195 protein-coding genes, 5 tRNA genes, 1 other RNA gene and 2 pseudogenes are annotated in these 230,686 nt (G+C 74.5%); 96 read left to right on the forward strand and 107 right to left on the reverse strand.

Features of this window, described 5'->3' with window-relative positions; all coding sequences use genetic code 11:
* Positions 1-225 precede the first annotated feature (225 nt).
* The 6 genes from ACI79I_RS01635 to ACI79I_RS01660 form a co-directional block, all read right to left on the reverse strand.
* On the reverse strand, positions 226-1,917 hold the full coding sequence (locus ACI79I_RS01635; RefSeq protein WP_456990395.1) for an ABC transporter ATP-binding protein: 1,692 nt from the start codon (positions 1,915-1,917) through the stop codon (positions 226-228).
* A complete protein-coding gene (locus ACI79I_RS01640; RefSeq protein WP_456990397.1) occupies positions 1,914-2,978 on the reverse strand; it encodes an ABC transporter permease in 1,065 nt (354 codons plus the stop codon). Before ACI79I_RS01640 ends, ACI79I_RS01635 begins: the two co-directional genes overlap by 4 nt.
* The gene (locus ACI79I_RS01645) at positions 2,978-4,081 is read right to left on the reverse strand and encodes an ABC transporter permease (protein ID WP_456990399.1); all 1,104 of its coding nucleotides are present in this window, start codon (positions 4,079-4,081) and stop codon (positions 2,978-2,980) included. The genes ACI79I_RS01640 and ACI79I_RS01645 overlap by 1 nt, the downstream gene beginning before the upstream one ends.
* Before the next feature lie 106 nt (positions 4,082-4,187).
* Positions 4,188-5,831, reverse strand: a complete 1,644-nt coding sequence (locus ACI79I_RS01650; RefSeq protein WP_456990401.1) for an ABC transporter substrate-binding protein — start codon at positions 5,829-5,831, stop codon at positions 4,188-4,190.
* A 265-nt stretch (positions 5,832-6,096) separates the two neighbouring features.
* Positions 6,097-6,696 carry a recombination mediator RecR gene (gene recR / locus ACI79I_RS01655; RefSeq protein WP_456920499.1) on the reverse strand — a complete coding sequence of 200 codons (600 nt, stop codon included), beginning with the start codon at positions 6,694-6,696 and terminating at the stop codon, positions 6,097-6,099.
* 30 nt (positions 6,697-6,726) lie between these two features.
* Positions 6,727-7,062 (reverse strand): YbaB/EbfC family nucleoid-associated protein, encoded by a 336-nt coding sequence (locus ACI79I_RS01660; protein WP_456990404.1) that lies wholly within the window; start codon positions 7,060-7,062, stop codon positions 6,727-6,729.
* Positions 7,063-7,200: 138 nt separating this feature from the next.
* On the opposite strand from ACI79I_RS01660, the gene ACI79I_RS01665 reads away from it, so the two are divergent.
* Together ACI79I_RS01665 and ACI79I_RS01670 are read left to right on the forward strand one after the other, a co-directional pair.
* Positions 7,201-7,569: an ArsR/SmtB family transcription factor gene (locus ACI79I_RS01665; protein ID WP_456990406.1), complete on the forward strand. Its 369-nt coding sequence runs from the start codon at positions 7,201-7,203 to the stop codon at positions 7,567-7,569.
* Positions 7,566-8,048 carry an SRPBCC family protein gene (locus tag ACI79I_RS01670; protein ID WP_456990408.1) on the forward strand — a complete coding sequence of 161 codons (483 nt, stop codon included), beginning with the start codon at positions 7,566-7,568 and terminating at the stop codon, positions 8,046-8,048. Before ACI79I_RS01665 ends, ACI79I_RS01670 begins: the two co-directional genes overlap by 4 nt.
* A gap of 120 nt (positions 8,049-8,168) precedes the next feature.
* Here ACI79I_RS01670 and ACI79I_RS01675 read toward each other — a convergent pair whose 3' ends face one another.
* Both ACI79I_RS01675 and ffs read right to left on the reverse strand, forming a co-directional pair.
* Complete coding sequence (locus ACI79I_RS01675; RefSeq protein ID WP_456990410.1) at positions 8,169-10,529, reverse strand: DNA polymerase III subunit gamma and tau; 2,361 nt, start codon at positions 10,527-10,529, stop codon at positions 8,169-8,171.
* A gap of 71 nt (positions 10,530-10,600) precedes the next feature.
* Positions 10,601-10,696, reverse strand: an RNA gene (gene ffs, locus ACI79I_RS01680) — signal recognition particle sRNA small type.
* 249 nt (positions 10,697-10,945) lie between these two features.
* Here ffs and ACI79I_RS01685 point away from each other — a divergent pair.
* Complete coding sequence (locus tag ACI79I_RS01685; RefSeq protein WP_456990414.1) at positions 10,946-11,917, forward strand: DMT family transporter; 972 nt, start codon at positions 10,946-10,948, stop codon at positions 11,915-11,917.
* 47 nt (positions 11,918-11,964) lie between these two features.
* Here the strand turns inward: ACI79I_RS01685 and ACI79I_RS01690 are convergent.
* Positions 11,965-12,049: transfer RNA gene (locus ACI79I_RS01690), tRNA-Ser, on the reverse strand.
* 152 nt (positions 12,050-12,201) lie between these two features.
* Between ACI79I_RS01690 and ACI79I_RS01695 the strand changes: the two genes are divergently transcribed.
* Together ACI79I_RS01695 and ACI79I_RS01700 are read left to right on the forward strand one after the other, a co-directional pair.
* Positions 12,202-12,549: a hypothetical protein gene (locus ACI79I_RS01695; RefSeq protein WP_456990416.1), complete on the forward strand. Its 348-nt coding sequence runs from the start codon at positions 12,202-12,204 to the stop codon at positions 12,547-12,549.
* A gap of 35 nt (positions 12,550-12,584) precedes the next feature.
* The gene (locus ACI79I_RS01700) at positions 12,585-14,201 is read left to right on the forward strand and encodes a serine/threonine-protein kinase (RefSeq protein WP_456990418.1); all 1,617 of its coding nucleotides are present in this window, start codon (positions 12,585-12,587) and stop codon (positions 14,199-14,201) included.
* A 53-nt stretch (positions 14,202-14,254) separates the two neighbouring features.
* On the opposite strand, the gene ACI79I_RS01705 is transcribed toward ACI79I_RS01700, so the two are convergent.
* From ACI79I_RS01705 to ACI79I_RS01725, 5 genes are all read right to left on the reverse strand, one after another.
* Positions 14,255-14,342: transfer RNA gene (locus ACI79I_RS01705), tRNA-Ser, on the reverse strand.
* A gap of 10 nt (positions 14,343-14,352) precedes the next feature.
* A complete protein-coding gene (locus ACI79I_RS01710) occupies positions 14,353-14,817 on the reverse strand; it encodes a nucleoside deaminase (RefSeq protein ID WP_456990420.1) in 465 nt (154 codons plus the stop codon).
* A 79-nt stretch (positions 14,818-14,896) separates the two neighbouring features.
* The gene (locus ACI79I_RS01715) at positions 14,897-15,589 is read right to left on the reverse strand and encodes an HAD-IA family hydrolase (protein WP_456990422.1); all 693 of its coding nucleotides are present in this window, start codon (positions 15,587-15,589) and stop codon (positions 14,897-14,899) included.
* Entirely contained in the window at positions 15,586-16,083 is a 498-nt protein-coding gene (locus ACI79I_RS01720; protein ID WP_456990424.1) for a tRNA adenosine deaminase-associated protein, read from the reverse strand. The genes ACI79I_RS01715 and ACI79I_RS01720 overlap by 4 nt, the downstream gene beginning before the upstream one ends.
* On the reverse strand, positions 16,080-16,742 hold the full coding sequence (locus ACI79I_RS01725) for an O-methyltransferase (protein WP_456990426.1): 663 nt from the start codon (positions 16,740-16,742) through the stop codon (positions 16,080-16,082). Before ACI79I_RS01725 ends, ACI79I_RS01720 begins: the two co-directional genes overlap by 4 nt.
* Before the next feature lie 49 nt (positions 16,743-16,791).
* Between ACI79I_RS01725 and ACI79I_RS01730 the strand changes: the two genes are divergently transcribed.
* From ACI79I_RS01730 to ACI79I_RS01750, 5 genes are all read left to right on the forward strand, one after another.
* On the forward strand, positions 16,792-17,235 hold the full coding sequence (locus tag ACI79I_RS01730; RefSeq protein WP_456990428.1) for a PaaI family thioesterase: 444 nt from the start codon (positions 16,792-16,794) through the stop codon (positions 17,233-17,235).
* Positions 17,236-17,314: 79 nt separating this feature from the next.
* The gene (locus ACI79I_RS01735; protein ID WP_456990430.1) at positions 17,315-18,235 is read left to right on the forward strand and encodes a prephenate dehydrogenase; all 921 of its coding nucleotides are present in this window, start codon (positions 17,315-17,317) and stop codon (positions 18,233-18,235) included.
* A 46-nt stretch (positions 18,236-18,281) separates the two neighbouring features.
* Positions 18,282-18,515 carry a DUF2630 family protein gene (locus tag ACI79I_RS01740; RefSeq protein ID WP_456990432.1) on the forward strand — a complete coding sequence of 78 codons (234 nt, stop codon included), beginning with the start codon at positions 18,282-18,284 and terminating at the stop codon, positions 18,513-18,515.
* A 171-nt stretch (positions 18,516-18,686) separates the two neighbouring features.
* A complete protein-coding gene (locus tag ACI79I_RS01745) occupies positions 18,687-19,664 on the forward strand; it encodes a UDP-glucuronic acid decarboxylase family protein (RefSeq protein ID WP_456990434.1) in 978 nt (325 codons plus the stop codon).
* A 114-nt stretch (positions 19,665-19,778) separates the two neighbouring features.
* Positions 19,779-21,428, forward strand: coding sequence for a VWA domain-containing protein (locus tag ACI79I_RS01750; protein WP_456990436.1), 1,650 nt, complete (start codon positions 19,779-19,781; stop codon positions 21,426-21,428).
* A gap of 201 nt (positions 21,429-21,629) precedes the next feature.
* Here ACI79I_RS01750 and ACI79I_RS01755 read toward each other — a convergent pair whose 3' ends face one another.
* From ACI79I_RS01755 to ACI79I_RS01795, 9 genes are all read right to left on the reverse strand, one after another.
* A complete protein-coding gene (locus tag ACI79I_RS01755; RefSeq protein WP_456990438.1) occupies positions 21,630-22,562 on the reverse strand; it encodes a glycosyltransferase family 9 protein in 933 nt (310 codons plus the stop codon).
* A gap of 113 nt (positions 22,563-22,675) precedes the next feature.
* Positions 22,676-24,049 carry a D-glycero-beta-D-manno-heptose 1-phosphate adenylyltransferase gene (gene rfaE2 / locus ACI79I_RS01760; protein ID WP_456990440.1) on the reverse strand — a complete coding sequence of 458 codons (1,374 nt, stop codon included), beginning with the start codon at positions 24,047-24,049 and terminating at the stop codon, positions 22,676-22,678.
* Positions 24,046-24,726 (reverse strand): D-sedoheptulose-7-phosphate isomerase, encoded by a 681-nt coding sequence (locus ACI79I_RS01765; RefSeq protein WP_456990442.1) that lies wholly within the window; start codon positions 24,724-24,726, stop codon positions 24,046-24,048. Before ACI79I_RS01765 ends, rfaE2 begins: the two co-directional genes overlap by 4 nt.
* Positions 24,723-25,982, reverse strand: coding sequence for a glycosyltransferase (locus ACI79I_RS01770; RefSeq protein WP_456990444.1), 1,260 nt, complete (start codon positions 25,980-25,982; stop codon positions 24,723-24,725). Before ACI79I_RS01770 ends, ACI79I_RS01765 begins: the two co-directional genes overlap by 4 nt.
* On the reverse strand, positions 25,979-26,971 hold the full coding sequence (locus tag ACI79I_RS01775; protein WP_456990446.1) for a glycosyltransferase: 993 nt from the start codon (positions 26,969-26,971) through the stop codon (positions 25,979-25,981). Before ACI79I_RS01775 ends, ACI79I_RS01770 begins: the two co-directional genes overlap by 4 nt.
* Positions 26,968-27,990: a glycosyltransferase family 9 protein gene (locus ACI79I_RS01780; protein WP_456990448.1), complete on the reverse strand. Its 1,023-nt coding sequence runs from the start codon at positions 27,988-27,990 to the stop codon at positions 26,968-26,970. The genes ACI79I_RS01775 and ACI79I_RS01780 overlap by 4 nt, the downstream gene beginning before the upstream one ends.
* Positions 27,987-29,459: an HAD-IIIA family hydrolase gene (locus ACI79I_RS01785; RefSeq protein ID WP_456990450.1), complete on the reverse strand. Its 1,473-nt coding sequence runs from the start codon at positions 29,457-29,459 to the stop codon at positions 27,987-27,989. The genes ACI79I_RS01780 and ACI79I_RS01785 overlap by 4 nt, the downstream gene beginning before the upstream one ends.
* Before the next feature lie 159 nt (positions 29,460-29,618).
* Positions 29,619-30,134, reverse strand: coding sequence for a MarR family winged helix-turn-helix transcriptional regulator (locus ACI79I_RS01790; protein WP_456990452.1), 516 nt, complete (start codon positions 30,132-30,134; stop codon positions 29,619-29,621).
* A 25-nt stretch (positions 30,135-30,159) separates the two neighbouring features.
* Positions 30,160-30,864 carry a hypothetical protein gene (locus ACI79I_RS01795; protein WP_456990454.1) on the reverse strand — a complete coding sequence of 235 codons (705 nt, stop codon included), beginning with the start codon at positions 30,862-30,864 and terminating at the stop codon, positions 30,160-30,162.
* A 287-nt stretch (positions 30,865-31,151) separates the two neighbouring features.
* On the opposite strand from ACI79I_RS01795, the gene ACI79I_RS01800 reads away from it, so the two are divergent.
* On the forward strand, positions 31,152-32,459 hold the full coding sequence (locus ACI79I_RS01800; protein WP_456990456.1) for an alpha-hydroxy-acid oxidizing protein: 1,308 nt from the start codon (positions 31,152-31,154) through the stop codon (positions 32,457-32,459).
* A gap of 646 nt (positions 32,460-33,105) precedes the next feature.
* On the opposite strand, the gene ACI79I_RS01805 is transcribed toward ACI79I_RS01800, so the two are convergent.
* The 5 genes from ACI79I_RS01805 to ACI79I_RS01825 all read right to left on the reverse strand — a co-directional run bounded on the left by ACI79I_RS01805 (position 33,106) and on the right by ACI79I_RS01825 (position 38,729).
* Positions 33,106-34,311 (reverse strand): glycosyltransferase family 4 protein, encoded by a 1,206-nt coding sequence (locus tag ACI79I_RS01805; protein WP_456990458.1) that lies wholly within the window; start codon positions 34,309-34,311, stop codon positions 33,106-33,108.
* A 43-nt stretch (positions 34,312-34,354) separates the two neighbouring features.
* The gene (locus ACI79I_RS01810) at positions 34,355-35,512 is read right to left on the reverse strand and encodes a glycoside hydrolase family 5 protein (protein ID WP_456990460.1); all 1,158 of its coding nucleotides are present in this window, start codon (positions 35,510-35,512) and stop codon (positions 34,355-34,357) included.
* A 204-nt stretch (positions 35,513-35,716) separates the two neighbouring features.
* The gene (locus ACI79I_RS01815) at positions 35,717-37,156 is read right to left on the reverse strand and encodes a hypothetical protein (protein ID WP_456990462.1); all 1,440 of its coding nucleotides are present in this window, start codon (positions 37,154-37,156) and stop codon (positions 35,717-35,719) included.
* A 143-nt stretch (positions 37,157-37,299) separates the two neighbouring features.
* Positions 37,300-37,989, reverse strand: coding sequence for a hypothetical protein (locus ACI79I_RS01820; protein ID WP_456990464.1), 690 nt, complete (start codon positions 37,987-37,989; stop codon positions 37,300-37,302).
* Positions 37,990-38,294: 305 nt separating this feature from the next.
* Positions 38,295-38,729, reverse strand: a complete 435-nt coding sequence (locus tag ACI79I_RS01825; protein ID WP_456990466.1) for a MarR family winged helix-turn-helix transcriptional regulator — start codon at positions 38,727-38,729, stop codon at positions 38,295-38,297.
* Positions 38,730-38,828: 99 nt separating this feature from the next.
* On the opposite strand from ACI79I_RS01825, the gene ACI79I_RS01830 reads away from it, so the two are divergent.
* Together ACI79I_RS01830 and ACI79I_RS01835 are read left to right on the forward strand one after the other, a co-directional pair.
* Positions 38,829-39,374 (forward strand): hypothetical protein, encoded by a 546-nt coding sequence (locus tag ACI79I_RS01830; RefSeq protein WP_456990468.1) that lies wholly within the window; start codon positions 38,829-38,831, stop codon positions 39,372-39,374.
* A 153-nt stretch (positions 39,375-39,527) separates the two neighbouring features.
* Positions 39,528-39,824, forward strand: coding sequence for a WXG100 family type VII secretion target (locus ACI79I_RS01835; protein ID WP_456990470.1), 297 nt, complete (start codon positions 39,528-39,530; stop codon positions 39,822-39,824).
* A 91-nt stretch (positions 39,825-39,915) separates the two neighbouring features.
* Here ACI79I_RS01835 and ACI79I_RS01840 read toward each other — a convergent pair whose 3' ends face one another.
* The 9 genes from ACI79I_RS01840 to ACI79I_RS01880 form a co-directional block, all read right to left on the reverse strand.
* Positions 39,916-40,452: a hypothetical protein gene (locus ACI79I_RS01840; protein WP_456990472.1), complete on the reverse strand. Its 537-nt coding sequence runs from the start codon at positions 40,450-40,452 to the stop codon at positions 39,916-39,918.
* Positions 40,449-41,030 carry a hypothetical protein gene (locus ACI79I_RS01845; RefSeq protein ID WP_456990474.1) on the reverse strand — a complete coding sequence of 194 codons (582 nt, stop codon included), beginning with the start codon at positions 41,028-41,030 and terminating at the stop codon, positions 40,449-40,451. Before ACI79I_RS01845 ends, ACI79I_RS01840 begins: the two co-directional genes overlap by 4 nt.
* The gene (locus ACI79I_RS01850) at positions 41,027-41,635 is read right to left on the reverse strand and encodes a hypothetical protein (RefSeq protein ID WP_456990476.1); all 609 of its coding nucleotides are present in this window, start codon (positions 41,633-41,635) and stop codon (positions 41,027-41,029) included. The genes ACI79I_RS01845 and ACI79I_RS01850 overlap by 4 nt, the downstream gene beginning before the upstream one ends.
* Positions 41,632-43,053: a WXG100 family type VII secretion target gene (locus tag ACI79I_RS01855; RefSeq protein WP_456990478.1), complete on the reverse strand. Its 1,422-nt coding sequence runs from the start codon at positions 43,051-43,053 to the stop codon at positions 41,632-41,634. Before ACI79I_RS01855 ends, ACI79I_RS01850 begins: the two co-directional genes overlap by 4 nt.
* The gene (locus ACI79I_RS01860; RefSeq protein WP_456990480.1) at positions 43,050-43,352 is read right to left on the reverse strand and encodes a hypothetical protein; all 303 of its coding nucleotides are present in this window, start codon (positions 43,350-43,352) and stop codon (positions 43,050-43,052) included. Before ACI79I_RS01860 ends, ACI79I_RS01855 begins: the two co-directional genes overlap by 4 nt.
* Before the next feature lie 138 nt (positions 43,353-43,490).
* Positions 43,491-47,885: an FtsK/SpoIIIE domain-containing protein gene (locus ACI79I_RS01865; RefSeq protein WP_456990482.1), complete on the reverse strand. Its 4,395-nt coding sequence runs from the start codon at positions 47,883-47,885 to the stop codon at positions 43,491-43,493.
* A gap of 18 nt (positions 47,886-47,903) precedes the next feature.
* Positions 47,904-49,922 (reverse strand): protein kinase domain-containing protein, encoded by a 2,019-nt coding sequence (locus tag ACI79I_RS01870; protein WP_456990484.1) that lies wholly within the window; start codon positions 49,920-49,922, stop codon positions 47,904-47,906.
* Positions 49,923-49,933: 11 nt separating this feature from the next.
* Positions 49,934-51,202, reverse strand: coding sequence for an ABC transporter substrate-binding protein (locus ACI79I_RS01875; RefSeq protein ID WP_456990486.1), 1,269 nt, complete (start codon positions 51,200-51,202; stop codon positions 49,934-49,936).
* 1 nt (position 51,203) lies between these two features.
* The gene (locus ACI79I_RS01880; protein WP_456990488.1) at positions 51,204-53,930 is read right to left on the reverse strand and encodes a hypothetical protein; all 2,727 of its coding nucleotides are present in this window, start codon (positions 53,928-53,930) and stop codon (positions 51,204-51,206) included.
* A gap of 433 nt (positions 53,931-54,363) precedes the next feature.
* Between ACI79I_RS01880 and ACI79I_RS01885 the strand changes: the two genes are divergently transcribed.
* Both ACI79I_RS01885 and ACI79I_RS01890 read left to right on the forward strand, forming a co-directional pair.
* Positions 54,364-56,835, forward strand: a complete 2,472-nt coding sequence (locus tag ACI79I_RS01885; protein WP_456990490.1) for a hypothetical protein — start codon at positions 54,364-54,366, stop codon at positions 56,833-56,835.
* Positions 56,836-56,908: 73 nt separating this feature from the next.
* The gene (locus ACI79I_RS01890) at positions 56,909-57,976 is read left to right on the forward strand and encodes a hypothetical protein (protein ID WP_456990492.1); all 1,068 of its coding nucleotides are present in this window, start codon (positions 56,909-56,911) and stop codon (positions 57,974-57,976) included.
* An 88-nt stretch (positions 57,977-58,064) separates the two neighbouring features.
* Here ACI79I_RS01890 and ACI79I_RS01895 read toward each other — a convergent pair.
* The 3 genes from ACI79I_RS01895 to ACI79I_RS01905 all read right to left on the reverse strand — a co-directional run bounded on the left by ACI79I_RS01895 (position 58,065) and on the right by ACI79I_RS01905 (position 59,563).
* Positions 58,065-58,137: transfer RNA gene (locus ACI79I_RS01895), tRNA-Arg, on the reverse strand.
* A 21-nt stretch (positions 58,138-58,158) separates the two neighbouring features.
* Positions 58,159-58,247 (reverse strand) — tRNA-Ser (locus ACI79I_RS01900).
* A gap of 110 nt (positions 58,248-58,357) precedes the next feature.
* Positions 58,358-59,563 carry an MFS transporter gene (locus tag ACI79I_RS01905; RefSeq protein ID WP_456990494.1) on the reverse strand — a complete coding sequence of 402 codons (1,206 nt, stop codon included), beginning with the start codon at positions 59,561-59,563 and terminating at the stop codon, positions 58,358-58,360.
* A gap of 138 nt (positions 59,564-59,701) precedes the next feature.
* Between ACI79I_RS01905 and ACI79I_RS01910 the strand changes: the two genes are divergently transcribed.
* Together ACI79I_RS01910 and ACI79I_RS01915 are read left to right on the forward strand one after the other, a co-directional pair.
* Positions 59,702-60,232: a CGNR zinc finger domain-containing protein gene (locus ACI79I_RS01910; RefSeq protein ID WP_456990496.1), complete on the forward strand. Its 531-nt coding sequence runs from the start codon at positions 59,702-59,704 to the stop codon at positions 60,230-60,232.
* 87 nt (positions 60,233-60,319) lie between these two features.
* Positions 60,320-61,756, forward strand: coding sequence for a phosphatase PAP2 family protein (locus ACI79I_RS01915; RefSeq protein ID WP_456990498.1), 1,437 nt, complete (start codon positions 60,320-60,322; stop codon positions 61,754-61,756).
* On the opposite strand, the gene ACI79I_RS01920 is transcribed toward ACI79I_RS01915, so the two are convergent.
* Entirely contained in the window at positions 61,735-62,361 is a 627-nt protein-coding gene (locus ACI79I_RS01920; RefSeq protein WP_456990500.1) for a hypothetical protein, read from the reverse strand. The two genes, ACI79I_RS01915 and ACI79I_RS01920, sit on opposite strands and share 22 nt — an antisense overlap.
* A 142-nt stretch (positions 62,362-62,503) precedes the next feature.
* Here ACI79I_RS01920 and ACI79I_RS01925 point away from each other — a divergent pair, with 142 nt between their 5' ends.
* Together ACI79I_RS01925 and ACI79I_RS01930 are read left to right on the forward strand one after the other, a co-directional pair.
* On the forward strand, positions 62,504-63,052 hold the full coding sequence (locus ACI79I_RS01925) for a DoxX family protein (RefSeq protein ID WP_456990502.1): 549 nt from the start codon (positions 62,504-62,506) through the stop codon (positions 63,050-63,052).
* Positions 63,053-63,060: 8 nt separating this feature from the next.
* The gene (locus tag ACI79I_RS01930; protein WP_456990775.1) at positions 63,061-64,101 is read left to right on the forward strand and encodes a PHP domain-containing protein; all 1,041 of its coding nucleotides are present in this window, start codon (positions 63,061-63,063) and stop codon (positions 64,099-64,101) included.
* Between the two features lie 62 nt (positions 64,102-64,163).
* Here the strand turns inward: ACI79I_RS01930 and ACI79I_RS01935 are convergent, their stop codons facing one another.
* From ACI79I_RS01935 to ACI79I_RS01955, 5 genes are all read right to left on the reverse strand, one after another.
* The gene (locus ACI79I_RS01935) at positions 64,164-65,570 is read right to left on the reverse strand and encodes an acyltransferase family protein (RefSeq protein WP_456990504.1); all 1,407 of its coding nucleotides are present in this window, start codon (positions 65,568-65,570) and stop codon (positions 64,164-64,166) included.
* A complete protein-coding gene (locus tag ACI79I_RS01940; RefSeq protein ID WP_456990506.1) occupies positions 65,570-66,634 on the reverse strand; it encodes a glycosyl hydrolase family 18 protein in 1,065 nt (354 codons plus the stop codon). The genes ACI79I_RS01935 and ACI79I_RS01940 overlap by 1 nt, the downstream gene beginning before the upstream one ends.
* Positions 66,634-68,970 carry a bifunctional polysaccharide deacetylase/glycosyltransferase family 2 protein gene (locus tag ACI79I_RS01945; RefSeq protein ID WP_456990508.1) on the reverse strand — a complete coding sequence of 779 codons (2,337 nt, stop codon included), beginning with the start codon at positions 68,968-68,970 and terminating at the stop codon, positions 66,634-66,636. Before ACI79I_RS01945 ends, ACI79I_RS01940 begins: the two co-directional genes overlap by 1 nt.
* 171 nt (positions 68,971-69,141) lie before the next feature.
* Positions 69,142-70,659, reverse strand: a complete 1,518-nt coding sequence (locus ACI79I_RS01950; RefSeq protein ID WP_456990510.1) for a hypothetical protein — start codon at positions 70,657-70,659, stop codon at positions 69,142-69,144.
* 414 nt (positions 70,660-71,073) lie between these two features.
* The gene (locus tag ACI79I_RS01955; protein WP_456990776.1) at positions 71,074-71,913 is read right to left on the reverse strand and encodes a hypothetical protein; all 840 of its coding nucleotides are present in this window, start codon (positions 71,911-71,913) and stop codon (positions 71,074-71,076) included.
* Positions 71,914-72,561: 648 nt separating this feature from the next.
* Here ACI79I_RS01955 and ACI79I_RS01960 point away from each other — a divergent pair.
* The 16 genes from ACI79I_RS01960 to ACI79I_RS02035 all read left to right on the forward strand — a co-directional run bounded on the left by ACI79I_RS01960 (position 72,562) and on the right by ACI79I_RS02035 (position 94,498).
* On the forward strand, positions 72,562-75,048 hold the full coding sequence (locus tag ACI79I_RS01960) for a hypothetical protein (protein ID WP_456990512.1): 2,487 nt from the start codon (positions 72,562-72,564) through the stop codon (positions 75,046-75,048).
* A 132-nt stretch (positions 75,049-75,180) separates the two neighbouring features.
* Positions 75,181-76,377, forward strand: a complete 1,197-nt coding sequence (locus ACI79I_RS01965) for a Gfo/Idh/MocA family protein (RefSeq protein WP_456990514.1) — start codon at positions 75,181-75,183, stop codon at positions 76,375-76,377.
* Positions 76,378-76,380: 3 nt separating this feature from the next.
* Positions 76,381-77,496 carry a DegT/DnrJ/EryC1/StrS family aminotransferase gene (locus ACI79I_RS01970; protein ID WP_456990516.1) on the forward strand — a complete coding sequence of 372 codons (1,116 nt, stop codon included), beginning with the start codon at positions 76,381-76,383 and terminating at the stop codon, positions 77,494-77,496.
* Positions 77,497-77,687: 191 nt separating this feature from the next.
* Positions 77,688-78,326 (forward strand): sugar transferase, encoded by a 639-nt coding sequence (locus ACI79I_RS01975; protein ID WP_456990518.1) that lies wholly within the window; start codon positions 77,688-77,690, stop codon positions 78,324-78,326.
* A complete protein-coding gene (locus ACI79I_RS01980) occupies positions 78,323-79,417 on the forward strand; it encodes a lipid II:glycine glycyltransferase FemX (protein WP_456990520.1) in 1,095 nt (364 codons plus the stop codon). Before ACI79I_RS01975 ends, ACI79I_RS01980 begins: the two co-directional genes overlap by 4 nt.
* A gap of 252 nt (positions 79,418-79,669) precedes the next feature.
* The gene (locus ACI79I_RS01985) at positions 79,670-80,617 is read left to right on the forward strand and encodes a UDP-glucuronic acid decarboxylase family protein (RefSeq protein WP_456990522.1); all 948 of its coding nucleotides are present in this window, start codon (positions 79,670-79,672) and stop codon (positions 80,615-80,617) included.
* 420 nt (positions 80,618-81,037) lie between these two features.
* A complete protein-coding gene (locus ACI79I_RS01990; RefSeq protein WP_456990524.1) occupies positions 81,038-83,467 on the forward strand; it encodes a glycosyltransferase in 2,430 nt (809 codons plus the stop codon).
* 197 nt (positions 83,468-83,664) lie between these two features.
* On the forward strand, positions 83,665-85,440 hold the full coding sequence (locus ACI79I_RS01995; RefSeq protein ID WP_456990526.1) for an ABC transporter ATP-binding protein: 1,776 nt from the start codon (positions 83,665-83,667) through the stop codon (positions 85,438-85,440).
* A gap of 8 nt (positions 85,441-85,448) precedes the next feature.
* The gene (locus ACI79I_RS02000; protein ID WP_456990528.1) at positions 85,449-87,911 is read left to right on the forward strand and encodes a glycosyltransferase family 2 protein; all 2,463 of its coding nucleotides are present in this window, start codon (positions 85,449-85,451) and stop codon (positions 87,909-87,911) included.
* Positions 87,912-88,033: 122 nt separating this feature from the next.
* A complete protein-coding gene (locus ACI79I_RS02005) occupies positions 88,034-88,717 on the forward strand; it encodes a hypothetical protein (protein ID WP_456990530.1) in 684 nt (227 codons plus the stop codon).
* On the forward strand, positions 88,714-90,042 hold the full coding sequence (locus ACI79I_RS02010) for a glycosyltransferase family 4 protein (protein ID WP_456990532.1): 1,329 nt from the start codon (positions 88,714-88,716) through the stop codon (positions 90,040-90,042). Before ACI79I_RS02005 ends, ACI79I_RS02010 begins: the two co-directional genes overlap by 4 nt.
* A 151-nt stretch (positions 90,043-90,193) precedes the next feature.
* Positions 90,194-91,993 carry a glycosyltransferase family 2 protein gene (locus ACI79I_RS02015; protein WP_456990534.1) on the forward strand — a complete coding sequence of 600 codons (1,800 nt, stop codon included), beginning with the start codon at positions 90,194-90,196 and terminating at the stop codon, positions 91,991-91,993.
* Complete coding sequence (locus ACI79I_RS02020; RefSeq protein ID WP_456990536.1) at positions 91,968-92,669, forward strand: class I SAM-dependent methyltransferase; 702 nt, start codon at positions 91,968-91,970, stop codon at positions 92,667-92,669. The genes ACI79I_RS02015 and ACI79I_RS02020 overlap by 26 nt, the downstream gene beginning before the upstream one ends.
* Positions 92,666-93,622 carry a hypothetical protein gene (locus ACI79I_RS02025; protein ID WP_456990538.1) on the forward strand — a complete coding sequence of 319 codons (957 nt, stop codon included), beginning with the start codon at positions 92,666-92,668 and terminating at the stop codon, positions 93,620-93,622. The genes ACI79I_RS02020 and ACI79I_RS02025 overlap by 4 nt, the downstream gene beginning before the upstream one ends.
* A gap of 205 nt (positions 93,623-93,827) precedes the next feature.
* Positions 93,828-94,160, forward strand: coding sequence for a hypothetical protein (locus tag ACI79I_RS02030; protein WP_456990540.1), 333 nt, complete (start codon positions 93,828-93,830; stop codon positions 94,158-94,160).
* Positions 94,157-94,498 (forward strand): class I SAM-dependent methyltransferase, encoded by a 342-nt coding sequence (locus ACI79I_RS02035; RefSeq protein WP_456990542.1) that lies wholly within the window; start codon positions 94,157-94,159, stop codon positions 94,496-94,498. Before ACI79I_RS02030 ends, ACI79I_RS02035 begins: the two co-directional genes overlap by 4 nt.
* A 214-nt stretch (positions 94,499-94,712) precedes the next feature.
* Here the strand turns inward: ACI79I_RS02035 and ACI79I_RS02040 are convergent, their stop codons facing one another.
* Genes ACI79I_RS02040 through ACI79I_RS02060 form a run of 5 tightly spaced genes read right to left on the reverse strand, consistent with a single transcriptional unit; the run spans position 94,713 to position 100,793 of the window.
* Positions 94,713-96,311: a glycosyltransferase gene (locus tag ACI79I_RS02040; RefSeq protein ID WP_456990544.1), complete on the reverse strand. Its 1,599-nt coding sequence runs from the start codon at positions 96,309-96,311 to the stop codon at positions 94,713-94,715.
* Between the two features lie 5 nt (positions 96,312-96,316).
* A complete protein-coding gene (locus ACI79I_RS02045; RefSeq protein ID WP_456990546.1) occupies positions 96,317-97,531 on the reverse strand; it encodes a DegT/DnrJ/EryC1/StrS family aminotransferase in 1,215 nt (404 codons plus the stop codon).
* A gap of 6 nt (positions 97,532-97,537) precedes the next feature.
* Positions 97,538-98,203, reverse strand: a complete 666-nt coding sequence (locus ACI79I_RS02050) for a class I SAM-dependent methyltransferase (RefSeq protein ID WP_456990549.1) — start codon at positions 98,201-98,203, stop codon at positions 97,538-97,540.
* Positions 98,200-99,501 carry a glycosyltransferase gene (locus ACI79I_RS02055; RefSeq protein ID WP_456990551.1) on the reverse strand — a complete coding sequence of 434 codons (1,302 nt, stop codon included), beginning with the start codon at positions 99,499-99,501 and terminating at the stop codon, positions 98,200-98,202. The genes ACI79I_RS02050 and ACI79I_RS02055 overlap by 4 nt, the downstream gene beginning before the upstream one ends.
* Positions 99,502-99,515: 14 nt before the next feature.
* On the reverse strand, positions 99,516-100,793 hold the full coding sequence (locus tag ACI79I_RS02060; protein ID WP_456990553.1) for a glycosyltransferase: 1,278 nt from the start codon (positions 100,791-100,793) through the stop codon (positions 99,516-99,518).
* Positions 100,794-100,931: 138 nt separating this feature from the next.
* Between ACI79I_RS02060 and ACI79I_RS02065 the strand changes: the two genes are divergently transcribed.
* From ACI79I_RS02065 to ACI79I_RS02100, 8 genes are read left to right on the forward strand one after another with little or no spacing between them, the layout of a single operon-like run.
* Positions 100,932-101,951, forward strand: coding sequence for a hypothetical protein (locus ACI79I_RS02065; protein ID WP_456990555.1), 1,020 nt, complete (start codon positions 100,932-100,934; stop codon positions 101,949-101,951).
* A gap of 3 nt (positions 101,952-101,954) precedes the next feature.
* Complete coding sequence (locus ACI79I_RS02070; RefSeq protein WP_456990557.1) at positions 101,955-103,115, forward strand: hypothetical protein; 1,161 nt, start codon at positions 101,955-101,957, stop codon at positions 103,113-103,115.
* Positions 103,112-103,681, forward strand: coding sequence for a class I SAM-dependent methyltransferase (locus ACI79I_RS02075; protein ID WP_456990559.1), 570 nt, complete (start codon positions 103,112-103,114; stop codon positions 103,679-103,681). Before ACI79I_RS02070 ends, ACI79I_RS02075 begins: the two co-directional genes overlap by 4 nt.
* 1 nt (position 103,682) lies before the next feature.
* On the forward strand, positions 103,683-105,677 hold the full coding sequence (locus ACI79I_RS02080; RefSeq protein WP_456990561.1) for a right-handed parallel beta-helix repeat-containing protein: 1,995 nt from the start codon (positions 103,683-103,685) through the stop codon (positions 105,675-105,677).
* A gap of 11 nt (positions 105,678-105,688) precedes the next feature.
* Positions 105,689-106,864, forward strand: a complete 1,176-nt coding sequence (locus ACI79I_RS02085; RefSeq protein WP_456990563.1) for a hypothetical protein — start codon at positions 105,689-105,691, stop codon at positions 106,862-106,864.
* The gene (locus ACI79I_RS02090; RefSeq protein ID WP_456990565.1) at positions 106,861-108,006 is read left to right on the forward strand and encodes a glycosyltransferase family protein; all 1,146 of its coding nucleotides are present in this window, start codon (positions 106,861-106,863) and stop codon (positions 108,004-108,006) included. Before ACI79I_RS02085 ends, ACI79I_RS02090 begins: the two co-directional genes overlap by 4 nt.
* Positions 108,007-108,065: 59 nt before the next feature.
* Positions 108,066-109,022 (forward strand): phosphotransferase family protein, encoded by a 957-nt coding sequence (locus tag ACI79I_RS02095; RefSeq protein WP_456990567.1) that lies wholly within the window; start codon positions 108,066-108,068, stop codon positions 109,020-109,022.
* Positions 109,019-109,765, forward strand: a complete 747-nt coding sequence (locus tag ACI79I_RS02100) for a carbohydrate deacetylase (protein ID WP_456990569.1) — start codon at positions 109,019-109,021, stop codon at positions 109,763-109,765. Before ACI79I_RS02095 ends, ACI79I_RS02100 begins: the two co-directional genes overlap by 4 nt.
* 89 nt (positions 109,766-109,854) lie before the next feature.
* Here ACI79I_RS02100 and ACI79I_RS02105 read toward each other — a convergent pair whose 3' ends face one another.
* Positions 109,855-111,174: a UDP-glucose dehydrogenase family protein gene (locus tag ACI79I_RS02105; RefSeq protein ID WP_456990571.1), complete on the reverse strand. Its 1,320-nt coding sequence runs from the start codon at positions 111,172-111,174 to the stop codon at positions 109,855-109,857.
* Between the two features lie 783 nt (positions 111,175-111,957).
* Here ACI79I_RS02105 and ACI79I_RS02110 point away from each other — a divergent pair.
* Entirely contained in the window at positions 111,958-113,001 is a 1,044-nt protein-coding gene (locus ACI79I_RS02110; RefSeq protein ID WP_456990573.1) for an LCP family protein, read from the forward strand.
* A gap of 12 nt (positions 113,002-113,013) precedes the next feature.
* Here ACI79I_RS02110 and ACI79I_RS02115 read toward each other — a convergent pair whose 3' ends face one another.
* Complete coding sequence (locus ACI79I_RS02115) at positions 113,014-113,754, reverse strand: PP2C family protein-serine/threonine phosphatase (RefSeq protein WP_456990575.1); 741 nt, start codon at positions 113,752-113,754, stop codon at positions 113,014-113,016.
* Positions 113,755-113,871: 117 nt separating this feature from the next.
* Here ACI79I_RS02115 and ACI79I_RS02120 point away from each other — a divergent pair.
* From ACI79I_RS02120 to ACI79I_RS02135, 4 genes and pseudogenes are all read left to right on the forward strand, one after another.
* A pseudogene (locus ACI79I_RS02120) lies at positions 113,872-114,090 on the forward strand (glycoside hydrolase family 3 N-terminal domain-containing protein); the annotation flags it as partial.
* Positions 114,091-114,175: 85 nt separating this feature from the next.
* The gene (locus ACI79I_RS02125; RefSeq protein WP_456990577.1) at positions 114,176-114,322 is read left to right on the forward strand and encodes a hypothetical protein; all 147 of its coding nucleotides are present in this window, start codon (positions 114,176-114,178) and stop codon (positions 114,320-114,322) included.
* A gap of 65 nt (positions 114,323-114,387) precedes the next feature.
* Positions 114,388-114,603, forward strand: coding sequence for a hypothetical protein (locus ACI79I_RS02130; protein ID WP_456990579.1), 216 nt, complete (start codon positions 114,388-114,390; stop codon positions 114,601-114,603).
* 340 nt (positions 114,604-114,943) lie between these two features.
* A complete protein-coding gene (locus ACI79I_RS02135) occupies positions 114,944-116,197 on the forward strand; it encodes a flavin-containing monooxygenase (RefSeq protein ID WP_456990581.1) in 1,254 nt (417 codons plus the stop codon).
* Between the two features lie 143 nt (positions 116,198-116,340).
* Here the strand turns inward: ACI79I_RS02135 and ACI79I_RS02140 are convergent, their stop codons facing one another.
* Positions 116,341-116,904: a hypothetical protein gene (locus tag ACI79I_RS02140; protein ID WP_456990583.1), complete on the reverse strand. Its 564-nt coding sequence runs from the start codon at positions 116,902-116,904 to the stop codon at positions 116,341-116,343.
* 230 nt (positions 116,905-117,134) lie between these two features.
* Positions 117,135-117,854 (reverse strand): class I SAM-dependent methyltransferase, encoded by a 720-nt coding sequence (locus ACI79I_RS02145; RefSeq protein ID WP_456990586.1) that lies wholly within the window; start codon positions 117,852-117,854, stop codon positions 117,135-117,137.
* A 353-nt stretch (positions 117,855-118,207) separates the two neighbouring features.
* Between ACI79I_RS02145 and murJ the strand changes: the two genes are divergently transcribed.
* Positions 118,208-119,716 carry a murein biosynthesis integral membrane protein MurJ gene (gene murJ / locus ACI79I_RS02150; protein WP_456990588.1) on the forward strand — a complete coding sequence of 503 codons (1,509 nt, stop codon included), beginning with the start codon at positions 118,208-118,210 and terminating at the stop codon, positions 119,714-119,716.
* A 54-nt stretch (positions 119,717-119,770) separates the two neighbouring features.
* On the opposite strand, the gene ACI79I_RS02155 is transcribed toward murJ, so the two are convergent.
* On the reverse strand, positions 119,771-120,850 hold the full coding sequence (locus tag ACI79I_RS02155) for an NAD-dependent epimerase/dehydratase family protein (RefSeq protein WP_456990590.1): 1,080 nt from the start codon (positions 120,848-120,850) through the stop codon (positions 119,771-119,773).
* Between the two features lie 260 nt (positions 120,851-121,110).
* Positions 121,111-121,608: a hypothetical protein gene (locus ACI79I_RS02160; protein ID WP_456990592.1), complete on the reverse strand. Its 498-nt coding sequence runs from the start codon at positions 121,606-121,608 to the stop codon at positions 121,111-121,113.
* A 175-nt stretch (positions 121,609-121,783) separates the two neighbouring features.
* Here ACI79I_RS02160 and ACI79I_RS02165 point away from each other — a divergent pair, with 175 nt between their 5' ends.
* Positions 121,784-122,293 (forward strand): hypothetical protein, encoded by a 510-nt coding sequence (locus ACI79I_RS02165; protein ID WP_456990594.1) that lies wholly within the window; start codon positions 121,784-121,786, stop codon positions 122,291-122,293.
* Positions 122,294-122,794: 501 nt separating this feature from the next.
* A complete protein-coding gene (locus ACI79I_RS02170) occupies positions 122,795-123,733 on the forward strand; it encodes a GNAT family N-acetyltransferase (protein ID WP_456990596.1) in 939 nt (312 codons plus the stop codon).
* A 42-nt stretch (positions 123,734-123,775) separates the two neighbouring features.
* Here ACI79I_RS02170 and ACI79I_RS02175 read toward each other — a convergent pair whose 3' ends face one another.
* From ACI79I_RS02175 to fdh, 4 genes and pseudogenes are all read right to left on the reverse strand, one after another.
* Positions 123,776-124,051 (reverse strand): hypothetical protein, encoded by a 276-nt coding sequence (locus tag ACI79I_RS02175; protein WP_456990598.1) that lies wholly within the window; start codon positions 124,049-124,051, stop codon positions 123,776-123,778.
* 40 nt (positions 124,052-124,091) lie between these two features.
* On the reverse strand, positions 124,092-125,132 hold the full coding sequence (gene nrfD, locus ACI79I_RS02180; RefSeq protein ID WP_456990600.1) for an NrfD/PsrC family molybdoenzyme membrane anchor subunit: 1,041 nt from the start codon (positions 125,130-125,132) through the stop codon (positions 124,092-124,094).
* Between the two features lie 73 nt (positions 125,133-125,205).
* Entirely contained in the window at positions 125,206-126,270 is a 1,065-nt protein-coding gene (locus tag ACI79I_RS02185; protein WP_456990602.1) for a 4Fe-4S dicluster domain-containing protein, read from the reverse strand.
* A gap of 118 nt (positions 126,271-126,388) precedes the next feature.
* Positions 126,389-129,679, reverse strand: a pseudogene (fdh, locus tag ACI79I_RS02190) (formate dehydrogenase).
* A 168-nt stretch (positions 129,680-129,847) separates the two neighbouring features.
* On the opposite strand from fdh, the gene ACI79I_RS02195 reads away from it, so the two are divergent.
* The 7 genes from ACI79I_RS02195 (at position 129,848) to ACI79I_RS02225 (ending at position 139,802) form a co-directional block, all read left to right on the forward strand.
* Positions 129,848-132,442: a putative bifunctional diguanylate cyclase/phosphodiesterase gene (locus tag ACI79I_RS02195; RefSeq protein WP_456990604.1), complete on the forward strand. Its 2,595-nt coding sequence runs from the start codon at positions 129,848-129,850 to the stop codon at positions 132,440-132,442.
* 355 nt (positions 132,443-132,797) lie between these two features.
* Entirely contained in the window at positions 132,798-133,619 is an 822-nt protein-coding gene (locus tag ACI79I_RS02200; RefSeq protein WP_456990606.1) for an MBL fold metallo-hydrolase, read from the forward strand.
* Positions 133,616-134,248 (forward strand): DedA family protein, encoded by a 633-nt coding sequence (locus ACI79I_RS02205; RefSeq protein ID WP_456990608.1) that lies wholly within the window; start codon positions 133,616-133,618, stop codon positions 134,246-134,248. The genes ACI79I_RS02200 and ACI79I_RS02205 overlap by 4 nt, the downstream gene beginning before the upstream one ends.
* A complete protein-coding gene (locus ACI79I_RS02210) occupies positions 134,245-136,392 on the forward strand; it encodes a phage holin family protein (protein ID WP_456990610.1) in 2,148 nt (715 codons plus the stop codon). The genes ACI79I_RS02205 and ACI79I_RS02210 overlap by 4 nt, the downstream gene beginning before the upstream one ends.
* Before the next feature lie 85 nt (positions 136,393-136,477).
* Complete coding sequence (locus ACI79I_RS02215; protein WP_456990612.1) at positions 136,478-137,458, forward strand: glucosyl-3-phosphoglycerate synthase; 981 nt, start codon at positions 136,478-136,480, stop codon at positions 137,456-137,458.
* A gap of 164 nt (positions 137,459-137,622) precedes the next feature.
* Entirely contained in the window at positions 137,623-138,585 is a 963-nt protein-coding gene (locus tag ACI79I_RS02220; RefSeq protein ID WP_456990614.1) for a glucosyl-3-phosphoglycerate synthase, read from the forward strand.
* Between the two features lie 11 nt (positions 138,586-138,596).
* Positions 138,597-139,802 (forward strand): glycosyltransferase, encoded by a 1,206-nt coding sequence (locus ACI79I_RS02225; protein WP_456990616.1) that lies wholly within the window; start codon positions 138,597-138,599, stop codon positions 139,800-139,802.
* Here the strand turns inward: ACI79I_RS02225 and ACI79I_RS02230 are convergent.
* The gene (locus tag ACI79I_RS02230) at positions 139,799-140,761 is read right to left on the reverse strand and encodes a Gfo/Idh/MocA family protein (RefSeq protein ID WP_456990618.1); all 963 of its coding nucleotides are present in this window, start codon (positions 140,759-140,761) and stop codon (positions 139,799-139,801) included. The genes ACI79I_RS02225 and ACI79I_RS02230 overlap by 4 nt on opposite strands.
* On the opposite strand from ACI79I_RS02230, the gene ACI79I_RS02235 reads away from it, so the two are divergent.
* Positions 140,760-141,902 carry a TetR family transcriptional regulator gene (locus tag ACI79I_RS02235; protein WP_456990620.1) on the forward strand — a complete coding sequence of 381 codons (1,143 nt, stop codon included), beginning with the start codon at positions 140,760-140,762 and terminating at the stop codon, positions 141,900-141,902. The two genes, ACI79I_RS02230 and ACI79I_RS02235, sit on opposite strands and share 2 nt — an antisense overlap.
* A gap of 13 nt (positions 141,903-141,915) precedes the next feature.
* Here ACI79I_RS02235 and ACI79I_RS02240 read toward each other — a convergent pair whose 3' ends face one another.
* The 3 genes from ACI79I_RS02240 to ACI79I_RS02250 form a co-directional block, all read right to left on the reverse strand.
* Entirely contained in the window at positions 141,916-142,509 is a 594-nt protein-coding gene (locus ACI79I_RS02240) for a TetR-like C-terminal domain-containing protein (protein ID WP_456990622.1), read from the reverse strand.
* A 153-nt stretch (positions 142,510-142,662) separates the two neighbouring features.
* A complete protein-coding gene (locus ACI79I_RS02245) occupies positions 142,663-142,995 on the reverse strand; it encodes a hypothetical protein (protein ID WP_456990624.1) in 333 nt (110 codons plus the stop codon).
* A 91-nt stretch (positions 142,996-143,086) separates the two neighbouring features.
* Positions 143,087-143,977 (reverse strand): 1,4-dihydroxy-2-naphthoyl-CoA synthase, encoded by an 891-nt coding sequence (locus ACI79I_RS02250; RefSeq protein ID WP_456990626.1) that lies wholly within the window; start codon positions 143,975-143,977, stop codon positions 143,087-143,089.
* Positions 143,978-145,085: 1,108 nt separating this feature from the next.
* Here ACI79I_RS02250 and ACI79I_RS02255 point away from each other — a divergent pair.
* Entirely contained in the window at positions 145,086-145,895 is an 810-nt protein-coding gene (locus ACI79I_RS02255; RefSeq protein WP_456990628.1) for an endonuclease/exonuclease/phosphatase family protein, read from the forward strand.
* A gap of 44 nt (positions 145,896-145,939) precedes the next feature.
* Here the strand turns inward: ACI79I_RS02255 and ACI79I_RS02260 are convergent, their stop codons facing one another.
* Entirely contained in the window at positions 145,940-146,416 is a 477-nt protein-coding gene (locus ACI79I_RS02260) for an NUDIX domain-containing protein (RefSeq protein WP_456990630.1), read from the reverse strand.
* Positions 146,417-146,502: 86 nt separating this feature from the next.
* Between ACI79I_RS02260 and ACI79I_RS02265 the strand changes: the two genes are divergently transcribed.
* A complete protein-coding gene (locus tag ACI79I_RS02265) occupies positions 146,503-147,072 on the forward strand; it encodes an LOG family protein (RefSeq protein ID WP_456990632.1) in 570 nt (189 codons plus the stop codon).
* 91 nt (positions 147,073-147,163) lie between these two features.
* Entirely contained in the window at positions 147,164-148,282 is a 1,119-nt protein-coding gene (locus ACI79I_RS02270; RefSeq protein WP_456990634.1) for an NAD(P)/FAD-dependent oxidoreductase, read from the forward strand.
* A 42-nt stretch (positions 148,283-148,324) separates the two neighbouring features.
* Here the strand turns inward: ACI79I_RS02270 and ACI79I_RS02275 are convergent, their stop codons facing one another.
* The 4 genes from ACI79I_RS02275 to ACI79I_RS02290 all read right to left on the reverse strand — a co-directional run bounded on the left by ACI79I_RS02275 (position 148,325) and on the right by ACI79I_RS02290 (position 152,323).
* Positions 148,325-149,371 carry a GGDEF domain-containing protein gene (locus ACI79I_RS02275; RefSeq protein ID WP_456990636.1) on the reverse strand — a complete coding sequence of 349 codons (1,047 nt, stop codon included), beginning with the start codon at positions 149,369-149,371 and terminating at the stop codon, positions 148,325-148,327.
* Positions 149,372-149,449: 78 nt separating this feature from the next.
* A complete protein-coding gene (locus ACI79I_RS02280) occupies positions 149,450-150,070 on the reverse strand; it encodes a GerMN domain-containing protein (RefSeq protein WP_456990638.1) in 621 nt (206 codons plus the stop codon).
* Positions 150,067-151,437 (reverse strand): sensor histidine kinase, encoded by a 1,371-nt coding sequence (locus ACI79I_RS02285; RefSeq protein ID WP_456990640.1) that lies wholly within the window; start codon positions 151,435-151,437, stop codon positions 150,067-150,069. The genes ACI79I_RS02280 and ACI79I_RS02285 overlap by 4 nt, the downstream gene beginning before the upstream one ends.
* Positions 151,438-151,597: 160 nt before the next feature.
* The gene (locus tag ACI79I_RS02290) at positions 151,598-152,323 is read right to left on the reverse strand and encodes a response regulator (protein WP_456990642.1); all 726 of its coding nucleotides are present in this window, start codon (positions 152,321-152,323) and stop codon (positions 151,598-151,600) included.
* Positions 152,324-152,465: 142 nt separating this feature from the next.
* Between ACI79I_RS02290 and ACI79I_RS02295 the strand changes: the two genes are divergently transcribed.
* From ACI79I_RS02295 to ACI79I_RS02305, 3 genes are all read left to right on the forward strand, one after another.
* The gene (locus ACI79I_RS02295) at positions 152,466-152,819 is read left to right on the forward strand and encodes an STAS domain-containing protein (RefSeq protein ID WP_456990644.1); all 354 of its coding nucleotides are present in this window, start codon (positions 152,466-152,468) and stop codon (positions 152,817-152,819) included.
* Positions 152,816-153,064, forward strand: a complete 249-nt coding sequence (locus ACI79I_RS02300) for an STAS domain-containing protein (protein ID WP_456990646.1) — start codon at positions 152,816-152,818, stop codon at positions 153,062-153,064. The genes ACI79I_RS02295 and ACI79I_RS02300 overlap by 4 nt, the downstream gene beginning before the upstream one ends.
* 71 nt (positions 153,065-153,135) lie before the next feature.
* Entirely contained in the window at positions 153,136-154,422 is a 1,287-nt protein-coding gene (locus tag ACI79I_RS02305; protein ID WP_456990648.1) for an Nramp family divalent metal transporter, read from the forward strand.
* Between the two features lie 8 nt (positions 154,423-154,430).
* Here the strand turns inward: ACI79I_RS02305 and ACI79I_RS02310 are convergent, their stop codons facing one another.
* The 3 genes from ACI79I_RS02310 to ACI79I_RS02320 all read right to left on the reverse strand — a co-directional run bounded on the left by ACI79I_RS02310 (position 154,431) and on the right by ACI79I_RS02320 (position 155,525).
* On the reverse strand, positions 154,431-154,670 hold the full coding sequence (locus ACI79I_RS02310) for a hypothetical protein (RefSeq protein WP_456990650.1): 240 nt from the start codon (positions 154,668-154,670) through the stop codon (positions 154,431-154,433).
* A gap of 29 nt (positions 154,671-154,699) precedes the next feature.
* A tRNA-Ser gene (locus ACI79I_RS02315) sits at positions 154,700-154,786 on the reverse strand.
* Positions 154,787-154,799: 13 nt separating this feature from the next.
* Positions 154,800-155,525, reverse strand: coding sequence for a TetR/AcrR family transcriptional regulator (locus ACI79I_RS02320; protein ID WP_456990652.1), 726 nt, complete (start codon positions 155,523-155,525; stop codon positions 154,800-154,802).
* A 100-nt stretch (positions 155,526-155,625) separates the two neighbouring features.
* On the opposite strand from ACI79I_RS02320, the gene ACI79I_RS02325 reads away from it, so the two are divergent.
* Entirely contained in the window at positions 155,626-156,291 is a 666-nt protein-coding gene (locus ACI79I_RS02325; protein ID WP_456990654.1) for a DUF2306 domain-containing protein, read from the forward strand.
* 10 nt (positions 156,292-156,301) lie between these two features.
* Here the strand turns inward: ACI79I_RS02325 and ACI79I_RS02330 are convergent, their stop codons facing one another.
* The 12 genes from ACI79I_RS02330 to ACI79I_RS02385 all read right to left on the reverse strand — a co-directional run bounded on the left by ACI79I_RS02330 (position 156,302) and on the right by ACI79I_RS02385 (position 169,455).
* Entirely contained in the window at positions 156,302-157,009 is a 708-nt protein-coding gene (locus ACI79I_RS02330; protein ID WP_456990656.1) for a class I SAM-dependent methyltransferase, read from the reverse strand.
* 91 nt (positions 157,010-157,100) lie between these two features.
* Entirely contained in the window at positions 157,101-157,961 is an 861-nt protein-coding gene (locus ACI79I_RS02335; RefSeq protein WP_456990658.1) for an LLM class flavin-dependent oxidoreductase, read from the reverse strand.
* A gap of 16 nt (positions 157,962-157,977) precedes the next feature.
* Entirely contained in the window at positions 157,978-158,388 is a 411-nt protein-coding gene (locus ACI79I_RS02340; protein ID WP_456990660.1) for a TIGR03668 family PPOX class F420-dependent oxidoreductase, read from the reverse strand.
* A 40-nt stretch (positions 158,389-158,428) separates the two neighbouring features.
* Entirely contained in the window at positions 158,429-159,466 is a 1,038-nt protein-coding gene (locus ACI79I_RS02345) for an ABC transporter ATP-binding protein (protein WP_456990662.1), read from the reverse strand.
* Positions 159,463-160,455 (reverse strand): ABC transporter ATP-binding protein, encoded by a 993-nt coding sequence (locus ACI79I_RS02350; RefSeq protein ID WP_456990664.1) that lies wholly within the window; start codon positions 160,453-160,455, stop codon positions 159,463-159,465. Before ACI79I_RS02350 ends, ACI79I_RS02345 begins: the two co-directional genes overlap by 4 nt.
* A gap of 53 nt (positions 160,456-160,508) precedes the next feature.
* Positions 160,509-161,450, reverse strand: a complete 942-nt coding sequence (locus ACI79I_RS02355; RefSeq protein ID WP_456990665.1) for an ABC transporter permease — start codon at positions 161,448-161,450, stop codon at positions 160,509-160,511.
* A gap of 73 nt (positions 161,451-161,523) precedes the next feature.
* Positions 161,524-162,465, reverse strand: coding sequence for an ABC transporter permease (locus tag ACI79I_RS02360; RefSeq protein WP_456990777.1), 942 nt, complete (start codon positions 162,463-162,465; stop codon positions 161,524-161,526).
* The gene (locus ACI79I_RS02365; protein WP_456990666.1) at positions 162,462-163,991 is read right to left on the reverse strand and encodes an ABC transporter substrate-binding protein; all 1,530 of its coding nucleotides are present in this window, start codon (positions 163,989-163,991) and stop codon (positions 162,462-162,464) included. Before ACI79I_RS02365 ends, ACI79I_RS02360 begins: the two co-directional genes overlap by 4 nt.
* Positions 163,992-164,114: 123 nt before the next feature.
* On the reverse strand, positions 164,115-165,863 hold the full coding sequence (locus ACI79I_RS02370) for a glycoside hydrolase family 2 protein (RefSeq protein WP_456990667.1): 1,749 nt from the start codon (positions 165,861-165,863) through the stop codon (positions 164,115-164,117).
* A 105-nt stretch (positions 165,864-165,968) separates the two neighbouring features.
* Positions 165,969-166,820, reverse strand: a complete 852-nt coding sequence (locus tag ACI79I_RS02375; protein ID WP_456990668.1) for a MaoC family dehydratase — start codon at positions 166,818-166,820, stop codon at positions 165,969-165,971.
* On the reverse strand, positions 166,820-168,163 hold the full coding sequence (locus ACI79I_RS02380) for a 3-oxoacyl-ACP reductase (protein WP_456990669.1): 1,344 nt from the start codon (positions 168,161-168,163) through the stop codon (positions 166,820-166,822). The genes ACI79I_RS02375 and ACI79I_RS02380 overlap by 1 nt, the downstream gene beginning before the upstream one ends.
* An 11-nt stretch (positions 168,164-168,174) precedes the next feature.
* Positions 168,175-169,455, reverse strand: a complete 1,281-nt coding sequence (locus ACI79I_RS02385) for an acetyl-CoA C-acetyltransferase (RefSeq protein ID WP_456990670.1) — start codon at positions 169,453-169,455, stop codon at positions 168,175-168,177.
* Between the two features lie 73 nt (positions 169,456-169,528).
* Here ACI79I_RS02385 and ACI79I_RS02390 point away from each other — a divergent pair, with 73 nt between their 5' ends.
* Positions 169,529-170,173: a TetR family transcriptional regulator gene (locus tag ACI79I_RS02390; RefSeq protein ID WP_456990671.1), complete on the forward strand. Its 645-nt coding sequence runs from the start codon at positions 169,529-169,531 to the stop codon at positions 170,171-170,173.
* On the forward strand, positions 170,170-172,206 hold the full coding sequence (locus ACI79I_RS02395) for an acyl-CoA dehydrogenase family protein (protein ID WP_456990672.1): 2,037 nt from the start codon (positions 170,170-170,172) through the stop codon (positions 172,204-172,206). The genes ACI79I_RS02390 and ACI79I_RS02395 overlap by 4 nt, the downstream gene beginning before the upstream one ends.
* Before the next feature lie 149 nt (positions 172,207-172,355).
* On the opposite strand, the gene ACI79I_RS02400 is transcribed toward ACI79I_RS02395, so the two are convergent.
* On the reverse strand, positions 172,356-173,891 hold the full coding sequence (locus ACI79I_RS02400) for an amidase (protein ID WP_456990673.1): 1,536 nt from the start codon (positions 173,889-173,891) through the stop codon (positions 172,356-172,358).
* Positions 173,892-173,995: 104 nt separating this feature from the next.
* Between ACI79I_RS02400 and ACI79I_RS02405 the strand changes: the two genes are divergently transcribed.
* Positions 173,996-174,724 carry a trimeric intracellular cation channel family protein gene (locus ACI79I_RS02405; RefSeq protein ID WP_456990674.1) on the forward strand — a complete coding sequence of 243 codons (729 nt, stop codon included), beginning with the start codon at positions 173,996-173,998 and terminating at the stop codon, positions 174,722-174,724.
* 59 nt (positions 174,725-174,783) lie between these two features.
* Here ACI79I_RS02405 and ACI79I_RS02410 read toward each other — a convergent pair whose 3' ends face one another.
* On the reverse strand, positions 174,784-177,627 hold the full coding sequence (locus ACI79I_RS02410) for a SpoIIE family protein phosphatase (protein ID WP_456990675.1): 2,844 nt from the start codon (positions 177,625-177,627) through the stop codon (positions 174,784-174,786).
* Between the two features lie 187 nt (positions 177,628-177,814).
* Here ACI79I_RS02410 and ACI79I_RS02415 point away from each other — a divergent pair, with 187 nt between their 5' ends.
* On the forward strand, positions 177,815-178,909 hold the full coding sequence (locus ACI79I_RS02415; RefSeq protein ID WP_456990676.1) for an EAL domain-containing protein: 1,095 nt from the start codon (positions 177,815-177,817) through the stop codon (positions 178,907-178,909).
* An 88-nt stretch (positions 178,910-178,997) separates the two neighbouring features.
* Positions 178,998-179,171 (forward strand): DUF1059 domain-containing protein, encoded by a 174-nt coding sequence (locus ACI79I_RS02420; protein ID WP_456990677.1) that lies wholly within the window; start codon positions 178,998-179,000, stop codon positions 179,169-179,171.
* Positions 179,172-179,219: 48 nt separating this feature from the next.
* Here ACI79I_RS02420 and ACI79I_RS02425 read toward each other — a convergent pair whose 3' ends face one another.
* Positions 179,220-180,143 (reverse strand): aldo/keto reductase, encoded by a 924-nt coding sequence (locus ACI79I_RS02425; RefSeq protein WP_456990678.1) that lies wholly within the window; start codon positions 180,141-180,143, stop codon positions 179,220-179,222.
* Between the two features lie 366 nt (positions 180,144-180,509).
* On the opposite strand from ACI79I_RS02425, the gene ACI79I_RS02430 reads away from it, so the two are divergent.
* The 6 genes from ACI79I_RS02430 (at position 180,510) to ACI79I_RS02455 (ending at position 185,762) form a co-directional block, all read left to right on the forward strand.
* Entirely contained in the window at positions 180,510-180,794 is a 285-nt protein-coding gene (locus tag ACI79I_RS02430) for an HU family DNA-binding protein (RefSeq protein ID WP_091223132.1), read from the forward strand.
* A 126-nt stretch (positions 180,795-180,920) separates the two neighbouring features.
* Entirely contained in the window at positions 180,921-182,177 is a 1,257-nt protein-coding gene (locus tag ACI79I_RS02435; RefSeq protein WP_456990679.1) for a serine hydrolase domain-containing protein, read from the forward strand.
* Positions 182,178-182,290: 113 nt separating this feature from the next.
* Positions 182,291-183,151: a dihydropteroate synthase gene (folP, locus tag ACI79I_RS02440; protein WP_456990680.1), complete on the forward strand. Its 861-nt coding sequence runs from the start codon at positions 182,291-182,293 to the stop codon at positions 183,149-183,151.
* A 66-nt stretch (positions 183,152-183,217) separates the two neighbouring features.
* Entirely contained in the window at positions 183,218-183,604 is a 387-nt protein-coding gene (locus ACI79I_RS02445) for a VOC family protein (protein ID WP_456990681.1), read from the forward strand.
* Positions 183,605-183,643: 39 nt separating this feature from the next.
* The gene (locus ACI79I_RS02450; RefSeq protein ID WP_456990682.1) at positions 183,644-184,069 is read left to right on the forward strand and encodes a PaaI family thioesterase; all 426 of its coding nucleotides are present in this window, start codon (positions 183,644-183,646) and stop codon (positions 184,067-184,069) included.
* A gap of 91 nt (positions 184,070-184,160) precedes the next feature.
* Positions 184,161-185,762: a 4-coumarate--CoA ligase family protein gene (locus tag ACI79I_RS02455; protein WP_456990683.1), complete on the forward strand. Its 1,602-nt coding sequence runs from the start codon at positions 184,161-184,163 to the stop codon at positions 185,760-185,762.
* Here ACI79I_RS02455 and ACI79I_RS02460 read toward each other — a convergent pair.
* Entirely contained in the window at positions 185,746-186,747 is a 1,002-nt protein-coding gene (locus ACI79I_RS02460) for an AraC family transcriptional regulator (protein WP_456990684.1), read from the reverse strand. The two genes, ACI79I_RS02455 and ACI79I_RS02460, sit on opposite strands and share 17 nt — an antisense overlap.
* A gap of 152 nt (positions 186,748-186,899) precedes the next feature.
* Here ACI79I_RS02460 and ACI79I_RS02465 point away from each other — a divergent pair, with 152 nt between their 5' ends.
* Positions 186,900-187,574 (forward strand): NAD(P)-dependent oxidoreductase, encoded by a 675-nt coding sequence (locus ACI79I_RS02465; RefSeq protein WP_456990685.1) that lies wholly within the window; start codon positions 186,900-186,902, stop codon positions 187,572-187,574.
* 51 nt (positions 187,575-187,625) lie between these two features.
* Here ACI79I_RS02465 and ACI79I_RS02470 read toward each other — a convergent pair whose 3' ends face one another.
* On the reverse strand, positions 187,626-188,225 hold the full coding sequence (locus tag ACI79I_RS02470; protein ID WP_456990686.1) for a hypothetical protein: 600 nt from the start codon (positions 188,223-188,225) through the stop codon (positions 187,626-187,628).
* Positions 188,226-188,579: 354 nt separating this feature from the next.
* On the opposite strand from ACI79I_RS02470, the gene ACI79I_RS02475 reads away from it, so the two are divergent.
* Entirely contained in the window at positions 188,580-189,572 is a 993-nt protein-coding gene (locus ACI79I_RS02475) for an NAD(P)H-quinone oxidoreductase (RefSeq protein WP_456990687.1), read from the forward strand.
* 1 nt (position 189,573) lies between these two features.
* Here the strand turns inward: ACI79I_RS02475 and ACI79I_RS02480 are convergent, their stop codons facing one another.
* Positions 189,574-190,797, reverse strand: coding sequence for a cysteine desulfurase-like protein (locus ACI79I_RS02480; protein WP_456990688.1), 1,224 nt, complete (start codon positions 190,795-190,797; stop codon positions 189,574-189,576).
* A gap of 90 nt (positions 190,798-190,887) precedes the next feature.
* On the opposite strand from ACI79I_RS02480, the gene ACI79I_RS02485 reads away from it, so the two are divergent.
* Positions 190,888-191,448, forward strand: coding sequence for a bacterial proteasome activator family protein (locus ACI79I_RS02485; RefSeq protein ID WP_456990689.1), 561 nt, complete (start codon positions 190,888-190,890; stop codon positions 191,446-191,448).
* 121 nt (positions 191,449-191,569) lie between these two features.
* Here the strand turns inward: ACI79I_RS02485 and ACI79I_RS02490 are convergent, their stop codons facing one another.
* The 5 genes from ACI79I_RS02490 to serS all read right to left on the reverse strand — a co-directional run bounded on the left by ACI79I_RS02490 (position 191,570) and on the right by serS (position 197,918).
* Positions 191,570-193,045, reverse strand: coding sequence for a methyl-accepting chemotaxis protein (locus ACI79I_RS02490; RefSeq protein ID WP_456990690.1), 1,476 nt, complete (start codon positions 193,043-193,045; stop codon positions 191,570-191,572).
* A gap of 121 nt (positions 193,046-193,166) precedes the next feature.
* A complete protein-coding gene (locus tag ACI79I_RS02495; protein WP_456990691.1) occupies positions 193,167-194,762 on the reverse strand; it encodes a methyl-accepting chemotaxis protein in 1,596 nt (531 codons plus the stop codon).
* A gap of 140 nt (positions 194,763-194,902) precedes the next feature.
* Positions 194,903-195,706, reverse strand: a complete 804-nt coding sequence (locus ACI79I_RS02500) for an HAD family hydrolase (protein ID WP_456990692.1) — start codon at positions 195,704-195,706, stop codon at positions 194,903-194,905.
* An 11-nt stretch (positions 195,707-195,717) separates the two neighbouring features.
* On the reverse strand, positions 195,718-196,626 hold the full coding sequence (locus ACI79I_RS02505; RefSeq protein ID WP_456990693.1) for an HAD family hydrolase: 909 nt from the start codon (positions 196,624-196,626) through the stop codon (positions 195,718-195,720).
* Positions 196,623-197,918, reverse strand: coding sequence for a serine--tRNA ligase (gene serS, locus ACI79I_RS02510; RefSeq protein ID WP_456990694.1), 1,296 nt, complete (start codon positions 197,916-197,918; stop codon positions 196,623-196,625). The genes ACI79I_RS02505 and serS overlap by 4 nt, the downstream gene beginning before the upstream one ends.
* An 82-nt stretch (positions 197,919-198,000) precedes the next feature.
* Here serS and ACI79I_RS02515 point away from each other — a divergent pair, with 82 nt between their 5' ends.
* The 3 genes from ACI79I_RS02515 (at position 198,001) to ACI79I_RS02525 (ending at position 200,183) form a co-directional block, all read left to right on the forward strand.
* Positions 198,001-199,434 (forward strand): GuaB1 family IMP dehydrogenase-related protein, encoded by a 1,434-nt coding sequence (locus tag ACI79I_RS02515; RefSeq protein WP_456990695.1) that lies wholly within the window; start codon positions 198,001-198,003, stop codon positions 199,432-199,434.
* A complete protein-coding gene (locus ACI79I_RS02520; protein WP_456990696.1) occupies positions 199,431-199,778 on the forward strand; it encodes a metallopeptidase family protein in 348 nt (115 codons plus the stop codon). The genes ACI79I_RS02515 and ACI79I_RS02520 overlap by 4 nt, the downstream gene beginning before the upstream one ends.
* Positions 199,779-199,853: 75 nt before the next feature.
* The gene (locus ACI79I_RS02525) at positions 199,854-200,183 is read left to right on the forward strand and encodes a GroES family chaperonin (protein WP_456944682.1); all 330 of its coding nucleotides are present in this window, start codon (positions 199,854-199,856) and stop codon (positions 200,181-200,183) included.
* 32 nt (positions 200,184-200,215) lie between these two features.
* Here ACI79I_RS02525 and ACI79I_RS02530 read toward each other — a convergent pair whose 3' ends face one another.
* Positions 200,216-200,713: a MarR family winged helix-turn-helix transcriptional regulator gene (locus ACI79I_RS02530; RefSeq protein ID WP_456990697.1), complete on the reverse strand. Its 498-nt coding sequence runs from the start codon at positions 200,711-200,713 to the stop codon at positions 200,216-200,218.
* A 78-nt stretch (positions 200,714-200,791) separates the two neighbouring features.
* On the opposite strand from ACI79I_RS02530, the gene ACI79I_RS02535 reads away from it, so the two are divergent.
* Complete coding sequence (locus ACI79I_RS02535) at positions 200,792-202,918, forward strand: MMPL family transporter (RefSeq protein ID WP_456990698.1); 2,127 nt, start codon at positions 200,792-200,794, stop codon at positions 202,916-202,918.
* Positions 202,919-202,955: 37 nt separating this feature from the next.
* Here ACI79I_RS02535 and pheA read toward each other — a convergent pair whose 3' ends face one another.
* Positions 202,956-203,903, reverse strand: coding sequence for a prephenate dehydratase (pheA, locus tag ACI79I_RS02540; protein ID WP_456990699.1), 948 nt, complete (start codon positions 203,901-203,903; stop codon positions 202,956-202,958).
* 112 nt (positions 203,904-204,015) lie between these two features.
* Here pheA and ACI79I_RS02545 point away from each other — a divergent pair, with 112 nt between their 5' ends.
* The 3 genes from ACI79I_RS02545 to larC all read left to right on the forward strand — a co-directional run bounded on the left by ACI79I_RS02545 (position 204,016) and on the right by larC (position 209,841).
* On the forward strand, positions 204,016-205,671 hold the full coding sequence (locus ACI79I_RS02545; RefSeq protein WP_456990700.1) for a diguanylate cyclase: 1,656 nt from the start codon (positions 204,016-204,018) through the stop codon (positions 205,669-205,671).
* A 113-nt stretch (positions 205,672-205,784) separates the two neighbouring features.
* Positions 205,785-208,544, forward strand: a complete 2,760-nt coding sequence (locus tag ACI79I_RS02550) for a diguanylate cyclase domain-containing protein (RefSeq protein WP_456990701.1) — start codon at positions 205,785-205,787, stop codon at positions 208,542-208,544.
* Positions 208,545-208,668: 124 nt separating this feature from the next.
* Positions 208,669-209,841: a nickel pincer cofactor biosynthesis protein LarC gene (gene larC, locus ACI79I_RS02555; RefSeq protein ID WP_456990702.1), complete on the forward strand. Its 1,173-nt coding sequence runs from the start codon at positions 208,669-208,671 to the stop codon at positions 209,839-209,841.
* Here larC and ACI79I_RS02560 read toward each other — a convergent pair.
* Complete coding sequence (locus ACI79I_RS02560) at positions 209,834-210,940, reverse strand: MFS transporter (RefSeq protein WP_456990703.1); 1,107 nt, start codon at positions 210,938-210,940, stop codon at positions 209,834-209,836. The two genes, larC and ACI79I_RS02560, sit on opposite strands and share 8 nt — an antisense overlap.
* Positions 210,941-211,263: 323 nt before the next feature.
* Between ACI79I_RS02560 and ACI79I_RS02565 the strand changes: the two genes are divergently transcribed.
* Both ACI79I_RS02565 and ACI79I_RS02570 read left to right on the forward strand, forming a co-directional pair.
* Complete coding sequence (locus ACI79I_RS02565) at positions 211,264-211,863, forward strand: TMEM165/GDT1 family protein (RefSeq protein ID WP_456990704.1); 600 nt, start codon at positions 211,264-211,266, stop codon at positions 211,861-211,863.
* Between the two features lie 106 nt (positions 211,864-211,969).
* Positions 211,970-213,439, forward strand: coding sequence for a diguanylate cyclase domain-containing protein (locus ACI79I_RS02570; protein ID WP_456990705.1), 1,470 nt, complete (start codon positions 211,970-211,972; stop codon positions 213,437-213,439).
* Here the strand turns inward: ACI79I_RS02570 and ACI79I_RS02575 are convergent.
* Entirely contained in the window at positions 213,422-214,003 is a 582-nt protein-coding gene (locus ACI79I_RS02575; RefSeq protein WP_456990706.1) for a TetR/AcrR family transcriptional regulator, read from the reverse strand. The genes ACI79I_RS02570 and ACI79I_RS02575 overlap by 18 nt on opposite strands.
* A gap of 67 nt (positions 214,004-214,070) precedes the next feature.
* Here ACI79I_RS02575 and ACI79I_RS02580 point away from each other — a divergent pair, with 67 nt between their 5' ends.
* On the forward strand, positions 214,071-214,451 hold the full coding sequence (locus ACI79I_RS02580) for a hypothetical protein (RefSeq protein WP_456990707.1): 381 nt from the start codon (positions 214,071-214,073) through the stop codon (positions 214,449-214,451).
* A gap of 26 nt (positions 214,452-214,477) precedes the next feature.
* Positions 214,478-214,924: a YdeI/OmpD-associated family protein gene (locus tag ACI79I_RS02585; protein WP_456990708.1), complete on the forward strand. Its 447-nt coding sequence runs from the start codon at positions 214,478-214,480 to the stop codon at positions 214,922-214,924.
* 34 nt (positions 214,925-214,958) lie between these two features.
* Here the strand turns inward: ACI79I_RS02585 and ACI79I_RS02590 are convergent, their stop codons facing one another.
* Positions 214,959-215,864 carry a haloalkane dehalogenase gene (locus tag ACI79I_RS02590; protein WP_456990709.1) on the reverse strand — a complete coding sequence of 302 codons (906 nt, stop codon included), beginning with the start codon at positions 215,862-215,864 and terminating at the stop codon, positions 214,959-214,961.
* Between the two features lie 11 nt (positions 215,865-215,875).
* The gene (locus ACI79I_RS02595; protein ID WP_456990710.1) at positions 215,876-216,475 is read right to left on the reverse strand and encodes a DinB family protein; all 600 of its coding nucleotides are present in this window, start codon (positions 216,473-216,475) and stop codon (positions 215,876-215,878) included.
* A gap of 92 nt (positions 216,476-216,567) precedes the next feature.
* On the opposite strand from ACI79I_RS02595, the gene ACI79I_RS02600 reads away from it, so the two are divergent.
* Positions 216,568-217,323, forward strand: a complete 756-nt coding sequence (locus ACI79I_RS02600; protein WP_456990711.1) for a MerR family transcriptional regulator — start codon at positions 216,568-216,570, stop codon at positions 217,321-217,323.
* Positions 217,324-217,428: 105 nt separating this feature from the next.
* Here the strand turns inward: ACI79I_RS02600 and ACI79I_RS02605 are convergent, their stop codons facing one another.
* A complete protein-coding gene (locus ACI79I_RS02605; protein ID WP_456990712.1) occupies positions 217,429-218,223 on the reverse strand; it encodes a methyltransferase domain-containing protein in 795 nt (264 codons plus the stop codon).
* 98 nt (positions 218,224-218,321) lie between these two features.
* Between ACI79I_RS02605 and ACI79I_RS02610 the strand changes: the two genes are divergently transcribed.
* Positions 218,322-219,410 carry an FUSC family protein gene (locus ACI79I_RS02610; RefSeq protein WP_456990713.1) on the forward strand — a complete coding sequence of 363 codons (1,089 nt, stop codon included), beginning with the start codon at positions 218,322-218,324 and terminating at the stop codon, positions 219,408-219,410.
* 64 nt (positions 219,411-219,474) lie between these two features.
* The gene (locus tag ACI79I_RS02615; RefSeq protein WP_456990714.1) at positions 219,475-220,563 is read left to right on the forward strand and encodes an FUSC family protein; all 1,089 of its coding nucleotides are present in this window, start codon (positions 219,475-219,477) and stop codon (positions 220,561-220,563) included.
* 69 nt (positions 220,564-220,632) lie between these two features.
* On the opposite strand, the gene ACI79I_RS02620 is transcribed toward ACI79I_RS02615, so the two are convergent.
* Positions 220,633-222,171 (reverse strand): glycerol-3-phosphate dehydrogenase/oxidase, encoded by a 1,539-nt coding sequence (locus tag ACI79I_RS02620; protein ID WP_456990715.1) that lies wholly within the window; start codon positions 222,169-222,171, stop codon positions 220,633-220,635.
* Between the two features lie 16 nt (positions 222,172-222,187).
* On the opposite strand from ACI79I_RS02620, the gene ACI79I_RS02625 reads away from it, so the two are divergent.
* Positions 222,188-223,894, forward strand: a complete 1,707-nt coding sequence (locus ACI79I_RS02625) for an FAD-binding oxidoreductase (protein WP_456990716.1) — start codon at positions 222,188-222,190, stop codon at positions 223,892-223,894.
* Between the two features lie 232 nt (positions 223,895-224,126).
* Here the strand turns inward: ACI79I_RS02625 and ACI79I_RS02630 are convergent, their stop codons facing one another.
* Entirely contained in the window at positions 224,127-225,632 is a 1,506-nt protein-coding gene (locus tag ACI79I_RS02630; protein ID WP_456990717.1) for an FAD-binding oxidoreductase, read from the reverse strand.
* Between the two features lie 177 nt (positions 225,633-225,809).
* Here ACI79I_RS02630 and ACI79I_RS02635 point away from each other — a divergent pair, with 177 nt between their 5' ends.
* Positions 225,810-229,211 (forward strand): BTAD domain-containing putative transcriptional regulator, encoded by a 3,402-nt coding sequence (locus tag ACI79I_RS02635; RefSeq protein WP_456990718.1) that lies wholly within the window; start codon positions 225,810-225,812, stop codon positions 229,209-229,211.
* Positions 229,212-229,218: 7 nt separating this feature from the next.
* Here ACI79I_RS02635 and ACI79I_RS02640 read toward each other — a convergent pair whose 3' ends face one another.
* Positions 229,219-229,824: a hypothetical protein gene (locus ACI79I_RS02640; protein WP_456990719.1), complete on the reverse strand. Its 606-nt coding sequence runs from the start codon at positions 229,822-229,824 to the stop codon at positions 229,219-229,221.
* 4 nt (positions 229,825-229,828) lie between these two features.
* Positions 229,829-230,596, reverse strand: a complete 768-nt coding sequence (locus ACI79I_RS02645; RefSeq protein WP_456990720.1) for an SDR family oxidoreductase — start codon at positions 230,594-230,596, stop codon at positions 229,829-229,831.
* Positions 230,597-230,686: the final 90 nt, after the last annotated feature.

The following is a 230,686-nucleotide window of genomic DNA, read 5'->3' on the forward strand; positions in this document are numbered from 1 at the left end:
GCGGGTCGGGGACGACCTTGACGTCCCCCATCTCCGGCACCACGGGCCGGACCTCCAGTGCCGTCATGCCACACTCCCCTCCGTGACCTGCACACCCGCGACCAGCGCGTCCAGCTCGGGCAACCACCGCTGCCGGTCGGGGGGGGGCGGGGGGCGGGGCGGCGGCGGGGTGGGGGGGGGGGCGGGGGGGGCGCCCGCCCCCCCCCCCCCCCCCCCCCCCTCCGCTCATCCCAGCTGCTCCCAGGTCGCGCGGCGGCGGGCCTGCTCCGCGGGGTCGGGCACCGGCAGCGAGGCCAGCAGCCGCTGGGTGTAGGGGTGCTGCGGGGCCCCCAGCACCTCCGCCCCCGTGCCCTCCTCGACCAGCCGGCCGCGGTAGAGGACGGCGATCCGGTCGGCGAGCAGGTCGACGACGGCGAGGTCGTGGCTGATGAACAGGCAGGCGAAGCCCAGCTCCCGCTGCAGCTCCGCGAACAGCTCCAGCACCCGCGCCTGCACCGAGACGTCGAGCGCCGAGGTCGGCTCGTCGGCGATGAGCAGCTCGGGGTCCAGCGCGAGCGACCGCGCCAGGCTGGCCCGCTGCCGCTGCCCGCCGGAGAGCTCGTGCGGGAAGCGGTCGCCGAAGTCCTTGGGCAGCTGCACCGCCTCGAGCAGCTCGTCCACCCGGCCGCGGGCGGCACGCGGGTCCTCGGCGCGGCCGTTGACCACGAGCGGCTCGGCGACCGCCTCGGCGATGGTCAGCAGCGGGTTGAAGCTGGACGCCGGGTCCTGGAAGACGAACCCGATGCGCTTGCGCACCGGCCGGAACGCCTTCTCCCTGACGCCGCGCATCTCGGTGCCCAGCACCTGCAGCGAGCCGTCGGTCACCTTCGTGAGCCCCGCGATGGCCCGCCCGATGGTCGTCTTACCGCTGCCGCTCTCCCCGACCAGCCCGAGCACCTCGCCGGGGCGGATGGCGAAGCTGACGCCGTCCACGGCGACGAAGTCCGGCTTCCGCAGCCGCCCGGGGTAGACGATCCGCAGGTCGCGCGCCTCCACCACCGGCGTGGCGGCGACCCAGCCCGCGGGCCGGGCGGTCGCCCGCTGCTCGGCGCGTGCCCGCCCCTCCCCGAGCCGGGGCACCGAGCCCAGCAGCTGCCGGGTGTAGGGCTCCCGCGGCGCGGTGAACAGCGTGCGGACGTCGGCCTGCTCGACGATCCGGCCCTGGTACATGACCGCCACCCGGTCGGCGAGGTCGGCCACGACGCCCATGTTGTGCGTGATGAGCACGATCGCGGCGCCGAACTCGTCGCGGCAGCGGCGCAGCAGGTCGAGGATCTCGGCCTGCACCGTCACGTCGAGGGCGGTCGTCGGCTCGTCGGCGATGATCACGCCGGGGTCGAGCACGAGGGCCTGGGCGATGACGATGCGCTGCTTCTGCCCGCCGGAGAACTGGTGCGGGTAGTGGTCGACCCGCTCCTCGGGGTCGGGGATGCCGACCCTGCGGAGGACCTCGATCGCCTTGGCGCGGGCCTCCTTGCGGCTGTACCGCCCGTGCGCCCGCAGCCCCTCGGCGATCTGCCAGCCCACCGGGTAGACCGGGTTGAGCGCGGTGGAGGGCTCCTGGAACACCATGGCGGCGTCCCGGCCGCGCACGTCCCCCAGCTGCCGCGGGGACAGGGTGACGACGTCGCGCTGCTCGGTGCCGTCCCGGCTCCGGAGCACGACCGCGCCGCGGGTCCGGGCGGTCTCGGGCAGCAGGCCGAGGATGCTGCGCGCGGTCACCGTCTTGCCGCTGCCGCTCTCGCCGACGACCGCCAGCACCTCGCCGGCGGCCACCGACAGGCTGACGTCGTGGACGGCGGTGATGGTGCCGGCGTCCGTGGCGAAGGAGACCGACAGGTTCTCGATGTCGACGACGTCGTCGCGTGCGGTGGTCACAGCGGGTTGCCTCCCGTCGACTCGAGCCCGGCCAGACCGCCCGGCCCGGCACCCAGCGGACCGCCGGGCACGACCGGGGTCTCCGCGGCGTCCCCGGACTCGACCGCGCGCCGGCTGCGCAGCCGCGGGTCGGCCAGGTCGTTGAGGCTCTCGCCGACCAGCGTCAGCCCGAGGACGACGAGCACGATCCCCAGGCCGGGGAAGATCGACGTCCACCAGATGCCGCTGGTGACGTCGGAGAGCGACTTGTTCAGGTCGAAGCCCCACTCCGCCGCGGCGGTGGGCTCGATGCCGAAGCCGAGGAAGCCCAGCCCGGCGAGGGTGAGGATCGCCTCGGAGGCGTTGAGCGTGAGGATCAGCGGCAGCGTGCGCGTGGCGTTGCGCAGCACGTGCCGGCTCATGATCCGCCAGTGGCCCGCGCCGATCACGCGGGCGGACTCGACGAAGGCCTCGCCCTTGATCCGCACCGTCTCGGCGCGCACCACCCGGAAGTACTGCGGGATGAACACCACGGTGATGGAGATGGCGGCGGCGAGGATGCCGCCGAGGAGGCTGGACTGCCCGCCGCTGATGACGATCGCCATGATGATCGCCAGCAGCAGCGACGGGAACGCGTAGATCGCGTCGCACACGACGACCAGCACGCGGTCCAGCCAGCCGCCGAAGTAGCCGGAGACCAGGCCCAGCAGCACGCCGGCGAACAGCGAGAACACGATCGCGACCACGATGACCATCAGCGCGGTGCGCGACCCGTAGACCACCCGCGACAGCACGTCGTAGCCGCCGACGGTGGTGCCCAGCCAGTGCTCGGCCGAGGGCGCCTGCTGGGCGCCGAACGGGCCGTCGGCGTCGCGCAGCTGGTTGTAGCCGTAGGGCGCGAGCAGCGGGGCGAACACCGCGGCGAGCAGGAAGACGCCGGTGAGGACGAGCCCGGCGACGAGCATGCCGCGCTGCAGCCCGACGCTCTGCCGCAGCTGGTGGACGACGGGCAGCCGGCGCCAGCCCCGGCGGGCGGGGTCGGTGCGGGGGGTCTCCTCGACGGGAGCCGTGGCGGTGGCCATCAGTACCTCACCCGGGGGTCGATGAGCGCGGCGATGACGTCGACGACGAAGTTGGTGACCGCGACGATCACCGCGAGCAGCGCGACGATGCCCTGCACCGCCACGAAGTCGCGGGCCTGCAGGTACTCGGCGAGCTGGAAGCCCAGGCCCTTCCACTCGAAGGTGGTCTCGGTCAGCACGGCGCCACCGAGGAGCAGGGCGATCTGCAGGCCGATCACGGTGATGATCGGGATGAGCGCAGGCCGGTAGGCGTGCTTGCGCAGCAGCCGCCGCTCGGCCACGCCCCGGGATCGGGCGGCCTCGACGTAGCCCGAGCCGAGGGTGCCGATCACGTTGGTGCGCACCAGCCGGAGGAACACCCCGGCGGTCAGCAGGCCCAGCGCGATGGCCGGCAGCACCGCGTGCTCCAGCACGTCGAGGACCACGTCGCCGTCCCCGGTCCGGATCGCGTCGATCAGGTAGATGCCGGTCGGATCCTCGAGGAACTGCAGCTGGATCTCCGCGCCGGTCGACGCCCGGCCGGCGACCGGCAGCCAGCCCAGGCCGCTGGCGAAGACCAGCTTGAGGACCAGGCCCGCGAAGAAGACCGGCGTGGCGTAGCAGAGGATGGCGAAGACCCGCAGCAGCGCGTCGGGCCACTTGTCGCGCCAGTAGGCGGCCAGCCGGCCGAGCGGGATGCCAACGACGAAGGCCACGACCAGCGCGTAGGAGGCCAGCTCCAGCGTCGCCGTCCCGAAGGTGGTGAGCACCTCGGTGACCGGGCGCCGGTCGGACAGCGTCGTCCCGAAGTCGCCGGTGAAGACGTTGCCCAGGTACTCGAGGTACTGGACGACCAGCGGCCGGTCGTACCCGGCCTCCTGCACCCGCTGGGCGAGCTCGGCGGCGGTGAGCCGGCCGCCGAGCGCCGCGGTGATCGGGTCACCGGTCGAGCGCATGAGGAAGAAGACCGTCGTCACGAGGATGAAGACGGTGGGGAAGATCAGCAGGAAGCGGACGAGGAGGTAGCTGCCCAGGCCGCCTCCACCGCCTCGGCGCCGGCGCCCCGCGGGCGCCTCCTCCTGGGCCGGCTGCCCGGCCGCCAGCTCGGTCGCTGCTGTGGTCATGGTCGTCACTTCCGTCGGTGCGGGTCCCCCGCACACGGGAGGCCCCGGGGGACCCCGCCGTGCGGCGGGGTCCCCCGGGGCCGGTGTCGCTGGTCCCCCGGTCCGCTCAGCCCTTGCTCAGGGCCCCGTAACGGAACTTGAAGGACGCATCGAGAGTATCCGCCGCGCCCTCCACACCGGTGCGGACGACGGCGACCTGGGCACCCTGCAGGTAGGGCACCGTGGACAGGTCCTGCGCCTCGAGCTGCTGGATCTGCTCGATGAGCGCGGTGCGCTGCGCCGGGTCCGGCGTCGTGACCTGCTGCAGGATCAGGTCGTTGACCTGCTGGTTGCTGTAGTGGTTGGCGAGGAAGTTCTCCGTGAGGAAGAACGGCGTGAGGTAGTTGTCGGCGTCGGAGTAGTCCGGGAACCAGCCGAGCTGGTACGCCGGGTAGACGTCGGCCACGCGGTCCTCGGAGTACTGCACCCACTCGGTGGTCTGCAGGTCGACCTGGAACAGGCCCGTGGACTCCAGCTGGTCCTTGATCAGCGCGTACTCGTCACCCGAGGACGGGCCGTAGTGGTCGTTGGAGTACTGCAGGGACAGCTGCACCGGGGTCTGCACGCCCGCGGCCTGCAGCACCTGGGCCGCCTTGGCGGGGTCCGCGCCGCCGTTGCCGTCGCCGTAGAGGTCCTTGAGCGGCTGGGTGGCGCCGGTCAGGCCCTCGGGGACGAAGGAGTACAGCGGGGTGTAGGTGCCCTTGTAGACCTGGTCGGCGATCTCCTGCCGGTCGATCAGGTGGGCGACCGCCTGGCGCACGGCCGTGGCCTTGGCCGGGTCGGCGTCGGGCTGGGTGGCGCCGAAGGGCTGGGTGTTGAAGTTGAAGACGATGTAGCGGATCTCGCCGCCGGGGCCGTCCACGACCTCGACCTCGTCGTTGCCGCGCAGGTCGTCGACGTCGGTGGCCGACAGGCTGCGGAAGGCGACGTCGATGTTGCCCTCCTCGATGTCGAGCTTCAGGTTCGAGGAGTCGGCGTAGTACTTGACGTTGACCTGCGAGGTCTTGGGCGCGCCGAGGAGGCCCTGGTAGTCGGGGTTGGCCTCGTAGGAGATCAGGTTGTTCTGGTCGTAGTTGGTGATCACGTACGGCCCGGCGAAGGCGTTGCCGTCGACGATCTCCTGGTCCGGCGTCAGCTCGGTCGCCGAGAGGACGTCCTCGTCGACGATCGGGCCGGCCGGGCTGGACAGGATCTGCGGGAACGTCTGGTCGTTGCCGTTCTTCAGGTTGAACACGACCGTCGTGTCGTCGGGCGCGTCGACGCTGGCGAGGTTGGCCAGCAGCGCGGCCGGACCGTTCGGGTCGTTGATCGCGACCATCCGGTCGAAGGAGAACTTGACGTCCGAGCTGGTCAGCTCGTTGCCGTTCGCCCAGGTCAGGCCGGACTTGAGGGTGACCGTGTACTGCGTCGGCGAGGTGAACTCGGCCGACTCGGCGATGTCGGGCTCGACGTCCGGGCTGCCGTAGTTGGTGTTCATGAGGAACGGGAACACCTGGTTCATGACGGCGAACGAGCCGTTGTCGTAGGAGCCCGCGGGGTCGATCGTGGTGATCTTGTCGCTGGTGCCGATCGTCAACGCCTCACCGCTGCCGCCACCGGAACCGCCGCCGTCGCCGTCACTGCCGCCGCACGCCGTCAGCGCCAGCGCGGTCACCGCGAGGCCAGCCGTGGCGACGCGCGCGCGCCGCCCGCCGGTCGAAACGGAACTCATCCGCCTACCTTCGTTCTTCCTGAGAACCCCCGCGGACTCCGGACATGTTCCAGCTCACGGCGGGGTATGGGTGTTGGTTACTCATGCGTAGCACAGCGCGTTCCGGTCCCAGGAGTCCGCTCGGGGACTGTTATCGCCTCGTGACTGCTCCGCCCGCCGCGTGCGGCAGGGGTCCCCGAGCCCGCGCCGCCCGGGCGTGCGGCTCCGCGCGAGGCCCCGTCCTGAGCCTCGCCCCGAGCCTGCGAGGGGTCGTGGGACGGCGCTGTCAGGCGTCGATGCGCCGACGACCCTCGAAGGCCCGGCCCAGCGTGACCTCGTCGGCGTACTCCAGGTCCCCGCCCACCGGCAGGCCGCTGGCCAGCCGGGACACCGCCAACCCCATCGGCGCGACCAGCCGCGCCAGGTACGCGGCGGTCGCCTCGCCCTCCAGGTTGGGGTCGGTGGCGATGATCAGCTCGGTGACCGTGCCGTTCATCAGCCGGGTCATCAGCTCCTTGACCCGCAGGTCGTCGGGGCCGACGCCCTCGATCGGGCTGATCGCGCCCCCGAGCACGTGGTAGCGCCCGCGGAACTCGCGGGTGCGCTCGATCGCGACGACGTCCTTGGGCTCCTCGACGACGCAGATGACGTCGTCGCTGCGCCGCGGGTCGCGGCAGATGCGGCACTGCTCGCCCTCGGCGACGTTGTAGCAGGTCACGCAGAAGCGCACCTCGGCCTGCACCCGCTGCAGCGCCGCGACCAGCCGGCCCACGTCGGCGGACTCCGCCGCCAGCAGGTGGAAGGCGATGCGCTGGGCGCTCTTCGGCCCGACGCCGGGCAACCGGCCGAGCTCGTCGATGAGGTCCTGGACGGCCCCCTCGTACACGGTGTTCCTCTCCTCGTGGAGGGGCGCGGCTCAGAGGCCGGGCAGCCCCAGCCCGCCGCCGAGGCCGCCCGCGAGCGGGCCCATGCGGCTGGCGGTCAGTTCGTTGGCCTGGCGCGAGGCGTCGCGGACGGCGGCGACGACCAGGTCCTGCAGCGTCTCGACGTCGTCGGGGTCGACCGCCTCGGGGGCGATCGTGACCGCGGCCAGCTCGCCCTGGCCGGTCATGGTGGCCGTGACCAGGCCGCCACCGGCCGAACCGGTCACCGTCTCCTGGGCGAGCTGCTCCTGCGCGGCAGCCAGCTGCTGCTGCATCTGCTGCGCCTGCTCGAGCAGACGTGCCATGTCGGGCTGACCACCGGGGAACATGCCCCGAGGGTAGGCCGCGGGTACGACACCCGCCGGGACGACGGGCCGGGAACTTCCTCAACCGAGAGGTTGACAACGACGGAGGGCGGGTCCACCCTCGTGTTCAACCGATTGGTTGACAAGAGAGGAGGACGCGACGTGGCCGCCGATCCGCTCTCCCGGGTCTTCGCGGCCTTGGCCGACCCCACCCGGCGCGACATGGTCGCCCGCCTGGCAGTGGCCGACGCGACCGTCGGAGAGCTCGCCGAGCCCTACGACGTGAGCGTGCAGGCCGTCTCCAAGCACCTGCGGGTGCTCGAGGACGCCGGCCTGGTCAGCCGCAGCAGGGACGCCCAGCGCCGCCCGGTCCACCTGGAAGCCGAGGTCTTCGACCTCATGACGAAGTGGATCGAGCGCTATCGGCGTCAGGCCGAGGAGCGCTACCGCCGTCTCGACGACGTCCTCCGGGACATGCCGGACGACGTGACCCCCACCGCTGCACCACCCGAGGGAGGAACCCCGTCATGAACGCCACCACGCACGAGACCCAGATCGTCGCCGACCCCGACGTGCCGCTGATCCGGATCACCCGGGAGTTCGACGCCCCGCCGGCCAAGGTGTTCCGCGCACACACCGACCCGGACCTGCTGGTCCGGTGGATGGGGCCCCGCGGCCTGGAGATGTCGATCGACCACTACGACTGCCGCACCGGCGGCTCCTACCGCTACGTGCACCGGCAGGACGGCGAGGAGTACGGCTTCCACGGCAGCTTCCACGAGGTGCGCCCCGACGAGCTGATCGTGCAGACGTTCACCTTCGAGGGCATGCCCGACGGCGTGGCCCTGGAGAAGCTGGTCCTCGAGGACATCGGGAACGGCCGCACCCGGCTGACCGCGACCTCGCTCGTCGACTCCTTCGCCGACCGCGACGCGTTCGTGGCCAGCGGCATGGAGGTCGGCGTCCGCGAGGGCTACGAGCGCCTCGACGAGGTCCTCGCCGGGGAGTGACCCCGGTGCCCCTCCGCGGCGTCCCCCGAGCGTGTGGGCGGACGCCGCGGAGTGCGGCCCCACCCCGGCCCGTCCAGGGGCCCGCCCCGGGCCTGCGAGGGGCGGGGAGGACGGGTCCGCTCAGTCGTCGACGGGCCGGGCGCCGAGCTGAGAGCGCAGCAGCGCCAGGGCCGCCTGCTCCGGGTCCACCACCGGGTCGGCCTGCCGCTCGCCGGCACCCTCCGCCGCCCGCTCAGCCATGAGCTCGCGCGCCTCGGCCGCCTCCGCCGCCCGCGCCGCCTCGCGGGCGACCTCCGGCGAGACCGCCGGCGCACCGCTGCGGGCCGCGCCCTCGACGACGACCTGCACCTTCCAGCGCACGCCGAGCAGCTCCTGCAGCGCCTGGCGGACGACGTCCTTGTTGAGGTCGTCGCCCAGCATCTTGGCCAGCGCCGGCGAGGTGGCCGCCAGGGTGAGCACCCCGCCGGCCAGGTCCTGCACCTGGGCGCTCTTGAGCAGCGCCTCGGTCGTGCGCTTGTGCCCGCGCACCACCTTGAGCAGCTCGGGCCACACCCGGCGGACGTCGCTGGTGGTCAGCTCGCTGTCACCGGAGGCCGACGCCGGGTCGGCCGAGACCACCGGCGTCGGCTCGGCGCCCCGCGGCGCGGGAGCCGACTCGGCGGCCGCCCGGGGAGCCGCGGTCGCGGCCGGGCGCGGCTGCTCGGTGCGGGCGGCCGCCGCGGCCACCGCCGCGGGACGCGGCTGGTGCGGCCAGTCCTCGTCGTCGGTCGGCTCCGGGGGCAGCGGGATGTCCGGCTCCCCGACCGCGACCCGCGGCGCGCGCGGCTGCTCCGCGGCAGCGGGCGGCTGCTCCGCGGCAGTGGGCGGGCTCGCCGGAGCCGCAGGAGCCGCCGGCCGGGACGGCGCACCGGAGCCCGGCGGCGTGGTCTCGGGCCAGTCGTCGGCGGCGGGACCCGGCCGGGACCGCGGCGCGCCGGCGCCGGGTGGGGTGGTCGTGGGCCAGTCGTCGGCGGCGGGCGTCCGGACCGGCTCTGCGCGGGACGGTTCGGCGGCTGCGGGAGCGGCCGGGGCCGACGCCGCCGCGGGCGCCGCCGGATCCGGCGCCGCGGAGCGGGTGGCCGGGGCCGGGGACCGGTCGGCCGGCGCGGGGGCGGCCGGGGCCTGCGCGGCCACCTGCGACCTGCGGACGAACTCCCGCCGCGGTCCGGCCGGCTGCTCCGGGGCGGCGGGAACCGGCGCCGCGGCAGCCGGTTCAGCGGGCTCGCGCCGGACCTCGCGCACCGGCCCGTCGGCGACCGGGCGGCCGGCGTGCTCGCCGGCGATCGACAACCGCCGCTCGAGGCGCTCGAGCCGCTGCAGGGTGGCCGCCGCCGAGTCGTCGGTGGCGGGCAGGAGCATGCGCGCGCACACGAGCTCGAGCAGCAGCCGCGGCGCCGTCGTCCCGCGCATCTCGGTCAGGCCCTCGTGCACGGTGTCGGCCATCCGCGAGAGCGTCGCCGACCCCAGCGCCTGGGCCTGGGAGCTCATCAGGTCCAGCCGGTCGGGCGGGCAGTCGAGCAGGCCGTTGCCCCCGGCGTCCGGGACGGCGTCGAGCACGATGAGGTCGCGCAGCCGGTCGAGCAGGTCGGTGGCGAACCGCCGCGGGTCGTGCCCGGCCTCGACCACCCGGTCGACGGCGCGGAAGACGCCGGGCGCGTCGTGCGCGGCCAGGGCGTCGATCGTCTCGTCGAGCAGCGCGTCGTCGGTGACCCCGAGCAGGCCGACGGCGTCCCGGTACGTGACGCCGTCCGGCCCGGCCCCGGCCAGCAGCTGGTCGAGGATGGACAGCGAGTCGCGCACCGAGCCGCCGCCCGCGCGGACCACCAGCGGGAACACCGTCGGCTCGACCTGCACGCCCTCGGCGGCGCAGGTCTTCTCCAGCAGCCCGCGCAGCGTCGTCGGCGGGACCAGCCGGAACGGGTAGTGGTGGGTGCGCGAGCGGATGGTGGGCAGCACCTTGTCCGGCTCGGTGGTCGCGAAGACGAAGACGAGGAACTCCGGCGGCTCCTCGACGACCTTGAGCAGGGCGTTGAAGCCCTGCGTGGTCACCATGTGCGCCTCGTCGACGATGTAGACCTTGTAGCGGCTGTTGACCGGCGCGAAGAAGGCCCGTTCCCGCAGGTCGCGGGCGTCGTCGACACCGCCGTGGCTGGCCGCGTCGATCTCGATGACGTCGAGCGAGCCGGGACCGTCGGGCGCCAGGGCCACGCACGAGCCGCAGACGCCGCACGGGGTCGACGTCGGCCCCTGCTCGCAGTTGAGCGAGCGGGCGAGGATCCGGGCCGACGACGTCTTGCCGCAGCCGCGCGGACCGCTGAACAGGTAGGCGTGGTTGATCCGGCCCCCGTCGACGGCGTTGACCAGCGGGGTGGTCACGTGCTCCTGCCCGACCACCTCGGCGAAGGTCGCCGGGCGGTACTTCCGGTAGAGCGCCAGAGCCACGCGACGAGGTTACGTGGCAGGTCGGACGACGTCGGGGACCGCCGCCGCGCCCTCGGTCACGTCCCCGGGCAGACGAGGACCCCCCGTGCACCCGCCAGAGCCCGCTTATCCTTGCTGCCTTCCGGCCCTGGGGAGGTTCACAGGGTGACGCCGCACGAGGGGTCGTCCTCCACTGTAGAGGAAACCGCTCGGCCGGTGGTCGCTCCCCCCGATACGCTCCCGGTCATGACCCCCTGGCCCCGTCCCGAGGCTCGCCCCGAGCCTGCGAGGGGCGAGGAGGACGGGGTCCTCCCACTGCCCCCGCCCCGCTCCTGACCCGGAGCACCGCGGGTCGCTGACCGCCCGGCGCGCCACGCGCGGGCCCTGCGCCGTGCTCCGGACCGAGTCCCCCGATCCGGACCCCGACCAGGAGCGTCATGTCCACCCCGTCTGCCCGCTCGTCCGGCGCTGCCACCGGCTCCCCCGCCGCCCCCGCGACCGGCGGCTTCGTGTTCGTCGTCCTCGCCGCCCTCTGCTGGGGCACCTCGGGCGTCAGCGGCCGCGTCGTCGCCGACCGCACCGACCTCGGCCCCCTCGACATCGCCTGGCACCGCATGGCCATCGGCGCCGCGGTCCTCCTCGCGGCACACCTGCTCACCCGCCGGCGCCGCCCGGCGCCCGTCCCGCTCCGCCGTCCGGTGGTCGTCCGGCTGGCGCTGGTCGCGGCGGGACTGGCCGCCTACCAGCTGGCCTACTTCGCCGCGGTCGCGGCGGCGGGGGTGAGCGTCGCCACCCTGGTCGCGCTCGGCCTGGCCCCGCTGCTCATCGCCGTCGGCGCGGCGCTGCTCGGCCACGGCCGGCCCGACGGCGCGACGCTGCTCGCGCTGGCCGCCGCGCTGACCGGGCTGGGCCTGCTGGTGGGCCTCACCGCGGGGGCCTCGACCGGGACGGCGGTGCTGCTCGGTGCCCTGCTGGCCGTCGGGTCGGCGCTGGGCTACGCGGTGGTGACCCTCGCCAGCGGCGCCGTGCCGGCCGGCGTCCCGGTGACCCTGGCCGGGTTCGCCGGCGGGGCGCTGCTCCTGACGCCGGTGGCGCTCGCGGCGGGCCTGCGCCTGACCGCCGAGCCCGTGGCCCTGGCCACACTGCTGTACCTGGGGGCCGTGCCCAGCGCGGCGGCCTACGCGCTGTTCTTCCGCGGGCTGCGGACGGTGCCCGGCGCGGTCGCGGCGATCGTCACCCTGCTGGAGCCGGTCACCGCGACGGTGCTGGCCACCGCGTTCCTCGGCGAACGGCTGCCGCTCGGTGCGCTCGCCGGCGGGCTGCTCGTGCTCGCGGCGGTCGCCGGGCTGTACCTGCGGCGGATCGGAGCCCGCACCCGGCCGGACGTCGTCCCGGAGCCGGCCGCGTGAGGCACGGAGGCCGGTCCCCGCGGGTGCGGGGACCGGCCTCGTCGCTGCGGAGGATGGGAGATTCGAACTCCCGAGGGGTTGCCCCCAACCCGCTTTCCAAGCGAGCGCCATAGGCCACTAGGCGAATCCTCCACGTGCGCACCCAGGATACCGGGCCGCCCGCACGGGGTCAGCCGCGGCACCCGGGAGCGCGCGACGCGGCGGGTGTTTCCCGTCGGCACGGTGGGGAAGGCTGGTCCGGAACGCCGGTCCCCCGGCGTGCGGCACCACGAGGAGGCACCCCCATGACCGAGCCCGACCAGCCCCGGCCCGACGTCGTGGACGCCATCGTCGCGGTGCTCAAGGGAGCCGACCCCTCGGGGCTGCCGCCGTCGGCGACCAAGGCGGAGAAGGACGCCGCCAAGGACCGCTACCTGTCGGAGTTCGCCGCGGAGCGGAGCAAGCGGGACCGGCAGACCCGCGCCTGGGAGCTGCTGCTGACCCGCAGCTACGACGAGCCGCCCACCTGGCAGCGGCTGTTCGACGACCTCTCCCCCGACGTGGTCGAGGAGCTCGGCGAGCTCTACGACGCGCTGCCCGCGGGTGCCCAGGAGGAGTACGCCCGGCGTTACGGCGTGCCCTCCGGGGTCTGACCGGCCCCGGCCCCGGCGCCGGAGGGGGACCGGCCGTGTCCGAGCCCGACATCCTGGTCGCCGGCCGGTACCGGCTGGTGTCGCGGATCGGCGGCGGCGGCATGGGGACGATCTGGCTGGCCCGTGACGAGCGGCTGGGCCGGCAGGTCGCCCTCAAGCAGGTGCTGCCACCCGCCGGGGCCGACGAGGCCGCGGTGGAGCAGCAGCGTCAGCGCGCGCTGCGGGAGGGGCGCATCGCCGCCCGGCTGAGCCACCTGCACGCCATCCGCGTGTTCGACGTGGCGGTCGAGGCGGGTTCGCCCTGGCTGGTCATGGAGTACCTGCCCTCGCGCAGCCTCGCGGAGGTGCTGCACGAGGACGGCGTCCTGCGCGTGGACGAGGTGGCGCAGGTCGGTGCCCAGGTCGCCGACGCGCTGGCCGCCACCCACGCCGCCGGGGTCGTCCACCGCGACGTGAAACCGGCCAACGTCCTCATCGGCTCCGGACCGGACGTCGACGGGCTGGTGAAGATCACCGACTTCGGCATCTCGCACGCCCGGGGCGACGTCACGCTGACCCAGACCGGGCAGATCACCGGCACGCCGGCGTTCCTCGCGCCGGAGGTCGCCCGGGGCAACGAGATGACGCCGGCGTCGGACGTCTTCTCCCTCGGCGCCACGCTCTACACCTGCCTGGAGGGCCAGCCGCCGTTCGGGATGGACGACAACGCGCTGCGGCTGCTGCACCGGGTCGCCGCCGGGGAGCTCGAACCCCCGCGGCGAGCCGGTTCGATGACCGGACCCCTGCTGCGGATGCTCGACCCCGACCCGGCGCGGCGGCCGACGATGGAACAGGTCCGCGACGAGCTCGCCCAGCTCGCCGCCGGACGGGACGGCGACCCGACGACGGTGCTGCTCGCCCGCACGCGGCTGCGCTCGTCCACGAACCGCGACCGGACCGCCGAGTTCCCCCCGGCCGCCGGCTCCCTCGGCGCTGCGGCCGCCCCGGCCCACCCGCCGCGCACGTCGACGCCCCCGCCCCGGACGTCGACGCCCCCGCCCCGGACGTCGACGCCGCCGGGGGCCCGCCCCCCGCAACCCCAGCCCGCCGCCCGACCGGCAGCCGCGACCCCGGCCCGCCGGCGGAGGACCCCGGCGGTGGCCGCGCTGGTGCTCGCCGTGCTGCTCGCCGGGGGCGCCGCCCTCTGGGCCACCACCCGGGGTGACGACCCCGGGACGACGGGCGCGCAGCCCGCGCCGGCGTCGTCCGCGGCCGGCGAGGACGGGCCGGGGGCGTCGGACACCGCCGGGCGGGCGGGGAACGGGGCAGGGGACCCGGACGCGGTCGCCGTCGTCGAGGAGACCCTCGGCGAGTACTACGGGCACCTCCCCGACGACCCGGGGTCGGCGTACGAGATGACCGGGCCGACGCTGCGCGCCGCGGCCGACCCCGCGTACTACGAGGACTTCTGGGCGCCGTGGTCGGAGGTCGAGCTCGCGGACGTGCGGGACGCCGAGCAGGGCGACGACGGCACGGTCACGGCGACCACCGAGGTGCGGTTCTCCCGCGCCGACGGCAGCGGGGAGGTCGAGCTGCACGAGGTCCGCCTGGTGCCCGCGGACGACGGCGGGTGGCTGGTGGACCTCGACCGGTACGTCGAGACCGTCGGCTGAGGCCCGGGACGACGAAGCCGCCCCCGGGATCCCGGGGGCGGCTTCGCACTGGCTGGCGGTGGCGGTGGGATTTGAACCCACGGAGGCTTGCACCTCACACGCTTTCGAGGCGTGCTCCTTCGGCCGCTCGGACACGCCACCGCCGAAGAGACTACAGGCCCCGCTGACGGCGGAAGAACGCGCGTAGGAGCGTGGCGGACTCCTCGGCGCGGACACCCCCCGTGACCTGCGGACGGTGGTTGAGCCGGCGGTCGCGGACGACGTCCCACAGCGAGCCGACCGCGCCGGCCTTGGGGTCGTCGGCGCCGTAGACGACGCGGTCCACCCGGGCCAGCACGCTGGCGCCGGCGCACATGGTGCAGGGCTCGAGGGTGACCACGAGCGTCGTCCCGGTCAGCCGCCACCCGTCGCCGTGCACCTGCGCGGCGGCGCGCAGCGCGAGCACCTCGGCGTGCGCGGTGGGGTCGCCGCGCTTCTCCCGTTCGTTGGCGGCCTCGGCGAGGACGGCTCCGTCCGGCCCCAGGACGACGGCGCCGATCGGCGTGTCGCCCCACTCGACCGCCGCGGCGGCGAGCTCCAGCGCGCGGCCCATGGCGGCGTCGAGGTCGAGGGTCACCGGAGTGTCCCCGGGGAACTCGTGCTCTGCATGCGCCGGGCAGGCAGGGCACGAGCATGCGGGGAACGACGGTGCGGGGTCACGGTCCCGCCACGGTGAGCAGGTCGATGCCCGTGAGGTCCGACAGCTCGGCCAGCGCGGCCGCGGGCTCCACGACCTTGATCGTGCGCATCCCCATCGCCCGGGCGGGCTTGAGGTTGATGCCGAGGTCGTCGAGGTAGGCGCAGTCCGCGGGCTCGACCGGACGGCCGACCGCCTCCGACAGCCGGGCCAGCGCCCGCCGGTAGATCTCCGGCTCGGGCTTGCGCACGCCCTCCAGCGAGGACTCGACGACCGCGTCGAACAGCTCCAGCAGCTCCCCGAGCCGCCCGGTGCGCTCCATCGGCGCGACGTTGTTCGACAGCAGCGCCAGCGGCAGCCCGGCGTCCCGGAGCCGGGCGACGGCCGCGACCATCGCGGGGCGCAGCTCCCCGGCCAGGGCGGTGAGCACGCGCCGGGCGTCGAGCCGGTGCCCGGCGGCCAGCGCCTCGGCCTCGAAGGCGTCGATGAAGCCTGCGGCGTCGAGCTCGTTGCGCTCGTACCGGGCCCAGGCGTTGGTGTCGGGGTCGGTGCTGTTCAGCCGCCGGATCAGCCCCTCGGGCAGGCCGGCCTCGGCCTCGTAGGCGGCGAAGGCCGGCATCGGGCTCTCGGTGATGACCCCGCCCAGGTCGAAGACGACGGCGGACACGCGGGCGCTCCCCCGGTCGACGCGGGAGCCCGTCCGCTCGCTCACGGGGTCACCGCGGCGGCGAGCTCGTCGGCGAAGCCCAGGCGCGCGGCGATGGCGGCGACCATCTCGTCGGCCCACAGGTCGTCGGCGGTGACGATCGGCCGCAGCTCGTCGGCCGGCAGCCCGTCGTCGGAGAACACGTCCAGGTCACCGCCGGGCCAGCCGGTCTCGTCGTCGTCGAAGGCCCCGTCGGCGTCGACGGCGATGCCGTACCGCTCGACGACCTCGGCGGCCAGCACCCACTCCTGCATGGTCGCGTCGGAGATCAGCACCCGCACCAGCCCACCGGGCCCGTGCCGGAGGACGACGAAGTACAGCCGCGAGTCGACGACCACCACGAACGGACCCGGCCAGCCCTCGGCGCCCGGTTCACCCAGCGCGCGCTCGAGCACCGGCAGCTCGTCACCGGCGTCCGCGGCGAGCAGTTCCACCCGCCAGCGACCGTCCGGCCGGCTGACCCGCACCGCCCAGCTCGCGCGGGGATCGTGCCCGCTCATCGCTTGCGCAGCATGGTCAGGCCGTCGGACAGCGGCAGCAGCACGGTCTCCCAGCGGGGGTCGGTGGCCAGCGCGGCGTTGAGCTCGGCGATCGCCCGCTCGTTGGCGGTCTCCGGGGCGAGCACCCGCCCCCCGGCCAGGGTGTTGTCGAGCAGCACGACCCCGTTGTCGGTCATCCGCGGGTGCAGGTCGTCGACGTAGGCGGCGTAGCCGGTCTTGTCCGCGTCGACGAAGGCCAGGTCGAAGGCCGGCTCGGCCGGCAGCGCGCGCAGCGACTCGTGCGCGTCGCCCAGCCGCAGCTCGATCCGGTCGGCCATGCCCGCCCGCTCCCAGTACCGCCGCGCGATCGCCGTCCACTCCTCGCTGACGTCGAGGCAGAGCAGCGAGCCGTCCGCGGGCAGCCCGCGGGCGACGCACAGCGCCGAGTAGCCGGTGAAGGTGCCGATCTCGATCGCCCGGCGGACGCCGAGGGCGCGGGTGAGCACCTGCATGAACACGCCCTGCTCCGGGGCGATCTGGAAGGTCGGCGGGACCTCACCGCGGTCGGCCAGGGCGGCGGTCTCGGCGAGCAGGTCGGCCACCACGTCGTCCGGCGGCTCGGAGGTTGCCCGCACGTAGTCGCCCAGTTCCGGGGTGAGCAGGAACGACCGCGGCGTCATGGCACGTGGGGGCGGAAGAGCGCGGAGGTCGGGGTCATAGCCTCTGATCATGGCCGATCCCGCCCCGGACGACGGAGCCGACGTCGACCCCGCCCTGTTCGCCCGGCTGGCGGCCGACCCGCTGGCCGGACACCTGGGCATCGAGCTCGAACAGGTGCGCCCCGGCTACGCCCGCGCCTCCATGACGGTCCGCCCGGCGCTGCTCAACGCCGTCGGCACCGCGCACGGCGGCGCCACGATGGCGCTGCTCGACGTCGTCCACGCGGCGGTCAGCAACAGCCACGGGACGGTCGCCGTCGCCCAGGACGTGCACACCGAGTTCCTCGCGCCCGGGCGTCCGGGCGACCGGCTGGTGGCCGAGGGCACCGAGGTGCACCGCAGCAGCCGCACCGCGGTCTACCGGATCGACGCCCGCGCCCAGGACGGCCGGCTGGTCGCCACGGCGCTGGCGCGGGTGTTCCGCACCGAGCGCCCGTGGGAGTCACCGGCATGAGGACGGGTTCGCGTGCATCGCAGCGAGCTCTGCGAGCGAGGAGCGGAGCGGTTCCGGAGACGTGCCCGAGGAGCACCGCGTGACCCCCTCCTCCCCCGTGCCGACGATGCCCGCGCCGCCGGTCGGCGTCGTCGGCCTCGGCCAGCTCGGCGGATCCCTGGCCGCGGCCCTCGTCGCGGCGGGACGAACCGTCACCGGGTGGGACGTCGACCCCGACGCCCGCGAGGCCGCGGCCGCCCGCGGGGTGCGGATCGGCCGGGAGATGGCGGGGGTCGTCGTCCTCGCCGTCCCGCTGCCGGCCATCGCGGGGGCGCTGGACGGGCTGACCCTCGCCCTCGACGCCACGGTCACCGACCTGGGCTCGGTGAAGGTCCCGGTGCTGGCCGACCTGGGTGCGGCGTTCGGCGGGCGGTACGTCGGCGGGCACCCGATGTGCGGCACGGAGCGGTCCGGGCACGCCGCCACCGACCCCGGCCTGTTCGCCGGCGCGCGCTGGGCTGTGTGCCTGGAGCCGGGCACCGAGCTGCCCCGGTGGCTGCGGGTGGCGGAGGTGGCGCTGGCCGTGGGCGCGGAGGTGGTCCCGGTGACCGCCGCGGAGCACGACGACGCCGTGGCCGCGATCAGCCACGTGCCGCACCTGCTCGCCGCGGCCCTGGCCGCCGCGGCCGGGGAGGCGGGCCCGCTGGCGCTCGCCCTGGCCGCCGGCAGCTTCCGCGACGGCACCCGGGTGATCGCCAGCGACCCCGCGTTCGTCACCGCGATGGTCGAGGGCAACGCCGGGCCGACCGGCGCCGCGCTGGCCCGGGTGCAGGCCCAGCTGGCCCGGCCCTGGCCGGAGCTGGTCGCCGCGGGCCACGCCGTGCGGGCGGGGGCGCCGGCGGGACGGCGCGCCGTGCGGGTGCCCCTGGACCGGGCGGCCCTGCTCGCGCTCGGCCGCGCCGGCGGGGCGGTGACCGGACGGCTCGCGGCGTTCCTCGAGGGGTACGTGCCGGACCCGTGACGCGACCTGACCGTTTCGCCCGCGCGGCGGCGGGCAGGGAGCGGTCATGGACGACAGCGAGATCCGCAGCCGCATCGAGGCGCTGGTCGAGGAGGAGCGCCGACTCCGGGACAGCGGTGAGCACACCGACGAGGAGCGCGCCCGCCTCCGGCAGATCGAGGAGGACCGCGACCAGCTCTGGGACCTGCTCCGCCAGCGGGACGCCAAGCGCCAGTACGGGCAGGACCCCGACGAGGCCCAGCCCCGCCCGGAGCAACAAGTGGAGGACTACCTGCAGTAGGCCCCCGTGCGGCCCGGCCGGCTCGGACGGGTCGCGGAGCCGGGCGCGAGCGGCGAGCCGTCGTCCTCCGAGCGGGTGAACACTTAGAGGGTGAAGTGTGTCCCGCTGATCACAGGGTATGCCGCCGCTCGGCGCGCTCCGTCGCGCGCCCCCGAGGCGATGGGAGCAGGCATGGTGGACGCGGCGCGGAGGATCCGGCGGGCAGTGGTCACCGGTGGAGCGGGGTTCCTCGGCTCCCACCTGTGCGAGCAGCTGCTGGAGCGCGACGTCGAGGTGGTCTGCCTCGACAACTTCCTCACCGGCTCGCCGGAGAACGTCCGCCACCTGATGGAGGACCCGGGGTTCCGGCTGGTGCGCTGCGACGTGACCGACTTCGTCCACGTGCCCGGCCCGGTGGACCTGGTGCTGCACTTCGCCTCACCGGCCAGCCCCATCGACTACCTGAAGATGCCCATCGAGACGCTCAAGGTGGGCAGCCTCGGCACCCTGCACACCCTCGGCCTGGCCCACGAGAAGGGCGCCCGGTACGTCCTCGCCTCCACCTCCGAGGTGTACGGCGACCCGCTGCAGCACCCCCAGGACGAGAGCTACTGGGGCAACGTCAACCCGGTCGGCCCGCGCGGGGTCTACGACGAGGCCAAGCGTTTCAGCGAGGCGATGACCACGGCGTACCGGACGTCGAAGGGCACCGACACCGGCATCGTGCGGATCTTCAACACCTACGGCCCGCGGATGCGCCCGGACGACGGCCGCGCCATCCCGGCGTTCGTCGGCCAGGCCCTGTCCGGCCGCCCCCTCACCGTCGCCGGCGACGGCTCGCAGACCCGGTCGATCTGCTACGTCGACGACACGGTGCGCGGCATCCTGGCGATGGCCTGGTCGGCCGAGGCCGGGCCGGTCAACATCGGCAACCCGGACGAGCTGTCCATGCTCCGGCTCGCCGAGTGGATCCGCGAGCTGACCGGGTCTTCCTCCCCCATCGAGTTCATCGACCTCCCGGTGGACGACCCGAAGGTGCGCCGGCCCGACACCACCCGCGCCGAGCAGTTGCTCGACTGGCGGCCGACCGTGCCGTCGGAGGAGGGGCTGCGCCGCACGGTGGACTGGTTCGCCGCGCGGCAGGCGGCGCCCGTGGCCGCCGCCGGGTGACCGGAGCCGGGTCGTCCGGCCGACACCGCTCCGTCAGCGGACGCATCTAATCTGTGAGGAGGGCGGTCACGGGGTCGCCGACGAGACCTGACCCACCGACGGGGGAGCTGCAGGATGGGCCGCCACGCCGACACGACCTCCGGCCGACGGGGTGTCGCCGTCACGCCGCAACTGCTCATCGCCGCCGCCGTGGCACTCGTGGTGCTGGTCGCCGGCGGCATCACCTGGTGGGTCGTCGGTTCCGGCAGCGCCGACTGCGACCGGACCGACGTCGTCCGCGTGACCGTGGCCCCGGAGCTGGCCGCCGTCGCCGACCGGGTGCTGGCCGAGGCCGACGGGTTGGGGGACGGCGACTGCGCGGGCGCCGAGGTGGCCGCGCAGGAACCGCTGCAGACCGTCGGCGACCTGAGCGCGCTCGAGGCGGCCGACCTGCCGCACGTCTGGGTACCCGACTCCTCGCTGTGGCCGGCGCGCGCGGACGGAGCCGCGCTGGAGACGGTGGGCTCGATGGCCACCTCGCCGGTGGTGCTGGCGACCAGCCGCGCTGCCGTGGACGCGCTGGGCTGGGACGGGTCACCGCCCGGCTGGGGCGAGGCGCTGGCCAGCGACCAGGGCATCGCCGTGCCGGACCTGGCCAGCAGCGCCGAGGGACTCGCCGCGCTGAGCGCCGTCCGGACCGCACTGGGCGGTGGCGCGGACGCCGACAACGCCGTCGTGCAGGCGGTGCTGGCGGCCGAGCGCGGTCCGTCGGTCTCGCCCGCCGACGCGCTGGAGGCCGCAGGCGCCGACGACGCCGACGCACCCCTGGTGCCGGTCAGCGAGCAGGAGGTCCACGCCACCAACAGCGGCGCCGAGGACCCGTCGCTGGTCGCGGTGTACCCGAGCGAGGGCTCGCCGTCCCTGGACTACCCGGTCGTCCGGGTGGGCTCGGCCTCCGGCGCCGACGCCGCGGCGGTGGAGGCGGTGGTCTCGGCGCTGACCTCCGACGCGGCGCGCACCGCGCTCGGCGAAGCCGGGTTCCGCGACGCCGACGGCGCGGCTCCCCCGGAGGCCGGGGAGGCGACCGGCACCCGGGAGGAGGCGCCCACGGCGGTGCCGCTCGACCCGGGGCAGGTGCAGTCGCTGTTGACCCAGCTGGCCGAGCTGGCGGCGCCGTCCCGCATCCTCGCGGTCTTCGACGTGTCGACGTCGATGGAGGCCCCGGCCGGGGGCGGCACCCGCGCCACGCTCGCCCGGGACGCCGCCCAGAGCGCCCTGTCGCTGGTGCCGGGCAACTTCGCGCTGGGCCTGTGGGTCTTCGCCAACGAGCTCGAGGGCGACCAGGACTGGTCGGAGCTGGTGCCCACGCGGTCCCTGGAGACCGACGTGGAGGGCACCACCCAGCGCGACCTGCTCGACGAGCAGCTCGACACCGTCCCCGACCGCCTGAGCCCCGGCGGCACCGGCCTGTACGACACCACCCTGGACGCGGTCCGCGCGGCGCGGGCGGACTTCGACCCGACCGCGGTGAACAGCGTCCTGATGGTCACCGACGGCACCAACGACGACGACGGGATCGAGCTCGACTCCCTCCTGGAGACACTCCGGGACGAGGCCGACCCGGAGCGGCCGATCAAGGTCATCGGCGTCGCCCTCGGACCGGACGCCGACCTGGACGCCCTCGAGCAGATCGCCGAGGCGACCGAGGGTGAGGCCTACTCCGCCGTCGACCCGGCCGACCTGCAGACGGTGCTGTTCGACGCCCTGCGCCAGCGGGAGGCCTGACCCTCCTCCGGGACGCTCCTGCTCTGCCTGCACCAGGTACGCAGAGCACGAAGGAACCCCGGCACCACCCTCCCCCGGGACGCTCGTGCTCTGCCTGCACCAGGTACGCAGAGCACGAGCATGCGGCGAGGTACAGGTGCGCCCCACCAGGGTGGGTCAGCGCACGAGTGGCCCCGGACCGGGCTCCGGGCCCGGCGGAGCTCAGGTCCGGGCGAGCAGGCCGTCCAGCGCAGCCGTGACCTCGGCGACGGTGATCTTGCCGAGCGCGGGGTCGAGCTCGGTCCCCCACGGGTCACCCGTGCCGTCCCCGTGCCACAGGACCACGTGCAGTGGCCCTCCGTCTGGCCCGACCCGCGACGGTGGGCCCCACAGCGCCGGGGACACCGGCCCGAAGAGCACCACCGACGGACGACGGTAGGCCGTCGCGAGGTGGGCCATCCCGGTGTCGCCGCTGACCACGACCCGGGCGCCGGCGACGACGGCGGCCAGCTCCAGGGTCGACGTCCGGCCGGCCAGGACGGCGTCCTCCCCCAGGCCGGCCTCCTCGGCGACCGCGCGGGCCAGCGGGACCTCGGCCGGGCCGCCGGTGACACGCACGTCCAGGCCGGCCGCAGCCAGGTGCCGGGCGACCGCGGCGAACCGGTCCGGCGGCCAGCGCCGTCCCGGGAAGGCGGCGCCGGGGTGCACGAGCGCCACGCCGCCGGGCGCCGGGGAGGGCACGGAGGGGACGGCGAGGTCGAGCGCGTCGGGGTCGGCCGCCACGCCGAGGCCCTCGACGACCAGCCGGCACCAGCGGCGGACCTCGTGCTCGTCGGGGTACCAGGGAGGGCCGGGGTAGCCGGGGCTGGCGAAGGTGAGCAGCCGGTCGGGGTGCAGGGCGTCGACCACGACGTGCGACGCCGGGCCCTTGCCGTGCAGGTCGACGGCGAGCTCGGGGGGCGGGCCGGCCCAGTCCAACGGCTCGAGCTCGCGGGCGGGCAGCACCTCGTCGACCGCGTCGACCAGTCCGGCGAGCGGTTCCAGCGCGGTCGTCGTCGCGAGCACCAGGCGGTGCTCCGGCACCGCGTCGCGCACCGCCCGGATCGCGGGCACGCCGGTGAGCAGGTCACCCAGGCCCAGCGGCCGCAGCACCACCGCGGCGGGGCGGTCCTGCGCGTCGCCGGGACGGCCTCGCTGCGGAGACCCGCCCCGAGCGTGCGAGCGGTGGGACGGCCGGGGTCCTCCCCAGGAGGCGACGGGGTCCGTGCTCACACGCGCGAGCGCTCGACCAGGGCGGTCGTGGAGTGCCCGTCGAGGTAGGGCAGGACGACGGCCTGGCCACCCCAGCGCCGCAGCACCGCGGCCTCGGGCAGGTCGGCCCCGGCGTAGTCACCGCCCTTGGCCCACACGTCCGGGCGGAGCCGGTCGAGCACCTCGGCCGGGGTGTCCTCCTCGAAGACGACGACGGCGTCGACGAACTCCAGCGCCTCCAGGACCCGCGCGCGGTCGGCCGCGGTCACCAGCGGGCGGGAGGGGCCCTTGAGCCGGCGCACCGAGTCGTCGGAGTTGATGCACACCACCAGGCAGTCGCCCAGCCCGCGCGCCGCGCGCAGGGTCGCGACGTGGCCCGGGTGCAGCAGGTCGAAGCAGCCACCGGTGGCCACCACGGTGCCGCCGGCGGCCCGGACCCGGGCGATGACGCCGTCGGCCCCCGGCGTGGCGACTCCCACCGGCGCCGGGGAGGCGTCCCACGCCGATGCACCGCCGCGCGCGACGAACGCCCCCGCGGCGGCCACCGCCGTGGCCACCGCCTCACCGGTCACCGCCCCGTCGGCGAGGGCCAGCGCCGCCGCCGCGGCGAACGAGTCGCCGGCGCCGCACGGGTCGCCGCCGGTCACCGGCACCGCGGGCACCACCATCGGCGTGCCCTCGCCGTAGGACAGCAGCGCACCGCGGGCGCCCAGGGTCACCGCGACCGCACCGACGCCCCAGTGCCGGATCAGCGCCTCCGCCCGCGTCCCGACCGCGGCCAGCCCGTCGCCGTCGGCGGACACCCCCACGCCGGCCGCCACCCGGGCGGCCTCCGCGCCGTTCGGGGTCACCAGGCGGACCGTGGGCACCGGGTCGGCACCCCGCGGGTGCGGGTCCCAGACGACCGGCCCGCCGGCCTGCGCGAGAGCGGCCCGGACGTCGGCCGCGGCCGTCGTCCCCCGGCCGTAGTCGGCCACCAGCACCGCGGCCGCGGAGCGGATGGCGTCGGCCGCCTCGGCCGGCAGCGCGCCGAGGCCGGCCACCGAGGACCCGCTGTCGATCCGCACCACCGAGTGGTCGCCGACGCGGACCCGGCGCTTCACGGCGGTCCCGCCCGTCGCCGGGATCCCGACCAGCCGCACCCGGCCGGCCAGCAGCGCCCGCAGCCGGTCGGCACCCTCGTCGGGGGCCATGGGGGTCACGAGCACCACCTCGCGGCCGGTGCTGCGGGCCGCGATGACCGCGGCCAGCGCCGCGCCGCCGGGGCGCTCGCGGGTCTCGACGTCCTCGACCACCGGGACCGGCGCGTCGGGGGTCAGCCGGGACGCCGTCCCGACCAGGTCGACGTCGAGCAGCGCGTCCCCGACGACGACCAGCGGCCCCCCGCTCACCGGGCGACCCCGAGCCGCGCCTCGGGGATCCGCGCGGGCTCCGCGAGCACCGCGGCGTCGAAGGCGGCGCACACCAGGTGCAGCGCGACCAGGTGGCACTCCTGCACGCTCGCCGTCCACGGGGAGTCGATGCAGACCGCGTCGTCGGCGGCCGCGGCCAGCGGGTTGGGCGCCGGGCCGGTCATCGCCAGCACGGTGATGCCGCACTCGCGGGCGCGGCGGGCCGCCGCGACGGCGTTCGGGCTGCGGCCGGAGGTCGACAGCAGCACCAGGACGTCGCCGGCCCGGCCGTGCGCCTCGACCTGGCGGGCGAACAGCTCGTCGGCCGGGTAGTCGTTGACGATGGCGGTCAGCGACGAGGTCTCCGCGGTCAGGCAGATGGCCGAGAACGGTGGGCGGTCGGCCCGGTAGCGGCCCACCAGCTCGGCGGTCAGGTGCTGCGCCTGCGCCGCGCTGCCCCCGTTGCCGGCGGCCAGCAGCCGCCCTCGGGACTCCCCGCAGAGGACGTCGGCGATCAGCCGTCCCCAGCGGTCCAGGGCGTCGAGCTGTCCGTCCAGCGAGCGCAGCGCCGCCACGAGGGAGGCGACGTGGTCGGCCCCGGTCAGGTGGGTGCAGACGTCGGGGGACACGACCTCGGCGGCGGAGTGCGGTGCTCCGCCGATCGGGGCGACGCTCATCGGGCGACCTCCACGGGGCTCGTCTGGCTCTTCTCGGTGCGTACGGGGCCGTCCAGGACCTGCCGGTAGACGGTCTCGGTGTCGGCGACCACGCGGGCCCACCGGTACCGGGTGCGGGCCCGGCGGACCCCGGCCGCGCCGTACGCGGCCCGGCGGGCGTCGTCGGCGAGCAGGGCGGTGAGCACCGTCCCGAGCCGCTCGGGGTCCCGGGGTGGGACGAGGTCCCCGGTCACGCCGTCGGCGACGCTGTCCTGGAGCCCCCCGACGGCGGTGGCGACCACCGGGCGGCCGCAGGCCATGGCCTCCAGCGGGGTGATGCCGAACGGCTCGTACCAGGGCACGGCCAGGACGACGTCGGCTGAACGGACCCACGCCGGGACGTCGGCCCGGGCCACCGCGCCGGTGAACACCAGCCGGTCGGCGACCCCGGCCTCCGCGGCGACCGCGCGCAGCCGGCGCACCTCCGGGTCGGCGTCCAGCCCGTCGGCCGGTGGGCCGCCGACCACCACGAGCTCGGCGCCCGGCACCGCGGCCAGCGCCCGGACCGCGTCGTCCTGCCCCTTGCGCTCGACCAGCCGGCCGAGGACGAGCAGCCGCTGCCGGCCGGGGGTGCGGGGGGCGATCGGGCCCTTCGGGGTGAACACGGTGGTGTCCACGCCGCAGGGCACGATCGAGGCACGGTCGCGCTCCAGGCCGAGCCGGCGCAGCTCGAACACCTCGTCGGTGCAGGTCGCCACGACGTGGGTGACGTTGCGGCACAGCGCCCGCTCGAGGTCGACCCGCTGCGGCGGCGAGGTGTCGGCGGCGCCCTGGTGGCGGCGCTTGACCGAGCCGAGGGCGTGGAAGGTCTGCACGACCGGGATCCGCCCGGCGGCCGCGACGGAGGCCAGCCCGCTCATCCAGAAGTGCGCGTGCACCAGGTCCGGCGGCGCCTGGGCCCAGGCCCGGCGCAGCCCCGAGGCGAACTCGGGCATGTGCCTGAGCAGGTCGTCCTTGGGCAGCACGCGCGCCGGCCCCGCGGTCACGTGCGCGACGTCGTACCCGTCGTCGGTGGTCACGCGGTCGGGCTGGTCGGGGTCCTCGCGCCGGGTGTGCACGGTGACCTCGTGGCCGCGCCGGACCAGGCCCGCGGCGAGGGCTGCCACGTGGACGTTCTGCCCTCCGGCGTCGACCCCGCCGATGGCGGCGAGCGGGCTCGCGTGCTCCGAGACGAGGTCGATCTTCATGGGCCATGCGCCGAGCCGGTCGGTCCTCATCGGGTCACCTCCTCCAGCAGCCGGTCCCAGTCGGTCAGGAAGCGCTGGAGCCCGTACCGCTCCAGTGCGGCGGCCCGGGCCGCCTTGCCGGCCAGCCGGGCGGCGTCCTCGTCCTCCAGGTAGGTGCGGACCGCACCCCAGAGACGCTCGGGGTCGGTCGAGAGCACGCCGGCCTCGCGTGGCACCGCCTCGACCACCTCGGTCGTGGCCAGGCCGACGACGGGCATGCCCAGGTGCATCGCCTCGAGCAGCGAGAGCCCGAGGGAGGTCCAGCGGACCGGGTGCACGTACACCCGGCGGCGGGCCAGCTCGGCGTGCATGGCGGCCTGCGGCGGGTCGTCGTGCAGCGCGACCCGGCCTGGGTCGAGGCCGTAGCGCTCGTGCAGGCCGGACAGGCCCATCCCGAAGACGTCGACCGGGGCGACCGCCGCCAGCCCCGGCAGCAGGTCGGCGCCGACCGTGCGCCCCCGTCGGACCGGCTCGTTGGTGACGACGGCGGCGCGGGCCAGCTCCCCCGTCCAGCGCTCGCCGGGGTCGACGATGCCGTGCTCGATCACCGTCGTGGGCGCGCGGCCGTTGTCGTAGAAGAGCCGGTTGAAGTGCGTGACGTGGGCGATCGGGATGTCCGACCTGTCGGCGAGCGGGTGCCGGGTGTGCGGGACCGGCCCGTCGTCGGGCTCCAGGCCCGGGGCGTTGTGCTCGAGGAACACCGCGGGCAGGTCGCGGCCGGGCTCGCGGCCCAGCCACTCGCGCACCAGCTCCAGGTCGCGCACCCGCTGGAGGACGACGACGTCGACGTCCTCCTCCCGCAGCTGCTCCGGGGTCACCTCGCGGGCGGCGGCCGGCCAGTCCCAGGTGCGGGCCCGGCCCAGCCCGTCGGGGCCACGACTCCCCCCGGGGCCGTCCACCACCGGCAGCAGGTACTCGTGCGGCCCCTGCACGAACGCCGTCGTCCACGACCCGTGCACGTGCCAGAGCAGGACCTTCACGGGGCGACCACCTTCTCGACAGCCGCGACGACGTCGGCCGCGGTCACGGACGTGAGGCAGGGGTGCCCCGGCACCGGGCACTCGCGGGCGCGGGTGCCGCGGCAGGGGGCGTCCTGGTCGCCGAGGAGCACGGTGGGGACGCCGTAGGGCGCCCACCGCGCGGCCGGCACGACCGGGGAGAACAGCGAGACGACCGGCGTCCCGACGGCGGCGGCCAGGTGCGCCGGACCGGTGTTGCCGACGACGACCGCTGCGGCGCCGTCCAGCACGGTGGCCAGCTCGGCCAGGGTCAGCGCTCCGCCGAGGTCGACGCCGCGGGTGCCGGCGACGGCGGCGGTCAGCTCGCGCTCCCCCGGCCCGCCGGTGACCAGCACCCGGTGCCCGGCGTCGGCCAGCGCCTCGACGGCCTCGGCGCAGCGCCGCGCCGGCCAGGCGCGGGCGGGGACGCTCGCGCCGGGGTGCACGACGACGTACCCGGGCGACGGATCACGGCCCCCGGGCTCGTGCGCCACCGGGGGCAGGGGTCGGCGCACCTCCAGCCGGCCGTCGTCGCCGGGCGGCAGCTCGAACCCGGCGGCCCGGGCGAGGGACAGGGCCCGCTCCGGCTCGGGCAGGTCGTCGTCCACCCGGTGGCGGACGTCGAGCAGCGAGCCGGGGTAGTCGACGCTGATCGCGGAGATCCGCGGCACGCCGGCCGTGCGGAGCACCAGCGCCAGGGGCAGGGGCGACTGGTGGAAGGACGTGGAGACGACCGCCTCGTCCGGCGCGAGGGCGCGGACGCGGTCGGTGAGCGCGGCGAGGTCGGCGGGGTCGACCGGCGGCGGGTCGCCGAGGATCCACGGGCAGGACCAGGTCCAGACCTCGTCGACCCCCGGCAGCAGCGCGGCGGCCTCCGCCCCGGCCGGCCCGGCGAGGAACACGACCCGGTCGGCGCCGGCGGCCACCGCGCGGACCAGCGGGCTCTGCACGAGGACGTCGCCGGCGGAGTCGAGCCGGGCGACGAGCACGGTCCCCCTCACCACTCCCCCGCCAGGACATCGTCGACCGCCGCGGTCAGGGTGTCCGCCCGGCGCGGGGCCGCGGCGACCTCGGCCTTGCGGGTGACCGGGGTGGGGACCAGGATCCCCGAGGCCCCCGCGGCGGCCGCCGCGTCGACGTCGGCACCGATGTCCCCGATGACCACGCACCGGGCCGGGTCGACGTCGAGCTCGGCGCAGGCGGCCTTGACCATGCCGGGTGCCGGCTTGCGGCAGGTGCAGCCGTCGTCGGGCCCGTGCGGGCAGACCTGGACGGTGTCGAACGGGCCCAGCAGCTCGACCAGCCGGGCCATGCAGGCGTCCACCTGCTCGCGAGTGATCAGCCCGCGGGCGACACCGGACTGGTTGCTCACCACGCCGACCCGCACGCCGCGGGCGCGCAGCGCGTCGACCGCCTCCCTCGCCCCCGGCACCGGCTTCACCAGGTCCGGGTCGCCGTTGTAGGGGTAGTCGCGGACCAGGGTGCCGTCACGGTCGAACAGGACCAGGTCGGGCAGCCCCCTCCAGGGCCGCACGCGCCGGTGCTGCACGACGCCGCGCAGGAAGTGCCAGGTGGCCAGCGGCGGGATGAGCGCGCTGGTGGCGAGCATGGTGCCCACCTCGGCGCGGTCCCGCGGGCCGGGGGCGATCCGCGCCCAGGCGAACTCGGCGGTGCCGGCGGCCCAGGCCAGCGCGGCCGCGGCGGCGGCCCGCGGGCGGCGGGCGACGGCCAGGCCCAGCGCGGCGACCCCCGCGGCGGTGACGGCGAGGTGCTGCGGACGGCGGCCGAGCGGGGCGTCGGCACGCTCCCGCCAGTCCGCCCCGTGCAGGCGGCGCATGAGGACGTCGTCGGCGTTGCCGGCCTGCACCCGCAGGCTCACCCAGCGATCGACCGGGCGCACCGGGTGGGTGACCCAGCGCTGCCCGCGGGTGAGCCGCGCGCCGGTGTCCAGGACACGGAGCGCGAGGTCGGAGTCCTCGCGGAAGGCGCGGGGGAAGCGCTCGTCGAAGCCGCCCACCGCCGCGAGGGCGGACCGCCGGTAGGCCAGGTCCGCGGTGATCCAGGAACTGGTGGCCAGGCCCGCGGTGCCGCGCTCCCAGTCGGTGGGGCGGCGCCCCTCGGGCAGCGGCACGCGGACCCGGCCCTGGCTGCCGGCCACATCCGCGCCGAGGGCGGTCAGGTCAGCGGCGAGCCGCTCGTACCAGTCGGGGTCGGGGACGACGTCGTCGTCGAGGAAGGCGATCCACTCCGTGCGGGCGGTGCGCCAGCCGAGGTTGCGGGCGCGGGCGGGGCCCCCGCCGCCGGTGCGGACCACGCGGACCGGCGGCAGCCCGGGCCGCTCCGGTCGCAGCGGCGCTCCGGAGCGGCGGTCGTCGACCAGGACGAGCTCGGCCGGGCGGGGGCCGGGAGCCTGCGCGAGGGCGTCGAGCAGCACGTCGAGGGAGGGCCGGCCGACCGTCGGCACGACCACGGCACACTCCTCGATCCCCACCTGCATGTTTGCGTCCTGCCCTCGTCGGGGACGCGGGAAACACTACGGGCTTGAAGTGTCCCCCGATCGGGGCTGGACACGGCCCCTCTGCAGGGGCCCGCCGCGAGCGTGCGAGTGGTGGGGGGCAGGGGGCCTTCGTCAGCGGCGCGTCTTGGCCGCCGCAGACACCCGTGCGAGTGCATCGGTGACGACGGCCGCGTCGTCACCCAGGAGAGTGAGCAGGTGCGCGACCAGCCCGTCGTGGGTGGGCGTGGCCTCCTCGACCCTGGCCCGCCCGGCCGGGGTGAGCCGGGCGTGCAGCAGGCGCCGGTCCCCGGCCGTGCGCTCCCGGACGACGAGGCCGTCGGCGACCAGCCGGCTGACCGTGCTGGTCACCGCCGCGCGGGACAGCCCGATGGCCTCGGCGACCTCCCCCATGGTCGCCCGCTCCTCGGGTGCGTCGGCGATCCGCCGGAGCGCCTCGAAGCCGGTGAGGGAGATGTCGTGCTGGCGGTGCAGGGCCGAGTCGACGCGCCGGGTGATGCGGTCGTGGACCTGCACGATGCGCAGCCAGGTCTCGGCCGGGCGTGGCGCGACCCCGGGCAGGTGGGCGACGTCGGGCGGGACGTCGTCGGGGGAGAGGTCCTGCGCGAGTACGTCCTCGGGGCGCGGCACCCCTCCATCGTCACTGACGGAGCGCTCAGGCGCTCCCGGGAGGCGGCGGACCGCCCGGCGGGACCGTCTGCGGCCGGGAGCCCCGGCGCCCGGAGACGGCGGCCAGCCCGGTCCCGGCGGTCAGCAGCGCGACCCCGGCGGCGAGCACCGGCCAGGGGACCCCGCCCTCGTCGGGGAGCGGCACCTGGGTCGCCGCCTCCTGCGGCACCGCGTCCACCGCCGCCGGCGCCACGTCGCCGGGCGTGGGCAGGCCGGGCACGGGCATCGGCACCGCCTCGTCGGCCGGCGCCGGGAGCCCGACCGGCGGGGTCTCGGGGAGGGTCCCCGGCGACGGCACCGTGCCGGCTCCGGGCGGCGCGGCGATGGCGGCGCAGTCCTCGGCCGACGGCCGGGTGAAGCTGTAGCCCTCGAGCTCGTCGACGTAGGTGGTGCCCGAGCCGTCGAGCGCCGCGTAGTGCAGCAGGGGGTCGATCGTCTCGCCCCAGTCGACGTCGCCGGTGCTCAGCACGACCACCGCGCCGGGAGCCACCTCCGCGACGGCCTCCCCTGCCGGCCGGCGGGTGGTGGCGAGGGTGACGGCGTAGGCGACGGCGCCGCCGGTGACCTCGACGACGACCCCGCCGGGACGGCAGCTGGGGCCGTGGGTGACGCGGGCGTCGGGCCGGGTGGGGTCGTCGACGGCGACCGCGGGCCCGGCGCCGGCGATGCCGGCGCAGAGGAAGAGGGCCACCAGGCCGAGCGTCCTCGTGGCGGTCGGGACGAGCGGGGCGCGCAGCGGGCCGTCGCGTCCGGCCCGCGGACATGGCCGAGTGAGGACCGGCACGCGCACTTTCCCCCTGGAACTCCTGCACGCCGCCGCATCTCCGGATGCGCCGTGCGCGCTCCCATGATGACCTGCGCGGAGCCCCGCCGGACGGGGGTTACCGGCCGGTTGCGCGTGTCGCAGCGGCGTGTCGGGAGAAATCCGGTCCGGGACCGGACCGGAACCTGTGACGCGGCACTCACTACGGTGGCCGGGTGGACTCTGCGGCGGGCACCGGTCGGCGTCGGCAGGACGAGGTCTACCGCGCCGGGGTGTACGGCCGGCGCCCGCGGGTGCCCACCGCGGCGCGCGCCCTGCAGCGCCGGGCGCGGGAACACCTGAGCGCCCGGGCCTACGCCTACGTGGCCGGCGGCGCCGGGGACGAGGCCACCCAGCGGGCCAACCAGGCGGCCTTCGACCGGTGGGCGGTCGTGCCGCGGGTGCTGCGGGACGTGAGCGTCCGCGACACCTCGGTGGAGCTGTTCGGACGGCGGCTGCCCGCCCCGCTGCTCCTCGGTCCGGTCGGCGCGCTCGAGCTCGTGCACCCGGAGGCCGACCTCGCGGTGGCGCGCGCAGCGGCCGACCTGGGCGTGCCGATGGTCTTCTCCAACCAGGCCTCGGTGCCGATGGAGGAGTGCGCCGCGGTGATGGGCTCCTCGCCGCGCTGGTTCCAGCTGTACTGGTCGACGTCCGACGAGCTCGTCGAGAGCCTGGTCGCGCGGGCCGAGGCCAGTGGCTGCGAGGCCCTGGTGGTCACCCTCGACACCACGATGCTGGGCTGGCGGCCGCGCGACCTGGACCTGGGGCACCTGCCGTTCGCGCTGGGCAAGGGCATCGCGCAGTACACCTCCGACCCGGTGTTCCGGCGGCTGGTCGAGGAGCGTGCGACGGCCCCCGCCGCCACCGAGCCCGGCGCCGCGGCGCGGCGCGACCGCCAGCTGCGGCCGACGGTGGCCGCGCTGCGCGCGCTGGTCGGCATGGCGCGGGCGTGGCCGGGCCCGCTGGTGGAGAACCTGCGCTCGCCGCTGCCGCGGGCCGCCGTCGAGACGTTCCTGGCGATCTACTCCCGGCCGTCCATCACCTGGGACGACCTGCCCTGGCTGCGCAGCCGCACCCGGCTGCCGATCCTGCTCAAGGGGGTGCTGCACCCCGACGACGCGCGGCGCGCGCTGGATGAGGGCGTGGACGGCGTCGTGGTCAGCACGCACGGCGGACGGCAGGTGGACCGGTCGGTGCCCGCGCTCGACGCGCTGCCGGACGTCGTGGCGGCCGTCGCCGACCGCGCCCCGGTGCTGCTCGACAGCGGTGTGCGCAGCGGCGCGGACGTCTTCACCGCGGTGGCGCTGGGTGCCCGCGCCGTCCTGCTCGGCCGGCCGTTCGCGTGGGGGCTGGGCCTGGCCGGCGAGGACGGCGTGCGCCAGGTCGTGTCCGACGTCTTGGGCGAGTTCGACCTGACGCTGGGACTCACCGGGCACACGTCGGTGGACCAGCTGGACCCCGGCGTGCTGCGCCGGGTCGGCTGACGCGCACGGGAGCATCGCAGCGAGCGCCGGCGAGCGAGGAGCGGACCGGGGGCGGAGGCCGACCGGTGTCATGGCGCGGGGTGACACGCCGGGTTGGGGGGTCCGGGACGACACGCCGGACCGCCCTTGACCCCTCGGTGTGACCCGGGTCACAGTAGGGACGGGCGGGGGAGCCGGCTACGAGTGGCCACCCACTGCTGGGTGGACCGACCAACGCGGCCAGACCGTCAGGACCGGCCCCCCGCCCCTCACGTCGCGACCGTGAAGGCAGCGCCTGGCGCGACCGGTCGTCGTGACCACGGTGGCGCTCTGGCTCCCCTGCGGGACGGTGACGGACCTGGCTCGCCTGTCGGTGCTCATGTCGGTGAACCGCCGCGACGGCACGGTCCTGCCCGCTCGCCGGGCGGCCGCGGACCTCATCGCCACCCTCGTGGACCAGGAGACGGGACGCGGGGCCCCCTGCTCACCCCAGGACGGTGCCCGGCAGCGCGTCCAGGACCGCGATGGTCACCGACTCCCAGCGCACCCACCGCACTGACTCGGCAGCGGGTGCTCCGGACGGCTCGGAGCAGGCCGGGCTCGCGGTTCCGGCGCGCGACCAGGATCGGGAGGTCCGGGGGTCGCGTCGGCCGCTGGAGGCTTGCCTTCACCCCGCTCGTCGGGCGTCCTCGGCAACCGCGGTCGGGGCGGCAGGCGGTTCGGTCTCCCGATCGCGGCTCAACCCGAGGCTCGCGTAGGCGGACAGGTAGATCTCCTTCTGCGCGGACCAGCCGAACTCGCGGCAGCGTTCCCGCGCCGTAGCGACCAGGGACCGCCGCCGGTCCGGGTCCCGGTGCAGTCGGACGAGCGCGTCGGCGAGGCTCTCCGCCGAACCCGACTCGAAGTACTCGACCGCATCGTCCCCGAAGTACCGGGCCGTCGACCGCAACCGGCTGGCCACCACGGGGATGTCGAGGAGCATGTACTCGTACATCTTGTTGGTGTGGACGAGGTTGGAGTACGGCGATGACTTCTGGGCGACGATCCCCACGTCGGCCGCGCTGAGTTCCGCGACCAACTGCGGCATGTCGAGCCAGCCGAGGTACTGGACCCGGTCCTGGAGGCCCTCCCGCTCGATGAGCCGCTGGAGCTCGGGCACGTAGTCCCCGGTCCCCGTGATCCGGAGGCGCAGGTTCGGGATCCGGTCCCGGGCCAGCGCCACCGCGCGGACCATCGTGTCGTGGCCGTAACGGTCATCGACGAGACCGTGGCACACCGCGGTGAACCACGCCGGGTCGGGTCGAACGTCGCGGCGGTGCTCGAGCAGGTGCCGGGCCTCGGGGCCGTTCAACACCACGACGATCTTGTCCGGGTCCGCCCCCCGGCTCACATACCGCTCCTTGAGGTCCTCCGTCACCGTGAGGACCACGTCCGCGTATCGGATCGCCGCCCGCTCGACGACCCGGAGCAGCCGTGCCAGCCGGACCGAGCCGTACTTCGTCTCGCCGAGTTCTGGTGTGGGCTCCTTGAGGAAGACCACGACCTTGGCCCCGAGAAGGCGTGGCACGAGCGCCGTGAACGCCAGGACGTCGGGCATGGAGTTGGCCTGCACCACCCGAAACGGCCGCTGCACATGGAGTCGGGCCACCGTGACCGTCGCCGCCACGAAGAACGCCAGATAGTCCCACAGGTAACTCAGGGGACCGCCCCGCCGGCGCGTCAGCGGCAGCCGGTGCAGGGTGACGCCGTTGTCGATCTCGACGGGCGGGGTGCCGGGCTCCCGCAGGCAGACGATGTCGACGTCGAAACCGGCGTCCCGCAGCGCTTCGGCCTCCCGTCGCAGCGACAACTCGTAGTACTCGCGTTGGCGCACGAGGCAGACACGATCGCCCGGGACCGTCCTCGTCGTGGACCGCCTAGTAACCGGCCTCAGCCGCATCGGTCACCTCCGTGTCGTAGGACCGCCCGTAGTCACGACGCCAGTAGTGGTGGGCGGTGTAGCGGAAGTTGTCGGCGGGATCGACGATCCAGCCCTTCAGGTGCTCGTCGGTCCACCCGCTCAGGTGTGACCAGCCGTAGCCGGGCACCATGACCAGCTTCCGGTCGCCGGAGGCCCGGATAGCGGTCAGCGCCTCCTGGCTCACTGCCTCCCACAGCCGCGCCGCCGACGCCCTGTTGGTCGACGCCGGGTCGATCGGCTCGTTCATCAGGTCGTAAGCGACGACTCCCGGGTCGTCGGCGAACGCCTCGCTCAACCGCCGCCACAGGTCCACGAAGTCGGCCCGGCCGACCTCGGGGCTGCCGATGGCCCGCCGCACCCCACGGCCACCGTCGTCGAGGTGGTACGCGGCGAAGTTGTGGACGTCGAGGATCACACCCAGCCCTGCCGCGTGGGCACGCTGCACCACGGCCCGCAGCCGATCCAGTTCCGCCCGGTCCAACTCGGCCCCGAGCGTCGGCTGGATCCGCTCCCACCGGAAGGGCAGGCGAACCGTGTCCAACCCCTGCCCGGCGAGATACCGGAACGTCGCCTTGTCGGCGTACTGGTAGTCGCGGCCGTAGGCGCCGGGGTTCGCATTGGAGAACTCCGTGACCTGGTTGCCGCCCCCCGGCGCACCGAACTCGCCCCCACTGACGTTGACGCCCACGGGCACGCTCGCCGACCGGGCCACTTCTGTCAGCAGGCGGCCTGCGGGGCGGGCCGTGGGGGGCGGCGCGCCCTCTCCAGTCCCGATGAAGGGGCAGTAGTCGTAGTCGGTCCCCCACCAGTCGCCGACCGACCAGGCGTCCACCCAGAGCCCCGCCTGGTCGGCGCTCTGGAACCACTTCCGAGCCAGGTCGATCCACCGGTCGTCCCCGTCGTTGGGGATGCCGATCTCACCTATGTAGCCCTCGGCCCGGTTGTCCTCCAGCCACTGCGTGAAGCTGGCGAGCTCTGCCAGGACCCGGCGCTGCAGCGGGTCCTCTCCCGTCGGGGCGCCATCGGCCGTGCCCGCGGTCGACAGGATGCGGCGGACCGCCGGGACGCCCCACACCAACGTGGACAGCAGGACCGCCACCACGACCAGGAGCACCAGGACGGGTCGCCCCCGTCGAGGCTCGCGCGGCCCTCCAGTGGGACAGGAGCCGGTCCCGGGTTCAGGACGCGCCGCCCACCCGTCGGCCGCACGGTTGCCCGTCTCAGGCGCTGGAACGGTCACGCGAGTCTCCACCGGAGAGGAGCGGTCGGGTCGGGGGCACCCCGCGCCGGCACGCACATTCGCTCCGCACCCCGGACGTCATCTCTGCACCGCGGCCTCGCGCGGCGTCGACGCACCCGACGGCGTCCCGGCACTCGCCTCGGATCCAGGACCGCGCCGATGGGCTGCGTCGAGGGTCGCGCCGATGGCGAGCAGGAGGAACAGGAGCTCCCCGCCGCCTCGAAGGGTCAGGTGGGGATCGAAGAACATCAGGACCCCCACCGCCCAGATCACCGTCGTCACGGTGATCCCGATGGCACCGACCACCGGCTGGCGCACTGATGCCAGCCGCCTTCCCGTGCGAGCCGCCACGACGAGCAGTGCCAACACCGACACCAGGAGTGGCAGTCCTCCGCTCCACAGCGCCCACGTGTAACCGCTCTCGATGTAGACGAAGTCCCCCTGGAACACCAGATCCGGGACGCGGCCGGCCGTCTGCACTCCGAACAGCCAGTTGTAGTCACTGCTGATCGGGGGCCAGAAGTACCGCTCCAGGTTCGCCAGGCGGCCGTACGGACCGGTCCACGAGTCGGGCAGACCCGTCTGGGGGTCTGTGACGTCGAGACGGGCGGCCAAGACCGGCTGCAGCACCTGGATCCCGACGGCGAGGAAGGCGACGCCCGCCAGCACAGCTTGCGGGATGGTCCCGGTCACCACCGCGAAGGCGATGCCGGCGATCACCACTCCCACCGCGACGGACGCCTGACCGGAGGCGAGAGCGAACAGTCCCAGGACCGCTGCCACCAGCCACCACAGGCGGCCCCGGCCGGACAGACGCAGGGCGAGCGCCGCCGCGATCACTGCCGCATAGATCATCACGTCGCCGTAGGCGATGGGATTGCCGAGTGTCGCCGTCGCCCGGTTGCTGGCGAGGTCGTACCCGTTCTCCTCGGGGGGGACCAGCGCCGTCAGCGCGTAGATGACCGGTCCGACGCCCACGGCCTGCAGGACCCCCAGCACGCCCATGACCCCGGCAGAGACCAGGACCCCGCCCAGAGCCCAACGGACGGCGCGGAGGTCGCGGAGGATGAGGCGCACCACTGCGTAGAGGAGCGCGAGCTTCCACGGCGTGAGGGCGTAGAGCAGGTCGTCCATGGTGATGTCGCGTGCGCGCGCGTACATCCACAGGAGCGTGGAGATCGAACTGGTGAAGGCGAACGCCAAGACCATGAGGTCGAGCCGATGCCCGCCACGCGGCAGTGCCCACCCCGATCGGGCCCACCGCCGGAGGACGACGGGCACCAGGCCACACAGGACCAGCGCCAACAGGCCTTCGTTGAGGCGGAGGTAGGGGATGACCGTTCCCCGGCTCACGCCGGCCAGCAGCGGGTTCAGCGTGATGAAGGCGACGACCGCACCTACCGGCCGGAGCGCGGTCAGGACGACCAGCAGCGCTGCCGCGCTGAGCACGACGACGAACGTCGGCGCCGCGGCAACGACCGGGACGAGCAGTACCGCGACGACCACGAAGCCCAGCACGATGACGACGTCCGCGACCGTCGCCTGCCCCCGAGCCGGCGGTCGGGGCCGCTCCCCGGCTCCGACCGCGGCCTCCCACCACCGGCTGAGCACAGCCGAGACGCGGCGCCCGACGGCGCCGACGGATGGGAGACTCAGAGCTGTCACGAACCGGGATACCCGCTTCGCTGACGACGCATCCGGAGCAGCGTGAGCAACGCCACCGTCAGGAGGACCCCGACCAGCAGACCGCCAGCCGCGGCGCGCAGCGGCTGCGGCGACACCGGGTCCGTGAGGACCTCGGGGGACCCGAGAGGGGTCACGGTCCCGTGGTTGGCGAAGGAGGCGATCCGTGTCGACTGCGCAGCGTATCTGCGGACGAGGTAGTCCGCGGTTGCCAGACCCCGAGCCCGCAGCGGGTCGAGGACCTGCACCCGCAGGACGCTGCTGTCCTCGACAGGCTCCGCGCTGACGGAGTCGAACAGCTCCTGGGGGGCGCGGCCCACGGCATCGGCCGCGCCCTGGAGGAAGTCACGGCGGGTGATCAGCACCGCGTGGGTGGCGAGCTGCCTCGTGATGCTGTCCACCGTGGCCGTGTCGCTGGGCTCGTGGAGGAACTCGACCTGGATGGCGTAGACCGGCGGCTGAGCGGCGCTCTCCAGGGCCGCCCCGAGGGTGGGCACCACCAACAGGCCCGCGATGAGCAGGACCAGCAGGGCCCGACGGCGGCCGACCCCGCCGCGGGCCGTCCGTGGAGCACGGTCGACCCGCGTGGTGTCCTCGCCCGTCGCCACGTGGGCGGAGTGCCGGTTCGCCTCACCCGTCGTGGGCGGAGGCGGCGTCAGTTGGCTCATCGCCGCTCTCCGTGCCCCGGCATCAGGATCGCCGACAACAGCATGGGGACGGCGGAGGGGCGTGTCTCCGGGTGGGCACCGTAGTGCTCTGAGGACTGCTGTAGCGGACGCCCACGCACATCGGCTCACGCCTCTCCTCGGCTCAGCGAGGTGGCGGACGCTACCTCAGCGATCCCGCTGAGATAAGAACCCCGCGAATGCCCGGGGCGGAGCACAGGAATCGCGCTCCATGCACCACAGTTCGCAACGGAACGGAAACTGATCGTATCTATTGGCTCTTCCGTGTGGCTCGATCCGGCCGACGATCAGTCGTCGGCGACGTTGCGGCGCATCCGCTCCAGGACGGCGGCGACGCGGGCGAGGTCGTCGCCGTCCAGCCCGGCGCGCAACTGCTCGTCGTGCGCGCGAGCGGCGTCCCGCAGGCGGTCGAAGAGCCGCAGGCCCGCCTCGGTGAGCTCCACCCGGCGCACGCGCCGGTTGTCCGGGTCGGCGACGCGGGCGACCAGCCCCGCGGCCTCCATGGCGTCGAGCTGCTGGGTGAGCGTGGCCGCGCGCACGCCGAGGGCGTCGGCGAGCTCCCGCTGGGTGGCCACCGGGCCGGCGCGCAGGGAGAGCAGGACCAGCCACACCGTGCGCGATCCGCCCGCCGCCACGAGCCGGGCGTCGAAGGCGCGGCTGACCTCCCGCGCGACGCGGGCCAGGAGCAGCCCGATGGGCGGGCCGCCGGGGGGCCGGGGCACGCCGCCACCCTACCGCGACGATCAGGTACCTGACCTTTCGGTACCTCACGATCCCGCGTACGGTCGAGGGCGGCCGATCCCCCCGCCGAGGAGGCCGCGATGACCGCGACCGCCCCCACCTCCGCCGTCCGGCTGCGCCTGGGCCGTGACACCCGCCGGCTCGTCCTGCTCCTGCACCTGGCCTGCTCGCTGGGCTGGCTGGGTGCCGACGTCGTCCTGGGCGTGCTGGCGGTCACCGGGTTCACCTCCGACGACCCGTTCCTGGTGGCGTCGAGCTACACGGCGCTGCACACCTTCGCCGTCCCGGTGCTCCTCACGCTGGGACTGGGCAGCCTCGCCAGCGGCGTGCTGCTGGGACTGGGCAGCCAGTGGGGCGTCGTGCGGACCCGGTGGGTGCTGGTCAAGCTGGTGCTCAACGTGGTCCTGGTGGCTCTCGTGCCCGTCCTGCTGCAGCCACAGGTGACCGAGGCCGCGGCCCTCGTCCGATCGAGCGACCCCGTGCTCGCCGACCAGCTCGGCCGCGGCCCGCTCAACCTGCTGTTCCCGGCGTTCGTCTCGGGGACCTCGCTGGTCGTCGCCGCGGTGCTGGGGATCTGGAAGCCCTGGGGTCCGACGCGGCGGCGCGCCGGCCGGGACGAGCGCTGAGGGCGCGAGCGACGGCGTCACCCCCGCGGGGGAACCCCTGCGCGGCTGCACCGTCGGGGACGCCCGCACTGTTACGGTACTCCTCAGTCACTGAACGACTACGCTCCGAGACGACGACCGCGCCTCGGAGAGCCGACACATGGGGGTCCATCCATGGCGAACGTCAACGTCACCTACCAGCAGATGGAGGAGGCGGCCGGGCGCCTCAACAACGGCCGCACCGAGATCGACGGCCTGCTGGGACAGCTGAAGAACCTGGTCGACCAGCTGGTCTCCGACGGCTACGTCACCGACAGCTCCAGCCGCAGCTTCCAGTCGTCCTACGACGAGTTCACCACCGGCGCGAAGAACACCATCGCCGGCCTCGAGGGGATGGCCCAGTACCTCACCCAGGCGGCCGCCACCTTCCGCGACGCCGACACGCAGCTGGCCAGCGCGCTCGGTCGCTGACCTCTCCGCTCCACGAGTCAGGGGCCGTCCCGCGGAGAGCGGGACGGCCCCTGACCCGTTCGCGGGCCCGCGACCGGACCGTGGTGACCGGTCAGCCGGTGAGGGCCACCACGGCGGCCACCACGCCGAACAGCAGCGCGACGAGGGTCGCGACGCTCAGCAGGAACCAGCCGTACCCGGCCGTCAGCGGCCACAGGGGCGCGGTCCCGGGGTGGGCCTTCTGGGCCAGCCGCGTGTTGCGGAACCGCTCCTCGCGCACCGGCAGGCCGGTCGACTCCAGCAGGCCCATCGGCCAGGCCTGGTCGAACAGCGCCTGGGCCAGCATCCCGCTCCGGGCCAGCACGCGGCCGCCGGAGTCGACGAGGAGCACCCGACCGGCCAGCACCGTGTCCCAGGCGTTGGGCATCATCGGCGGGTACAGCGCGCGCACCAGGCCGGCCAGCTCACCGGGCCCGTCCCCGATCCTGAACCCCACCCTCTCCTGCTTCGCACCGTCGCTCAGCCAGGTCGCCGTGCCGGCCGACCGGTCGACGACCAGGCGGCAGCGCTCGATCCGGGGACGCGGGTCGGGGACGACCTTGACGTCCCCCATCTCCGGCACCACGGGCCGGACCTCCAGTGCCGTCATGCCGCACTCCCCTCCGTGACCTGCACACCCGCGACCAGCGCGTCCAGCTCGGGCAACCACCGCTCCGCGTCGCGCGGGTCCGGGAAGGACGCCGACAGCAGCCACGCGGCCTCGTCGAACGGCAGCACGAACACCACGTGGTCGGAGACCGTGCGGGTGTCCTCGTCGTACGCGCGCTGGCGCACGCGGATGCGCCGCGGTCCGGGACCGGTGAGGTGCTCGACCTCCGGCGGCAGCAGCTGCAGCTCGCCCGGGAGCAGGACCTCCTCCACGACCTCGCCGACCGGGGTGCCGGCGGGGAACGTCAGGCCGTTGAGGCGGACCACCGACCGCGGTCCGCGGGCCGGCTCGGGGCAGAGGAAGAAGGCGCCGAAGCACTCCGTGCGGAAGGCGGCCTCCGCGAGCAGCGCCAGCTTGACCGCCAGCCGCTCGACGTCGAGCTCGCTGTGCGGCTGCCCGGAGGACGACCACAGCCGTCGGGCGGCCTCCGGCGCCCACTGCCTGAGGTCGTCGGCCGAGGTGGCGGAGGCCCACAGCCCCGAGTGGTCGACGGTGATGTCGGGCGGGGTGGGGCTCATGCCCGCACCCACCGCATGCTGGTGGCCATGACGTCGAACAGTCCCACGAGCGCGGGACCGAGCTGTTCGACGGGGGTCGAGAAGGCGAACACGAGGATCCCGTGGCTCCCGGGGATGGGGACGTAGTAGTCGAGCCGGGTCACGCGCAGCACGCCGCCGGGCAGCTCCCCCACCGGGTCGACCCGCTCCTCGTGGACGCCCAGCCGGCGCACCGCCGGCGCGCCGGCGACCTCGACGAGGTCGAGCTCCTGCACGGTGACGTCGTCACCGCCGGACGACAGGGTCTCCAGCAGGCCGGCGAGGTCCGCGCCGTCCCCCTGGAGGTGGGTCACCAGGGCCGACGCCGGCACCGGCATGCCGGCGACCGGGTCCAGGCTGAGCAGGACGTCGAGGCCGCCGCGGCTGCGCGCCGCGGTCAGCGTCTCCCCGAGGTCGCGGGTCAGCCCCGTGCGCAGCGCCTCGCGGTGCTCCGCGGGCACGGTGGACAGCCGCTCGTCCACCAGCTGCTTGACCCGCAGGGGCACCCGGTCGTCGAGCGGGATCCGCGCCCACCCGGGGGGCAGCAGGAGGGTGAAGTCCTGGACGGCCGCCGTCGCGCGGGTCATCGGACCTGGCACAGCGGCATCGACCACTGCTCCACCGTCTCCGCCCGGCGGGCCGTGTCCCGGGCCTCCTGGGACGGCTCCACGACGAAGTCGTTCACGACGTCGGCGCCGGACTTGACCAACTGGCCGCCCTGCACGACCCAGCCCCAGGTGACCGCCGAGGCCGTCGTGACCTTCTGGATGGCGTCGATCCGGATGCTGCCGGGGACGGCCGCGTCGATCCGGGAGACCAGCGTCGCGAGCTCGGCGAGGTCCCGGTCGGCGAACGCGAGCACCCGGCTGGTCACCGCGGTGGGGCTGCCGGTCAGGGTGGCGACGGTGGTCCGGGCGGCGTCCGCGGCGTCGTCGGCCGCGCGGAAGGCGTTGCGCATGCGGGAGGACAGGCTCAGGGCCGTGCGGGCGAAGGGCACCCGCCGCCCCAGGTCGAACAGCCGTCCGGGCAGTCCCCGGGCCGCGAAGGCGGCACGCCCCCCGCGGGTCGCGGCGATGGCCTGCCCGATCCGGCTGGCCGCTCCGCCGACGTTCCGGGCGATCGCCCCGACGCCGAAGCCCAGGCCGAAGGTGGCCAGGCCGACGAGGTCCCAGACGACGTCGTCCCAGTCGCCGTTGTCGGTGGCCGCGAGGCCGATGTGCGCACCGAGCATGACCACGGTCAGCGCGGCGCCCGCGGCGTTCAGGGCGCCGACCACCGAGATCGCCGTCCCCGCGATCACCAGGGTCGGTGCGGCGAACGCGATGATGAGCGCCGCGATGGCGATGACGAACACCGCGACGGCGATCCACTTCAGCGCCGTCGTGATCCAGCCGGCGTTGCGGTCCCACCAGCCGTCCCGGAGCTCCTCGCGCCCGCGCGCGTCGCGCAGGGTCGCGGCCGCGGACCGGGCGGCGCGCTCGTAGTCGCCCGCGGCGCGGTCGTAGTCGCGCCGGGCGGTCGAGAGCCGGGTGGCCGCCTCCTCCACGGCGTGCTGGTGGTCGCGCAGGTCGGCAGCGGCCGCGGTGGCCTCCTCCGGCGTCGCGGTGGCGGCTGCCCGCGCCGGCCGGTTGGCCTCCAGGGTCCTGCGGTCGGCCTGGGCCTCCTGGGCCCGGTGGACGGCGCCGTACGCCCGGGTCTGCACCTCACCGAGGTCCTCGGCGAACTGGCGCAGGGCCCGCGCGGCGGCCTCGTACCGGCCGCGGGCCTTGACGATGCGCTCGGAGAGGTCGCCGGCCCGCTCGACGAACTTCTCCCCCGCCTCGCCCTTCCAGCCGCCCCGCGCCTGGGAGGTGAGGCGCCGGAGGTTGGCCGCCTGCGCCTCGATCTCCGCCGCCGTGTCCTCGTAGCGGCGGGCGAGGGTGGTGAGGGCACCCGCGTCACCGGGGACGCCGTTGCGGCCGTCGAGCGGCGCGAACGAGGCCGGCGGGGTGGGGCTCCAGCTCATCGCGGGCACTCCCGGGTCGCGTCCTGGATGGATGCGGCGAGCTGGTTGTCCGCGTCGATGTAGGCCTGCCGGCTCTCGTCGGCCATCGTGTACACGGCGTCGATCGAGTCGATCAGCTTCTGGCGGTTGTGCTTCCACTCGTCGACGAAGGCGCGCATCTCGTCGAGCAGCGCGTTGCGGCCGATGGCGGCCTCCGCGTCCTCGACGATGTCCGCGGCGCGCGTGAACTCGTGCAGCAGCATGCCGAGGCTGCCGGCCGTCTCGCCGAGCAGGTCGAGGTCCACCTCGAGGTCAGCCACGCTCTCCCACTCCCCCCGTGCGGACGCCGGTCGACGTCCGGACCACACCGTCGCGATTCCTACGCAGCGTAACCGGGCGACCGCGGAGAAGCGGGGCTCCCCCGGGGTGACCACCCCATCGGGCCATCCCCCTGCGCCTCACGCGTCCCCTCCCGTCCCACCGGCGGGCGCGGAGGGGACGGCGACGGTGAGCAGGGTGCCGTCGCCGGTGTGCAGCAGCCCGCGGCCGGGCTGCACCGACTGGCCGACGGCGCTGCGCGGGAGCCGGACGCCGACCAGGTCGCCGTCCGTGCTGCCCTGCGGCGACAGGAGCAGGCCCTGGCGCGAGCGCTTGGCCTCCACCTGCCAGCCGGACAACCCGGTGCAGATGCTGTCGGCGTTGCCGGCGAGCACCAGCGTCCGGCCCGGCCCGGCCAGCCCCTTCACCACGTCGCGGAAGACCTCCGCCGCCGGGCAGTCGCGGAGCACGTCGCCGTCGTCCAGGAGCACGACCAGCGGCCCGGCCGGCGCCCCGGCCAGCAGCTCGCGCCAGTGGTCGGCCGGCGCGGCGGCGTCCTCCACGACCGCGAGGACGCCGTCCCGTCCGGCCAGCGCGCGCAGCGGTGAGGCCTTGGGGGCACCGACCACCACCGGCACCCCCTGGCGGAGCAGGGACTCGGCCATGACCGCGAGCACGGTGCTCTTGCCCGACCGGCCGGGGCCCGCGACGACGAAGGCGGGGCCGTTGCCGTGGACGAGGTCCAGACCGGCCGCGGTCAGCTCGTCGCCACCCACGCCGACCAGCGCGACCGGCGACGTCGCCTCGGCCGGGCGCATCGCCCAGGCCTCCTCGAAGGTCAGCCGCGCGGGCAGGACGTCGACCCGGAAGGGCCGGGCCGCGCGGGGGACGAGCGCGTCGCGGACGTGCGCCGCCTTGGCGATCTCGGCCAGCGCGGCGGCCTGCCCCTGGCCGCTGTCGTCGTCGGACAGGAGCGCCACCTGGGTCTCGACGGCGCCGTCGACGGTGAGCCCGCGGCCCGGCGGCAGCTGGTCGGGCACCTGCCGGGTGCCGATCCCGATGAGCGGGTAGTCGCCGCGGTCGGCCAGCCGCATGACCAGCTTGTTGTCGGTGAGCGAGGCCAGCCGTGCGGTGCCCAGGGACCGGTCGCCGGTGACCACCACGGAGACCCCGACCGAGGCGCCCTCGCGGACGATGCCCATGAGGATGTCGGTGAGCCGCCCGCCGTCGACCTCGCCGAGGGTGGGGGTGAAGCCCTCCCACCGGTCCAGCAGCAGGACCACGTGCGGCAGCCGCTCCTCCGGGACGGCGGCCCGGCGCTGCTCGGGGACGTCGGCGTACCCCCCGTCGGCGAGCAGCTGCTGGCGCCGCTCGACCTCGCGGGCCAGCCGGTCGAGCAGGCGGACGGCCCGCTCGGTCTGGGTGCGGGTCACCACGGCCCCGCAGTGCGGGAGGTCGGCCAGGGGCAGCAGCGCGCCGTTGCCGCAGTCGAGCCCGTACAGGTGGACGTCGGCCGTCGAGCAGCGTTCGCCCACCGCGCCGGCGAGGGTCCGCAGCAGCTGGGACCGGCCGCTCTTCGGCGACCCGATGACCAGCAGGTGCCCGTCGGTGGCCGGGTCGAACGCGGCTCCCCGCCGCTGCTGCGCGGCCGGGAGGTCCTGCAGGCCGAAGGGCAGCCGGGTGGCCGAGGCGGTGGCCGGGCCGGCGACGGCGTCGAGGTCGGCGGCGAGCACCCGCTCGGGCAGGGCGTCCAGCCACGGGCTGCGCTGGGCGGGCACGCCCTCGGCCTCGGCCGCCCCGCGGATCGCCTCGACGAGGACCGACAGGTCGGTGACCTCCACGTCCGAGGTCCGGACGGCTGTGGCGGGCCGCTGCGGGGCGCCGTAGCCGAGCTGGTGCCAGCCCAGCGGGACGACGAACGGCTCGACCGCCGCGACCGCGCCCTGGCCCGGGCGCCGGCCGCCGATCCGGCCGGCCTGGAAGGGCACCAGGCCGCCGTGGCCGAGCCGGGCGAGACCGCGGCCGGGCGCCGACTTGGGGATGCGCGCGGCGTCGGGCGCGTCGAGCACGTCGGTGCTGTCCTGGCCGTCGGTGACCCGCAGCGAGATGCGCAGGTTGGTGTTGGCCCGGATCTCCGGCGAGACCACGCCGCTGGGCCGCTGGGTGGCCAGCACCAGGTGGATGCCCAGCGACCGGCCGCGCTGGGCGATGTTCACCAGACCGGTCACGAAGTCGGGCAGCTCGCGGGCCATGGAGGCGAACTCGTCGATGACGATGAGCAGCCGCGGCAGCGGCGGGCGCTGCGGCTCCCGGGTCTGCAGCTCGATGTAGTCGTCGATGTCCTTCACGCCCGCGTCGGCGAGCCAGTGCTCGCGGAACCTCAGCTCGGCGCCCAGCGACGTCAGCGCCCGCTCGACCAGGTGCGCGTCGAGGTCGGTGACCATGCCGACGGTGTGCGGCAGGTGCACGCAGTCCTTGAAGGCGCTGCCGCCCTTGTAGTCGACGAGGACGAAGGTGAGGGCGTCGGGCCGGTTGGCCACCGCGAGCGACGCGATCATCGTCTGCAGCAGCTCGGACTTGCCGGCGCCGGTGGTGCCCGCGACCAGGCCGTGGGGACCGTCCGTGCGCAGGTCGAGCGTGAAGGGCCCGTCCAGGCCGGCGCCGACCACCATCCGGGTCGTCCGGCCCTCGAGCTGCCACCGCGCGCGCACCGCCTCCACCGTGGGCGGCTCGAGACCGAGCAGGTCCAGCAGCCGGGCGATGTCGGGCAGGACGGCGTCGTCGTCCTCCACGCTGACGTCGCGCAGCGGGGCCAGCGCCCGGGCCGCGGTGTCGGCGAGCTGCGCGGACACGCCCTCGGCGAGGACCCCGGTCACCGGGTCGTGGCCGCTGCGCCGGACGTCGAGCAGTGCGTCGTCGTCGGCGTCGAAGACCGCGGCGGCGGTGGCGGCCTCCGGCAGGAACCGCTCCTCCTCGTCGGCGCACACGGCGTAGATGCCGTGGGCGGGGCCGTCCTGGAGCAGCGGGGCCAGGCCCGGGGTCGCCCGCAGGGCCCGGAAGCCGTGGACCACGAGCACGTGCGCGGGGAAGGCCTCCGGCTCGAGCCGCCCGCCCCGTGCCGTGGCCTCCTCGCGGCGGGCCTTGAGCAGCGCGGTGAGCTCCGCGACCCGCGCGGTCACGGTCTGCTGGTCGTTGCCGACGAAGGCGACCGCGCCCTCGCCGTCGGGGGTGCGGGCGTGCGGCAGCCAGCGGACCCAGTTCCAGTCCGACCGGGCGCGGGGGGCCAGGACGGTCAGGGCCAGGTCGCGCGGCGGGTGGTGGACGGCGAGCTGGAGCACCACCCAGCGCAGCAGCCCGGCCAGCGGCTCGGCCGGCCCGGCCAGACCGAGGACGCCGGCCTCGCGCAGCGGCACCGCAGCCGGCACGGCGCGCACGATCCGCTGCTCGCCGCCGTCCTCGGGCGCCGTCCGCCGGGTCACCTGGACCTCGGCGGGCAGGTCGCCGGCGCCCAGCCGCAGGCTCAGCGCGTCCGGGTCGGTGCGGCGGCGCTCCCACAACCGCTTGCGCGGCTGGACCGCGGTGAGCAGGACGGCCGCGGCGTCGGGGTGGGCCGCGCGGCGGCGCGCGGTCTCCGCGGCCAGCGCCTCGTCGATCCGGCGGTGGGCGTCGGCGAGCTCCCGCTCGTACTCCTCGCGCGCCCGGCGGTCCTCGCGGGCGGAGTGCCGCCGGTCGGCGACGGTGTTGCTGACCATCATCACCGGGCTGGCCACGGCGAAGACGAGGTACATCGGCGAGCGCATGACCACGGCGAGGACGACGCCGATGAGCAGCGGCGCCAGCACCATGACCAGCGGGAAGCGCCGGGCCTCCCGGGCGCGGGGCTCCTCGGGCAGCTGGATGCGGACGACCCGCTGCGAGGGCAGCAGCCGGGGCGCGCGGACGAACGCCCGGGTGCCGGGGCCGGCCGGCTCGACCGCGGCGTCCGAGCCGGAGGCCGGGACGATCGTGAGCTGGGTGTCGCCGAGTCCGATGACCTGTCCGGGCTCGACCGGCGTCGGCTCCTCGCCGACCGGCACACCCTCCAGGCTGGTCCCGTTGGCAGAGCCGAGATCGGCCAGCGTCGCGCCGTCGGGGCCGACGCGCAGCACCGCGTGCCGGCGGGACATGGACGGGTCGCTGAACCCGAGCGGGCTGCTGCGGCCGAGCTCGTGCGTGCCGACCGGCAGCTCGGCGACCAGCCCGCTGGCCGGGCCGCTGACCGCGTGCAGCTGCCAGCCCCGGGCCGGGGGCGGTGGCAGGTGCGCCGCCGCGGCGGTCGCGGAGAGGTGCACGACCGCGCCGTCGACCAGGGCGCTGCGGCCGACCGGCTGGTCGTCGGCGAGCCGCTGCCCGTCGACGAACAGCCCCTCGGCGGGCACCCCGGCCGCCCGGCCGAACGCCGCGGCGACCTGTCCGACCGGGGTGTCGTCGTCGAGGTCGACGGCGACGTCGAGCACCGTCCGGTCGGGCAGTCCGAGACCGACCTGTACGCGCACCTGTCCTCCTCCGCGCCGTCAGTCGACGCTGTTCTGCAGGACGTCGAAGGTCCGGCTGTCGGCCTCGACCTCGCCGAGCCGGACCGACACCGTGCAGGCGCTGCCGACCGTGTTGGCGTAGGGCACCCGGTCGGTGAAGGCCAGGGCACCGGTGCAGTCGTCGGTCCGCACCTCGAGCTCGCCGCCGAGCTGCTCCAGGAGCAGGGTCGGCTGCGGGTTGCGGCTGCTGAAGACCACCGAGACGTTGTCCGCGGCATCCGTCCCGCGCCACACCGGCAGGACGACGACGTCGACGGTCGACCCGACGCGCACCGTGCCGCCGATCTGGACCTCCAGGTCGTCGAGCCGCTGCGCGGGGTAGGCCGGGGTGGCCACCAGTCCGTCCAGCGCGTCGCCGGTCGCGGTGCCGAGGTCGGCCAGTCGCTCCCGGACCGCGGTCGCGGGGTCCTCGTCCCCGGCGTCGAAGGGCACGCTGTAGGTGGCGGTGGCCGACGCCCCCGCGGGGACGTCGACCGGGACCTGCCACCCGCAGGCGGTCACCGGGATCCCCGGTGTCGCGTCCCGCACCACGCCGGCCACCTGCCAGTCGACCTCGGGGCAGGGCTGCCCCGCGGCGGCCGGGACCGCCTCGAACAGCGGGCCGGCGAACGCGGTGTCCGACGACCAGGTCACCGTCGTGGTGAGCGTGCCCGACCCGGGGTCGAAGTCCGCCTCGCGGACCGTGGTGAGCCCCGACCTCAGCCGCTCCGTGGGCCCCAGGACGCTGACCTCGGCGACCCCGCTCCCCCTCCCGGGCGCGGCGGCGACCGCCTCGTCGTCCCCGCTCCGGCCCGCGACGAGCACGGCGACGCCGACGACGGCGGCGGCCGCGACCAGCGCACCGCCGGTCACCGCCCAGCGTCGCCGGGCGCTGGCCCGCTCCCCGGGCGTCGACGCCGGGACCGGCGCCGGGCCGGCCGGCGTGGGCCGGGGCGCGCGCAGCTGCGTCTCCCCGGCGGCCGCGTCGGGGTCCAGCCCGGACGGCGTCACCCACGGTCCGCCGTCGCCCGCGGCCCGCGGGCCGGCGGCCGGGACCGCCGCGCCGCCCTTGACGTTGGTGCGGCCCGGGTCGAGCTCCTCGACCGGCCGGTGGCCGAGCACGCCGAAGGCCGGTGCGGGGCCGGCGACCGCCGGTTCCCAGGCGCCGGGCTCGGGCACGACGGGGAGGGCACCGAGCGCGGCCAGCGAGGGCTGCAGGTCGCGCAGCGCCTCGGCCGCCGCCGCCGCGGGCGGCCGCCGCGCGGGGTCCTTGGCCAGCATCGCCTGCAGGACGGCGTCCAGCTCGGTGGGCAGGCCGGGCACGGCGGGCGGCCGGGCGGTCACGTGCCGGTTGGCGATCGCGTAGCCGGTGCCGCCGCCGGCGAAGGGTGTGCGCCCGGCCAGCAGCTCGTAGAGCAGGATGCCGGTCGCGTAGACGTCGGAGGCGGCGCTCACCGTCTCGGCGGTGAAGATCTCCGGGGCCATGTAGTCGGCGGTGCCGAGGACCCCGGTCATGCGGACGGTGGTCTCCTGCGCCAGCCGGGCGATGCCGAAGTCACCCAGGAGGACCCCGGGGGGCTCGGCCGCGGTCAGCAGCACGTTGTCCGGCTTGACGTCCCGGTGGAGGACGCCCTTGCCGTGGGCCTCGGCCAGGGCCGCGAGCACGTCCCCGGTGAGCCGGACCGCCTCGGCCGGGGGCAGGGTGCCCGCGGCCCGCAGGCGGGCCCGCAGGTCGGCGCCCGCCACCAGGTCCATGACGATGGCGAGGTCCTCGCCCTCGATGACCAGGTCGCGGACGCGGACGATGTTCGGGTGCACCAGGTCGAGCAGGATCGACCGCTCCTGCACGAACCGGGTGAGGATCTCCGCGTCGCGCGCGAACTCGGGGCGCAGGAGCTTGGCGGCGACCCGCTCCCCGCTGCGCTGGTCGAGCGCCTCCCACACCTGGCCCATCGCCCCGGAGCCGAGCACCCGCTCCAGCAGGTACCGGCTGCCGAGGGCCCGTCCCGTCGTCTGCACGCGGCCCCCGCTCAGCGACCGACGGGCAGCACGAACCAGGACAGGGCGGGCTCGCCGGCCCCCACGCCGCGGCCCGGACCCCGGGTGGTGGCCTGGAGGACGGCGACGTCCTCGAGGCGCAGCGCCTGCCGATCGCCGAAGTCCAGTGCCGGGCCGGCCAGCCCGGAGTCCGCGTCGAGGGCGAGCCCCTGCAGCGCGTCGAGCACGGCCGGGGCGTCGCCGGACCCGGCCTCCGCGGCCGCGGCGGCGATCGCGACCACCGCGTCGTGGCTGCGGACGTCGGCGGTGCCGGCCCCCGAGACGGCGAAGCTGTCGGCACCGCCCACGGCGGGCAGCTCGGTGTCCTGCGCGGCCAGGCGGACCGCCGCGAGGAAGCCGGCCATGCCCGCGTCGGTCGAGGCCTCGGACGCGGCCGGGCCGACGGAGGAGAACTGGCCCGCGGTGGTGGCCGCGCCGGTGGTGCCCAGGTCGGCCAGCCGGGCGGCGAAGGCCGGGCTGAGCGCGGACGGGCCGAGCACCACCGGGACGGTGGCGGCCGACCCCTGCAGCGCGGCGACCACCTCCGCGGCGGTCTCGGCCGAGGCGTCCACGACCACGCCGTCGGCCCGCCCGTCGGGGAGCGCCGCCGCCGCGGCGGCAACCTGGGCGGGCAGCGCGTCGCCCGGGGTCACCGCCGTGCGGGCGCCGAGGGCGGCGACCCCGTCGCCGAGCCCGTCGGCGGTGAACACGAGCGGGGCCCGCTGACCGCGTTCGGCCAGCAGCGCCGACAGCCGGCCGGCGACCTGCTCGTCGCTGGGACCGGTGCGCCAGGTGGTGTCCCCCGCGAGCTCGTCGCGGGTGTCGTACGGGAGGAGCACCGCGGTGCCGGCGTCGGCGGCCACCTGCAGCGCGGGGTCGAGGTGGCTGCCGGCCGAGGCGTAGACGATGCCCGCGACGCCGGCGTCCACCAGCTGGCGGACGGCGGCGACCGCGCCCTCGGGCGTCCCGCGGTCGTCGACGACCTCGAGGGCCAGCCGGTCGCCGCCCTGGTCCAGGCGGAACTCGGCGACCCGGGCGCCGGCGGCCGGAGCGGCGAACTCGGTCCCCTGCCCGCGGGCCGCCGCGCCGGTGACCACGACGCCCACGCGCACCGGCGGCGCGTCGTCGGGGAGCAGGGTGAGGGCGACGGCCGGGGCCGCCGCCGGGCGGAAGTCGGCCGCCTCGTCCTCGCCGGCCGCCGTCGAGGTGCAGCCGGAGACGGCGACGGCCGTCAGGACCATCCCGCCGATCAGTCGTCGCACGTCACTGCTCCCCGGCGAGACGGAAGGTGAAGACGGTCGCGGAGGTGGACCCGTCGGGCAGGTCCTCGGCGAACGCGTCGTAGGTGTCGGCGGACTGCAGCGCCCGGACCAGCTGCTGCTGCTCCAGCTGCGCGTCGGCCAGCTCGGTCATCCGGACCCCGCCGAAGCTGGCGGCCGTCTGGCTGGTCTGCTGGACCTGCTCGGTCCGGACGCCGGCCTGGCCGGCGCTGTCCTGCATGACGCCCAGCAGGCCCCGGCCGTCGCGGGCCGAGCCGAGGTCGACGAGCACCTTGGCCAGCTGGGCCTGCAGCTGGGCAGCGGCCGCGGACTGGGACTGGTTGGCGGCCGACACCTGCTCGGCGAGCCGGGCGACGGCGTCCTGGGCGGACGCGTCGAGGTCCTGCTCGGCCGCGGCCTGCGTCGCCGCGAGCTGGGCCTGCTGGGCGGCGACGACCGCGCGGCCCTGCTCGGTCTGCCGGTCGGCGGTCTCCCCGAGCCGCTGCATCAGCGCCTCGGACAGCTCGGCCAGCGCCGCGTCGGCCGCACTCCCCGCCTCCGCGGCGTCGTCCGCGGTGGCGGCGACCTGCTCCTCGCCGGCGGCGCGGACCCGGTCGGCGGCCTGCTGCAGCAGCGCCTCCAGGTTCGACCGGACCTGGTCCTGCGAGCAGTCGACGGCGGCGAAGTGGGTGGCGACGGCGTTCAGGGGCGACGACTCGACCGGCGGGTCACCGCACTCCCAGGCCGGGCCGCCGGGGTGCACGTACAGGGCGTCGACGGCGTCGAGCAGGTCCGCCACCCCGTCCTGCAGGCCCCGGTCGGACACCGGGCCGTCCACCAGCGTCTGCAGCTGGCCCAGCGGGGCGGCGAGGCCGGTGAGCTGGGTCTGCAGGGCCGTGAGCTCCGGGGCGATGTCGTCGAGCTCGTCCCGCGCGGTCGCGGCGGAGGTCTTCACCGACTGCCACGCGGTGACGTCGTCGGCGATGCGCTGCGTGAGCGGCTCGTCGAAGTCGGTCGAGGTCAGCGGGTCACCGTCGCAGTCCTCTCCGGTGAGGAGCGCGAGGGACTCGTCGAGCTGGGCGGGGTCGGCGACGGCGAGGTCGCAGACCGCGTCGGCCAGCGCCGTGAGCTGGACGCTGACGCTCCCGGGGCCCTGCAGCTCGGCGAGCTGCTGGTCGGCCAGGCCGGTGATCTCCGTCAGCTCTGCTCGGACCGCCGCGGTCTCGACGTCGTCCACGGCCGCCGTCGCGTCCCCGATCCCGTCGCCCAGGGCGTCCAGCTGGGCCTGCAGCTGCGTCACGGTGGTGCCCGGCACCAGCAGGGACCGCAGGGCGGCACCGTCGGCCTGCACGTCGCGGACCGCCGTCACGAGGTCCTCGATCAGCTGGCCGACGAGGTCCACCGCCGCGGTGTCGAGGACGCCCGCGATCTGCGCACCCCGGGTCCGCACGTCCACGGCGACCTCCACCAGCTGGGAGCCCGCGCCGATCAGCCGGCACACGAGCGTGTCGGTGGCGTCGGCGCAGTCCGCCTCGTCGCCGATGCTGTCGCGCAGCGAGGCGCGCAGGTCCTGCACGCAGTCGCCGCTGGCCGCGCCGAGCTCGCGCAGCTGCCGGCTGACGGTGGACAGCTGGCCCAGCAGGGTGGCGGCCGGCGCCTCGTCGGCGGCCTGCGCGCCGCAGCCGGCCGAGGCCGGGCCCCCCGGGGCGGCGGCGGGGGTGCCGAAGTAGTCGAGGACGCCCCGGATGCTGTCGCGCAGCGAGGTCATCGCCTGGGAGTTGGTGGACTCGACGGTCGAGCCGACCGAGTCGTCGAGGGCCTGGAGGTCGGCGAGCACGCTCTGTGCGGCGGTGTCGACCGAGTCCGCCGTCCGGTCGAGGGCCGCCGTCGCGGCGGCGCCCACCTCGCCGGCGTTGGTGCTCAGCGTCTGGCGCACCTGCTGCAGGCTGTCGGCGACCTCGGCCAGGGTGGCGTTGACGCCCGCGATGAGCGCGATCGTGTTGTTCTCCGAGGCGACCCGCCCCGCGGAGCCGCCGAAGGTGCTGCCGACCAGGCTGGCGATCGAGGTGTCGGTGGCCAGGCCCGGCTGGACCGCCACGTCGATCTCGGGCAGCCGGAAGTCCTCGGCGTCCTGGACGAGGGTGAAGGTGGTGCTGGCCGACAGGCGCGGCGGCGCGAGCAGCGTGGCCCACTGGACGGTGGTGGCGGTGCCGTCGGTGCTCACCACGCCGTTCGTGGTGCCCGGCTCGGCGGCTCCCGGCTGCGGTCGGACCAGGCTCGCCCCGCTGCCCTCGGGCAGGACGGCGCTGGCGACGACGGTCAGCGGGGTGGTGACCAGCTCGTAGCGGTCCCGGAGGACCCCGCCGGAGTCGTACTGGAAGCGCTCCGGGCGGACGGTGGTGTTCTGCACGGTCACGTTGACCTCGACGCGGCCGCTGACGCCGGCCAGCTCGGCCAGGTCGGTGCCGACGCGCCCGTCGTGCCGCCAGGAGGTCGTCACCCGCACCGGCAGGTCCGCGGCGTTCTCCCCCGGGTCCAGCTCCCGGGTGCGGGTCTGCGACCCGTCCTCGTCCTGGCTGACCAGCGCGGAGGTCAGCGCGGTGATCGCACCGTCCGTGCCCAGCTCCACGGTGACCGCCTGCAGCGCCTGCTGCGGTGTCTCCTCGGCGAGGACCAACGGCGCCGTGCTGGCCGAGGCCCCCAGCAGCACCGCGGTGCAGCCGGCGGTCACCCCCCAGCGGAACCTCGACGTGCCCGCCCGTGTCCGCGCCCCGCGCATGCCGCTCCCCGTGTCGCTGCCGGCGACGCGCCCAGGCGCCGCCCCCTGTCGGGACCCGGCACGCTCGGCCGGCCCGACGATCAATGCGTCACGGTGCGGTGGCGCACAGTGACGACTCTGCCGACAGGGTACGGACGGTTCCGGAAGTCGGTCCATCACCCGTTCGTCGCGTGTCCGTGACGATCTCGCCGGATCCGACCACAGGGAGTGAGCGTTCGTCCCGCGCGCCCCGTGCACCCCTGAGGGCACTGGCCCCTCACCCCTGGGAGGGAGTTGGGGGCGATTTCGTGCCGGAACTCCTCGATCTTGATCCGCGACGTGCCGACACAGCGGCTCGAGCGGCGCTCCAGGAGGACCGCCGGACGACCCCACGGAAGGGATCGAGATGACACAGCAGGAGAGACGGGACGGGTTCCCGGAGATGGTGATGGAACCGCCGGTGGCGCACGGACCTGCCGCAGGTCCGGCGCCCGCCGGTCCCCCGGCGGCACCGGCCCCCACCCCCACGCCGTTCCGGCTCGACGTCACGGCGGACGACGTCCGGTCGTCGGCAGGCGTGGTGGCCCGGGCCTTCGGACCGGTCCTGGCCGGCCTCACGGTGCTCGTCGCCGTGCTCGGCGCCGTCGTGCTGCCGGACGACCACGGCGGCTCGCTCGCCGACTGGCTGCAGACGGCGATCGTCGTCCTGGCGCTCGCGCTCGGCGGCCGCCTCGTGGTCGACGGCTCGGTGGCCGTCGACGACGCCGCCCTGGAGGCCACCCTGGCACTGAGGGTGGTGCCGCTGGTGGTCACCCTCGTCGTCCTCGGGCTCGTCGCCCGCGCCACGGCGCGCGCCGAGCGGCAGAGCCCCTCGGCCGGCCCACGCCGGCTGCTCACCCGGTCCGCGGTGACCGGGGTCGTCGCCGGTGCGGTGGCCGGGCTGCTGGCGCTGCTCGGCAGCACGTCCACCCCCTACGGTCTCGACCTCGGCGAGGAGTTCGACGTCCCCGGGTCGGTGGAGGTCGGGGCCGGCGCGCTCGGCACCTTCCTCGGGGTCCTGCTCCTGGTCGGCGCCACGGCCGCGCTCGCCCGGGTGTGGGCCTCCCCCGTGTCCCGGATGCCGCTGCCGGCGGCCGTCGCCGCGTACCGGACCCCGGAGCGCACCGCCGACCTGCGCGTCGTGCTGCGCGTCCTGCGCACCTTCGGCATCGGGCTGGTCACCGCGGCCGCGGTGGGCCTGGTTGTCGCCTTCCTCCACCAGGCCTACCTCACCGACGACCTCGACGGGGACCGGCTGGCGGTGTTCGGCGGCCTGGTGGCGCTCGGCGTGAACGCCGTCGTCGTCCTGACCCTCGGCGCCCTGGGTGTGCCCGCGGTCCTCAGTGGCCGGAGCGAGGGCAGCGCGGAGCTGGTGGAGATGCTGGACGGCGGCATCGGCGCCAACGCCGACCGGTCCTTCGGTCTCACCGACAACCCGTGGTTGCTGTTGGTGTTGCTCGTGCCGGTCGCGATCGCCCTCGGCACCGCCGTCCGCCGCTCCCTGCGGGGGACCGGCACCGTGGTCAGCGCCCAGGGGCTGCAGCTGGCCGCCGGCATCGGCGCCGTGACCGGTCTGGCGGCGGCGCTGCTCGTCCGCGTGGCCGCCTCCGGCGAGGTCTCCGCGGCGGGTGACCCCGGTTTCGTGATCGAGGTCAGCGGCTCGGCGGGCGCGAACGCCAACCCGTCCCTGCTGTGGGCGCCGCTGCTCGGCGCGGCGTGGGCCGCGGCGGTGGTGTGGGCGATGCGCCTCGGGCCCACGCTGGCGCTGTCCCTGCCCGAGCGGGTGACCCGCCTGGTCGCCGGTCGTGGCATCAGCCCGGAGTGGGCCGCGGCCCTGGCGGGCACCGCCCCGGCCCCGGTCGGCCGTCGCTCGCCGGCCGTGCGGCTGGCCGCACTCGTCACCGCCGCTGCCGTGGCCGTGGCTGCGGTGGGCGCCGCCGTCGTCGCCGTCCTCAACGCCACGGTCTTCACCCCCCGGGCCGCGGCCGAGGACTACCTGGACGCGATCGCCGACGGCGACGTCGCCGTCGCGGTCACCCAGCTGGCCGAGGTGCCGGAGCTGGCGGACCAGACGTTCCTGAGCGACGCGGTGCTGGACAGCGACGACTTCACGCCCATCAGCGACGTGACGATCGGGTCGGTGCGCGAGTCCGGCGACTCGGCCACGGTCGACGTCACCTACGTCGTCGACGGCGAGGAGGTGGCCGACACCATCAGCCTCACCGCCGGGGACGACCGCCTCGGGTTCCTCCGGGACTGGCAGGTGGCCGAGTCGCTGCCGACCGTCGAGTCGTACTCCGACAGCAGCCTGGGGCGGGAGATCGCCGGGGTCGAGTTCCCGGCGACCGGCTCGTACCTCGCCCTGCCGGGCCGGTACACGGTCCACGCGGCCGACCACGCGCTGCTCACCTCGGACGACTCGTCCTTCGTCGTGACCACCGACTCGGCGGGCAGCCCGTCGCTCTCGCCGGAGATCCGGCCCGAGGTGCTCGACCGGGCACGGGACGCCGTGGACGAGGCCATCGCGACGTGCGCGGAGGCCACGGAGCTGCCGCTGGCGGACTGCCCGTTCCTCACCGGCTACAGCTGGCTGGAGGACCTGACCGATGTGCAGATCACCGTCACCGAGCAGCCGGAGTACTCCCTCGAGTACGACGAGTCGGTCGGCGGGCTGGTGATCGTCGGTGAGCAGTCCGGAGAGGTGACGGTGACCGGCACGGAGACCGTGGACTTCTTCTTCAGCGAGCCGGAGGAGCGTCCCTACGAGGGCTCCTACAGCTTCCGGGTCGACGGCGAGGTCACCGCGTCCGGGGACGACCTGGACGTGACCTTCGACTGACCTCCCTCGCCGTCCCGGTGGAGATGCGCTCCACCGGGACGGCGCCCTCTCGCTCCGACACCAGAGGTAGGACATGAGCTCCACACCGACCCGGGCCACGCGGTTGGCCGCCGCCACCGGAGGCGTTCTCCTGAGCGCGCTGGTGAGCGCGTGCGCCGGCCAGCACGCGGCCGACGACAGCAACGCCCCGCCGGCATCGGCCAGCACGGCCCCCACCAGCACGGCTCCGACGAACACCGCCCCGACGAGCACCGCTCCCACCAGCACCGCCCCGACCGGCAGCGTCCCCGCGACCACGGCACCGACCCCGGCGGTGCCGGTCGACTGGAGGCCCCTGGCCTTCGACGCGGCCGACTGCGTCTCCCGCGAGGAGTGGCGCAGCGACCACGGGGACACGGCGACGTGGGACGACACGCCGCTGGAGACCCACGAGGCCGACGTGACCGGCGACGGCCGGCCGGAGGTGTTCGTGACCTCGACCTGTCCCGCACCGACCTCCAACCGCGCCGCGTGGGTCGTCGCGTTCCAGGACACGGCCGGCGTCCCGACCGCGCTCGGCGTGCTGACCGGGGACGCGTTGCTCGAGCGGCCGGAGGTCACCACCGATGGCGCGACCGTGACCCTCGAGGGGGTCACCGTCGCCGGCGAGGACGCCTACTGCTGCGGAGAGCACTGGGCTCGCGCCGTGTACCGCTGGACCGACGGACGCTTCGTCCTGGCCGAGCGCCTCGAGGCCCTCACCTCCCAGCCGTTCTCGCCCACCGGCCTGGCCGACGGGTCGCACGTGGGCGTGATCCGCGGCGGGGACGACGACACGGTCCTCGTCGACCTCGTCGAGTGGTTCGAGGGGCCGGCGGCCGAGCAGGCCTGCCGGGAGGACGGTGTGCAGGTCCACGAGCAGATGGCCTGGTGCAGCGACTACTACGTGCGGAACCACAACGACCTGGTCCGCGTGCTGCCCACGGTGGAGGACGTCCCGATCACCCACATCGGGTGGCCCTCGGGCGAGGACCGGACCGATCGGCTGTCGGCCGTGGCCGACCTGGTGGTGAGCGACTCGCGCACCACGGAGCGGTTCTTCGAGTTCACCGTCGAGGACGGCGTGGTGACCGCGTTCACCGGGGAGCACTTCGTCTCCTGACCCGACGCCCCAGGGACCGGCCCCGAGGACACCGCGGCCCCGCTCTCCCGGACGGGAGGCGGGGCCGCGTTGCTGTCTCAACCAGACGTGCACCCGAAGGGATTCGAACCCCTAACCTTCTGATCCGTAGTCAGATGCTCTATCCGTTGAGCTACGGGTGCCTGGTGTTCAGTTGTGTTGCGCGGAGGCTCCGGGATTTGAACCCGGGATGGGGGTTAACCCAAACCGCATTAGCAGTGCGGCGCCATAGACCGGACTAGGCGAAGCCTCCCGGGGTCCGAGTCCCCCCGGAACCACCGAGAAGGAAGACTACCAGCGCCCCGGACGACGATCCGCGTGGGGTCCCCCACGTGCGGCGGGGGACCCCCCCGCGACGCCGGGTCATGCGGCGACCGGCTCGGCCGCCGGACGGCGGACCCGTCGGCGGCCGGGCACCAGGGTCGCGGTCACCGCGAGCGCCGCCCCGACGACGGCGAGCACCAGGCTGCCGCTGACGCCGGCCGGGCCCTCGATCAGCGCCCCACCCAGCGCGGCACCGACCGCCGACGCCCCGGTGGCCACCGTCGACAGCCAGGTGAACGCCTCCGTGGTGGCGTGCGTGGGGGCCAGCGCCCCGACCAGGCTGTTCTGCACGGTGAGCGTCGGCGCGATCGCCGTCCCGCCCAGGAAGAGCAGCGCGCCGAGCACCCAGGGGTTCGACGCCGCGGTGAGCGGGGCCAGGCCGATCGTCACCCCGAGGAGCAGCCAGCGGTACTGCCGCGGCAGGGAGACGCTGACCACCCGGGCGCCGAACCACAGGCCACCGGCCACCGAGCCCAGCGACCACAGCGCGAGCAGGACGCCGGACATCCCGGGCGAACCCGCGGCGTCCGCGAACGCGGGGACGGCGACCTCGAGGGCGCCGAAGCCGAGCATCAGCGCCGAGCCGCTGACCAGCACCCGCGGCATGCCGGGCGCGAGGACGGTGGCCAGCGGGGAGGTCCGCTCGGCGGCCGGGGCCGGGACCCAGCCGCGCATCGCGCGCGACGTCGCGATGCCCAGCGCCCCGGCCACGGCCAGCACCCCGGCCACGCCCACGGCCCACGCCGGAGCGGCGAGCACGGCGAGTGCGGCGACCACGGTCGGGCCGGCGACGAAGACCAGCTCGGTGGCGGTGGCGTCCAGCGCGAAGGCCGTGGGCCGGACCCGGGGGTCGGCGCGGGACCACAGCGCGCGGACGGCACCCGACACCAGCGGCGTCCCGGCGCCGGCGGCGGCCGAGGCAGCGACGATCACCGGCGTCGGGGCGCCACCCAGGACGACCGCGACCAGCAGCGTCAGCAGCAGGGGGTAGGCCGCGGCCTGGCCGAGCAGGACCGGACGCGGGGTCCGCCGGTCGGCCAGCCGACCCAGGACCGGCGCCATGGCCGCCATCGCGACGCCGTAGGTGGCCGACGCGAGGCCGGCGACGGCGTAGGAAGCGGTCTGCTGCTGCACCATGAGCAGCAGCGCCAGCGGGACCATGGCCGACGGGAGGCGACCGGCGAAGCCGGCCACCAGCAGCACCGGAGCGGACGGCAGGCGCCAGACGGACAGGTACGCACGCACGACAGAACTCACTTCACGAGCACGGAACGGGAAGAGTAGGGGGTCAAGTCACGTTGACCACCTACAGACTAGGGACGCGACCGTAGGGAGTCAAATGAGGTACGCCACCTACGTGTCGCGCGGCAGGTAGGGAGCTCCATGGACTACGACACCTACGGGTCGAGCGCCGTCGAGCTCGCCATCGACCTGGCCAACACCGACCGCAGCCAGCCTGGCTGGGCCGCGGAGTTCCTCCGCGCGCACGACGAGTGGTTCGAGCCGGGCACCACGGCCGAGCTCACCGCCCGGCAGGCCACCCAGGCCGCCGAGACGGCCGGCCTCATCCGCGCGGTCGCCGTCGCCGGGTCACAGGCCGAGGTGATCGACCGGCTCAACGCCCTGCTGGCCCTGGCCTCCCCGCAGCCCTACGCCACCGACCACGACGGCGAGCTGCACCTGCACTACGCCCGGCCCGAGGCGCCCGTGATCGAGCAGCTGACGACGACCGTCGCCATGGGCCTGTCGCAGGTGGTGGTGCAGCACGGCTGGCAGCGGATCGGCGTGTGCACCGCGGAGGGCTGCGACAACGTCTACGTCGACACCTCGCGCAACGCCAGCCGCCGCTACTGCTCGAACACCTGCGCCAGCCGCTCGACCGTGGCCGCCTACCGGGCCCGCCGCAAGGCCTGAGAGGACCCCGCCCCCTCACCGCTGGCACGCTCGCGGCGAGCCTCTGGACGGGGCCGCGGAGCCGGAGGACCGCTAACGTCCGGCGACATGCGCAGCGCCCGCCACTGGGATGCCCGGCTGCACTCCCTCGTCGGCGGCCTGCCCACCTCACCGGCCGACCGCTGGCTGCGCCGGCTCACCACCGCCGCCGACCACGGCGTGCTGTGGATGGCCGTCGGCCTGCTGCTCGCCTCCCGCCGCGGAGCGCTGCGGCGCGGGGCGGTCCGCGGGCTGGGCTCGATGGCGGTGTCGAGCACCGTGGTCAACGCCGTCCTCAAGCAGGTCTTCGGACGGCGGCGTCCCGACCTGGCCGGGCACGCGCTCGAGAAGCTGCTGCACCGGCCCCTGAGCACCCACTCGTTCCCCAGCGGCCACGCCGCGTCGGCGGGGGCCTTCGTCACCGGGGTCGCGCTGGAGAGCCCGCTCGCCGGGGCGGCGCTGGCGCCGGTGGGCCTGGCGGTCGGCTACTCCCGGGTGCACGTGGGCGTGCACTACCCGGGGGACGTCGTCGCAGGCCTCGTGGCCGGCGCCACGGTCGCCGCGGGCAGCCGCCGGTGGTGGGCGGTCCGGCCGACCACCCCGGCCCGGGTGCGGGAGGCCCGCTCGGCGCCGGTCCTGCCCGGGGGCGAGGGCCTGGTGGTCGCGGTCAACCCGCGCTCGGGCCCCGAGGGGTACGACCCGGCCGAGGACGTCCGCCGGCTGCTCCCCCGCGCCGAGGTCCTGGAGCTGGGCCCCGACACCTCCGTGGCCGACCTGCTCGAGGAGCCCGCGCGGTCGGGCCGGGCACGGGCGCTGGGCGTGGCCGGCGGTGACGGCAGCGTGGCGGCGGCCGCCGCGGTGGCGCTCGAGCACGGCCTGCCGCTGGCCGTGCTCCCGGCCGGGACGCTCAACCACTTCGCCCGTGACGTCGGGGTGCACACGCTCGAGCACGCCGCCGCGGCGGCCGAGGCCGGCGAGGCGGTCGAGGTGGACGTGGCCGACGTGAACGGGACGCCGTTCCTCAACACCGCCAGCATCGGCAGCTACCCGGAGATGGTGCGGCGCCGGGACGCGCTGGCCGGCCGGATGGGGAAGTGGGCGGCGATGGCGGTCGCCGCCGCGCGGACGCTGCGCTCCGGGACGCCGGTGTCGCTGCTGCTGGACGGCCGGCCGGTGCTGGTGTGGATCCTCTTCGTCGGCAACTGCCGCTACACGCCGCGCGGACTGGCACCCGCCTGGCGGCCGCGGCTCGACGACGGGTTGCTCGACGTCCAGTACCTGCGCGCCGACGTCCGCTTCAGCCGGACCCGCGCCGTCCTGGGCTCGCTGCTGGGCGTCAGCGACCACAGTTCCGGCTACGCGGACTGCCAGGCCCGGTCGGTGCGGGTGGTCTCCCGCTCGGGCCCGCAGCAGGTCGCCTACGACGGCGAGACCGGTGAGGAGGCCACCGAGTTCGTCTTCGGCAAGCGCGCGCCGCTGACCGTCTACTGCTGCCGCGGGTCCTGACGGCGGGCGACGACCAGCAGCGCCAGCGCGGCCAGCGCCTCCCCCAGCTCCTCGACCAGGGTGCTCAGCGCCCGGGGGAGCGCGCCGACGGGCTCCTGCACGACCGCCGCCAGATCGGTGAGGACGTCGAGGCCCAGCGCCGCGGCCGCGTAGCCGGCCAGCGCCAGCACCACCGGGCCGGTCGCGGCCACCCCCGCCCGCCGGCCGGCCAGCCACAGCACGGCCAGCGGGGGGACGGCGAGCAGCACCCCGGCCCCGAGTTGCAGCACCGGCGGCACCCCGACCTCGAGCGCGCCGTGGGCGCTGACCAGCTTGGCCGCCGCGAGCACCAGGCCGAGCGCGCCCACCGCCGTCCACCACCGGGCCGCGCCGCCGGAGACCCGGGGCGCCGTCCGCAGCGCCGTGGCGGCGACCAGCACGAACAGGGCCGTCGTGAACGACCGCGGCAGCCCGCCGACGGCGTCGAGGTCCAGCAGGCCGGACCACTCCCCACAGCCGGTGGTCGCGCAGCGGAGCCGGACGAGGAAGCCGGCGCCGAACAGCACGACGGCGACGGCGGCGAGTACGGGCGCCCAGCGCAGCGGGACCGGGCGCGCACGTGTCACCAGGGGATCATCCCGGCCGGCCCGGCCGTCGTCATTGACCCAGCAGAGTGGCTGCGACCTCACTACGGTCCCGATCAGGGTGTCCCGGTGCGGTCCGGGACACCGGAGAACCGAAGGTCCCCGAGGAGAAGAGGTCCCCACCATGTTGGTCCGCCGGATCGCCCGGCCGCTGCTCGCCTCGACGTTCGTCTACGGCGGCGTCGACACCCTGCGCAACCCGCAACCACGGGTGGCCGGCGCCCGCCCGGTCGTCGACCAGATCACCGAGCAGGCCGACCGGCAGCTGCCGGTGCAGGTCCCCCGCGACGTCGAGCAGTGGGTCAAGATCGACGCCGGCGTGAAGGTCGGCGCCGGCGCGCTGTTCGCCCTCGGCAAGCTGCCGCGGCTGTCGGCGCTCGCGCTGGCGGTCAGCATCGTCCCGACCACGCTGGCCGGCCACCGCTTCTGGGAGCACGACGACCCGCAGCAGAAGGCGGGGCAGACCATCCACTTCCTCAAGAACCTCGGCCTGCTCGGCGGGCTGCTCATCGCCGCCGTCGACACCGAGGGCCGGCCGTCGGTCGGCTACCGGGCCCGCCGGGCGGCGAAGCGGGCCGCCGACGCCACCGAGAAGAACGTGGGCAGGGCGCAGAAGCGTGCGGCCAAGGCGCAGCGGACGAGCGAGCGCCGGCTCAAGAGGGCCTCCCGCTGACTGCACCGCTGACGCCCGCGGCCGCGCTCCGGAGGATCGCCTTCCTCCTGGAGCGCGCCCGCGAGCCCACGCACCGCGTCGCGGCGTTCCGCACCGCCGCCGCCGTCGTCGACACCCTGGGGCCCGAGGAGCTCGACCGGCGGATCCGCACCCGGACGCTCACCGACCTGCGCGGCATCGGCCCGAAGACCGGTGCGGCCATCGTGCAGGCGCACGCCGGCGAGGTGCCCGAGTACCTGGCCCGGCTGGAGGAGGCCCACGGCGAGCTGGTGCCGCTCGCCGACGACGTCGCCGAGTTCCGCGCGTTGCTGCGCGGCGACCTGCACGTGCACTCGGACTGGTCCGACGGCGGCAGCCCCATCCGGGAGATGGCCGAGGCGGCCATCGGCCTGGGCCACGAGTACATGGCGCTCACCGACCACTCCCCGCGGCTGACCGTCGCCAACGGACTGTCCGCCCAGCGGCTCGAGCGCCAGCTCGACGTGGTCGCCGAGCTCAACGAGGAGCTGGCCCCCTTCCGGATCCTCACCGGCATCGAGTGCGACATCAACGTGGACGGCTCGCTCGACCAGACCGACGAGCTGCTCGGCCGGCTCGACGTCGTCGTCGCGAGCGTGCACTCCGACCTGCGGGCCGACCGCGCGGCGATGACCGAGCGGATGCTCGCCGCCGTCGCCGACCCGCACACCGACGTCCTCGGGCACTGCACCGGCCGGCTGCTCGTCCCGCGCGAGCAACGGGAGGGGCGCCGCCAGCGGCCGCGCCCGGAGAGCACCTTCGACGCCGAGGCGGTGTTCTCCGCCTGCGTCGAGCACGGCACCGCCGTCGAGATCAACTCCCGCCCCGAGCGGCTCGACCCGCCGCTGCGGCTGCTGTCCCTGGCCGTCGACCTGGGCTGCGAGTTCGCGATCGACACCGACGCGCACGCGCCCGGCCAGCTGGACTGGCAGGGCAACGGCTGCGAGCGGGCGGTCGAGTGCGGCGTCCCGGCCGAGCGGGTCGTCAACACCTGGCCGGCCGCCCAGCTCCTCGGCTGGACGGCCGGCTGAGGAGCTGGGCGGCCCGCTGGACCGGGTGGCTCAGCCGCCCCGTGACCGGCTGAGCCACCCGGTCATCCGCCGGCCCGCGGCTCGGGCAGGGCCGGCTCCGGCAGGTGCACGCGGCGCCCGTAGGTGCGGACCAGCCGCGGCAGGGGAACCTCACCGACCGGCTGGCGCACCGGCTCCGCCGGCCGCCGCACCGGCTCGGCCGGCCGGTCGTGCGCAGGCCGGTCGCGGACCGGCCGGCCGGCAGTCGGCTGCTCGGCAGTCGGCCGGTCGAGGGCCGCCTGGTCGCGGGCCGGCTGCTCCGCGGCGACGTTGTCCCGGAAGGCGACCTCGCGGGCCGGCTGCTCCTGGGCCACGTTGTCGGCGAACACGACCTCGCGGGCCGGCAGCGGCACCGCCGCGCGGACCACCGGCACGCGGTCCCAGGGCAGCAACCGCGGGCGCCGCGCCGCCGCGACGTCCTCGACCCAGCCCACGGCCAGGACGGCGACGAAGAGCAGCGTCCAGGCGGTCGCGTACTCGAGCGCCATCCCCCGCGCGTCGTCGGTGTCGAACTGGGCCAGCGGGGTGGCGGCGAGCACCACCGGGGACAGCCAGATGGCCAGGTTGCCCCACAGGTAGATCGTCATCGCCCGGCTGTTGAACAGCGAGACGATCGCGCCGAGCGTGGGCAGCCGGTCCAGCCAGGCGAACGTCGGGTAGATCCGCAGCAGGATCACCACGGCGCCCAGGCAGTAGGGCATGTTCGCCAGCGGGATGTCGTCGATGTTGTACGTGCCGTAGACGTCCTGGCGCGTGAACGCGTACCAGAGCCCGACCCCCAGCAGCGCGACGCCGGCGAGCAGCGTCCGCTTGAGCGGCAGCTGCCGCAGCGTGCCGTCGTGGTGGGCGAACCCGAGCATCCAGCAGCAGGCGTAGGTCGACAGCAGGACGGCCAGGTCGTAGGTGCGGCCGCTGAGCTCGACCAGGCCGAGCGTGACGACGATCAGCACCACCGGCGGGATGGCCAGCATCCGCACCGGCCACCGCCGGAACAGCCACAGCATCGCCGGGCTGAGCAGGATGAACCACAGGTACACGCGGATGTACCAGAGCGGGATCACCCAGTCGAGGCCCTCAGCGGAGTACGGCGGGTCCGACAGCGGCACCAGCCACAGCCACGCGGTGCTCCAGCTCCACGGCTGGCCGGCCTCGCTGGTCGTCGTCCAGCCGAGGGCGAACATGGCCGCCACCGCGACCGCGCCGAACACCCAGAAGGGCGGCAGCAGCCGCCGGAGCCGCTTGCGCCAGAACGCGCGCGCCGAACCGGCACGGTCCAGCGAGGACGCGACCAGCCCGCCGCCCAGCGCGAACATGATCGCCATGGACGGGAAGGCCAGGGGCAACCACGCCCAGCCGAACGTGTGGTAGGTCATCACGCGGATCAGCGCGAAGGCCCTGAGGAAGTCGATGTACCGGTCCCGCTGTCTCATCACTCCACCCCCTTGCTCGTAGCGGTTTCCACCGTGGTCCACACCTGCGGGTCCTCCCCGCCGAGGCTCCAGATCGCCACGCCGCGCAACTGCTCCCGGACGGCGATCTCCTGCTTGCGGTCCAGCGAGCGCGCGTCCTCGTACCAGACGGTGTGCTCCTGGTCGTCCTGCGTGTACGTGAAGGTCCACGCCGCGCTGTCGTCGTCCCACCGCGGCGTGGCGGCGACCTGCTCGGCCAGCGCGACCGCGTCGGTGGCCGACAGGTTGCGCCCCTCGCTGCCGACCCAGTCGTAGCCGTAGGTGGGCAGCCCGAGCATCAGCTTCTCCCGGGGCACCTCCGCGACGGCGTGGTCGACGACGTCCTGCACCCAGTCGGTCGGCGCGACCGGCCCAGGAGCGCTGGCACTCCACGCGTGGTCGTAGGTCATGACCCGCACCTGGTCGGCGATCCGCCCGATCAGCTGGTAGCTGTAGGCCAGCCCGCTGGGGTCCTCGTCGCTGACCCGCGCCGGGACGGCGACGGTCAGCTCCATGCCCTGGGCGTGCAGGTCGTCGCGCAGACCCTCCAGGAACTCGGTGAACTGGGGACCCGCCGTCGCCGGCAGCGCCTCGTAGTCCACGTCGATCCCGTCCCAGCCGTTGCGCGTCGCGAGCTCGACCAGCTGCGCGCGGTGGTCGGCGGCCCGCCGGCCGTCGGCGAGCAGGTCGGCCACGGCCTGGCCCTGCCACTCGCCGTCGGCGAAGTTCTGCACCGTCGGGAGCAGCGCGACACCGTCTCCGGTCAGCTCGTCGAGCACGTCCGCCGGCGGCGGGGTGAGCGCGAGCGTCCCGTCGGGGCGCACGGCCGCCCACGTGGGGCTGACCTCGGTCACCCCGCCCTGGTCGAGCGCGGCCTGCAGCGAGGCCGGGGCGCGCTCGTCCCACACCGGCAGCCAGGCGGCGGCGACCAGCGGCTGCGCGGCGGGGAACAGCCGCGGCCGCAGGAGGACGGCGCCGACCACGAGCGCGACGACCGCGGCGGCGACCCCCAGCCACAGCAGCGGGTCCTTGCGGTGGCGGGTCATCACGAGCCCACCCCCACCGGCTGCTTCGCCGGGGTGCCGGTGGTCGTGGCGACCTCGTCCATCCGCGCGGTGCGGGCTAGCTTGTTCCAGCCCAGCCGCACGCCGCGGATCGCCGTCCCCAGCGAGGCGTAGAGCAGGTAGATCCGCAGCGGCTCGTAGATGACCCGGTAGACCGGCACCATCAGCAGGTGCTCGGCGCGCTCGTTCATCAGCCGGACGGCGATCACCGCCAGCAGGCCGTACACCACCGCGAAGACCACGAAGTACAGCCCCAGCGCCAGCGGGCCCTGCGCGAACAGCGTCTGGACGATGCCCAGCAGGATCAGCGGGGTGAAGACCAGCGGGACGACGATGGTCAGCACCGTCATCGGCATGACGAGCATCCCGAGCCAGCCGTAGCGGGGCCGGAACAGCATCGCCCGGTGCCGCCAGACGGCCTGGATCGTCCCGTACATCCACCGCACCCGCTGCTTGAGCAGGGCGTCGACGGTCTCCGGCGCCTCGGTCCAGGCCACCGCCTCGTCGGCCTGCTCGACCCGCCACCCGTTGCGGTGGAGTGCGAGGGTCAGCTCGCAGTCCTCGGCCATCGTGGCGTTGGTGTAGCCGCCGGCCTCGAGGACCGCCGTGCGCCGCCAGGCCGCGCACGCGCCGGGCACGATCATCACCGCGTTCATCAGGGCGCCGGCCGCACGCTCGAGCCCGATCTGGGTGACGTACTCGAGCGCCTGCCAGCGGGTGACGACGTTGGTCGAGTAGTTGCCGACCTTGATGACGCCGGCGACGGCCCCGACCCGCGGCGAGTGGAACTGCTCCACGAGCCGGGAGATGGTCTGCGGGGTGAAGAGCGTGTCGGCGTCGAGCGTGACCACGTGCTCGTGCCGGGCGGCGGCGAACCCGTTGTTGAGGGCCGCCCACTTGCCCGAGTTGGGCTGCCGGATCAGCCGCACCCGCTCGTCCCGGTCACCGACCGACCGCACGGCGGCGGCCGTACCGTCGGTGCTGCCGTCGTCGACCACGATGATCTCGCCGATCGGGTGGGTCGAGCGGAGCAGGTACTCGAGGGTCCGGACGATGACCTTCTCCTCGTTGTACGCCGCGATCAGCACGGTGACCGGCGGCCGCGCGACGTTGACCGGGCGGATCCGTCGCTTCGCCCGGACCACTGCGAGGACCGCGTTGAACAGGCCGAAGCCGAGCATGGTCACCAGCGCGAGGACGAAGAGCACGTAGAGCAGCTGGGGCGGGAGCACGAAGAGGACCTCCGCCGTCCCCAGCGCCAAGTGGTCCCAGAGGGTGGGGGTCACCGCGCCGGCACCGGCCTCGTCGATGTCGGGCTGGGACTGCGGCATCGTGGTGAACGTGTAACCGGCGTCCCGGGCCGCCGCGACGAGCTGCTCGACGTAGGCGAGGGTCATCGACCGGTCACCGCCGGCGTCGTGCAGGAGCATCGTGATGTTGTCCTGCTCGCCGAGCGGGGGCAGCTCGATGTCGCCCTCGATCAGGCCCGAGGCGTGCGCCCAGTCGAGCGTGTCGAAGTCGTGGGAGGCGATCACGTACCCCATCTGCTGGGCGCGCAGGATCCCGGTGGTGTCCTCGCGCAGGATCTCCTCGTCGTCGCTCTCGTAGGGCAGCCGGAAGAACTCGGCGGCCTGTCCGGTCTGCGCGCGCATGATGCGGTCGGCGAGGGAGACCTCGAGCTGCTCGCGGAAGGCCGTGGCGTCGCTGACGTCGATGTGGGTCAGCGTGTGGTTCCCGAGCGCGTGCCCCTCCCGCACGATCCGCTGCATGATCTCGGGGTACTTGGCGGTCTGCGCGCCGGTGACGAAGAACGTCGCGGGGACGCCGTACTCGCTGAGCAGGTCCAGCAGCTTCGGCGTCCAGACCGGGTCGGGGCCGTCGTCGAACGTCAGCGAGATCGTCCGGTGGATGTCCGGGCCGTAGCCGTAGCGCTGCAGCACGTACTCCGCGCCGCCCGCGGTCGCGCGGTCGTCCCCGGTGACCTCGGAGACCACCTGGCCGGTGAACGGCTCCTGCGCGTAGGTGGTGCCGTTGACGCGCAGCAGCTCGACGACGCGGACCAGCGGGCCCTCGCCGATGACGGGGGCGTCGCTCCCGACGTCCTCGGGCGTCGGGCCGTCGGGGGTCGGCGCGCCGGCCAGCGCCGGGGGCGCCAGGACCTTGGGCACGGCGACGACGCAGAAGCCGACGGCCAGGACGAGCAGCGTCAGCAGGACGGCGCGCAGCCGCCGCCAGCGCCGCCCGGAGGGGTTGGCGAAGACGGGGATGGTGGTCGCGCCACGGGCAGCGGGCTGCCCGGAGCGGGTGGAACGCCTCATGGGTTTCGAGTCCTCGGGTGCGTGTACGTGCAGGCGGAGGGCGTGGCGGAGCACGGGACGGGGAAGTCCCCGGCGGGGTGGCGTGGGCCCGGTCGCGGGCACGCCTGAGGGCCGGCAGCCGGTCGACACGCCCGAGCGCGGGGCGGGCGGGGTCAGCCGGTCAGGGAGGGGTCAGTCGGGCCTGGCGCCGGGGTTCTCGGCGACGGCCACGACCGGGCCGGCGGCGCCGGTCAGCAGGAGGACGGCGTGACCGTTCGGCAGCGCGGTCCACGCGACCGGCAGGACGGCCGCCGGGAGGCCGTGCTCGTCCTGGCTGCTGGAGCCGGAGGCCGAGGAGGAGCCGTGTGCACCCGCCGCCGGAGCGCTGGGCGCGGCGGGAGCGGGCGAGGCCGGCGGCACCGGGACCGGCGCCGGGGTCACGGGCGTGACGGGGACGTCGCTCGAGCTCGCCACGGCAGGCACGGTCGACGTGGGCGCGCGGGCACCGCGGGTCGTGGACCCGGGGCCGCCCCCGGAGACCGCGGCACTGCCGCGGATGTGCACGTCGTCGCCGGCGGGCAGCGTCAGGGCGTCCCGGAGCTGCGGCGGCGTCACTGCCACCACAGGGGGCGCCGCGCCGGTGGGCGCGGCCTCGGTGGGCGTGGTCGCCGCCGGGGCGACGGTGACCGGCCCGACCGGGACCGTGGGGGTGACCACGGAGGCCGATGGAGCCACCGGGTCGGGAACGGGCGCTGCGGCCGGATCGAGGACCGGGTCCGCGACCGGCGCGGTCGGGTCCGCGACGGCGCCGTCGGTCGTGGTGCCGTCGGTCGTGGTGCCGTCGGTCGTGGTGCCGTCCGTCGTCGTGCCGTCCGAGGGCGCCGGCGTGGCCGTGCCGTCGCCCGACGCCCCGCCGGTGGACCCGCTCCCGGACGATGCACCGTCCGGGCCGCCGGAGCCGGAGCCGCCGGAGTCGGAGCCGTCCGGGCCGCGGCCGGTGAAGCCGTCGGCGGACCCGGTCGAACCGTTGCCGCCGGAGCGGGGGGTGGTCCCACCGCCGGTCGGTCGGCCGGTGTCCGTGCCGTGGTCCACGCCGCCGCCGACGGAGCCGCTCCCGGGGGCGGGGACGTCCTCGACCGGGACCGGCAGGGGCACCGGGGCCGGCTGCGGCGCGGGCGCCGGCTGGACCACCGACGGGGACGGCTGCGGTGCGGGTGCGGGTGCGGGCTCGGGGGCCGGGGCGGGCGCGGGAGCAGGAGCCGGCGCGGGAGCAGGAACCGGCGCGGGAGCAGGAACCGGCGCGGGAGCAGGAACCGGCGCGGGAGCAGGAACCGGGGCGGGAGCAGGAACCGGCGCGGGGGCCGGGGCAGGCGTGGGAACGGGAGCGGGCGCGATCACCGGAGCGGACTGCTGTCCGGCGAGGCTGTCCACGACGACCGGCGTCCCGGCGTCCGCGACGGGGGCCGCACCAGCGAGCACCTCCTGCGGGTCGGCGCCCTCGGCCAGGGCCGGGACGTCGGCGCGCTGGTCGCGGGACGCCTCGTCGAGCGCCGACCGCCAGCCGGCGTGGCACTCGACCCACCACGGGTCGTCCCAGTCGACGCGGTCCCACCAGGGGTCGTCCGGGTCCGGGCAGGTCCAGTCACGACCGGACTCGTGCCACGTGCCGGGACCGTGACTGGCCTGCGCCGAGCCGCCGGCAGCGGCCATGAGGCCCCACATGCCGACGAGGAACAGGGCCGCGAGGAAGAGCCGACGCAGCCAGGTGCGGGACAGACCCGGAGTGCGGGTACCGGCGAGGAGAGGTGACGCGGTGTGACCGGCCCCTTCCTCACTGGTTCCTGCGCTCGACACGGATCAACCCCCCGTTTCACATCCGCGCACACGGCGATGTGGCTGGTGACGGGGCATCCGGCCCGCGCCCACCCGGAGGCGACTGTTCGACGTATCTGGGTGGGGGTCAACCTGTTGGGGTGTGACTCACAACTTTCTCCGGCGCTGTGTTACACAGAGTGACGATCCGTGCCGCCAGCGCTGTGAAGCAGGGCTAGCTGAATAGCGCAAGAGTCTCAAGGCCGCAAGTCGACACCGCCCGAGCCAGCGGACATGACCGGTAGTGCGCGGTCAGCTGCGCGCGGTGCCCGGGCGGCGGTCGACCGCATCCAGCGTCACGGCATCGGTCGCGCGCTGGAGGAGCCAGGAGGCGGGCAGCACCAGGCGCGGGGCCACGCCGACGAGGACGGCGACGAGGACGGCCACCGCGGCCAGCGCCTCCCCTGACTCCTCGAGGTAGGTGGCCGTGACCGCCCAGTGCCCGGTCGCGGCCGTCGACACCGCGGAGAGCCCGACAGCGGCACCGGCGTAGGCCGCGAGGGAGCCGAGCACGCGGCGGCGGTCGCGGCGCTCGGCACGGCTCACGAAGGCGAGCACGGCCAGGACCGCGGACACGACGAGCACGCTGACGACGACCGCGCCCGCCTCGCCGATGAGGTCGGTCAGGCCCGCCATGGCCTCGGCGTGGAGGGTGCTGCCCGCCTTGAGGACGGCGATGGAGGTGGCGACCAGCCCGACGGCCAGCCACCACGTGCGGCGGCCGGGCATGCGCACGGCCCCGGCGAGCGCCCCCACGGCGGCGACGACGAACAGCGCCGCGACGAACATCCGCGGCGCCGAGAAGGGAGCGTCCATCGAGAGGGCGCGGGCGGTGGGCCCGGATGCGCCGGTCAGCCGGCCGACGTAGCCGACCGTCTCGAGCAGGACCGCCGTGGCCGCCAGGCCGACGCCGACGGGCGGGAGGGGGATGCGGCGCCGGCGTGAGTGCGCCGGGACGGCGACGGGGCGCTCCGCAGCGGTCAGCGGGTCGGCACCGGCCCGCTCGTCGGCGATCCGGACGCCACGGCTGAGCACCATGGCAGCGACGAGCCCCAACAGGACCCAGGCGAGCAGCCCACCGATGACCCACATCCACACACCGGGACCATCGGCAGGTCGGCGGCACTTCCTGATGGGTGGTCACACCACTGGGGGACGTGGGACCCGGCGGGCACCGGTGGCGAGCGGTGCCGATCCGCAGGCACAGCCCGGATGTCAGCCCTGGTCAACGTGGGGGATCCGGGCATGGCGACTGACCACGGCCAGCGCCCGAGTGACGGACGACCAGGAACGCCGCGCCGACCCACTCCGCCGTCCGGATCGGCCGCACACCTTCTCATCAATCGGGCCGGGGCACCAGTGCTGGGGAACTCCCCGCGGCGACGACCAGCCGAGTGTGCTGAGGCTGACCTCAGCAACGCGCAGTGCCGCGGCGACCGCGCTGCGGGACACGACGTGAAAGTTCCGGCACATCATCGGCTCAATTCCTCACGGACAGTGAGCCCTCGCCGGGGTGTCTCCGCGTCAGGGACCAACGGCCTTTCCTGCGGCTGTGGCGCCACGAAGGGTTTTCGGTCATCGCCAGCCATTGAGGTGTTCCAACCCCGGGACCCCTCGACCCGCGACACCGTGACAAAGGAAGACCCCGTGGTGGTCGAAGGCTCCGCTGCGCGGTCGTCCGGCAAGCAGTCGCCGGGAACGACCGCCAGGACCGGCTGCCGCGAGTCCACCGGGACCTTCGTGCGCCTCCGCCTCCTGGTCGCAGCCCTCCTCCTCGCCGGGGCGTGGCTGGTGCTCGGCTCCTTGGCCGGCGTGGCCCAGGCCGCGCCGTCGCCGGAGGATGGATCGTCCGGGGACACGTCGTCCGCCAGCCAGAGCCGGGAGAACGGCTCGTCCCGCGGCAACGACACCCCCGCCCGGGACAACTCCTCCCAGGACTCCGGCAACGACACCCCCGCCCGGGACAACTCCTCCCAGGACTCCGGCAACGACACCCCCGCCCGGGACAACTCCTCCCAGGACTCCGGCAACGACACCCCCGCCCGGGACAACTCCTCCCAGGACTCCGGCAACGACACCCCCGCCCGGGACAACGCGTCCGCCGACCGCCCCGAGAAGGACAGCCCCAGACGGGACAGCACCTCCGCTGGCGGGTTGTCGGACGACGGCTCCGCTGACGCCGCTGACCGCGGCACGGCTGACCAGGACACCTCGCCGGAGCGTCCCGCTGACCCCGGCAGCGCGTCCGACCGCGAGACCGACACCGCTCGACCCGCCGACATCGACGGCGAGCCCGACGCCGCCTCACCGGGACGCCCTGCCGACCCCGGGCGCAAGCCCGACACCGGCAACACCGACCGCGGGCCCCAGGCCACCCCGCCCGGCCGCCCCGCCGACCCCGGCAAGATCGACCGCGGGCCGGACGCCACCCCACCGGGACGACCCGCCGACCCCGGCACCGCCCAGGGCAAGCCCGACGCCACCCCACCGGGACGACCCGCCGACCCCGGGCGCAAGCCCGACACCGGCAACACCGACCGCGGGCCCCAGGCCACCCCACCCGGCCGTCCAGCCGACCCCGGCAAGATCGACCGCGGGCCGGACGCCACCCCACCGGGACGACCCGCCGACCCCGGCAACACCCCCGGGCCCGACACCACCCCACCCGGCCGTCCAGCCGACCCCGGCAAGATCGACCGCGGGCCGGACGCCACCCCACCGGGACGACCCGCCGACCCCGGCAACACCCCCGGGCCCGACACCACCCCACCCGGCCGTCCAGCCGACCCCGGCAAGATCGACCGCGGGCCGGACGCCACCCCACCGGGACGACCCGCCGACCCCGGCAACACCCCCGGGCCCGACACCACCCCACCCGGCCGTCCCGCCGACACCGGGACCGAGACCACCGCACCCGGCGCCCCGAACGAGCCAGGCAACACCCCCGGCACCAGCACGCCCGGCAGCCCCACCCAGCCAGGCGACGCCCCCGACCGCGGGCCGGACGCCACCCCACCGGGACGACCCGCCGACCCCGGCAACACCCCCGGGCCCGACACCACCCCACCCGGCCGTCCCGCCGACACCGGGACCGAGACCACCGCACCCGGCGCCCCGAACGAGCCAGGCAACACCCCCGGCACCAGCACGCCCGGCAGCCCCACCCAGCCAGGCGACGCCCCCGACCGCGGGCCGGACGCCACCCCACCGGGACGACCCGCCGACCCCGGCAACACCCCCGGGCCCGACACCACCCCACCCGGCCAGCCCGCCGACACCGGCAACACCCCTGAGACCATCCCCCCGACCCGGCCCGACGACACGTCCTCTGCAGCCGCATCTCCCGCCGACCGATCGCCGGCGACCACCGAGGGCACAGGAAGCACGGCGGGCCAGCCGGAGTACGAGGCCACCGCCACCACCACGGGTGACTCGCCGTCCGACCGTTCCTCCGACCAGCGCTCGCGGACCGACCAGTCACCGGCCACCACGTCGAACACGCCGCGGTCCACCCCGCAGACCCATTCGAGCACCGACCGGGGGACCACCACGACCGTCGTCTCCGACGCCGGAGATCCGGGGACTGGCGATCCGGGGACGACCGCCACCACGACGAGGAACGAGGTCGAGGACGTCCGGCCGAGTGACACCTCAGGAGCTGCGCCGCAGGTCCCGCCTGGCATCGAGGTCCAGGTCGACGACACGTCCTCCGCCACCACTGCGGCGCCGCCGGTGACAACGGCGGCCAGCGCCGGCCCGGGCTCGGCGCCGTTCCCCGTCCCAGCGCCGGAACGAACGGCTCCGACCGGTCCGGTGGTCTCCGCGACGCCGGTGCAGGTCATGGGTTCCTGCAACGACGGCGAACTCTGGTCGGCCGGCGGCCGGGGTGCCGCCGCGAGCACCCTCCGCAGTGCCGACGGGCGGGCGAGGGCAACGGCGACGACCGTGTTGGCGTCCTCGAGCGGATCGGTCGGTCTGCCGCAGCCGACGTCACCGTTCCGGTCCCCCATCCCCCAGGCTCCCCCGGTTCCTGCGGCGCCGACCTCCGGCTCGGCGGCCAGCGCGTCCGCCTGCGGCTCCGGACACGGCTCTCACGACAGCACCCTGCTCGCGGTCCTCGCGACCGACCCCGCGTTCTCCCAGGCGCAGGCGCTGGCCCTCGCCGACTCGCGGGCCGCTGACCGGGCCTCTGACCGGGCGTCCGACCCGGGATCTCGACCCGATTGAGTCCGGTACACGGGCGTAGTGCGCCCGTGGAGATGACGTCCCGCACCGCGACCTGCACCCGGCCAGCACCCCCACCGGGATCCACCCTCTCTTCCCTGTGCACCTGCACAGTTGCGTCCAAGGACGGATGCCATGCAGCACGACCTGCACCGATCGATCCAGCAAGCCCAGGACACCGGATGCGTCCGGTTCACGCACACGAGCAACAACCGGGAGGACACCTCTCCACGCCGTGACCGCATCGCCGTCGTCGGCTACGGCTACTGGGGTTCCAAGCACGTCCGCATCCTCAGCAGCACCCCGGGCGTCGACGTCACGATCGTCGACGGTTCTGCGAACCGCCTGGCGGAGGCGGCGGCCCACTACCCGTCAGCCGACCTCGCGACCTGCCTGGACGACGTGCTCGAGCACGTCGATGCCGTGGTCATCGCGACGCCACCGAGGACCCACGCGCCGATCGCGCAGCAGGCGCTGGACGCCGGCAAGCACGTGCTCGTGGAGAAGCCGCTCACCACGTCCGTGGAGGACGCCGAACTCCTGGTCAAGACCGCGGCCCGCCAGGGCGTGCACCTGATGGTCGGCCACACGTTCGAGTACAACGCCGCCGTCCGGAAGCTCCGGGAACTCGTCCGCTCCGGCGCGCTCGGCCGGATCCTCTACGTCGACACGGCGCGGCTGAGCCTGGGGCGCTATCAGAGCGACGTGAACGTGATCTGGGATCTCGCTCCCCACGACATCTCGATCGTGTCCTACATCCTCGACGAGATGCCGTCCTGCGCGACGGTGTGGGCGCACAGCCACATCAGCAGGCAGCACGCCGACGTCGCGTACCTCCGCTTCGACTTCCCCCGCTCGCAGACGCGGGCCTACGTCCACGTCAGCTGGCTGACCCCGAACAAGGTCCGGCAGGTCACCGTCGTCGGCGAGAAGAAGATGGCGGTGTACGACGACATGTCGGACACCGAGCGGATCCGCGTGTACGACATCGGCGTCGACGTCCAGGACATCGATGCGCCGGCGGAGGCCCACGCCCTCCCGGTGACCTATCGCACCGGCGACATCGTGTCTCCCTACATCCCCTTCGCGGAGCCACTGCTCCTCCAGGACCAGCACTTCCTCGAGTGCATCCGGACGGGAGCCCGGCCCGACACCCCGGGCGAGCGCGGCCTGGAGGTGGTGCGTGTGCTGGCCGCAACGGACCAGTTGGCGAATGTCGCGGGTGAGGACGTGGTGGCCGGAGCGGGTGCGTCCACCGAGCAGTCCGGCACGCTCCTCCTCCCCCGTCCGGCGTCCGGCGGTCCGGCGCCGACCCTCTCCCCCACGCGGTGACCGATGCTCACCACCACACCTCCCATCCCGTTCCTCGACGTCCAGGACCTCAACGGCCGCGTCCGGGAGGACCTACGCCTGTGCTGGGAGCGCGTCGTCGACCACGGTCGGTTCATCGGCGGCCCGGACCTCGAGACGTTCGAGGCCCGCTTCGCGGACTACTGCGGGACCGCGGAGTGCGTCGGCGTCGGCAACGGCACGGACGCACTCGAGCTCATCCTCGCCGCTCTGGGCATCGGGCCGGGCGACGAGGTGATCATCCCCGCCAACACGTTCGTTGCCACCGTCGAGGCGGTGTGCGCGGTCGGGGCGCGGCCACGCTTCGTCGACGTCCTGCCGGACACCCTGGAGATCGACCCCGACGCGGTGGCGGCGGCGATCGGCCCCCGGACGGCGGCGGTCATGGCCGTCCACCTGTTCGGACAGATGGTCGACGTCGACCATCTCCTCCCGCTGGTGCGGCGGCACGGCATCGTGCTCATCGAGGACGCCGCCCAGGCCCATGGAGCCCGGTTCGGCGGTCGCCGGGCCGGCAGTGTGGGCGTGGCTGCCGCCTTCAGCTTCTACCCGGGCAAGAACCTGGGCGCGTTGGGCGACGGCGGGGCGGTGGTCTCGGACGACGCAGCCCTGGTGGCCCGGACCCGACAGCTGGCCGACCACGGCCGGGCAAGCGACAGCCGGTACCTGCACACGGTCCGCGGTCGCAACAGCCGGCTCGACGCCATCCAGGCTGCCCTGCTCACGACCAAGCTGTGCCGCCTGGACGCGGACAACGGCCACCGGCGAGCACTCATGCAGCGGTATCGCGAACGCCTCCCTCGCGCATGCGTCCCTCTGGCGGAGCACCCCCGGGCCCACGCGGTCTACCACCTCGCCGTCGTCCAGGTGCCGGATCGTTCGGCGACGACAACGGCGCTGGATGCGGCCGGCATCGGCTGGGGCCTGCACTACCCAGTGCCGTGCCACCGCCAGCCGGCGTTCGCCGAGTTCGCCGACGCCCCACTACCGGTGACCGAACGCGCGGCCGAGCACATCGTGTCGCTGCCCATGTCACCCACGTTGACCCTCGAACAGGTGGACCGCGTCTGCGAGGTCCTGTCCGCACTGGAGAGCGCATGACCACCATCCGCAGGGTCCACACGGTGTCCCGCCAACGCCTCGGGACACCGCCCCCTCTGACGACGCGTCCGTCCCGGGAGCCGGTACGGCCCGGGGCGGACGTGGGCCGCGTCCGGCAGCCGGCGTGCGCCGAGGGGCGGAGGGAGGTCGCGGTCGAGCCTCGCGCGCACGGAACCGTCGCGGCCGTCGGCATGCCGCTCCGGGAACCGGCCGGCGAGCGGTTCGCCCGCAGGGCGCTCGACATCGTCGTGTCCGCGCTCGTCCTGGGGTTGCTCATGCCGGTGTGGGTCGGGATCGGACTGTGGGTCAGGCACGACAGTCCCGGACCGGCGCTGCTCAGGCAGCAGCGCATCGGGCTCGGGCGCCGACCGTTCACCTTCTACAAGTTCCGCTCGATGCGCATGGGAGGGGACGACCTCGCCCATCGGCTCCTGATCGAGGCCGAGCTGCGCGGCGAGGACACAGCCGAGGGCGGCAGCACCAAGCTGAGCTGTGACACGCGGATCACGCCGTCAGGCCGGTTCCTCCGCAGGACGAGCCTCGACGAGATCCCCCAGCTCATCAACGTCCTCCGCGGCGAGATGTCACTCGTCGGCCCCCGGCCGTGCCTCCCCTGGGAGGCGGACATGTTCGGGGCCGAGCACGCCGAGCGGTTCATGGTGCGGCCGGGGATCACGGGGCTGTGGCAGGTCAGCGGACGCAGCACCGTCGGGACACTGGACATGCTGCGCTTGGACGTGGAGTACGTGAGGGCTCGGCGCCTCGGACTCGACGTGCGCATCCTCCTCCGCACCATCCCCTCGATGCTGAGCGGGGACGGTGCCCGGTGACGGCACAGTCCATCGACGCCCTGCCTGCGGGCCGGCGATCGGGTCCGGCCACGGCGACCGTCCGACGGGTCGATCCCCGCACCGACCCCGCGTGGGCCGAACTGGCGGCCGGGGTGGAGAGCAACCTGTTCACGTCCCCGCCGTGGATCAGGGCCGTCAGCGGTGCCTACGGGATCGAGCCCACGGCACGGGTCGCGCTGCAGCCGGACGGGCGGCCGGTGGGAGGACTGGCCTGGGCGGACGTCCGCGACCTGCGCGGCCAGCGGCGGCTGGCACTGCCCTTCAGCGACCGGGCCGACCCGATCCTGCCGGATGCCGGGGCCTGGGCGGCGGTCTCGGCCGACGCCCTGGCCGGGGACCTCCCGTTCACGCTGCGGTGCCTGGACACGTCCGTCGCCATCGGGGATCCGCGGTTCACACCCCTCGGAGAGGCAGCGTGGCACCTGACGCCGCTGGACCGTCCGCTCGACGAACTGCTCGAAGCGTTCCGGTCGCAGACCCGGCGGAACATCGCGACGGCGGAACGGGCCGGGGTGGAGGTGGTCCTGAGGAGCGACAGGGAGGCGGTGGCCGAGTACCACCGGCTGCACGTGGAGCTCCGGAAGCGCAAGTACCGACTGCTGGCCCAGCCGCTGGACTTCTTCGAGCGCATCTGGGACGAGTTCGCCCCCGACGACGGGATCCGGACGGCGTTGGCCCTCGTCGACGGGCGCCCGGTGGCCGGCGCGGTCTATCTCATCTGGCAGGACACCCTCTACTACAAGTTCGGTGCCTCACAGGCCGACACCCTGCCACTGCGCCCGAACGACGCGATCCACTGGAACGTCATCCAGTGGGCGCACGACCAGGGGCTGCGGGCGCTGGACTGGGGGCTGTCGGACCTCGGTCAACCCGGTCTGGCCTCCTACAAGCGCAAGTGGGCCAGCACGGAGCGACGAATACACGCGCTCAACGCAGGCGGACCACCCATCGGCAGATCCGCGGACGTCGAGCACACCCTGCGCGTCGCCACTGAACTGCTGACCGACCCGTCCGTGCCCGACCGCGTCACGGCACGGGCCGGTGCGTCCCTGTACCGGTTCTTCTGCTGACACTACGGGGCGCCTGGTGTTGCCACTGCGCGAGTCGAGTCACCGAGAACCCCGTGCACCCACCCGATGCGCGACCCGTTGCCGACCTCCGGTTGGCTCCGACAACCGGGATGTGCGGCGCGTATCGAATCGTGGCGCTCGTGCCCCCGAGCCCCTCGGATGGTCATTCCGTTCCAGAGGGCTCGGCGACGACCACCCAGCCGATGTGTTCACGGCCCGTCCTGCACTGCCGTCCTAGCGAGGATCTCGATCATGTCCAGAGTCGTCATCACCGGAGGTGCGGGGTTCCTGGGCTCGCATCTGTGCGACCGCCTGCTCGACGACGAGTGCGAGGTGATCGCGCTCGACAACTTCATCACCGGCACGCCCAACAACGTCCATCACCTGTTGGGCCGGCCGGGCTTCCACCTGGTGAAGGCCGACGTGACGGAGTTCGTACACGTGCCTGGTCCGGTCGACCAGGTCCTGCACTTCGCCAGCCCGGCTTCACCGATCGACTACCTGATGCTGCCGATCGAGACCCTCAAGGTGGGCTCCATCGGCACGTTGCACGCACTCGGCCTGGCCAAGGAGAAGGGCGCCCGGTTCCTGTTGGCCTCCACCTCAGAGACCTACGGAGACCCTCAGGTCCATCCACAGCCGGAGACGTACTGGGGTCACGTGAACCCGGTGGGTCCGCGCGGGGTGTACGACGAAGCGAAGCGCTACGCCGAGGCGCTCACCATGGCCTACCGGCGGACGCACGGCGTCGACACGGCGATCGTGCGGATCTTCAACACGCACGGCCCGCGGATGCGCCCCAACGACGGACGCGCCATCCCGGCCTTCGCCACCCAGGCCCTCGCCGGCCGGCCCATCACCGTGGCCGGCGACGGCTCCCAGACCCGGTCGATCATCTACGTCGACGACCTCGTCGAAGGGATCATGCGCCTGCTGCGCAGCGATCTGGCCGGCCCGGTGAACATCGGCAACCCCCACGAGACCTCGGTGCTCCACATCGCCGAGACGATCAAGCGCCTGGTCGGCAGCGGGAGCGAGATCACCTTCGTCCCCCGCCCCGTCGACGACCCGTGCATCCGCCAACCAGACATCACCGTGGCGCGGCGCGAACTGGGCTGGGAACCCAGGATCGGCTTCGACGAGGGACTCACCCGAACCGTCGAGTGGTTCCGTACCCAAGCGAGCGTGGTGCAGGCATGAGGCCTCCGGGGCGCCCCTGCCCTCACCCCGCACCTGGCGGGCGCGTTGCCGTGCGTCGATGCGGGGTGCCGACTCCTCCTCCCAGGTCAAGGGTGCCGACAGGAGGACATGGCAGGGGTCTCGGACTCCGATGTCTCCGACCCGAATCGGGCCTGGACCGGCTCCGGTTGCGAAACGACACCCGACCGTCCGAGTATGTGCCTCCGCTAGAGCCGCACCGGACAGCCGTCCCCCTCTCCACCCCAACCAATGCCGTGCCCAGCCTTGGCCCGGCGTCGTCGCGAGACTGAGCGGTCATCTGATGAAGCCGATCACGCTGCTGCCCTGGCTCATCGAGTCCTCAGGTGATCGTCCCGGCCGTCGCGGTGATCTTCGTACGGGGGGCTGCCCGGACGAGCCCCTGAGCGATTGGTCGATCGGTTGAGCGATCACCTGCAGGCGGACGGGAAGCACTTCTCCGTGGGCGGGAGGCGCTTCCTGTTCCGCGGGGTCACCTACGGGACGTTCCAGCCTCGCTGCGACGGAGCCAGGTATCCCGAGCGCGACGCGGTCAAGCGCGACTTCGCGATGATGCGTCAGGCCGGCTTCACGGTCGTCCGGACCTACACGCCGCCGCCCGACGACGTCGTCGATCTCGCCGCCGACTGGGGCCTCCGGCTGTTGGTCGACGTCTTCTACCCCGACTGGCGCTACCTGGTCGGGACGTCGCCGCGCACACGTCGGCGGATGGCGCAGGATGCCGAGGCCGAGGTCCGGTCAGCCGCCGAACGGTATGTCGGCAACCCGTGGGTCCTCGGGTTGTCACTCGGGAACGAGGTACCCGCGGACGCCGTGCGCTGGCATGGCACGGATCGGGTAGCTCGATTGATCGGCGAGCTCGCCGCCATCGTCAAGGACGTCGACCCCGACCGGCTCGTGACCTACGCCAACTACCCGACCACGGAGTTCCTGCCGTTGGACTGCCTGGACTTCGTGACCTTCAACGTCTTCCTGGAGGGACGCGCCGACTTCCGCCGATACCTCACCCGCCTCCACCACCTGGCCGGTGACCGGCCGCTGGTCCTGGGCGAGATGGGGATCAACGCGGGTGCGGGCGGTTCCGGCGAGGTCCGCCAGGCGGAGGTGATCGACTGGCAGTTGGAGACAGCAGTGGAGAGGGGCGTGGCCGGTACCTGCATCTTCTCCTGGTCCGACAAGTGGTGGGTGGGTGACGCTCCTGTCGAGGGCTGGCACTTCGGCCTGACCGGGGCCGACCGCTCACCCCGACCGGCGCTCGAGGTGGCCGCGACGTGGAACAGCCGGTCGGTCGCCGACCTGCCGGTCGAGTGGCCGACCCTCACCGTCGTCATCTGCGCGTACAACGCGGCGGCCACGTTGGACGAGTGCCTCCGGTACACGTGCGACCTGGACTACCCCGGGCTGGAGATCCTCGTCGTCGATGACGGCTCCACCGACGACACCGCCGAGATAGCCACGTCCCATCCCCGTGCGCGGCTCCTCCGCGTCCCGCACGGCGGCCTCTCAGTCGCTCGAAATGCCGGGTTGGAGGCTGCCGGCGGTGAGCTGATCGCATATCTGGACAGCGACGCCTACCCCAGCCCGGAATGGCCGTACTACCTGGCCCTCGGACTGGACGGTCCGACCGTCGGTGGCGTCGGCGGGCCCAACGTGCCACCCCCGCGGGCTGGTCCGGGGGAGCTCCGAGTGGCCCGGGCGCCCGGAGGACCGGTGCACGTGCTGTTCAGCGACGACCGGGCGGAGCACGTCCCCGGCTGCAACATGGCCTTCTGGAAGGAGGTCCTCCTCGAGGTGGGTGGCTTCGACCCCGTCTACACCTCCGCCGGGGACGACGTGGACCTGTGCTGGCGCGTGCTCGACCGAGGCTGGGACATCGCCTTCCATCCCGCCGCCCTGGTGTGGCACCACCGTCGGGGCGGACTGCGCCCCTACCTCCGCCAGCAACTCGGCTACGGCCGTAGCGAGGCGCTGGTCGAGGCGCGCCACCCCGACCGCTTCACCGCCTGGGGAACGGCCCGCTGGCGCGGCTCGATCTACGACGCGGCGGCGCCGGCCCTGTCCCAACAACGGATCTACCGGGGTCCGTACGGGACGGCGGCCTACCAGTCGGTCTACCGAGGGGGCGGTCACGCGCTGGACCTGGCCCACCAGGTCGGGGTACCTGCCCTCACGGCCTGCCTCGTCGCCGCGCCGTTCGGGCTCGTCCTCCCGGCGTTCTCCCTCCCGGCGGTGCTGGCCGTCCTCGGCCTGCTCGCGCTGGGCTGCATCGACTTCGTCCACGCCGAGCCGCCGCGGACGTACGCCGGCAGCCGGCTGCGCTTCCGAACAGGTGTGGCGGTCCTGAACCTGCTCCAGCCGCTCGTGCGCACGTGGGGACGGGTCCGCCACCGGACGGCGGCGCGGCGCGAGTGCCCACCCGGCCCACCTCTGCCACGGCCGCTGACGAGCGTCGACCGCCGCACCCTCATGGCACCCTGCCCTGGTGAACGCGCCGAGGTGACGGCGGCCGCGGTCGCCGCCCTCCAGCGTTCGGGCTTCCGCGTCGCCCCGGGAGACGGTTGGACCGACTTCGACGCCCGCATCCGCTCCGGTCCCTTCGCCATCGGAGACCTGTTGAGCAGCGGTCACGTCCAGGGCTGGGTCCAACTGCAGGTCCGACGCCGGCTGCGCTGGCGAGCCACGATGGCCTTCCTCGCCCTCGTGTGCCTGCTGGCGACGTTGAGCTCACTGGTGGCTGCGGTCGTCCTCGCCGTGGGGATCGGCGAGATGGCCCGCGGCCTGTCGTGGGTCTCCGCGGGCGTCCGCCGTTGTCTCGAGGAGGCCGCGCGATGAGTGGCGGACGGGCGCGACACCGCAAGCCGCAGCCTCGCCGCTTCCGGTGGATCGTTCGGAGACGTCCGGGTGCGGTGAGCGAGCCCCGCCCCGAGCCGGACGAGGTACGGACCCCGGTGAAGGAGTCCCGAGGGCTGGGTGCCGCGCTCCGGTACGTGCCGCGCGTCTTCCCCTACCTGCGTCCGTACCGACATCTCATGGGCTTCGCGGTCGTGCTGATGGTGGTGCTGGCCGCGCTCAGCCTGGCGGCACCCTGGCCGCTCGCCTTCCTCGTGGACAGCGCGCTCGGCGACCGGCGCCCTCCCGAGTTCGTGTCCACGCTCGTGGGCACGAGCCCCTGGCGGATGATCGTCTTCGCTGTCCTCCTCGGGCTCTTCCTCACCTTCCTGTCGAACGCCGTGAGCATCCTGAACGCCTACGTGCAGACGCGACTCGAGCAGCGGATGATCTTCGACCTGCGCAGTGACCTGTTCAGCCACGTGCAGCGTTTGTCCCTGGCCTTCCATGACAGGACCCGCACCGGCGGGCTGATGTTCGCCATCAACTACCAGGCCGCGTCAGTCGGAGAGATCACCGTCTCGGTACTGCCACTCGCGCAGAACGTCCTGACCGTCGCGGGGATGGGCTTCATCGCGTACCGCTTCGACCCGAGGCTGGCCCTGCTGGCGCTCACGATCGTGCCCGCCATCTACTACTCGACCCACGTCTACGCCAACCGGGTGGAGCCGCGCCTGCGCAACGTGCGGGCGCTCGAGGGGAACTCGTTGTCCATCGTGCACGAAGCGATGTCGATGATGAGGGTCATCGTTGCTTTCGGCCGGGAGCGGTACGAGCACCAGCGCTTCCGTAGCCAGGGGCGCGAGGCCGTCGACGCTCGGATCGACGTCACCGTACGGCAGACGGCCTTCTCACTGGGCGTGAACCTGCTCACCGCCGCCGGAACGGCCGTGGTCCTGGCGTACGGCGCGCACCTGGTGCTGCAGGGGCAGATGACGGTCGGTGAACTGCTCGTCGTGCTGGCCTACATCGGGGCCGTCTACCGCCCGCTCGAGGAGATCAGCGGCACGGTCGCCGCAGCGCAGGAGCAACTGATCAGCCTCGAGGGAGCCGCTGAGCTCCTCGACACAGAGGTCGAGGTCAAGGACCCACCGAATGGCTTGGTCCTCGACCGAGCGGCCGGAGCGATCACCTTCGACGGGGTCCACTTCACCTACGCCGGGCGCGTCGACACGCTGACGGACATCTCCTTCCAGGCGCCGGCCGGGGAGGTCGTCGCGCTGGTGGGTCCGACGGGTGCTGGCAAGAGCACGCTGGTCAGCCTCATCCCGCGCTTCTTCGACCCCAAGCAGGGGCAGGTCCTGCTCGACGGCATCGACATCCGGTCGGTCACCTTGGAGTCTCTGCGCCGGCAGATCAGCATCGTGCTGCAGGAGCCGCTGCTCTTCTCGGGGACCATCGCCGAGAACATCCGCTACGGCCGGCTCGACGCCTCGTCCGACGACATCATCAGTGCGGCACGAGCGGCCAACGCCCACGACTTCGTCATGCGGCTGCCCGACCGGTACGACACCGTTCTGGGCGAGGGCGGAGCGCACCTCTCGGGAGGCGAGCGGCAGCGCATCTCGGTGGCACGGGCATTCCTCAAGGACGCCCCGATCCTCATCCTCGACGAACCGACGTCGTCGATCGACTCACGGACCGAGGCCGTCATCCTCGATGCGCTCGACCGGCTGATGGTGGGGCGCACGACCTTCATGATCGCCCACCGTCTGTCGACCGTTCGCAACGCCGGACAGATCCTCGTCCTCGACCAGGGCCGGATCGTCGAACGTGGCACCCACGACGAACTCGTGGGAGCGGAAGGCCTCTACCGGGAGATGTACGAGGCCCAGAACGGGAGGCGCTCCCCGCACGTGGTCGTCCCGTCGACCCCGACCACGATGCCGGCCGACGGCCTGGGGGCTCCGCGATGAGTGTCCTCGTGCGAAGGCCGGAGAAGATCGTCCTGCTCGGCATGATCACGAAGATGCCGGTCGCCGGTGTCGTGTGGCAGACCCTGCACTACCTGCTGGGCTTCGAGCGGCTCGGGTACGAAGCCCACTACGTGGAAGCCCACGCCCGCACCCCCTCCATGCTCATGCGGCACGAGGAGGACGACAGTTCCGCGCGCGCGGCCGACTTCCTCGGAACGCTCATGCGCCGCTTCGGGCTCGGCGACCGTTGGGCGTTCCATGCGTTGCACGCCGACGGCAGGTGCTACGGGATGAGCGAGCTGGAGCTCCGGCGGCTCTACCGCTCGGCGGCCTTCCTGGTCAACCTGCACGGTGGGACCCAACCCCTGACCGAGCACGCCGAGACCGGGCGACTCGTCTACCTGGAGACCGATCCGGTCCTGCTCCAGGTCGAGCTGCACGACGGCGTGCCGGAGACCGTGGACTTCCTCTCGGCTCACCAGGCGTTCTTCACCTTCGGCGAGAACCTCGGCAACGCCGACTGCGAACTGCCCCTGTCGGACCGATTCCCCTTCCTCCCCACACGCCAGCCGGTGGTCCTGGACCTGTGGGCGGGCAGAGCGGCGACGACGAGGTCGACGTTCACCACCATCGGCAACTGGCGGCAGGACTGGCGCCCGGTGTACTTCCGCGGTGACACGTACACCTGGAGCAAGCACCACGAGTTCCTCAAGGTGCTCGACCTGCCGAGGGCCACAGGTCAGGATTTCGAGCTGGCCCTGAGCAGTTGGTCCGACGCCGACCGCGCCGTCCTCGAGAAGCACGGCTGGTCCGTGCGTCCAGGCCTGGATGTCTCGACCGACCTCGACGCCTATCGCGACTACCTCGGATCCTCCCTGGGCGAGTTCACGGTCGCCAAGGACCAGAACGTGCGCCTGCGCAGCGGATGGTTCAGCGACCGCAGTGCGACCTACCTGGCAGCCGGCCGACCGGTCATCACCCAGGAGACCGGCTTCAGCAACGTCCTGCCGACAGGGGAAGGCCTGCTCCCCTTCACGACGCTGGACGAAGCGGTCGCGGCCGTGACCGACGTCGTCGGCGACTACGACAGGCATGCCCGAGCCGCCGTCGAGGTGGCCCGGGAGTGCTTCGACAGCGACGTGGTGCTGGGCCGGTTGCTGACCGACCTCGGCGCCCGGCGAAACGGTCAGCGGCAGCGCGGCGACGTCCAAGCCGGCACGTCCCTGCCGACCGACCTCGTCCTGACGCCGATCTCGAAGCGGCCGACCAGGCTGCCTGAGGACACGGTCCAGCGGGTGCTCGCGCTCCCCCTCCCGCCCCCGGACCGCCGCGGTCCCCCGGCGACGTCCCCAGCGGAGAGCGTCGTCGTCGTCTCCTACGACAACCTCGTCTTCACCCGGATGTGCGTGGAGACCCTGCTCGCGTCCACCAGCGTGAGCACCGAGGTGATCGTCGTCGACAACGGCTCGACCGACGGGACCCCGTCCTACCTGCGAGAGATGGCGGCCCGGTTCCCCCGGCTCCGACCGGTCCTCAACGACACCAACCTGGGCTTCGTCCGCGCGGCCAACCAGGGCCTCGCCGCGGCCCAGGGCCAGCTGCTCGTCCTGCTCAACAACGACACGATCGTTCCGCCGGGCTGGCTGGGCGGGCTGACGGCCCACCTGGCCGACGGTTCGGTGGGAATGGTCGGCCCGGTGACCAACGCCGCCGGCAACGAGGCACAGATCCCCGTCCCTTACCGCACCTACGGGGAGCTGTGCAGCTTCGCCGCCGGCATGAGCAGCCAGCCACCGCAGGCCGTCGACATCCCGGTCCTCACCATGTTCTGCGTTGCCATGCGCCGAGACCTCCACACGGCCATCGGGGACCTCGACGAGCGGTTCGAGATGGGCATGTTCGAGGACGACGACTACGCCGAGAGGGTGCGTGCCGCCGGCCTGAGGGTGGTGTGCGCCCAGGACGTCTTCGTGCACCACTTCGGCGAGGCGTCCTTCGGAAAGCTCGTGCCCACCGGGGAGCACGGCGAGCTGTTCCGCGCCAACCGGCAGCGCTTCACCGAGAAGTGGGGCCGGCCGTGGACAGCGCACGGTCACCGCCCGGACCCGGACTACGCGGCTCTGGTCCAGCAGATCCGGGCCGTCGTCCGCGCGCAGATCCCGCCGGACGCCACCGTTCTCGTCGTCAGCAAGGGCGATGACGAACTGCTGGACCTCGACGGCCGACGGGCGATGCACTTCCCTCAGGACGCTGTGGGCGTCTATGCAGGTCACCACCCGGCGGACGACCGAGAGGCGATCGACCACCTGGAGGCGATGCGAGCACGGGGGGCGAGCCACCTGCTCCTGCCGCGGACCGCGGCGTGGTGGCTCACGCACTACACGGGCCTGCGCCGTCACCTGGAGGACCGCTACACCATCTGTCCGGCGGACGACTCGTGCGTCGTCTTCGCGCTCCGGGGGCCGCCGTGAGCGCGAGCAGCACACAGACCACGGAGGAGATCATCGCCCGTCGCCGCGCCTACCAGGCCCTGGTGGGGCGCCTCCGCGACCTCGTTCACCGGGTCGTTCCACCCGGAGCGACCGTGGCCGTGGTGAGCAAGGGTGATCCCGACCTCGTCTGCTTCGAGGGGCGGGAGGCATGGCACCTCCCCCAGGACGAGAACGGCGGGTACGCCGGTTACCACCCTCGGGACAGCACGGCCGCGATCGAGGCGCTCGAAGCGCTGCGCACCCGAGGAGCCGACTTCCTGGTCCTGCCGGCCACCACCCGGTGGTGGCTCGACCACTACACCGACTTCGCCGGCCATCTGCAGCGCAACTACGAGTCGTTGGTGGACCTGCCCGAGACCGGCGCCGTCTACAGCCTGAACCAGGCCGGTCGCCTCTTCGCTCAGGTCGACACCGCACCTGACCGCGGGTTGGAGAGGCATCGGCGGGAGTTGCTGGCCCAGCAGATCCGGGACCTCCTTGAGCACCTCCTGCCGGCCGGGCAGCCCGTCGTGGTCGTCGACGGCGAAGGCGTCTCGCCCCTGCAGCTCCCGGGCCGACCGACGATGCACCTGGCGCCCCTGCGATCCGGTCAGGTCGACCGGCTGGAGATCCTGCGCCGCCAGGGCGCGGCCTATCTGATCGTCAGCCGGGCCGCGTTCGACCGGTGGCGGACGGACGAGGTCCTCCGTACCCACGTCGAGCAGCACCACCGCTGCATCACCCGGCAGGCACACGTCTGTCTCCTGTACGAGCTTCTCCCAGTAGAGGAACCCGTGATCCCATGACGCGCCGAGTGTTGTCCGTCTGCCACAACCATCCCTCCGTGCGCCCCGGGGGCGCTGAGGCGTACGCCTACGAACTGCATCGCAGCCTCGCCGCCACGCCCGGTTACCAGTCGATCTTCCTGGCCAAGGGTGGCCCGCCAGTGGGATACAGCGGCTCCGTGCACGGCGGCACGTGCTTCGGGCCCACCGGCGAGGGAGCGGACGAGTACTTCTTCTACACCGACGGCTATGACTTCGACTACCTGTTCGGCACCCAGCCGGGCAAGGACTTCTACACGAGGCACTTCCGCGGTTTTCTGCAGGCCTACGAACCGGACATCGTGCACTTCCAGCACACGCTCTTCCTGGGGTACGACCTGATCCGCGAGGTCAAGAACGTCCTTCCCGACACGCCGATCCTCTACACGCTCCACGAATACCTGCCCATCTGTCATCGCAACGGGCAGATGGTCCGCACGGGTACCGAGGATCTGTGCCACCGGGCCTCACCCCGGCGTTGCCACGAGTGTTTCCCAGGCATCTCCCCGCAGACGTTCTTCCTGCGTGAGCGCTTCATCAAGTCACACCTCTCTCTCGTCGACATGTTCATCGCGCCGAGCGAGTTCCTGCGACAGCGGTACATCGAGTGGGGGATCCCGGCGGAGAGGATCCGCACGGAGGAGTACGGCCGTCGTCCCGTGGGACGGACGGCGCGGACCCCGGATCGCCCGCGGCGTGATCGACTGGGCTTCTTCGGGCAGCTCAGCGGCTTCAAGGGCGTGGACGTGCTCCTGGAGGCGATGCGGATCCTGGAGAGGGAGGCCGACGCCGCGGCCAGCGAGCGGGGACAACCGCGCTGGGTCCCGCAGCTACGCGTTCACGGTGCCAACCTGGAGCTGCAACCCGGCGAGTTCCAGAACCGCTTCAACGCCCTGCTCGAGGACACGCGGTCCACCGTGACCTTCGTGGGGAAGTACACCCACGAGCAACTCCCCGGACTGATGGAGCACGTCGACTGGGTCGTCGTTCCCTCGGTGTGGTGGGAGAACTCACCGCTGGTAATCCAGGAGGCGTTCCTGCACCGCCGACCGGTGATCTGCAGCGACATCGGTGGAATGGCCGAGAAGGTCACCGACGGCGTCAACGGACTGCACTTCGCAGCGGCCGACCCCGCCAGCCTCGCGGAGACGATCCAACACGCCGCGGGGACGCCCGGGCTGTGGCAGGACCTGCGCGACGGCATCCCGGAGGTCTACGACATGACCCAGCACATCGACGAACTGGACCGCCTCTACACCGCGCTCCTGGTCGGTCGGGACGCCGGGGACGCCGCTCATGTCCACTGAGATGCGGGTACTGGGCACAGAGACGGGCATGTCGGGGCCGGCCCCCACGCCGGTCGGTTCACGGCTCGGACCCCGACTCGGTCATGCCTGCTGGCTGTCGGCCGACGTCCTGCTCCTGACGACGTCGGGGACGGCACCCCGGAACGGGCAGGTGAAGGCGTTCGTGCGGTGCCGGGGACGCACCGTCCCGCTGGCCGTCCGCGCGATCGACTACTCCCGGCCGGGTGCGGACACTGTCGGCTCCGAGGGCATGGGCCAGGCTGTCGTGCTCCGGCTGCCTCCGGGTCACACGCGGGCCGACCCGCTCGACATGGCGCTCCGCTGGTCCAGCCGTTCCCTGCGCCTGGGAGCTGCGGAGCTGCGCGCGGCCACGGTGAGCCTGGAGACCCTCCTGCGCCGGGAACTCGCGGCCCTGGGACCCGCTGAGAGAGCGGACATCCTCGAGTTCATGGTCGGCGGGCCGGGAGCCCTGAGCGCCACGGACGCGGGACCGCGAGCGGCAGCGGAGTGCTGTGCCGGGACGACGGGCAGGCGCCCCCCCTTCGGCGACCTGCAGCTGAGCAGGAGCCTGCACGCCGCACGCGAGGCGTTGCGCGAACGCCTGCCCGTCTGCGTGATCTCGCAGGATGCCCCGCAGGGGCTCAACGTCGACGCCGTGCTCGCGGTGGATGACCACGGCTTCTACGCCCAGGGCTGGATGCGTGACGCGGAGGCGGCTCCGATCCGGCTGACGGCGGTGTCTCCGGAGGGTGCCCGGACGGAGCTCCTGCCCAGCCTCTACCGGTTTCGGCGACCGGACGTCGAACAGTTCTACGACGAGAGCCCCGATGGACAGCCCGGCCCCGAGCACGGCTGGATCGCCTTCTTCGAGACCTCGAGCCCCAGCCAGCTGGCCCACAGCTGGACGTTCGAGATGGCCAACGCCGTGGGAGCGACGTTCGAGGTCTCGGCCCCCGCCGTGACCCGGGACATCCCAGCGGTGCGGGAGAAGATCCTGCACGACCTCCTCCGCGAGCGCCTGCCCGCCGAAGTCCTGCGGAGCCGGCACATCGCGCCGGCGCTGACCCGGCTGGAGGAGCGGCGCCGCCGCCTGGCTCGAGTGGAGACCGTCGACCAGCACGGGACCCCGCCGGCCGAGCCCGAGGTCACGATGATCGTCCCGCTGTACGGGCGCATCGACTTCCTCGAACACCAGCTCGCCCAGTTCGTGGACGACCCGGATCTGCAGGGAGCCGACCTCGTCTACGTCCTCGACTCCCCCGAGCTCGCCGAGCCGTTCCGGGTCACCGCAGCTCACCTGGCTGAGCTGTACGACATCCCCTTCCGCACGGTCGTGATGAGTCACAACATCGGCTTCGCCGGGGTCAACAACGTGGGCGCCGACCTGGCCCGGGGACGGTTGCTGCTCCTCCTCAATTCCGACGTCCTCCCCCGGGAGCACGGCTGGCTGAGCGCCATGCTGAACTTCTACCTTTCCACCCCCGGGATCGGCGTGATCGCCCCGAAGCTCCTGTACGAGGACGACTCGATCCAGCACGCCGGCCTCTACTTCCGGCGGCTACCGGACACGGGCCTGTGGAACAACGAGCACTACTTCAAGGGGCTGCACCGGACCCTGCCCGCCGCCAACCTGCCACGGCCGGTCCCTGCGGTCACCGCCGCCTGCATGATGATCGACCTGGCTCTCTACCAGGAGATGGGTGGGCTCCGCGGGATGTACGTCCAGGGCGACTACGAGGATTCCGACCTCTGCCTACGGTTGGCCGACGTGGGCCGAGACTCCTGGTACCTCCCCTCCGTGGAGCTCTACCACCTGGAGGGACAGTCGTATCCGTCGGAGATCCGTGCGCTGACCGGGGCCTACAACCAATGGCTGCACACGCACGTCTGGGGCCAACGGATCAACCGGGAGGTGGGTGAGGTCGATGAGCGACCCCGCGACGACGTCTGACCGTGCGGCCCCGCCCACTGCCCGGGACCGGCTCGAGGACCTGATCCGCTGGTGTCTGGGACTCGACTACGTCTCGAGGTCCTCGAAGGAGGGGATCGAGACCGGCAACCACTACCAGTCGGTGCTCCTCGGAGACACCAGGACGAGCGGCTTCCGCAGCGACCGGACGGAGTTCCTCGACAGGGTCGACTTCCGGGCCAAGCGTGTCCTGGACCTCGGCTCCAATCTCGGGGAGACCAGCCGGGCGGCGCGTGTTCGCGGAGCTGACCTGGTGGACGGCTTCGAGCAGGATCCCTTCTTCGTCGAGGTCGCTCAGCTGCTGAACGCCTACAACTCCACCGAGCGGGTGTCGTTCTTCCGGCGGGACATCACCGACGCGTCGTCGTACGCGGGTTGGTACGACATGGTCATGGCGCTGGCGGTGTGGACATTCGTTGCGCCGCGACTAGCGTCCATCGCCGACGTGACCGATGTGTTGCTGATCGAGACGCACAACCTGGACGGAAATCTACAGCGTGACTACCTCGACGTGCTCAGTCGCCACTTCCCGGTCTATCGCGTTCTGGGCGAGTCGGACTGGGGGCGGCCCCACGGCCCGGAGGGCGGCCGCGCCGTCGTCATGAGCGCCAAGACCGAGGCGGCCCTCGAGCGGTCGATCCCACCGCCACCATCATGACGACGCAGCCAGGGTCCGATCCGCGATCCACCGGGGCACCGATCGAGGACCAGATCTCCACCCGGATGCTGGACGTCCGACGCACCGACCTGCACAGCCGCTTCTTCCACGTGTTCCAGTACAGGTTCGCCAGCGAACTGCTGGACGACTTGGCGGAACTGCCCATCGACCATTCCGCATTCGGCCGCAGCCTCGACTCGAGACAATTGCACTACGGCGGATGGCACTATTGGCTACTGTACCTGAAGGGCTACGCGCAGTACAGAAGAGCTGGTGCCATCGACCAGTCTAATGTCTATCTCCATCATCTGACGCGCGGCCACGCGCCAGAGCGTGGCGACCCCATCCTCCACTCGGCACAGCCCGAGGAGGTCACCCAGATGATCTCTCGCCGTTTCGCTGACTGCGACCGACTCGGGAGCCCCGCCGTTGCCCGCGAATTCGCCAGACACGAACTCACGCCGGTCAAGGCGTTCGTCCGGACTCCGCCCAGCACTGAGGACACGCTGACCCTGTTCAGCACAGAATCGCCGGAGCCAACGAGGGCCCGTCTGGTCGACGGACATCACAGGCTGTTCGCGGCTAGATTGTTCGGCGTCGAACAGGTGCGCTTCGAAGTCGTCGTGGAACCCGATGCGGTGCCCGAGATCCCGGGACAGATCACCTGCGTGGACCTCGGGGACAACACAGTACGCATGCAGGGCTGGCTGGAACCACCGACGACTGGCGCGCAGCTGGTGGAACTTCGATGGAAAGGCCGGACGATAGGCCGGGCTCCGCTGACCACGCCGGCGCCAACACCGCACCCAAACAGGCCTCGAGTGCGGGGCTTTTCGGTCGACATCGAACCGAGTTCCGTGGACAGCATCGGGACAGTGGAGGTCATGGTTCTGTCCGATTGGCTTCCCGTTGCAGCACTACACCTCGATCTCGGTCAGACCGGGTGGAGATGAAGAGGTACTGCGACAGATCTGTCAGTCGGCCCTGTAGACGTCTGACCGACTGAACAGGACTGGAAAGCGCGGCAGAGGACCGGAGCCAACGTCAGGCTCCGAGACGCGAGTCAGCGTGACGTACGGAAGTGGCGCGATGCAGTGTCCTGTCTGTCTGACAGACTTCTCGGAGGACTCGAGCACCTGCTCTGGGTGCGGATGGTTGATGACGGCCTACCTGGTCAGGCCAGACGAAGTTGACTGGTCCGGGGCTCCATTAGCGCCGGAAGACCTCATCTACCGAGTCATGGGCGGGACAGACTCCCGAGAGTTCCTGCTGGCTGGTCGCGAGGTGGCACAGAGCTTCCTCCGAGTCCTCGACCGCACCGGCAGTCGGCTGCAGGATCATCCCCAGATCCTCGATTTCGGCGCGGGCTGCGGGCGGGTACTCCGCTGGCTCCTTCCCCATGCGCCGTCCAGCGCGTGGAGTGCCTGTGACATCGATGCGCCGGCCATCGAGTGGGTGCGTCAGAACCCACGGTCGGCGAGGCGCTGGTGAGCAAGGCATGGCCGCCGCTGCCCTTCGACGACGGGAGGTTCGATCTCGTGCTGGGGTACAGCGTTTTCACCCACCTGCCCGTCGACCATCAGGACGCATGGCTCGCGGAACTCCGCCGAGTGACGCGCCCCGGCGGGTTGTTGCTGTTGACGGTTCACGGCCGTTCGGCATACGCGAATGCCTCGACCCGTTCCTCGTTCCACAAGGGACACCAGAAGACCTTCGAACAGGAAGGGTTCATCTACTGGTCGAACGACTACTGGAGGGACCATTTTCCGGCGTACTACCAGACGGCCTATCACGACCCCTCCTACATCGCGCGCCACTCGACACGATAGCTCGACGTCGTAGAGGTCATGGAACGTGCGGCGTACCCCAACCATGACGTGGCCGTGGCACGTCGGAGCCGCTAGGGACCGAGCGCTCCTGATGACCGTGGTTCGCGACACGGCATCGTGTGCTGCGGGGAGCCCACCACAGGAGGCCTCGCGCTGACGCGAGGACTCGTCATCGACCCATGGTCATGCGCAGGCCCTCGAGGGTTTGGCGGCCTCAGTCCGGGGAGGCCGAGGCCTCTTCGGTCAGGAGAGTGCCGAGGATGACCTTGCGGCCATTCTCCAAAGCGGCGGTGACGTGCAACTCTGCGGCCGACGGCAGATCGGCCAGGTCGACCAGCAGGCGGAAGCCGGCCTTACCAGCCCCCGGGATGTCGGGGAAGGCTTCGGCGAGGTCCGGCCGAGTCGTCGGGGTTGCCGTCCTCCCGAGTACCTGATCCCCGCAGGACACCTGCACGTCGAGGATGGATGCCTCTCTGGGCAGCGCCCAGCAGATCACCTCGAGCACTGCCCCGCTGGTCACCGAGTCCGGCCGTGGCATGTCTATGTGGCGGCCGTGGAGCTCGGCCGGCAAGGGGTCGCTCAGGCGTACGTTGGTCACTCGCCTCTCGGGCACGTCCTCACCAGGCACCTCGTACACGGCGCACCTGTCGGCCGCGAGCAGCATGGGCTGGTACTGGGCGAGGCGGTCTCGGAGGTGAGGGAACCGCTGAAAGACGTTTCGGGGTGACACGACGACGCAGTACACGGAGGCGCCCGCGTGTGGGCGCACCGGCTCGTCGATCCGCCAGTGCGGAACCACTGGAGCCGGAGCCTTGCCCCGCCGCAGCCGCGTCAGCTCCAACAGGATCGATGCCTCGTCCGACTCCTCGCTGCAGTTGACCTGCGACACCACCCGCCCGTTGAAGTACCAAGGGTCCGCTGGGGGGTCACTCAAGACCATGACCACCCGGTCGTAGCGCAGCCCGGCTTGCTCCACAGCCCGCTGCACGGCACACCGCGCCAAACTGGTCCGGACCAGACACTGGTGATCTTCATCCGCCAACCGGGTCAGACGACGGAGGACGGCCACCTCTTCGTCGATCTGACGTATGCGGTTCTTGGATGACCACACGCCCGAGTCGTGGACGCGGTAGACCGCCGATGGGCCACGCAGGTATTCCACGTGGCCACGGCGTCCGAGGAGCAGCAGAGTGATCCAGTCGATCAGCACGAGGTCCTGCCACACGCTCGGCGCGACCTCTGAATACCACGCCAACAACTCCTCTGCTGTCAGGCGTCGATGCATGAGCGCAGATGTGGGGATGAATGGTCTGGACAAGAGATCCACGAACGAGAACGTCGTGCGCGGCGTCTCGGCCAGATGCGGACGAGGTCTCCCCCTTGCGTCGTCGTACACGACCATCATGTCGTGGAAGCACGCCGAGGAAGAAGGGTGCGCGTCGAGAAAGTCTGCTTGACGCTGCAACTTGTCCGCCGAGAGCCAGTGATCATCGCCATCCAAGATCGCAATGTACTCGCCCCTCGCCACCCGCATGACTTCGACGTACATCGAGTTGGGGCCCAGGTTCCGCTCCGGGAGGACCATCCGGATGACGTCGGGATGCCGTGCGTGGTAGGCGAGCAGCACATCCCGCGTGCGGTCTGTGGAACAGTCCTCTCCCACGACGACCTCGAACGGGAACGAGGCCTCCTGAGCCAGCGCGCTGTCGAGGGCATCGGCGAGGAAGCGCTCGTGGTTGTACGTCGTGACGAGGACGCTCACCTTCGGCAGCGGGCCGGCCGGTGCCGCGGTGACGACGTGGACGGCGCTCATCGGGCTCACCCCTGCTCCCTGCCCCGCAGTCGTGCTCTTATCTCAGTCGCTCGCGCAGTGGCGAACGCCAGTAGTCCGCAGATCTGTTCGATGTCCTCCACTGTGGTCGCGGTGCCGGTGGGCAGGACCAACACCCGCCGGAGGATGTCCTCGGTCACCGGCAGGTCCCGGCCTGCGTGCGGCGACCTGGTTCGGTAGGGCTCCATCCCGTGGCAGCCGGGGTGGAAATACCGTCGCGCCCGGACGTTCTCGGCAGTGAGCACCTCGAGCAACTCGTCGCGACTCAGCCCTGACTCCTCGTCGATCTCCACGACGACGTACTGCTGGGCCGACGAACGGTCGGGGAGCGGCGGGTCGTGCAGGGTGATCCCCGTCAGGGCCCGCAGCCCCTCGCGGTAGCGGAGGTGATTGCGCCGGTTCGCCGCGACGAACCCGTCGAGGGACTCGAGCGAGGTGATGCCCATCGCGGCGTGCATCTCGGACATCTTCGCGTTGATCCCGAGTGTGACCACCCGGTCCACGTCGACGAACCCGAAGTTCCGGGTCGATGACAGCAGGGCTGCCAGATCGTCATCCTCGGTCGCGATCGCCCCACCCTCGAAGGAGTTGCAGACCTTGGTCGCGTGGAAGCTGAAGACCTCCGCATCGCCGAAGGACCCCAGCGGGCGACCGGAACAGGAGGTGCCGAACGCCTGCGCCGCGTCGTAGACGAGTCTGAGCCCGTATCGGGAGGCGACATCCTGCAGTGCGGCGACATCGCACGGCGTCCCCCACAAGTGGACCCCCACGACGGCGGTGGTCTCCGGGGTGATCAACGCCTCCACCCTGCGTGGATCCAGCGTCCAGGTCACCGGATCGACGTCGCAGAACACCGGCGAGATGCCTTGCCAGGTCAGTGCGTGTGCAGTCGCGACAAAGGTGAGCGAGGGCATGATGACCTCTCCGCGCAGGCCGAGGGCGGAGGCGACCAGCATGAGGGCACTGGTCGCATTGCTGGTGGCCACGCAGTTGCGCACGGAGAGGACCTCGGCCAACCGGCGCTCGAAGGCCTGGACGTAGGGTCCGTCGTTGGTCAGCCACCGTCGGTCCAGCGCATCGTCGATCAGCCGGTGCAGCCGGTCACGGTCACCGATGTTCGGTGCGCCGACGTGCCTGGGGGCTCGGAAGGCGGGTGGCCCGCCGAAGGCGGCCAGGTCGTCGACCGAGGACTTGAGGGGCATCGTCGCTCAGCCTCGGCGGTAGACGTAGACGGTGTACTCGTACAGGCCGTAGTCGTGCCGGACGACGAAGTGCCGACTCACCTCGCTGCTCAGGAAGGCTGCCAGCGTGTCGAACGGCAGGTGGAACAAGTCCTCCCTCTGCCAGTCCACCTGGGTGGACATCACGTTGAACGCGATGCCGCGCTCGGCCTTCGCGAAGATCGCCGAGACCAGCTCGGTGAAGTACCGCCACATGTCGTCGAAGGCGTTGTCCACCTTCTGGGTGAAGACACCGTTGGCAAGCACGTAGTCGAACGACGGCAGCTCGTCGGGATGCTCGAGCAGGTCGAGCAGGTAGTAGTCGATGTCGGGGAACTTGGCTCGCGACAGCTCCAGGAACCGCTCCGAGAGGTCCAGGCCGGAGTAGCGGATCCCCCTCCGCCCGGTCGCCAACACGTGCTCGTACAGGTGCGAGAGTCCGCAGCCGAAGTCCAGCAGGGAGATCTCGGTGTCGGACTCCCGGACGACCCCGAGCATGACGTCGTAGCGGAGGTCGGCATCCGCCTGGCTCTTCGTCCACCCGACGCCGAGGTAGGAGTCGCCAAACCTCTCCAGACACCCCTCGCACGCCGCGACGATGGAGTCCTGGGGCTTGCGACCGGACCGTCGGCTGGGGCCTCGTGACGCGGTCAAGCCGGTTCCTCCCCCCGCCGTCCGAGGGCTCGTCGACGCGCGACGCCGAGGCAGCGGAGGAGGCGCCCGAGTGCACGGGGATCATGACGGGCCAACGCGACGATCATCGGTAGAGCCCGACCCCATCGCCCGGAGAGGAACTGCGCGCTCACCTCGCGTGCCAGAGGGGTGCCGTAGTAGTCCTGCCAGAAGCGCATCCCGGCTTCGTACGCCGCGACGCGATCCCGGTCGCCTGCCACATGGCGCCGCTGACGGCGGGCGGTGGAGACTGCAGCCGCCAGCATGGCCGGCAGCCGTCGACTCATGTTCGAGCCGTGCCGTCGGTACTCGGCCACGACGTGCTCGTGGCAGTGGACCGGGAACCGGCGGGTGATCCGCAGATTGAGGTCGTAGTCCGCGCAGGCGTCCACCGAGGGGTCGAAGCCGGTCACGTGCTCGAAGACCTCGCGCCGGTAGAGCGCCGTGGCTGGCATCCCCATGTAGTTGGTGCGCAGGAGCGCCACGTAGTGGTCGCCTGCTGCGCAGGGCAGATCGGGGGTCGGCAGCGGCTCCCCTTCGACCCCGACGTGCCGGTAGTGACCCGAGACCAGAGCACTCTCGGGATGGGCCCGCAGCGCCTCGATCCCGACGCGCAGGGCATCGGGCAACAGGCGGTCGTCGGCGTCGAGGAAGACGAGGTAGTCACCGGTGCTGTGACGAATGCCGGTGTTGCGTGCCTCGGCCAGTCCCGCGTTTCCCTGGCGGACACACCGGGTTCCGGGATACCTGCGGACGATCTCCTGCGTGTTGTCGGTCGACCCGTCGTCCACAACGACGATCTCGTGGTGGGGATGCGTCTGGGCGAGCACCGACTCGATGGCATCAGGCAGGAAGTGGGCCTGGTTGTAGCAGGGGATGACGACCGAGACCACGGCCGACTCGGACGGCGGACCGGTGCGCCAGCCCCGCCGCAGCCGTATCACGGCCAAGCCGGCGCGGGTTTGGTCAGGCATGACGGCACGCACGTGCAGAGTCGTCTCCGGGCCGGGCCCCGTGACGTCCAGGGTGGACGTGAATCCCGCGCTGCCCGACCATGCCAGGTCCGGGAAGGCGCTCGCGATATCGGGACGCGCACCGTCCACCGGGGCGCGCCACACCACCCTCCGGTCCTCCACGAACTCCACGGCGACGGCGGGCGACGAAGCGCCCAGGACCCAGCCGACCACGTCTAGGGCCTGCGCTTCCGCACGGCTGCCCGCCGATGGCGCGTCCAGATAGCACCCGTGCACGGCCGCCGTCCGTGGCTCGACCAGGTCCACGGACAGGATCTCGGCTACCGCACCCACGGGGACCTCTCCGGGGCGAGTGCCCGGGGATGGTGGCGCAGCAGCCTGAGGGCGCCTGTCGTCACGGGTCCCCACCTCCCGATCGCGGCAAGTCCCCGCACCTCGCGCGCGAGCCTTGCGCCGTGGTACTCCCGCGCCCGGCGCAGCCCCTGGCGATGGGCGTCCGACAGGTCGTCGTCGCCGCCGACGTACCTGCGCTGCCGACGCAGGACGGTCAGCTCCGATCGGAGCATCAGTCCCCGGTCCAAGGTCATGTTGGCGCCGTGGCGGCGGTACTCGGCGACCACCTCGCCGTGACCGTGAACCGGCCAGGTCCTCGTGAGGCGCAGGTAGAGGTCGTAGTCCGCGCTGGGACTGACGGTCTCGTCGAAGCCGCCGGCGGCATCGACGGCGACACGCCGGTACATCACTGCAGCGGGGGTCGAGATGAAGCACATGCGCAGGAGAGCGCGGTAGGGGCGGTTGTCCGGAGGCGGCCGTTCCGGCGTGGGGAGCGGCGATCCGTCCGCTCCGATCAAGCGCCAGTCGCCGAACACGAAGGCGTGCTCGGGACGGGCCGACAGCGACGCGAGGCCGATCTCGAGGGCCGGCGGGAGCAGGCGGTCGTCGGCATCGAGAAAGACCAGGTAGTCCCCGGTGGCGTGGCGGAGGCCGGTGTTGCGCGCTGCCGCGAGGCCGGAGTTGCGCTGACGGACGAGTCGTACCCCCGGGTATCGCCTGGCGACCTCAGCCGTGTTGTCGCTCGAACCGTCATCGACGACGACCACCTCGGTGGCAGGCTGGGTCTGCGCCGCCACGCTGGCCAGCGCGTCACCGAGGAAACGCGCCTGGTCATAGCAGGGGATGATGACCGACACCCGAGGCGGCGGGACTGCGGCCGCGGTGTCCACGACCGGACGCAGGCGGATCCTCGCGAGAGGGACCCTGTGCTGATTCGCCAGGACGGCCCGGACGTGCAGGTCGAGGGCCGGATCGGCGCAGACCACCGACGCCTGCGCCCGGAAGCCGCTGATGTCGGCGGCGCTCGGAAAGGCGGCCACGACGTCCGGGCGCCGGCCGTCCACCGGAGCCCGTCCGACGACGTCGCAGCCAGCGAGGAGTTCGACGGCGACCGCCGGCTGTTCGTGGCCGAACACCCATCCGCCGACACGGATGGAGTGAGCGTCCACCCGCTGCCCGACCTTGGGGAACTCGATGTGGCCGCGGCCCAGGCCGACGTCATCGGGTTCCGCCGGCTGCAGGTCGAGGACATCGAGGTGGGCCACGCTGCACCTCCCTCCTCGGCGCCGATCGTGGAAGAGTATTCAGGGGTCCTCGCGGACAGGTCCTGTCCGACCGCGGTGGTCTCAGGTTGCGGTACGACCAACCCCTTGACGAGCCGAACCGGTGACCGAGGAAGCGCGGTGGGCGAACGGTGGATCGGGGTGGAGTCCCCGGACGAGTGGAGGGACGCACTCCGCGGTATCGCGCACTCGTTCGCGCACACGTGGGACTACTGCCGGGCGATGCAGTCGTACTCAGGCCGGCCGACCTTCCTGTACGAGGCCCGGACGACAGCCGGTCGTTTCGTGTGCCCCATCCAGGAGCGGTCGTTCCACGGCATGGCGGACGTCGTGACACCCCCCGGGTTCTCCGGTTTCGTCGGCGAGGGTGACAGCCACGGGCTCTGGGACCTCTGGAGGCGCTCCGCTCAAGCAAGGAGGTATGTCTGCGGGTACCTCGTCATGAACCCGGCTCTGCCTAGCACGGTGACCCTGCCGGCCGAGAGCAGGCGGCGGGACAAGCACGTCTACGTGATGGACCTGACGGCCTCGGTGGACGAACTGCACGCGCGGCTCGATCAGAACCGGAGACGCCAGATCAGGAACTGGGAGGCTGTCGCCGCCGGACTGACCACTGACCGTGGTCGGGTGACGGCCTTCATCCTCGACAACTACGAGGCCTTCTTCGCCGGCCGGAATGCCTCGTCGACGCATGGCCTCTCGCGGACGTCGGCGACCAGCCTCGCCGCTCTGGAGAGCGTCTTCATGGTGGGCGCCGACGACGGCGGGGAGATCACGGCCGCAGCGATGTTCGGCTGCACACACAGCGGCGGGGACTACCTGTTCGGCGTCTCCCGGCCGGAGGGACGGCGTCGCTCGGCAGCCCTCGTCTGGGCTGCGGTCCTGCAGCTGAAGGCATGGGGCATCCCTCACATGAACCTCGGTGGCGGCCTCACCGCCGGTGACGGGATCGCCGCTTTCAAGCAGCGATTCGGGGCAGCGCGGATGGCGCTGCCGGTGTTGGCCGAGGTGTACGACCGCGCCAAGTACGAAGAGTTGTGCCGTCGTGCCGGTGCCGACGCGCGGTCATCACGGGGGTACTTCCCCGCCTATCGGCAGCTCGGCGTCGAGCGAGCGACGGCCTCGTCGCACGGGAGCTGATGCGTGGTGAGGCCCAGGATCGTGGTCGCCGGCTCCCTGGCCCAGCGCCCCGGTTACGGCGGTCACGCCTGGGTCTTCCTGCAGTACTTGCTCGGCTTCCGACGGCTGGGGTACGACGTGCTCTTCGTCGACCGGCTCGAGCCGGACATGTGCGTGGACGGTTCCTCACGACCCTGCGCCGTGGATGGTTCGGTCAACCTCAGGTACCTGCTTGCAGTGCTCCGCGAGTTCGACCTCGACCGGTCTTTCGCCTTGCTGTACGACCGTGGCCGGCACGTGATCGGCATGTCCCGGGCGGAACTGCTCCAGCGGACGAGGGGGAGCTCGTTGCTGCTGAACGTCATGGGATTCCTGGACGACGAGGAGGTCCTGGAGAAGGCCCCGCGCCGTGTCCTGCTGGACATCGATCCCGGCTTCGGGCAGATGTGGCAGAGCCTGGGCCTGTACGCGTTGTTCCAGGGGCACGATTGCTACGTCACCATCGGGGAGAACATCGGCCGGCCGGACTGCACCATCCCGACGTGCGGCCTGGACTGGGTCACCACATCGCAGCCGGTCGTGCTGGACAGGTGGCCGGCGCAGCCGTCAGGAGACGGGCGCTTCACCAGCATCGCGAGCTGGCGTGGGCCGTTCGCCCCCGTCGAGTACGACGGCAGCACCTACGGCCTGCGGGTACACGAGTTCCGCCGGCTCCTCCGCCTGCCCGGCCTGACCGGCCGGGACTTCGAGGTGGCACTCGACATCCACGAGGCCGACCGGGCCGACGCCGGGGCGCTGCGGGACGCCGGCTGGCAGCTCACGGAGCCCGCCTCGGTCGCTGCGACACCGTCGGCATACCAGCACTTCGTCCAGGGATCGGGAGCCGAGTTCATGGTGGCGAAGAACATGTACGTCCGGTCGCGGAGCGGATGGGTCAGCGACCGCAGCATCTGCTACCTCGCGAGCGGTCGCCCCGTCCTCGCCCAGGACACCGGCCTGGCGGACCGGTACCCGCTGGGCGAGGGCCTGGTGACCTACACGACTCTCGACGAGGCAGCAGCGGGGGTCGAGGAGATCTGCGGAAACCGGAGACGCCACGCCCGTGCCGCTCGCGACCTCGCCGAGGAGTACTTCGACTCCGACAAGGTCCTGCGCCGTCTGCTCAGCCAGGTGGGTGTCGCGTGACCCTGACCGCCGGAGGGACCGAGCGGTCCATCAGACGGCTCAACTGGGGTTGCGGCGACACGGGGGAGCCCGGCTGGATCAACTCGGACCTCAAGGAGGGCCCCGGCATCGACATCACCGTTGACATCCGGGAGGGGCTGCCGATCCCCGACGACAGCCTCGACTACATCGTGAGCATCCACGCGCTCCCGATGATCCCCTACCCCGACCTCGTCCCCGTCCTCGAGGAGCTGCGCAGGATGCTCCGGCCCGACGGCGTCCTGCGCCTGTGCCTGCCGGACTTCGACCGCAGCCTCGATGCCTACCGCCGTCGCGACGAGCAGTACTTCCTGGTGCCCGAGTCCGAGCTGCGCAGCTTTGGTGGACGGGCCATCGTCCACATGCTGTGGTACGGCTACACGGTCACCCTCTTCACCGCCGACTTCATCGAGGAGCTGCTGTGGAAGGCCGGGTACCGGGACGTGCTGCATTGCTCGTTCCGGCAGACACAGAGCCGGCATGCCCCGGGGATCCTGGAACTCGACAACCGGGAGGCCGAGAGCCTGTTCGTCGAGGCGGTCAAATAGCGTGACCGAGCCACCGAGGGTCTCCCGTCGCGCGTTGCTGATCGGCGCCGGCGCGGTGGTCCTCGGGGGAGTACAGGCCGTCTGGTACCTGAGCGATGCGCCGGCACGGCAGTTGTCGGTGTGGGACTTCGGCGCGGTCGGCGACGGTGTGGCCGACGACGGACCGGCGCTGCGCCGCGCACTGGATGCCGCCCGCGCCGCCGGCCCCGGCACGACGCTCACCCTGGAGCGGGGCCGGTACCGGGTCCGCGGCGCGCCCGGTGACATCTACGCGCTGCCGGTCGCCGGGGCGACCGGGCTGACCATCGCGGGACCCGGGGCGACGATCGTGGTGGACGACCCGGCGCTGGGCTGCCTGGCGCTCCGGGACTGCGACGGCTGTGAGCTCCACGGGCTCACCGTCGACTACGACCCCGCACCCTTCGCCCGTACGACGGTCACCGCAGTCCACCCCGAGGACCAGGCCTTCGACGTGGAGGTCGCCTCGGGACAACCGCTCCTCGACGCCCCGTTCTTCACCTTCGCAGGACCAGAAGAACGCCATCCGTCGGCCTTCGGCGCGGTCTTCGCCCCCGGGACGGGGGACCTCAAGAGCGGCGTGCCCGACGTCGTGTTCGTCACGGCCGCCCTGGCACTCGGTAGGCGCTCGTTCCGCCTCCGGACGCGAGAGGACCTGCCGACGGGGTTGTCCCCCGGCGACGTCTTCGTCTATCTGGCCAGGCAGTTCGGCCATGCGGTGCTCTGCTCCCGGTCGTCCCGGACCACGCTGCGCGAGGTGCACGTGCGCGCGGCCAACGCGGCGGCCTTCGCGCTGAGCCGGTCGGACGCCACCCGCATCACAGGTTGCACCGTCGGGGTCCAGCCGGGCAGTGACCGGCTGCTGAGCAGCAACGCGGACGGGGTGCACGCCCAGGCCTGTCGCGAGGGGCCGACGGTCGAGGACTGTGTCTTCGAGCGCATGATGGACGACGGGCTCAACGTCTATGCACCGCCAATGGACGTCCTCGCGATGCCGTCGGACCGCGACCTCCTGGTGGCCGCTGACGAACCGGTGCGGACGGGCGACCGCCTCGAGTTCTCCGACCCGGTGACCGGACGGATCACCGGTGCTCGCCGCGTCGCCGCCCTGAGCGAGGGCCCACGCGGCGACCTGCGGCTCCGGCTGGACTCCCCGTTACCGGGCCTGTCCGCATCGGGCCAGGACGGCGTCCCCGACGCCGTGTTCAACCTCAGCGCGAGCGGCGAGGGCTACGTCGTCCGGGGCAACCGCTACCGCCGGCACCGCGGCCACGCGCTCCGCCTGCACACCGGCAGAGGGAGTGTCGAACGAAACCACATCAGCGGGACGAGCCGGGAAGCGATCCTGATCAGCAACGACCCGGACTGGCCGGAGGGCCCGCACACCCGCGACCTCCAGGTCCGCGACAACACAGTCGAGGCCCCGGGCGGGGACGCGGGGATCGAGGTCCAGGGACGCAGGCTCGGCCACCAACTCGCCGACGAGCCGACGCAGCGGGGGCTCCGCATCCACGGCAACACGGTGCGGAACTGGCAGGGCTCGGGGATCGCCATCGGAAGCGCCCGGGATGTTGCCATCCACGACAACGTGCTCGTCCTCGACGGGGTGGCTGAGGCCTCCGCCGCGGACCGAGGAGTCCTGCTCGACCGGGTGGAGGACGTCGAGATCGATGGGCTCGTGCTCCGCGCGCCGGCAGGTGAGGGACCTCCGGTCGCGGTCGAGATCGCCCCCACGGTCGCCACCGGGGAGGGTGCCGTACGCGTCTGCGACCTGCAGGTGCCGGCCGGCGCCAGCGCGGTCCGCGACCGCCGCCTGGGCGCCTCCGCCGAGGGCGCCTCCGCCGAGGGCGCCTCCGCCGTCCTCTGCAGCCGCCGGTCGCGATTCGAGGAGGCCGTGGCGCTCGCGGCCCGCGTCGGCGCCGCACACGGTGGGCGGCGTGGAGCGACGGCGCCTGACGTCGCCGCCCGTCGGGCTTGAGCGGGAAGCGCGTGACCACCGTGTTCGTCGCCGGCGCGTTGGCGAACAAGCCCGGCAACGGAGGCGAGGCGTGGGTCCGGCTCAGTTGGGTCCTCGGCCTGCGGCGGCTCGGCGTCGACGTCGTCTTCGTCGAACAGGTCTCGTCCGGCGTCTGCGTGGACGCCAGAGGGACCTCCTCGCCGGTCGAGAGCTCCGCGAACCTCGCCTTCCACCGCGCGGTCGTCGACGCCTTCGGTCTCGCGCCGGTGTCCAGCCTGATCATCGACGACGGGGCGCGGTTCATCGGGATGCCGGAGGACGACCTGTTCACCCGCGCGGAGTCCGCGGCTGCGCTGGTCAACATCAGCGGTCACCTGACGTACGAGCCGCTGATGCGCCGCCTGGCGCCCAAGGTCTATGTCGACGTCGACCCCGGCTTCACCCAGTACTGGCACGCCGCAGGCCGTCCGCTGGGGCTGGAGCGCCACGATGTGCACCTCACCGTCGGGCAGAACGTCGGCACCGGGCACTCCCCCATCCCCGTCGACGGCATCTCCTGGCGGCACGTGCGGCCCCCGTTCGTGCTCGACGAGTGGTCACAGGGTCCGGACGCCGACCCTCGACGGTTCACCACCGTGGGCAGTTGGCGGGGCGCCTTCGGGCCGGTCACCTGGGAGGGCCGGACCTTCGGGCTCAAGGTGCACGAGTTCCGCAGGTTCGCCGCGTTGCCGCGTACCGCACCAGCCACGTTCGAGATCGCCCTCGACATCCACCCGGCCGACGCCAGGGACAGGGCGCTGCTCGAGAGCCACGGCTGGCACCTCGTGGCTCCTCGCGGGGTGGCCGGTGACCCGCAGTCCTTCCGCCACTACGTCCGCACGTCCGGGGCGGAGTTCTCGGCGGCGCAGGGCATCTACGTCGAGACGAGCAGCGGCTGGATCAGCGACCGCACGGTTCACTACCTCGCTGCCGGCAGGCCCGTCCTCGTCCAGGACACCGGTCTCGGCCGAACCGTGCCGACAGGCCAGGGCCTGCTGTCGTTCGCCACGATGGAGGAGGCCGCCGCCGGCGTGCGGGAGATCGTGCGGAACTACGAGCACCACCGCCACGCAGCGCGGGAGCTCGCCGAGACGTGGTTCGACTCCGACGTCGTCCTGAGCGCCTTCCTCGAGCACATCGGGGTCACGCCCGTGAGGCCGGATCGATGACCAGGATCGTGGTGAGCGGCATGATCGCCGCGGTGCCGGGCCAGGGCGGCGCCACCTGGGCGGTGCTCCAGTACCTCCTCGGCTTCGCCCGGCTGGGCCACGAGGTCTTCTTCGTCGAGGCCGTGGACCCCGAGGTCCTCCAGCCGGCCGACGTCCCCTTGCTGCACTCGGTCAACGCCCGCTACTGCAGGCAGGTCATGAAGGAGCACGGGCTCGAGGACGCCTGGGCCCTGGTGCGCCGGGACACGCAGGAGACCGCCGGCCTCTCCCACTCGGACCTGGCCCGGATCGGGGCGGGCACGTCCGTGCTGGTCGACATCTCCGGGACACTCGCCGGCGAGGAGCTGTTCTCGCGGGTCCCCGTCCGCGTCTACCTCGACGTGGACCCCGGCTTCACGCAGCTCTGGGACGCCCAGGGCCTCGACGTCGGCCTGGCCGGCCACACTCACTTCGTCACGGTCGGACAGTCCCTCGGCAGCCTGGGCTGTCCCGTCCCGACCGGCGGCCGGACCTGGATCACGACGTGGCCCCCCGTGGTCCTCGACGAGTGGCCGGTCGGGCACGGCGACACGGGCACCGGGTTCACCACGGTGGCCAACTGGCGCAGCTACGGGTCGGTCGAGCTGGACGGCGTGCAGTACGGGCAGAAGGTGCACTCCTTCCGGCCGTTGATGGCCCTGCCCACCCGTACCGAGGAGCGCTTCCTGCTGGCCCTCGCGATCGACCCGGCAGAGGCCGCTGACGTGGCGGCCCTGCGCGCCAACAGGTGGGAGCTCCTCGACCCTGGGGAGGTGGCCGGCTCGCCGTCCGCCTACCGGGAGTTCGTCCAGCGCTCGAAGGCGGAGCTGGGGATCGCCAAGAGCGGGTACGTCCTGTCCCGCAGCGGCTGGTTCAGCGATCGCAGCGTGTGCTACCTGGCTTCCGGACGGCCGGTGCTCGCCCAGGACACCGGGCTCTCCCGCCACCTGCCGACCGGGGCGGGTCTGCTGGCTTTCGACGACCTCGAGGACGCACTCGCCGGCGTGGCGGAGGTCGCCGAGGACCGTGCACGGCACTCGGCCGCCGCTCGCTCCCTGGCTGAGGCACACTTCGACTCCGCCCGGGTGCTCCGGCGACTGCTGCGGGAGGTGGACGCGACGTGACGGGAGCAGGAGCGCCGCCGGTTGGTCGGCCCGAGCTGGCCGGCGCGCTGGAGCGAGCGTTGACCTCCTGCCTCCGGCGCCCGTGCCGCATCGTCACCCTGCGGGGACGGCCGTACATCTACAGCACGAGCTTCCGGCTGGAGGAGCTGGAGGTGGAGCTGGACGACGGCACACGCCTGGACCTGGTCCTCAAGGACCTCGGCAGAGCTGGGATGCTGCCGGGCGCGCGCCGTTCGAAACCCGCGTTCCTCTACGACCCCCTGCGGGAGATCGAGGCCTACGCGGACATCCTGCCGCTCCAGGCACTGGGGACGGCCCGCTGTTACGGCACTCTCGACGACGGCGGGCCCGGACTGATCCTGGAGAAGGTCCCCGGCCGCGAGCTGTACCAGGTCGGCGAGCCGCCGGTGTGGCACGACGTGGCCCGGTGGCTGGCCGGCATGCACGACGGTTTCACGGACCACGCCGGGGAGCTGCAGGAGTCGCGCGCCCACCTGATCCGGTACGACGCCGCCTACTACCGCCGGTGGCTCGACCGCGCCTGCTCCGCCCTCGTCGATGGAGTGGCGACGGAGGACCAGCGGTCTGCACTGCGCAGGGTGGGAGCCGGCCTGGGCCGGGCGTTGGAGCGTCTCGCCACGATGCCGGTGACCTTCCTGCACGGAGAGCTGTACGCGTCCAACGTCCTGGTGGTGGAAGGCGTCGCTGATCGACGCGTGTGCGCGGTGGACTGGGAGATGGCCGGGCTGGGCCCGGGGCTGCTCGACGTGGCGGCCCTGTGCAGCGGATGGGACGAGGGCACGAGCCGAGCTCTCGCGCTCTCCTACCGCCGGGCACTGCGGCCCCGTCCCGGGTGGCCGCCGGGGGCCGAGGAGTTCCTCGCGCTCCTCGACTGCTGCAGCCTGTGCGTGGCCGTCCAGTGGCTCGGCTGGGCCCCCGGCTGGTCGCCACCTCCCGACCACGCCCGGGACTGGCTGGGTCAGGCCGTCCAGCTCGCCGAACGGCTCGGGTCGTGACCGCGCCGACCGGCGGCTCCACCGAGCGCCTGCTCATCGTCAACGGCGACGACTTCGGGCGGACACCGGGGATCAACCGCGGCATCCGGAGAGCCCACGAGCACGGCATCCTGACCAGCGCCAGCCTCATGGTGCGCTGGCCGGCGGCCGTCCAGGCGGCTACCTATGCCCGGGAGCGGCCCGCACTGAGCGTCGGACTGCACCTCGACCTCGGCGAGTGGGTCCACCGCGACGGCCAGTGGGAGCCGGTCTACACCGTGGCACCCACAGACGACCCCGAGGCCGTCGCTGCGGAGGTGACCGCCCAGCTGCGGACCTTCCGGCGCCTCGTCGGCAGGGACCCCACGCACGTCGACTCCCACCAGCACGTCCACCTGCGGGAGCCGACGCGGTCGGCCCTGCTCGAGGCGGTGGGACCGCTGGACATCCCGACACGGGCCTGCAGTCCGAGGATCACCCACTGCGGGGACTTCCACGGGCAGACCGGCACGGGTGAGCCGTGGCCCGAGGGGATCACGGTCGACTCCCTGGTGCGGATCCTCGCCGCACTTCCTCAGGGCTTCACCGAGCTCGGCTGCCACCCCGGAGAGGATGACGACTTCGACTCCCCGTACCGCACGGAGCGCAGCTCGGAGGTCTCCGTGCTCTGCGACCCCCGGGTCCGGGCCGCTCTGGACCAGCACCTCGTGCGGCTGACGACGTTCCACGAAGTACTCGCCGGGACCGGCTCTGCCGCCTCCTGAACCTCCCCCGGGCACGGTGCCCCCCTGTCGGAGCCGGAGTTGCCGCCGCACCGAGCACAGCCGCGCCCGGACGACTGCGACCGCTGGACTCAGCCCGCGCGGCGGCCCAGAGCCCGGTAGGTCCAGCCGGCAGCGGTCCAGGCCTCACGGTCGAGCGCGTTGCGCCCGTCGAGGACCCGCTTCTGCGCCACGACCTTCCCGAAGGCGACCGGGTCGAGCTCGCGGTACTCGCGCCACTCGGTGAGCACCAGGACGGCGTCGGCCCGCTCGGCGGCCTCCTCCGGGGTGTCGGCGTAGTCCAGCTGCGGCCACAGCCGTCGCGCGTTCTCCACCGCCGCGGGGTCGGTCACCCGCACGTCGGCACCCTGCAGCTGGAGCTGCGCGGCCACGTTGAGCGCCGGGCTGTCGCGGATGTCGTCGGAGTCGGGCTTGAACGCCGCCCCGAGCACCGCCACCCGCTTGCCGAGCAGCGACCCGTCGCACACCTCCCGGGCCAGCTCCACCATCCGGATCCGGCGGCGCATGTTGATGTTGTCGACCTCGCGCAGGAACGTCAGCGCCTGGTCGGCGCCCAGCTCCCCGGCGCGGGCCATGAACGCCCGGATGTCCTTGGGCAGGCAACCACCGCCGAAGCCGAGCCCGGCGTTGAGGAACTTCCGCCCGATCCGGTCGTCGTAGCCGATCGCGTCGGCCAGCAGCTTCACGTCCGCGCCGGTGGCCTCGCACAGCTCGGCCATCGCGTTGATGAAGCTGATCTTCGTGGCCAGGAAGCTGTTGGCCGCCGTCTTCACCATCTCGGCGGTGGCGTAGTCGGTCGTCACCTTCGGCGTCCCGCGCTCGACGATCGGCCTGTAGACCTCGTCGAGCATCCTCTCGGCGGTCTCGCCGTCCGGACCGTCGGGCAGTCCGTAGACCAGCCGGTCGGGGTGCAGGGTGTCCTGGACGGCGAACCCCTCGCGGAGGAACTCCGGGTTCCACGCCAGCAGCGCGCCGGACACCTTGCTCCCCACCAGCTCGGCGAGACGGGCCGCGGTGCCGACCGGCACGGTGGACTTGCCCACGACGAGCTCACCGGCCGTCAGCACGTCCAGCAGCGACTCGGCCGCGGCCTCGACATACCGCAGGTCGGCGGCGTACTCGCCACGCTTCTGCGGCGTCCCGACGCAGACGAAGTGGACCGAGCTGCCCGCGGCCGCCCCGATGTCGGTGCTGAACCGCAGCCGGCCGGTGGCCAGCGTCCGCTGCAGCAGCTCCTCGAACCCGGGCTCGTAGAACGGCGCCTTGGCGTGGCACAGCGCGGCCACCTTCCGCTCGTCCACGTCGATGCCCACGACCTCGTGCCCGAGTTCCACCATGGAGGCGGCGTGGACTGCGCCCAGGTAGCCGCAACCGACGACCGAGATCTTCATGTGCACCTCACCCTGCGTGGCCACTGGCGACGTTGCCGGTCGTCACCCGTCCCGAAAGGTACGGGGTGGTGGCGAGCCTGAGCCATCACTGCTCACCACCAGGGGGCAGTCCACGCCGGCGGGGCCCGCCGGTGCCATCACCCAGAGAGGATGAGAAGCTACCGGTCCGTCATGGTCGTCCCTGCGTGTCGCCCACCCCGTTCATCGGGGGGCGCCACAGGGGGACGGACTCCGGTGTAGTGAGCACCGGGAACGCTTCCCGGGCGGTCCGGGACGTGTCCTCGTTGACGCCAGTGTGCTGCCCGGAGCCCACGGGAGGGTCCATGACGGTGGTGCTGTGGGTGGTGGGAGGCGGCTGGCTCGTCCTGGGCGCGCTCGGTGCGCTGGTCGTCGGCCGGTCGATTCGCCTCGCCGACCGCCAGGAGCTCGACCCCGTCCCGTCGAGGCCTGCTGATCGACCAGCCCCGGCAGCCCCGGACCCCTGCTCGCCCCGGCGCCGGCGGACCCGCGGGGCTCCCCCTGCCGTCTCGCGGTGCGTGGTGGCCGCGCACCGGACCGCCTCGCACCGGGAACCCTGAACCCGGGGCCGACGGTGACCGCGCGCAGGCGCCGGCTGCACGTGCACTGTTTCCGCAGGATCGGCGACGACCCGTTCAGTGGCGCCGCCCTGTACGCCTGCCGCTGCGGGCTGGTGCGGTCGGCCCCCTGACCGGGTGACACCTCCGTCACTCTGCGGCGTCAGGTCCGTACATTCGGTGCCGTTGCCTGTCGACGGGGGTCGGAGTGAGCACGGACGGAACCACGCAGCAGCAGCACGCGCCGCGTCGGCGGGCGCGCCGGGTGCTGATCACCCTCGGCGTCCTGGGGCTGGTGCTCGCCCTCGTGGTCGGCGGCGGGCTGTGGTTCCTCACCGAGCGGTACGCGGGCAACATCGACCGCGTCTCGGACGTCTTCGCCGACCTCGACGAGCAGGCGCGCCCGGCGCCGGCAACGCCCGCGCAGGAGGCCGGTGACGAGCCGGTCACGTTCCTGCTGGTGGGCTCCGACACCCGGGAGACGGCGGACGAGGGCGTGGCCGAGGGCGGACGCTCCGACGCGATCATGATCGCCCGCTTCTCCGCGGACCGGGCGCACGCGCAGGTCATCTCCATCCCGCGGGACTCCTGGGTGGACATCCCCGGGCACGGCATGGACAAGATCAACGCGGCGTACGCGTACGGCGGGCCGACGCTGCTCATCCAGACCGTCGAGCAGCTCACCGCCGTCCGGGTCGACCACTACGTGGCCATCGACTTCCAGGGGATCATCCAGGTCACCGACGACCTCGGCGGCGTGGACGTCGTCGTCGCGGAAACCACCAGCGACGGGCCCTACACCTTCCCGGCCGGCGTCAACCACCTCGACGGCGACCAGGCCCGCTGGTACCTCGCCCAGCGTCACGGCCTGCCCGGCGGGGACTTCGACCGGGTGCGCCGGCAGCAGCAGTACCTGCAGGCGGTGTTCGGTCAGCTGTTCAGCTCCGACACGTTCACCGACCCGGCCCGGCTGGACGCCACGCTGCTCGCCGTCACCAGCGCCGTCTCCGTGGACGACGATCTGGGCAACGGGGACATGCTGGCGCTGGCCTACTCGCTGCGCGGCCTGGACCCCGACGGCGTCGCGTTCTTCACCGCGCCGGTGCAGGGCACCGGCACGGAGGGCTCGGCGAGCGTCGTCCACCTCGACGACGAGGCCTGCGGGCGGATGTGGAGCCACCTGCAGGACGACTCGCTGGCGCTGAACGCGGCGGAGTTCAGCGACGAGGCCCTGCCCGACGTGCCCCGCTGACCGTCCGGCCCCTCACGGGAGGGGGACGCCGGCCGACCCGCCGGCCATGGCGAGGACGACGGTGACGTTGTCACGGGCACCCACGGCCTCGGCGTCGGCCACGAGGCCGGCGACGATCGCCTCCGGCCCGGCGGTGGCGGACAGCCGCTCGGCGATGCGCTCGTCGCCCACCTCGCCGGTCAACCCGTCGGAGCACGCCAGGAAGCGGTCGCCCGGCACGATCGGCAGCAGGAGGACGTCCGGCTCGTTGCTCGCCCCCACCCCGAGGGCCCGCGTGATGATGTGCCGCTGGGGGTGGACGGCGGCCCCCTCGTCGGACAGGTAGCCCGCGTCGATCAGCTCCTGCACGACGGAGTGGTCGGTGGTGAGCGACTCGAGCCCTCCGTCGTGCCAGCGGTAGACCCGGGAGTCCCCGACGTGGAACACCGCCCACTGCGGACCCTCGCCCTCGTCGACGAGGGCCACTCCGGCGACCGTCGTCCCCGCCCCGGCACGGTCCGGGCCGCGGAAGGCACGGATCTCCCCGTCCGCCCGCTGCAGCGCGAGGCGGATCCGTTCCACCGTGGTCGGCCCGCCACCGGTCAGCGCCCGGAGCGCCTCGACGACCGCCTCCGCGGCCGCGGCGCCACCGACGTGCCCGCCCATGCCGTCGGCGACGGCGAAGACGGGCGGCTCGGCGAGGTACCTGTCCTGGTTGTCCTCGCGCATGCCGACCGCGGTGGCCGCGGCCCAGCTCAGCTCGACCGGCGGCATCCACGCTCCACGGCTCGCATCGACGACAACGACCCACCACGAGGGCGGGTGCGCCGAGCGTAGAAGGTCCGCGGGGAAGCGGCAGGTCGCCCCGCGAGGGCGACCGCGTCGGGGACGGGCGCGACGATGGGGGGATGCGGTCGTCAGCTCCACGACGACGCGCAGCTCGTCGTCTTCGGCTCGCTGGCCACCTCGGCCGGCCTCCCGTTCGTGATGGCGTCCTCGGCCACCTACCCGCGGATCGACCCGACCGCGCCGGCGGTGGTCTCCCCGGTCGTCGTCACCGACGTGCTGCGCGAGCGGCTCGGCTTCGACCGCGTGGTGATCTCCGACGACGTCGGTGCGGCCCGGGCGGTCCAGGACGTGCCGGTGGCGAGCGCGCGGCCCGGTTCCCGCCGCTGGGGGCACGCTGGTCCTCACCGTGGACCCCGGCACGGTGCCGGAGATGGTCGACGCCGTCCTGGCCCGCGCCGCGAGCGGCGCCGCCTTCTCCGACCGGGGTCATGCCGCCGTTCGCACCGCGCACACCGCCAAGGCCCGCGCCGGGCTGCTGCTGCCCCCTGCGTGACCCGGACTGGGGACACGGGAGCCGCACACCACCCCGTCCCCGAGGGATCGGCCTACCGTGCCCGGGTGCTTCGTTGGTTGTACGCCGTCGTCCCGGCCGTGGTCCTGTCGGTGTTCGCGTTCCTCCTGCTCACCGGCAAGTACCTCAACGACGGCCCCGTGCTGCTCCGCCTCGGCGAGGACCACGGCGTCCACCGCGGCGACATCTTCGTGGTAGGCGGTTGGGCAGCCGCGCTGCTGTCCGAGGTCGGCCTCCTCCTGGCCGCCGGACGGCGCGAGTAGCCCCACGATCCCCCGGATCCTGCGCCACCGGCACCCGACGCCGGGGGTCCTCTCGCCAGCCCCGCGCACACAGGCCACCGCCGCGACGCCGTCCATCTGCTGGCGCCCGGCACCCCGCGAAGGACGGTCGACCTCGTTCTCGCCCGCGCCGAGGCCGATCCCGCGTTCTCCTCCGAGGAGGACGCCTCCGTTCGAACCGCGTCCAGCACGAAGGCCCTGCCCGATCGACCGTCAGACTCCCTCGGACGCACCAGCCGCGGGTCACGTCGGTTCCGAGAGCTCTTCGTCCGATGGTCAGGACGGTTCTATCCCGGCCGGACGGCTCCTACAGTGTGCGCCCATGACCCAGCCTCCTCGGCCGGACGATCAGGACCACGTGGACGTGCTCGTCATCGGCGCGGGGCAGTCGGGTCTCTCGTTGGCCTGGTACCTGCAGCAGAGTGGCGCCGACTTCCTCCTCGTAGACGCAGGACCCCGGGTGGGGCACGCCTGGCGTTCGCGCTGGGACTCGCTGCGACTGTTCAGCTCAGCCCCGTACAACTCGTTGCCGGGCCTGCCCTTCCCTGCACCGGCCGGCACCTATCCCACCAAGGACCAGGTGGCCGATTACCTCGAGACCTACGCGAAGACCTTTCGTCTCCCGGTACGGCTGGGGACGCGGGTGACCCGGCTGTGGAAGTCCTCCGAGGCCTTCGTCGCCGAGACGACCACCGGTGTGATCACGGCCCGGCAGGTGGTCGTCGCCACGGGGGCCTTCGCGTCACCGCGCGTGCCGGCGGACCTCGCCCGCGGGTTGGACCCTCACGTCGTCCAGCTCCACACCTCCGAGTACAAGCGGGCGGCCGACGTGACGAGAGGTCCCGTGCTCGTCGTCGGGGCCGGGAACTCGGGTGTGCAGATAGCGGCTGAGCTGGCCGAATCGGGCCATGCCGTCAGCCTCGCTGTCGGCAGACGGAACCGCATGATCTCGCAGCGACCGCTGGGGCGGGACCTGTTCTGGTGGATCACGACCCTGGGCCTGGCCATGAAGCCTCCTGACTCCTTGCCGTCCCCCCAATCCCGCCAACCCCGTCGGTTCCGCATCCGCGACAAGGTCGTGGGCCTCCTGTGGCCACTCGCGAAGGCCTGCTACGACCGCGTCCACTCGCGTGCCGGCGCTGAGCGCTCGCTTCCCGGCGGTAAGGCGCAGCAGGATGCCATCGGATTCGTCATCGGCATGTCGTGGCGGCGCCTGCGTGCGCTCGGGGTCTCCGTACGCCCCCGCGCGGTGACGACGTCGGGGACGACGGTGGGGTTCGCGGACGGTTCCACCCTCGACGTCGCTGCGGTCGTCTGGGCCACCGGCTTCGGCCTGGACCACGCCTGGCTGGATGTGCCAGACGCCGTCGTCGACGGACGGCTCGTGCACACCAACGGGGTCAGCGCCGCTCCGGGCCTGTTCTTCCTCGGGCTCCCCTTCCAGCGCTCGCGGAGCTCGAACTGGGTGGGTTACGTCGCGGCGGACGCCGCCTGGCTCGTCGAGCGGATGCTGCCTCCGAGCCGAACGGTGCCGTTGACCCTCGACCAGTCAGCCACAGCGCCGGCTCGGACTTGACGGCCGCTGGCGGAGGCGCTCACCCCGCCGAACAGACTTCGGTGCGCCGAGCCGCTCGCACGGCGCTCCACGGGCGCAGGCCGGACCGACTCGCCGCGCACCCGATCGGATGTGGCGTCGGAGGACCGGGCGCCGCACCTCGATCACCGGCCCCACCAGGGAACGGGACCGACCCGGCCCTCGGGCAGCCGGACCCGTCGACCGACCGCCCAGCCCACCGTCGCGTACCACGCCGTCCGGGCGACGCTACGGCGGCCGAACGTCGAGCGGAGGTACGCACGCCGAGCCTCATGCACCAACCGCTCGGGGTGCAGGGCCGTTCCGCGGTCGGCGAGAGCTACGACGAGTGCGGTCGCCATCGCGGCGCTCTGTCGGTGCAGCCGCCGGCGCACGAGCCGCTTCGGTCGTGCGCTCTCGAACACCAGTGATGCCAGCAGGTTCGCGACGCTGGACTCGTACAGCGCGTCGTCGACGCGGTCCTCCGATGGCACATGGCCCTGAGGACGGCCGAAGTCCAGGAAAGCCAGCGCTCCGGAGGGCTGGAGCATGACGTTGTCGAGCTTGAGGTCGTGGTAGGGCTCCCGCACCGCCTCGACGTACACGCGCAGCGCCGTGGCAACGGCAGCTGCCAGCTCGCCGAGGCGCTCATCGTGCAGTTCCGTCCGCGCGAGGTGGTCCATCAGCGGCTGCCCCTCGATCCGGGACATGCGGAAACCGGGATGCGGCCCCTCCACGACCCCCAGCGGCTGCGGGCAGGTGACGCCGGGCACGTCGCCCAGCGCCGTCCAGAACTGCCGGAGGCGCGAGTACTCGTCGGCCGCCTGCCGATGACACTCCTCGGCCGTGCCAGCGTGGAAGGTCTTCCGGACGACGCTCCCGCCCTCCTCGAGGACGACCCGACGTCCGAACTCCTCCTGCAGGACCCGCTCGGGAATCGCTACCCCCGCTGCGCGGCCACGAAGATCTCGCGGGCGAACGTCGTCGTCCCGACGACCCTGTCCAGGGTCGCGTCGACAGCGAGGAGGCCCTTGGCCAGCCGCGGGGAGCGCACGCCGCTGTAGACGCGGTGCGGCAGCTTGGTGAACCCCGCGACGTCCAGGACCTCCAGCCCGAGGCCGTGCGCCAGCTTCTCCAGTTCCGACCGGGTCGTGCTCTCGTAGGGGACCGCGTACTCGCGGGCGAACCGGTTCAACGACCGGCTGTTGGTCATGGTGAAGACCAGCACACCGTTCGGGGACAGGGCCGTCGCGAGCTTGCCGACCATGCCTCGCCAGTCCTCGTTGTACTTCAGCATGCGGATGGCAGATATGAAGTCGAACGTCCGGTCGAACGGCAGGGGCTCCGCCGAGAGGTCGCAGACCCGCAGGTCGCGTAGGCGTTCCTCACCGGCCAGTCGGTTGCGCGTCGCCTCGACCATCGCCGCGGCGATGTCGATCCCGTAGAACTCGGTCGTCGTCGTGCGTTCCAGCAGCGCGGAGAGTACGCGGCCACTACCGATCCCCACGTCCAGGGCCGTGCGCGCAGCGCTCCTCTGCAGACCGGCGACGACGAAGTCCAACTCACGCTCGCCGAGCCTCGCGCGAGCCGGGGGTTGCCACTCCGCCGTGTAGCTCCCGCCGACGGACGCCCAGTGGGCACGTAGAGCCTCGTTCGCCATCGACACCGGCCTCCTCGCGACCGCGTTGTGAGCCAGGGCAGAGCCGGAACCCTACGCGCGAAGCAGCGGTCGCAGTAGGGTCGCAGCCCGGCTTCCTCCTGCCGGGATCCCAGACCGTTCATGCGGGCTGGGCCCCCTCGGGAGGTGCCCGGCGAGCCGAATGACCGGAAGGGTTCTCACGTGCTGGCCGATCTCGTCTCAGGCGGGTCGCGTCCTGCTGCGCGCAGGTCTCACGGGTCCAGTGCATGACCCGAACCGGCACGAACGCACTCCAGCGAGTGGCTTCGGACTCCCTCGTGGGGTCGGCGTGGACACTGCTCAGCCGAGGGAGCGGGCTGGCCAGGATCATCGTGGTGGCCGCCGTGCTCGGCCCCACTCGGTTCGGTGACCTGTACCAAGCTGCGAACACCCTCCCCAACCTGACCTTCGAACTCCTGACCGGCACCATGCTCGTCTCCCTGGTGGTGCCGGCGCTGGTCCGGCACTTCGACCAGGACAACCCCGCGGCCGTCAACAGGCTGGCGAGCGGCTTCCTCACCCTCTCGGTCCTGGTGGCCATGGGCGTCGTGGCTCTGGGGATCGCCACTGGCCCGCTGATCCTCGGTCTGCTGTCGGCTGGTGTCCCCGAGGACGCCGACACCACCGGCACGGCCACCGCCTGGGTGCTGCTCGCGTTGCTCCTGTTACAGGTGCCGCTCTACCTGGTGGCCAGCATGGGCGCCGCCGTCCAGAACGCGCGGGGCCGGTTCGCCCTGGCGGCGGCGGCTCCGGTCGCGGAGAACCTCGGGATCATCGTCGTCCTCGGGCTCTACGCCCTCGTCCGCGGGAGCGGTCCCATCGACGAACCAACGCTGACCGAGGTGGCGTTGTTGGGCGGCGGGACCACGGCCGCAGTGCTCCTGCACGCGGCCGTGCAGTGGTTCGGTGCCCACCGCTGCGGCGTGCCGCTGCGGCCTGCAGCCACCTGGCGGGACCCGGAGGTGCGCGAGCTCGTGCGACTGGCGGTCCCCTCGCTCGGCTCCGCCGGGCTCAACGTGGCGGGCTCCCTGTGCCCCCTGGTCGTGGCAGCGGCGGTGCCCGGTGGGGTGGTGGCCTTGAGTCTGGCGCTCGCCTTCTACGGCCTGCCGGGGGCCTTGATCACCAAGCCCGTCTCGCAGGCGGCACTGCCCGAGCTCTCCCGCGCCCACCACCGCGGTGTCGCGGAGGACTACGGGCGGACGTTCGATCGCACCTTCGGGTTGGCCATGTTCCTCACCGTGCCCGCCGCCATCGGCTACACCTTGTTGAGTGGTCCTCTGGCCACAGTGGTGTCGTTCGGGGACATGGCGACGCCGGGGGCGCGGAACTTGGTCCGCGTCGCCCTGCTAGGGCTGGGCCTAGGGGTCATCGGATGGTCAGCGCTGTTCTTCGCGACCCGGGCTGCATACGCCCGGCGGGACGCCCGCCGTCCACTCGTGGCCGTCGCCATCCGCAACGGGCTCGCCCTGTCGGGGCTGCTCGCAGGCCTCGCGTTGTTGGACGGCAGCGCACTCCTCCTGGGGATCGGCCTGGTGATCGCGGTCAGCGACCTGGCGTCCGGGGCCCTGCTCTGCTGGTGGCTGCGACGGGGTCTGCCCCGGTCCCACCCCTCTCTGGGCCGGACGTTGCTACGTACCACCCTCGCGGGCCTTGCCATGGTCCCGGTCGTCCTCCTGGTGCTGGCTGCGCTGGCGCCCGGCACCAGCCGCGGCGCGAACGTGCTCACGGTCCTGCTCGCGGGCACTGCCGGTGCGGTGACCTATCTGGCCGTCCAACGCTGTCTGCGGTCACCCGAACTGGCCGATCTGCTCTCCGCAGCGACCCGTCGGGGTCGAGCAGGCTGACCGTGTCCGGCTGACGCGTTCCACAGCTGGGGGGTGCCTGGCGCCGTCGAGCGCTCACACCGTCGCGTCCGCGCCGAGGTCCCGCCACAGCTCCGGGCGGGCGGCGAACCACTCGATCTCCCCGGCCAGCCCCTCGTCGAGGTCGACCAGCGCCTCGAAGCCCAGCTCCTCGCGCGCCCGGTCGGTCCGGCTCAGGACGTCGGCGACGTAGGGCCCCTCGATGTGCTGCGGCTGCGGCGCCTCGACCCCCCGGGCCGCGAGCAGCCGGCGCACCCGCTGGGCGAGCGCCACCGTCCGCTCCGCCGTCCCGCTGCCGCCGTGCACCAGCCGGAACCCGGACTGCGCGCCGGGCGGTCGGGCCACCGCACGCGTCACCAGGCGCGCGGCGTCGGTGACGTGCAGGTAGTCGCGGCGCTCCAGCCCGTCGCCGGGGATGGTCGCGGGCAGGCCCGCGAGCCCGGCCCGGATGAACCGGGGCACCGCACGGGGGACGGTCTCTCCCGGCCCGTACACGGTGCTCAGCCGCAGCACCGTCGCCTCGGGCCCGCCGGTCGCCGCGACGACCCGCAGCTGGTCCTCCAGGGCCAGCCGGGCCGCCCCGTAGGCGTCGGCCGGCTCCGGCCGGACGTCCTCGTCGAGCGGGCAGGGCGGTGTCCCGCTGTACTCCTCGAGGGAACTGGTCAGGACGACGTGCCCGACCTGCTCCCCCAGCGCGAGGACCAACTCCAGCAGTCCGCAGACGTTCACCCCGACCTCGTGCTCCGCCCGCCGCACCGGCGTGCCCTGGCCCGGCGGGACCGGCGCGTAGGCCAGGTGCACCAGGTGCTCGGCGCCGGCCGCGCTGCGGGCCACGCGCCGCGCCACCTCCGGCCGCCACCACTCGGCCTCGGACACGAGGCGCACCACCCCGTCACGGACAGCCTGCCGCACCGGCTCCCGCCAGCCCGGGTCCGGTGCCACGACCGTCACCCGGCAGCCCGCAGCGACCAGCCGGGGGACGACGAACGAGCCGAGGAACCCCGTGCCGCCGGTGACCAGGACCGGCGTCCCGAAGAGGTCGACACCGGGACCGAGCTCGTCGGTGACCAGGCGTTCCTGCGCGGTGTTCGTGCCGCGCACCGCTCCCGAGGACATGGCCGGTCAGGCAGGCGCCGTGGGCGGCGGGACGTCGATGCGCACGGCTCCTCCTCCTGCCCCGGGCCTCTGACCCGGGCGGCCCCGCCCCGGCACGACGCGATCCGGAACGCCCCCGTCCGTCAGGGGAGGGACGCTAGGAGGGGCCACGACGCGCGGGCAGGGACGTTGTGCCCGGCCACACGCAGACGGCGGCGCGCCCTCACGTCGAGTGCGACCCGGTCACAGCAGGGTGTGCGCCGTGGCCCCGGATCGGCCGCCTAGGGTTCCGAGGTGCGCGCGGAGGCGCCGCAGACCGGCGAGGGGCTGCGCGGCGCGGGTGGCTGGTCCAGCACCCGCCACCGGGCCTCGGGGCCGGTGTCACCCGCTCCGCGGGGGGCGGGCTCGGTGAGCGCGGCCCGCAGGGCGTCGGCGAACCGGCGGGCCGAGGCCAGCGCCGGCACCGTCGCCCGGCCGACCGGGATGCCCAGGAGGCGCGGGCGCTCGACCAGGTGGTCGCCGACGGTCAGGTGCACCCGCCGCCGGCCCCGGCCCGCCTCCTCCCAGCGGACCTGCAGCCCCATCTGCCGCACGAACCCGCCCGGGCCGTGTGCCACGTAGCGCAGGACCGACTCCGTCGCCTGCGTCTCGGTGATGGTCGTCTGCATGTACGCGCGGCCGGCGTCGGCGGCCCGCCGTCCGGCCGCCCGGATCTGTGCCGGCCCCAGCCGGGTCTCGACCGTGAACGCCACCGCCGCGACGTCGCCCTCGACTGCCACCTGCTCCCCCGTCGCCCCCCGAGGGACACCGCCCGTCCCCGCGCGGCGCAGCGTACGGGCCCGGGACGACGAAACGGCGCGGTCTCGCCTCGAGCGCCGTCGTGTCGTCACCACTCCGGGTGGCCGGAGCGGGTCCCCGCTCAACGGCGCCCGGGACTGGGTCGATCCCCTGGGCATGGCCATCGCGCACAACCAGCTCGGCGTCCCGCTCCCCGTCTCCGCCCTCCTGCCCCCGGAGGACGACGTCACGAGCCTCCTGCCCGGGCCCAACTCGGTGACCGCGCACCTGGGCGAGCGACTGGCCGCGGTCGCCGAGGTCCCCGGCGCTCTCGTCCTCGTCGGCCTGCTGGGGGAGGACGGCACGAGAGCCGTTCTCCCCGGCAGCCTGGCCGCGGCCACGGTGGTCGTGGCCCGCTCGGTCCGCGGCGACGACTGGCTGGGCCGGTCCGGCCCGGCGGAGTACGCGCTGCTGCTCAGCGGCGGCCTGTCGGGCGCGATGACCGCCGCCGCCCGTGTCGTCGCCGCCATCAGCGCCCTCGAAGTCCCCGGGCTCGGCGTGTGCGCCGGCGTGACGCTCCTCGAGGCCGGGACCTCTCCCGGGGAGGTCCTGCGCCGCGCCACAGACGCGCTCGGGTCCGCCACCGCGGTCGGGGCGGGCGCGGTCTGCTCCACCGGAACCCGCTGACGGGGTCCGCAACGGCGGGTAGTCGATCTCCACGCACGTGGGTGAGTGCCGCGGTCCAGGCTCTGAGATTCCGGGCAGGGAGACGTCGATGTGCTCGTGCATCGATTTCTCGGCGTCGTTGTGCCACCGTGACGTCTCTCGCACATCCGACGACCGGTACTCATACCGCGATCCAGCGCACCGCCTCCGGAGGAATGGTTGGATGCCCGACGGATCCCGACCCAGTTGATGCATCCCAAGATGGCGTGGCCAGCAGTGGTACAGCGATCAGCGAGTCGACCGCGCGGGAGCGCGCCCCCGGCGCCTTCCGCGGATCACGCTGGGGAAGCCTTCGATGTCCAGATCTCGGAGGCCCCGTCTCCCTCCCTCATCAGCGAGTGGGACGACTTCGTTCGTTCTGTCCCCTTCGCCGATGCGGCCCAGTTGTCCGGGTGGGCCCGCCTTCGTCGGCATGCCGGGTTCACGGCGCTGTACGTGATGGCCTACCGATCCAACCGCTTGGTGAGCGGCGCCCAGATCTTGGTGCGTCATGTGACCGGCCTGGGGCAGCTCGGCTACCTCGCCTACGGACCGCTCATCGCGCCCGATGCCGAGGACCCTGAAGCGCTGTCCGACGTCGTCCTCGACGCGCTGGGACGGGTGGGCCTGGAGCGGCTCCGCATGTTGTTCGTCCAACCACCCGAAGGCGCTGAAGACCTGTCCGCTGGCCTGCGTGGACGTGGATTCCGTCCCACGGAGGCGGGGATCGCACCGCGGTCGTCGGTCCGCCTGGATCTCGACGTCGACCTGACGCGACTCCGGCGTCGACTGAGCAGTCGACTCAAGATGAACCGATGGGGCCCCGGTGAGGTCCACGTACGCCGTACGACCGAAGACGACCTGCCCAAGCTCACCGATCTCTTGGCCGCGACCAGTCGGCACCAGGGCTTCGCTCCCTTCAGCGTCGGCTACCTGACCGCGATGTTCGACGAGCTCGCTCCCTCGGGCGATCTGGTCGGCTTCGTCGGTGAGGTGGCCGGCCGCCCGGTGGCCATGATGGTGCTCACCGGATGTGGGGGAGTGCTCAAGCGGCGCCTGGTCGGGTTCGACCGCTCAGAGGACGTCATGCGGCTCAACGTGCCCGCAGCCATCGACTGGACCGCACTCACCTGGGCCCAGGAGAACGGGTACCGATGGTACGACTTCGGTGGGCTGTCCCTGCCGGTGCTCCCGTTGGTGCTCTCGGGTACGAAGATCGACGTCAACGCCTTGTCCGGGGGTGACCGGTACAAGATGTCCTTCGGGGGACAGACCTATGCATACCCCACACCGATGGAGTTCATCCGTCCTGCGGCCCTGCGCTGGGCGTACGACCTGACTCAGGGAACGCCAGTCGGGGACGCCCTCCTCACTCGCGTACGAGCGCACCTGCGGACGGGAACGTGGGCAGGTCTTCGGTGAAAGGTGCCGAACTGATGCGGACCCCCGACGAGGACGCCCTGGTCACCCCCTCCTCCGGCGCCGCCGCGCCACCTCGGCCTCCAGCCGGGCGACCTCCGCCTCCAGCCCCCGGGCGCGGGCCCGGCGCAGCGCCCGCCGCACCCGCCGCGGCCGGGACAGCAGCGCCCACGTCACCCCGGTCAGCAACACCAGGCCGGTGAGCCAGCCCGCGATCTCCGGGTTGCCCCCGAGACCGGTCGCCTCCCACACCAGGTAGCCGACGACATAGCCCAGGACGACGACGAGCAACGCCGGCACCGCGAGGACGAAGACCGACACACCGGCCCTTCCCCGCGGGCGCCCCCTCCGGACGCAGCCCTCAGCGGGTGATGGTCGAGGCGTGCCCGTTCTGCCCCGCCTCGAGCCGCTCCCGCTGCGGGACGACGACGTACTTGGGGTCCTTCGTGCTGGCGATGCCCGCCTCGAACACCCCGAACCGGGTCAGCAGCGACCCCGCCGCCAGCAGCACGCCCGAGGCCACCGCGCCCGGCCGCCGCCGTCCGGCGACCACGGTCAGCGCGGCACCGGCCGCGGTGCACGCCTTCGCCGCCCGCATCAGGACTCCGGGCCGGCCCTCGTGGTAGGGCTCGCTGACGATCCCGTGGTCGTTCTCCACCCGGTGCGTCACGGCCAGCTCGACCACCGCCCCGGCGACGGCCATCTTGCGGGCCGGCCCGGCCTCGGCGACGGGGCTCAGCGCCATCGCGATGCCGCCGCCGGCCGCCATCCCGGAGGCCCCGAAGAGGTAGGGCAGCTGGGTGTGCGCCGCGTGCCAGGACGGGACGGCGGTGTTGGCCAGCAGCACCCCGGTGTAGGAGGCCAGCGGCCCGCCGAACAGCGCCGCGACCACGCCGCCGAAGCGCTTGAGCCGCGGGAACCAGCCGAGCAGCTCGACGGCCGCTGTCGCCCCGGCCGCCGCGCTGAACGGCGACAGGATGTAGGTGCCCACCGACAGTGGCGACGTCGGCTTGAGCACCCGGAGCATGTGCAGGAACCGCTCGGGCCGGCCGAGGTCGTGGATCAGGAAGACCACCGAGGCGATCGCCCCGCCACCCGAGACCAGCCGGGTGACCCGGGTCAGGTGCGGGCGGTCGGTGAGGTCGGCGATCGCGCCGAGGATCGACGACGACCCGGCGGCACCGCCGAGGAAGAGGTACAGCGGGACGTCGGGGCTCTTCCACACCGGTGTCTTGACGATCTGCCGGCCGTAGTACGAGGAGAACTCGGCCTCCTCGACCATCGGCACCTCGCCGCCGGGACGGCCGCCGCCCCGACGACGGCGTCGCTTGCCGTTCGCCGTGACGTCCGACCCGCCGGCCCGGCGCCAGCCGGCACCCGGCGTGGCGACCCCCTCGGTCACAGCTCCTCCTCCCTGGCGCTCGTCGGAGCTGTGCCGATCGGTGCTCTGCCTGTGCGTGACCTCGCGAGCTCGGTCACGTGTGCCTCCTCGAGCCGAGGACGGCCGACAGGGCCACGCCGACGATCATCGCCGCGGCGGCCCCCGCGGCCCTCCACATGGCGGGCAGGTCCCGCGTGGTCACCACCGGGTCCGGCGGCAGGCCGTAGACCTCCGGCTCGTCGAGCAGCAGGAAGAACGCCCCGTTGCCGCCGACGCCGTCGTCCTCGTCGCGCCCGTAGAGCCGGGCGGTCTCCACGCCCTGCGCCTTGAGCGTGGCCAGCCGCGCGTCGGCCCGGGCCTGCAGCTCGTCGAGGTTGCCGAACTGGATCGACTGGGTGGGGCACGCGGTGGCGCACGCCGGCTGCAGCCCGTCGGTCAGCCGGTCGTAGCACATGGTGCACTTGAAGACCCGGCCGTCACCCTTGCGCTGGTTGATGACGCCGTAGGGGCAGGACGCCACGCAGTAGCCGCAGCCGTTGCAGATGTCACCCTGGACGACGACCGTGCCGAACTCGGTGCGGAACAGCGCCCCGGTGGGGCAGACGTCCAGGCACCCGGCGTGCGTGCAGTGCTTGCAGACGTCGGAGCTCATCAGCCAGCGGATCTGCTTGTCGGTGCCCGACTGGCCGGTCTGCGGGTCGTACTCGGACAGCGCCTCGGCGTTGAGCACGCTGGCCTGCGCGTCGGCCAGGCTGTCCCCGGTCGCGTTGGACGGGGAGGGCCCCAGCCCCTGCCGGTCGTCGCCCGGCCGGCCGAACGTCGGCATCGGGAGGTCCACCGTGCGGCTCTGCTCGATGAACGCCACGTGCCGCCAGCTGTTGGCGCCCAGCTGCCCGGTGTTGTCGTAGGACATGCCCGACAGCCCGATGACGTCGCGCGTGCCGTGCGAGTCGTCCATCGGGAGGGAGTTCCACTCCTTGCACGCCACCTCGCAGGCCTTGCAGCCGATGCACACCGAGGTGTCGGTGAAGAAGCCCACCCGCGCCGGGTGGTCGTCCTCGTACCCGGCCTCGCCCTGGACGTCGGGCAGGGGCCCGAACAGGCGGTGCTCCGGGTCCCGCCCGGTGAAGGCCGGGCTCGCCGAGCTGATCGACGTCATGCCGGCCTCCTCTCGCTCATCCCGCCGTCCTCCCGCGCCGTGCCGCGTCCTCCCCCACCGTCTGCCACCGGGGAGGACGGGCCACGACCAGGTGGCCTGAACGTGGCCGCGGTCGCGCTCACTGCGTGGACCCCTCCCCGGCCTCGGCCGCGACCGGGTCGCGCCCGTTGAGGCCGACCCGTCCCGAGGCGACCCCGGCCCGCCGCCGGTACCCCTCCACGAACTCGATCAGCTCCGGGCCGCGCGGTCGGCGTCCGGGCCGGATGTCGGCGGTGCTGACCTTGTCCTCCTGGATGTGCGTGTTCGGGTCGAGCACGATGCCCAGCAGGTCGTTGGCCGAGTCGCCGGTGGAGATGCCGCTGTAGGACCAGTGGTAGGGCATCCCGATCTGGTGCACGACCGTGCCGTCCCGCAGCCGGATGGGCCGCATCCGCTCGGTGACCAGCACCTTGGCCTCGATCGCCGTCCGCGCGCTGACCAGCGTGGCGTACTCGCCGTTGGCCAGCCCCCGCAGCTGGGCCAGCTCCGGGCTTACCTCGACGAAGAACTCGGGCTGGAGCTCGGACAGGTAGGGCAGGGTGCGGCTCATCCCGCCGGCCGTGTGGTGCTCGGTCAGCCGGTAGGTGGTCACCTGGAACGGGAAGACCTCGCTGCGCGACGGGTTCTCCCGGTTCCACGGGCCCTCGATGCGCTCGATCGTGGGATTGGCCTGCTGCTTGTACAGGGCGTTCTCCACCACCGACTCGGCCGCCTCGTAGTGCGTCGGCAGCGGGCCGTCGACCAGCCCCGCCGGCGCGTACAGCCACGCCTTGCCGTCGCCCTGCATCACGAACGGGTCGGTGCCGGCGAGCGCGTCCTGCGCCTTGGCCCCCTCCAGGGGCACGTAGGACGGCGGCTTGTGCGCCTCGAAGTCGGGGACGTCCTGACCGACCCAGCGACCGGCGTCGGCGTCCCACCAGACGTACTTCTTCCGCTCGCTCCACGGCCGGCCCTCCGGGTCGGCCGAGGCCCGGTTGTAGAGCACCCGGCGGTTGTACGGCCAGGCCCAGCCCCACTCGGAGGCGGTGGGCCCCTGCTCGCGGCCGGGCTTGCGGCGGGCGGCCTGGTTCACCTCGTCGGCGTAGACGCCGGAGTAGATCCAGCATCCGCACGAGGTCGAGCCGTCGTCCTCGAGGTCCATGTACCCGGAGACGGCGCGGCCGTCCGGTCCCACCCCGTTGATCTCGCGCAGCACCGCCGCGGCGCTCGGGTCCTGCGTCTCCCCCTCGAGCGGGTAGTCCCAGGTCAGGTCGAGCAGCGGGCGGTCGCGGGGGTCGGTGGAGTCCTTCAGCCGCTGCCGCAGGATCCGGCCCAGGTGGAAGTAGAACCACAGGTCGCTGCGGGCGTCGTCCGGCGGCTCGACCGCCTTGTGCCGCCACTGGAGGACGCGCTCGGTCTGGGTGAACGTGCCCTCCTTCTCCGCGTGCGTGGCCGCGGGCATGAAGAAGACCTCGGTCGAGATGGAGTCCGGGGACAGTTCTCCCGTCTCGATCTCCGGGGACTCGTTCCAGAAGGTCGCCGACTCGATGAGCTGCAGGTCGCGGACGACCAGCCAGTCGAGGTTGGCCAGGCCGAAGCGGTTCATCCGGCCGTTGGGGTGGCCGACCGACGGGTTCTCCCCGACCAGGAAGTACCCGGAGACCTTCCCCTGGATCATGTCGGCGATCGTCCGGTAGGAGCTGTGGTCGCCGTCGATCTTGGGCAGGTGGTCGAAGCAGAAGTCGTTCTCCGGCTGCGCGGCGTCGCCGAACCAGGCCTTGAGCAGGTTGACCATGTAGGTCCGCTTGTTGCCCCAGAAGCCGGCCTTGCCGGCCGCGTCGGCGACGTACTCCTCCAGCGACTGGTGCTGGAGGGCGTGCGGCATGGGCAGGTAGCCCGGCAGCAGGTTGAACAGCGTCGGGACGTCGGTCGAGCCCTGGATGCTGGCGTGCCCGCGCAGCGCCATGATGCCGCCGCCGGGCCGGCCGATGTTGCCCAGCAGCAGCTGCAGGATCGACGCGGTCCGGATGTACTGCGCGCCGACGCTGTGCTGCGTCCAGCCCACCGAGTACACCCACGCCGTCGTCCGGTCGCGGCCGCTGTTCTCGGTGACCCACCGGGCGACCTGGAGGAACGCCTCGGGCTCGATGCCGCAGACCTCGGCGACCATCTCGGGCGTGTAGCGGGCGAAGTGCCGCTTGAGCACCTGGAAGACGCAGCGCGGGTGCTGCAGCGTCTCGTCCCGCTTGGGCTTGCTCGCGATCGGCGGGCCACCGCTGCCGGCGGCCTGCGCCCGGTCGGCCTTCTTGACGTCGGGGTGCTGCTCGGTGGCCTTCTGCTCCGCGGCCTCACCCGGGTCGTCCGAGGAGGCGTGCGGCGGGTCCTCCGGCTCGTACTGCCAACTGGTCTCGTCGTAGGTGCCCTTCTCCGGGTCGAACCCGGAGAACAGGCCGTCGAGCTCCTCGGCGTCGACGAACTCCTCGCCCACCAGCGCCGCGGCGTTGGTGTAGGCGACCACGTACTCCCTGAAGTACAGGTCGTTGTCGAGCACGTACTTGATCAGCCCGCCGAGGAACGCGATGTCGGTGCCGACGCGGATCGGCACGTGCAGGTCGGCGATCGCGCTGGTCCGGGTGAAGCGCGGGTCGATGTGCACGACCTTCGCGCCGCGCGCCTTGGCCTCGGACACCCACTGGAACCCCACCGGGTGGCACTCGGCCATGTTCGAGCCCTCGATGACGATGCAGTCGGCGTTCGCCAGGTCCTCGAGGGTGTTCGTGGCACCGCCACGTCCGAACGAGGTCCCCAGACCGGGGACCGTCGCAGAGTGCTATATGCGCGCCTGGTTCTCGATCTGGATCGCGCCCAGGGCGCTGTAGAGCTTCTTCATGAGGTAGTTCTCCTCGTTGTCGAGGGTCGCCCCTCCGAGGCTCGCTACTCCCATGGTCCGGTTGACGCGCTTGCCGTCGTTCTCGTCCTGCCAGCCCTTGCGGCGGGCCTCCAGGACGCGGTCGGCGATCATCTCCATCGCCGTGTCGAGGTCGAGGTCCTCCCACTCCGTCCCGTACGGACGGCGGTACCGGACCTTCGTGACCCGGGTCGGGCTGGTGACCAGCTGCTTGCTCGCGCTGCCCTTCGGGCACAGCCGGCCGCGGCTGATCGGCGAGTCCGGGTCGCCCTCGATCTGGACGATCTGCTCGTCCTTGACGAAGATCCGCTGCCCGCAGCCGACCGCGCAGTAGGGACAGACGCTCTGGACGACGCGGTCGGCGGTGGCCGTGCGGCTCACCACGTTCTCGGTCGCCTTGCTGCGCGCGGCCCTGCCGCGTCCCAGGGGGTCGGGGCCGGTCAGCTGCCGGAACACCGGCCACGCATCGAGCCAGGTCTTCACCCCCCGAACTCTGCCACCTCGTCGCGGATCCGGCGCATCGGGAGGCGCGACCGCGCAGGTCACGGGGGTTGCGCCGGTCGACCGCCAGCCCGGCGCGCGCCGCCACCTCCGGGTGAGCCTGCGCAGCACCCGCTGGAGTACGGCCGGACTCGTTCCGATGGAGGGAGGGTGACCCCCGTCCCCACTCCCGAGCGACCGACCGCCCCCGCGGCGTCCGGGCTGCTCGGCCTGCCGTCCGTGGGGACGGCCGCGCTGCTCGTGGGCGCGTCCTCGCTGCTGGGCGCCCCGTCGGCCGTGCAGCTCACCGCGGGCCTCGCCCTGGCCCTCACCGGGACGGCGCACCTGCTCGCCGGCGCCCGCGGCAGCGCCGCCCCCGCCGGCTGGCGCCGGTCCGCCGCGGCGGTCGCGACGACCGGCACGGGCGCGGCCCTCGCGCACCTGGCCCTGGGCTCCCCGGCGGGCGCCGTCATCGGCGCCGTCCCCGGGCTGCTCCTGGGCGTCGTCGCCCTCACGGCCCTGCGCGGCCGCATCCCCTGGCCCGCCGGACGCGCGCAGCTGGGGACCGCGGCGGTGCTCTTCGTCGTCGCCACGATGATCGGCGTCCACGTGGTGGTGCACCCGGCCACCACGGGCCCCGGCTCGCCGCCGTCGCTGGTCGTCGCCGGGCACGTGGTGCCGCTCGTGGTGGCCGGGACCGCCGCCGCGGCGCTGCTCCTGCGCGGCACCGTGGCCGCGTCCCGCCGGCGGGTGGCCGGCCTGCTGCTGGGGGCGCACGCCCTGGCCGGGGCGGCGACCGTGGTCTCCGTGCTGGGCTGGGCACCGGACGGCTCGGCGCTGACGCGCTGGGCCCTGCCGGCGGTCGGCGGGGCCGTCGTCCTGCTCTGCGCGGCCTGCCGGCTGGACACCCCCCGGCCCGAGACCGGGGACCCGCGGCTGCGGGTGACGTGCCTGACGGTGTCCCTGCTCCCGCACGCGCTGGTCGTCGTCGCCGGCACCACGCTGCTGCTGCGGCTGGGGTTCGCCGAGCACCTCGACGCCCTCGACGTGGCGATGGGCGTGGTCGGGCTGTTCGCCGTCCTGGCCCACCAGGTGGCCACGTGGCACACCCAGCGCCGGCTCACCACCGACCTGCTCCGCAGCGAGTCCTGCTTCCGCACCCTGGTGCGCGGCAGCGCCGACCCGGTCGTCATCCTCGACGACCGGCTCCGGGTCACCTTCGCCTCCCGCGCGATCACCGACCTGCTCGGCCGGACGCCGGACGACGTCGTCGGCCGGCCGATCGCCGAGGTCGTGCACCCCGACGACACCCCCGCGCTCTCCGCGGCCCTCACCGCGTCGGCGCCCGCGGCCGCACCCGCCGTCCGCACCGCGCGGATCCGGCACGCGGACGGCCGCTGGCGGCTCATCCAGGCCACGGTGAGCGACCTGCGCGCCGACCCCGACGTCGGGGCCCTGGTCCTCTACTGCCGGGACGTCACCGGGGCCGCGCCCGCGCCCGACGCCGACCTGTCCCTGCTGGAGCTCTCCGTGGCCGACCCGGCCACCGGGCTCCCCAACCGCTCGGCGCTGGTCCGCCGGCTGGCCGCGCTGCGGGCCGAGGGGGTCGGGCGTCCGCGGTCCCTGGCGCTGCTGGGTGTCACCGGCCTGGAGCGGCTCGCGCCCGAGGTGGCCGGGGCCGCCGTGCGGGACCTCGCCGGTCGCCTCACCCGCGTGCTGCGCGGCGAGGACTGGCTGGCCCGGGCCACGGGGGGCACCTTCGCCGTCGTCGCCCACGGGAGCATCGCCGACGCCGAGGTGCTCGCCGCCCGGCTGGTCGCGACGGTCGACGCGGCCGGTGCGGAGCTCGGGGCCGCGGCCGGCGTCACCGCCCTGTCCGACGACCTCGACCCGTGCGAGGCGCTGCGGCAGGCCGACCTGGCCCTGCGCGCGGCGGGGCCGGGCCGCGTGCACCGCTACGAGGACGCCGCCCGCCTGGAGCGCCAGCGCCGGGAGACACTGCGGGCCGACCTGGCCGGCGCTCTCGACCGGGGTGAGCTGCGCGTGGTCTTCCAGCCCGTCGTCGACGTCGTCCTCCACCGCACCGTGTCCGTCGAGGCGCTGCTCCGGTGGCGGCACCCGGTGTTCGGCGAGGTCCCGCCCGCCACGTTCGTGCCGCTGGCCGAGGAGTCGCCGCTCATCACCGGCCTGGGCCGCTGGGTGCTGACGCAGGCGTGCCGCCCCGTCGCCGCGCTGCCCGGCTCCGACGTGGCCGTCGCGGTCAACGTGTCGGCCCGCCAGGTGCGCAGCGGGTCCCTGGTGTCCGACGTCCTCGCGGCGCTGGAGTCCAGTGGGCTGCCGGCCGGCCGGCTGCTCATCGAGCTGACCGAGTCGATGCTGCTCGACGACGAGGCGGTGCTCGAGGACCTCGAGGTGCTGCGTCGGCTCGGCGTCCGCGTGGCCGTCGACGACTTCGGCTCCGGCTGGTCGTCACTGGCCTACCTGGTCGGGCTGCCCATCGACGTCCTCAAGATGGACCGGCAGTTCCTCGCCGGCGTGGAGCACGACCCGCAGCGGCAGGCGCTGTGCCGGTCGGTGCTGCACCTGGGCAGCAGCCTGGACCTGCCGGTCGTGGTGGAGGGTGTCACCACCGACGCGGAACTGGACCTGCTCCGTGACATGGGGCACCGCTACCTGCAGGGCTACGTACTCTCCCGCCCGCTCGAGGTGGAGCAGCTCGCGGCGGGGAACTGGCCCACCGGCAGGACGCCGGCCGTCAGCGGCTGACCGGTCGGCGCGGGGCGCGGCGGCCTGCCTCCCGCCGTGGAACCGGGCCGACGTTCGCGCTCGTGCCGCACGGGGCATGCGCGACCGGTGTTCTTCCTCTTCTCGAGCCGACTCGGTTGCCTCGGCTCGCTGCTGGTCTCTGCCGCGCTGACCCTGGTCCTGCTCCTCGTGTTCGACGTCCTGTGACCCGCGGGCCCGCGGGCACGGGTGCGGAGGACGGGAGCGGTCAGCAGCGCGACCGTCCACCGGCACGTCCGCGGGCGAGGTGAGCCGCGGTGACCGCGCGGCGGTCAGGGGTTCCCCGGAAGGGTAGATCCGGTGCCGGGATGTCACCGGCGAGGTCGATACTGGGCGGGTGGGGGACCTCGACCTGCACTTCCTCGGCCACTCGACGGTGCGCGTCGAGCTGGCCGGGCACTCCGTGCTGACCGATCCCCTGCTCACCGGCCGGGTCGGGCCGCTGCGACGGGTGGTCCCGCCGCCGGCGCCCGGGGTCTGGGCCGGCGTCGACCTGGTGCTGATCAGCCACCTGCACGGCGACCACCTGCACCTGCCGTCCCTGCGCCTGCTCGGGCCGGACGTGCGCATCGTCGTCCCCCGGGGTGCGGGGGCGTGGCTGCGCTCCCGCGGCTTCCGGCACGTCGTCGAGGTCCTGCCCGGCGAGTCGTTCGGCCACGGCGCGCTGCGGGTGACCGCCGTGCCCGCCGAGCACACCGGGCACCGCTGGGGCCCCCGGCTCACCCACGGCCCCGACACCACCGCGGTCGGCCACCTGGTCGAGGGGGGTGGGCGCACCGTCTACGTCAGCGGCGACACCGACCTGTTCGACGAGATGCACCTGCTCGGCGAGCGCGGCGTCGACGTCGCGCTGCTGCCGGTGTGGGGCTGGGGCCCGACCCTCGGGCCCGGTCACCTCGACCCGCAGGCCGCCGCCGAGGCCGCCGCGCGCCTGCGCCCGCGGGTCGCCGTCCCGGTGCACTGGGGCACGCTGACCGTCCCGGGCGGCACGGTGCTGCCGGGGCTGCGCGGCCGGGTGCGCCCGCTGCTGACCGAGCCGCCGCACGCGTTCGCCGCCGCCGTCGCCGCGCGCGGCCTGGACACGCACGTGGCCGTCACCCAGCCGGGCCGACCGGTGCTCCTGCCGGCCGCGCCGGGCGTCCCCGAGGTGGCGGCATGAGCGCGGGCGCGCTCGCCGCGGGCTGGACCGACGGGTCGATCGGCTACCCGGTCCTCTTCGGCGGCGTGCTGCTCGGCTCGATCGTGCCGGTGGTGCCGACCGGCGCCGTGGTGGGCGCGGGCGCCGCCTTCGCCATGACCGCCCACGAGCTCAACCTGCCCCTGGTGGTCGTCGTCGCCACCCTCGCGGCCTGGACCGGGGACGTGGTCACCTTCGCCATCTGCCGGTTCGGCGGCCCGGCCGCCGTGCGCTGGGTGGCCCGCGGTCAGCACGCCGACCGGATCGAGGAGGTCCGCGAGCAGTTCCGCCGGCACGGCTGGCAGATCATCGTCGTCGGGCGGTTGCTGCCCGCCGGGCGGATCCCGGTGCTGCTGGCCGCGGGCGCGCTGGCCTACCCCTGGCGGCGGCTGCTGCCCGCCTCGCTGCTGGCCGCGGCCCTGTGGGCGCTGGCCTACGCCCTGCTCGGCGTGGTCAGCGGCGGCATCTTCGACTCCCCGCTGACCGCCGTCCTGCTGGCCACCGTGCTGGTGCTCGTCGTCGGCGCGGTGCTCAACCTGGTGGGCTCGCGGCGCAGGAGGGTGCCCGAGCCCGACCGCGAGCCCGACCCCTCCCCCTGCGGCCCGGCATGAGCTCACCCGCCGGACCCGGCCGGGTCCTGCAGCGCGGCCGGACGACGGCCCGCGTGCTGCTCACGTGGGCGGCGACCACCGCCGCCCTGGTGGCCCTCGACGCCTGGCTCGAGGACTTCTCGATGGCCGGGTGGTGGCAGCCGCCGGTGATCGCGCTGCTCCTGGGCGCGCTGACCGCCCTGGTGTGGCCGCTGGTCATGCGGGTGGCCCTGCCGCTGGCCTTCTTCACCCTGGGGCTGGGCAGCTTCCTGCTGCTGGGTGCCGCGGTGCTGGGGCTGTCGTTCCTGATCCCCGGGGTGGTCATCGAGGACCTGCCCACCGGCGTCGTCGTCGGCGTCGGCATGGCCGCCGTCTCCGGCCTGGTCAGCAGCGTGCTGGCCATCGACGAGGACGAGCTGTTCTTCCGCCGTGCGCGCCGCCGGGCAGGGGGGACGCCCGACGGCGAGCAGCGGCCGCCGGGCGTGCTGTTCCTGCAGATCGACGCGCTGTCCTCCGACACCGCGCGGCGCGCCGTCCGTGACGGGTCGATGCCCAACCTCGCCGCCTGGCTGCGCGCCGGCAGCCACACGATGACCTCCTGGCACACCGACTGGAGCTCGCAGACCGGCGCCTCGGTGATGGGCATCCTGCACGGCTCCAACGCCGACATCCCCGGGTTCCGCTGGTACGACAAGGAGCGCGACCGGATCGTCCGCGTCTCCTCCCCGGTCGACGCCGCCGAGCTCGAGCGCGCGCACTCCGACGGCCGCGGCCTGCTCTCCGGCGGGGGCGCCAGCCGCGGCAACCTGTTCACCGGCGACGCGACGCACGTCAGCCTCACGATGAGCTCGCTCTCCCACGTCGTCCCGGCGTCGAGCCGGCGGGCCCGCCAGGCGCGGGAGCGGGTCGGCTCCGGTTACTACGCGTACTTCGCCAACCCGGTGAACGCCCTGCGCACGATCGCCGTCTCGGCCGTCGACATCCACCGCGAGCTGCTCGCGGCGGCCCGGGAGCGGCGCGCCGACGTCCGGCCGCGGGTGTCGCGCGGCGGCTTCTACCCGCTGGCCCGGCCGGGGACGACGGTCATCGCGCGGGACGTCGTCGTCTTCGCCCTGCTCGAGGACATGATGGCCGGCCGCCCGGTGGCCTACGCGGACTTCCTCGGCTACGACGAGGCTGCGCACCACGCCGGGCTCGAGCGGGCCGACAGCCTCGCGGTGCTGCGCAGCATCGACCAGCAGATCGGCCGGCTGCACCGCGCGGCCCAGCTCGCGCCGCGGGAGTACCACCTGGTCTGCCTCTCCGACCACGGACAGACCCAGGGCGAGGCGTTCGTCAGCCGGTTCGGGGAGTCGATCGAGGAGCTGGTCGGCCGGCTCTCCGGCGGCGGGGACCTGGCCGAGCCGCACCAGACCGGCCCGCGCGACAGCCGCCGGCTCACCGAGAGCTGGCAGCTCGGCGCCGCGCTCGCCGAGGGCGGCGTCATCGCCCGCCGGCTGCGGGAGCGGGTGGAGCGCGCCGAGGGCGTGCCGCACTCGCACGAGCTGACCGCCGACCGGGAGGGCTCCGGGCCGCGGGTGGCGCCGGGCGTGGTCGTCGCCGTCTCCGGCCACACCGCGATGGTGTCCTTCGCCGACATCCCGGGCCGGGTCTCGCTGGAGGAGATCGAGCGGCACTGGCCCCGGCTGCTGCCGGGCCTGGTCGACCACGACGGCGTGGGTTTCGTGCTGGTGCACTCGGAGGAGTACGGGCCGGTGGTCCTCGGCCGCGACGGGCTGCACCGCCTGGCCACGGGGACGGTGCTCGGCGAGGACCCCCTCGCGCCCTACGGCGAGCACGCCCCGGCGCTGGTGGCCCGTGCGTCGACGTTCCCGCACTGCGCCGACCTGGTCGTCAACAGCCGCTACGACCCCGACACAGACGAGGCCTCGGCGTTCGAGCCGCACGTCGGCTCGCACGGCGGCCTGGGCGGCCCTCAGCAGCACGCATTCCTGCTCCACCCGCGGTCGTTCCGTGCGCCCGGCGAGATCGTCGGCGCCGAGGCGCTGCACCGGGTCCTGCGCGGCTGGCTCACCGACCTCGGTCACCCCGAGCCGACCGGTGAGGGTGCGACCGTCGGCCCGCTGAGCGCGACCGCGCTGAAGGAGTCCGGCGTGGGGGTGTGACCGGCGGCAGGACGCCCGGTGACGGTCACGTGAACTCGCTCGCGCCTGCTGGCGCCGGTCCGAGATCGTCCCGGATGGTGAGCAGATGCGACCCGATGCGCGCGCCTGGTTCGAGCACCGGACCTCCTCCACCCCCTCGCTGGACGCCCTCGACCTCGACGCCCTGCTCCGAGCCAAGCGCCGGGGCCAGCACCGGGTCAGCGTCGTCCTGCCGGCCCGCGACGAGCAGGACACGGTCGGCGGTCTGGTCGCGGGCATCCGCGAGCACTGGGTGCTGCGGACGCCGCTGGTCGACGAGCTGCTCGTCGTCGACTCCGACTCCACCGACGCCACCGCGCAGGTGGCCCGCGCCGCCGGTGCCGACGTCGTCTCCACCGCGGAGGTGCTCCCCGCCCACGGCTCCCGCCCGGGCAAGGGGGAGGCGCTGTGGAAGTCGCTGGCCGCCACCACCGGCGACCTCGTCGTCTTCCTCGACTCCGACCTGCTCGGCGACGTCACCCACTACGTCCCCGGCCTGCTCGCGCCGCTGCTCACCGAGCCGCAGGTCGACTACGTGAAGGGCTGCTACACCCGGCCGCTGCAGGTCGACGGCGTGAGCGTCCCCGCCGGCGGGGGGCGGGTCACCGAGCTGACCGCCCGTCCGCTGCTCAACGCGCTGTGGCCGGAGCTGGCCGGTTTCGTGCAGCCGCTGGGCGGCGAGTACGCCGGCCGGCGCACCGCGCTCGAGCGGGTGCCGTTCGTGTCCGGCTACGGCGTCGAGGTCGGCCTGCTCGTCGACCTGCTGCGGCTGACCGGACTCGGCGGCCTGGCCCAGGTCGACCTCGGCGTCCGGCGGCACAGCTCGCAGAGCCAGGAGGCGCTGGGCCGCATGGCCGGGCAGGTGGTGTCGGCCGTGCTGTCCCGGGCGGGGGCCGCGCTGCAGGCCGAGGCCGGCGGGCTGCTCACCCAGTTCCGCCACGACGGCCTGGGGTTCGTGCCGCAGAGCACCCCGGTCACCGTCGACGAGCGGCCGCCGATGATCACCGTGCCGGAGTACCGCGCCCTGCGCGCCGACGAGGTCGGCTGAGGCGAGCGGGAGCACCCCGGCGAGCGAGGACGGGCGCGCCGAGGACACGCCCGAGCGCGGAATCTGCACGGCGGCCCCTGTGCGCGAGCCCGCTCACCCGGCATCCTGGCGCGACGGGGGGTCCCGTGCCGACAACGGGGTCGGCACCTGACCAGGGGAGACGCGTGCGCCCTGACGTCCGGCGCTGGCTGCGCCACCGCACCTTCACCGCCGACACCTGGGAGGCCGCCGAGCTGGTCGTCGAGAAGCAGGAGTGGGGGACGACGGTCAGCGTCGTCCTCCCCGCGCTCGACGAGGAACGCACGGTGGGTCAGATCGTCGGCGCCATCCGCGAGGCCCTGGTGGACCGATGTCCCCTCGTGGACGAGCTCGTCGTCGTCGACAGCGGCTCGACCGACCGGACGGCGGAGGTGGCGGCCGCCGCCGGGGCCCGCGTCGTCCACGTCGACACGGTCCTGCCCGCCCACGGCAGCCGTCCCGGCAAGGGCGAGGCGCTGTGGAAGTCCCTGCACGCGACCACCGGCGACCTGGTCGTCTTCATCGACGCCGACCTGATCGGCTTCTCCCCGCACTTCGTCGTCGGGCTGCTCGGCCCGCTGCTCACCGACCCCACCATCGGGTACGTCAAGGCCCTCTACGACCGCCCGCTGACCACCACCGACGGGATCGTGCCCTCCGGCGGTGGCCGGGTCACCGAGCTGGTCGCCCGGCCACTGCTCAACGCCTTCTGGCCGGAGCTGTCCGGTTTCGTGCAACCGCTCTCCGGTGAGTACGCCGGCCGCCGGCGGCTGCTCGAGCAGGTGCCGTTCGTCTCCGGCTACGGCGTCGAGTTCGGCCTGCTCGTGGACCTGCTGCGACAGACCGGCCTCGACGCCCTGGCGCAGGTCGACCTCGGCACCCGGCAGCACACGCACCAGGCCGACGCCGCGCTGGGCCGGATGGCGGGGCAGATCCTGCAGACCGCCCTCGCGCGGCGGCCCGGCGCCGGCCCGCGGGGCGGGGAGCTGTTGCAGTTCCTGCGCACCGCCGACGGCCTGGAGGGCGTCAGCTGGGACGTCACGGTCGTCGAGCGGCCGCCGATGCGCTCGGTGCGGACGGCGCAGGGCACGTCGGAGCCGGGCGCATGACGAGAGGGCCCATGAAGATCCTGATGGACGCCGGGCCGTGGCTGCCCGTGCCGCCCCCGGGCTACGGGGGCCTGGAGAACGTCGTGGCCACGCTGACCGCCGAGCTGCGCGCCCGCGGGCACACCGTCGTCCTGGCCTCGGTCGGCGACTCCACGCTGCCGGTCGACGGCCTGGTCAGTGCCTTCCCGACCGGCCGGTTCGAGCTCCTGGGCGGGCCCTATCCGCAGGTGGTGGGGACGGCGCACGCGCACGAGCACGTGGTCCAGGCGACCATCGCGGAGCACGCGCTGACCGGCCAGCCCTTCGACCTCGTGCACACCCACGTCGAGGTGGTCGGCCCGGCGATGCTCGGCAGCCTGGGGGACGCCGCTCCCCCGGTGCTGGCCACGCTGCACTGGGACCTGCACCGCAACGCCGAGTTCTGGGCGAGCTTCGACGGCCGGGGACGGGTGTTCTTCGCCGGCGTCTCCGACAGCCAGGTGGCGCGGGCCCCGAAGCGGCTCCGGGAGCAGGTCCTGGGGGCGGTGCCGCTCGCCGTACCGATCGACGACGTGCCCCCGGTCCCGCGCTCGGAGCGGCGGGAGTCGGTGCTGGTGCTGTCCCGGCTGTGCGAGTCCAAGGGCATAGACACCGCGCTGCGGGCCTGCCGGGCGGCGGGGGTGCCCCTGGTGCTCGCCGGTCCGGTCGGCGGGCTGCCCGACCGGGACGCGCTGGCCGCGGCCCTGGCCACCCCCGGCCACCCGGCCCGCTCCCACCCCGACGTCGCGTGGTTCCTCGAGCACGTCGACCCGCACCTGGACGGCGTCTCCGCGCGCTGGATCGGCAGCGTGGGCGGGGACCAGAAGGCCGAGCTGCTGCGCACGTCCCGGGCGGTGCTGTTCCCGATCCGCTGGGAGGAACCCGGAGGCACCGCCGTGTGCGAGGCCCTGGCCGCCGGCACCCCGGTCGTCGCCATGGCCCGCGGCTGCCTGCCCTCCCTGGTGGAGGACGGCTCCACCGGGTTCCTGGCGACCGACGAGGACGGCTTCACCGCCGCGCTGGGGCGGCTCGACGAGATCGACCCCGAGCTGTGCGCCGCGGAGGCCCGCCGCCGGTTCGCCCCGGCGGTGATGGCCGACGGCTACGAGCGGCTCTACGCCCGGGCGCGGGAGCGGGCGCGGTCCTCGTTGCCCCGGCCGCGGATCCGGCCGGCGGGCCAGGACGCCGTCGTGGGTTAGACCCCCGTCACCTGCACGGCGCCGCCGCTGCGCGCGGACTCCGCGATCGCCACCGCCACCCGGTGGGTCCGCAGCGCCTCGGCGTAGTCGACCAGCGCCCCGGACGGCGGCCCCCCCGCGAGCAGGTCGACGAAGGCCCGGTCCACGGCGGTGCGGGCGTCGACGGACGGCTCGGTGCGCTCGGAGCCCGCAGCTGTGGTGACGGTCAGCGACGTCTCGGTGAGCTCGACGGCCGCGCCGTCGCACACGACGTCCAGGCCGGCGCGGACCTTGGCCGGCAGCGAGCAGGCGGCGGTCACCGTGCCCACCGCGCCCGAGGCGAAGGTCAGCAGCGCCGCCGTGGCGTCGTCGACGTCCCGCCCGGCGGCGCTGGAGGGCGCCGCGGCCGCGCGGACCTCGACCACCTCACCCGCCAGCAACCGGGCCAGGTCGAGCACGTGGGTGAGCTGCTCGACCACCTGCCCGCCGGAGGTCTCCGACCGGGCCCACCACGCCGGGGGCGGGACCTTGTCCAGCCACGTGGCGTCCACCAGCCGGGGCCGGTGGGCGGCGCAGACGGCGCGGGCGGCGGCCACGGTGTCCAGGTGCCGCCAGTGGTAGCCGGTCGCGGTCGGCAGCCCGGCGGCGGCGACCGCGGCGGCCACCTCCTCGGCGACCGGCAGCCCGGTGGCCAGCGGCTTCTCGACGAGGAACGGCGTCCCGGCGCGGACGGCGGCCAGCTCCAGCTCACCGTGGGCGAAGGGCGGCACGCACAGCCACACCCCGTCGAGGGACTGCGCCAGCAACGCCGGGACGTCGTCCACGACCGGCACGCCGAGGTCCGCGGCCAGCGCCGCGGCGGCACCGGGGACCACGTCGGTGACGCCGACGAACTCGACGTCGGGGAAACCCGCCAGCGTGCGGGCGTGCCGTGCACCGACTCCCCCGGCTCCGACCAGCCCGACCCGCACCGTTCCCATGACCGGCCTCTGCCCACCCGGGCCGCCCGGGAACCGCGCCACGGCGCGAGGTGCGACAGGATCGACCGGCGCCCTCCCCCGGCCCGCGTCGCCCCGCCGCCCGCCGCCCGCCGCCCGCCGCCCCGGCTGCGGCTCGGTCCTGGCGGCGTCGCCCGGGGACCGCGCGTCGCCGACGGCCGCCTGCACGCGGCTGTTCGAGGAGACCCTGCGCGGGCTCCGCGAGGAGGCGGCGGCCGATCCGCGGGCCGCGTCGACCGTCGCCCTCGCCGACGACGCCTACGCCGTCCAGCACCCGGTCTGGCACACCACCATCGCCGACGTCGCCGCCGACCTCGACGTCATCGACCTGGCCGTGCTGGTGACGGTGTGGGCACGCGCCGTCCTCGGCGACGCCACGCGGACGGGCTCCGACTCCCGAGCCGCGGTGCCGGAGATCATCTACGGACAGTTGCTAGCTGATACCGTGAGTGAGCACACGGACCGGCGCGCGCGGAAGAAGGCGCAGACCCGGGCGCTCATCCGCGACACCGCCCGCCGGCTGTTCACCGAGCGCGGCTTCGAGGCGGTCACCATCGCCGACATCGCCGGCGCCGCGGACGTCGCCGTCCAGACGGTCTTCAACCACTTCGCCAGCAAGGAGGACCTCTTCTTCGACGGGCGCGCCCCGTGGGTGGAGGGGCCGGCGGAGGCCGTGCGCACGCGCCCCGAGGGCGTGTCCCCGCTCGACGCGCTGCACGGGTACCTCACCTCCCGCGTGGGCCTGCAGGTCCACACGCTCGGCACGCCGGAGGGTCGGGAGTACGTCGCCACCGTCGAGGCCTCCCCGGCTCTGTGCGCCCGCGAGCGGGAGCTGCACCACGCGTCGACCGCCCTGCTCGCGGAGGCGCTGCTCGAGGCGTGGGAGCGGGAGGGCACCGCGCCGACCCTGCCCAGCGACCCCCAGACGGCGGCCTCGGTGACCGCAGCGGTCTGGCTGGCCGCCGTCCGGACGCTCATCTACGAGCAGCGCCGGGGACGGGAACAGGGGATGGCCACCGGGGACCCGGTGCAGGGCGCCGCGTTCGCGTGCTCCGAGGCCGACCACGTCCTGTCCGGCCTGACCGCGATGACCGGGGCTCCCCGGCTGCGTCGCACCGGCTGACCGGCGCGCCGGCTCAGACGGCGGCGCCCTCGCGGACGGGCACCAGGATCGGCACGAGCACCTCGTCGACGACCCGCCGGAGCTGGTCGGCGGTCATGACGCCGTTGGCCGAGGTGAACCGCTGCCACCAGAAGGCCTCCAGCACCGAGCCCAGCAGCGCCCGCCGCGACTCGGGCACCTCGTGCCCGCGCTCGGACTGACGGGCGGCGATCTCCGTGACCGCCTCGGCCAGCGGCTGCACCAGGGCGGCGTCGAGGCCGGCCCGCAGGTCCTCGTCGTGCCGGGCGGCACCGACCAGGCTGGCCGTCGCGCGCTCCTCGCGGTCGAGCGGCCGGCGCCAGCGGTCGACGAGGGCGGCGAGGTCGTCCCGGAGGGAACCGGTGTCCGGCGGGACCCGCACCAGCGTGAACCGGCCGACGGCCGAGCGGGCCATCGCCGCCATGGTCGGCCACCGACGGTAGATCCCGGCCTTGCCGGCTCGCGCACGAGCGGCGACGCGATCACTGTTGAGCCGGCCCCAGCCCTCCTCCGCGAGGATGTCGACCGCCACGGAGAGCAGCTGGTCGGAGAGCTCGGCGCTGAGGGGGCGACCCGGCGTTCCCGTCACGCCGACGCCCGGAGATAGGTGGACCTCACCGCGACATCGTGGACGGTGAGCAGAGCGATCACAATGACCGGAACCCAAATCCACAGGAGTTTCTTAAGAGTCTCAACCAAACGCACACCGTCCGCGGCCGGGCGCCACCCGATGGTGTGGACGTCAGGCGCCGGCGGCGCTCTCCACGTGCACCTGCAGGCTCGCACCGTCGTCGGCCAGCCAGCCCTTGCCGCGGGCGTACTCGACCATCCCGTCCCACTGCCGGGCCCAGTCGGCGGCCCCGGCCTGCGGTTCGGCCGCGGCCCGCAGCGCGGCGACGTCGAGGAAACCGGTCTCGGCGTCCTGCAGCCGGCCCAGCCCGGCCTCGCGCAGGACGCCGTCGGCCTCCTCGTCGGTCACCGCCCCGAGGGCCAGGTGCAGCTTCGTCAGGTCGTCGACGTCCACGACGCGCACCTCGGGCACCTCGTCGGCGCCGCCCACCACCTCGACGATCACCAGAAGGACCCCCTTCTCCCCAGCCCTCGCGAGCTCGCGCCGGACCCGGAAGGGGCCACGACGCCGGTACCGTTGGCGTCCAGCGAGATGCCTAAACGTGCCAGGGGAAACGGGTGAAGTCGGGATCCCGCTTCTCCAGGAACGCGTCGCGGCCCTCGACGGCCTCCTCCGCCATGTACGCCAGGCGGGTCGTCTCGCCGGCGAACAGCTGCTGGCCGACCAGGCCGTCGTCGATGAGGTTGAACGAGTACTTGAGCATCCGCTGCGCGGTCGGGCTCTTGGCGACGATCCGCCGTCCCCAGTCCAGCGCGACCGCCTCCAGCTCGGCGTGCGGGACGACCCGGTTCACCATGCCCATGCGGTGCGCGTCCTCGGCGGAGTACTCGTCGCCGAGGAAGAAGATCTCGCGGGCGAACTTCTGCCCCACCTGGCGGGCGAGGTAGGCCGAGCCGAAGCCGCCGTCGAAGCTGCCGACGTCGGCGTCGGTCTGCTTGAACCGGGCGTGCTCGGCCGAGGCCAGGGTCAGGTCGGAGACGACGTGCAGGCTGTGCCCGCCGCCGGCCGCCCACCCGGGGACGACGCAGATGACCACCTTGGGCATGAACCGGATCAGCCGCTGCGCCTCGAGCACGTGCAGCCGGCCGCTGCTGCGCCCCTTGTCGTGCTCGTAGCCGTACTTGCCACGCACCCGCTGGTCGCCGCCGGAGCAGAACGCCCAGCCGCCGTCCTTCGGGCTGGGGCCGTTGCCGGTGAGGAGCACGCAGCCGACGTCGGTCGACAGCCGGGCGTGCTCCAGGGCGGCGATCAGCTCGTCGACGGTCTGCGGGCGGAAGGCGTTGCGCACCTCCGGCCGGTCGAACGCGATGCGCACGACCCCGGCGTCGACCGCGCGGTGGTAGGTGATGTCGGCGAAGCCGAAGCCCTCCACCGGCTGCCACGCGGCGCTGTCGAAGATCTCGGAGACGTCGTCGCGAGCGGTCATGCGCTCGAACCTAGTGCGCTGCGGGAACGGCCCCTCATGGGAGCAGTCCGCCCACCGCGTCGCCCGCGCCCCCGGTCACCCCGCCCACGACGTCGTCCGCGTCCTCGGTGACCTCACCCAGCAGACCGCCGACACCGGGGGGCGGGCACTCGGTCTCCTGCGGTGCGCCCCCGCCGGTCGTCGGACCCCCGCCGGTCGTCGGACCCCCGCCGGTCGTCGAGCCCCCGTCGCCGGTCGAGCCCCCGCCGCGCGCCGGACTCCCGCCCGTCGCGGGCCCTCTCGCCGAGCCGCCGCCCGAGCCGTCCCCCCGGCCGCGCGTCGACCCGCTCCCCGCGGAACCGCCGGCCGACCCGCGGTCGGTGTCCGCCGCCGGGCGGCCACTCGCGGGGGTCCGGGCCGGCGTCCCGGCCGCCGTGCCGCCGCCGGACGTCCTCTCGGGTGCGGTGCGGCCCGGGGAGGTGGAGCCGGCCGCCGGCCCCGACGACCCGGACCCCGACCCCGCCGACCCCGACGACGCCGGTCCCCCGGCCGCCGACCCGCCCGCGGCCGGACCCTGCGACGCCGGCGCGCCGGCCGGCTCGGGCCCGGCCCCGCCCGGGGTCGAGGACCCTGCGGGAGCGCCGGACACGTCCGGGGAGCCGGGGACCGCAGACACACCCGGGGCCGCCGGGACGTCGGCCGTGCCGCCCGGGCCCGCCGGCCGCTGCCGACCGGCCGGGTCCTCGCTCGTGGTCGCCCGCGCGGGGGCCGCCGACACGCGGGCCGCCGTCCCGATGCCCTGCTGCACCCCGCCGGCAGGCTGCTCCTCGACGACCCCACCGCTGACGCTCCCCGGAGAACGGGCCGGGGTCGGCGACACCGCGATGAGGACCAGGGCCGTGCCGCAGAGGAACCCGGCGAGGAAGAGCAGGACCAGGGAGCCCCGGGTGCCGGCTCGGCGGCGGAGGTGCTGGGCGCCGGAACGGCCGAGGCGCGCTCCTGCGGCGGCCAGGTGACGCGGGCTGCTGGACAGGACCGGCTCCTCCGTGGATCGACGAGATCGCGCTCACGGTAAGCGGACCCGCACGCAGGGGCACGTCGAGCGCGGACCGCCGGGTAGCGTCGGGCCGTGACCGACCCGTCGCCCGTGCGGATCGGCACCGCCAACATCGCCTCGGGGCGCAGCGCGACGGGGGCCCTCCTGACCCCCGGTGAGCTGCGGGCAGCGGTGGAGGGGCTCGACGTCGACGTGCTCGCCGTCCAGGAGGTGGACGCCGGGCAGCCGCGCTCGCACCGCACCGACCAGGCCGCCGTCCTGGCCGAGGGGCTCGACGCCGCGCACTGGCGGGGCGCGGTCACCCTGACCGGCACGCCCGACCCGTTCCGCAGCTGGACCCCCGCCGAGCCGGCGGTGCGCGGGCCGCACCCGGCGACGGCCGGGCCGGTCTACGGGGTCGCGCTGATCAGCCGGCTGCCGGTCCTCGACTGGTCGGTCCTCGGGCTGGGCACCGGCCGCGCCCGGCTGCCGGTGCAGGGCCCCGACCCGCGCACGGGCGGCCGGCGCTGGTGGTGGGTCCCCGACGAGCCCCGGATCGCGCTGGCCGCCCGGCTGGCCCACCTCACCGTCGTCACCACCCACCTGTCGTTCGCCCCGCACACGGCCGTCCGTCAGCTGCGGCGGCTGCGCCGGTGGCTGGCCGGGCTCCCCGGCCCGGTGGTGCTGGCCGGCGACCTCAACCTGCCGGGCACCGTGCCCGCGCGGCTGCTCCGGGCCACCTCGCTGGTGCGGGCGCCGAGCTTCCCCGCCGCCGACCCCCGGGTGCAGCTGGACCACGTGCTCGCGCTCGGCGACGGCCTGCGGGCCCGGGACGGCGGCACGCGGGTGCTGCCGGTCGGCGACCACCGCGCGCTGACGGTCACCGTGACGCCGGGGGTGTAGGGAGCGACACCCGTGTCCGAGCGCGCAGGGCGGGGTGTCGTGTCCTACACCGGCGGCCGGGAGAGCAGGTCGTGCAGCCGGGTCAGCGACGCCTCGAAGCCCGGGTGCAGGGGCACCGACGCGAGGTCGGCCAGCGGGATCCAGGCCACGCCGTCGCTCTCGCCGTCCAGCCGCAGGTCGCCGGGCTCGATGCGGCGCAGCGGGCGGGCCAGCACGGTGGTGTAGGACCAGCCGCCGTGGTCGTCGACCGAGGAGGCGCCGAGCCGGAGGTCGTCGGGGAGCAGGCCCAGCTCCTCGCGGACCTCACGCAGCGCGCCGTGCTCGGCGGTCTCGCCCGCGTGCAGCGCCCCGCCGGGGGTGCCCCAGGTGCCGCCGTGGTGGGACCACGTGGCCCGGTGCTGCAGCAGCAGCTCGGTGCCGTCGGCGCCGTCCCGGTGCACGAGCAGCCCGGCCGCACCGAGCAGTCCCCAGTGCCGGTGGCCGAACGAACACGTCACCCAGCCGTCGGTCGAGGAGAACACGCCTCCAGTGAACCCCGAGCGGAGTACGACGGCGCGGATCCCGCACCCCTGCCACTCCGCTGTCGCTGCCGTGCCAGGCTCGGGACGTGCGCGTCGCCGTCTTCACCGGGTCCCTGAGCGGTCCACCGTCCCACCAGCAGGCCGCCGCCGACCTGGCCACGGACCTGGCCCGGGCCGGGGTCGGCATCGTCTACGGCGGTGGCCGCGTCGGCCTGATGGGCGTCGTCGCCGACGCCGCGCTGGCCGCCGGCGGCGAGGTGGTCGGCGTCATCCCGCAGCACCTGGCCGACGACGAGGTCGCCCACCCCGGCCTGCCCCAGCTGGAGGTCGTCGGCTCGATGCACGAGCGCAAGGCGCGGATGGCCGAGCTCGCCGACGCCTTCGTCGCGCTCCCCGGCGCCGCCGGCACGCTGGAGGAGCTGTTCGAGGCCTGGACCTGGGGCATGCTCGGCCTGCACGCCAAGCCCACGCTGCTGGTCGACGTCGACGGCTTCTGGCAGCCGCTGCTGACCCAGCTGCGCCGCATGGTCGACGACGGCTACCTCGACGCCCGCCGGCTGGACGCGCTGGGCGTGGTCACCGACGCCGACGGGCTGCTGGACTTCGTCGCCCGCTACGAGCACCCCGCACGCAAGTGGACGCCGACACCGCCGTGACCCGGCCGCCCCGGCGCGACGGACCCGGCACGCTCGCCGCCGCCCCGCCTCGCCGGGCCCTCGGCGCGCCGACCGCCTAGCGTCGGCGCTCGTGGAGCGCTGGGACGTCGTCGTGGTCGGCGGTGGCCCGGCCGGGGCTGCGGCCGCGCTGGCGGTGCTGCGCACCGGCGCGTCGGTGCTGGTCGTCGACCGCGCGGAGTTCCCGCGCGACAAGGTCTGCGGGGACGGCGTCGCCCCCGAGGCCCTCGACGTGCTCGCCCACCTCGGCGTCGACCCCGCGCAGCTGGTGGCCGGCTCCCCACCCGTGCCACGGCTCGCGCTGCGCTCGCCGGGTGGGGCGACGGTCGACCGGGCCACGGCGCGCCCGTCGCACGTGGTCCCGCGGGCGGTGCTCGACGACCGGCTCCTGCGCGTCGCCCTCGACCGCGGAGCGCGGTTCCGGCGGCACGTCGTGCGGACCCTGCGGTCCGACCCCGACGGAGTGACCGTCGACGGGACGATCCGCGCATCGGTCGTGGTGGGGGCGGACGGCGCGGAGTCCGTCGTCCGCCGGGCCCTGGGCCTGCCCACCCACCGCCCCGACCGGCTCGCCGTGGCGATCCGGGGCTACGCCCCCGAACTGCCCGGCCAGGCCGGCACCCAACTGCTGGTCACCACCGAGCAGCGGTGGCCGGCCTACGCGTGGTCGTTCCCGCTCGGGGACGGCCGGGCCAACGTCGGCTACGGGGAGCTGGTGTCCGGTGGGGCCACGCGGGCCGCGCTGGTCGACGGGCTGCACCGGCTGCTGCCGGGGGTGGCGCCGGGGTCGCTGCGGGCGCACCGGCTGCCGCTGTCGACCGGTCGGCCCCGGCTGCCCGACGGGCGGGTGCTGCTCGCCGGAGACGCGGCCGGCCTGGTGAACCCGCTGACCGGGGAGGGGATCTTCTACGCCGTCCTGTCCGGTGCGCTGGCCGGGGTGGCGGCCGGGGCCGGGCCACGGGCCGGGGAGCGGTACCGGGTGATGCTGGACCGCCGGCTGGCCGGGCACCTGCGCTCCTCGTCGCTGGCGTCCGCGCTGAGCCGGTGGCCCGCGGTGATGGACGCCGCGTTCCGGGCGGCCGGCGCCGACCACCGGGTCTTCGACGACGTGGTGGCCCTGGGCCTGGCCGACGGCCGGCTCACCGGGCGCACGCTGGCCGCGACGGCCCGGCGGCTGGTCCGGCGGGACTGAGCGCGGCCGGACGGTCCCGGCGGTCGAGCGGGCCCGGCGCGGTCAGGCGGGGCCCGGAGCGACCTCGACGCGGCCGCGGCCGCCCCGCTTGGCCCGGTACAGCGCCGCGTCGGCCGCCGCGTACAGCTCCCGCACCCGGGTCGCGTCCCGGGGCGCGTGCGCCACCCCCACGCTGACCGACAGGGCCAGCAGCGTCCCGTCCGGCAGGGTCAGGGGCGTCGCGCGGACCGCCTCGAGCAGCTCCCCCGCCCTCCGCGTCGCCGTCTCCGGGACGCACCCGGGCAGCAGCACCGCCAGCTCGTCGCCGCCCAGCCGGCCGACCACGGCGTCCCCGGCGCGGACCTGCCGCCGGATGACCCCGGCCAGGTGCACCAGCGCGTCGTCCCCCACCGGGTGCCCGTGCGCGTCGTTGATCTGCTTGAAGGAGTCCACGTCGACCAGCACCAGCGCCGTCCCGGCACCGGACCCCGCACCCTCCAGCGCCTCGGCCAGCGCCTCGTCCAGCACCCGCCGGGTGACCAGGCCGGTCAGCCCGTCCACGGTGGCCTGCTGCTGGAGGGCGCGCACCAGCGCGTCGTTCGTCTCGCCGGCGCGGACCAGCATCGCGGCCACCACGACCAGCACGGCGCCGAAGAAGACCAGGTCGGTGAGCGCCGCCTCGACCGGCACCAGGTGGAGCAGCGTGGCGCCGTCGAGGACGACGGCTGCCCCCGTCACCAGCACGACGGCCCAGCGTCGCAGGTGCGCGGCGCTCCACAGCACCGGGAAGGCGAGGAAGGCCTGCGCCGCGGCGGACGGGTCGCTGGTGAGCGTGTTGAGCCCGCACACGAGCAGGACGCCGCTGATCCCGATCAGCGGGAAGGCGCCGGACCGGTCCAGGCGATCGGGGCGCAGCAGCAGGCAGCCGAGCGCGGCGCCGAGCAGCAGCGCGACGCTGGCCCAGACCGCGCTGCGGGCGACGAGGCTGGCACCGTTGGGCCCCACGGTGGTCGTGACGGCCAGGACCAGCCCGGAGACCACCATGACGACGGCGCCCGACCGCGCAGCCGAGCGCGGCTGCCGGGCCCTCAGCGAGGCGGGGATCTCCACACCCTCCCCATCGACGTCCTGACGGCGGTGCTGGAGGGACGCCTCCCCCCTCGGGGGGATGACACCGGGCGGGCTCGGTCAGGACGCCGGCGCCGGCGCCGGGGTGGGCGGGGCGGGGAGGAGCGCGGCGTAGTCCTCCGCCGAGAGGGGGTCCGGGGACAGTTCCCCGGACGGCAGCGGCGCCTCGACGCGGTCGCCGTCGATGGTGAGGACGACCTCGTCCACCCCCGGCACGCTCGTGGCGGAGAGGACCACCTGGCCGACGGCCCGGCGGCTGTCCAGGCCGGTGGGTGCCTCCGCCGGCCCGGAGAGGTCGATGGTCACCGTCCCCGCGGCGACGTCGGTGACCGCCAGCTCGACGTCCGGCGGCAGCGCGGTGGACAGCTGCAGCTCCCGCTCGTCGGCGGTCGGCCCGGCGGCGAGCGTCCTCAGCAGGGCGTCGAGCCGGTCGCGCACCTCCCGGCCGGTCACCTCCCGGGGCCGCGGGACGAGGCTGTCGTCGCGGGCCACGAGGTAGACGCGCGTGGGCTCGGCCATCGGCTCGGGCTCGGCCGGCGCCGGTGCGGTGGCGCTCGGTGAGGCCAGCCCGCGGGGGACGTCGGACTCCGGGATCGTCTCCACCGGCCCGCCGGTCGGGACGCCGCACCCGGTCAGGACGGCGACCAGCGCGGCGACGACGAGCCCGCGCCGGCCGCTCACCGGGACCCCCGGGGGACCGACAGGCTGAACCGCGCGCCACCCTCGGGTGCGGTGCTGCACCAGGCGGCGCCGCCGTGCCGGGCAGCGGTCTCGGCGACGATGGCCAGCCCGAGCCCGGCGCCGGGCAGGGACCGCCGGGCGGCCCTCGGGCCCCGGGCGAACCGCTCGAACACCCGCTCGCGTTCCTCCGAGGGCACCCCCGGCCCGGCGTCGTCCACGCTCACCACGACGGTCCCGTCGCACCGCCGCACGCGCACGGCGCACGGGCCGCCGGCGTGCCGGTCGGCGTTGTCCAACAGGTTGCGCACGGCCCGCTCCAGCCCGGTCTTGTCCCCGACCACGGTCGTCTCCTCGTCGGAGTCGGCGTGCAGCAGACCCGGCTCCCGCCGTCCGCCGGCCAGCACCTCGCGGACCAGCGCGGTCATGGACACCGTCGTCTCCCGGTCGCAGGGTGGGGCACCGTCGAGGCGGGCGAGCTCCAGCAGGTCGTCGAGCATCTGCCGGAACCGGGCCAGCTCGCCCTCGACCAGCGCCAGCGCCTGGTCCCCGCGCGGGGAGAGCTCCGACCGGCGGGCGGCCAGCACCTCCACGGCCGTGACGACGCCGGTCAGCGGGCTGCGCAGCTCGTGGCTGACGTCGGCGACGAACCGGGCGTCCCGCTCGATCCGTGCGGCCAGCGCGTCCACCATGCTGTTGAAGCTGGCCACGATGGCCAGCAGGTCGGGGTCCTCGGTCGGGGGCAGCCGGGTGGTCAGCTCGCCACCGGCGATGCGCGTCGCGGCCGCGGCGACCTGCTCCAGCGGCGCGACCGCGCGCCGGCTGGCCCACCAGCCGAAGGCCGCTCCCGCGGCGGTGGCGGCGAGAGCCCCGGCGCCCAGGACCGTGCCCAAGGTCCGCAGCACCTGCTGCAGCTCGGTGAGCGGGGACAGCTCGTAGAACTCGACGTCGGCGGCGACCGGGATCCCCACCAGCAGGGCCGGGCCGGACGCGGTGTCCACGCGGACCGTGCCGGCCGAGCCCGCCTCGACCATGGCGCGCAGCTCGGCCGGGACGTCACGCGCACCGACGTCCAGGCTCGAGGAGAACCACGAGTCCCCGCTGCGGACGACGACGCCGGCCCCGCCCGAGGGGACCAGCTCCCCCACCGCGTCGCCGACCTCGGTGCCCGCGGTCGCCAGCCGGCTGCTGAGCACGTTGGCGTCGGCGAGCGCCTGCCGGGTCAGCGACGCCTCCCGCTGGTCGAGCAGGTAGCCGCGGGCCAGCAGGAAGGTCGTCGTCACCAGGACCGCCGAGACCAGGAGCGTGCCCGCGGCGAAGCCGAGCACGATCCGCGCCCGCAGCCCCCGCCCGCCGAGGGCCCGCCTCACCGTGCCCCCGGTTCGCTCCCGCGGGGCGCTCCGCTCCTCGCTCGCCGGCGCTCGCTGTCGGGCTTCCGCCCCTGTCCGCGCTGTGCCCCCGGTTCACTCCCGCAGGGCGCTCCGCTCCTCGCTCGCCGGCGCTCGCTGTCGGGCTTCCGCCCCTGTCCGCTCACTGGGGGTCCAGCCGGTAGCCCAGCCCGCGCACGGTCACCACGATCCGCGGCGCGCCGGGGTCGAGCTCCACCTTGGTGCGCAGCCGCCGGATGTGGACGTCGACGATCCGCTCGTCGCCGAAGAACCCGTGCGCCCACACCCGTTCGAGCAGCGCCTGCCGGCTGAAGACCCGCCCGGGAGCTGCGGCCAGCTCGCACAGCAGCCGGAACTCGGTCAGGGTGAGCGGCAGCTGCCTGTCGCCGCGGTGGACGGTCCCCCGCATCTCGCGCAGCACCAGCGGCGCCTCCGGGTGCCGGTCGAGGACCACCTCGGCCGGTCGGCCGGCGTCCGGGACGCTGCCCGCACCCGTCCCCGCACGCCTGCGCAGCGCCCGCAGCCGCGCGGTGATCTCCTTGACCTGGAACGGCTTGGTCACGTAGTCGTCGGCGCCGGCCTCCAGCGCCGCCACGATGTCGTGGGTGTCGGCGCGGGCGCTCACGACGATGATCGGCAGGTCGTGGTCGCGGCGGACCTCGCGGATGACCTCGAAGCCGTCCATCGGGCCGAGCATCAGGTCGACGACCATCAGGTCCGGCGCGGCGGTGGCGACGACGGCGACCGCCTCCTCGCCACTCGCGGCCTCCGCGACGTCGTACCCCTCGTCCTCGAGTGCCCAGCGCAGGGCAGTCCGGATCGGGTCGTCGTCCTCGACGACCAGCAGACGCGGTGCCACTCGGGCCATGCTGCCACCGCCCACCAGGGGTTCGGCCGGTCGTCACCGGATCGCAAACCAACTCCCGGCGGGATCGCAAACTCCTCCCACGACCCTGTCAGCGAGCGCCCGCACGATCGGACCCACTGCACGGAGGAGGACTGCGATGCCCATGGCCCCGGGACCTGTGGCCCCCGCGAGGGCGCTCCCCCGGCCGGAGTCCGCGGCGGGGACCGACGTGGTGACGATCCACCTCGACGACACCCTGCTCGCCGACGGCCTGGCCGACGTCCGCTGGCTGCTGCGCGACGCCCTCCTGGCCGGCGCCCGGCGCGTGGTGGTCGACCTCTCCGCCGTGACGCAGTTGTCCAGCCCCGCGGTCGCGAGCTTCCTCTGGGCGCACCGCACCTGCCGGGCCCGCGGTGGGGCGGTGGTGCTGCGCGGGGCCAACCGGCGGACCCAGGACCTGCTGCGCCGCACCGGCCTGTGGCACGTGATCGCGGTCGAGCCGGCAGCGGCCGCGTGAACGCGCCGTCCCTCACCGAGGTGGTCGACCGGCAGGCGGGGCTGATCCGGGCCAGCGGGACGCTGACCTCGCTCGGCGCCGACCTGCTGCGCGGGACCGCCGACGGGCTGCGCGGCAGCGGGCACGCCCGCGTGGTGCTCGACCTCCGCGGGGTGCGCGCCGCGGACGCCGACGGCCTGGACATCCTGCGCCAGATGCGCCGCGAGTTCGCCGCCGACGGGGGCGAGCTGCTCATCCGGGCCTGACCTGCGGTTGCCACCCGGGTCGCCGTCCGCTGCACTGAGGGGCGGTCGTCGACACCGCGGAGGGCACTGCCGTGCCGGACAACGAGCACCTCAGCCAGGACGTGACCGCCTCCCCCGAGGCAGAGCAGCAGCGCACCCGGCGATGGAGCGTCGTCGGTCCCGGGATCGTCGTCGCGGCCACCGGGGTGGGCGCCGGGGACCTCGTCGCCACGCTCATCGCGGGCTCCCGGTTCGGCTACGCGCTGATGTGGGCGGTCGTGCTCGGCGTCGTCGTGAAGATCGCGCTGGCCGAGGCGACCGGGCGCTGGCACCTGGCCACCGGGTCGACGATCTTCGCCGGGTGGCGCTCGCTGGGCAGCTGGACCTCGGTCTACTTCCTCGTCTACGTGGTGGTCTGGGGCTTCGTCTACGGCGCCACCGCGATGACGTCGTCCGCCCTGCCGCTGGCGGCGCTGTTCCCGGCGCTGAGCATCCCCGCGTGGGGGATCCTCTGCGGCCTCGTCGGGCTGGCGTTCGTCTGGTTCGGCAACTACCGCCTGTTCGAGAAGGCGATGACCGTCCTCATCGGGGTCATGTTCGTCGTGGTCGTCGGGCTGGCGGTGCTCGTCGTCCCCGACGTCGGCGCGACGCTCTCCGGCCTGGTGCCGCGGCTGCCGGAGGGGTCGGCCGTCTACACGCTGGGCCTGGTGGGCGGCGTCGGCGGGACGATCACGATGGCCGCGTACGGCTACTGGGTCAACGCCAAGGGCTGGCGGGACGCGTCGTGGATGAAGGTCATGCGGCTGGACAACCGGGTCGCCTACATCACGACCGGTGTCTTCGTGGTCGCCATGCTCATCGTCGGCGCGGAGCTGCTGTACGCCACCGGCATCGCCCTGACCGAGGGTGACCGCGGCCTGCTCGACCTCGACGAGGTCCTCCGGGACCGGTTCGGGGACGTGGTCGGCACACTGTTCCTGGTCGGCTTCTTCGCGACCTCGTTCTCCTCGCTGCTCGGCGTCTGGCAGGGGGTCAGCCTGCTGTTCACCGACTTCGTGCGGACGTCGAAGCGCGCGTCGGGGCAGCTGGCGGAGGGGCCGGCCGAGCGCAGCTGGCCCTACCGCGCGTACCTGCTGTGGCTGACCTTCCCGCCGATCAGCCTGCTGTTCCTCGGCCAGCCCTTCGCCCTCGTCGTCGCCTACGGCGCGCTCGGCGCGTTCTTCATGCCGTTCCTGGCCGGGACCCTGCTGTGGCTGCTCAACAGCCGGCGGGCGCCGGAGCGGTGGCGCAACGGCTGGCTGTCCAACGTGCTGCTGAGCGGGGCCGCGGTGCTGTTCGTCGTCCTGTGCGTGAACGAGCTGACGAACCTGGGCTCCTGAGCGGACGGTCAGTCGCCGGGCCCGGCCGGCTCGTCCCGCGCCGCGTCCTGCTGCCGGCGGAAGCGCAGCGACTCCACCAGCACGTAGCCGAACAGGACGCTCCAGGCGAAGCTCAGGAAGGCCTCGCCCCACTCGCCGTCCACGGCCTGCACCACCAGCTGCACGAGGCTGTAGACGAGCGCTCCGGCGGCGAGCACCTGCACGCCCCGGTTGCCGAACCAGGGCGGACGGAAGGGAGCGGCGGCCACGGCACGACGCTAGCCCGCCGGAGCGCGAGCGGAGGGCGTGGGATTCGAACCCACGATGGGTGTCACCCCATAGCGGTTTTCAAGACCGCCGCCATCGGCCACTAGGCGAGCCCTCCTGGCGGGTCGAGGCTATCCCGCCGTCGTCCGGGCCGTGCCCCCGGAGCGCCAGCCGCCTCGGTGCAGCCGCTCGGCGCCGTCGAGCAGCAGGTCGAGGGCGAACTCGAACTCGAACTGCTCGTCGCAGCCCCGGCCGACGGCGGACAGGTCGCCACCTGTCGCGGCCGTGGCGATCGCCAGGACGTGCGGGTACCGCCGCGCGAACTCGCCGGCCATCGCCGCCTGCTCCTCCGGACCGGGGCCCGGCGCGTCCTCGTCGCGGGGTTCCTCGAACAGCTCGGGGCTGAACCCCCAGATGCGGTTGCCGAGGGCGTGCATCACGTGGTGGGTCAGGTCCGCCGACAGCCCGCCGGCGAGGAACGTGCCGGTCACGGCGTCCATGTAACCGAGGACGACGGGGGTCCGGCGGGTCCGCGACTCGATCGCCTGCCGGGCCCACGGGTGCCGGAGCACCGCACGGCGCGCCGAGAGCAGCCGCTGCCGGACGGCGTCCCTCCAGTCCGCGCCAGGTGCCGGGGCCTCGAACTCACCGATGACGACGTCGACCATGCCGTCGAGCAGCGCCTCCTTGTCGGCGACGTGCTTGTAGAGCGCCATCGGGACGACGCCCAGCTGCTGGGCGAGCCGGCGCATGCTCACCGCCGCGATGCCGGCCTCGTCGGCCAGGGCGACCGCGGCCTGCAGCACGCGGTCGCGGGTGAGGGGCTCCCTGCGGCGAGCCTCGACGTCCCGCGGCATCGACGTCCTCCCGGATCTTGACGGGTGTACAGCGTACACCTATGGTCTCCCGCATCAGGTGTACGCCGTACACCCAGGCGATCCGAAGGGACGGGGTGCGATGTCCTCCAGCACGCGGCAGTGGCTGGTCCTCATCGGCCTGGTGCTGCTCAGCGCCGTCCCGGTGCTCGCCGGTGCGGCCCGGGTCGCGGAGATCGGCACCGGAGCGCAGATGACGGCCGACAACGCCCGGTTCCTCGCCTCGCCGGTCCCCCTGGTGGTGCACGTCGTGGGCGCGAGCGCCTACTGCCTCCTGGGTGCGCTGCAGTTCGTCCCCGGCCTCCGCCGCCGCAGGCCCGGCTGGCACCGCGTCGCCGGACGGGTGCTCGTGCCGTGCGGGCTGGCCGCGGCGCTGTCCGGGGTGTGGATGGCGCTGTCCTACGCCCGCCCACCCGCCGACGACGTGCTGCTGACCCCGATGCGCCTGGTCTTCGGCACGGCCATGGCCGCCTGCCTGGTCCTCGGCGTCACCGCGATCCACCGTCGGGACGTCGCCGCCCACCGCGCCTGGATGGCCCGCGGCTACGCGATCGGGCTGGGCGCGGGCACCCAGGTCCTGACCCACCTGCCCTGGACGCTGCTCGTCGGCCAGCCGAGCGGGACCCCGCGGGTGCTGCTGATGCTCGCGGGCTGGGTCATCAACCTCGCCGTGGTCGAGTGGGCGCTGCGCAGGCGGCCGGCCGCACCGGCCCGGAGCGCCGCGGCCGCCGTCCCCGCCGCCGCGTGACCGAGGACGCTCAGACGGCCACGGCGGTGACGAACGTGCAGATCCCGTCGCCGCGGGCGGCCCGCGCCCGCAGGCGGAACAGCCGGAGCACCGCCATCTCGACCCGGTAGGCCAGGCGCGTCAGCCCGCTGTAGAAGGTGTCGCCGGCATTGGTGACCTCGATCCGGTCGAACCCGGCGAGACGCACGTGCTCGGTGAGCATCCAGTCCGGGAGGATCGTGATGTGCCCGGGTGAGTGGTAGAACTCCGGCCCGAAGATGTAGGGCGAGCCGACCAGGAAGTTCTTCAGCCGCGAGTGCGGGTGGGTGATGTTCGGCGTGCTGACCAGCAGCCGGTCGCCCGGCCGGAGCAGGGACCGGATCTGCCGCAGCACCTGGCGCGGGTTCTCCACGTGCTCCAGGGTCTCGACGCACAGCACCATGTCGAACGGGCCGCGGGTGTCGTCGGTCCACTCGGGGGCGTCCAGGTCGAGCCGCGCGATCCAGTCGTGCGGCGGGTCCAGGTCGGTCGGGACGACGTCGAAGCCCGCGTCGCGCAGCCGCAGCGCCAGCGCGCCGCACCCGGAGCCGACCTCGAGGATCCGGCCGCCCTGCGGCAGCGCCTGCCGCACCAGCTCGACGGCGTACTCGTGCACACCCGGCGCCGCGTGGACCCCGTGCCCCTTGTAGGTCCGGACGGCCTCGGTCCGCCCACCACTGCGCTGCTCCGCGACTGCCACCGCGCCAGCCTGGCACACCGCCCCGCTGCCCACCCGCGGGCACGCGCCGACCGCCGGGTCCCCTCGTCATCCGGCCTCGCGGAGACGCCGGTCAGAGGGCCACCTCGGCGAGCAGGTCGACCTGCGCCGGGTCGGGGACGGTCGGGTCGAGGACCAGCTCGTCCACGCCGATCTCGGCGAACCCCGCGATGACGTCCTTGATGGCCTGCGGCGACCGGTGTGCGCTGCCGGCGATGAACTCGGCCGTCTCCCGCCCCATCGGCTCGTAGTAGTCCAGCAGGTAGGCGCGTGAAGCCTCCTCGGTGTCGCCGAGGGAGAAGTAGTTGAGCGCCACGATGCGCGGCGAGCCCTCACGGCCGGCGTCCTGCCACGCGGCCCGGACCTTCTCGACGAACGGCGCGGTCGCCTCCGGCGGCAGCCCGCCCGCGGTCCAGCCGATACCGTGCTCGACCGCCCTGCGGACGGCCGCGTCGGTGTTGCCGCCGACCAGGATCGGCACGCCGGGGTGCTCGGTCTCCGGCGCGGCCGGTCGGGTGCCCTCGGCGATCGGCTCTCCGGCCCACGCCCGGCGCAGGTCGGCCAGTTGCTGGTCGAACAGGCGACCGCGCCCGGCGAAGTCGCGGCCGGTGAGCGTGTAGTCGGCCTCCCGCCACCCCACGCCCAGGCCCAGGGTCAGTCGGCCGCCGGTGAGCTCCTGCACGGTGGCCGCCTGCTTGGCCAGCTCCGCGGTGCTGCGCGCGGGCGCGATGAGCACGTTGGGGAGGAACCGGATCCGCTCGGTCACCGCCCCGACGGCGGCGAACACGGTCAGCTCCTCGTAACTGGGATAGGAGACCGCGCCGATCGAGGCCAGCGTGGAGAACCCCGCCGCCTCGGCTCGCCTCCCCCACTCGAGGAGCTGGGCGCCCGTGGTGCCGCGGACGCTGTTCGGGATGCCGATGCCGATCTCCACGCTGGACTCCTCCGTGTCAGGACGTGCCCGACCAGCCACTCCACCGCTGGACGGTGACGACGAGGAGCGGCCCGGCCGGGGGCTCCTCGCGGTACTGGGGGTGCCGGTCGACCAGCGCGGCCAGCCCCGGGTGGGCGGCAGGCTCGTCGACGACCTCGGCCGTGCCGTCCGCCCGGACCCACCACAGCCTCGACCAGTCGTCCTCGTAGTGGTCGACCAGCAGGGCACAGCGCGGGTCGGCCCGCACGTCGGTCAGGCGCTGCAGCCGCGACGAGCGCTTGGGCTTGGCGTCGACGGCCGAGTAGACGACGTCGCCGACGAGCGCGAAGACGACAGGGACCAGGTGCGGGGCGCCGTCGGGCCGCACGGTCGCCAGGCGGGCCACCGCGCTGGAGGCGAACCGGTCGCGCAGTTCCGCCGTCTGCACGCGGCAGTCCTACCAGGGACGCCGCGCCCCGAGCCAGGCCTCACTCGGCCGAGGCCGGGACCTCCTCGCGCTCGACCGGCGTCCCGACCACCCCGTGCAGGTGGCAGGCCGCCAGCTGCCCGGGCGCACCGGCCGGCTGCAGCGCAGGGTCGACGTCCGGGCACGGCTCGAACGCGTACGGGCAGCGGGTGCGGAACCGGCAGCCGCTGGGCACGTCGGCCGGCGAGGGGACGTCGCCGCTGAGCACGATCCGCCGGCGGGAGCGCTCCAGCTCCGGGTGGGGCACCGGGACGGCGGACAGCAGCGCCTGCGTGTAGGGCATCTGCGGGTCCGAGCCGACGGCCGACGCCGGCCCGACCTCGACGATCCGGCCCAGGTACATGACCGCGATCCGGTCGGAGACGTGGCGGACGGCGGACAGGTCGTGCGAGATGAACAGCAGGGTCAGCCCCAGGTGCCGCTGCAGCCGGCGCAGCAGGTTGAGCACCTGCGCCTGCACGCTGACGTCGAGTGAGGCGATCGCCTCGTCGCAGACCAGGAAGTCCGGTTCCCCGGCCAGCGCGCGGGCGATGCCGACGCGCTGCCGCTGGCCACCGGAGAACTCGTGCGGATAGCGGCCGGCGACGGCAGGGTCCAGGCCCACCAGCTCCAGCAGCTCGGCGACCCGCTGGGCCCGCTCCCGCCGGCCGCCGTGGAGGCCGTGCACCTCCAGCGGCTCGGACACCGTCTGCGCCACCGTCCGGCGGGGGTCGAGCGAGGCGAACGGGTCCTGGAACACCATCCCGGCCCGCCGGCGCAGGTCGCGCAGCCCGCGCTTGCCCAGCGCGGTGACGTCGATGCCGTCGAAGGTGATCGTCCCGCCGGTGGACGGCACCAGCCGGAGCAGCGCGTTGCCCAGGGTGGACTTCCCGCAGCCGGACTCCCCCACCAGTCCCAGCGTCTCGCCGCGGTACACGTCGAGGTCCACGCCGTCGACCGCGCGCAGCACCCCGGTGGTCCGCCGCAGCGCGCCGCCGGAGCGGACCGGGAAGTGCACCTCCAGCCCGCGCGCGGAGACCAGCACGTCGTCCGAGCTCATCGGCCCTCCGAACACCACGTCGCGGCCCGGTGCGGCCGGAGCCCCGCCGACGGGCCGACGGCTGCCAGCGGGGGCTGCTCGGTCGCGCAGCGGGGGTCCGCCCGCACCGGACAGCGCGGCCAGAACACGCAGCCCGGCGGGAGGTCGGTCGGCGCGGGCGGCACACCGGGCACGGTGGCCAGCTCGCCGCCGTCCGCCGCGCTCAGGTCGGGCAGCGCGCCGAGCAGCCCGCGCGTGTAGGGGTGGGCGGGGCGCTCGAGGACGTCGTCCGCCGTGCCGTCCTCCACGCAGCGGCCGCCGTACATGACCAGCACCCGGTCGGCGATCCCCGCGACGACGCCCAGGTCGTGGGTGATCCAGACGACGCCGGTGCCGTGCTCGGCCTGCAGCTCCTCGACCAGGTCGAGGATCTGCGCCTGCACGGTCACGTCGAGGGCGGTGGTGGCCTCGTCGGCGATGAGCAGCGCCGGTGAGTTGCTCAGGGCGATGGCGATCATCACCCGCTGCCGCATGCCGCCGGAGAGCTCGTGCGGATAGCGGTCCAGCGCCCGCCGCGGGTCGGGCAGGCCGACCTCGGCGAGCAGCTCGGCCGCCCGGTCACGGGCCGCGGCCTTGGCCACGTCCTGGTGCGCCCGGATGCCCTCGACCAGCTGCCGGCCCACGGTCAGGACGGGGTTGAGCGAGGTCATCGGGTCCTGGAAGACCATCCCCACGCCCGGTCCGCGCACCTCGCGCAGCCGCTCGGGGCGCATGGTGAGCAGGTCCTCCCCGTGCAGCAGCGCCTGCCCGGTGACCGTGGCGACCCGCGGTGGCAGCAGCCCGAGCAGCGCCAGGACCGAGACGCTCTTGCCGCTGCCGGACTCGCCCACCACGGCCACGGTCTCGCCCTGCCCGACGCTGTAGCTGAGCCCGTTGACGACCTGCGCCGTCCCGCGCGGCGTCCGCAGGTCCACCCGCAGGTCGTCGACCTCCAGCACCGGAGCCGTCATCGACTCGCCTGGTTCGCTCCCGCCCGGCGGAGCCGGCCGGACGACAGGGTCGCTCACCGCCCGCCCCCCGCCATGAGCGTCCGCTGCCGCGGGTCGAGCACGTCGCGCAGCCCGTCGCCCAGCAGGTTGAAGCAGAGGACCGTCACGAAGATGGCCATGCCCGGGAAGAACGCCAGCCACCACGCGATGTCGATGAACCCGCGGCCCTCGGCGAGCATCAGCCCCCAGGACGGGTTGGGTGGCTGCGTGCCCAGCCCGAGGAAGGACAGCGCCGCCTCGGCGAGGACGGCGAACGCCAGGCTGATCGAGGTCTGCACGATGATCGGCGGCGCCGCGTTGGGCAGCACGTGCCGGGTGAGCAGCCGGACGTCCGAGGCGCCCACCGACCGCGAGGCCCGCACGTACACCTCCTCCCGGACGCCGAGCACGCTGGCGCGGGTGACCCGGGCGAACACCGGGATGTAGACGACGCCGATGGCCAGGGCCGTGTTGCCGGCCCCGGGACCACGGACGGCGAGCACCGCGATCGCCAGGAGCACCGCGGGGAAGGCGAACAGGATGTCCATGGACCGCATGAGGACGTCGTCCACCCAGCGGCCGTAGAAGCCGGCCAGCAGCCCGATGAGGCTGCCGACGACCAGCGCGAACGCGACCGCGAGGAACCCCACCCGCAGCGAGACGGCCGCGCCGAGGACGACGCGGCTGAGGATGTCCCGGCCCAGGTCGTCGGTGCCGAACGGGTGGTCGAGGCTGGGCGGCTGGAGCCGGTCCTCGACGTCGATCTCGTTGGCCGCGCTGGGCGCCAGCGTCTCGTCGAAGACCGCCATCAGGATGATCAGCAGCAGCACCGTCGCCGCGATGGCGGCCGTGGGGTTGCGGGCCAGCAGTCCCAGGGTCTCCCGCCACCGCGGCCGGGCCGGGCGCTGCAGGGAGGGGACGCCGGCGTCGGTGGCGGTCGCGGAGACGGCGGGCTCGGGCAGCGGTGCGCCGGTCATGGCAGCAGGACCCGGCTGAGTGTCATCAGCAGCAGGACCCGGCTGGGTGTCATCGGCAGGCCTCCACTGTGTCTCATCGGCGGATCCGCGGGTCGATGGCGGTGTAGAGCAGGTCCACCACCAGGTTGATCACCAGGAACACCACCGCGAACAGCAGGATCGCCCCCTGGAGGACCGGGTAGTCGCGGGCCTGGACCGCCTGGAGGGCGAGCTGCCCCAGCCCCGGCCAGGCGAAGACGATCTCCACCACCACCACGCCGGAGAGCAGGTAGGCCAGCTGGACGCCGGTGATGGTGACCAGCGGGAGCAGCGCGTTGCGCAGCACGTGCCAGCCGAAGACCTGCCGGGTGGGCAGCCCCTTCGCCTGCGCCGTCCGGACGTGGTCGGCACCCAGCGCCTCCAGCACGCTGGAGCGCACGAACCGGGTGATCACCGAGCCGGACACCACGCCGGTGACCACCGCCGGCATCACCAGCCGCTCCAGCCAGCCGAGCGGGTCCTCGCTGAGCGGGACGTAGCCGCCCGAGGGCAGCCAGCCCAGCGTCCCGGCGAAGACCAGGATGAGCACGATCGCCATCCAGAACTCCGGCACCGAGATGCCGATCTGGCTGAGCACCGTGGCGACCCGGTCGACCACCGACCGGGGCCGCAGCGCCGAGAGCGTCCCCAGCGGGACGGCGATGACCAGCGCGACCAGGATCGAGGCGAACGCCAGGGTCAGCGTCGCCGGCAGCCGCTCGGCGATGAGCGAGGTGACCGTCTCCCCGCTGCGGAAGCTCACCCCGAGGTCACCGGTGAGCGCCCGGCCGAACCAGCCGAAGAACTGCTCGACCAGCGGCTGGTCCAGGCCGGCGCGCGCCCGTAGCGCGTCGTAGGTCTCCTGGTCGAACCGGGTGCCCAGCGCGAGCCGGACCGGGTCGCCGGGGACCAGGTGGACCAGGGCGAACACGATCACGCTCACCCCCGCCAGCACCACCACCGACTGGCCGGTGCGGCGGAGCAGGTAGCCGGTCAGGGCAGCTCCACGTTCTCGAAGTTGATCGCCTTGTCCGCCCGGATCTGGTAGCCCGCCAGGCCGGGCGACCAGCCCTGCACCACGTCGGGGTTGTAGAGGTAGAGGTAGGAGACGTCGTCGACGATGAGCTGCGCGGCCTGGTCGTAGGCCTGCTTGCGCGCGTCCTGGTCGGCCAGGGTGGCGCCCTGCTGCAGCAGTTGGTCGACCTGCGGGTTGCTGTACCCCTGGTAGTTGTTCGACCCGCCGGTGACGTGCTGCTCCTGGTAGTACGCGGCCGGGTCGAGGTTCCCCAGCCAGCCCAGCAGGAAGGCGTCGAAGTCGCCCTGGCCCTGCCGGTCGAGCCAGGTGGCGAAGTCCAGGGTCTCGATCTCGACGGTGATCCCGACCTCCTCGAGCTGGCTGGCGATCACCTGGGCCGCGGTGACCGTCTCGGGGAACTCGTCGGTGACCATCAGGCCCATCGTCAGCGGGGTCTGCACGCCGGCCTGCGCCAGCAGCTGCCGCGCCTGCTCGGGGTCGCGCTGGAACGGGGCGTAGTCGTGGTAGAAGAAGCTGTCCTGCGGGATGGCGGTCTGGTTGGGCTGGGCCGCGCCGAACCACGCCGCCTCGGCGACCGCCGCGCGGTCGACGGCGAAGGAGATCGCACGCCGGACGTCGCGGTTGTCGAACGGCGGGCGGGCGTAGTTCATCGACATGTACCAGTAGTCGACGCTCGGCGTCGTCTGCAGCTCCAGGGAGTCGTCGCCCTCGAGGGACTCGATCTGCTGCGGCGGGATGTTGTCGGTCCACTGGACCTCGCCGTTCTGCAGCGCGGTGAGCGCGGCGGCCGGCTCGGTGATGTAGCGGAACTCGACGCCGTCGATGCTGGGCGCGCCGCCCCAGTGGTCCTCGTAGGCGGTGAGCACGGTGCTGCTCGCGTCGGAGCTCTCCAGCCGGAACGGCCCCGTCCCGACCGCCTCGGTGGCCAGGTCGACCTGGTCGGCCGCTCCCTCGGGCAGGATCGACATGCCTTTGAAGGAGCCGATCCGCTCGAGCAGGTTCGGCGTCGGCTGGCTGAGCCGCATCACCACGGTCTGCGGGTCGGGCGCCTCGACGGCGGTGACGCTGGCGAACCGGTAGGCGTTGGCGAGCTCCTCGTCGATGATCCGCCGGTAGGAGTAGACGACGTCGGCGGAGTCGAACTCGCTGCCGTCGTGGAAGGTGACGCCGTCCCGGAGGGTGAACGTCCAGGTCAGGCCGTCCTCGCTGGTCTCCCACTCCGTCGCCAGGCTCGGCTCCATCGTGAGGTCCTCGGGGTTGGGGACCACGAGGGTGTCGTAGACGTTCTCCAGCACCTGGAAGCTGGGGTAGGCCGTGGTCTTGTGCGGGTCGAACTGGTCGGGTTGGGCGGCCACCGCGGCCACGAGCACGTTGTCGCCGCCGCCGCCCCCGCCTCCTCCGCCGGTGTCGACGCTCTCGCCGCCGCCGCAGGCGCTGAGCACGAGCGCGCCGGCGGCGAGCAGGGGCAGGAGTCGGTTGCTGCGCACGGGGACCTCCGGGCGGGCTCGGGAGCGACGGCCTGCTCCCGACCCTGGACCCGTCCGCCCGACCTCGCAGGTCGGGTCCGTGATCGTTACCGCTCCGTCACGCGACGTCCGGTCGCGCGAGGATCAGTCCTGGCCGAGGGTCGCCCGGCGCAGGACCTCGGGGTCGCACTTGGGCACCCGGTCCATGGTCAGCAGCCCGTTGACCTCCTGGTAGGTGTCGGTGAGCTGGGTCCAGCAGGCGCCGGCGAGCGCCTCGCTCGCGTGGACGGCGGCCCACTGCTCCCGGTAGCGGGTCAGCAGGTCCTCGGGTGAGCGGGCCTCGGCGTAGCCCCAGCCGCGGACGTCGTCGGCGGTGTCGCGCAGGGCCACCCCGCCGAACTCCGACAGGACGACGGCGCGGCCGGCGGTCCCGGCGCGGTCGAGGTCGGCCAGGTGCCCGTCGGGACGGCGGGTGGTCGCCAGCCGCTCGAGGTCGGCCCGCGTCCGGTACCGCGCGGCCAGCTCAGCGGGGTCCTGCCCGTAGTCGTGGATGCCGAGCACGTCGCCGCCGAGGGTCTCCCAGCCGTCGTTGGCCGAGACCGGCCGGGTGCCGTCCTGCGCGTCCGCGACGGCGGCCAGCGCCTCGATCAGCGCCCGCTGCCGCCGGTCGGTCTCGGCCTCCTGCACGCCCCAGGACTCGTTGAGCGGCACCCACGCGACGACGCTCGGGTGGCCCCGGTGCGCGGCGACGACGTCCGGCCACTCCCGCAGCAGGCGGGCGGTGGCGGTCGGTCCGGGGCGGTGCGCCGAGGGCATCTCCGCCCAGACCAGCAGCCCCATCCGGTCGGCGAGCGCGAGGTAACGGGGGTCCTCGGTCTTCTGGTGCTTGCGCGCGCCGGTGAAGCCCAGCGCCCGGGTCAGCTCGAGGTCGCGCCGGAGCGCGGCGACGTCCGGCGGTGTGGCACCGGTCTGCGACCAGTACCCCTGGTCGAGGACCAGCCGCAGCCGGGTCGGCCGGCCGTTGACGAGGAACTGCCCGTCCTCGGCGCCGACCGACCGCAGCGCCGTGTAGCTCTCCACCTCGTCGAGCACCTCGCCGTCGTCGGCCACGAGCGCGAGCTCGGCGTCCAGCAGCCGGCCGTTCCCGGGCTCCCAGAGCAGGCCCCAGCGGTCGTCGAAGCCGCCGTCGCCCACCTGGACCGTGCGCTCGACGACGGCCCCGTCGACCCGGACGGCGTCGTCGGCGAGCAGCCGGTCGCCGGACCGCAGCCGCAGGTGCAGCCGGGCGCCGGTCACGGGGACGGCGAGCTCCACCCGGACGTCGACGCGGAGGGTCAGCGGGTCGGCCCGCCACTGGACGTCGGCGATGCGCCGCGCCGACACGTGCTCGACCCACGGGGTGCGCCAGATGCCGGTGGTGCGGGGGTACCAGATGTCGTGCGGCTCGTCCCGCCACTCCTGCTTGCCGCGCGGCGCCTCGAGGTCGTCCGGGTCGTCGTCGGCCCGGACGACGAGGTCCGCGCCCTCCCCCAGGGCGTCGGTGACGTCGACGGCGAAGGGCGTGTAGCCGCCCTCGTGGTGCGCCACGTGCGTGCCGCCGACCCAGACGTCGCAGACCCGGTCGACCGCGCCGAGGTGCAGCACGGTGCGGCGGTCGCCGCCCGCCGCGGGCAGCGGCCGGCGGTACCAGGCGCGGCGCAGCGGCCCCTGCCACGCGACGCCGCTGGCCGGGGTCTCGGGCGCGTAGGGCACCCGGACGAGCCGGTCGAAGGCGACGCTGCCGGGGGTGCCGGCGCGGTCGGGGTCTGCGGCGAACTCCCACTCCCCGTCCAGCGACGTCCAGGGACGGCGCAGCAGCGGGCGGGGGTGCTCGGTCGGATCGGTCCGGTCCACGCCCCCAGCACACCGGAGACGCCGCCGTCTCGCAGCGCGCCCACCCTCACCGCCCACCGTGAGGGCGGACGCGCGGCGATCAGGTGACCTGGTCGTCGCCGCCCGTCACAGCGGCCGGACGGTCCCCAGCAGGTGGTCGGCGCCGGACGTCGAGTTGCGGACCGCGAGGTCCCAGCCGCCGTCGACCGGAGCGGTGGCCAGGCTGACCGTCGAGGGCAGGAACAGCGGCTTCTTGAACGCCACGTCGACGGTCAGCGCCTCGGGCAGCCGGCCCGACAGCGCCGCCAGCGCCCGCGCCTGGACCCACATGCCGTGCGCGATCGCCCGCTTGAAGCCGAAGGCCTTCGCGGTGAGCCCGGACAGGTGGATGGGGTTCACGTCGCCGGAGACCCTGGCGTAGCGGCGTCCGGTGTCGTCGGGCACCCGCCAGCGGATCGCCCCCTCGGGGAGGGCGCCCACGGTCACGTCGAGGTCGGCGTCCGGGGCGCCGTCCGGCGCGCTGGCACCGCGCGACAGGTACGTCGACCGGCCGCGCCACACCTCCGCGCCGCCCGCGGAGACCGACGCGCACAGGTCGACCGTCGCGCCGCTGCGGTGCCGGGCGAACCGCTCGGCCCAGACCTGGAGGTCGAGGGTCTCCCCCGGCCCGACGGGTCGGAGCACGTCGATCCGGTTCCGCACGTGCACCAGGCCGGGCAGGGCCAGCGGGAAGGCGCGGTCGGCCATGAGCGCGACCTGCAGCGGGAAGGTGAGCACGTGCGGGTAGGTGGCCGGCAGCGCGTCGGTCAGCGGGAAGGCGCAGACCCGCGCGTAGGCGGCGACGGCGGCGGGGTCCACCGCCACGCCGGTGCGCGCCAGCCGGGTGTCGGGCAGGTCGCCGCCCCGGCCGCGCGCGGTCAGCGCGGCGCGGGCGAACAGCGCCGGCAGGCTGGGCGGCTGCTCCGGTCCGGTCGCCATCACGCCCCCAGCATCGACTGGCCGCAGACCCGCACGACCTGGCCGTTGACGCCGGAGCTGGCCGGCTGCGCGAGCCACGCGATGGTCTCGGCGACGTCGACCGGCAGGCCGCCCTGCTGCAGCGAGTTGATCCGCGACCCGATCTCCCGGGTGCCGAACGGCATCCGCGCGGTCATCTCGGTGACGATGAACCCGGGGGCGACGGCGTTGATCGTCGCGCCGCGCTCGGCGAACGCCGACGCCCACGCGCGGACCATCCCGATCACCCCCGCCTTGGACGCCGCGTAGTTGGTCTGCCCGCGGTTGCCGGCGATCCCGGACTGGGAGCTCACCGCGACCACCCGCGCGCCGGGCCGCAGCACGCCCTCGGCGTCCAGCAGGGCCCGGGTGAGGTCCAGCTGGGCCTGCAGGTTGACCGCCATCACCGCGTTCCATCGGTCGGCGTCCATGTTGACCAGCAGCTTGTCCCGGGTGATGCCGGCGTTGTGGACGACGACGTCGACACCCCCGTGCCGCTCGCGCAGGTGCGCGATCAGCCGCTGCGCCGCGTCCGGCGCGGTGATGTCGAGCTGGAGCGCCGTCCCGCCGACCTCGTTGGCCACCTCGGAGAGGGCCTGCCCGGCGGCCGGGACGTCGACGGCGACCACGTGCGCACCGTCGCGGGCCAGCACCCGCGCGATCGCCGCGCCGATGCCGCGGGCGGCCCCGGTGACGACCGCGACCCGGCCGGCCAGCGGCCGCTCCTCGTCCTGGCCGTCGGGCAGGTCGGCGGGCGTCAGCGTGACCACCTGACCGTCGACGTAGGCCGACCGGCCGGAGAGGAAGAAGCGGACCGGGCTGTCGACCCCGGCCTCGGCCCCCTCCGGCACGTACAGCAGGTTCGCCGTCGCCCCGTTGCGCAGCTCCTTGGCGAGGGAACGGACCAGTCCCTCCACCGCCTGCCGGGCGGCGGCGGGAGCCGGGGCGGTCGCGGCGGCCGGCGGGTCGGCCAGCACCAGCACCCGGCCCGACGGGCCCAGGCGCTTGACGGCGGGGGCGAGGACGGCGTGCGCGGCGGCCAGGTCGGCCGGCCCGGTGAGGCCGGTGGCGTCGAGCAGGACGGCGCCCAGCCGCTCGCCGTCGTCCCCCACGCCCGGCAGCACGGGCACGCCGGCGTCCTCGAGGAGGCCGGTCAGGTGCTTGGCCAGCCGGCCCTCCCCCGCGGTCCCGACCAGCGCCGGCCCGGGCAGCAGCGGCGCGCCGGGCTCGTGGCGGCGGAGGACGGCGGGCCGGGGCAGCCCGAGCTGCCGGGTGATGGCCGCTCCGGGGCCGGAGTTGGCGAAGTCGCGGTACCAGTCGCTCACGGGGTGCTCCTTCAGGACTCGAGGATGGCGACGACGCCCTGGCCGCCGGCCGCGCAGATGGAGATCAGGCCGCGCTTGCCCGGGCCGGCCTCGTGCAGCAGCTTCGCCAGGGTCGCGACGATGCGGCCGCCGGTGGCGGCGAACGGGTGCCCGGCCGCGAGCGACGAGCCGTTGACGTTGAGCTTCGCGCGGTCGACGGCGCCCAGCGGCGCGTCCAGGCCCAGCCGCTCCTTGCAGAACGCCGGGTCCTCCCATGCCTTGAGCGTCGCGAGCACGGTGGACGCGAAGGCCTCGTGGATCTCGTAGAAGTCGAAGTCCTGCAGGGTCAGGCCGTTGCGGGCCAGCAGCACCGGGACGGCGTAGGCCGGCGCCATCAGCAGGCCCTCGCCGCCGTGCACGTGGTCGACCGCGGCGGTCTGGGCGTCGACGAGGTGGGCGAGCACCGGCAGCCCGCGCGCGGCGGCCCACTCGTCGGAGGCGAGCAGCACCGCCGAGGCGCCGTCGGTGAGCGGCGTGGAGTTGCCCGCCGTCATCGTGCCGTGCTCGCCACCGAAGACCGGCTTCAGCGTCGCGAGCTTCTCCACCGAGCTGTCCGGCCGCAGGTTCTGGTCGCGGGTCAGGCCCAGGTAGGGGGTGACCAGGTCGTCGAAGAAGCCGCGGTCGTAGGCGGCGGCGAGGTTGCGGTGCGAGCGGACGGCCAGCTCGTCCTGCTCCTCGCGGCCGATCTCCCACTGGGCGGCGGTGATCGCCGCGTGGTCGCCCATCGCCAGGCCGGTGCGCGGCTCGGCGTTGCGGGGGGCCTCGGGGATCAACATCCCCGGGCGCACGCCGGCGAGGGCCTCCACCCTCTGCCGGAGCGTCTTCGCGCTGCTGAACGCGATCAGCGCCCGGCGCATCTCGTCGTTGATCGCCAGCGGGGCGTCGGAGGTGGTGTCGACGCCGCCGGCGACGCCCGACTCGACCTGGCCGAGGGCGATCTTGTTGGCGACGAGGATCGCCGCCTCCAGACCGGTGCCGCACGCCTGCTGGACGTCGTAGGCGGGGGTGGCGGCCGACAGCCGGGAGCCGAGCACGGACTCCCGGGTCAGGTTGAAGTCCCGCGCGTGCTTGAGGACGGCGCCGGCGACGACCTCCCCCAGCCGGACGTCCTGCAGGCCGAACCGCGCGACCAGCCCGTCCAGCGTCGCGGTGAGCATGTCCTGGTTGGAGGCCTGCGCGTAGGCGGAGTTGGACCGGGCGAAGGGAATGCGGTTGCCGCCGACGATCGCGGCCTTCCGGGTCTGCGGAGCCATCGGGGACCTCCAGGGTCGTGAGGGGCGTCTCCCCCAGTGCGCGGGACCGACGGTATCAGGTACCGTCCGTACCGTGAAACGGACGGCTGCCCGGCGCGACCGGCGCGACTCGCGCTGGGACGAGCACCGCCGCGCCCGACGCGAGCAGCTGGTCGACGCCACGCTCGCCGCGGTCGGCAGGCACGGCGCCGGCGTCGGCATGGACGAGATCGCCGCGGCGGCCGGCACCAGCAAGACCGTCGTCTATCGGCACTTCGCCGACCGCACCGAGCTGCACGTCGCCGTGTGCGCCCGCGTGGCCGGGCACCTCACCGCCAAGCTGCGCGAGGCCGTGAGCAGCACCGACGAGCCGCGGCAGATGGTCGCCACCGCCGTCGAGACCTACCTGGCGTTCCTCGAGGCCGATCCCGAGGTCTACCGGTTCGTCGTCTCGCACCCGCTGGTGGACCGGCCGGTCGCCAGCGACCCGATCAGCACCCTCTCCCACCTGGTGGGCGACCAGGCCGCGACGCTGGTCGCGGACGCCCTCGAACGGGCCGGCCGCGACCCGTCGGCGGCCCAGCCCTGGGGCCACGGCCTGGTCGGGCTGGTCCGCTCCGCCGCCGACTGGTGGTTGCAGGCCGACCGGCCCATGCCCCGGGCCGACCTCGCCGCCCACCTCACCGATCTCGCCTGGGCCGGGCTCTCCGGCGTGGTGACCCGCAAGGAGGAACCGTGACGACCGCTCTCCCCACCAGCGTCGACCCGACGGCGCTGACCGAGGCACTCGACGGGCGATGGGCGCACGTGCGCCGCGACGCCCGCGAGAACCTGCACGAGCCGGGGATGCTGCCGGTGTACGGGGAGTCCGTCCGGGAGGCCCGCGAACGGGTGACCCGGATGGCGCGGGTGCTCGCCGGGTCGGGCCGGGTCAGCCTCGGCTTCCCCAAGGAGTACGGCGGCGAGGACGACGCCGGCGGCTCGGTGGTGTCCATCGAGATGCTGGCCTTCGTCGACCTGTCCCTCATGGTCAAGGCCGGGGTCCAGTGGGGCCTGTTCGGCGGCGCCGTCCAGCTGCTCGGCACGCAGCGCCACCACGACGCCTTCCTGCCCGACATCATGAGCTTCGACCTGCCCGGCTGCTTCGCGATGACCGAGACCGGGCACGGCTCCGACGTCCAGCAGCTGCGGACGACGTGCACCTACGACCCCCGGACGCAGACCTTCGACCTGCACACCCCGCACGAGGCCGCCCGCAAGGACTACATCGGCAACGCGGCGCAGGACGGCCGGATGGCGGTGGTCTTCGCGCAGCTGGTCACCCGCGGGCAGCGGCACGGCGTGCACGCCTGGGTGGTGCCGATCCGCGACGAGCAGGGCAACCCGATGCCCGGCGTCACCATCTCCGACGACGGCCCCAAGGCCGGGCTCAACGGCGTGGACAACGGCCGGCTGACCTTCGACCACGTGTCCGTACCGCGGGAGATGCTGCTCGACCGCTACGGGCAGGTCGCCGAGGACGGCACCTACACCAGCTCGATCGAGAACGAGACCCGCCGCTTCTTCACCATGCTCGGCACCCTGGTGCGCGGCCGGGTCAGCGTCGGGGGCTCGGCGTCCTCGGCGACCAAGCTCGCCCTCGACATCGCCGTCCGCTACGGCGACGTCCGCCGGCAGTTCGCCGCGCCGGGCGCCGACCGCGAGGTCGTCGTCAACGACTACCTCGTGCACCAGCGGAAGCTGCTGCCGGCCCTGGCCGCCACCTACGCGTACGCCTTCGCGCAGGAGGAACTGGTCTCGACGATGCACGACGTCCAGAGCGGCGTGGGCGGGGCCGGGGCGCCGGACACGGCCGTCGACGAGAAGGCCCAGCGAGAGCTGGAGTCGCGCGCCGCCGGCCTCAAGGCGGTGCAGACCTGGCACGCCACCCGGACCATCCAGCTGTGCCGGGAGGCCTGCGGCGGGTCGGGCTACCTCCAGGAGAACCGGCTGCCGCACCTCAAGGCCGACACCGACGTCTTCACCACCTTCGAGGGCGACAACACCGTCCTCCTGCAGCTGGTCGCCAAGGGCCTGCTCACCGGCTACCGCGACGCCTTCGGCTCGCTGGACGGCTGGGGCAAGGTCGGCTTCGTCGCCGACATGGTCCGGGAGACCGTGCTGGAGCGGACGGCGGCCCGCGGGCTGATCGCCCGGCTGGTCGACGCCGTCCCCGGCCGGGACGACGAGGTCCCCCTGCTCGACCGCGGCTGGCAGCTGAAGGCGTTCGAGGACCGCGAGAAGCACCTGCTCGAGAGCGCCATCCGCCGGCTGCGCGCGGGCGCCGCCCGCGAGGACGCCGACCCCTTCGACGTCTTCAACGACGTCCAGGACCACGCGCTCGCGGCCGCGCGGGCGCACATCGACCGCATCGTGCTGGAGGCCTTCGTCGCCGGCATCGAGCGGACCGGCGACGAGGGTGCGCGCGCCCTGCTCGGCCGGGTGTGCGACCTCTACGCGCTCTGGACCATCGAGGCCGACAAGGGCTGGTTCCTCGAGCACGGCCGGCTCACCCCGGCCCGCGCCAAGGCGCTGACCGCCACGGTGAACGCGCTGCTCAAGGAGCTGCGCCCGCACATGGTCACGCTGGTCGACGGCTTCGCCATCCCCGAGGGCTGGAAGGCCGCGGCGATCCTGCGCGAGGAGCCGGGCCGGCAGGAGGCGATGCACGCCCACGACGGCACGCTGCGCCGGGGGACGGCGACCTCGCTGGAGATCCCGCCCGCCCAGTGAGCGGACCCCGCCCTCCTCTCTCTCCTCGTCGACCACGGGGTCGTTGCCGCCGACACGGCGGGACACGCCGCAGCGTCCGGCGACGACCCCGTGATCGACAGCGGCGTGGGGCGCGGGGCGGGGCAGGTCCCAGCCGGACGACGCAGGCCTCAGCGGGCCGGTGGGCGCGGGAAGCCGCCGACCAGCTGCTCGAAGGCGTGCGCCACCGTGAGGCAGGTGGCGTCCTCGAAGCGCCGGCCGACCAGCATCATCCCGACCGGCAGCCCCTGCGAGAGCCCGGCCGGGACGCTGGTGGCCGGGTGCCCGCTGACGTCGAAGGGCGCGCAGTTGACGATCATCTCCAGCGCGCGGGCGACCCGGGTCTCCAGCGGGTCGTCCGGGGCCGGGATCTCCGGGGCGACCATCGGCACGGTCGGCATCACGAGCAGGTCGACGTCGGCCAGCGCGGCGTCGTACTGCCGGCGGACCTCGGCAGCGAGGTTCTGCGCCATCGCGTAGTGCCGCGTCTGCTCCCGCTCCAGCGACCAGCGCCCGGCCAGGGCCACCGCGGTGACGGTCGGCGACCACCGGTCGACCACCTCGCGCCGCTGGCGGCCGTAGTGGGCGACCAGCTCGGGGTCGTAGCGGCCCTCGTAGTTCCAGCCGTAGCCGTTGCCCTCGATCATCTGCACCGTCGCGCCGTCGGTGGCGATGACGTTCCAGACGTGCAGCGCGTGCCGGTGCCACGGCAGGTCGACGTCGACCACCTCGATGCCCAGCTCCCGCAGCCGGGCGGCCGCCGCGCGGACGGTGTCGTCGACGCCGGGCTCGGACAGCTCCGCCCACCCGAAGCCCTCGGCGACGACGCCCACCCGCAGCCCGGCCACGTCCCCGCCCAGCGCGGTCGCGTACTGCTGGGGCACCAGGTCGGCGGGCTGGCGCGGGTCGTCCCCGTCGCGGCCGGCCAGCACGTCGAGCATGGTCGCGGCGTCGGCGACGGTGCGGGTCATCGGACCCAGGTGGTCGAGGGTCAGCTCGATGGGGAACGCCCCGGTGTAGGGCACCAGGCCGTGGGTGGGCTTGTGGCCGACGATGCCGCTGAAGGCCGCGGGCATGCGGATCGAGCCGCCCTGGTCCCCGCCGACCGCGAGGTCGACCTCGCCGGCGGCGACCAGCGCGGCGCTGCCGCTGGAGCTGCCCCCGGTGGTCCGCGACGGGTCCCACGGGTTGCGCACCGGTCCGGTGACCGAGGTGTGGCTGCCGCCGGAGAAGCAGAGGTCCTCGCAGACCGCCTTGCCCACGACCGTCGCCCCGGCCTCCAGCAGGCGGGTGACCACGGTGGCGTCCTCGGCCGGCACGTACCCCTCGACGGTGTGCGAGCCGTTCATCATCGGGACGCCGGCCACCGCGACGTTGTCCTTGACCGCCACCGTCCGCCCGGCCAGCGGGCCCTCGGCCGCGCCGCGGATCTCGGTGGTCACGTACCAGGCGCCGAGCGGGTTGTCGGCGTCCGCCGGCCTGGTGCTCGGCCGGTCCGCAGGCGCCTGCGGGGCGACCTGTGCGTAGAGTTCCTCGACCGCGTCGTAGGAGCTGAGGAAGGCCGCGACGATCGGGGTGTAGGCGGCCACCTCCTCGGCGGTGGGCTTCATGCCGTAGCTGGCCGCGAGCGCGGCCACCTCGTTCTCGTCCGGCGGGCGTACGGGCACGGCTGCCTCCAGGTGCGCGACGGGGTGGTCGTTCGCAAGCTAGTGACGCCGGGCACCCCTGTCACCGTCGGCGCCGCGGGTCGGGGCGGGGAGAATGCCCGGCCGTGGAGATCCTCGCGGCGGCGGCCGAGACGCTGCGCGTGCCGGCCCCGGTCGACCTGGCCGCCATCGTGGTGGGGGCGCTGACCGGCGGGCTGCTGGCCGCCCGGGAGGGGTTCGCGGTCTCCGGCGTGCTGCTGCTGGCGGTCAGCGGCGGGCTCGGTGGCGGGCTCATCCGTGACGTCCTGCTCGCCCAGGGCCCGCCGGTGGCCCTGACCAACCCCGCCTACCTTCCCACCGTGGCGATCACCGCGATGGTGACGTTCTACTTCTCCGGCTGGCTGTCGCGACTGACCGGCCTGCTCGTCGTCCTGGACGCCGTCACCCTGGGTTTCTTCACGGTCATCGGTGCCCAGAAGGCGCAGCTCGCCGGCCTGCCCAGCGCGTCGGTGGTCTTCGTCGGCACGGTGACGGCGGTGGGTGGCGCGATGATCCGCGACGTCCTGCTCGCCCAGCGGGCCGAGATCGTCCAGCCCGGCCCCTACAACGCCGTCGCCGCGCTCCTCGGGGCCGCCGTCCTCACGGTCCTGGCCGGGCCGCTGGACCTGGACCCGATCCCGGTGGCGGCGGTGGTGATCGTCCTCGTCGCGACCCTGCGGGTGCTCTCGGTCTGGCGCGGCTGGGAGGCGCCGGTGGCCGTGGACCTGCCCGGACGCGCCCGCAGCCGGCTGGTCCGCGCCCGGGCCGCCCGCCCCTGGCGGGGCACGAAGCTGCGCCGCCGCGACCGCGCCTGAGAGAAGGCCCCTCCCCCTCGCACGCTCGCGGCGGAGCCCTGGAGGGGGCCGAGCCCGGGTCAGCGGTCGGCGCCGGCCTCGGGGTGCACCGGCGGGGCCGGCGGGATGCCCTCGGGCACCACCTGGGGACCGGCCTCGGGCGGCCGCGGCCGGTCCTGGGGGTGCAGGCGGACGGCGAGCAGCGCCACGTCGTCCTCTGCGTCGGGGAGGAACAGCCGCTCGAGCACCCGGTCGCACAGCTCCGCGAGCGGCAGACCGGCGTGCTCCCGCAGCACGCGGACCAGGGCGGCGGTGCCCGTGTCCAGGTCGCGGTCCCGGCGCTCGACCAGCCCGTCGGTGTAGAGGAACAGCGTGCTGCCCGCGGGCAGGTCGGCCACCCGGTCCAGCCGCGGCGCCGTGGGTCGCACGCCCAGCAGCAGGTCGGGCGCGCCGCCGCCGAGCACCTGCACCCCGCCGTCGGGGCCGACGACGACGGGCGGCGGGTGGCCGGCGCTCGACCAGCGCAGCCGGGTGCACCCGGCCCGCAGGTCCGCGTGGTCCTGCTCCAGCCGGGCGACCAGGGCGGTGGCCATGGTGTCCAGCGCCAGCCCGCGGATCGCGGCGTCGAGCTGCGCGAGCACCTGGGCGGGCGCGGCTCCGCTGGCGTAGCTGATGCCCCGCAGCAGGCCGCGCAGCTGGCCCATCTCCGCCGCGGCGCGGCTGTCGTGGCCGACCACGTCCCCGATGGCCAGCACCGTGGCCCCTCCGGCCTCGAGGAACGCGTCGTACCAGTCGCCGCCGATCTCCGCGCCCGCGGCCGCCGGCACGTAGCGCACGACGATCTGGCAGTGGTCGGGCTCGGGCGGCGCGGTGAGCATGCTGTGCTGGAGGGCCTGGGCGAGCGCCCGCTGCTGGCCGAACAGGCGGGCGTGGTGCAGGGCCAGGCCCGCCCGGCGGCCCACCTCGACCGCCGTCTCGACCTCGGGGGCGGTGTGCGCACCGCGGGCGGCGCCGTTGAACAGGCCGAGGGCGCCCAGGGTCTGCCCGCGGGCGACCAGCGGGGCGATCACCCCCGAGTCCAGCCCCAGCCGGCCCAGCAGCTCGCGGGTGGCCGGCTCGGGGATGGCCCGCTCGACCCGCTCCCGGTCGATCCGCGACAGCACCAGCGGCCGGCCGGTGCGGGTGACCACCGCGGCGGCCGCCTCGTCGGTCATCACCGCGACCATCGAGTGCACGTACAGCTCGAGCTCGGCGCGCAGGGCGGGGTCGCTGTGCGCCGAGGCCATCTCCCGCAGCCGGCCCTGCTCGTCGGTCACCACCAGCCAGCACCAGTCGGCCAGCGTCGGGACGACGAGGTCGGCGAGCTGCTCGACCTGCTGGGTGATCTCCAGGCTGCCCGACAGCACCTGGCCCGCGTCGGCGAGCAGCTGCAGCCGGGCCGTGGCCGCGGTCATCTCGGCGACGGCGTCGGCGCGGACGGCGTCGGCCTGCAGCCGCGAGGCGGTCAGCGCGATCTGCGCGGTCAGGCCCTCGAGCAGCTCGACGTCGGAGGGCGTGAACTGGTGGTCGGTGGTCCACACGACGATGAAGCTGCCGATCAGCCGCCCCTCCACCCGCAGCGGCAGCGCGGCCATCGCCCGCGTGCCGAGCACCGCGTTGATCTCGGTCATCCGCGGGAAGCGGGCCTCGGCCTCCGCCGCGTCGGTGAACAGCAGCGTCTCCCCATGCCGGGCGACGTACTGCATGGGCAGCTCGTCGTCCCACGGCGCCTCGACACCGCCGGGCGGCAGCCGGACGTCGGCCTCGCTGGCGACGGTGTCGACGATCCGCCGGGTCAGGTGCAGGTACAGCCGGTCGTCACGCGGGTCGATGACGGCCAGCCCGATCGACTCCGCGTCGAGCACGCCGGCGGCGCGCAGCGCGATCTCGGCCAGCTGGGTGATCCGGTTGGCGCCGGCCAGCTCCGCGGCGACCTCGGCGATGGCGGCGGCCCGGCGGACGGCGTCGAGCTCACGCTCGGACTGCTCCCGGGTCTCGGTGACGTCGACGACCGTGCCGAGGATCCGGTGCGCCTCGCCGTCGGACCCCGCGAGCACCCGACCGCGGCTGATGGTCCAGCGCACCTCGCCACCGGCCCGCAGCACCCGCAGCTCCACGGTGTACTGCGCCTGGGCGTCGATGGCGGCCTGCATGACCTCCTGGGCCCGCGCCCGGTCCTCCGGGTGCACGTGCTCGGTGAACAGCCGGTCGAGGGACATGCGCACGGTGCGGTCGAACCCGAAGATGGCCGCGCAGCGCTCGTCCCAGTCGATGGTGCTCCGGCGCAGGTCGACCTCCCAGATGCCGACCGAGCTGGCCTCGAGGGCGACGTCGAGCCGGGCCGAGGAGGCGCCCACGGCCGAGCGGGCGGCCGACAGCTCCAGCTCGGCCACCACCGAGGCGGCCAGCTCCTGCAGCAGTGCCGCGTCGTCGTCCGACCAGCTCCGCGGCTCCGGGGCGTACACCGCCAGGACGCCGACGACGGACCCGGACGCCGCGAGCAGCGGCACCCCCAGGTAGGCGCCGACCTGCCCGGTGGTGACCGCCGACAGCCCGGCGAGGTCCTGCTGCGACCGGGCGTCGGGCACGACCAGCGGCGCCCCCCGGCGGACGGTCAGCGCCGACAGCGCGCCCGTGAACAGCGCGGGCCCGCCGACGACCCCGGGCTGCAGACCGTGGCCACCGATGACGGTGTCCTCGTCGGTGAAGAGGGAGACCTTGGCGTGCGCGGTGCCCAGCAGCCGCGCCGCGAGACCGGAGAGCCGGTCGAAGGCGGCCGGGCCGGGCACCTCGACCGCGAGCCGGCGCGCGGCGGCGATGCGGTGCGGGTCGGCGAGCGGGTCGGCGAGCGGGTCGGCGGACGGACCCGGGGACGCGACGTCCATCGCGACGACCCCCTGTCCCGCTGGTGCAGCCGACTCCCCGGTGAGCCGCGACAGACCATGCTGACACGACCACCCCCCGTGGAACGGCATCGTCCCCCGTTCGCGCGTCCCCCGGTTGCTCCCTCCTCGGGGGGAGGCCCGCCGGCCGGCCGGTCAAGGGCCCGTCCCGCACGGCCGATGGGGCGGCATGTCGGTTCCCCGAACGAGCGCGCTGCCGGACTGCCGGCCGCTGCTCGCCGACCCCGACGACCTGACGATGGTGTTCCAGCCGATCGTCGACCTCGCCGCCGCACGCGTCACCGGCTACGAGGCCCTCTCCCGCTTCCCGGGCACGGCGGGGCCCGAGGTCTGGTTCGCCGCCGCCGCCGACTGCGGCCTGGCCGCCGAGCTGGAGGCGCTGGCCGTCACCAAGGCCCTGGCCGCCGTCCCGCTGCTGCCCGCCGACACCTTCCTCACCGTCAACACCAGCCCGCACCTGCTGGGCACCGCCTGCGTGCAGCAGGCGTTCGCCGGCCGTCCCGACCTCAACCGGGTGGTCGTCGAGCTGACCGAGCACACGCCCGTGGACGACCTCACCGCGCTGCGCCGCCAGGTCGAGGAGCTCCGGGCCCGCGGCGGGCTCATCGCCCTGGACGACGCCGGCTCGGGGTACTCGGGCCTGCAGCAGATGGCGGTCGTCCGGCCGCAGCTGGTCAAGCTGGACCGGGCGCTGGTCACCGACGTCGACACCGACCCGGTCCGGGCGGCCCTGACCGAGATGGTCGGGGAGTTCGCCGGCCGGATCGACGCCTGGCTGCTGGCCGAGGGGGTCGAGACCAGCGGTGAGCTGGCCGCGCTGGCCCGGCTCGGCGTCCCGCTGGCCCAGGGCTGGCTGCTCGGTCGCCCGGCGCCGGTGTTCGAGCCGCTGGCGCCGGAGGTGGCCCGGCTCGTGCGCGCCCAGGTCGCCCGGGCGCGGCTGACCGAGAGCGTGACCAGCCTCCTGCGACCGGTCCGCCAGTGCGAGACCGGGACGCCGCACCCCGGCATCCCGCCCGCGGTCCTCCTCGGCGAGCACGGGGAGCCGACCGGCCTGCTGCTGGCCGACCCCCGCACCGCGGAGGTCCACACCGCCCCGGTGTCCCTGCGCGTGCCCCCGTCGGCCGACGTCACCCAGACCCTGCAGCGGGCGCTCACCCGGCCGCCGGCGCAGCGCTTCGACCCGGTCCTCTGCACCGACCCGACCGGTGCCGTCCTGGGCCTGCTGCGGGTCGAGGACCTCGCCTCGGCTGCGGCCGCCCGGTGAGGGCCCCGGACCCCGGCCGCCCACTGCCCAGCCGGGCCCCGGCCGCCCACCCGGGCGCCCCGGCCCGCACGACGAACAGGAGCCCACGATGAAGACCTTCGCCTGCGGCGACATCATCCCCGGGTGCGGTGCCACGTTCACCGCCCCGGACGAGGACGGGATCCTCGTCCAGACCCGCCGGCACGCCGTCGAGGCGCACGGGATGGCCGAGCCCGGCACCGACTCCGACGCCGCCGTCCGCGAGCACATCCACAGCGCCTGACGAGATCGGCGGGGATCGGTGCGGGTGACCCGCACCGATCCCCTCGGGTCAGGCCGACGCGTCGGTGAGCAGCCGCCGCTCCTCGTCGGTGAGCACCAGGTCCTGCATCGGCAGCAGGTCGGCGAGCTGGTCGACCGAGCGTCCGCTGGCGATCGGCGAGACGACGGTGGGCTGGTCGGCCAGCCAGCGCAGCGCCACCGCCGCGCCGGTCACCCCGTGGGCGTCGGCCACCTGCTGCAGCGCCGTGAGCACCCGGTCGCCCCGCTCCCCCACGTACGCCGCGGCACCCTCCGCCCGCGGCGAGTCCACCTGCTCCCCCGGCCGGTACTTCCCGGTCAGGAAGCCCTTGGCCAGCGCGAAGTACGGCAGCACGCCCATCCCCTGGGCGGCGACGACGTCGCGCAGCTCGGCCTCGTAGGCCGGCCGTTCCATCAGGTTGTAGTGCGGCTGCAGGGCGACGTAGCCGGTGGTGCCCAGCCGCTCGGCGGTCTGCCGCGCCTCGGTCAGCCGATCGGCCGAGTAGTTCGACGCCGCCGCGTACCGGACCTTCCCCGCCTGCACCAGCTCGTCGAACGCCTGCAGGGTCTCCTCCAGCGGCGTCGTCTCGTCGTCGTAGTGGGCGTAGTAGAGGTCGATCCGGTCGGTCTGCAGCCGCCGCAGCGACCCCTCGGCCGCCGTCCGGATCTCCCGCGCCGACAGCGGGTGCTCCTTCTCCAAACGAGAGGCCTTGGTCGCCACCACCACGCGGTCGCGCATCCCCCGCTCGGCCATCCAGCCGCCGAGGATCTCCTCCGACCGGCCCCTGCCGTAGGACTCCGCGGTGTCGACGAACGGCGCCTGGGTGCTGGGGGTGGCGTCGGCGAACCGGTCCAGCAGGGCATAGGACGTCGGCTCGTCCGCCGTCCAGCCGAACACGTTGCCGCCCAGGCAGAGGTCGCTGACGGTCAGGTCGGTCCCGGGGATCCGTGGCATGAGGCCACGCTAGAAGGGCCCCGTCCTCCCCACCCCTCGCAGGCTCGAGGCGGGCCCCTGGACGGGGCCAACGGCCACGGCGCACCCCTCGCAGGCTCGAGGCGGGCCCCTGGACGAGGCCAACGGCCACGGCGCACCCCGTCCCCCACCCCTCGCAGGCCCGGGACGAGGCCGGCGACGGGGGCCTGCAGGAGGGCCGGGGGGCCGTCCGAACCGGGTGGGCCCCAGCGGGACCGGTGGGACGTGAGGGACCCGTTCGACCCCCTCGGTGGCGGGTTGTCAGCCCGGCATGGCACCGTGCCCCCGGTCCGACCTCGGCAGATCCGCCGAGGCGGCAGCTGAAGTCACCGACGCGGAAGGAACCCCGTGAACAAGGCCGAACTCGTCTCCGCCATCGCCAAGCGCGCCGACGTGCCCACCTCGACCGTCGACTCGGTGCTCGCCGGGCTCCAGGACGAGCTCGTCGACGCCATCACCCGCGGTGAGAAGGTCGCCGTCTCGGGCCTGCTGACCGTCGAGCGCACGCAGCGCTCGGCGCGCACCGGCCGCAACCCGCAGACCGGCGAGTCCATCGACATCCCCGCCGCCAACACCGTCAAGGTGACCGCGGGCTCCAACCTGAAGAAGGCCGCCAGCAACGTGCCGGTCTGATCGACCCGCACGGCCGGCTCGTCGGGCCGGCGGCTGCCCCGTGTGGCCTGGTCCACAGCGTCGTGCGCCAGGATGCGGGGGCAGGCGCCGCCCGACGGCGGGCGGGGTCCCGGGAACGGAGGACACGTGACGACGGCGCTCCAGGTGGACACCGACCCCGCCGAGGTCGGCTTCGACCCCGGCCGGATGGCCCGCATCGACCGGCGGCTGGCCCGCTGGGTCGACGACGGCCAGCTCCCCGGCTTCCTCGTGACCGTGGCCCGGCACGGCCGGCTCGTGCACGTCGGCCGCTACGGGTACCGGGACGTCGAGGCGGGGCTCCCCGTCGAGACCGACACCCGCTGGCGCATCTACTCGATGACCAAGCCGATCACCTCGGTCGCGGCGATGATGCTGTACGAGGAGGGCGCCTTCGAGCTCTCCGACCCGATCGCGAAGTGGCTGCCGGAGTTCGCCGAGACCCGCGTGTACGTGGCCGGCTCCGCGCAGAAGCCGGTGACCGCGCCGCAGACCGAGCCGATCCGGGTGTGGCACCTGCTCACCCACACCTCCGGGCTGACCTACGGCTTCCACCACGCCCACCCGGTCGACGCGATGTACCGCGCCGCGGGCCACGAGTGGGGCACCCCCGCCGGCGCCGACTCCGCCGAGGTCTGCCGGCAGTGGGCGGCGATCCCACTGGTGTTCCAGCCCGGCTCCGAGTGGAACTACGGCGTCTCCACCGACGTCCTCGGCCGGCTGGTCGAGGTGCTCTCCGGCCAGCCGCTCGACGAGTTCTTCGAGCAGCGCATCTTCGCCCCGCTCGGCATGCGGGACACCTCCTTCGGGCTGCGCGAGGGTGACGACCCCGAGTCGCTGGCCCGCCTCTACACCGCCGTCCCCGGGCAGCCCGGCGGCGCGCCGACCGGCTACGCGCCGCTGGACACGATGGGTGCCGCCGCGCTGCGGAAGCCGACCTTCCTCTCCGGCGGCGGCGGCCTGGTCTCCACCGCCGGGGACTACCTGCGCTTCACCGAGCTGCTGCGCCGGGGCGGCGCCCACGACGGCGGGCGGCTGCTGGGCCCCCGCACGATCGCGCACATGACCCGCAACCAGCTGCCCGGCAACGCCGACCTGGAGACCTTCGGCCGGCCGCTGTTCGCCGAGACGCCGCTGCGCGGGGTGGGCTTCGGCCTGGGCTTCTCCATGGTCATCGACCCCGTGCGCTACGGCGTGGTGGCCAGCACCGGCGACTACAGCTGGGGCGGGGCGGCGTCCACCGCGTTCTACGTGGACCCGGTCGAGGACGTCACCGTCGGCTTCTACACCCAGCTGCTGCCCTCGAGCACGCTGCCGATCCGCAACCACCTCCGCGGGCTGGTCAACCAGGCCCTCGTCGACTGACGCCCCGCTGCCCTCGGTATCGGAAGCGATACCGGCGTTCTCGAGCCGGGAACGCCGGTGTCGCTTCCGACACCTCCGGCGGGGGGCGGCCGGCGGCGTGGTTGGGTGACCGCGTGCTGCGACTGGGGGCCCTCGACGTGCCGGCCGGCCGGTTCGTCGTCATGGCGATCGTCAACCGCACCCCGGACTCCTTCTACGACCGCGGCGCGACCTACGAGCTGGCAGCCGCGGTCCATCGGGTGGACCGGGTGGTCGCCGAGGGCGCGGACATGGTCGACGTCGGCGGGGTGAAGGCCGCCCCGGGGGACGAGGTGGACGCCGCCGAGGAGATCCGCCGTACCGTCGACCTCGTCGCCGCCATCCGGGCGGCGCACCCGTCGCTGCCCATCTCGATCGACACCTGGCGCGCCGAGGTGGCGCGGGAGGCCCTCGCCGCCGGCGCCGACGTCGTCAACGACGCGTGGGGCGGGGTCGACCCGGAGCTGGCCGACGTCGCCGCGGCAGCCGGCGCCGGCCTGGTCTGCACCCACGCGGGCGGGCTGCCGCCGCGCACCCGGCCGCACCGGGTCACCTACGACGACGTGGTCGACGACGTCGTCACGCGGACGACGGCCCTGGCCGAGGCGGCGGTCGCGGCCGGCGTGGCGCGGGACCGGGTGCTGGTCGACCCCGGGCACGACTTCGGCAAGAACACCCGGCACTCGCTGGAGGCGACCCGGCGGCTCGACGAGCTGGTGGCCACCGGGTGGCCGGTGCTGGTGGCGCTGTCCAACAAGGACTTCGTCGGCGAGACCCTCGACGTCCCGCTCGAGCAGCGGCTGACCGGGACCCTCGCGGCGACCGCGGTGAGCGCCTGGCTCGGCGCGACGGTCTTCCGGGCGCACGACGTCGCCGCGACCCGGCAGACGCTGGACATGGTGGCCTCGATCCGGGGGGACCGCCTGCCCGCGCGGACCACCCGCGGCCTGGCCTGAGACCCCTGGTCGCGGCGTCCGGACCGGCCTACCCTGCGCCGCACGCCGGACCAGGAGGTGGCCCAGATGAGCGGCAGGGTCGTGCACTTCGAGCTCCCCTTCGACGACGGGGACCGTGCGCGCAACTTCTACAAGGAGGCCTTCGGGTGGCAGGTCCAGGAGATGCCCGACATGGCCTACACGCTGGTCATGTCGGGCCCGAGCGGTGACCAGGGGCCGACGGAGCCGGGCTTCATCAACGGCGGGATGATGGCCCGCGAGGGCAGCCCGTCGACGGGCCCGATCATCGTCGTGGACGTGGAGAGCATCGACGTCGCGCTGGAGCGGGTCGGTGAGCTGGGCGGGTCCACGGTGACACCCAAGATGGCCGTCGGGGACATGGGCTTCGCCGCGTACGTCACGGACCCCGAGGGCAACGTCATCGGCCTGTGGGAGACGGCGGGCAACGGCTGACCGCGGGTGGCGGCCGAGGCGCCTCGATAGGTTCCGCCCATGGCCGCCACCGGGTTCCACACCGCCGACGAGCTCAACGCACTGCTCCCGGGCACCCTCCCGGGCCTGCTGGGGCTGGTCATCACCGCCCACGAGCCCGGCCGGCTGGAGGCGGCGCTCGACGTGCGGCCGGAGCTGCTCGCGCCCAACGGCTACCTGCACGCGGCCACCGTCGTCGGGCTGGCCGACACCTCCTGCGGCCTGGCCACGCGCGCGCTGCTGCCCGAGGGCTCGGTCGGCTTCACCACGCTCGAGCTGAAGACCAACTTCCTCGGCACGGCGCGGGAGGGCCGGATCGCCACGGTGGCCACCAACGCCCACGCCGGCCGGACGACGCAGGTGTGGGACGCCGTGGTCCGCGACGCCGGGTCGGGGAAGACCATCGCGCTGTTCCGCTGCACCCAGTCGGTGCTCTGGCCGCGGTGACCCGGGCCGCCACGGGTGGGTGACCCCCTGTGGCGGAGGCCGCCGCGGATGTGAGACTGACGCCACACCTGACCCGTGAAGGAGCTCCTCCGTGGCGCTGGCCAGCCTCTATCCCGACGTCGAGATCCCCGACCTCTCGGTCCCCGCCTACGTCCTGAAGGCCGGAGGTGCCCGGCCCGACGCCCCGGCACTGGTCGACGGGCTCAAGGGCGACACCATCACGCACGGCCAGCTCGCCGCCTACGTCGACCGCGTCGCCGCGGCCCTGCACGCCCGCGGCCTCCGCAAGGGCGACGTCGTCGCGGTCTTCTGCCCGAACACGCCCTGGTACCCGGTCGTGTTCCACGGCATCGCCGCGGCCGGCTGCGTGATGTCGCCGATCAACTCGCTCTACACGCCCGACGAGATCGCCTTCCAGCTGCGCGACTCCGGCGCCAAGGTGGTCATCACCGTCTCGCCGTTCCTCGAGCGGGTGCAGGCCGCCGCCGCCCAGGCCCCGGTCGACGAGATCGTCGTCATGGACGGCGCCGAGGGGCACGCCTCCCTGCTCGACCTGCTCAGCACCGACGCGCCGTCGGTGCAGGTCGACATCGACCCGGCCACCGACCTGGTGACGCTGCCCTACTCCAGCGGCACCACCGGGCTGCCGAAGGGGGTCATGCTCACCCACCGCAACCTGGTGGCGAACGTGGCCCAGATGCGGCCGATCATGGACGTCCACGAGGGCGACGAGCGGATCATCGCCGTCCTGCCGTTCTTCCACATCTACGGCCTGACCGTGCTCATGAACCAGGGCCTGGCCATCGGCGGGACCGTGGTCACGCTGCCCCGCTTCGACCTCGAGGACTTCCTGCGCACGCTGCAGGACCAGAAGATCACCCGCGCCTTCGTGGCACCGCCCATCGTGTTGGCGCTGGCCAAGCACCCCCTGGTCGACCAGTACGACCTGTCCTCCCTGCGCACCATCACCTCCGGCGCCGCACCGCTGGACGAGCAGCTGGCGCTGGCCGCGCAGAGCCGGCTGCGCCGGGGTGCCGACACCGGGGTCACCGTCGCCCAGGGCTACGGCATGACCGAGCTGTCGCCGGTGTCGCACAGCACGCCGGACGCCGGACAGGAGCCGCCCGGCGTCACCGCCGAGGTGCCGAAGGGCTCGGTCGGCTACGCGCTGCCCAACACCGAGTGCCGGCTCGTGGACCCGGCCACCGGCGAGGACGCGCCGACCGGTCAGCGCGGCGAGCTGTGGGTCCGCGGACCGCAGGTGATGAAGGGCTACCTGAACAACCCGCAGGCCACTGCCGACACCCTGGACAGCGAGGGCTGGCTGCACACCGGCGACGTCGCGATCGTCGACGACCACGGCCGCTACACGGTCGTCGACCGGGTGAAGGAGCTGATCAAGTACAAGGGCTACCAGGTCGCCCCGGCCGAGCTCGAGGCGGTGCTGCTCACCCACCCGGAGATCGCCGACGCCGCGGTCATCGGCGTCCCGGAGAAGGAGAGCGGCGAGGAGCTGCCCAAGGCCTTCGTCGTCCGGGCGCCGGGGTCCTCGCTCACGCCGGAGGCGGTCATGGAGTTCATGGCCGGCCGGGTGGCGCCGCACAAGAAGATCCGCTTCGTGGAGTTCATCGAGGCGGTGCCGAAGTCCGCGGCGGGCAAGATCCTGCGCAAGGACCTCAAGGCCGCGAACTGAGCTCGCGGCGGGGGACGTCGGTGACCGGCATCCCCCGCCGTCGGGCCGTGGCCGCCGGCGGCACGCCGACCACCCGCTTGTAGGCGCGGGAGAAGGCGGCCTCGGACTCGTAGCCGAGCCGGCGGGCGAGCTCGCCGGCACCCGCGCCGCCCTCGAGCGCGACGGTCGCCAGGTGCATCCGCCACCGGGTCACGTAGTGCATCGCCGGCTCCCCGGCCAGCTCGGTGAACCGCGCCGCGAACGCCGACCGGGACATCCGTGCCTCACGGGCCAGCCGGTCGAGCGTCCACGGGTCCCCCGGGGAGCGGTGCACGCGGGCCACGGCGCGCCCCACCTGGGGGTCGCGCAGGGCGCGCAACCAGCCCGGGCCGGTGGCGCCGGCGTCGATCCACGCCCGGATCGCCTGGATGACCACGACGTCGGCCAGCCGGGTGACGACGGCCTCGGCACCCGGCCGCTCGTGGCGGACCTCGTCGGCCAGCAGTCCGAGCAGCACCGGCAGCCAGCCGGGCCGCCCGGTCTGCTCCGTCCCGAGGTGCAGGACCGGCGGCAGGAGCTCGACCAGGTGCGCCGCGCCGGGCCGGTCGGCCTCGACCACGCCGCACACCAGCCCGGCGCGCGCTCCGCCGCCACCGAGCCGCATCACCGAGTAGTGCTCGCCGAGCATCTCCTGGGGCAGCAGGTCCGCCCGTCCGGCCACCCGCGCCGACGCGCTGCTGCGCAGCACGTGCCCGCGGCCGTGCGGCACCAGGGCCAGGTCACCGCTGCGCAGGAGCAGCTGCGTGTCGTCGACCTCGAGCAGGCAGCTGCCCTCGGTGACGACGTGGAAGCTCATGCACCCGTCGAAGGCCGGCATCTCCAGACCCCACGGCTCGGTGGGCTCGACCCGGCAGTAGAAGGTGCCGCGGATCCGCAGGTCGAACAGGACCCGGCCGAGCGGGTCGACCGGGGTCCACGGAGGAGCGGCTCCGCCGTCGTCGGTCATGGCGCCACCCTCGCCGCCGCCGGAGCCGTCGTCCAGGGTCGCTGGACGAACGGTCGTGGACCGTGGACGGCCGGGCATGGGCCGGCCCCGGGTGCGTCCCGACCATGGAGGACGCCGGTCGCCGAGGACCGGCCTTCCGAGAGGAGCAGGCCATGCGGGTGCTGGTCGTCGGGGCCACGGGCGGATCGGGCAGGGCGGCGGTCGAGGCCCTCGCCGCCCGGGGGCACGCGGTGACCGCGTTCGCCCGTCGGGCGAGCGCGGTGTACGGGGAGCGGGCGGGGGTCCGGGCCGTCGACGGCGACGCCACGGTCGCCGCGGACGTCGAGCGCGCGGTCCGGGGGCAGGACGCCGTCGTGGTCGCGCTGGGCATCAGCGAGTCCCCGCTGCGGGTGCGGCTGCTGGGCAGCCGCGGCACGCCGCTGGACGTCCGCTCCCGCGGGACGCGGACCGTCGTCGCGGCGATGCGCTCGGCCGGGGTGCGCCGCCTGGTGGTGCAGTCCTCCTACGGCGTCGGGGAGACGCGGGCACGGCTGCCGCTCTCCAGCCGGCTGGTGCTCGCCCTGCTGCTGCGCCCGCAGATCGCCGACCACGAGCGCCAGGAGCGGCTGGTCCGTGACAGCGGGCTGGACTGGACGCTGGTCCAGCCGGTGTACCTGACCGACGGCGACGAGCCGGCCACCGTCTCGCCCGACGGGGACGTCGAGGAGTGGCACGTCTCCCGCGCGGCAGTGGGGAGCGTCCTCGCGGACGCCGTGGACGGCGCCCTCCCGCGGGAACGCAGCCTCGCCGTCTCCGGGACCGCGCGGCGCTCCTCGCCGGTCGGGTGAGGACCGCTCCGGGCGCACCGGCGGGCCCACGCCGGCGCGCCCGGGCGGGGGTCAGTGCGCCCCGGCGGGCGAGGCGGCGCGGACGGCGTCGCGGCGGGCGAGCCAGCGATCCTCACCCAGCCGCAGCGCCAGCCGCAGCCGGCGCGGCGCGGCCATCACCAGCTCGACCCGCTCGCGCGGCGAGCAGGCGTCCAGGAACCACGGGACGGCGACCAGCGGGGACCCCGTGGCGTCCCGGAACCGCTGTGCGCACCGGAGCAGGTCCCCGGGCGCGTGGTCGTGCGCCCCGGCCGGGTCACCCTCGAGCAGGTCCGCGACCGTGCTCCACGCGCGGGCGAGGGCGGGCGCGCCGGCGCTGACGTCGGCGGCGAACAGCGGCTCGGCGGCGGCCACGGTCCGGCAGGCGGCCAGGAGGGGCAGGTCCTCGTCGCGGCCGGCGACCGCGCGCACCGTCGTCCGCACGCCGGCGGAGCAGGCCGCCAGCGCACGCTGCCGGCGCGGGCAGCAGGGGGCGTCGAAGGCGATGCCGGTGAGGGCGACGGTCAGGTCCCGGGCGCCCGAGCGCAGGGCCCGTCGCTCCACCGGGCAGCCCGCGGGGTGGGCCGCGGCGGACACAGCGGCGGGAGCCGGGGCGGGGAGCGTCGTCGTCATGGCGCCACCCTCGCGACCCGCCCTTCGGCCGGGCTTGAGCCGGACTCGAGCAGCGCACTTGCACCGCACCAGTGACTCGGAGGCGGCTGCCTGCAGGGACCCACCCTGAGCCTGGGGAGAGTGGGGAGGACGGGGTCGTCCCTTGGCGGTCGGCCCCGTCCAGGGACCCGCCCTGAGCCCGCGAAGGGTGGGGAGGACGGGGTCGTCCCTTGGCGGTTGGCCCCGTCCAGGGGCCCGCCCTGAGCCCGCGAAGGGTGGGGAGGACGGGGTCGTCCCTTGGCGGTTGGCCCCGTCCAGGGGCCCGCCCTGAGCCTGCGAAGGGTGGGGAGGACGGGGTCCTCCTAGGGTCGGGCCATGCGCGCGGTGACTATCAGCGGACCGGGTGGGCCCGAGGTGCTGGAGTGGGGCGAGGTGCCCGACCCCGTCCTCCAGCCCGGCGAGGTGCTCGTCGACGTGGTCGCCACCGCGGTCAACCGCGCCGACCTGCTGCAGCGGGCCGGCCACTACCCGCCGCCGCCCGGGGCCAGCGACGTCCTCGGCCTGGAGTGCAGCGGGATCATCAGCGAGGTGGGCGAGGGCGTCACCGGCTGGTCGGTGGGTGACGAGGTGTGCGCGCTGCTCTCCGGTGGCGGCTACGCCGAGCGGGTCGCCGTCCCTGCCGGGCAGTTGCTGCCCCGGCCGGCCGGCGTGGAGCTGGCCACCGCCGCGGCGCTGCCCGAGGTGGTCTGCACCGTGTGGTCCAACGTGTTCATGCTGGCCGGGCTCACGCGGGGCGACGACTTCCTCGTGCACGGCGGGTCCAGCGGCATCGGGACGATGGCCATCCAGCTGGCCGCCCGCGCCGGCGCCCGGGTGTTCACGACCGCCGGCACCGCGGCCAAGCTCGACGTCTGCCGGGAGCTCGGTGCCGAGGTCGGCATCAACTACCGGGAGGAGGACTTCGTCGAGTGCGTGCTGCAGGAGACCGACGGCGCGGGCGTCGACGTCGTCCTCGACAACATGGGCGCCAAGTACCTGGCCCGCAACATCACGGCGCTGGCCACCGGCGGGCGGCTGGTCTGCATCGGCATGCAGGGCGGGACGAAGGCCGAGCTCGACCTCGGCACGCTGATGCGCAAGCGCGCCTCGGTCCACGCCACGACGCTGCGGGCCCGCCCGGCGACCGGCCCCGGAGGCAAGGCCGAGATCGTCGCCGCCGTCCGGCACGAGGTGTGGCCCGACGTCGAGCGCGGGGTGGTCCGCCCGATCGTCGACCGGCGGCTGCCCATGTCCCGCGCGGCCGAGGCGCACCGGGTGGTCGGCGCCAGCGAGCACGTCGGCAAGGTCCTGCTGCTCACCGACGGCTGAGTCAGCGCGGGCGCAGCTCCGCGACCGAGTCGATGAGGTAGCCGACCTCCTCGGCGGTGTTGTAGTGCATGAGGCCGAGCTGCACCGCCCCGCCCTCCTCGTTGGCGCCGAGGGCGTCGAACAGCTCCCGCGCGTAGAAGTCGCCGTCCCAGGCGCAGATGCCCCGGCGGGAGAGCTCGTGGGCGACCTGCCGCGCCCGCATGCCGGCCACGGTGAACGACAGGGTCGGCGTGGTGCGCGCGGCGGCGCCGAGGACCTGCACGTGCCGCATGGCGCGCAGCGCCTGGTCCAGCCAGGAGAACAGCCCGCCCTCGTAGGCGGCGACCGCCGCCATCGACGTGCGCAGCCGTTCCCGGCGGGTGCCGGTGGCGTCCTCGCGGAGCGTGGCGAGGTGCTCGACGGCGGCGGTCACCCCGGCCAGCAGCTCGAAGGGGTGCCCGCCGCTCTCGAAGCGGTCGGGGACCCGCTCGGGGACGGGCACCAGCTTGTCCGGCTGCAGCTCGCCGAGCAGGGCGGGGTCGGCGACCACCGCGCCCACCCGCGGGCCGCACCACTTGTCCGCCGCCACCGCGAGGAAGTCCGCCCCGAGCTCGCCGACGTCGAGCAGCTCGTGAGCGGCGGCGTGCACCCCGTCGACGTACACCAGCGCGCCGACCGCGTGCGCGCGCTCGGCGATGGCCGTGACGTCCGGCCGCGTGCCGATGGCGCTGCTCGCCGCGGTGAGGGTCACCAGCCGGGTGCGCCGGGTGAGCAGCTCCTCGTACTGCCAGTCGGGCAGCTCGCCGGTCTCGATGTCGACCTCGGCCCAGCGGACCTCCACGCCCGAGGACTCCGCGAGCTGCAGCCAGGGCCGGATGTTGGCGTCGTGGTCGAGGCGGCTGACCACGATCTCGTCACCCGGCCGCCAGGTGCGGGCCAGCGCGCGGGCCATCGTGTAGGTCAGCGCGGTCGCGTTGGCGCCCAGGACCACCCCGGCGGAGACCCCACCCACCAGGTCGGCGACGGCGGCGCGGGCGCTGGCCACCAGGCCCTCGGCGCGGGCCGACGCCGGGAAGACGCCACCCCGGGCGGCCACCGGGGTGCGCATCGCCTGGGCGACGGCGAGCACGACGCTCTCCGGCAGCAGCGCGCCGGCCGACCCCTCGGCGTGCACGAGTCCGTCGGAGAGCCCCGGGAACAGACCCCGGACGCGCGCGACGTCCAGCCGTCCCTCCCCCGGTCCCATGGGTTTCGACCCTAGACGCTGGATCTGCGGGGTGAGCACGTGTTCACGGGCGCCCGGCAGGCACCGCCCGGCGCGGGGGAGGATGGGGGCATGACCGCACCGGGAAACGGCAGTGAGCGTCCTCAGCAGGTCGTCGTCGTCGGCCCAGACGGCCGGCCGGTCGGCACGATGCCCGTGCCGCAGGCGTCTGACGGGGACAGCGGCACCCCGGACGGCGCGGCCGGCGTCACCGACATGGTCGAGCAGCCGGCGAAGGTCATGCGGATCGGCACGATGATCAAGCAGCTGCTCGAGGAGGTCCGTGCCGCGCCCCTCGACGAGGCCAGCCGTCAGCGGCTGCGCGACATCCACGCCTCCTCCATCCGCGAGCTGGAGCAGGGCCTGGCGCCGGAGCTGCGCGAGGAGCTGGAGCGGATCACCCTGCCCTTCGCCGAGGACGAGACGCCGTCGGACGCGGAGCTGCGGATCGCGCAGGCGCAGCTGGTCGGCTGGCTCGAGGGCGTGTTCCACGGCATCCAGACGGCGCTGTTCGCCCAGCAGATGGCCGCCCGGGCGCAGCTGGAGGAGATGCGGCGCCGCGCCCTGCCCGGAGGGCCCTCGGTGGCGCCGCAGCAGCCCGACTTCCGCCCCGGAGGCGGCCAGTACCTCTAGCCCAGGGCCTCTCCCACGCTGGGGAGCGGGCCGTCGCCCGACCGGGTGGACGGCCCGCTCCGGTCGTTCCGTGGCGACGGCGCCGTCCCCCCGGTGGGGGACGGCGCCGTCGCGTCCGTGCTCAGACGGTGAAGCGGCGGACGGCGTCCTGCAGCTCCCCGCTCATCCGGGCCAGCTCGGCCGCGGCGCGCTGCGCGTCGGCGACCCGGGTGTTGGTCTCCTCGGTCCCGGCGGCCAGCCCCGAGATCGCCGCGGCGATGTCCCGGGAGCCGCCGGCGGCCTCGGCCACGTTGCGGTTCATCTCGTTGGTGGTGGCGGTCTGCTCCTCCACGGCCGCGGCGATCGTGGCCTGGAAGTCGTTGATCTCGCCGATCACCGAGCTGATCTGACCGATCGCCTCCACGGCGCCGGCGGTGTCGGCCTGGATGGCCTCGACCCGCCGCGAGATGTCCTCGGTGGCCCGCGCCGTCTCCTGTGCCAGCTCCTTGACCTCGCTGGCCACGACGGCGAAGCCCTTCCCGGCCTCGCCGGCCCGGGCGGCCTCGATCGTCGCGTTGAGCGCGAGCAGGTTGGTCTGCTCGGCGATGCCGTTGATCAGCTTGACCACCGTGGCGATCTCCTGCGAGGAGTCGCCCAGCTTGCCGACGGTGCGGGTGGTGTTCTCCGCGACGCCGACCGCCTGACCGGCGACCCGCGCCGCCGCGGTCGCGTTCTGCGCGATCTCCCGGATCGCGGTCTCCATCTGGGCGGACCCCGTCGCCACGGTGTCGACGCTGGAGGCCACCTCGCCGGCCGAGGCCACGACCACACCGGCCTGCCCGGCCGCGGTCCGCGCGTTGTCGGCGATGCCGTCGGCCGCGGCGTCCAGCTTCCGCGACGCGCCCTCCAGACGCTGCGCCGAGTCCCCGACCAGGGTCAGCACGTGGCCGATGGAGTCGAGGGTGTGGTCCAGGGAGCGGGCGACCTCCCCGATCTCGGCGCCGCCGGTCTCGCCGACCCGCACGCTCAGGTCGCCGGTCGCGACCCGGTCGAGCACCTCGCTCACCCGCTGCACCGGCCGGGTCACCGAGCGGACCAGCAGCAGCGCCAGCACCACCGAGACGGCCAGGCCGAGGACCACCACGACGACGGTCAGCGTGCGGGCCGAGGTGTAGGCGTCGCGCGCCGCCGCGGCGGTGCGCGACGCGACGGCGGCCTGGGCCTGCGTCGCCGCGCTGAAGGCCTCGACGGCCGTGGCCTCGTACCCCTTCAGCCGGCCGATGGTGGCCGCCGCCGCCTGCATGTCGCGCGCGGCCAGGTGGCCCTGCAGCTCCACCTGCAGCCGGAAGTACTCCCCCGCGGCCTCCTGGTAGGCGGCGAACTGCTCGGCCACGCCCGGCGCCAGCGGCTGCTGCGCGACGACGTCCCCCTGGGCCTCCAGGGCCTCCTGGGCATCCGCCGCGGACGCCGCGTCCTGGGCGTTGACCTCCGGGCCCGCGCTGACGATCAGCGACCGGGCCGAGAACGCCTCGTGGGGTGCGAGGGACGGACCGCCTGCGCTGACGGCCCCGGCTGCACTGTCGGCGTCCCGCCGGGGAGCTCGAGCCGGACCGCGCACTCCGTGTGCCGTGGGTCACCTGTGACACGGCGGAGGACCCGTGACGACCACCGGCGGGTGGCGCGCCGCGACAGGCGGTCGGGGGGCCACCCGCCGGTGGTCGACGGGGATGCGGACGGCGTCAGAAGCGGAAGCCGCCGACGAGGTCGCGCAGCCGGGCGGAGACGGCGGCCAGCTCCTCCGCTGCCTCCTGCGAGGCCCCGACGTGCTCGGTGGTGGACCGGGCCACCGCGGCGACGCTCTCGATGCCGGTGGCGATCTGCCCCGACCCGGTGGCCGCCTCGCCGACGCTGCGGTTCATCTCGGTGGTCGTCGCGGTCTGCTCCTCGACGGCCGAGGCGATGGTCGTCTGGTAGTCGTTGATGCGGGTGATCACCTCGGCGACCTCGGCGATGGCGGTCACGGCGCTGCCGGTGTCGGCCTGGATCGCCTCGACCCGGCGGGCGATGTCCTCGGTCGCCTTGGCGGTCTCCTGCGACAGCTCCTTGACCTCGTTGGCGACGACGGCGAAGCCCTTGCCGGCGTCGCCCGCGCGGGCCGCCTCGATCGTGGCGTTGAGGGCCAGCAGGTTGGTCTGCTCGGCGATCGAGGAGATCACCTTGACGACGTCCCCGATGGTGCGGCTGGACTCCCCGAGCCGGGACACGGTCTCGGTCGTCGTCCCGACGGCGACGACCGCCCGCTCCGCGACCGAGGCCGCCTCGGTGGCGTTGTGCGCGATCTCCCGGATGGAGGCGCCCATCTGCTCGGAGCCGGCCGCCACGGTCTGCACGCTGGAGGACACCTCCCCCGCCGCCGCGGCGACGACCGCCGCCTGCGCCGAGGACTCCTCCGCCCCGGTGGAGATCTGCCGCGAGAGGTCACCGACCCGGGTGCTGGCCGTGGTCAGCGCGGCGATCGCCTCGGAGAAGGTGGCCATGAGCCGGCCCAGCGAGTCCAGGGCGGCGTTGGTCGAGCGGGCCATGCGGCCGATCTCGTCCCCGCTGCGGACCTCGAGCCGCTGGGTGAGGTCGCCCTCGGCGACGGCGGCGAAGGCGCTCTCGGCCGCCACCAGCGGCCGGGTGATGCCGCGGGTGATGCGCCAGGCGATGACGACCGCGAGCACGGCCGCCGCGGCGCAGACCAGGACCATGGTGAGCAGGAAGCCCGAGGCGATGCCGCGCGCCTCCTCGCTCAGGCTCGCGTTCATCGCCTCCTCCATGTCGATGAGGACGTTGATCGCGCCCAGCCACTCGACGAACAGCGGCTTGGCCTGCTGGGTGAGCACCTGCAGCGCCGCGGCCTGCTGCCCGGCGCGCTCGAGGTCCACCACCTGCTCGATGAGCGGCAGGGTCTGCGCCTCGATCCGCTTGATCGCGGCGAGCGCGGCGACCTCCTCCTCGCTGACGTTGCCCTCGACGGCGAAGAGGTCGTCCATGGGGCCGGCCGACGCCGTGTACTTGGCCGCCAGCTCCTCGATGAGGTCGACCTCCTGCTGCAGCTCCGCCGGGGTGGCGCTCAGGACGACGTCCCGCAGCGCGATCGCCCGGTCGTGGACGCTGCCGCGGAAGTTGATCGCGTACCGCTGCTTGACCGCGTTGAGGTCGTTGATGGTCGTCAGGTGGCTGTTGATGGTCTCCACCCGCACCACACCGATGCCGGTCAGTCCGACCATGCTCAGCACGACGACGAGGAAGCCGAGGGTCAGTCGGCGGGTGATCGACGAGTTCTTTCCCATGGCGCTCTCCGGCGGCCGTGTCCAGGGGGAGCGGTCACTCCCTCGACAGCAGGTGTCGACGCCGGCGCGGGCGAGTTGAGCCGAACCCGGAGCCACTACACACAGTCAGGAAGGTCGTGCCGAACCCACCCGGCCTGCCGCTACAGGGACGCGAGGAACGCGGCGACCCCGTCGTCGTCGTTGGTGCCGGTGACGTCGGTCGCCGCGGCCAGCAGGTCGGGGTGGGCGTGGGCCATCGCCACGGCCCGGCCGCCGGCCTCGCGGACCCAGTCGAAGGCGGCGATGTCGTTGGGCATGTCGCCGAAGACGACGACGTCCTCGGGTCCGACGCCGTGGCGGGCGGCGACCTTGGCCAGCCCGGTGGCCTTGGTGACGCCGAGTGCCGAGATCTCGGCCAGCGCGTCGCTGGAGGAGTTGGTGACCGTGGCACGGTCGGCGACCACGGACTCCACGAGGGCGACGAACTCGTCCCGCGGCAGGGTCTCGTGGCGGGCCAGCAGCTTGGCCACCGGTGCCGCGATCAGCTCCTCCAGGGAGGCGACGGCCACGCCGGGGGCGTCGACGTCCCACCGCGGTTGGTAGACCGGCTCGTGGCGGAACTCGAAGCCGTACTCGACGGCGAACCAGGTGTCGGGCTGCTGCCGGCGCAGCTCGGCGGTGACCTCCTGCAGCACGTCGGGGTGCAGCGCGTCCTCGTCGAGGATCTGGAAGCCGGCCAGGTCCAGCAGCACCGCGCCGTTGCAGCACACCGCGGTGCCGTGCCGCAGCACCTCGCGGATGCGGGTCATCCAGCGCGGCGGCCGGCCGGTGGCCAGCACCACCGGCACGCCGTCGGCCCGCCAGCGCTCCAGCTCGGCGACCGTCGCCTCGCTGACCGTGTCGTCCCAGCGCAGCAGGGTGCCGTCCATGTCGCTGGCGATCAGCTTCGGGCGCCAGTCAGACATCGCGCACCTGCTCAGACACCGAGCACCGCCTCCAGGTAACGCGCGACGCCGTCGACGTCGTGACCGCTGGTGACCAGCGGCGTGGCCGCCCGGACGTCGGCGTGGGCGTTGGCCACCGCGACCGCGCGGCCACCCGCGGCCGACACCGCCTCGATCATCGGCAGGTCGTTGGGCATGTCCCCGAAGACGAGCACGTCGCCGAACTCGACGCCGTAGCGGTCCAGCGCGATCGCCAGCCCGGTCGCCTTGGTGACCCCGGCCGGGAGCACCTCGATGAAGCCCAGCCCGGCGTGGGTGACCTCGGCCTCCCGCGGGTCCACCACGCCGCGGGCGCGGGCGAGCAGCTCGTCCTGGCCGAGCGACGCCGACCGCAGGAAGACCTTGAGCACGGCGCCCGCGGGCAGCACCTGGTGGCGCGGCAGCAGGTGGGCCGGTTCGGGGTAGGGCCAGTCGAACCCGTGCTGCACCCGCAGCGGGGAGTGCACCTCGCCCTGCTCGGCGGCGTCCTCCACCGCGACGACCAGCTCACCGGCGACGTCCTCGATCCGCTCGATCACCGCCATGGCCCGGTCGCGCGGCAGGCCCACCGTGCGGAGCACCTCGTCGCGCTCGAGGTCGACGACGAACCCGCCCTGCGCGAGGACGGCGATGCCGCGGCCGTCGAGCGCGGCCCGCACGCTGTCGAGCAGTCGCGGGCCGCGGCCGGTCACCCCGACGACCGGGATGCCGGCGTCCCAGCAGGCGGTCAGCGCGGCCCGGGTGCGCGGGCTGACCTCGCCGTCGGAGGTCAGCAGCGTGCCGTCGAGGTCGCTGGCCACCAGCTTGGGCCGCCAGGTGCCGACGTCGCCCAGGTCGACGACGGAGTCGGCGCCGGACAGGACGCCGACGGCGGGCAGCGCCTTCGGCGGGTGCGCCGTCATGCGACCGGCACCGGCGCCGCCAGCGTCATGCCGGGGGTGAGGGACTCCGCGCCGCCCAGCCAGGGGCGCAGCGCGACCGGGACGTGCACCGAGCCGTCGGCGCGCTGGTGCACCTCGAGCAGGCAGGCGATCGTGCGCGCGATGGCGCAGAGGGTGCCGTTGAGCGTGGCCGCCGTCTGGTTCCTCCCGTCCGCGTCGCGGTACCGGATGGCCAGCCGCCGGGCCTGGAAGGTCGTGCAGTCCGACGTCGAGGTCAGCTCGCGGTAGGTGCCCTGGCTGGGGAACCACGCCTCGATGTCGTACTTGCGGGCGGCGCTGGTGCCCAGGTCGCCGGCGGCGATGTCGACCACCCGGTAGGGCAGCTCCAGCGCCTGGAGGAACTCCTCCTCCCACGCCAGCAGCCGCAGGTGTTCCTCCGCGGCCTCCTCGGGGCGGCAGAAGCTGAACATCTCGACCTTGTCGAACCAGTGCACGCGGATGATGCCGCGGGTGTCCTTGCCGTAGGACCCGGCCTCGCGGCGGAAGCAGGACGACCAGCCGGCGTACCGCCGCGGCCCGCTGGCCAGGTCGAGCACCTCGTCCTTGTGCATGCCGGCCAGCGCGACCTCGGAGGTCCCGACGAGGTACAGGTCGTCGCGCTCGACCCGGTAGACCTCCTCGTCGTGCTCGCCGAGGAAGCCGGTGCCCTCCATCGCCTCCGGCCGGACCAGGGCGGGGGCGACGACCGGGGTGAACCCGGCGGCGACCGCCCGGCTGATGGCCAGCTGGGCGAGGGCGAACTCCAGCAGCGCCCCGGGGCCGGTGAGGAAGTAGAAGCGGGCGCCGGAGACCTTCGCGCCGCGCTCCATGTCGATCGCGCCCAGCGCCTCGCCGATCTCCAGGTGGTCACGCACCGGGAAGTCGTAGGTGGGGACCTCGCCGACGGTGCGCATCGTCACCGCGTCGTCCTCCCCGCCCGGCGGCACCTCCTCGTGGACGACGTTGGCGATGCGCAGGTGCGCCGCCCGCAGTGCGGCGTCGGCGGTGCGCAGCGCCTCCTCGGCCTCCTTGACCTCCGCGGCCAGGGCCCTGGCCCGATCCAGGACCGCCGGCCGCTCCTCGGGGGTGGCCTTCTTCACGGCCTGCGAGGCGGCCTTCTGCTCGGCGCGCAGGTCGTCGGCGCGCTTGACCGCCTCGCGGCGGGCGGCGTCGGCGGCGAGCAGGTCGTCGACCCGGGACTCGTCGGCCCCGCGGGCGCGCTGGCTGGCCTTGACGAGGTCGGGGTGCTCGCGCACGAGTCGCAGGTCGATCACACCCCGATCGTAGGTGGGGCCTCCGACCGGCCGTCGTCCTCGGGAGGAGGGGGCGCCGGCGCCGGTGCGGGACAATGGGCACATGCGCTTCCTCGGCGACACCCGCCCGGCGACCGACCTGACCTACGCCGACGTCTTCATGGTGCCCAACCACTCCACCGTGGGCTCCCGGCTGGAGGTCGACCTCACCACGCCGGACCGCGTCGGCACGACCATCCCGGTGGTCGTCGCCAACATGACCGCGATCTCCGGACGGCGGATGGCCGAGACCGTGGCCCGCCGCGGAGGGCTGGCCGTGCTGCCCCAGGACATCCCGGTGGACGTCGTCGCCGAGGTCGTGTCCTGGGTCAAGACACGGCACCCGGTCTACGACACGCCGATCACGCTCACCCCGACCTCCACCGTGGCCGAGGCGCTGTCGCTCATGCACAAGCGCGCCCACGGCGTGGTGGTCGTCGTCGACTCCGAGCACCGCCCGGTCGGCATCGTCACCGACGGCGCCTGCCAGGACGTCGACCGGTTCAGCCAGCTGGCGCAGGTGATGACCGAGCCGCTGACCGTCCCGGCCGGCACCGACCTGCCCAAGATCTTCGACGTCCTCTCCGAGGAGCGGGTCAACGCCGCCCCCGTGGTCGAGGGTGACCGGCTGGTCGGCGTCATCACGCGCAAGGGGGCCCTCCGCTCGGCGCTCTACCTCCCGGCGACCAACACCGACGGGCACCTGCTCACCTCCGCCGCGGTCGGGATCAACGGGGACGTCGCCGGCAAGGCCGGGGCGCTGCTCGCCGCGGGCGTCGACGTGCTGGTGGTCGACACCGCGCACGGCCACCAGGAGAAGGCGGCCGAGGCGGTGCGGGCGGTGCGCTCGGTGGCGGGGTCGGCGCCGGTGGTGGCCGGGAACGTGGTCACCGCCGAGGGCACCCGCGACCTGGTCGAGGCCGGTGCCGACGTCGTCAAGGTCGGCGTCGGGCCGGGGGCGATGTGCACCACGCGGATGATGACCGGCGTCGGCCGGCCGCAGTTCTCCGCCGTCGAGGAGTGCGCGGCGGCCGCGCGCGCCCTCGGTCGGCACGTGTGGGCCGACGGCGGCGTCCGGCACCCCCGCGACGTCGCGCTGGCCCTGGCCGCCGGCGCGGCCAACGTCATGGTCGGCTCCTGGTTCGCCGGCACCTACGAGAGCGCCGGCGACATCCACGACGACGGCTCCGGCCGGCTCTACAAGGAGTCGTTCGGCATGGCCTCGGCGCGGGCGGTGAAGGCCCGGACGGCGACGCAGAGCGGCTTCGAGCGGGCCCGCGCCGGCCTGTTCGAGGAGGGCATCAGCTCCTCGCGCATGTACCTCGACCCCGCCCGTCCGGGCGTCGAGGACCTCATCGACCAGATCGTCGCCGGCGTGCGGTCGTCGTGCACCTACGCCGGGGCCCGCACCGTCGACGAGCTGCACGAGCGCGCGGTGCTGGGGGTGCAGAGCGCGGCCGGCTACGAGGAGGGCCGGCCGCTGCCGACGTCCTGGTGAAGCCGCTCCCACGCGAGGTCTTCGAGGAGCTGGTCGCCGACGCGCTCGACGAGGTGCCGGCCGAGCTCATGGCGCTGCTGGACAACGTCGTCGTCCTCGTCGAGGACCGCAACGAGGAGGAACCGGAGCTCCTCGGCCTCTACGACGGGTACGCGCTGACCGAGCGCGGCTGGGAGTACGGCGGCGCGCTGCCCGACCGGATCATGATCTACCGCGAGGCCATCTGCGACATCTGCTCCACCGCGGAGGAGGTCGTGGAGGAGGTCACGATCACCGTCGTCCACGAGATCGCCCACCACTTCGGCATCGACGACGAGCGCCTGCACGAGCTCGGCTGGGGCTGAGGCCCCCTCCGGCCGTGGCCCGGGCTCGCGAGGGCCGAGGAGGAGGGGGTCCTCGCTCGCGTAACGTTGATCGACGTGGCTGACGTCAGGGGCTCGGGGCTGCCGATCAAGATGCTGCACGACCGCATCCTGGTGGCGCTGCGCAAGGAGGACGGCGAGCGTCGCTCCAGCGGCGGCATCCTCATCCCGGCGACCGCCCAGGTGGCCAAGCGGCTGGTGTGGGGCGAGGCGCGCGGCATCGGCTCCAGCGTCCGCCAGGTGAAGGTCGGCGACCAGGTGCTGTTCTCCCCCGAGGACCAGCACGAGGTCGAGGTGCACGGCGAGGACCTGATCATCCTGCGCGAGCGCGACGTCCACGCCGTGGCCGCCGAGCGGATCGAGGAGTCCACCGGCCTCTACCTGTAGCGGCGTCGGGAGCGACACCCCCGTGCAGCGGCTCAGGACCGGGGCACTGCTCCCGGCACCGGCGCTCCCCCGCCCCGCGAGTGCCGCGTGACCACGGCGGTCACGTCCTCGAGCCAGCGGCGGACGACGGCCAGCTCCTCGTCGGTGTAGTCCTCCATCGCGGCCACGAGGTCGCGGGCCAGCCCGCCGAAGTGCTCGGCGCCGGCCGCCATCGCCGACTCCGACATCTCCAGGCCCACCCGCCGCCGGTCCCCCGGGTCGCGGACCCGCCGCACGTGGCCGACCCGCTCCAGCCGGTCGACCAGCGCCGTCACCGACGCCGACCGCAGGTCGACGGCCTCCCCCAGCCGGCCCGCGGTGAGCGCCTCGCCGCGCCGGGCGGCGTCCATGATCGCCACCAGCGCCCGGACGTCGGTGCGGTTGAGGCCGTGCACGTCCGCGAACCGCTGGCCGACCGCGTCGAGTTCCACGTTCAGCCGGCGCAGCAGCAGCGCCAGCTCCTGCCGCGCACGCACACCCTCGTCGGTCACGCCGCCCCTCCCGTTCGCGCCCGGCCCTCGTCCGCAGTAATCTCTCGGCGATCGAGAATATCGACCATCGAGGGAACCATGCCCCGCCGTACGTCCGTCGTCCGCTGGCTCGTGCCGGCCATCATCGCCCTCGTCTGGCTGGGTCTCGCCGGCTCCCTCGGCTCGTTCGGCGGGGAGCTCGGCGAGGTGTCGGAGAACGACTCCGCCGCCTTCCTGCCCGACAGCGCGGAGTCCACCCGCGTCACCGAGCTGCAGCGCGGCTTCGACACCGAGCGCACGCTGCCGGTGGTCCTGCTGTGGGAGAGCGACGACGGCTCCCTCGGCGAGGCGGCGCTGACCGACGCGGCCGACCGGGTCGAGCAGGCGGTCGCCCTCGCCGGCGAGGCCGGCGCCCTGGCGGGCGAGGCCTCCCCACCGATCCCGTCCGAGGACGGCGCGGCCGTGCAGGCGGTGCTGCCGTTCGACCCGGACCTCGGCGAGACGCTGGGCGAGGTCATCGGGCAGCTGCGGGACCTCCCCGCGATCGACGGCACCACCGCCTTCGTCACCGGGCCGGGCGCCGTCTTCTCGGACTTCGCCGAGGGGTTCTCCGGCATCGACGGGCTGCTGCTGGTGGCGGCGTTCGGGGTGGTGCTGCTCATCCTGCTGGTCGTCTACCGCAGCCCCCTGCTGCCGCTGCTGGTCATCGGCACCGCCGGCATGGCCCTGGTGGTCTCCCTGGCGGTGGCCTACCTCCTGGCCGACCGGGGCTGGATCGCGGTCAACGGGCAGAGCCAGGGCATCGCCTCGATCCTCGTCGTCGGCGCGGCCACCGACTACGGGCTGCTGCTGGTCGCCCGCTACCGGGAGGAGCTGCGGCTCGAGCAGTCCCGGTTCACCGCGATGCGGATCGCGCTGGAGCAGTCGTGGGAGCCGATCGTGGCCAGCGGCGGAACGGTGGTCCTGGGCGTCCTGTGCCTGCTGTTGTCCGACCTGGGCTCCAACCGCGGGCTCGGGCCGATCTCGGCGGTGAGCATCGCCTTCGCCGTGCTCGCCGCGCTGACCTTCCTGCCGGCGGTCCTCGTGCTGTTCGGGCGCGCGGCGTTCTGGCCGTTCCGGCCGCGCTACGGCGACGCACAGCAGCACGGCCGGGGCTGGGAGCGGGTGGCCGACGCGGTCGGCCGCCGTCCCGCGCGGGTCCTGACCTGGACCCTGGTCGGCCTGTTCGCCCTCGCCGCCTTCCTGCCCACGTTCGACGACGACGGGATCCCGCTGTCGGAGGCGGTCCGCGGCGGCTCGCAGTCCGCGGAGGGCCAGGAGGCCCTCGCCCGCCACTTCGACGCCGGGGGGGCCAGCCCCGCGGTGGTCGTCACGCCGGCCGACGGCTGGGCGGAGGTGGCCGACGCGGCCGCGTCGGTCGACGGCGTGGTCGAGGTCGCCCCCTTCGCCGGCGCGCGGTCGGGGCCGCCCGGCGCCGGCGAGCCGGTCGAGGTCGACGGGCTGGTACGGCTCGACGCCACCCTCGCCGACGCGCCCGACAGCGAGGCGGCCCAGGCGACGGTCGCCGACCTGCGGACGGCGGTGCGCGCCGTCGACCCCGAGGCGCTCGTCGGCGGGTCCTCGGCGCAGGACCTGGACACCCAGGAGACGGCCGCCCGCGACCTGGCGGTGATCGTGCCGCTGGTGCTGCTGGTGATCACCGTCGTCCTGGCCCTGCTGCTGCGGGCCGTCGTCGCGCCCCTGCTGCTGGTGGCCACCGTCGCGCTGAGCACGGCGGCGACGGTCGGCGTCGGCGCGCTCGTCTTCGAGCACCTCTTCGACTTCCCCGGCAGCGACCCGCAGGTGCTGCTGATCGGGTTCGTGTTCCTGGTGGCGCTGGGGATCGACTACAACATCTTCCTCATGACCCGCGCCCGGGAGGAGTCGCTGCGCTCGGGCACCCGGGAGGGCATCCGGCGCGCGCTGGCGGTCACCGGCGGGGTCATCACCAGCGCCGGGCTGGTGCTGGCCGCCACCTTCGGGGCGCTCACCGTGCTGCCGCTGGTGATCCTCACCCAGCTGGGGTTCCTGGTCGGCTTCGGCGTCCTGCTCGACACCTTCGTCGTCCGCTCGCTGCTCGTGCCTGCCGCGGTCACCCTGCTCGGCGACCGGGTGTGGTGGCCCGGCAGGCTGGCGCGCGGCCCGGTCCGCCCGGCCCCCGAGCGGGAGCCGGCAAGGACCCCGTGACCGACACGGGGCGGGACGCGTCGATGGTGCCGCGGCCTCAGACGTCGCCCGCGCGGACCCGCCGCAGCCAGTCGGCCGCCTCGGCGAAGGCGGGGTCGGCCGCGGCCGGGGGCACCGGCTTGTTGCCCCGTCCGTCGGCCCGCGGATAGGAGCCGAGGAAGCGCACGTCCTCGCACACCCGGTGCAGGGCGGCCAGCGCCTCCCCGACCCGGGCGTCGGCCACGTGCCCCTCGCAGTCGAGGGAGAAGGAGTAGACGCCCAGCCGCTCGCGCGTGGGCCGGGACTCGATGCGGGTCAGGCTGATCCCCCGGACGGCGAACTCGCCCAGCAGCTCCAGCAGCGCGCCGGTGCGGTCGCTCACGACGGCGACCAGCGAGGTCTTGTCGTCGCCGGTCGGCGCGGGCAGCGGCCCGGGCGGGGTGACCAGCACGAACCGGGTCACGGCGCCAGGGTGGTCGGCGAGGTCCTCGACCAGGGCCGCCAGGCCGTAGCGCTCGGCCGCGATGGGGGCGCACACCGCGGCGTCGACGGCCCCCTCGGCGACCTGCCGGGCCGCCTCCGCGGTGGAGGTGGCCGGGAGCGGCACCACGCCGGGCAGCAGCTCGGTCAGCCGCCGGGTGGTCTGCGCCAGCGCGTGCGGGTGGCTGGCGGCGGAGCGGACGCCGTCCAGGCGCGTCCCCGGCCGGACCGCGAGGACGAAGGACACCGGGAGGAACACCTCGCGGGTGATCAGCAGCGGGGCGCCGTCGGCCAGCCCGTCCATGGTCGCCGGCACCGAGCCCTCGACGGAGTTCTCCAGGGGCACCAGCGCCGCGTCGGCCTCCCCCGCCCGGACCGCGGCCAGTGCCGCCGCGACGCTGGGGGCGGGCTGCCGGGTCCCCTCCCCGGGGGGAAGTGCACTGCTCAGGGCCGCTTCGGCGAAGGTACCCTCGGGCCCGAGGTAGGCGAACCGCGTCGGGGGCCGCGTCGAAGGCATCGCAGGCATCCGACGAGGGTAGTGGCGTCGGGCCGGGGCGGAGGCTCCACCCGGGGGGAGCGTCGTCCCGCCCGCAGCAGGCGGCCGCAACCGGTCGGCCCCACCCGTCGTTGGAGGATGTGTGACCCCCGGCCCCGAGTACCTCACCGAGGGTGACCTCGATGATGCGCTCTGGCGTCTGCTGGCGGCCAGCGACCGGGACGACCCCACCGCCTTCACCGCGGAGCACGACCGCGCCGAGGTCGCCCTGGCGGCCGCGACCGACCCCGTCTGGACCGCCTGGCGGCACGCCCTCGCTGCCCGCCGCAGCCTGCTGGACGGCGACCGCGAGGCCGCCGCGGCCGGGGTGTCGGCCGCCCGCGAGGCCCTCGGGCGCTGCCGGCCCTGCGCGCAGACCGCCCTGACGCTGGCCTACCTGGCCCACGTCGAGGTGACCGCCGACCACTTCGACGCCGCGATGCTGCTGGCGATCGACGCCAGCCTGCTCACCGAGAGCCCGTCCGTGGAAGGCCCCTCCCGGGCCCTGCACCAGGCCCACCTGTGGCTGTCCCTGACGCTGACCGCCCTGGACCTGGAGGAGCTCGCCGTCGCCCAGGCCCTCGCGGGGCACCGGGTGGCCAGCCAGCTACCGGGGCTGGGTGACCGCTGGCGGCTGCTGCAGCTGTGCGCCCAGCAGCACGCCGAGCTGGCCCAGACCCTGCACCGCCGGGGCCAGACCGAGCGCTCGCAGGAGCTGGCGGGGGTCGCCGTCGAGTGCGCGCAGGCCGCGCGGGACCTGGACTGGGAGCCCGAGCCCAGCGAGCAGGACCTGCTCGACGTCGTCCAGGCGTGGGCGATGAGCTGCCAGGGCGAGCTCGACGACGCCCTGGGCCCGATGCGGCGCGCGCACCGGCGCATCCACCGGGACGGCGGGATCTGGTTGCGCGGGTACGCCGACCTGGTGTTCGCCCGGCTGCTGACCCGCCTGGACCAGGCCCAGGCCGGCGGCAGGCACGGCGCCGAGGCCACGGACCTGCTGGTGGACGCCGCCGGGGCGTTCGCGGCGGCCGGCGACCGGCGGCGCTACCGGCAGTGCCTGCTGGAGCTCGGCCAGAGCACCGCGGCGATGGGCCGGCCCGCCGAGGCGCTGCACTGGCTGGAGGCCTACCGCGCCGAGACCGGCCGCGCCCACGCGCGCGGCCGCCAGCTGTGGGCGGAGATGTTCGTGCGCCGCAGCCGGCTGCGGGAGGCCGAGCGGCAGGCCGCGGTCCTCCGCCGGCACGCCATGGAGGACCCGCTCACCGGCCTCGGCAACCGGCGCAGCGCCGAGCGCCGGCTGGCCAGCATGCGCCTGGGCGAGGAGCCGCTGTCGCTGGCCGTCGTCGACATCGACCGGTTCAAGGAGGTCAACGACGACAGCTCGCACTCGCAGGGGGACGAGGTGCTGCGCCGGGTGGCCGCCCTGCTGCTCGAGCACAGCCGCGCCGGTGACGAGGTGTACCGCTGGGCGGGTGACGAGTTCCTCGTCGTGCTGCCCACGGCCACCGAGACCCAGGCGCTGGTGGCCATGGACCGGTTGCGCGCGGCGGTGGCCGACGCCGACTGGGAGGACCTGGACCTCGCCGAGCCGGTGACCGTGAGCATCGGCGTGGCCACGGCGCCCGCGGCCGCCGACGGGCCGCTGGGCTGGCGGTCCCTGTTCGACACCGCGGACCTGCACCTGTTCTCGGCCAAGCGCGGAGGGCGTAACCGGGTCCGGGCCCCCGGCGGGCGGGCTCCGATGGAGGGGGCCTCGTGACCGCCCCCGCCGGGTGGGGCGGCTGTGACGAAACGGACGACGGAGGTCACACCGGTCGGCGCGCCCCCCGGCCGGTGCTCGACTCCGTCGGTACCGACGTGCACAGTGCGCTCGTGCCACCGGGAGCCCTGCACCAACGGGTGACCGCTGCCCTCTCCAACTGGCAGCTCGACGATGCCGAGGAGCTGCTCGCCGACGTCGAGTCCGACCCCTCGCCCTACGTGGCCCCCTCCCCCCGCGACGGCTCGGCCGACGCCCCCGCCGACCTCGGCCGGGCCTGGGCCGACACGCTGCGGGCGGAGCTGCTGGTGCGGCGGCTGCGGAAGGCCGGGTTCACCCTCGTCGGGGACCCGGTGGAGCCCCCGCACGGCACCGGCTCGCCTCCGGCGCTCGACCTGCACGCCGGGGTGGCCGGGCTCCTCGACGGCCCGCCGGCCGGGGCGCAGGACGGCGACCAGCGGTCGGAGTCGGCCTCCCGGGCCGCGCTGGCGATCGCGCTGGTCCGCTCGGCGAAGGCCGCCTTCGACGCCGCCGACGACGAGCTGCAGCGCGCCGCCGGCCTGGCCCGGCACGCCCGCATCGAGCTCCTCTCCCGCCGCATCGACGCCGCGATGGACGAGGCGGTCGAGGCGGCGAGCCTGCTGGACTCCGCGCTGACGCCGTCCGGGCTGCTCGTCGACACCCTGGGCACCCTCGCCGGGGTGCTGGCCGACCTCGAGCTCATGCCGCTCGCGCTGGACTACCAGCGGCGCGCGCACGAGACCGCCGTGGCCGTCGCGGCGGCGCCGGGCACTCTCGGGCGGGCCGGGAGCGGGAACCCGGACGGCGACCCCGACGTCCTGGTCGCCCGGACCGCCACCCGCCTCGGCGAGCTCTCCGCCGAGCTGGGCGAGGGCCTGCTCGACGACGGCGTCCCGGAGGCCGCCGAGGCGCACTTCGCCGAGGCGCGGGACCTGGCCGAGCGCGCCCTGAGCCTACTGCCCCCCGAGTCCACCGCGGCGGTCGTCGCCGCCCAGGTCGTGCACGGCTGGGCGCTGGTGGGCCTCGGCGAGCACGCCGCGGCGGCGGGCCCGCTGCACGCCGCCGTCCGGGTCACCACCGCCATCGGCGACCGGGCGCTGCTGTCGGCGGCGCTGCTGGCGCTGGGCCGCGCGCTGCGCCGCCAGGGAGACGGCCGGGGTGCTGACGAGCAGCTGGCGCGGGCGCTGGCCATCGCCACCGAGCACGGCCTGCCGCGGCTGCGCCGGGCGGCCCTGCGCGAGCTGTGCACGCTGCACTCCGAGCTGGACGACGCCGGCCGGGCGCTGCCCTACCTGCAGGCCTACCTGGCCGACGAGCTGGACCGGGTCGACGAGCGGCGGACCCGCTGGGTGGAGCTCTTCGGCCGGCGCAAGAGCCTGCTGGAGACCGAGCGGGCCGCCGGCCAGCTGCGCCGGCAGGCCTACGAGGACCCGCTCACCCACCTGCCCAACCGCCGGTACGCCGAGGCACGGCTGGACGGGCTGCTGTCCTCGGGCACCGCGCCCGCGCTCGCCGTCGTCGACGTCGACCGGTTCAAGGAGGTCAACGACGCCGCCGGCCACCCCATGGGGGACGCCGTGCTGCGGACGGTGGCCGAGCTGCTGATCGCCGGGGTGCGCGACACCGACGAGGTGTGCCGCTGGGCCGGGGACGAGTTCGTCGTCCTGCTGCCCGACACCACCGCCGAGCAGGCCGAGCGCGCGCTGGAGCGCACTCGCCGGGCGGTCGCCGAGTTCGACTGGGCGGGGATCGGCGTGCACCTGCCGGTGACGATCAGCGTCGGCATCGCCTCGGCGGCCCGCGGCGACGACCGGCGCACCCTGTTCGCCGCCGCCGATGGCGTGCTCTACGACGCCAAGCGCAGCGGGCGCAACCGCGTCGTCCGGATGTCGGCGGTCACCCAGACCCGGGCCGGCGACAGCCCGCTCGACGCCGTCTCCGGTCCGCCGAGGCAGCCGGCGACTGCAGTGACGGACGTGTCCGCTGGGGACGACACGACCCCCGCCGGCACGCCGGAGCCCTCCGCGACGCCGCTTAGGGTCCCTCCCGTGCAGCCTTCCCCGCTGGACGACCCCGCCGGAGACCCCGGGGGCTTCGCTCCGCTCCTCGTCGAGCCCGTGGACCCGCCGCTCGGCCTGGGCAGCCCCGCCGAGCCGGTCCTCGGCCCGCTGCCGCCCGCCGGTGCGCGGCCGGCCGAGCCCGTCCCCGCGCCGGCGGCGGCCCCGCCGTCCCGCGTCGCCGAGCCCGACGTCATCTGGGGCACCGGCCGCAGCACCGAGCAGGTGCTGGCGCTGGTGCGCGAGGCGCGCCGGCAGTTCCCCGACCGGCCCGCGGTCGTGGTCCGCGCGACGGCCGAGACGCTCGTCGCCCTGGCCAGCGAGCACGACGCCTACACGACGGTCGACGCCGCGGCGATGTCGGCGGCGGTCGGCCCGCTGCCCGAGCCCGTGGGCCGGATCGGCGTCCTGTGCGGAGCCGGTGGCGACCTGCCCGTGGCCGCGGAGGCCGCCTTCGGCGCCCGCGTGACGGGCACCGAGGTGGTCCGGGTGGACGACGTCGGCGGCAACCGGCTCCGCCCGCTGATCGCCGACCGCTCGCTGCTCGACGACGTCGACTGCCTGGTCGTCGTCGCCGGGCTGGACGCCTCGCTGGCCGGCCTGGTCGGCGCGCTGACCGACGTGCCGATCGTCGCCGTCCCCACCTCCACCGGGCAGCCGGGCTCCTTCGGCGGGTTCAGCGCGCTGCTGACCATGCTGAACTCGGCCTCGCCGGGGGTCGTGGTGAGCAACATCGACAACGGCCACGCCGCCGGCGTCTTCGCCGCCCGCATCGCCAGGAGGACCCGGCGCTGACCGCCGAGCGCGGCTCGCTCAGCCCCCGCGCGCGCACTGCGTGCCTTCCTCGTCCGTTGCCGGTCCTGCACCGCCCGCAGTGCGCGGAGGACCCCGGCAGTGGAGCGGTGGTTACGGTCTCGGCGTGATCGGGTGGTTGGACCTGGCCGCCGGCGCCAGCGGGGACCTGCTGCTGGGCGCGCTGGTGGACGCCGGGGTGCCGCTCGAGGTCCCGGCGTCCGCCGTCGCCGCGCTGCCGGTGGAGCGCATCCGGCTGGTCACCGAGCAGGTGAGCCGGCACGGGCTCGGCGCCACCCGGGTCCACGTGCACGCGCCGCCGTCCACGGCGTCCCGCACCTGGGCCGACGTCCGCGCGCTGCTCGGCGCCACCGCCCTGGCCCCCGCGATCCGGGACGGCGCGCTGGCCGTCTTCGAGCGGCTCGCCGTCGCCGAGGGCCGGGTGCACCGCGTCGCCCCGGAGGGCGTCCACTTCCACGAGGTCGGTGCGCTCGACGCGCTGGCCGACGTCGTCGGGGTCGTGGCGGCCCTCGAGCACCTGCGGCTGGACCGGCTCACCGCCTCCCCGGTCGCCCTGGGCAGCGGCTCGGCGCGCGGCGCGCACGGCGTCGTCCCGGTGCCCGCGCCTGCGGTGCTGGAGCTGCTGGCCGGTGCCCCGGTGCACGCCGGCCCGGTGCCTGCCGAGGCGTGCACGCCCACCGGCGCGGCGCTGCTGGCCGCCCGGGTCGACGAGTGGACGACGCTGCCGCCGATGCGGGTGGCCCGCGTGGGCACCGGCGCCGGCGCCCGCGACCCGGAGCAGCTGCCCAACGTCGTCCGGCTGGTCCTCGGGGAGCCGCAGCAGCCCGCACCGGCGTCGGCGGTGGTGCTCGAGGCCAACGTCGACGACCTGGACCCGCGGCTGTGGCCGGGCGTGCTCGACCGGCTGCTGGCCGCCGGCGCCTCGGACGCCTGGCTGACGCCGATCCTCATGAAGAAGGGACGTCCGGCGCACACCCTCTCGGTGCTGTGCCCGCCGGACGCGGTCGACGCGGTCCGGCGGACGGTGTTCACCACGACCTCGACGATCGGGCTGCGGGTCCTGCCGGTGGGCAAGGTGGCCCTGGAGCGGGCCTCGGCGTCGGTGGAGGTCCTCGGCGGGCGGGTGGGCGTCAAGCTCGCCGTCCTCGACGGCGCCGTGGTCAACGTCAGCGTGGAGTTCGAGGACGTGGCCGCGCTCGCCGCCGACCTCGGCGCCCCGGTCAAGGAGGTGCTGCGCGCGGCCACGGCCGCCGCCGAGGCGGCCCACCCGGTCAGCTGACCGCCGGGCGGCGCAGGCCGGCGGCCACCACCGGGACGACGGCGAGGACGACGACCGCCACGCCGCCCAGCCCGCCGAGGGCCCAGGCCGCGAACACCGGCAGCGACGCGAGCTCGAGGCCCAGCCCCGCGACCGAGGTGATGGTCGCCCGGTGCGGTCCGGTGATGCGGTGCTGCAGGCGCGCCTCCCCGACCACCAGCACGGCGATGTAGACACCGTAGGCCGCGGCGAGGGCGACCAGCGCCGCGGGCCGGGCCCACAGCGCCGGAACGACCAGCAGCACCCCGGCGAGCGCGAGCAGCGCGGGCAGCGCCGCGTCGGGGAGCCGCTCGGCCCGGCCGGCCAGTGCCCCGCCGAGCGCCCCGGCCAGTGCGGTGGCCAGGACGGCGAAGGGCACCGCCTCGGTCGGCACGCCCCAGTCCCCGGCGAGGACCGGGAAGTACTCCTCGACCGCGTCCAGGCCGCCGAGCAGGGCGACGGCCAGCACGGTGAGCCGCAGGCCCGGACGGCGCAGCGCCTCGGCGACGCCCCGCCGGAGCGGCACCGGCTCCTCGTCGCCGTCCTCCGGGACGTGCCGGACCTCGGGGAAGCGCAGCGCGAGCGCGGCCGCGGCCAGGCACACCGCGACGCTCGTCCAGCCCACCGCCGGGTACCCGCCGAGGGCGAACAGCAGGCTGGCCGCGGCCGCCGTCGGGATCTGCACCAGCAACTCGGCCGCGGTCATCCAGCCGTTGACGCGGGCGTAGGCCGACTCCGCGCCGACCGCGGCCAGCCCGTCGTACACCAGGGCCTCCGCGGCGCCGGAGACCAGCGCCGAGGACACGCCCCACAGCACGAACCCGACGGCGAAGGCGGGCGCCGCCGGCGCGGCGGTCCAGACGGCGAACGCAGCCGCCTGCAGCCCGCCGCCGACCACGACGACCCCGCGCCGCGACCAGCGGTCGGCCAGGACGCCGGCCGGGACCTCGGTCAGCAGTCCGGTGACCGACCACACGGCGAACAGCGCCGACACCTGCGGGTCGGAGAGCCCGGTGTCGAGGAACAGCAGGGCGTAGAGCGGGTAGTAGGGCACCAGCTCCGAGAGCGCGGCCCAGCCCACGGCCAGCCGGGCCAGCGGGCGGGCCGCGGGGGTCAGGGAGGCCGTGGACGGGCGTCAACGGAACGGCATGGCCCGACGGTAGTGCGGCACCTCACCCGTGCGCACCCGGATTCCGGCGAGCCCTCGGCTAAGCTGGCGGACCGAGAAGGGGAGTAGCCCCCCGTCCGCTGGTCGACACGCTGGCGCACCACCTCGGTGGTCGCCCGGTCAGCGGGCCCACGCCTCGGCGTGGGTGGGCGAGACCTTCGACCAGAGCAGTCCCGTGCTGCCGGTCGGAGGCTGCCCGCACCCGCCCGGCCGTGCCGAGCGGAAGAGAGAAGCCCGTGCTGTCCCTGTCGGTCATCGCGACCGCGTTCGTCCTGGTGCTCCCGGTGGAGCTGCCGGACAAGACCCTGTTCGCCAGCCTGGTGCTCGCGACCCGCCTCCCCCACTGGCCGGTGTTCGTCGGCGTCGGGGCCGCCTTCGGGCTGCAGGTGGCGATCGCGGTCACCGCGGGCAGCCTGCTGTCGCTGCTGCCGGGGGCGCTGGTCAGCGGTGTGGTCGCCGTCCTGTTCCTCGTCGGGGCCGTGCTGCTGTGGCGCAGCGCGGGCAGCGGGCCGGAGGAGGCCGACGACGTCGCGGCGACCCGCGAGGGCACCTCGTTCCTCCGCGCCGCGGCCATCTCCTTCGGTGTGCTCTTCGCCGCGGAGTGGGGGGACCTCTCCCAGCTCGCCACCGCGGGCCTCGCCGCCCGCCTGGACGCGCCGATCTCGGTCTTCATCGGCGCCTGGGCCGCCCTGCTCACCGTCTCCGGCCTGGCCGTCTTCCTGGGCAAGAAGCTCGCCGACCGGCTGCCGGTGGCGCTGATCCGCCGGGTGGCCGCCGTCCTGTTCCTCGTCTTCGCCGTCGTGGCCGCGGTCGAGACGGTGCGCTCGCTGACCTGACCCACCCGTCGGGGGGAGCCGCCCCCGGGAGTCGCTCAACCGACGCGGGGCAGCGGCCGTTGCCGAGTCCAGGCGGCCACCGGGCCGCGCCACCCGGAGGGACCCCGTGACCAGCACCGCCGCAGGAGACGCGCAGGCGGTCCTGCACGCCCGCCAGGCCGAGATCCTCGAGGCGTTGGGCATCGGGAGCGACACCACCGACGACGAGCTGGACGCCGTCGTGCGCGTGGCCGCCGCCGTCACGGGGATGCGCAACGCGACGCTGAACCTGCTCGACGCCGACGAGCAGCACCAGGTCGCCACGCACGGCGCCGTCGGCTGCAGCTCCCCGCGGGGCGAGTCGCTCTGCGCCACCGTGACGACGTGGGCGCCGCGGGTCTACGCCTTCCCCGACCTCGCCGCCCTGCCCGAGTTCGCCGGCAACGCCTGGGTGGACGGCCGCCGCGCGCGGATCCGCGGCTACGCCAGCGCACCGCTGGTGGCCGACGGCACCCCCATCGGCGCCCTCTGCGTGTACGACGAGCAGCCACGGGAGATCGGCCCCGCCCAGTGCGACCGGCTCGCCGACCTCGCCGCGGTGGTCCTCGGGCTGCTGCAACGCCGTCGCCAGTCCCGGGAGCTCGCGGCGCTGGCCGCGGCCAGCGAGGTCGCCCGTCAGGAGGCCGAGCAGGCGCACGCCGAGCTGACCCGCTCGGAGGCCTTCGTCCGGGCCCTGCTCGAGGCGCTCCCCGTCGGGGTCGTGGCCGCCGACGCCGACGGCCGGGTGACCCTGTTCAACGAGGTCAGCCGGCGGTGGCACGGGGTCGACGCCGACTCCCGCGTCCCGGTCACCGACCTGCCCACCGCGTTCTCCCTCACCCAGCCCGACGGCAGCCCGCTCCTCCCGGAGGAGGTCCCGCTCACCCGGGTGTTCGCCGAGGGCCGGATCACCGACGTGGGGATGGGGATCGCGCCGCTCGTGGGCCCGCTCCGCCAGGTGGTGGCCTCCGGCACCCGGGTCCGGGCCGAGGACGGGACGCTGCTGGGCGCGGTCGTCGCGATGGCCGACGTCACGGCGCAGCGCGAGCTGGAGCAGGCGCTGCGCGCGGCGGCGCTGCACGACCCGCTCACCGGCCTGCCCAACCGCGCCCTGCTGATGGACCGGCTGGAGCAGCAGCTGCGGTCGGGACGGCGGGTCCGGGAGCCGCTGGCCGTCCTGTTCTGCGACCTCGACGGCTTCAAACCGGTCAACGACACCGCCGGCCACGCGGTCGGTGACCAGGTGCTCGTCTCGGCGGCCGAGCGACTGCAGGCGGCGGTGCGCCCGGGCGACACCGTGGCCCGCGTCGGCGGCGACGAGTTCGTCGTCCTCTGCCCCGGTCTGGACTGCACCGGAGCGGCGCAGGCCGTGGCCGACCGGGTCACCGCGGCCTTCGAGGCACCGCTGCACGACTCCCGGGGCGGGGCGCACCGCGTCGGCGTGAGCGTCGGGGTCGCGCTGTGCGGCCCCGCCGACACCCCGGAGACCGCGCTGGCCGCGGCGGATGCGGCCATGTACCGGGTGAAGAGCGCCCGGCGCTCAGCGCTCCCCGTCTGACCGTCGCGGCTCCAGCATCGCGAGCCGGACGACGAGCGCGTCCACCTGGGTGTCGAGGTCGGGCCAGGGCAGGTCCGGCCCGGCCGACCGCAGGCTCACCACGCCGTGCAGCGCCGTCCACACCAGGGCGGCGTCGGCGCGCGGGTCCCGGCTCGCCGACCGCCCCGCCCGCACGCAGGCTGCCACGCCGTCCACGAGGACCTCGAAGGCCGCCTGCCCCGCCGTCAGCCGGCGCGGGCCGAACATCGCGCGGTAGCGGCCGGGCGCGGCCAGGCCGGCCGCCACGTAGGCCCGGCAGCCGGCCACCAGGCGGTCGACGGGGTCGGCGTGCTCGACCACGGCCGCACCGATCGCCGCGCGCAGGTCCCCGAAGGCCTCGGCCAGGACGGCGTCGAGCAGCGCGTCGAGGTCGGCGAAGTGCCCGTACACGGCGGGCGCGCTGACCCCGGCCTCGCGGGCCACCGCCCGCAGCGTGACCCCCTCCAGCGAGCCGGCGCGCTCCACCAGCGCGGCCGCGGCCGCGACGAGGTCGGCGGGCAGCCGGCCGGGGGTCCGAGGGGGCACACCGGCACTTTACACACGTTAAGGAGCGGTCTAGCCTCTCGCCTTAACAACTGTTAAGGAGGTTGCCGTGCCGATCATCCCCGACCTGCCCTGGACGGCCGACGACACGGGGGCGGGTCCCGGTGTCGTCGTCCTCACCCAGCTGCACCTGCGCCGCTTCCGCGACGTCCCGGCGTTCTTCCGCGACTCGATGGCCATCCGTCGGCAGGCCATGCGCTCGCCGGGGGCTCGCTCCCTGGTCCTCCGGGCTCGTCCGCTGGCCCGCCACTTCACCACCGTGTCGTGGTGGGACGACCAGGCCACGATGGTCGCCTTCGTCCGGACCGACCCGCACCGCTCGGCGATGCGCCGGTGGGGACCGCAGATGCGGGAGTTCAGCAACCGGACGCTCCCCGGCACCGCCGGCGTCGTCCCCACGGTGGCCGCGGCCGAGGCACAGCCCGCCTGACCGGTCGAGGCCCTAGCCTGCGGCGCATGGAGTTCCGGACGACCGTCGTACAGGGCGGCAAGACCGCCACCGGCCTGCAGGTGCCCGACGAGGTGGTCGCGGCCCTGGGCGCCGGCAAGCGGCCGCCCGTGGTCGTCACCGTGGGCCCGCACACCTACCGGACGACGGTCGCCGCGATGAGCGGGGCCTTCTGGGTGCCGCTGGCCGCCGAGCACCGGGAGGCCGCGGGCGTGCGGGCCGGCGAGGAGGTCGACGTCCGGGTCGAGCTGGACACCGCGCCCCGCGACACCCCGCTGCCCGACGACCTCGCGGCCGCCCTGGACGACGGCGCGCGGTCCTTCTTCGACGGACTGGCGCCCTCGCACCGCAAGGAGTGGGTGCGCTGGGTCGAGGAGGCCAAGAAGCCGGAGACCCGCGCCGCGCGGATCGCGAGGACGGCGGAGTCGCTGCGCGCCGGGCGGAAGACCCGCTGACCCCGCCGCCGGGGTCGGCGCGGCGCCGGACCGGTCAGCGCAGCGTCGGGAGCCAGTCGGCCAGCGCGCGGCCGAGCTCGTGCGGTGAGTCCTCCGGGACGAAGTGCGACCCGGGCACGGTGACCTCGGTCAGCGCCGCCCACTTGCGCACGAAGGCACGCTGGCGGCCCACGAGCAGGAACCCCGGGTCGGCGTCGACGAACAGCTTCGGGATCTCGCTGGTGCGCAGCCACTGCCCGTACCGGGCGACGACGTCGCGCACCCGCGGGGGCACGCCCTCGATCGGGATCTGCCGCGGCCACTCCAGCATGGGCCAGCGCTCCCCGGGGGTGGCGAAGGGCCGGCGGTAGCGCTCGTGCGCCTCCGGGCTCAGCCCACGGGCGACCGAGGCCGGCAGCAGGCGCTCGACGAAGACGTTCTTGTCCAGCACCGCGGCCTCGCCGTCCGGGCCGCGCATGGTGCGGAAGATCTTGCGGGCGTTCGCCGGCCAGTCGGCCCAGGTCAGCGGCGTCACGATGGCCTCGGTGAACGCGATCCCCCGGACCGCCCCCGGGTGCCGGTGCGCCCAGTCGAAGCCGAGGGCCGAGCCCCAGTCGTGCAGCACGAAGGTGACCCGCTCGGTGGCGCCGACCGCGTCGAGGAAGCGCTCGAGGAAGCCGGCGTGCGCGGAGAAGGAGTAGCTGCCCGGGCCGGGGTCGGGGAGCTTGTCGGAGTCCCCCATGCCGATGAGGTCGGGCGCCAGGCAGCGGCCCAGGTGCTGCACGTGCGGGAGGACGTTGCGCCACAGGTAGGACGAGGTCGGGTTGCCGTGCAGGAAGACGATGGGATCGCCCTCGCCCACCTCGACGTAGGCCATCTGCAGGTTGCCGTCGGCCCGGCGGTCCACCCGCACGCGCTTGCGGGGGAAGGGGTCCTCGGGCGAGACGTCGTCGGCAGCCATGCCGAGGATCCTCACCCATCCGCCGCGGGGCCACCTGTCCGCGCCGCCTGCCGGGCCGCCACCTCGATGCGCTCGCGGAACGCCGCCCACTCGGCCGGGGTGCGGTCGGGGAGGTTCGGGGTGGCCGCGGTCATGCCCACCGACCCGTCGATCAGCTCACGGAGGATGTCGGCGTGTCCGGCGTGCCGGGCGATCTCCACACTGACGTGCACCAGGACGGTGTGCAGCGTCGGGCGGCGCCGCTCCTCCCGCCACCACGGCACCTCGCCGACGGCGTCGAGGGGCAGCGCCTCGATCGTGTCGTCGGCGTGCGCGGCCGCGAACCGGTACAGCTCGACGACCTCCTCCCGCGTCTCGTCGGCGGTCGCCCACATGTCGGCGTCCTCCTCGCCCCCGTCGTCCCACGGGTGGGGGCGCCCGGCGGGCCGGCCGAACACGTCGCCGAAGTAACCCAGCTGCACGTGGGCGACGTGCTTGAGCAGGCCCAGCAGGTTGGTCCCGGTCGGGGTCATCGGCCGGCGGACGGCGTACTCGTCGAGGCCGTCGAGCTTGGCCAGCAGGTCGGCCCGGCGGGCGCGCAGGTAGGTGAGCAGATCGGCCTTCTCGTCCACGCGCGGCAGCCTCCCGCACCGGGGTGACATCGCGCTTGACCCTGACGCAACGTCAGGCTGTGCACTCGTCCCCGTCAGAGAGGAGGGACCGCGTGAACGTGGGAGAGGTGGCCGCCCTGGCCGGGGTCACGGTGCGCACGCTGCACCACTACGACCGCATCGGCCTGGTGTCCCCGTCCGGGCGCACGTCGGCCGGCTACCGGCAGTACTCGCCGGCCGACCTGGACCGGCTGCACCAGGTGCTGCTCTACCGCGAGCTCGGGTTCCCCCTGGAGCAGGTCGCGACCCTGCTGGACGACCCGTCGGCGGACCCGACCGAGCACCTGCGCCGGCAACACCGGCTGCTGCTCGACCGGCTCGAGCGGACCCGGGCGATGGTCGCGGCCGTCGAGAAGGAGATGGAGGCGAGGGCGATGGGGATCGACCTGACCGCGCAGGAGCGGTTCGAGGTGTTCGGGGAGCACGACCCGGCGCAGTACGAGGCCGAGGTGCAGGAGCGCTGGGGGGAGACGGAGGCGTACGCCGAGTCGCAGCGGCGCACCCGCGGCTACGGCAAGGAGGACTGGCTGCGGGTCAAGGCCGAGCAGGAGGACATCGGCAACCGGTTCGTCGCGGCGATGCGGTCGGGCGTCGCACCGGACTCGACGGAGGCGATGGACGTCGCCGAGGCACACCGGCAGTCGATCAGCCGCAACTTCTACGAGTGCTCCCCCGAGCTGCACGCCTGCCTGGGCCGGATGTACGTCGAGGACGAGCGGTTCACCGCCACCTACGAGGCGATGGCGCCCGGGCTCGCGCGGTACGTGAGCACCGCCGTCCAGGCCAACGCCGCCCGCCAGGGGGCGTGACCGGCACAGTGCCCGCCCGGCGAGAGCCGTCTCGGCTCTCGCCAGGCGTCGGCCCCCTCCAGGGCACCGCCCCGAGCTCGCGAGGAGTGGGGAGGAGGTCCTCCATCAGACCCGGATGAGCAGCTCCCCGTGCAGCATGCCCAGCCAGCCGTCGTCCGCGGCCGCCCAGCGCAGCCACGCGGCGGCGACCTCCTCGAGCCCGGCGGGCGTGGCCAGCCCGTAGGCCACCGCCTGCTCGGCGAAGGCCGACGCCGTCGCCCGCCCGGCCCAGGAGGTCCCCCACCACTCCCGCTCCGCCGGCGAGGCGTAGCACCAGGACGACGCCGAGGCGGTGACGTCCCGCAGCCCCGCGGCGTGCGCCCAGGCCAGCAGCCGCCGCCCGGCGTCGGGCTCGGCCCGGTTGTGCCGCGCCACCGCGGAGTAGAGCTCGAGCCACCGGTCGAGCCCGGCGTCGGCGGGGAACCAGGTGACCGCCGCGTAGTCCACGTCCCGGACGGCGACCACCCCGCCGGGCCGGCAGACGCGGGCCATCTCGCGCAGGGCGGCGACCGGGTCGGTGAGGTGCTGCAGCACCTGGTGGGCGTGGACGACGTCGAACGAGTCGTCGGCGGCGTCGAGCGCGTAGACGTCGCCGACGGCGAAGGTCACCGGCACGCCCCGCCGCGCGGCCAGTTCCCGGGCCTCGTCGAGTGGAGCCGGCGACACGTCCACGGCGAGGACCCGGCCAGGGGCGACGCGCTGCGCCAGGTCCACGGTGATCGTCCCGGGGCCGCAGCCCACGTCGAGGAGGTCCAGGCCCGGGCGCAGCAGCGGCAGCAGGTGCGGCGCGGAGTTCTCCGCGGTGCGCCAGCGGTGGGACTGCAGGACGGGGTCGGCGTGCCCGTGCGTGTAGGTGTCCACGCTGGACAGCGTGCACCGTCCGGTCCACAGAGTGGAACTGCCTTCTCGCTGTGTGGGACGCTGCTGCTGGCGCCGGGGCCGTGCGAGGCTGGCTCCCCGTGAGCTCCGTGCGCGCACTGCTCCGGGACCCGACCGTCCAGCGCGGCGTCCGGGCGGCGATCGCGGCCGGGCTGGCCTGGCAGGTCGCCGTCCTGCTCCCGCCCGACCTCGCCGAGTACGCGTACTACGCGCCGCTCGGCGCCATCATCGCCGTCCACCCCACCATCGCCGACTCCGCGAGCGCCTCCTGGCGCACGGTGCTGGCCATCGTGCTCGGCCTCGGCCTGGCGGTCGCCGTCTCCGAGGTGACCCCCGGGCTGCCCGAGGCGCTCGTCCTCGCCCTCCTGGTGGCCCTGGCCGTCGGTCTCGAACGCCTGCCGGTGCTCGGGGGGAACGCCAGCTGGGTGAGCGTGGCCGCCGTCTTCATGCTCACCGTCGGAGCCGGGGACCCGGCCGACTTCGTCGCGGCCTACGCCGGGCTGGTGCTGCTCGGAGCGGCGGTCGGCGTGCTGGTCACCGCCCTGTTCCCGCCGCTCAACCTCACGTCGGCCCGACGCGCGATCGACGCCACCCGCGGGTTGTTCGCCGAGCACCTCACCGCCACCGCCGCGGAGCTGCGGGCGGGCCGGTCGCCCACGCTGGAGGAGGAACTGCTGCGGGCCACCGCCCGCGACGCCGCGCTCGGCCGGCTCCGCGAGGCCGAGCGGACCGTGGAGCGGGCGCAGCGGGCCAACGTCCGGGCCCGCCGCTGGCAGGACGCGAGGGCGCGCGTCCAGCAGGAATCCCAGGCGCTGGAGCGGGTCGCCGTCCTGCTCGACGACGTCACCGTCCTGGTGGCCGAGTACCAGCCGCACCGCAGCGGCGGCGAGCGGCCCGACCTGGGCACCGCCCGCCGTCTCGCCGACGCCCTCGAGGGGGTCGCCGGCGTGATCCGGACGCCGTACCACGCCACGGACGCGATCCGGCCCGACGACCGCGACCACCGGGTCCAGGTCGCCGGTGACGCGCTGGCCGCCCTGGTCGACCGGCTGCGGGCCACCACCATCGACGAGGACCCCGGCCTGCTCGCCCTCAGCGCGGTGGCGGTGGGGGTGGAGCGGGCACTGACGGCGCTCGACGCACTGCCCCGGGAGGAGCCCGCGACCTGAGCGCGACCAGCGTCACCCTCCCGGGTCCACATGACGGCGGGCGCACCGGTCATCCTGGGTCCCCGTGGAGCTCCTCTGGGCGCAGCTGCGCCGCCCGGCCGTGCAGCGCGGCGTGCGCGCGGCCGTGGCCGCGGGGCTGGCCTGGCAGGTCGCCGTCCTGCTGCCACCCCTGCTGTCCGACTACGCCTACTACGCCCCGCTCGGCGCGGTCATCGCCGTCCACCCCACGATCGCCGACTCCGCGAGCGCCGCCTGGCGCAGCGTGCTGGCGATCCTCACCGGGTTCGCGCTGGCCGTCGCCGTCTACGAGCTCACCCGGGCGGTGCCCAACGCGCTCACGATCGCCCTCATCGTGGCGCTGGCCGTCGCCGCCGAGCAGTGGCGGCTGTGGCGGGAGCAGGCCAGCTGGGTGAGCTTCGCCGCCGTCCTCATGCTCACCGTGGGCCTCGACGACCCGGACACCTACGTGCTGCGCTATGCCGGGCTGACCCTGCTGGGTGCGGCGATCGGCGTGCTCGTCACGACCGTGCTGTTCCCGCCGCTGCAGCTCACCCGCGCGATCGAGCAGGTGACCCGCACCCGCCGGGCGCTCGCCGACCACCTGCGCGACCTCGCCGCGACACTGCGCGCGGGCCAGGTGCCCGACATCGCGGAGTGGGCCGGCCGAGCCGGGCGCCTGGAGCGCGAGCTGGACCGGATGCGCGCGGCCGAGGGGCAGGTGGAGCGGGCCCGCAGGGCCAACCCGCGGGCCCGTGCCTGGCGGGGACGGGCCGCCGGCATCCGCGCCGAGTCGCGAGCGGTCGACCGCGTCGCCGTCCTCGTCGACGACCTCATCTCGCTGGTCGTGGAGGTCCAGCCGCACCGCCGGGGCGTGGACCCGGTGGACGCCGGCACCGGGTGGGTGCTCGCCGACGCCCTCGACGGCCTGGCCGGCGTGGTCGCCACCCCGTACCACAGCACGGACGGGACGACGCCGGACGAGCGGGACGAGCGGATCGCCGACGCCGTCACCGCGCTCGACCGCCTGGTCGGCCTGCTGCGCACCGCCCCGGTCGCCGACGACGAGGGCTTCTTCGCCCTGGGCGCGGTGGCGGTCGGCGTCCGCCGCGGGCTCACCGCCCTGGACGCGCACGCCCGCCGCCAGGCGGCCTGAACGCACGAGATCTGCACAGCGGCGGCCATCGGGGCCCCGAACGCCACCAGAGTGCAGATCTGGTCGCGCTCAGAGCTCCTCGGCGAGGACCCGCTCGGCGACCGGGACGGCGCGGGCCCGGTCGGCCGGCACCAGGCCGATCCGCAGGCGGCGGTCGAGCAGGTCGCCCACCGTGCGCGCGCCCTCGGCCCGGACGGCGAACCGCAGCTCCCCCACCGTCTCCGGCCGGCCCTCGACGACCGGTTCCCCGCCCAGCGCGGCGACCGCCGGCGCCTCGGTGCCGTACCGCGCGACCAGCCGGGGCGGGGCGTCCACCCGGTCCAGCGCCACCCGCGGAGCCGCGCCGACCAGCGGCAGCCGCGCGGTGCACGACCGCGGCGCGCGCCGGTCCAGCCGCGCCACCACCGCGTCCACGGCCTCCTCCGCCATGGCCCGGTAGGTGGTCAGCTTGCCGCCGACGACGGTGAGGACCGGTCCGTCCCACCGCAGCAGGTGCCTGCGCGAGAGGTCGGCGGTGGCGCCCCCGGGGCCGGCCCCGGCCGAGGCGGGGAGCACCAGCGGCCGCAGGCCGGCGTAGCAGCCGATGACGTCGTCGCGGGTCAGCGGCGCGGCCAGCACCCGGTTCACCGTCTCCAGCAGCTGCGCCACCTCGGCCTCGCTCGGCTGCGGGTCCTCGTCGGGGACCGTGCCGGGCACCGGCTCGTCGGTGAGCCCGAGGTACACCGGCCCGTCCGGCTGCGGCAGCGCGAACACGTACCGCGACCGCGATCCCGGCAGCGGCACGGTCAGCGCCGCGGTGGGGGAACCGAACCGCTCCGCCGGCACGACCAGGTGGGAGCCGCGGGAGGGCACCAGCCCGACCCCCGGCGCCAGCCGCTGCGCCCAGACCCCGGTCGCGTTGACGACGACGTCCGCGCGCAGCGGGAGCGCCTCGCCGTTGTCGAGCTCGACGTCCACGTCCTGGCCGTCCACCGCCCGGACCGCCGCCCCGGTCAGCACCCGCGCGCCGGCCGCCGCCGCCGTCCGGGCGAGCGCGACGACCAGCCGCGCGTCGTCGGTGAGCTGGCCGTCCCAGAACACGACCCCGCCACGGCTGCCGCGGACCCCCGGCGTCAGCCGGGCCACCTCCGACGGCCCCACCCGCCGGGTGCGGGGCAGCGAGCGGCGGCCACCGGGCACCGAGGAGCGGACGGCGTCCCCCAGCCGGCCCCCGAGGCCGGCGAGCGCGGCCACGGTCCGGCCGGCGGCGTCGGGCACCAGGAACGGCAGCGGCCGGACCAGGTGCGGCGCCGTCGCCCCCATGAGGACGACGCGCTCGCGGGCGCTCTCCCGCGCCAGGCCGACCTCGCCGTGGGCCAGGTAGCGCAGCCCGCCGTGCACGAGCTTCGACGACCACCGGCTGGTCCCCGCGGCGAGGTCGGCGCGTTCGAGCAGCGCGACCGACAGCCCGCGGGCCGCGGCGTCCACGGCCACCCCGGCGCCGGTCACGCCACCGCCGACCACCACCACGTCCACCCGGCCCCCGGCGACGACGTCGAGGTCGGCAGCCCGCCGGGCCGGGGAGAGCGCGCCGGCAGCGGCGCCGTCGGACGCTCCCCTCCGCAGCACCCGGCAGACTGTAGCCGTGCCCGAGCAGCCCGAACTGACGATCCAGGGCTGGGGGTCGCCCACCCGCCCGCGCGACGCCACGGTGACCGCCGGGACCGACGGTGGCGACGGCAACCTGGCGCTGACGACCTTCCCCGACCTGGCCGAGGTGCTGCCCAAGGCCGCCCGGCGGCACCTGGCCCGGGAGCTCGGCTGGACGCCCCGCGCCACCCCGCCGGTGCCGGTCGACGCGATCCGGCTGGCGCCCTCACGGCTCGCCGAGGACTGCCGGACGCGGCTGGCCGACCTGCTGGGCGAGGAGAACGTCCGCACCGACCGGGAGAGCCGACTGCGGCACGCGGGCGGCAAGAGCTACCTGGACCTGCTGCGCCGGCGGGAGGGCGACGCCTCCGACGCCCCCGACGCGGTCGTCACCCCGGGCGGCACCGAGGAGACCGCCGCGCTCCTGGCGCTGTGCAGCGAGATGGGCGTCGTCGTGGTGCCCTTCGGGGGCGGCACCAGCGTCGTCGGCGGGCTCTCGGGCATCGACGCCGACGACCGGCCCTCGATCTCGGTGGACGTCCGGCGCATGGCGTCGGTGCAGGCGCTGGACGTGCCCTCGTCCCTGGTCACCGTCGGCCCGGGCATGCGCGGGCCCGCGCTGGAGCAGCACCTGGAGTCGTCCGGCCTCACCCTCGGGCACCTGCCGCAGAGCTGGGAGTACGCCACCCTGGGCGGCTACGCGGCGACCCGGTCGGCGGGGCAGTCCTCCACCGGGGTCGGCCGGTTCGACGACCTCGTCGCCGGGCTCACCCTGGCCACGCCGTCGGGGGTGCTGGAGCTCGGCTCCCCGCCCGCGTCGGCCGCCGGGCCGGACCTGCTCGGCCTCGCGCTGGGGTCGGAGGGTGCGCTCGGCGTGATCACCCAGCTCCGGCTGCGGGTGCGCCCCAAGCCCCGGGCGTCGGAGTACGAGGGCTGGTCGTTCCGCTCCTGGGCGGCGGGGCTGGCCGGGCTGCAGCGGCTGGCCCGCCACGACCTGCTGCCCGACGTCGTCCGGCTGTCCGACCCCGAGGAGACCCGCGCCACCCTGCTCATGGCCGGTGGCCCCGGCGCGCGGGCGCTGCGCGGCTCGCTGCGTGCCCGTCGACACGGCGAGGGCTGCCTGCTGGTGGCCGGCTGGGAGGGACTGCCCCCGCTGGTGCGCGCCCGCACGCGGGCGGCGGCGTCGGTGCTGCACGACGGCGGCGCGATCCGGGTCGGCCGGCGGGTCGGCGAGTCCTGGCGGCGGCACCGGTTCGCCGCGCCCTACACCCGCGACAGCATGCTCGACGCCGGCCTGCTGGTGGAGACCCTGGAGACCGCGGCCACCTGGACGGCACTGCCCACGGTCTACGACGCCGTCCGCGGAGCGCTGCGCGAGTCGCTGGGCCGCAGGGGACGGCGTCCGCTGCTGATGAGCCACGTGTCGCACGGCTACCCCACCGGCGCCTCCCTCTACGTCACGGTGATCGCCGACCGCGACGACGACCTGCCCATCCAGCAGTGGCTGGCGGCGAAGCGGGCGGCCACCGACGCACTGGTGGCCGCCGGCGGCACGCTGACCCACCACCACGCCGTCGGGGCCGACCACCGCCCGTGGCTGGAGCGGGAGCTCGGCCCCCTGGGGGTGGAGGTGCTGCGAGCGGTCAAGCAGCGGCTGGACCCGCAGGGCGTCTGCAACCCCGGCGTGCTGCTCCCCGACTGAACGGAGATCCCCGTGCAGGTCGGCCCCGTCCAGGGCACCGCCCCGAGCCGGCGAGGGGTGGGAGGCCGGGGACCTCTCTCAGTCCTCGTCGCCGGGACCCTCGTCGGGCCGACGATCGGCGGGTTCGCCGTCCCGGGGAGCCGGGAGGCCCGGGCGGATCCGGCGGTAGTGCCGGGGCAGGCGCCGGGGCCGCTCCTCCGGGCCCCCGTGCCAGCCGGCCCCGGCGTCGCCCTCAGCCACGGGGGTCGAGGGCCCGGGCGTCGCGGGCCGGGGCGTCGAGGGCCCGGGCGTCGAGGGCCCGGGCGTCGAGAGCATGGCCGGAGGAGAACACCCCCCGCGGGTCGACGGCAGCCTTGAGGGCGAGCAGCCGCTCGCGGACGTCCGCCGGGTAGGCCGCCGCCACCTCGGCCGGGCCGGCCACGTCCCCGAGGAAGTTGACCATGCACCCGGGCGCGGCCCATGGCTGCAGCGCGGCGAGCACACCGCGCCCGACGTGCGGCACGACCTCGGCCAGCTCCGGCACCGCCGGGCCGAGCACCAGCACCGACCAGGCGGCGTCCCGGCCGGCGACGGCGTTGGGCACCCGCGGCCGGCGGGCCAGCGCGCCACCCATCTGCCGGAGCTCGGCCATGACCAGCGGCACCTCGACCTGCGGGCCGGCCGCGGCGAGGAACGCGTCGACGGTCTCCTCGGTCAGCTCGGCGAGCAGCATCCCCTTCTCCCAGCCGGGCATCGGGTCCTCGGGGTCCATGTGCACCGCGTCCATCTCGGTGGTCAGCAGCGGGCCGACGAAGCCGAGCACGATCCGCCCGGCGGCCCGCATCGGCTCCACCAGCCGCTCCCCCTCGGCCGGGTCGTCGCCGCAGTAGGCGTAGCGCAGGTGCACGACGGTCTGCCCGCGCAGCGGCTCGGGGAGCGCCTCCATCGGCGGCAGGCGCAGGACCGCGATCGAGGTGGTCGCCTCCTCGGGCAGGGTCGGCGCCCAGGCGCGGAAGGCGTGCAGGACGGCAGCGGCGTCCTCGGCGGCGAAGAACACCCCACCACCGACCAGCGAGCGCACCGGGAACAGCTCCATCTCGAGGGAGGTCACGATGCCGAAGTTGCCCGTGCCGCCGCGCACCCCCCAGAACAGCTCGGGCTCGTTCTCGGCACAGACCGTCCGCAGCGCGCCGTCGGCGGTCACGATGTCGAAGGAGACGACGGCGTCCGCGGCGAAGCCGAACCGGCGGCCCAGCGAGCCCATCCCGCCGCCGAGGGTGTAGCCGACCACCCCGACGTCGGACGACGAGCCGCACAGCCCGGTGAGCCCGTGCTCGGCCGCCGCGGTGAGCACCTTCTCCCACCGCACGCCGGCCTCGACGCGGGCGGTGCGGCGGACGGGGTCGACGGTGACCCCCTGCATGCGCCGGGTGGACACCAGCACGGAGCCCGCGGCGTTGCGGACCGGCCCGTGCCCGGTCGCCTGCACGGCCACCGGCAGGCCGTGGGCGGCGGCCCAGGAGACGGCGGCGGCGACGTCCGCGGCGCAGGTCGCGCCGACCGCGACGGCAGGGGTGTGGGTGACCGCGAGGTTCCACGCGAGGACCTCGGCGGCGAGGCCCTCCTCACCGGCGGCGTAGACCGGTCCGTGGACGCAGGCGCGCAGGTCGTCGACGTCGGCGGCCGGGACGGCGCTGTCGGCGGGCGGGCGCGGGGCGGGGATGGTCTCGACGGCGGTGCTGACCTCGGAGAGGCTCATCGGGGGTTCCTCGGCGGGACGGTCGCGGCGGCGCCGCGGGGTCGGGTGTCGGACGGGGACGACCCTGGCCGCGCGGACTTGACGGGCACTTGCAGGCCGCTTGCGCGCGGACTTGCGGACCCGGGCGGTGCAGGAAGGACTCCCGTTTCCCGCCCGGACCTGCGAGGATCCCGCCTCGTGCGGTTCCGCGTCCTCGGGCCTCTCGAGGTCACGGGCCCCGACGGGCGCCCCCTCGACGTGGGCGGCGCCAAACCCCGCGCGCTGCTGACCCTGCTGCTCGCCGAGCCGGGCCGCGCGGTCGCCATCGACCGGATCGTGGCGACCCTGTGGGGCGACGAACCGCCGCCCACGGTCACGGGCACCCTGCAGGCCTACGTCTCCCACCTGCGGCGGGTGCTCGAGCCGGCCCGCGGCCCCCGCGAGGCGCCCAAGGTGCTGCTCACCCGACCACCGGGCTACCTGCTGCAGGTGGAGGCCGCCGACCTGGACAGCCTGCGCTTCGCCCAGCTGGTCGGCGAGGGCGACCGCGCCGTCGAGGGCGGTGACCCGGCCCGCGGCGTCGCGCTGCTGGACCAGGCCCTCAAGCTGTGGCGGGGTGAGCCGCTGGCCGAGCTCGGGGAGACGCCGGCGGCGGCCACCGACCGGCTCCGGCTCACCGAGCTGCACGTGCGGGCCCGGGAGCGCCGCTGCGACGCGCTGCTGGCCATGGGCCGGGCCGACTCCGCCGTCCCGGACCTCGAGGACCTGGTCGCCGGGCACCCGTTGCGCGAGCGGCTGTGGGCCCGGCTGGTCACCGCGCTCTACGCCGCCGACCGGCAGGCCGACGCGCTGGACGCGCTGCGCCGCTGCACCGAGCTGCTGCGCGGCGAGCTGGGCATCGACCCGGGGCCGGAGCTGCGCGACCTGGAGCGGGCGGTCCTCCGCCAGGACCCGAGGCTCACCGACCGGGTGCCCCGCCCCGTCCTCTCCGTCGTCCCGCCGCCGGCGGCCATGCCGTCCGCCACCCCCGGCCACGACACCCTGGTCGGCCGGCAGGCCGAGCTCGGCCACCTGCGCACCGTCGGCGAGCAGGTGGCGGCCGGGCGGCCGGCCATCGTCGTCCTCGGTGGCGAGCCGGGCATCGGCAAGACCCGGCTGGCCGAGGCGGCCGCCGACGTCGGGCGGGCGGGCGGTTGGTCGGTGGCCTGGAGCCGGTGCGCGGACGACGCCGGCGCGCCGGCGCTGTGGCCGTGGACCCAGGTGCTCGAGCAGCTGGGGCAGGAGCAGCTCACGCCGTTGCCCGACGACCCCGCCGCGGACGCCGACGCGGCGCGGTTCGGGCTGTTCCAGGACCTGCGCGCCCGGCTCACCGCTGCTGCCGCCGCCCGGCCGGTGCTCGTGGTCCTCGACGACCTGCAGGGCGCCGACACCACGTCGGTGCAGCTGCTGAGCCTGCTGGCGCGGCACCTGCCGCGGGTGCCGCTGATGGTGGTGGTCACCGTCCGCTCGGTGGGTGAGGACCTGCCCGAGGTGGTGGTCGACTGCCTGGCCCGGCTCAACCGGGAGCCGGCGGCCAGCCGGATCCGCCTGTCCGGGCTGCCCACCGAGGACGTCGCCGCGCTCATGGCCGGGCAGCTCGGCGCCGTGGGCGGGCGCGCGCTCGCCGAGACCGTGCACGACCGCACCGCGGGCAACCCGTTCTTCGTCGTCGAGCTGGCCCGGTGGATGGTCAGCACCCACGACCTGCGCCTGGACCGGGTGCCGGTCCCCCCGTCGATCCGCGAGGTGCTGCGCAACCGGCTGGCCCGGCTGGCCCCCGGCACCCGGGAGGTCCTGGAGCTGGCCGCCGTCGCCGGCCGTGAGGTGGGCCTGGACCTGCTGGAGGCGGCCGGCACGCCGGCGGAGGAGGCGCTCGCCGCGCTGGACGCGGCGACCGCCTTCGGCCTGGTCGTCGAGGGCCACCAGCCGTGGAGCTGGCGGTTCACCCACGCGCTGGTGCAGGAGGTGCTGCACGGCGACCTGCCGGCGCTGCGCCGGGCCCGGCTCAACGCCCGCCTGGCCGGCGCCCTGGAGCGGCGGGCCCCGGGCGGGCGCGCCGACGACGCCGTCGTGGAGCGGCTGGCCCACCACTTCGTCGAGGCGGTCCCGGTCACCGGCCCCGGCCCCGCGCTGCGGTACTCGACCGCCGCGGCGCAGGCGGCCCGGGAGCGGCTGGCGCACGGCGAGGCGGCCGCGCACGTGCGCCGGGCGCTGTCCCTGCTCGACCCGTCCGCGCCCGACGCCGCCCGCACCCGGCACGACCTGCTCACCACGCTCGGCAACGACCTGCTGCGCAGCGGTCAGCGCACCGAGGCGGGGGACGTGGTGGAGGAGGCGATCGCGGTCGCCCGCGAGCTCGGTGACCGGCGCTGCCTGCTGGAGTCCGCGGCGGTGTGGGGCTCGCCGACGTTGTGGAACTGGCGACCCCACGGCGTGGTCGACCACGAGATGGTGGCCCTGCTGGAGGACCTGCTCGAGCACCGGGACCAGATCGCCCCGGACGCCGCAGGCGAGGAGCGCGACCGGCTGACCGCCCGGCTGCTGGGCACCCTTGGCGTCGAGCTGGCCTTCAGCGAGGACCTGCAGAAGGGCCCGCGCTACGCCGAGCGCGCGGTCGAGCTCGCCCGCCAGGTCGGCGACGCCGAGCTGCTGGGCCGGACCCTGAACAACCACTCCCTCGCCGTGTGGGGCCGTCCCGGGGCGGCCGAGGTGCGGCTGGCCGCGACCGACGAGGCCCTCGGGCTGGCCGGGCGGGGGCTGCCGCGGCGCACCGAGTTCTACGCCCGGCTGCACCGGGCGGCGATCCGGCTGCACCTGGCCGACCTGCGCGGCTTCGAGGCCGACATGGACGCCGGACGCCGGCTGGCCATCTCGCTGTCCGGCCCCGAGGTGCGCCCGCACGTGTTGTGGCAGCAGGCCGGCGCCGCCTGGCTGCGCGGGGACGCGGCGCGCGCCGAGGAGCTGACCACCGAGGCCTACGAGCTCTACCGCAAGGTCACCCCGCACGCCGCGCACGCCTTCGCGGCGCACCAGTTCACCCTGCGCCGCGGGGACCACCGCCTCCCCGAGGCGATCGACCTGCTGGTGCGGACCGGCGACGAGGGCAACCCGCTGCTGCAGCTGATGGCGGTGCTCGCCGCGGCCGAGTCCGGCGACCTCCCCGAGGCCCGCCGGCTGCGCAAGCGCTGGGGCCGCACCCAGGTCCGCGACTGGGCCAGCGACGTCGCGACCCTGCTGCAGGCCGAGGTCGCCCTGCAGATCGGCGACGAGCCGGAGATCGAGATGGCGACGGTCCAGCTGCAGCCGTTCCGCGGCCGGCAGGCGGTGCTGGGGACGCCGTCGTTCACCCTCGGCGCCTACGACGAGCTGCTCGGCCGGATCGCCGAGCGCACCGGGGACACCGCGGCCGCCCGGGAGTGGTGGCTGGCGGCCCGCCGGCAGGGCCGGCTCGTCGGCTCGCCGCACCAGGTGGCGCTGGCCGAGTCGCACCTGACGCGGGTGCCCGAGGAGTCCGCCACCCGGCCGCGCGGGAAGCGGCCGAGCGCGCCGCGGTCCGCCTGACCCCCGGTCAGGGCAGCTGCACGGTCGTGGTCACCCGCACGACGCTCGGCCGGGGCGGGACCGAGCCGAACCCGAAGGTGACCGGTGGCCGGACCGGCGCCAGCCCGCCCAGCGGAGCGCCCTCCCACGACCCGGCGGCCGACGCCAGCACGTGCAGGTCCTGCACGCCGTACCACTCGGTGCGCCCGTTCCCGGCCGAGCCCGTGGTGCGCAGGCCGGTCAGCAGCCGCGCCGGCCGGTCGAGCAGGCCCACCCAGGCAGGGGTCCGGGCCAGCGGCGCGGGGACCGAGCGCAGCAGCCACCCCAGCGGCGGACGGCGCCCCGTCTCGACCGTCAGCCGCAGCGGCCCGCCGGTCACCGTCCAGGTCCGGGCCTGCGGCCGGTCCACCGTCACGTCGAGGACCCGCACCTCGTCGAAGGCGTAGGTGGCCGCGATGAACTCCGCGGCCTCCGCCGACGGGGCGAGCAGCACCCGGCGCCCGTCGGGGCGCTGCACCATCACGTCGGAGAGCGGCCCCAGCGGCGACCGGGGCCAGTGACCGACGACGACCCGGGTGCCCGAGGTGGTGCCGATGCCGAGGATCCAGCCGTCGAAGCGGAGCCGCTGGGTCATCGGGTCAGAGGGTGGTCGCCCGGCCGCCGTCCACGGGGATGACCGCGCCGGTGACGTAGGCGCCGGCCCGGCTGCTCAGGTAGACCACGACGCCGGCCATGTCGTCGGGCCGGCCGATCCGCCCCAGCGGGGACGACGCGACGATCTCCTCGCCGTGCGCCGCCAGCGTCGCCGCCATCATCTTCGACTCGAACGGGCCGGGGGCCACGGCGTTGACCGTGATCCGCCTCGGGCCGAGCTCCTTGGCCAGCACCCGGGTGAGGTGGTGCACCCCGGCCTTGCTGGCCGAGTAGGAGTAGGTCGGCAGCGACGGCGCGTGCAGGCCGTCGATGCTGCCGACGTTGACCACGCGGGCCGGGTCGTCGTCGGTGCCGGCGGCCTCCAGCAGCGGCAGGAACGCGCGGGTGAGGAAGAACGGCGCCTTGAGGTTGAGGTCGAGCACCTTGTCCCACGCCGACGCGGGGAACTCCGCGAGCGGCGCGCCCCAGGTGGCGCCGGCGTTGTTCACCAGGACGTGCAGCCGCTCCTCGCGCTCCCCCACCGCGGCGGCCAGCCGCAGGCACTCGGCCTCGGTGGAGACGTCGGCGGGGATCGAGGTGACCCGCCCGAACCGGGACAGCTCGGCGACCGCCGCCTCGCCGGCCTCGGACGTGCGGGAGCTGACGTAGACCGCCGCGCCGGCCTGCAGCAGGCCGCGGGCCATCATCAGCCCGATGCCCCGGGTGCCGCCGGTGACGACGGCGACCTTGCCGGTCAGGTCGAACAGGTCCACAGCGGTCTCCACGCGGGTCGGGACGTCGGCCGGCCGACCCTATCCAGCGACCTCCCGGCCCTCGGGCGGCGGCGGGCGGCCTCCCTGTGC

The sequence above is a fragment of the Geodermatophilus sp. SYSU D01105 genome (assembly GCF_054050095.1).

Coding starts and splice junctions, on each gene's coding strand:
- ACI79I_RS02590 (WP_456990709.1), bottom strand. CDS start 215,864: ATGGCTGCCGACGACGTCTCGCCCGAGGACCCCTTCCCCCGCAAGCGC.
- ACI79I_RS02205 (WP_456990608.1), top strand. CDS start 133,616: ATGAGCGCGGGCGCGCTCGCCGCGGGCTGGACCGACGGGTCGATCGGC.
- ACI79I_RS02210 (WP_456990610.1), top strand. CDS start 134,245: ATGAGCTCACCCGCCGGACCCGGCCGGGTCCTGCAGCGCGGCCGGACG.
- ACI79I_RS02215 (WP_456990612.1), top strand. CDS start 136,478: ATGCGACCCGATGCGCGCGCCTGGTTCGAGCACCGGACCTCCTCCACC.
- ACI79I_RS02515 (WP_456990695.1), top strand. CDS start 198,001: ATGCGCTTCCTCGGCGACACCCGCCCGGCGACCGACCTGACCTACGCC.
- ACI79I_RS02355 (WP_456990665.1), bottom strand. CDS start 161,450: ATGACCGGCGCACCGCTGCCCGAGCCCGCCGTCTCCGCGACCGCCACC.
- ACI79I_RS01685 (WP_456990414.1), top strand. CDS start 10,946: ATGTCCACCCCGTCTGCCCGCTCGTCCGGCGCTGCCACCGGCTCCCCC.
- ACI79I_RS01850 (WP_456990476.1), bottom strand. CDS start 41,635: ATGACCCGCGCGACGGCGGCCGTCCAGGACTTCACCCTCCTGCTGCCC.
- ACI79I_RS01840 (WP_456990472.1), bottom strand. CDS start 40,452: ATGACGGCACTGGAGGTCCGGCCCGTGGTGCCGGAGATGGGGGACGTC.
- ACI79I_RS02630 (WP_456990717.1), bottom strand. CDS start 225,632: ATGAGCCTCTCCGAGGTCAGCACCGCCGTCGAGACCATCCCCGCCCCG.
- ACI79I_RS02185 (WP_456990602.1), bottom strand. CDS start 126,270: ATGACGTCGATCAGCTCGGCGAGCCCGGCCTTCACCGGGCGGGACCCG.
- ACI79I_RS01995 (WP_456990526.1), top strand. CDS start 83,665: ATGGGCTTCGCGGTCGTGCTGATGGTGGTGCTGGCCGCGCTCAGCCTG.
- ACI79I_RS01670 (WP_456990408.1), top strand. CDS start 7,566: ATGAACGCCACCACGCACGAGACCCAGATCGTCGCCGACCCCGACGTG.
- ACI79I_RS01770 (WP_456990444.1), bottom strand. CDS start 25,982: ATGAGGACCGACCGGCTCGGCGCATGGCCCATGAAGATCGACCTCGTC.
- ACI79I_RS02375 (WP_456990668.1), bottom strand. CDS start 166,820: ATGGCGACCGGACCGGAGCAGCCGCCCAGCCTGCCGGCGCTGTTCGCC.
- ACI79I_RS01830 (WP_456990468.1), top strand. CDS start 38,829: ATGACCGCGACCGCCCCCACCTCCGCCGTCCGGCTGCGCCTGGGCCGT.
- ACI79I_RS01640 (WP_456990397.1), bottom strand. CDS start 2,978: ATGGCCACCGCCACGGCTCCCGTCGAGGAGACCCCCCGCACCGACCCC.
- ACI79I_RS01725 (WP_456990426.1), bottom strand. CDS start 16,742: ATGACGCCGCGGTCGTTCCTGCTCACCCCGGAACTGGGCGACTACGTG.
- ACI79I_RS02320 (WP_456990652.1), bottom strand. CDS start 155,525: ATGCCGCGGGACGTCGAGGCTCGCCGCAGGGAGCCCCTCACCCGCGAC.
- ACI79I_RS01945 (WP_456990508.1), bottom strand. CDS start 68,970: ATGAGGCGTTCCACCCGCTCCGGGCAGCCCGCTGCCCGTGGCGCGACC.
- ACI79I_RS01660 (WP_456990404.1), bottom strand. CDS start 7,062: ATGTTCCCCGGTGGTCAGCCCGACATGGCACGTCTGCTCGAGCAGGCG.
- ACI79I_RS01935 (WP_456990504.1), bottom strand. CDS start 65,570: ATGAGACAGCGGGACCGGTACATCGACTTCCTCAGGGCCTTCGCGCTG.
- ACI79I_RS01695 (WP_456990416.1), top strand. CDS start 12,202: ATGACCGAGCCCGACCAGCCCCGGCCCGACGTCGTGGACGCCATCGTC.
- ACI79I_RS02450 (WP_456990682.1), top strand. CDS start 183,644: ATGGCCGCCACCGGGTTCCACACCGCCGACGAGCTCAACGCACTGCTC.
- ACI79I_RS01975 (WP_456990518.1), top strand. CDS start 77,688: ATGCCGCTCCGGGAACCGGCCGGCGAGCGGTTCGCCCGCAGGGCGCTC.
- ACI79I_RS02350 (WP_456990664.1), bottom strand. CDS start 160,455: ATGACGGCTCCGGTGCTGGAGGTCGACGACCTGCGGGTGGACCTGCGG.
- ACI79I_RS01890 (WP_456990492.1), top strand. CDS start 56,909: ATGAGCTCCACACCGACCCGGGCCACGCGGTTGGCCGCCGCCACCGGA.
- ACI79I_RS01765 (WP_456990442.1), bottom strand. CDS start 24,726: ATGAGCGTCGCCCCGATCGGCGGAGCACCGCACTCCGCCGCCGAGGTC.
- ACI79I_RS02415 (WP_456990676.1), top strand. CDS start 177,815: ATGTCGGTTCCCCGAACGAGCGCGCTGCCGGACTGCCGGCCGCTGCTC.
- ACI79I_RS01730 (WP_456990428.1), top strand. CDS start 16,792: ATGGCCGATCCCGCCCCGGACGACGGAGCCGACGTCGACCCCGCCCTG.
- ACI79I_RS02250 (WP_456990626.1), bottom strand. CDS start 143,977: ATGACCGCTCGCGACGACGTCTCCGAGATCTTCGACAGCGCCGCGTGG.
- ACI79I_RS01970 (WP_456990516.1), top strand. CDS start 76,381: ATGCTCACCACCACACCTCCCATCCCGTTCCTCGACGTCCAGGACCTC.
- ACI79I_RS02140 (WP_456990583.1), bottom strand. CDS start 116,904: ATGTCCCGGATCGAGGGGCAGCCGCTGATGGACCACCTCGCGCGGACG.
- pheA (WP_456990699.1), bottom strand. CDS start 203,903: ATGCCTGCGATGCCTTCGACGCGGCCCCCGACGCGGTTCGCCTACCTC.
- ACI79I_RS02500 (WP_456990692.1), bottom strand. CDS start 195,706: ATGTCTGACTGGCGCCCGAAGCTGATCGCCAGCGACATGGACGGCACC.
- ACI79I_RS01820 (WP_456990464.1), bottom strand. CDS start 37,989: ATGAGCCAACTGACGCCGCCTCCGCCCACGACGGGTGAGGCGAACCGG.
- ACI79I_RS02040 (WP_456990544.1), bottom strand. CDS start 96,311: ATGAGCGCCGTCCACGTCGTCACCGCGGCACCGGCCGGCCCGCTGCCG.
- ACI79I_RS02505 (WP_456990693.1), bottom strand. CDS start 196,626: ATGACGGCGCACCCGCCGAAGGCGCTGCCCGCCGTCGGCGTCCTGTCC.
- ACI79I_RS02325 (WP_456990654.1), top strand. CDS start 155,626: ATGTCCTCCAGCACGCGGCAGTGGCTGGTCCTCATCGGCCTGGTGCTG.
- ACI79I_RS02290 (WP_456990642.1), bottom strand. CDS start 152,323: ATGGCCCGAGTGGCACCGCGTCTGCTGGTCGTCGAGGACGACGACCCG.
- ACI79I_RS02585 (WP_456990708.1), top strand. CDS start 214,478: ATGGAGTTCCGGACGACCGTCGTACAGGGCGGCAAGACCGCCACCGGC.
- ACI79I_RS02115 (WP_456990575.1), bottom strand. CDS start 113,754: ATGCCGCCGGTCGAGCTGAGCTGGGCCGCGGCCACCGCGGTCGGCATG.
- ACI79I_RS02295 (WP_456990644.1), top strand. CDS start 152,466: ATGGCCCCGGGACCTGTGGCCCCCGCGAGGGCGCTCCCCCGGCCGGAG.
- ACI79I_RS01650 (WP_456990401.1), bottom strand. CDS start 5,831: ATGAGTTCCGTTTCGACCGGCGGGCGGCGCGCGCGCGTCGCCACGGCT.
- ACI79I_RS02460 (WP_456990684.1), bottom strand. CDS start 186,747: ATGACCGACGACGGCGGAGCCGCTCCTCCGTGGACCCCGGTCGACCCG.
- ACI79I_RS02165 (WP_456990594.1), top strand. CDS start 121,784: ATGGCCATCGCGCACAACCAGCTCGGCGTCCCGCTCCCCGTCTCCGCC.
- ACI79I_RS02025 (WP_456990538.1), top strand. CDS start 92,666: ATGACGACGCAGCCAGGGTCCGATCCGCGATCCACCGGGGCACCGATC.
- ACI79I_RS02155 (WP_456990590.1), bottom strand. CDS start 120,850: ATGTCCTCGGGAGCGGTGCGCGGCACGAACACCGCGCAGGAACGCCTG.
- ACI79I_RS01745 (WP_456990434.1), top strand. CDS start 18,687: ATGGTGGACGCGGCGCGGAGGATCCGGCGGGCAGTGGTCACCGGTGGA.
- ACI79I_RS02225 (WP_456990616.1), top strand. CDS start 138,597: ATGAAGATCCTGATGGACGCCGGGCCGTGGCTGCCCGTGCCGCCCCCG.
- ACI79I_RS01645 (WP_456990399.1), bottom strand. CDS start 4,081: ATGACCACAGCAGCGACCGAGCTGGCGGCCGGGCAGCCGGCCCAGGAG.
- ACI79I_RS02045 (WP_456990546.1), bottom strand. CDS start 97,531: ATGCCCCTCAAGTCCTCGGTCGACGACCTGGCCGCCTTCGGCGGGCCA.
- ACI79I_RS02230 (WP_456990618.1), bottom strand. CDS start 140,761: ATGGGAACGGTGCGGGTCGGGCTGGTCGGAGCCGGGGGAGTCGGTGCA.
- ACI79I_RS02420 (WP_456990677.1), top strand. CDS start 178,998: ATGAAGACCTTCGCCTGCGGCGACATCATCCCCGGGTGCGGTGCCACG.
- ACI79I_RS02425 (WP_456990678.1), bottom strand. CDS start 180,143: ATGCCACGGATCCCCGGGACCGACCTGACCGTCAGCGACCTCTGCCTG.
- ACI79I_RS01940 (WP_456990506.1), bottom strand. CDS start 66,634: ATGACCCGCCACCGCAAGGACCCGCTGCTGTGGCTGGGGGTCGCCGCC.
- ACI79I_RS01855 (WP_456990478.1), bottom strand. CDS start 43,053: ATGAGCTGGAGCCCCACCCCGCCGGCCTCGTTCGCGCCGCTCGACGGC.
- ACI79I_RS02640 (WP_456990719.1), bottom strand. CDS start 229,824: ATGACCCAGCGGCTCCGCTTCGACGGCTGGATCCTCGGCATCGGCACC.
- ACI79I_RS02145 (WP_456990586.1), bottom strand. CDS start 117,854: ATGGCGAACGAGGCTCTACGTGCCCACTGGGCGTCCGTCGGCGGGAGC.
- ACI79I_RS01910 (WP_456990496.1), top strand. CDS start 59,702: ATGGACTACGACACCTACGGGTCGAGCGCCGTCGAGCTCGCCATCGAC.
- ACI79I_RS02105 (WP_456990571.1), bottom strand. CDS start 111,174: ATGAAGATCTCGGTCGTCGGTTGCGGCTACCTGGGCGCAGTCCACGCC.
- ACI79I_RS01835 (WP_456990470.1), top strand. CDS start 39,528: ATGGCGAACGTCAACGTCACCTACCAGCAGATGGAGGAGGCGGCCGGG.
- ACI79I_RS01985 (WP_456990522.1), top strand. CDS start 79,670: ATGTCCAGAGTCGTCATCACCGGAGGTGCGGGGTTCCTGGGCTCGCAT.
- ACI79I_RS01965 (WP_456990514.1), top strand. CDS start 75,181: ATGCAGCACGACCTGCACCGATCGATCCAGCAAGCCCAGGACACCGGA.
- ACI79I_RS01885 (WP_456990490.1), top strand. CDS start 54,364: ATGACACAGCAGGAGAGACGGGACGGGTTCCCGGAGATGGTGATGGAA.
- ACI79I_RS01955 (WP_456990776.1), bottom strand. CDS start 71,913: ATGTGGGTCATCGGTGGGCTGCTCGCCTGGGTCCTGTTGGGGCTCGTC.
- ACI79I_RS01720 (WP_456990424.1), bottom strand. CDS start 16,083: ATGAGCGGGCACGATCCCCGCGCGAGCTGGGCGGTGCGGGTCAGCCGG.
- ACI79I_RS02445 (WP_456990681.1), top strand. CDS start 183,218: ATGAGCGGCAGGGTCGTGCACTTCGAGCTCCCCTTCGACGACGGGGAC.
- ACI79I_RS02495 (WP_456990691.1), bottom strand. CDS start 194,762: ATGGGAAAGAACTCGTCGATCACCCGCCGACTGACCCTCGGCTTCCTC.
- ACI79I_RS02235 (WP_456990620.1), top strand. CDS start 140,760: ATGACCGGCCTCTGCCCACCCGGGCCGCCCGGGAACCGCGCCACGGCG.
- ACI79I_RS02470 (WP_456990686.1), bottom strand. CDS start 188,225: ATGACGACGACGCTCCCCGCCCCGGCTCCCGCCGCTGTGTCCGCCGCG.
- ACI79I_RS02010 (WP_456990532.1), top strand. CDS start 88,714: ATGACGCGCCGAGTGTTGTCCGTCTGCCACAACCATCCCTCCGTGCGC.
- ACI79I_RS01750 (WP_456990436.1), top strand. CDS start 19,779: ATGGGCCGCCACGCCGACACGACCTCCGGCCGACGGGGTGTCGCCGTC.
- ACI79I_RS02135 (WP_456990581.1), top strand. CDS start 114,944: ATGACCCAGCCTCCTCGGCCGGACGATCAGGACCACGTGGACGTGCTC.
- ACI79I_RS01915 (WP_456990498.1), top strand. CDS start 60,320: ATGCGCAGCGCCCGCCACTGGGATGCCCGGCTGCACTCCCTCGTCGGC.
- ACI79I_RS02465 (WP_456990685.1), top strand. CDS start 186,900: ATGCGGGTGCTGGTCGTCGGGGCCACGGGCGGATCGGGCAGGGCGGCG.
- ACI79I_RS01845 (WP_456990474.1), bottom strand. CDS start 41,030: ATGAGCCCCACCCCGCCCGACATCACCGTCGACCACTCGGGGCTGTGG.
- ACI79I_RS02090 (WP_456990565.1), top strand. CDS start 106,861: ATGACCAGGATCGTGGTGAGCGGCATGATCGCCGCGGTGCCGGGCCAG.
- ACI79I_RS01950 (WP_456990510.1), bottom strand. CDS start 70,659: ATGGCCGCTGCCGGCGGCTCGGCGCAGGCCAGTCACGGTCCCGGCACG.
- ACI79I_RS01925 (WP_456990502.1), top strand. CDS start 62,504: ATGTTGGTCCGCCGGATCGCCCGGCCGCTGCTCGCCTCGACGTTCGTC.
- ACI79I_RS02385 (WP_456990670.1), bottom strand. CDS start 169,455: ATGGCTCCGCAGACCCGGAAGGCCGCGATCGTCGGCGGCAACCGCATT.
- ACI79I_RS02030 (WP_456990540.1), top strand. CDS start 93,828: ATGACGGCCTACCTGGTCAGGCCAGACGAAGTTGACTGGTCCGGGGCT.
- ACI79I_RS02345 (WP_456990662.1), bottom strand. CDS start 159,466: ATGAGCTCGGACGACGTGCTGGTCTCCGCGCGCGGGCTGGAGGTGCAC.
- ACI79I_RS02485 (WP_456990689.1), top strand. CDS start 190,888: ATGACCGCACCGGGAAACGGCAGTGAGCGTCCTCAGCAGGTCGTCGTC.
- ACI79I_RS02410 (WP_456990675.1), bottom strand. CDS start 177,627: ATGGACGTCGCGTCCCCGGGTCCGTCCGCCGACCCGCTCGCCGACCCG.
- ACI79I_RS02020 (WP_456990536.1), top strand. CDS start 91,968: ATGAGCGACCCCGCGACGACGTCTGACCGTGCGGCCCCGCCCACTGCC.
- ACI79I_RS02480 (WP_456990688.1), bottom strand. CDS start 190,797: ATGGGACCGGGGGAGGGACGGCTGGACGTCGCGCGCGTCCGGGGTCTG.
- ACI79I_RS01740 (WP_456990432.1), top strand. CDS start 18,282: ATGGACGACAGCGAGATCCGCAGCCGCATCGAGGCGCTGGTCGAGGAG.
- ACI79I_RS02475 (WP_456990687.1), top strand. CDS start 188,580: ATGCGCGCGGTGACTATCAGCGGACCGGGTGGGCCCGAGGTGCTGGAG.
- ACI79I_RS02535 (WP_456990698.1), top strand. CDS start 200,792: ATGCCCCGCCGTACGTCCGTCGTCCGCTGGCTCGTGCCGGCCATCATC.